Source organism: Paraburkholderia podalyriae (assembly GCF_014397785.1).
GTDB lineage: Bacteria > Pseudomonadota > Gammaproteobacteria > Burkholderiales > Burkholderiaceae > Paraburkholderia > Paraburkholderia podalyriae.
Window position 1 is genome coordinate 115,343 of record NZ_VZQQ01000002.1, and the last position, 230,686, is coordinate 346,028.

Below are 230,686 nucleotides of genomic sequence, written 5' to 3' on the forward strand. Positions count from 1 at the left end.
CTGGGGTAACGGTTGCGGTGATCCAGCGTGCGCTTCTGGAACGGATTCCGGACGGACTGCCCGCCATTCTCGATTTCCGCACGCATATAACGCATGGCTCGAATTACAATACCCCGCCGGTGTTCGCAATCTATGTGCTGACGTTGATTACGCGCTGGCTGCGCTTCGATGTCGGTGGCTTGCAGGCGATGCAAAGCGTCAATGACAGAAAGGCGCGACGGTTGTACGAGACACTGGACGCTATGGAAGACACCATATCCATTCACGCGGACCACCGCTGGCGCTCACAAATGAACGTAGCCTTTACCTTCGGAGACCCCCGACTCGACGATGCGTTTATCCTTGGGGCCTGGGAACGAGGCATCATCGGGCTGGAGGGACATCGGTCAATTGGGGGGCTGCGCGCGTCGCTATATAACGCCGTTACCGAGCAGGCCGTCGACATGCTAAGCAATGCGCTCAAGGACTTCGGCGTGCAACGCGTCTGACCCATGCAGCGCTCGTAGGGCGAACGATCCATCACCGCTCGAAAACGGCTGCGCTCGCCGGCCAGTTGCGCGGTATTGACCTGAACAGATCGGACCGCTCATACAGCCGCCGATGCAAAGCGTGAGCACGACCGCAACGCATCGCGGCGCTAAACCCCGGCATAGTAGAGGCGACCGATTGCGACTGACGCCACCGCCAGACCGCGTATTCACGTTCGCGCGTGCTTCCTGTAAAGACTAGCCCTTCGCAAACCGCTCGATCCATTGCGAGAATGCGGCCATGAATTCCTCCAGAAACCGACTGGTTCCGGAATTGGTCAAGACGCCTTGCTCGTCAAACAGACTAGCCATGCCGCCTACGTATGCTTCAGGCGTGGACATCACGTTCACGCCAATACAAACCAACGACTGCCGAAGGTGATGGTTCGCACCGCACCCGCCCATTGCTCCCTGCGACGAGGTGACAACGGCCGCGGGTTTCCCTAACAATGCGCTTGCTCCGTGAGGCCGGGAGAGAACATCGACAGCATTCTTGAGCACGGCTGGAATGGAGCGGTTGTATTCCGGGGTAACGAACAGAACCGCATCCATCGCTGACACGTCGTTTCTGACAGCTTTCCAGGCTGCCGGCGTGTCGTCCTCGAGGTCCTGGTTGTATAAAGACAGCGCGCCTATCTCCACGATGTGCAGCGACAACCTTGGCGGTGCAATCTGCGCGAGTGAGTTGGCCAGCATGCGATTGAGGGACTTCTGGCGAAGACTGCCAATCAGTACAGCAACTTTATAAGGTTCCGACATGAGCGCTCCGTTGATGACAGAAGGGTGCGTTTGCGTTTGACGACATGCATCGCGCAAATGCCCCGGCTGAACATCAGGTTAGATCGGCGAGACAAACAACTCCATCCTACGAACGACATAGACCGCGCCTATAGGGGAATGGTTGTCTTATACCTGCGTATGGCGGCGTGACGGAAACAGCTCTCGGAACATGCCGCAAAGCACGAACAGCCGGTTGCTGGACTCTTCGGGATATACACACGTATGAGAACGCGGCGGTCTCGGAGGACTGCGGCAACCGTTCGTAGAATGGTCTTCTTTGCGGCGTCCGCCTTTCGTGTCATTCGAACGAATCTCGTGGCGCTAGCCTGCACCTCATCAACTGGCACGAATGGATCGTACTCGGCGAGCACGGCGCGACTACGACCGCCGCTATTCGCTCTCTATAGGGGACATTCATCCATCGCGAACCCTAAGACGAAAGTGTCATTGGCCACGATCCCTTGCGACGTCGCAGTACTCCGTAAGTGCAATGGCTGAACGCGGGACGCGCCGGTTAGCATGAGTCGTGTTCCATCCGCGTGCCTATGGAATCCTAACTTACGCGGATCAATCGTCCAACACCGCACCAGTTATCACCTTCTTCATCGGAGTGTCTCGAACATCACTCTTCCTTCGCGCCCGCAGCACCGCCGTGTTCCGCTGTTTGCTCTCGTGCTTGGTCTCCTGGCATCCGGAACAGCGCAAGCTGCGCCTGTAGACAACCCGCCCCCTCCGCCAGGCCAACCCAGTGCATTAATTGCAGATACCGAGTACACAACACGCCTGTTCGGCCGCACGCCGGTCGAGGAGGCCATTGCAGTAACGCGCCATGTGTACACGGCTTCCCTGGCACCGGCAGCGCCGGGCGAGGCCAACAAGGCGTCAGACCGCCCCTGGGCCGTCACCCTGCTGACCGCCGACGACGAGCTTGCCGGGATCAGCGCGACCGAACTGATCCATTTCCCCGACAATGCACCGGTTCTGTTTGTCGGTCCCAACGGGATTCCGCCGGAAACGATGGAGGAACTGCGCCGCCTGCATCCCGTCGGGATTGCGCGGCACGATGGTGTGCAGGTCTTCGCGGTCGGCGCCGCGGCCAATCCCGCGGTGATGCAGCAGCTCACCACGCTCGGACTGAAAGCGGAAGCGATCACGGCAGCGGACGACTTCGCGCTCGCCGACCGGATCGACGAGATCTACGGCCACATCGAGAACCCGGACACCGGGGTGCCGACGATGATGACCTCTGCAGCCGGGGGTGGCGCCGGGGTCATGGACGTGTTCGTCGGCTCGACGGAATCACCGGGCCTGATGCTGCCCATCACGCACTGGATCTCACACATGCCCGGTGCGGCGGTGTGGATCGATCCCAACGCGGATCATTTGCCGGGGCCAACGGTTGATGCACTGAAGCGGCGCATGGGCAAGGCCATTATTTACGTGATGGGCGGCCGGCAACAGGTGCCGGAGGCGCTCGTGCGGCAGTTGAACCGGTACGGCACGGTGGCGCGGATCACGAACGACGATGCGGTCGCGTTCAATGCACCGCCCGCCGACAACCCGATCGCTGAGAGCGTCGCGTTCGCGCGCATGTGGGACCCGATGGGGATGGTCGGGTGGAACGTGAACGGCGCCGGCCATGGCTTCACGCTGGTGAATGAGAGTGACTGGCAGGGCGCCGTCGGATCTGCGATTCTGTCGCATCTCGGCTTTCACGCCCCCCTGCTCCTGCTAAACGACCCGAACCGGCTTCCGGCGCCGGTCTCCGACTACTTTGCCGTGGTGCGCCCAACCTTCCTCGTTTCTCCCGGCGACGGCCCTTACAACATGGTGTATGTGGTCGGTGACTACGCGCGTATCTCGTGGCCCGTACAGGTTGGAGTGAACGCGTCGCAGGAGATGGCAAACCGCCACGACTCGGCCAATGGCAGCGTCTATATCGCACCGCGCTGAAGCGCGATGCGCTCCGGGCGCGAGCCACGCTACTGTTGTGGAGCAAGCTCACCGCCTTCGGCCGATCATACGCGGGTATAGGACACCTATTCCCAAGCAGGAGAAGTCCAGCCCGTTCGTAGAATGGCCGTGCTTATCTTGCAGGCATAACCTTCAGGCTGGTTTCTCGTTAAGAACCGACAAGCCGTATCAGCTATTAATGGTGGAAGCATATGCCTGATCAGTATCGTGACGACGCCCCCCTGGAATTCAGTCTCGGTCGGCGCAGGATAGTCGTGGGAGGTGCACTTCTTTTGGGTGGGTTTGCAGCCTTCCCGACGCTGTCGGCTACTTTGCCGGATGCCGCTTTGCCGGATGACCCCTTGACGCGATTCATGGATATCTCGTCGCTCCTGATTCCGCACCAACTGGATCGAGCCATCGGCAAAAGACTCGTTAGCGCCATGAGTGCGGCGACTCCGTCGCTTCCCGATCAGATCATCGAATTGCTAGCCATTGCAAGAAAGAAAAATGCGCGCGTCGTCGAAGACTTTTTCCCCGATATCCCGCAAGGCCCTTTGAAGGAGACCGCTCTTTCGATCATCAGCGCGTGGTACATGGGTGTACTCACCGACGCTCCAGGCGCGGAAGTCTTTGCGTACGAATTCGCGCTGATGTACCAGCCGACGGTCGACGTCATGACTATTCCGACCTACGCGAAATCGGGGCCGAACGGTTGGAACGCAATTGCGCCCCCATTGAGCGACATGCCGAAATTCTAAATGCGCGTTATTCGAAAACCAGAGGAGTTCCAGATGGCAAATGAATACAGCGCGGACGTCGTTGTGGTGGGAACGGGTGTGGTGGGTTGCCTGGTCGCGGAACACATGTTGGACGCAGGTCTGTCCGTGCTAATGCTCGAAGCAGGCCCGCGGGTTGACCGTTGGCGAATCGTGGAAAACTACCGCAATCTGCCTCCCAGTCTTCGGCTTCACTTCGACGCCCCCTACCCACCGAAACCGTGGGCCCCCCATCTGGAATCGAGCACCGACGCAGAGGCAGCCGAATATCTCCAACTGGAAGGTCCGGATGCCCGGGCCTTCCGCCAGGGCTACGTCCGCTATGCAGGAGGGGCCACCTGGCACTGGGCGGGTATTTGCTGGCGCATGGTACCGGACGATTTCCGCCTGAAAACTCTCTATGGGGTTGGACGTGACTGGGCTTTCGACTACCACGTACTCGAACCCTACTACACGCGCGCGGAATACGCGATGGGCGTCTGCGGTCCGGCTGAGCCCGCGCTGCAATGGCCACCGATACGCTCCAAGCCTTATCCAATGGGTCCGCTACCCTTTGGACCTGGAGAGCAGCGTTTTACCGAAGCCGCTGCCAGACTCGGACTGAAGAACCTCCCCGCGCCTCAAGCGCGCAACAGCGGCGTTTCATACGACGGACGGCCACCGTGTTGCGGCAACAATAATTGCTTTCCTGTTTGCCCCATTGCGGCCAAGTACGATGCGGCATCGGCCTTGCCGAAAATAGAGGCGAAAGGCGGCAGGATTCTGGTCAATGCAGTGGTCTACCGAATTGAGACCGACGCGAAGCATTCGGTTCAGGCGGTCCACTATTTTGATCCGAACAAGACTTCGCACAGAGTCACTGCCAGAGTCTTTGTGATCGCATGCAACAGCATAGAGACGCCGAAACTTCTACTGCTTTCGAAGGACGAGCATAACCCCAACGGAGTTGCCAACAGCTCCGATCAGGTGGGTCGCAACATGATGGATCAGCCCAAGCTGATCGCGGAAGTGACGCTTGCGGAACCACTGTGGACAGGGGTTGGACCGGTCCAGAACAGCAGCATCATGAACACATCGCAAGGCGACTTCCGCAGCCGCTACAGCGGCGCGATGATACGCATGGAGAATTTCGCCCGCAGCGGCATTGGCGGCGCCGCTGCATTGAAGAAAGGGCTGGTCGGCAAGGCCCTCGATGCCGAAATTCGACGGCTCTCTGCCTGCACCGCAAGGTTGACCATCGAACATGAGCCGCTCCCACAGGCACAAAATCGCGTGACCTTGTCGAGCAAGAGAGACTGGCTTGGCATCAATAAGCCAAACATCTACAACGACGTCGGGGACTATGTGCGTCGCAGCGCGAACGAATATACCGTGCCGCTGCTCAGACGCCTGGCCGCCGAACTTGGCGCCACTGACTTCCAGCTCTCCACTGAGTTTCTCAACAGCGATCACATCATGGGCGGCTGCATCATGGGCGCCGATCCCGCTACGTCGGTGGTGGATATCGACTGTCGTTCTCATGACCACCATAACCTGTTCTTGCCGGGCGGCGCGGCGATGACCACTGGAGGCAGCGGAAATAGCACCATCACCATGGCGGCCTTGGCACTGAAGGCGGCCGACAGTATTGTTGATCAACTCAAGCACGGCTAATCATGCGCAATTTCAGTCATCGTTTATGCCGCGTGCTGGTCCTGTTTGCCGGCTGCATGGCGGCTGCTTCTTCCTACGCCGCTGATGGCCCCACCGAGACCGCTGCGGTGATCAAACGCGGTGAGTATGTCGCCAAAGCTTCAGACTGCGCGGCGTGCCATACCACCGCGCAGGGCAAGCCTTTTGCAGGCGGGCTTCCTCTTGTTTCGCCGCTCGGCACGATCTACTCGACCAACATCACGCCGTCAAACGAATTCGGCATTGGCCGCTATACCGAAGAGCAGTTCTCCGAAGCTATCCGGCACGGGATCCGTGCAGACGGCGCAAACCTCTACCCCGCGATGCCCTATACGTCGTATTCGATCCTCACCGATGACGACGTACACGCGCTCTACACGTATTTCAGGTTCGGCGTGACGGCCGTGGACGTACGGGCGCCGGACACAAAGCTGCCGTTCCCAATGAACATACGCGCGTCGTTGAAAGTGTGGAACCTGCTGTTCCTGAACAAGAATACCTATCAGACAGATCCCCACCAATCCGCAGAATGGAACCGAGGCAGATATCTGGTACAGGGCGCCGCGCACTGCAGCGTGTGCCACACTCCGCGCGGTTTCATGATGCAGGAAGAAGCCGGACTGGAGCTCTCCGGTGGACAAGTCGGAACCTGGTACGCGCCTAACATCACGTCGGACACGGCAAGCGGTATTGGCAGTTGGACCAGGGAAGAACTGGTGGAGTACCTGCGCACCGGGCGGCTGCGCGGTAAGGCGCAGGCTGCGGGAGACATGGGTGAAGCGGTCGAGCACAGCTCCCAGTACCTGTCGGCGGCGGATGTGGACGCCATTGCGACTTATGTGAAGGGTATCCCTCCGATTCATGATTCACGAGACAGCGCGCCCCGCTTTACTGCGGGAAAGATGTCGTCTGAGCTCGCCACCTTGCGCGGTACGGACGGGATCCGGTCCGACAACGATGCCCATCCTACGGGCGCGGAATTATTTCAAGGCAATTGCGCTTCGTGTCATTCGGCCCAAGGTCAAGGCAGCAAAGATGGCTACTATCCCAGTCTGTTTCACAACTCCGCAACAGGATCGGTGAATGCCAACAACCTGATCGCCACGATACTTTACGGCGTAGATCGCACCACGTCCAAAGGGCAGGCATACATGCCTGGATTCGGAGGCAAGCCAACTGATTCCACCGCTCTAAGCGATGAGGAGATCGCCCTTGCGGGTAACTATGTCCTTGTTCACTATGGGCGCGCCGACATCCCTATCACCGCACAAGACGTTGCCGAGGTGCGCCGCGGCGGGCCCACGTCTCCGCTTCTTGCGCTCTCCCGCATCGGCATCGCGGCAGGGGTGGTCATCGTGCTCCTGATCCTGGCTTTTGTCATCGTCAGGAAAAGAAAGGCTGCCCACTGAGGTTCCAGCAGCGTATGCCTCTCGCACAATGCTGATGGGCGCCTTGGCGAAGACCACATGGCGGCAAATCATCGGACTGCCTGCTGAGACCTAGTCCATTCTCCAGTCACCAGCCCCGTCACAGCGACGACGGCGCGTTCCTTGCGAGGCGATGTGTATGAACCCGAGTGCGTTGGACCTTTCCAGACTGCAATTCGCTTTCACTGTCTCCTTTCACATCATCTTTCCAGCGCTCAGCATCGGCCTTGCAGGCTTCCTCGCTGTGCTCGAGTTCGCCTGGCTGAGAACCGGTAAGCAGCATTACAAAGATCTATGCCAGTACTGGTCGAGGATTTTCGCAGTTGGATTTGGCATGGGCGTTGTCTCCGGCGTCGTGATGGCGTACGAATTTGGAACCAACTGGGCGGGCTTTTCCAAGTTCGCAGGCCCTGTTACCGGACCCTTGTTGACCTATGAAGTCATGACTGCCTTTTTCCTTGAGGCAGGATTCCTGGGCATCGCATTGTTCGGATGGGAGAAAGTCGGAAAGGGTCCCCATTTCTTCGCGACACTGATGCTGGCAGTCGGCACACTGACCTCTACCTTCTGGATTCTGGCTTCAAACAGCTGGATGCAGACCCCGCAAGGGATTACCGTTGAGAATGGCCACGTTGTCCCTCAAGACTGGTTTCAGATCATCTTCAATCCATCCTTTCCCTATCGACTGGCGCACATGGGTATAGCGGCATTCATTGCCGCTGCATTTCTCGTTGCAGCAACCGGCGCATTTCATCTGCTACGAGGAAGGCGCGACCCCGCCATCAAATCTTCGTTCTCCATGGCGCTATGGTTGCTTATGATCTTCACCCCTATACAAGCCCTTGTGGGCGACCAACACGGTTTGAACACTCGCAAGTACCAGCCTGTCAAGATCGCTGCGATTGAAGGTTTGTGGGAAACGGAGCAAGGCGGTACCGCGTTGAACCTCGTTGGCTTTCCCGACATGAACGCCGAAGAAACCCGGTACGCCGTCAAGATTCCGCATCTGGGGAGTCTTATTCTCACGCATAGCTGGAACGGCGTGATCCGTGGAATGAAGGATTTCCCAAAGGAAGACCGGCCGAACTCCTCGATCATCTTCTGGAGCTTCCGCATCATGGCCGGGCTCGGCATGCTGATGATACTGACAGCGCTTCTAGGCGTGCTCTTGCGACGCGGTGGGCGCCTTTATGAAAATCGATGGTTCCAAAGGCTGATGGTCATTATGGGACCGTCTGGCTTCATCGCCCTGATAGCCGGCTGGATTACGACAGAGGTCGGTCGTCAACCGTGGGTGGTCTATGGATATTTCCGCACGTCGCAGGCAGTCTCTCCCATTACCCCCCAGGAAGCAGGAGTCTCACTACTGATCTTCGTCACGGTGTACAGCCTCGTGTTCGGGACCGGAATCTATTACATCCTGAAGCTCATCCGACTCGGGCCGCCGTTCCCCGACTCCAGGTCGCATACGCCACACCGTGGCCTCGATGAAGAACTGAGCGGTCGTCGCCCCCTCGCAGCAGCGGCAGACTAACTGTCCGCCGTTCCGAACATATAGGAGCATCAAATGGACGTCACGGTGATTTGGGCGGCGATCATTGCCCTTGGTCTGTTCATCTATGTGGCCCTTGATGGCTTCGATCTAGGGATAGGCCTCATCTTTCCATTTTTCCCCCTCGACGCCGAGCGCGATCTGATGATGCACTCGATCGCGCCTGTGTGGGATGGCAATGAAACCTGGCTCGTCCTCGGCGGTGCGGCCTTGTTTGCAGCATTCCCAACCGTCTACTCGGTTGCTCTCTCGGCTCTGTATCTGCCGATCGTTTTTATGCTCGTTTGCCTGATCTTTCGTGGCGTGTCATTCGAAATCCGGGAAAAGGCAAATCGGACGAGGAATTTGTGGAACCTCGCGTTCATAGGCGGCTCGGCCGGTGCGACGTTCTTCCAAGGCACGATCTTAGGGTCCTATCTGCACGGAATTCCCGTATCGAATGGCGTATTCTCCGGCGACCCGTTCTTCTGGGTGACACCATTCAGCTTCTTTACCGGTATGGGCCTGATGGCGACCTATGCACTGCTTGGCGCCACCTTTCTCGTACTCAAAACCGAAGGTGATCTTCAACGCCGTATGCACAGACTTGTATGGCCACTGACTCTCGTACTCCTCGTCTTCATCGTCGCTGTAACTGTATGGACGCCGCTTGCGGATTCGCAGGTTGCATCGCGATGGTTTGATTCGAGCTTCCGGATCCGTCTTCATCCGGTACCGGTTCTGGTCGCGATCGTCGCCGTGTTGATGTTCAAGGCAGTCGTGCAGCGCCGAGACAGCGCTCCATTCATACTCGCACTGCTTCTGGTTCTTCTCGGTTACATCGGCTTGCTTGTGAGCATCTGGCCGTTCGCCATCCCGAACTCGATGACGCTCTGGGAAGGCGCGGCACCTCATTCAAGCCTGACCTTTACGCTGATCGGTGCGGTGATCATCATTCCCATCATTCTGGCTTACACGACCGCTGGCTACTGGGTATTCCGCGGCAAAGTTCACCGCGGCACGCATGACTAATGATCTTATAAACGGAGAATGTGATGCCAGAAAAAACTGAACATTGGAGCCGTCTATACGGAACCCGAATGATGTGGTTTGTCATTCTGTGGTGCGTAGGGTTTGCCGCTGCCATGCTGACCGCGCTCCCATTCCGTCTTCTTGTCGCAGCCGCGATGCACTAATAGACGGACGTCGCGTTGCAGAGAGTTCCGCCGCGACCACGATGCGCGCCGAGGCGTTCGCCGAAACTTGAACTGTTGCCCCTCAGTATCGAATCAGGCTGAAACCGGTTTGCCATGGAGTTCCCACACGTTGGCGGGCGGGGCGTTTCGCCAGACAGTGCAAACCCTGCGCCAGACAAAATCCGCAGGCGCCGCAAATGGAGCGCGCAGCCGGTATGAGAACTGGACGAGGCGGCGCGCCTGGTCCGCACGCAAAACATCAGCCAGCGCGTCCACCGTTGGGCGCACAATCCTGGCCGGCAATGACCTGAAGGGCAAGCCCGACACGACTACCGTCTTCGGAGGAAGGTCGTGCAGCACGGAGACATTTTCGTGGAATGCGCCGGCGACCACCTGAGCATGAGGAAACCGCGCATGCAGGCCGTCAGCGAGTTGCTCCGACAGTTCGAATACAACCAGACGCGCCTCTGGATTACGATTCGCGAGTGCCTGGGTAATGGCGCCTGTTCCCCCGCCCACTTCGACAATTGCGTCAAAAGCCTCCGCCCCTTCAGCCATGGCAGCGGCGAGATATCGGGAAGACGGTGCAATAGCGCCGACAGACATAGGATCCTGCAACCAATGCCTGAGAAATTTAGCTTTCACGTTAGTCGAAAAGGGTAAAGGAGCGTATAGCCATCGCGCCAATCCATCATTGTGCGCCGCCAGCCACATTGGACGGCAACGGACGAGGTAGACCTCGGGCGGTCGCTATCACGCTCGGCACCGAGACGTCCGCAACCACGACGCGAAAACACTGCGAGCGCGCCCTTGTCGATGCGCCGTCGGCAGATCCTTGCCGCCACTCACCGACTTCGCGGGGAAAAAGAGAGCCGGCCGGAGCCGGCTCGAAAGGTGGTTCCATTTGCCCACTTGAGGCGCATGGAACCGGCGGGGATCATTGTGATAACACCAGGTCGACGAAATCAGAATAGGCCGTTAGAACCACGAAGACCATTGTACGAACGGTTGCGACAGTCCTTCGTGAGCATAGTGCTCTTATCCGTGTGTATATCATCGATGTGGTGACGGGAAGGCTCTGCCTTAGCAGGCCTCCCGCAAGTAGTTACCATCAACCCGTCATACGCAGGTACAAGGCAGTCGTTCATAAGCAGGGGCAATCTCTGCCGTTCGTGGAATTGTCTTGTTCGTCTTGCACGTCTAATCTGATTTCGCGGTGATGCATTTGCACGACGTCTGCAACAGACGCCGTTCTCCTTGCTCACCCGTTTTCCCTTCCTTATCACTCGACTCTGAAGAAAGACACTATGAAAATAATCCTGATTGGAGCGTTCATGATGGGCTTAGGCCTGTCACCCATCGCGCTTGCGGAATCACCCACGAAAGTGCAACCAGGCCGAATGAAATGCGAAGACTTCGTCGCGCTGGACGACAATTTCAAGCCCGCATTGGTTTTTTGGGCCGCCGGCGTCGACCGGCTCGGTGTGAAAGAAACGGATGAGCTCGTGGTGGACACCGCACGTCCTGTCGCCTTAGTCGTTGAAGAATGCAAGAAAACGCCGAAAGCATCATTCATGGGCAAGATAAAGCAGCTGGCCAGGTCGGGGAAGTTCAATCTTTACGACCACCACTAACCGGATGCGCACTATCGATCCCATACAGATCGTCCTCTATACAAATGTATGAGATCCCTACCGCTCGCGGAGGACCGTGCCAACCGTTCGTAGAATGTTTTTTTTGAGGTCGTCCGCCTATCTTGATTCCATGGACCGCGCGGTGTTTCAGTAACAGTCAATCGGGTCAGTCCACATCCACCCGGCGCTGAAGCCCTTCCGAGACAGCGTGCATCTTCCCGGCGACAGCGAAGCGGGTACTGGTGTCGCCGATTTTTTGCCGCTTTTTCCAGTCCGACGGAGAATGCAATGAGCAAACACACGTATGTATCGTCGCCCCCCGATGCTGCTCCGTCAGTACTCGCACGCGGCCGTAATCCGTCTTTGTCTGGCTCGCGGTACGTCGCCACGCCGGCGAACGAATACGCGTCGCGCTGGCTGCACATTACCTGTTCGCTCGGTGCTTGCAGTGGCGATCGTGACGAGACCGCGCAGCCCGCGCGGTGCAGTCCGCGTCCCTCCCGCGCCCCTGCTCTGGAGATCGGTTACGGGCTCAATGCCACGATCGAGATTCTCGATCGGCCGAGCGCCGTATCGGTGGTCCTGTCATGGCGCGACCCGACCAGCTGCAATTATGGATATCAGACGTGGCAAAAAATGGTTGCGAGGCGGGTGGGAGTCTGCGCGCTGAGTGGCTTGCCGATACAAAGCAGCGATGCGATCTATCGACCGGGTCGAGGCCGCCGCAGGCCGTTGAATGCATCCGCGATGATCCTCGCCGTCTACATCGATTCCCCTCAACTCGCGCCCCGGCGGCCGTCGCGCGAGTGACCGCCAGAGCTCAAGGACATGTCATGGCATCAATACACGAATTGAAACGATATCGCGCGAACCTATCCGACGAACTTCATAGCGCTGAGTTGTACGAAGCCTTGGCGAAGGTTGAGGACAACCATGCGCGAAAAGAGATCTACGGCGAGCTGGCAAAATCGGAGCGTGAGCACGCACAGGTTTGGGCCGACAAGTTGAAGGTCAATGGCGACAGGTATCACGGGACCGGTCTTGCTGTAAAAACGCGCCTGATGAAAGCGCTCGTACGGCTGATTGGCGCAGGTTTCGTGCTGCCCACATTAGCTGCTGCCGAGTATGCGGATCGCGACAAGTACCAGGGCCAGCCAGACGCTGGCAGCATGTCGGCCGACGAACATCGCCACGCGGCCGTCGTTCAGCAGCTCGCCAGCGGTGGCGACCCGAAAATGTCACAAGGGGCACGCATCGCAGCGGCAGAACCCTGGCACAAGGGCGTATCGTCAGGCAACGATCTGCGCGCCGCCGTACTGGGTGCGAACGACGGACTGGTTTCCAATTTCTGCCTCATTATGGGCATGGCTGGTGCGGGAACCGGCAATAGGACGATCCTCTTTACGGGGCTGGCCGGGTTGATCGCCGGAGCGTGCTCGATGGCGCTTGGTGAATGGCTGTCCGTGACCAACGCGCGTGAACTGGCTAGCAACCAGATTGCCAGGGAGGCCGAGGAACTCGAGACCACCCCTGAGGCGGAAGAGCACGAGCTCGTGCTCATTTACCGCGCTAAAGGTCTCGATGCGGATGAGGCAAAGCGTGTCGCATCACAAATGATGCGTGACAAAGATAATGCGCTTGATACATTGACACGTGAGGAGCTAGGTCTGGACCCGGCGGATCTAGGCGGAAATCCGTGGTCGGCAGCGGGGGTGTCCTTCGGTCTTTTCTCGGTGGGGGCGATCTTTCCAACGATGCCGTTCTTGTGGACTCACGGCTTCAGCGCAATCGTTCAGTGCATCGTGCTAAGCACTTTGGCTTTGGCTTCCATCGGCGTATTCACGTCACTTTTTAACGGACGTAGCGCCCTTTTTTCGTGTCTCCGTCAGGTGGTCATCGGTCTTCTGGCCGCAGGATTTACGTTCGGTGCCGGCCACTTGCTTGGTGTCTCGATTTCCTGAACCTGAACGGCGGTCGAGCCGGCGTCGATGCACCTGCCCAACCGGTATCCGGCATCGATGCCCGGCAGATCGGACCCTCGAGTGCCTTCATTCGTCGAGGTTCCATCCCATTAGCCCTGCGAGTCGCGAGGTTGTTTCCATGCGCCTGCCAATACCGCGCATCGAGGACGACATGACACGGATAGCTTGCGTTCGCGCATCGGCCCAAGTGCAGAACACGATAACGAAAGCAGTCTTGCCGGTGCATTCGATCAGAGACAACAGCGAAATCGCGACGGAGTGCTTGAACTCGAACGGGAGTCCGGGTGCGATGGCCAATACGCTCGTGCCGCAAATAAAGGCGAAAATTCCGCGGGCGAAACGAACGTCCGCAATGGCCGCAACGCCCACGGCGATGATGATCAGTTTCGCCACGACAAGCTCCAACAGCCAGGTATCGCCGCTCGATGCGCCGCACTCGAACGGCGCTTCAATCAACGACCATCCACAGATCGCGAAAGTCAGCGCTGTTACGGTCCGGCCGGGCGGCAAATGTGACGCGTCCGCTTCCGTCTGAATCGGCAAATATTCTGCAAAGAACCTGTTGCGATCCACGACGTCGCTAGCGCGTGCTATCTCTTTCATATCCACGAGGCCTTCTCCTGTTGGCGATGCCGGTGAAAAATGGACGCATGCCTGGCTCAACTGATTCGCCCGCCAGTCAATGAGAGCGACGTACCCGCGCCGTACGAACGCCTGCGTCGTGCAATGAAGATACGCGCGCCTGACTGGCAAACCCATCCTATGAACGGTTGGCGCCGCTGCCGCATAGACGTTGCGAACTCATACCTGCGTATAGCTCGCCAAATACGACGGAGTGCGGTACCGTGCGTTCCAGGACGCGCCGATTTACCGAAAGTGGTTCATGTCTTCGCTCGGCGCGCTTCCAGGCACGCGATGTCCAACGTCACCGCGCACTTTGTCGATTCGGAAGGGGAAGGGATGATTTTGGAGCCGCATTCGACGTCGACCCGCAGCGCCGGCGGCAGCAAGCCATCTGTGGTTTATGTGGTCGACGATGACGAGGCCGTTCGGCTCGCGCTGGGCGCCCTGCTTCGGTCAGTCGGGCTACGCGTCGAGACTTTCGGATCGTCGCACGAGTTTCTCGCCTTCGAGAAGTACGACGCGCCCAGTTGCCTGATTCTCGACGTCAGGTTGCGCGGCGAAAGCGGCCTCACCTTTCAGGAAGAAGTGGCGAAGAGCGGCCTGCAAATGCCGATTCTGTTCATGACAGGCCATGGCGACGTGGCAATGTCCGTCAAGGCCATGAAAGCGGGAGCGCTCGACTTTTTTTCGAAGCCCTTTCGCGATCAGGACATGCTGGACGCAGTCTCGAATGCGTTGACGCGCGATGCGGCGCGCCGCGCTGCCGAACAATCCATCGCGGCGCTTCGGGCCTGCTACGGCTCGTTGACATCGCGGGAGCGAGAGGTAATGGGATTCGTGGTGGCCGGCCTGATGAACAAGCAGATCGCCTCGGAGATGAATCTTAGCGAAATCACCGTGAAGATCCATCGCGGACAGGCAATGAAAAAAATGGCGGCGCGTTCCGTAGCAGATCTCGTGCGAAAGGCGCAAGCCCTCGGGATCGAGCCGCATCACCTGAAGTGATCTTGATCCTTCCGTGACGGTGTGCGCGCGGTCCGCCCCGCTTCTGCTCGGTACGTTCTCATTTGAAGGATCCAACTCGCTGCTTCGTGCACTCCCGAGCGCTTGACACGCTATGAGCCGCCGGACGCGAGAGTCAGGCAGTGTGCCAGGGCGGCGGTGTCGACGGGCTTCTCAAGGAACGCCAGCACACTGTTCGCCTCGATTTTTGCCTGGATTTTCGCCTGCAGAACAGCGGTCGGAAAGGCTGTCATCAGGATGGTGGGCGGAGCGCACCCGAGTTCCAGCAGGCGATCGTGCAGATCGACGCCGGACATGCCCGACATGATCACGTCGGAAATCAGACATGCCGTTTCTGCGATGCTCGCGGACGCCAAAAACTCCTCAGCCGACGCGAAGACGCGCGTGTTCCAGCCTAACGAACGAATCAGGCTCGCGGTGGCAAGGCGGACGGCCTCGTCGTCGTCGACAATGGAAGCAATCCGGGGGACACGTAACTGGCTCACCTCTACCCTCGGGGAATGGGGCGCAACGGACGGAGCGCGGACATGCAGGCTCCGCCCCTATGCGCTAGTGGACCAAGCGTAGAGCACAAACCGGTGGACGAAAATCATACGAATGTATGAGTACGAGCGCCCCGGCTCGGGTGCCATCCCCACCATCTAAAAGCCGCTGGCGGCAGAAACTCAATACGCAGGTTGCCTTTATGAAAGGCGACGTAACTTTGAAGGATCGAGAGCGGGCAACTTCATGGCCGCAATTTTCGCCGCCTCGCTTGCGGGCACACCCAGCGCTCTTAGAATGGAAGCCGCGAGCGCAGACGCATGCTTAGGACCCGTCTTCCCCAGCAATACTGACCGGATGCCCATCAAGCCCGAGCCCAGTATGACGTCGGCGCCTACCCGTTCGGCATCGATCAAGAACCGCTTCGACTTTACGCCCTCCCGAACGTCGCGGGTCAATTCCCGCGCCATGCTGTCCCCGAGAGGACCGGCTCCGAGGCCGATGCGCAGGATCACCCATCCCCAGATTGCATCGTCTGCTGCCCGCTGAACGAAGTAGCGAACGGCGCATGCCATTCGTTGCGCGGGATCGGGCATTGCGGCCGTCAATTCGACAATATGCAGATTGAGCTCCTCAGCCAGGTCTGTCGCGACCGCCGTCAACATGTCCTCGCGCGTTTGAAAGTGGTTATAAAAGGTGCCCTTCGCGAGCCCCGCCTTCGCCATGAAGTCGTCGATGCTCGCGTTATCCGGGCCCTTTTCAGCGAGAACCCTGATGCCGGCCTCGATTAGCAAAGCCCGCGTACGGGCACGACGCTCGCGCCCAATTTCCGCTCGCCTGGCCAATTGCGCCGGCGCCATTCCTGTCTTTTCGCCTGAACTCTTCATCGTCTCCGCGAACCACTTAACAGATCGTTCCCCGATTCTAAGGGACACCGAGCATTTGGACAATAAAGTCATTTTGACTATAATGTACATATTGAAGTATGGGTGAGGCCGCCGAAACAGGGGTATTCGTCCTTTTCCCTTCCGTGGCTTGGCCGTCGTGGCGGCAACGGAGTGCTTACCCTATGCAGCAATTTAACGAAGTTAGCGGGACAGGCGGCCTCGCGGCAGAGTGCGGCAGATAAGTAACCCTCCTATACATGGTTCCGGCGCCGATGAGTAACCGACTCCAGATCTTGTGGGACGATGGCGAGCGTGTCTTCTGTCGGGGGCGGCGCCCGGGCGATGTCGGCGGCGACTATGTGCTGATGGTGCGGCCCGCCGCCGAACCTGCGCCGCCGGCGAGCCTCGATCGTCTCGCTCATGAATTCGCACTGAAAGACGAACTCGATGGCGCGTGGGCGGTGCGGCCATTGGAACTGGTTCGCGAAGAGGGCCGCACGCTACTGGTGCTCGAGGATCCTGGCGGTGAGCCGCTCGGGCGGCTGCTCGGCGCGCCCATGGATGCGGGCAGCGCGTTGCGCCTCACCGTCGGCATCGCCGCGGCGCTGGGCAAACTGCACCAGCGCGGCCTTGTCCACAAGGATCTCAAGCCCGCCCATATCCTGGTGAACGGCGCGGACGGACAGGTGCGGCTCACGGGATTCGGCATCGCCTCGCGGCTGCCGCGCGAACGGCGGGCGCCCGAGCCGCCCGAGACCATCGCCGGCACCCTCGCCTACATGGCGCCCGAGCAGACCGGCCGGATGAACCGCTCGATCGATTCGCGCAGCGACCTCTATTCGCTCGGCGTCACGCTCTATCAGATGCTCACCGGCGCGCTGCCGTTTACGGCCGCCGACCCCATGGAATGGGTGCACTGCCATATCGCCAGAAAGCCGGTGCCGCCTGGCGAGCGGTTGGAGACGGTCCCCGCTGCGCTCTGCCGGATCGTCATGAAGCTGCTCGCCAAGACCGCCGAGGAGCGCTATCAGACCGCGGTCGGCGTCGAGCGGGATCTGCGACGCTGCCTCACCAGTTGGGAGCGCGATGGCCAGCTCGACGACTTCCCGCTGGGCGAACACGACACCCCCGACCGGCTGCTGATTCCCGAGAAGCTGTACGGACGGGAGCGCGAGATCGACACCATGGTTGCCGCGTTCGATCGGGTCGTCAAACGCGGCGCGCCCGAACTGGTGCTGGTCTCCGGCTATTCCGGCATCGGCAAATCCTCGGTCGTCAATGAACTGCACAAAGTGCTGGTGCCGCCGCGGGGGCTCTTCGCCTCCGGCAAGTTCGACCAGTACAAACGCGACATTCCTTATTCGACGCTGGTGCAGGCTTTTCAAAGTCTGGTGAGGCCGCTTCTCGGCAAAAGCGACACCGAACTGGCGAGCTGGCGCGGCGCGTTTCTGGAGGCGCTGGGCCCGAATGCACGGCTCATGACCGATCTCATCCCCGAACTGAAGCTCATCATCGGTGAGCAGATCGCGGTCCCGGAGCTCGACCCGCAGCAGGCGCAAAGCCGATTCCAGCTCGTGTTCCAGCGCTTCATCGGCGTGTTTGCCCGGCCGGAACATCCGCTCGCGCTGTTTCTCGATGATCTGCAGTGGCTCGATGCGGCGACGCTTGATCTGCTCGAGGATCTGCTGACCCGCTCGGAACTGCGATACCTGATGCTGATCGGCGCTTACCGGGACAACGAAATCGATGCCACGCATCCGCTAATGGTCAAACTTCGGGCTATCAGGAACACAGGCGCCACGATCGCGGAAATCAGGCTCGCACCGCTCACCCATCAGCACATAGAGAAGTTGATTGCGGATGCCCTTCACTGCAAGTCGAAGCATGCGGCGGCGCTCGCGCAGCTGGTGCATGAGAAGACCGCCGGCAATCCGTTCTTCGTGATTCAGTTTCTTTACTTGCTTGCCGAAGAGGCGCTACTCACCTTCGACTATGACGCGGCGTGCTGGTGCTGGGATTTCGATCGCATCTACGCCAAGGGTTATACCGAGAATGTGGTGGACCTCATGGCCGGCAGGTTGACCCGCCTGCCGGTCGGAGCGCAGCAGGCGTTGCAACAGCTCGCCTGCCTTGGCAACGTGGCCGCGAGCGCGATGCTTTCAATCGTTCTCGGCGCCTCGAAGATGCAGGTCAACGCGGCGCTATGGCCGGCGGTGCAGCAGGAACTGGTCGAACATCTGGAAGGCTCTTACAGATTTATCCACGACCGGGTGCAGGAGGCCGCCTATTCACTGATCCCGCAAACGTTGCGGGCTGAAGTCCATCTCCGGATCGGACGGCTGCTGGTGACGCAGACGCCCCCCGAGAAACGGGAGGAGGCGATCTTCGAGATCGTCAATCAGCTCAACCGCGGCGCCGCGCTGATCACCGAACAAGAGGAGCGGGACCAGCTCGCCGAGCTCAATCTGACCGCGGGCAGGCGCGCCAAGGGGGCCACCGCCTACGCCTCGGCGCTCACCTATCTCAATGCCGGTGCGGCGCTGTTGGCGACGGATAGCTGGGAGCGCCGGCACGAGCTGATGTTTGCGCTGGAGCTGAACCGGGCCGAATGCGAGTTCCTCAGCGGTGCCCGGACAGTCGCAGAAGACCGGTTGAACGCGCTTTCGCCTCGGGCTGCAACGACCATCGAGCGTGCGTCGGTCGCCTGCCTGCTTCTGGACCTCTACACGGCGCTTGGTCAGAGCGGCCGCGCCGTTGCCGTTGGCCTCGACTATCTCCGGCATTTGGGGGTCGACTGGTCGCCGCAGCCGACAGAGGAGGACGTGCGACGCGAATACCAGCGATTCTGGTCCCAGCTCGGGCGCCGCAGCATCGAGGATCTGATCGAACTGCCGTTGATGGCCGATCCAGCATCTCTGGCGACGATGGAGGTCCTGACCAAGCTCGTGTCGCCTGCATTCCATACGGAAAAGAACCTCTATCCCCTCGCCATGTGCTGGGCGGTCAATCTCAGCCTGGAGCGGGGCAACAGCGACGCATCGTGCGCGACCTACGCATGGTTTGGCTGCGTCGCCAGCGCGCACTTCGGCGACCACGAGTCGGCCTATCGCTTGGGGCAACTCGGCTGCGAACTGGCAGAGCGACGCGGATTCACGCGCTTTCAGGCCCGGACCTATATGGCAGCGGGAAGTCACCTGATTCCATTCGCAAGGCAGGTCGGGACTGCACGCGATCTGCTGCGCCGTGGGTTCGAGATCGCGAACCGGAGCGGCGATCTGCTGTTTATGGGGTGGTACAGGGGTCTCTACCTGATCGACAATCTTCTCGCAGCGGGCACGCCTCTCATCGAGGTCCAACGCGAAGCCGAGGGCGGTCTCGCATTTGCACAAAAGATGCAATTGGGGCACCACGTCGAGCTCATCGCATCGTACCTGGGGCTGGTCCGGATGCTGCGCGGCTTGACGTCGACATTCGGCTCTTTCAATGACGAACAGTTCGACGAAGTCCAGATCGAAACGCGTCTGGCTAGTGACCCGCAGTTCGCGTGGATCGATTGCCTTTACCATACCCGAAAGCTGCAGGCCCACTTCCATGCTGGCAACTTTGCCGCTGCCATCCAGGCGGCATCCAGAGCGGAACAGGTGCATCCGGGCATCTTGCGATTGCTGTTCACAGCCGCGGATCATCGCTTTTACTGTGCGCTGGCCCATGCCGCCTGTTGCGAGCGCGAACCGGCCGGCGCGCGACAGCAGCAGCTGGACGTTGTCGTTGCGCACCATCACCAGCTCCGGGCTTGGGCGGACAACTGTCCGGAGAATTTCGAGGACCGCGCGGCGCTGGTAGGTGCCGAGATCGCTCGCCTTGAAGGCCGCGATGTCGACGCGATGCGCCTCTACGAACAGGCGATCCGTGCGGCGCGCGACAATGGCTTCGTCCAGAACGAGGCGATCGCGTACGAAGTGGCCGCGCGCTTTTACGCCGCGCGCGGCTTCGAACAGTTTCGGCGCCTGTATTTGCGGCAGGCTCACTCCTGCTACCTGCGTTGGGGAGCCAACGGGAAGGCGCGGCAACTTGAGGAACAGTATCCGCACCTTGGCGTGGAAGAGCCCGCGCCCCGTCTGACGAGCACAATCGGCGCGCCGGTCGAACATCTCGATCTGACGACTGTGATCAAGGTATCGCAGGCCGTCTCGGGCGACATCGTCCTCGACAAGCTGATCGATACGCTCATGCGCACGGCGATTGAACAGGCCGGTGCCGAGCGGGGTCTGTTGATTCTTCCAGACGGCGGCGAACAACGGATAGCAGCAGAAGCGACGACCGGCGGCGACACGACCCAGGTGCAGCTGCGCGAGAAGCCGGTGACTGCGGCGGTGCTGCCGGAGTCGGTCCTCTACCATGTGCTACGCACCCGGGAGAGCGTCATTCTCAACGATGCCGCGGCCCAGCCCCCGTTTGCGACGGACCCCTACGTCCATCAGCATCGTGCCCGTTCGATTCTCTGCCTGCCCCTGATGAATCAGGCCAGGCTAACCGGCGCGCTTTACCTCGAAAACAATCTGATGACCCACGTCTTCGCACCGGCCCGCATCGCCGTGTTGAAGCTGCTCGCCTCGCAGGCGGCGATCGCGCTGGAAAATGCCCGCTTATACCGCGACCTCGCGGAACGCGAGGCTCAGATCCGGCGTTTGGTCGACGCCAACATCATCGGGATCGTCATGCGGAACAATGAAGGTGCAATTCTCGAGGCCAATGACGCGTTTCTACGAATCGTGGGATACGACCGTGAAGATCTCGTCGCGGGTCGCGTGCGGTGGACGGAGCTGACAACTCCGGAATCACGCGAGCGCACCGCACATGCCCTGTCCGAACTCAAGAATACCGGGACCCACAAACCGTTCGAGAAGGAGTATTTCCGTAAGGATGGCAGGCGTGTGACTGTGCTGACCGGGGCAGCGGTCTTCGAGGAAGGCGGGAGCGCGGGTGTCGCTTTCGTGCTCGATCTGACCGAGCTTAAGCAGGCGGAAGGAAAAGTCCGCGAGAGCGAGCGGCGCTATCGTGAAGTGCAGATGGAACTGGCGCATGCGAACCGCGTAGCCACCATGGGCCAGCTCGCGTCCTCAATTGCGCATGAGGTCAACCAGCCGATCGCCGCGACGGTCACCAACGCCGCAGCTGCGCTGCGCTGGCTGGACGCCCAGCCGCCTGACGTCGAGGAGGTGCGGCAGGCGCTCCGCCGTATCGTCAATGACGGTAATCGGGCGGGGGACGTGATCGGCCGGATCCGTCAACTCATCAGGAAGGCGCCACCACGCAAGGAAACGGTGGATATCAACAAGGCGATCCGCGAGGTGATCGAGCTCACCCGTGGCGAAACCGTGAAGCACGGCGCCTCGGTGCAGGTGCAACTTGCAGACGGCCTGCCCTTCATTGAGGGAGACCGTGTCGAATTGCAACAGGTCCTCCTGAACCTGGTCATCAACGCAATCGAGGCCATGAGCGACGTCAGCGATGGGGCGCGGGAAGTGCTGATCAGCACGGGAAACGCCGACGCTGACTGCGTACTTGTGACCGTGCGCGATTCGGGGCCGGGCTTTGCCCCGGACAGCACTCCCGAGCATGTTTTCGCCTCGTTCTATACAACGAAGCCCACCGGTTTGGGTATGGGGCTGTCGATCTGCCGTTCGATCGTCGAGGCACACGGCGGACGATTGTGGGCGAACGCAAACGAGCCTCGCGGCGCGATCTTTCAATTCACGGTGCGCGCTCACCAAAAAGTTCAAGCGGTTGCTGAAAGGCATTGCGTTCAGGGACGGCGAGCCGGTTAAGGACGATCACCCCCCTCATCAAAATTCGCCGCGTGAAGATCGCTACTTATCAAGCCGTACAGACACCACTCCTGGTGTTAGCTCCGTGACGTGAAAATTACATGCTTGACATATTTGTATAAAACACACGTTGTCCATATTTCAAAAAATTCACTATGTATACAAGGCTAGACTTTCGTCTCCCGTAAACGCTGCCTGTTTGCGAGGAGTACTCAGTTATGGAGAGTCTTGATGAAGTACAAAGTATTGTCTGCCGCGCTGCTTGCAGCTCTCGGCACGACCGCAGCGCATGCGCAAAGCAGCGTGACCCTGTACGGCCTGCTGGATGAAGGCATTAGTTATAGCAACAACACCGGCGGTCACAGCAATGTGAAGTTGACCGACGCCATGATGCAAAGCAATCGTTGGGGCCTGAGAGGCGCCGAAGATCTGGGTGGTGGCCTGAAGGCACTGTTCGTGCTGGAAAACGGCTTCACGCTGAGCAACGGCAAGCTTGGCCAGGGTGGCCGCGAATTCGGCCGAAGCGCCTATGTCGGCCTGTCGAGCAACCAGTTCGGCACCCTGACCATGGGTCGTCAGAACGAATTCATGTACGACTGGGTCAGCCATGTATCGATGGAAAACTTCAACGGCGCAGGTGGCAATACCTTCGCGCACGTGATGGACAACGACAACATGCTCGGAACGTTCCGCGTCAACAACGCGGTGAAATACCAGAGCCCGAATTACTATGGCCTGACCGTCGGCGCCTTGTATGGCCTCTCGAACCAGGCCGGCGGCTTCGCGAACAACCGTGCGTACAGTTTTGGTGCCATGTACAACAACGGGCCGATTCTTGCGACGTTGGGTTACACGCAGATTAACAACAACATCAGCAGCCTCAACAACAGTGGCGCAGTTGATAACAGCGCCAACGGCAGCGGCACCGGTGACCAGAACTTCACCGCAGGGCGTCAGCGTACCTTCGGCGGCGGCTTGAACTACACGTTCGGCCCGGCCAAAGTTGGTTTTGTGATCACGGACACCAAGCTGAACAACGCAACCGCTTTCCCCGGCGGCGGTACGTTGACGGTTGCAAACGCCGCTTATGTTCATTTCACGAACTATGAAGTGAACGCGCATTACAGCCTGACCCCGGCATTGACCTTGGGCGCAGCTTACACTTTCACCGATGGCAAGTTCGACAACACTGGGAACGCGGCATCGCCGAAGTGGAACCAACTCAGCCTGTTGTCGGATTACGCCCTGTCGAACCGCACGGACGTGTACGCAGTCGCCAACTGGTCACACCTGAGCGGCGGTCTGAACTCGGCGGCACCGGGTAATTCGAGCTTGACTGCATTTGAAGGCGCAAGCTCCTATGTCGGCGGCATTGCGGCAACGAAGAACCAGGTGGTCGTGGGCGCTGGTCTGCGCACCCGCTTCTAAGTCCTGATCGAACGGTTGAGGAACGCCGGGCTTGCGGCAATTCGCGTGCGGCAGGCAGGCATGTTTCTCAACCGGCGATGACTGATATTTGTATCGTTGGGGCTCGATTCGTGGGAGCGGAACATTCGCTTCCCGGGAGAGAGCCGAGTATTGAAGGGGAGACAAGCTACATCAACTGCGTTATTCGAGCGCGAGAGGCTTGATAACGTTGCCGGTAGTCCCTGTCACCGACAAGCGTTCTCCGAGAAACAGTTGGCCCGCCCATTCTGGCGGGCTTTTTTTGGGGGTGACCGTGCCGATCGCGCCGAGCCGAACACAACGCTGACGAAAGCGGCTTGATGGTGTGATATTTCCACGCGGCATCGAGCACAAAAAGATCACACCATGAGCGTCGGTGACGATCAGGAGTTCGGACGGATTCGCGCCCTGAAACCATTCGAGATCGTTTATGAACTCGCGCTTTAAGCAAGCAAACGGAAGTCATCCATGAAATTCACCAAGTTGTTTGTACTCGCGTGCGCTGCATTCGTAGGTGTTTCGGGCGTTGCCCTCGCCGGAGACGACGCGCTTGCCCAGCGGCGGGTGCCCGCAAAGATCCTGCCAATGCCGGCAGATGTTAGCCCCGAATTGCAAAAGCTCATCGCGGCGCCCTATAACCCAGCATGGAATGTGTTGTGGACCACGGGCGAGCAATGGAGAGTGGCAGCCAACGCGCAGGCTGCCAAGGTCATGCAAACCCAACCGGCCATGCGCGAACGCCTCGGTGTGACGGTGCAGCCCAATACAATCAACGGTGTGAGGGTGTACGTCGTGACGCCCGATGTTATTCCGCCCGATCACCACGACAAGGTGCTAATTCACATTCATGGCGGCTGCTATGAGCTTTACCCGGGCGAGGCGGGCACGAACGAAGCCGTCATCATGGCGGGCCTGGGGCATTACAAGGTGATTTCTGTTGACTATCGGATGCCGCCTGAGGGTTACTTCCCCGCTGCGCTTGACGATGTCGAGACGGTCTACAAGGCGGTACTGCGGGCGAACGATGCGAAGAACGTGGGCGTTTTTGGGACCTCGGCGGGTGGTGCTTTGGTGCTGGAGCTGATGCTGCGCGCGAAACAGGAAGGCCTGCAAATGCCCGGCGCGATCGCGCCAGGTACGCCAATGTCGGACCTCACGAAGACTGGCGATTCGTTCTACACCAATGAAAAGGTCGACAACGTCCTGGTGTCACGCGATGGATTCTGCGATGCCGCGGCCGTAGTCTATGCGCACGGCCATGATCTCAAAGACCCACTGCTCTCACCTGTCTATGGAGACATGCACGGTTTTCCGCCGGCTATCCTGACCACGGGAACCCGGGACCTGCTGCTCAGCAACACCATTCGTGTGCATCGGAAGCTTCGGGAGGCGGGTATCGATGCACAACTCGAGGTCTTTGACGGCATGTCGCACGCGCAGTACCAAATGGATGACCGCATACCCGAGACAAAAGAAGCGTTTGGTGAAATTACCGAGTTCTTCAACAGGCACCTCGGTCATTGACCAGGCTTCTTCTACAGGGCTGTCGTCATTTCTCTCGTTACTACTGCCGCCGTGATGATTACCGCGAGGCACTTCTGGATTATGTCGTGCAGCAGGAGCACTGACTGATCGCGATGGAATCATGCGCCGGGACGCAGTTTCTGGTGACCAAAGCGCAAATGCTCGGTCACGAAGTACGGCTCGCCCCGGCGCAGTTTGCCGCACCATTTCGCAAATCGAACAAGAACGACTTTAGTGACGCAGAGGCAATTGCCGAAGCAGCCGTAAGAGGTCACATGAGGTTTTCGCGCATCAAGAAGGCTCGCACCCGGCGACCTCAGTCTCAACTTTATTCCGACACCGGGTGCGCCGCCGGCATGCCCGCCGTGTGAATTGCAGCAGTACCGTGTGTGCCATGCTGGATCGCATAGATCTCCCGATTGCGCGCGATCTCTGCGGCCGTCGGCGGATAGTCGCTTTTGGACGTCGGCACCAGCCCTTCGGCCTGTGCCTGCTGCAACTGCGCAATGACCTCAGCGCGTGTCAATCCCGACGACGTGGTTTGAGCAAAAGCGTTTGCGCCGAACGGCAAGCTAAGTGCAGCAACGGCAATCGCGGTAAGCAGTTTCATGATGTCTCTCCGGGTAGTGGCAAGAAGTGAGTGGCCTGAACCACGCTTCCCATTCTCGTCATTTCACCTGTCGGAGCACTGACCCGCAGATTACCTTTTTGTTATCCAGGCATTGCCTCGTGAAACGTCACATCACCGCACGTTCGCATCAACGCCCAGGTAACGGAACGGCAATCTAGCCGACCGCAGCCCGTAAGGGCTCTACCATCACACTCCTGAGTCGAGAAGCCCGCGTCACGCGCTCTGACAGCGCAGGAACGCCGTGCCCTCATGGCCTCATTTCAGGAACCCGTCATGTGGATTGACCGGCTCGCGCTGCGCCGCCCTTATACCACTCCCGCTGGCTCCGAACACCCGGTACCCGGATCATCAGCACGTGAAAATTTTGTCAGCGCAGCCTGATTCTTTAGGCATCTGCACAATCGCATCTATGTTTTACGGCGCTTCTGTCGTGTCGAGAAGACGAGCTGCTTCACGCCGGGTCTCTTCGGCCTCGCGGGGTCGCCGGGTCTGGCTGAGGAGCGCACTGAGGTTGCCGAGTGTCCGTGCTTCATCCCGTCGGTAGGTCACGGGGTCATCTCGCGACAGAGTCCGGTAAAGGTCCAGCGCACTCCGGTAGGCGTCTTCCGCCTCGCGCGGACGCCCACTATGAGTGAACAGGACACCTAGATTGTTCAGCGTCCGCGCTTCGTCTTGCTCGTAGACAGCGGGGGTGTCCCGCACGAGCGAACGATAGATTTGCAAGGCTTCCTGATAAGCCTGCTGAGCCTCCTTCGGCCGTTGCGTGGCACGATAGAGCGCGCCAAGATTGCTGAGCGTGCGTGCCACGTCAGGCAGATAGAGTGCTGGACTCTTGCGGGCAAGCTGCTGCCGGATCGCGAGCGCTGCCTTGTAGGCATGCTTTGCTTCGTGGAATCGCTGCATGGAACTATAGAGGTTCCCGAGGTTGTTGAGCGTACGCGCGAGCGCCGGTCGATAGGCCGCGGGATTGCTGCGCGCGAGAGCCCGCTGGATCTCCAGTGCCTCGCGATAAGCCTGTTCCGCATCGCTCAGGCGTTGTGTAGCGTCGTACAGGATGCCGAGGTCGTTAAGCATTGTCGCGATTTCAGGCCGGTAGGTCGCGGGGTCGCGAGAGGCCAATGCACGATCGATGCTCAGCGCTTCGCGATATGCCTCCGCTGCCTCCGTCAGGCGCTGTGTATCGCGATACAGGGCACCGAGGTTATCGAAAGATTCTGCCACCGCGGAGCCGTAGGCCTGCGGGTTCTCCTTCGCGAGTAGCCAATAGATCTCCAGCGCCCGCAGGTAGGTAGCCTCCGCTTCCTTTGGCCGTTGCAGCCCAACGTAGACGTTACCAAGCTTCTCGAGCGTGCGCGCAATGTGGGGTTGGTAGGCTGCGGGATTCTCCTGTGCAAGCGCCTGATAGCGCGACAGCAGCGCGCGGTAAATCGGTTCTGCACGTTCAAACTCGCCTTGCTCAGCCAACGTGTCCGAAAACGCAGTCGCAGTGTCGGTGTTTTCCGGTTGCAACGAGTAGGCCCTTTCCAGATACGGCAGTGCGTTGCCCGGCGTGAAGCGCACCAGCTCGATTTCGCCAGCCTCATAACTACGCGCCGCGAGCACCTGCGCGGTTCCCTGTCTTTCTCCAAGCAGCTTCGTTAATCGCTGCGATGCACCGTCCAGATCGAAGCGCTCGAGCGCTTCATCGATTTGCAGTTCAAGAGGATCGGAACTCCGTGCGATCGACGATCTGCGCAGCAGATCGTCGTAACGCACACCCCATTGCCGGGCTTCGGCTACCGGGTCCGCGTCGGGCCGCGCGCTGATTTGCCCGGCAAGACGTTCAATAAGCGGTCCGACGTGGACGAACGCGGTATCGGCCCCGTGCTCAATACGGCCCGAACGCGCCTGTACGGCAGCCAGTATCAGGTTGGCGGCTCTCGCGAGCGAGACTATCTGCACATCGGCGAGTCCGGCGCCCTTCACCGAACGGTTCAATTCGGTAACCATGCGATTGAGGGCCCGGACGGGGATTCCACAATCGGCCTGTATTTTGAGGCCGTCTTTGACATCGACCTCGGAGAACGCCGGAGGACACGAACTCGCCGCAACCGCATCCAGGTATCCTCCGGACAATACGGCCATCGCCACGGCCGACAGAAACTTGCGCGCACTCATTTCCCGTCACGTTCGCCGCGAGTCGGCCTGCCCGGCTGCAGAGCAGAGGTTTTTCCAATGGAAAAAGGTACTGCACGCGGATCGGCGGTCGGGTCAGGCCCGCACGTGGATGCGATTGACGACGCCATCGATCGCATCCAGGCACCAGGCGTCCTGTTCCACCAGCCGTCTTTCGGCTTCGGTCGCCACCCACCCTGCCAGCGTGATCCGGTGATTTTCCACATTGATCGTGATCTGTTCAGCGCGCACACGCCGGTCGGCTTCGAGCACCAGGTGCAAGGCATCGGAAATCTCATCGTCGCCGTCCGCTTCGGCGGGCACCAGCTCCAGCAGGTTCACCACGTCGCGGCAGCCGCCGACCCACCAGGCAGTCACACTCGCGAGGCGCCGGTGAGACAGGCTGCTCACTTGCCCGGTCAAGGTCACCACGCCGTCCGCGACCGTCACTTCGACGACACCGCTGCCATCGTTGCCCGCCGGGTCCATCGTGCCGCGCAGTACTTCAAGCTGGCCCTTGACGCGCGCGCAGATCACGCAGTGGCGGAACTCCACCGCCTGCGCGAGCCGTTCGCAGATCCGCGTGCGCAGCTCGCCATCACCGACCGCCGGTTTGGCAGTGACACGCAGCTGATCGACCACACGTCTCCCCTCACTGTGTATCCGGGTCAAGCGAAGAAGGCGTTTCCTGGATGCGATATCCGGCACCTCGCCTGCCACGGTCAAGGCGTCGCCGTCCAAACTCATATGAATGGGATGATGGCGGAGCTTCAGGTGTGATTCGCGCTCGAAGGCTGCCATCACCGGCTTGAAGACCGCATCGCTGCGTTGCATGATCTGCCTCGCGCAAAGGTTGAGCGACGCAGTGCCCTTTATGCCGCACTGCGCAAGCGTTGCCGCGTCAGGCGGGCGCCGGTCAAGAAGATGACACACCCTGCATGCGCCGGGCGAAGTGTGCCCGCTCGGCTCGGTCCATCAGATCGAGGAATTGATCCGTACCCATGTGGATCAACGCTTCATGATCGCCGGCCTCGAAATAGACGTCCGGCTGGCGGGTGAGGCTCTCGTCAAGATAGGTTTGCATGCCATAGGCCGTACCGATCGGCGGCAACGCGCCTACGTTGCAGTCCTTGAACAGTTCTCGCAGATCGACCTCTTTGGCCAGCCAAAGTTGACGTCCGGTCTGTGCCCAGAGCGACGACAGGCGCACTGCGTAGGTGGAAGGCAGCACCGCCGCCACATAGCCGTGCTCGTCTTCAAGAAGCACGGTCTTGGCGAGGCGATCGCCGGGAATATGGGCTGCTGCCGCAGTTTCGACGCTGGAATGGCTGAGCGGATGACGCACGACTTCGTACTGGGAGCCTTTGCTGCGCAGGCAGTCCTGGAGAGTGGCAGACATCGACATGACGCACCTCCTCTGGAAGGAAACGAGAAATTGTTAAGCGGAACTCTTTTAGGATAGGTCGCTTTCGCCAGCGTGTGAAAGACCTGCGGTCGGCTGCGCGGCGACTGCGCGGGTGTGGCGGCGTGCAACGGCGATTCGCTTTCACGTCCCTTGGCCCACTCCTATCAGCTCTCGCAAAGCTTCTCGTTAGCCGTTGACCGAACCGCCTATCCCCATGGTTAACCACTAGCGGCTTGCGAGAGACGCGTCCGGGTTGGGCATTCGCCTGCGGCTCGACACAGCCTCCTTCGCGACTATGGTGTCGCACGGTGTAGCACACGCGACACGTCAACGCATCCCACATGATTGATTTTTAGAGACTTTTTCGATTGACAAGGACCGTGCTCCATATCGTGTGCCTTCCACTGTCGCACTCACGAGGTATCACGAAACTCGGTCTATTCGGCATGCCGCTCCACCTCCCCGCTCGTTCGCTCGGCGATACCATTGAAGAGGATGCGCAGTGGTTATTTACGTGGATGAGATCGGCTTCGACGAAGCATTTATTGGCGAACATTAAGCAGCGGTCCGTTATAGCTATTCCGGACCGACTGGTATCAGTTGTTTATCTTGGATCGGCTTGTGTTGTGCACTTGTTGCGGTTGCCCCTTCCGGGCCGCGCCTAATCGCGAGAGTCAGAATTGTTCCGATCGTCAAGTAGCATATCGTTCAGCCCGCGAGCAGATCGAACCATTGGCGATACGTTCTCTTTAGGATCTACCGCGAAATCCAGCAATACCTTTCGATCCTTCAATCTGATTGCTTCTGTCAGATTGCGAATATCGCTGAACATACTCGACGTGCCTAAGCTGCCTTACCACTGGCGCCACTTCGTCACTGCGAATTATTGAACGCCGGTTAGCCCGCGGCGCGAGCGAATTGAAAGCAGCAACAGAGGCAGCCTGAATCGACCGGTTGAATCGGCCTCCGCATCCTGCTGCTGCCAATCGTGATTCATAAAGCATATTTCGTGACTCTAATATTGAATGAAAACCTATTGAAGAACGTGCATTGAATGGCGTTCATTGGTGGTTAGAAAATGACTGATAGTCAGCGAATTCCTGAAGTTTATTCTTGACAATTCGATCTCCCTGATTACTCTTAGCAAAGCGTGGCAATATCTGAATCGCCTGCGCACAACCATTAAGGTCACGACTGTTCGGGGAGGTGCATTACGCAATCCACCGTCGATGGGTCGGTCTTGCGAAGTCAAGCTCGCAACATGTGATCTGGCAAGCTTCCACCGGCGTATAACGGAGGGGCTGCCATGGCTGCAAGTTCGATTCGCTGCGTATCATTGAACGCACTTGCCGGCGGCGCGCACCGGCAACCGGCGAATCCGCTGAGGACGCGGCATAAGCGGCTCAACCGCTTCAGCATCCTCCATGCGATCTGGCTCCTGGGCCTGTCACCCGTGCCGACATTGGCGCAGCAGACGGTCACCGAACGGCCCAATCTCTCTGGCAGTGAAACGATCAACACCATCGCTAACGGCGTCCTGGTTGTTGGCACTGACGGCACGAGCACCAACTTCTCCGGCACGATCAACAACGCTGGCACTGCGAGCGATCCAACTTCGCAACAAGGCCAGTTCGTCAAAACGGGAGCCGGGACACTGACGATCGACGGCGCAACGATCCGGGGCGGCTCCGCATTCGTGATTGGCGGTGGACTTGCGGTGACGAGCAGCAATGCCGCGATCGACTATCTTTCGCTGGGCCTGGGCAATGCCCCAACTGTTCCCGGTTCGACATCGTCTGGCACGTTGAACGTAAGCGGCGGCACGCTCACATTCAACTCCGCGCTTCAGGTCGGCGACTTTGGCGGCACCGGTACGGTTACGCAAACCGCTGGCAATGTCGTGTTTGGCACGCCGGGTACGCCGGTGTCGCTGAACCTCGGCAACCAGGGCGGGACCGGCACCTACAACCTGTCAGGCGGTACCGCCACGTTCGGCAACAGTGCCACCGACTTCATGACGCTCGGCCGAAACTCGGGAAGCAGCGCGCCGAGCAGCGGCACGCTCAACCTGAGCGGCGGCACCTTCAAGCTGGCGAACGGCGCGCTGTTCCTCGGCTCGAACCTCGTGTCGACCGCCGGCGAAGGCACTGGCACGATCAACCAGACCGGCGGGACCCTTGCGATCGGCGGCGCGTCGAGACTGTATCTCGCGGCGGCCGGCAACGGCACGTATAACCTGTCGGGCGGCACGCTGCAGATCGGCGGCAGCTCGCTGTTTGGCGACTACAACAATCTGGGCGGCATCTATGCATTCAATCTCGGCGGCGGAACGATACAGGTGGTGGGTTCGGCGCTGAGCGCAGGCGTCAACGCAACGCTGGTCGGCGGCACGACGTCGGCCATCGATACCAACGGCATCGGCGCGAGCTGGTCCGGCGTGCTATCGGGAAGCGGAGCACTGGCCAAGGTCGGCAGCGGCGTGCTGACGTTATCCGGCCATAACACCTTTACCGGTCCAACCATCGTCCGCAATGGCGTCCTTAATCTGACCGGCTCGTTGCAGTCGCCGGTCGACGTGGAGGCAAACGGAACTCTGGGCAGTACTGGAACGGTCTTCAACACCGTCACCAATGCAGGAACAGTTGAGCCTGGTTTCGGGCTGCCGCAGGGGCAATTCGGTGCGCTGACCGTCAACGACTATGTGGGCGACGGCGGCACGCTCGCGCTACGCACGTTTCTCGGAGCGGACGGCTCGCCGTCGGACAGGCTCATCATCAATGGCGGCAGCGCGGACCCTTCATCGGTGCACATCACGAATGCAGGCGGCTCCGGTGGGTTGACGACGGGAAATGGCATTCTCGTCGTGCAGGCGACCAACGGTGGCACCACGGCGCCGGACGCCTTTACGCTCGCCGGCGAGGCGCGCGGTGGCGCCGACGACTATCGGTTGTATCGCGGCGGCCTCAACGGCAGCAATCCGGAGGACTGGTTCCTGCGCTCGACCTTCATCGTGCCGCCCCCTCCGGGGGAACCGGAAGAGGAGCCAGAGATAGGACCTGGCACCGAGCCCCCGCCGGAACCGTTGCCGCCGGGCGTCTATCCGATCATCGGGCCGGAACTGGCCACCTATGGCGTAGTTCAACCGGTCGCCCGGCAGATGGGTGTCGAGATGCTCGGTACGCTGCATGAGCGCATCGGCGACTCGCTCACGACGGAGAATGGTGGCGCCGGTGGCTCGGGCTGGGCACGCTCCGCCTGGGGACGCGTGTTCGGCGGGCAGATCGACAACCGCTACGGGGCCTTCGCTGACCCGCGCGCGAGCGGCGGAGTCGGAGGTTTGCAGACCGGTCTCGACGTATGGCGCGGAAGCTTGTTGCCCGGTCATCGCGACGCTGCAGGCGTCTACTTTGCATACGCCTACGGCAGTGCAGATGTCGATGGCCTGGTCACCAACGCGGCGGCAACCGGATACGCGCTGGAGCACACCGGCTCGATGCATCTGAATGCGTATACCGGCGGTGGCTACTGGACGCACTACGGCCCCAGTGGCTGGTATCTCGATGCGGTCGTGCAGGGTACGTACTACGACGGCGGCGCGACCACGCAATTTGCGAGTCTGCCGGTCCGGGGTACGGGCTTCGCGACATCCCTGGAGGGGGGCTATCCGATCCCGCTGCCGCTCGGCCCGGGTTTCGAACTGGAGCCGCAGGCGCAGATCATCTGGCAGCATGTGTCGTTCAACGATGCGAACGATGGTCTGGGTGAAGTCGCCCTCGGCTCGACTTCGGGTGCGAGTGGCCGGCTCGGCGTGCGCGGCAAGTGGACCATCGAAGGCAGCCATGAGACGGTGTGGCAGCCGTATGTGCGCGCCAACCTGTGGCGGGATTTCAATGCCCAGGCCACCACGACCTTCGCCAATGATCCGGTGCCGCTGAATGTGCAGGCCACGCGACTGGAGTTCGCCGGCGGTGTCACCGCGAAGATCAAGGATCGGCTGAACCTATACGGACAGTTCGGCTACCAGTTCGCCGTGAGTGGAAACAGCAATGTCCGCCGTAGTGGGGTCAAGGGCGATCTCGGCGTGCGCTATGTCTGGTAGGCGTCTGCTTTGCCCCATCAATGTCGTGACCGGCGCAATCAAAGGTGCCGCGTTTGCGTAGGCGGATTGCCCCAGTCGTCGTGTAGCCCATCGCGATAGGTGACTGGCGCATTCAGTGCCGCGTCGAGATCGAGTTCATCGATGCACATGATGTTCACGTTGATATACGAATACCCGGTGCCGTTCGGCATATCGATGCGATCGAATACGTGGACCCCGCAGCGTTTGCAGAACGGGTGATGCCCGACCCGATTGTTACCCTGATATTCGCTCAGCGCGGCTTCGTCGCAGAGCAGACGAAAGTCTTCCCGGCGAACCTGCACGTGCCAGAATCGCAGCCTGCTGCAGTAGCTGCAATTGCATTTCGACGTGCCGTTGTCGAAGTCGATGCGAGCTTCGAACTTGACGAGTTGGCAATGGCAACTGCCGAGGTACGTGCGCAGCATGGGGTTCTCCGAGGTTGAGGGCCGCTGCAATTATGGACGGCACGACTTCGTGCTGCCAATGCACGAACCAGCACAACCCTCGCGGTAATGGCGGTCGCGCAGCGCCCGCCCTCCAAAAAAGTGCCTGTTCGCTATCGCATAAAAACATGTAGGATACTGTATATCCATACAGGTATTTTCGTAAATGACAGCCGCCCTGCCAGCACCGGAAGCCATTCACCCATCGTTGTGGCGGGCGTCCCAGCTTGGCGCTGGCCGCGGCCGCAGCGTCGATACCGGCTATCCGGCCTTGTCGGCGGAATTGCCCGGCGGCGGCTGGCCGCTGGGCGCGCTGGTCGATCTGCTCGTGCAGCAGGCCGGCGTCGGCGAACTGCGGTTGTTGCAGCCGGCGCTCAGCGCCGTCGGCGAGCGTCCGCTCGCCTTCGTGCAACCGCCGCATACACCGGACGGCCTCGGGCTCAACTACATCGGCCTGTCGCTGCAGCAGGTGCTGTGGATCAATGCGCCGAAAACCGCCGACGCGCTGTGGTCGGCCGAGCAGATCCTGCGCGCCGGCAGTTGCGGCGCGCTGATCTTCTGGGCGCAGTACGCGCAGGCGTCGTCGCTGCGCCGTCTGCATCTGGCCGCGCAATCGTCGGAGACGCTTTTCATCATGGTGCGGCCGCTCGCCACCGCGCAAGATGCATCGCCCGCGCTGCTGCGGCTCGCGCTCAGGCCATCGGCCGAAGGTCTCACCATCGACATCGTGAAACGACGAGGGCCCGCTCGCGCAGAGCCCCTGTCGATTCCCCTTCAACCCACCCCCGTTCTGCTTTCCCGACATGCGCGTCTTTCTCGCCGTTCATCTGCCAAAGTTGCCGCTCGAGGTCTTCAGACCGAAGTGGTCGCCTGAGCCCGCGCATGGCTGCGCGGTGCTGGAGAAAGACAAAGTGGTGATGGCCGACCCTGCCGCGCGCTCGGCAGGCGTGCGTCCCGGCATGAAGCGCGGCGGCGTGCTGACGCTGTCGCCGCAAACCGGCATGTATGAGCGCGATGGCGGCCGCGAGGCGGCGGCCCATCGCGAGGTGGGCATCGCGCTGATGCGCTTCTCGCCCGAAGTCGCGCTGCTCGATGAGGCGACGGTCGTCGTCGAGATCGGCGCGAGTCTGCGGCTCTTTGGCGGCCTGCTCGCGCTGTGTCGCGATGCGAAGGCCATCCTCGACGCGCTCGGCTTCACCGCGCGCATCAGTGCCGCGCCGACCGGCCAGGGCGCGTGGCTGCTCGCGAAGTATGGCAACCGCCGTGTGCTGAAGCTCGCGTCGCTCGAACGGCGTCTGTCCGCCCTGCCGATGCTCGCCGTGCCCGAAGTGCGCCCGTTCGCCGACTGGTTCACCGGCCTCGGTTGCGAGCGCATCGCCGATCTGCGCCGCCTGCCCCGCGCCGGCTTGCAGCGCCGCTGCGGAGAACATCTGCTCGACTCGCTCGACCGCGCGTTCGGGACCGCGCCCGAACTGTTCGACTGGCTCGAACTGCCGCCCACGTTCTCGGCGCGCATCGAGATGCCCGATCGGCTCGAGCACGCGGATGGCGCGGTGTTCGGCGCACAGCGGCTCGTCGTGCAACTGTGCGGATGGCTGTGCGCAAAGCAGCTCGCGCTCACCGGCATTCGCCTGTCGCTCGAACACGAGCGCGGACGCGCTGCGATCGAGCCGACCACGATCGACATCGCACTCGGCGAGCCGAGCTGGCGCGAAGAACATCTGATGCGCCTGCTGAAGGAGCGGCTGCATCGTATCGAGCTCGCCGCGCCCGTGATTGCATTGCGGCTCGATGCATCGAACGTCGAGTCGGCCGCGCCCACGTCCGACACGCTGTTTCCCGAACCGGGCGGCTCGAAGGAGGATCACGAGCGCCTGCTCGAACTACTGGTCGCGCGGCTCGGCGACGAGAACGTGCTGAAACCCGCGCCGAGCGCCGATCACCGGCCGGAGATTGCGAACCGCTGGCTGCCGGTCTCGCAGCCGCTCAAGCCCGCGCCGCTGCCGCAGAATCTGCCCCGCCCGACGTGGATGCTCGACACGCCGGTGCGTCTGCTGATGCGCCAGCACCGTCCGTTCTATGGCTCGCCGTTGCGCATGGTGTCGCCGGGCGAGCGCATCGAGAGCGGCTGGTTCGACAGCGAACTCGTCACGCGCGATTACTTCGTCGCGCAGGCGGACGACCAGAGCTGCTACTGGATCTACCGCGAACGGGTGAGCAGCCGCGACGCGGAAGAAGAGCAACGCTGGTATCTGCATGGCCTGTTCGGCTGACAGGCGCGGATGAGCGGCCATGGATACCACCTTCGCGATGCTGCCGGCGTATGCCGAGCTGTTCTGCTTTTCCAACTTCACGTTTCTGCGGGGCGCGTCGCACGCCGAGGAACTCGCCGAGCGTGCCGCGCAACTCGGCTACTCCGCGCTCGCGATCACCGATGAATGCTCGCTCGCGGGAGTCGTGCGCGCGCATGTCGCGGCGAAAGAAGCGAAGCTGCCGTTTATCGTCGGCTCGTATTTCCGGCTCGTCAATGCCGATGGTTCGCCGGCGTTCGGCCTGATCCTGCTCGCCCGCAACCGCAACGGCTACGGCAATCTGTCCGAGCTGATCACGCTGGCGCGCATGCGCGCGCCCAAGGGCGAATACCGGCTCACGCCGCAGGATCTGTCGCGGCCGGAGAAGGCGTATCGCCACCTGCTCGGCATGCCCGACTGCCTCGCGATTCTCGTGCCGGATTTCCCGGCCAGCGAAGACGCGCTCGACGCGCAGGTCGAATGGCTCGACGAAACGTTCACCGGCCGCGCATGGGTCGGCCTCGTGCTCCATCAACGCGCGATGGACGACCTGCATCGCGGCGCGGTCGAGTTCGTCGCGCGCAGCCGGGATGTGCCCGTCGTCGCGCTCGGCGAAGTCGTGATGCACGTGCGCTCGCGCAAGCCGCTGCAGGACACGATGACCGCGATCCGTGTCGGCAAACCGGTCCATCAGTGCGGCTATGATCTCGCGCCGAACGCCGAGCAGCATCTGCGCTCGAGGTTGCGGCTCGCCAACCTGTACCCGGAAGACGCGCTGGCCGCGACGCTCGACATCATGAGCCGCTGCACGTTTTCGCTCGACGAGTTGCGCTACGAGTATCCCGACGAACTGGTGCCGCCCGGCCATACGCCGGCCTCGTATCTTCGCCAGGAGACCTACATCGGCGCGCAGCGGCGTTTTCCGGCGGGCATTCCGCATCACGTTCAGCAGCAGATCGAGCACGAACTCGAACTGATCGCGGACTTGCAGTACGAGCCGTATTTCCTGACGGTCTACGACATCGTCCGCTTCGCGCGCAGTCAGCACATTCTGTGTCAGGGACGCGGGTCGGCCGCGAACTCGGCGGTCTGCTACTGCCTCGGCGTGACCGAAGTGGACCCCGCGCGCGGCAACATGCTGTTCGAGCGCTTCATCAGCAAGGAGCGCGGCGAGCCGCCCGATATCGACGTCGACTTCGAGCATCAGCGGCGCGAAGAAGTGATCCAGTACATCTATCGCAAGTACGGCCGCGACCGGGCCGCGATCGCGGCGGCGGTGTCGACCTATCGTCCGCGTGGCGCGCTGCGGGAAACCGGCAAGGCGCTCGGCGTCGATCCGCAGATCGTCGACGCGGTCGCGAAGTCGCATCACTGGTTCGATACCAGTCGCGATCTGCTCGCACGCTTCGCGGAATCCGGCCTCGATCCGGACCAGCCCTTGATTCAGGCATGGGCGAAGCTCGCCTCGCAACTGCTGAATTTTCCGCGCCACCTGTCGCAGCATTCGGGTGGCTTCGTAATCAGCCGCGGCAAGCTCACGCGGCTCGTGCCGGTGGAAAACGCGGCGATGGCGGACCGCTCGGTGATCGAGTGGGACAAGGACGATCTCGAATCATTGGGCTTGCTCAAGGTCGACGTGCTCGCGCTCGGCATGCTGTCCGCGATCCGGCGCACGCTCGACCTCGTTTCGGAACAGCGTGGAGAACGCTTCGAAATGCAGGACATCCCCGCCGAAGATGAGGCGACCTACGCGATGATTTCGGCCGCCGATACGGTCGGCGTGTTCCAGATCGAATCACGCGCGCAGATGAGCATGCTGCCGCGCATGCAGCCGCGCAAGTTCTACGACCTCGTGATCGAAGTTGCGATCGTGCGGCCCGGTCCGATTCAGGGCGGCGCCGTGCATCCCTATCTGCAGCGCCGTCAGGGCTTCGAGCCCGTGACCTATCCGAGCGACGCGTTGAAGACCGCGCTGGGCCGCACACTCGGCGTGCCGATCTTCCAGGAGCAGGTGATGCAGGTGGCGATTCTCGCGGCCGGCTTCACCGCCGGCGAAGCCGACCAGCTGCGACGCGCGATGGCCGCGTGGAAACGCAAAGGCGGACTCGAAAAATACTACGACCGTATCGTGCTCGGCATGCAGGAGCGCGGTTACGACCAGGCCTTCGCGGAAGCGATCTTCGAGCAGATCAAGGGCTTCGGCGAATACGGTTTCCCCGAAAGTCACGCGGCCAGTTTCGCGTTGCTCGTCTATGCGAGCAGCTGGCTCAAGTGTCACGAACCGGAGGCCTTTCTCGCCGCGATGCTGAACAGCCAGCCGATGGGCTTCTATTCGCCGTCGCAACTGGTTCAGGATGCGCAGCGGCATGGCGTCACGGTGTTGCCGGCCGATGTGACGATCAGCGGTTGGGATTCATCGCTCGAACACCGTGCGGGCGCGACACGCCCCGCCGTGCGTCTCGGTCTTTCGCTGCTGCGCGGCATGAAGGACGGCGCCGCGGAACGAATCGAGAACGCGCGCGCGGTTCGTCCGTTCGCGAGCGTCAACGATCTCGCGCGCCGCGCGCAACTCGATCGCAAAGACCTGCATGCGCTCGCGGACGCGAATGCGTTGGCATCGCTCGCGGGAAACCGCCGCGAAGCGCTGTGGCAGTCGGTCGTCGCGGTGCCGGACAAGGATATGCTCGCGGCCGCGGCGACGCAGGACGAAACGCCCCAACTGGGCGCACCGAGCGAAGCGAACGACATCGTCGCCGACTATCGCTCGCTCGGCCTGACGCTCAACCGCCATCCGCTGGAACTGCTCAGGCCGCAGTTGCTCGCGAACCGGCTGATGCCGGCCTCGACGCTGCGGACCTATCGCGACGGCCGCCTCGCGCGCGGCTGCGGACTGGTGACGGTGCGTCAGCGTCCCGGCACGGCCAAGGGCGTCGTGTTCGTCACGCTCGAAGACGAGACGGGCAACGTCAATGTGATCATCTGGCCGAGTCTGCTCGAAAAACAGCGCAAAGAAGCGTTGGGCGCCGCACTGCTCGCCGTGTACGGCACATGGCAGTGTCAGGGAGAAGTACGGCACCTCGTGGCGCAGCGGCTGGTCGACATGTCTCATCTGCTGGGCGAGTTGCAAACGACGAGCAGAAACTTCTGCTGACGCGAGCGCGCAAATGCGTATCATCGGAACAGCAAACGGAGGCATCCATGTGCTATTCGGCTCAGATTCTGGCGGACTACCGGCGCTATGTCCGCATGTTCGGCGCGCAGATGAGCATCGAGGAATTCGCGCGTCTTTTCTTCGAACGCGCGCAGGACGGTCAGGCCAAAATTCCCAAAGCGATGGAAGACGCCTTCTCCGAACCGCAGTCCGACGCGGAACGGGAAATCTGGGCGCTGATCGAACGCTTCAGATCGCGGCAGACGGTGAAGCTCGAACAGGAACTGTTCAAACAGCGCACCCGCTTCGCCGATGCCGAGCGCTCGCTGCAAATCAAACCCACCAAGGCGGCGACCGGGAGCAAACGGATCGCAAAAGACAAGATCGAGCGCACGCTCGAGCGACTCGACGAACTCCGGCGAATCGATCCCAAAGCAGACGACTCGCGCATCTTTCCAGGCTACTACGCGCCTGTGATGGTGATGGAAAACGGCCAGCGCGTCGTCAAGCCGATGCGCTATCAGTGCCGCGTTGCTGGCAAGCCCGCATCGTACGACGCTCGCTATCCCGGCACGTACAACGCTCGTCGGGACAGTCTCGAAGGTTTCTGGAAAGCGCTATTCGGCTATTCGCATGGACTTGTGCTGGCCAGCGCCTTCTATGAGAACGTGTCGCGCGCGCGGATGGAAGGCCGTGAGCTCGCACCCGGCGAGAAAGATGAAAATGTCCGGCTCGAGTTCAGCCCCAATCCGCCACACGACATGCTGGTCGCATGCTTATGGTCCCGCTGGAGCGGCCAAGGTGAGCCGGATTTATTGTCGTTCGCCGCAATCACCGACGATCCGCCACCCGAGGTTGCCGCCGCCGGGCATGATCGCTGCATCATTCCGATCAAGCCTGAGCATATCGACGCGTGGTTGAATCCCGATCCGCGCGATCTGCAAACGCTGTACGCGATTCTCGATGATCGGGATCGGCCGTTCTACGAGCATCGGATCGCGGCGTGAACGCGCCACGCGGGAACTTGAACCTCATTCACGAATCACCTGAATACGCCCCGCCTTGATTGCCGCCTTCAAAACCGTCCAGTCCGCTTCATTCTGTTCCGCGTAAGCGAGCGCGAATTGCACGACGGCTTCGTCGAATGTATCCGACTTTCCGACATATCCACAGAGCAACGCCGGATCGCCGGCTTTCGCCATCGAATGGGCCAGCGCGTGAGCGCACGACACCGCGTATTCGCCGAGATCTTCGACGTCGAACGTGGTGAAGTCGAACGCGCCCTTCATGTCGCGCAATTGCCGCACATAGAAGTCATTGCCCGTGTGACGCATCTTCGACCAGCCGAGAAAAATGTCGCTGGCCGACTGCAGCAGACGCTGCCCGTTCACCACGCGCTGGCCGTGATTCGGATAACGGCTCGGCGGCAGGTAGCCCTCCAGCACGGAAGCCCGGGCCTCCTTCAGTTGCAGGAACAGTGGACACTCTGCGTCGGCCATGAACAGCGCCTCGTAACAACGCGTTCCCACCGACCCGATACCCACGACGCGAATGGCGACATCCACCAGTTCATAGCGATCGAACAGCGCGCGCCTGTCATCGGCAAGCGTCAAACGGTAGTCGGCGAAGAAGCGCCGTACCATCGCCTGATACTGTTTCTGTTCGTGCGGGTTCTCGAGCGGGACGTGGTACACGAGCGGGGGTACGTCCTTGATGCGAAGCTTGCCGTTCACAATCTCGGTCGTGTGAGTCATCACGGAGCGCGACGACTGCTGCCGCGCTTTTTCGATGACAGCCAGCTCTTTCTTTCTCTCCTCCACCGAATCGGCAATCGCCAGCATGCTCGCCGCCTTGAACTGACAGTACCAGACGTCGAGCGTGTCCATGCTGCTCAATTCGGCGAGCCGTTGCCGGAAGGTCTCGCATAGCCGGCGCACTACGCCGCGCTGGTCGCGAGTCGCAAAGCCGCGTTCGCGCGCGGCAATCACGAACGAGGCGGCGAGCCTGCGCACGTCCCAGTCAAATGGGCCCGGCAGGGTTTCGTCGAAGTCGTTGGGTCCGAAAAGAATGCGCCGCTCCGGACTCGCGAATAGTCCGAAATTGGCCAGATGCGCGTCGCCGCCCAGTTGCACGGTCACGTTGGAATGCGGCAGCTTCGACAGGTCGTGTGCCATCAGCGGCGCGGCGCCCCGATAGAATGCGAACGGACTCGCGACCATGCGCCCGTAGCGGATCGGGATCAGCTCCGGCACCCGGCCCACGTTGGACGCGTCGAGCAAAGCGATGGGATCGCGAGCCTCGATCTTGCAGGTCGCCAGCTCCCCGCGCGGCGCCTTTCTGCGCGCCGCTTTGCCCTGCTCGACGCGCGCGGCCAGCGAGCCACGCCCCGCGAACAGCGTGGACGGATCTTCTTGCGCCGCCAGGGTCCCCGGATCGGTGCGATCCGTGGCGGGCTGGGTGGGTTTTGCAGCAGAGGAATCAGACACGCGTCACTCCTTTTTCGATTCAGGATCAGGCGGCCTGACGCCAGAGAATCGCGCCGGCTTCATTGTCGACAAAACGCGGCGTTTCACTACTATTGAACCCGATCCTGAAATATTCAATTGGACTATGGTCTCATAGCCGCGAGCCGCCCGAAGTTCAACCGATCGACGACAACCATGGAGACCACCGTGAGATTGATGGCCATCGTCGCAGCCCTTCTCGCCTTGATGCTTGCCGCGCCAGTTCTCGCCGCCGAGGTCGGCTTCGAGGAGGTCGGAATACCTGATGGCGCCGAGCCGCCGCTCACTGCGGGAATCTGGTATCCGACCGATGCGCCGGCAACGCCGCACGCGTTGGGCAATGTCACCCAGACCGTCGCGCCCGACGCTCCTATCGCGGGCCGTCAACTGCCGCTGGTGGTGCTGTCGCACGGGGGCGCAGGCTGGTACGGCAGCCATTACGACACGGCTCTCGCGCTGGCCCGCGCGGGCTTCGTCGCGGCGGCGGTCAGTCACGCCGGCGACACTTTCGATGACCAGAGCCGCGTGCTGCAACTGTGGCGCCGTCCCGCCCAGCTTCATCGGCTGGTGGATTACATGCTCGACGATTGGCGTGGGCACGAGCGGCTGGATGCGAACCGCGTCGGCGCGTTTGGCTTTTCCAACGGCGGCTTCACCGTGCTGGTGGCCGCCGGCGGCGCGCCGAATCTTTCAAAAATTGCGCCGTTTTGCGAAGTCCACGCGGAGCATGACCTGTGCGAAGCTTTGCGGCATGCGGGCGTCGACGTCCATTTCGGCGCGAATGTTCGCGCCGGCGTCTGGGTCCACGATGCGCGCATCAAGGCCGTCGTCATCGCGGCGCCCGCGTTCGGATTTGCTTTCGGCCGCGCGGGCTTGAGCGGCGTGCGCGCCCCGGTTCAGCTGTGGAGCGCCGTCGACGATCGGCATCAACCGCATCCCTGGTACGACGAGCCGATACGGGACCGACTGCCCCGCGCTCCCGACTATCGCGTGGTGGTCAACGCAGGCCACTACGACTTCCTGCCACCCTGCGATGCGCGTCTTGCGCGGATGCGGCCAGAGATCTGCGGCAGCGCACCCGGCTTCGACCGGGCGGCGTTCCATCGACGATTCAACGCCGATGTGGTGCGCTCGTTCGAGTCGATGCTGCGATAGGAAAGACTGCCGCGCGACGGCGTCATCGACTTCGCCGATGCCAGCCAGGGCCGCGCCGATTTAACCGAATTCGTCGTGTTGCGGCAGTTGGTCAGTGATGCAATACCACGGTGCCTTTGAACCTACAAAAATGTGGGCGGTAGCGGATACGGTGGGTGAGTCCGTGAGTGTTCCCAGTGTGACGTGAACGTACTGCCCCTGACGGACCACCGAGAACATAAGGCTTCCGCATATTTTGCAGCGCACATCGTGCGACGCTCGCTCGTCGCCGAAAATCAACAGGCTGTCTTCGCCGCGAGTGATGCGCAGCTTGTCGCGCTCGATTCCCGCGAATGGTTTGAACGCCGAGCCGGTTGCGCGCCGACAGTTTGAACAGTGGCAGTTCAACGCATAGACGAATTCGTCCTCTACCGAGTAATGGACAGCACCGCAAAGGCATCGGCCGGCAAGCAATCGTTTCATGGCTGCTCGTGAACACAAGGCACGTCGCAAATGGATTGGATAGTAAAGCAGCGCGATCCGTGCCGCTAGCGCCTGAAAATAACCTGCGCCGTGCCGACCTCGATCGGAGCAGAGGTGTGCTGGTGAACAATCTTCCATCCATCGGCTTGCAGCCTCAGTGTCATGGTCAGGCGATTGTCCATCGAACGCAGTTCCAGGCCGTCGGCGTCGACGGCTTTATACGTCGCGAAGGCGTGAACAACGGCGAGGTCCGCGGCGACGATCGTTTGCGCCGCGCTGAAGTTCACGTTCACACGTTCTGCACCCAGCGAACCGAACCAGCCCTCCACCATGGCCCGCCACGACGCGATACCGTGGTACGACCATGAGCCCCACATGTCGAAGACCACGGCCTCCCGGTCGTATAGCGCGACGAACGAGTCCACGTCTTTTGCCCATACCGCGGCCTGGTAGTCTTCCAGGACTTGCAGAACCGGATTGTCGAGTTTGTTCACGGCGTGTTCTCCTGAGCGGGATCGAGATGGCGGCCAGAACTGGCGCAAACAGCGGATCCGAAGTTCCTGACCGATTGTCTTACCGGGTAACGACGATCGACGAACCACCCGCTCGACATCCTGCGGAATAGATCTTCGATGCGATATTGCGTTGCATTGATCAGATCGCGTGCACGTCGCGGGCGGTCGGACCGGGGAGGTCCGACCGCTGCGCGGATTACTGGGCGGTCTGCTGACGTTGGTACTCGTCGTGCTTCATTTGCATGTAGTCGGCGCGGCTGACCTCGTGCAACTGCCGCGGATACTGCTCGGTCGCATCGAACCAGTCGGTGAGGCGTTTGTCGAGGCGTGCGTTGGGCGGGCTGGAAAGCGCGCCGAGATAGGCATCGATGGCGAGGTAATAGCGCATCGTGTTGCGTTCGACCAGACCGCGCACGCCGCCGATGTATCGAGTCTCGTTCGTCGACGGATCGGGCGTCGAGGAAAAGCCGACCTTGTTGCTGCCGATCGTCGCCAGATAGGTTTTCATCGCAAACCGTCCGGCCGCGCCGTATCCGTAGGCGTAAGTCAGATGAATAAAGGTGCGGCTATCACCCACGGGTATCGCTTCCAGCACGATACGGTAGTCTTTCGTGCTCAGCGGACCGGTGGCGGCGGTGAGCTCGACGCGAAAATAATCCGGGGTGCTCGCGACCGCGCGATAGTTGAATTGCAGGCGGTAGGACGACGAAAGTGACTCCTCGGTTTTCTTGCCGATGTTGACGGTGAGAATCGTACCGCTGTCGCTGGTCGACGCATGGCAGTATTGCGTGTTCAGATGCAGGATCATCACGTCGCACCAGTTGGCCGGGCCATGAACCGGGTCGTTGAGCGCGCCGCTAACCACGGCGAAAGGATAGTTGAGCACACCGTAAATGTCCCCCTTGAGCGCCGACGGCAACTCCTGCGATTCGAGGTACAGCGGTCGCTGAAACTGGTTGTGCGCGAGTTGCTGCGTCAGATTTTGATATTTGTCGCGCAGGCGAGCGGCGCCGTCGTCCGCTTGCGCGAACGCACTCACGCACAACCAGCAGAACATCGTCGTCAAGACCACCCACCACGATTGCGCGCGTCGGTTGGCCGTTGGGGATTTAGCAAGTCTGCTCATGGACCTCCTCCTACTTTTGCTTGGGTTAGGTCTCACCCATCTTAGCTGCGAGCAGTCGTCACCAAGACCTCAAACGCACGCAGCCGGTCCATATTGCACTCCGATCATTCACAGAACGTGAATGATACCGCCATATTTTTGGTCTTTCTGCCACTAGAACGGAACCGTATAGTACGTTTCAACGGGCCGACGCATTGGGCACCGGCCGACGATGAAACCGGAGAAAGAACATGCAACGTCTGACAGGAAAAGTCGCTATCGTCACTGGGGCCAGCGCAGGTATCGGTCGTGCTGCCGCAAAATTGTTCGCAGCAGAAGGCGCAAAGCTCGTGTTGGCGGCACGTCGCGAAGCCGAACTCGAGACGCTCGTGGCTGAGATCGCACGCGAAGGCGGTACGGCTGTGTCGCTGGCAGGGGACGTGCAATCCGAAGAGTTCGCGAAATCGCTGGTCGCACTCGCCGTCAGCCGCTTCGGCCGTCTGGACATCGCCTACAACAATGCGGGGACGCTCGGGGAAATGGGACCGTCCACTGGCGTCTCGGAAGCAGGCTGGACAGCCACGCTAGCCACCAACCTGACGAGCGCGTTTCTCGGCGCCAAGTATCAGATTCCTGAAATGATCAAGCAAGGCGGTGGCTCGATCATCTTCACGTCGACGTTCGTCGGCTACTCGTTCGCCTTCCCTGGGAGTGCCGCCTATGCCGCGAGCAAAGCAGGACTGATCGGACTGACGCAAGCGCTCGCGGCTGAATACGGCCCGCAAGGCGTGCGCGTCAACGCGATCCTCCCGGGCGCAGTGGATACCGAGATGTATCGCGGCATGAACGATACGGCCGAATCGCAGACGTTCGTGACAGGACTGCACGCGCTGAAGCGGGTTGCCAAGCCGGAAGAAATCGCACGCTCGGCGCTCTACCTCGCTTCCGACGATTCGTCCTTCGTGACGGGTACGGCTTCGTTGGTCGACGGTGGGGTTTCGATTACGCGCACATGAGCTTGATGAAGACGGCGTCCGTGCGGGTGCCGGAGATTCGATGACAACGCACGAACGCGTGTTGGGCTTACGCGTCGATGATGTCGGCTCGCGTCCGGGAGTCTGGTCTCGGATGCGCGGCCGACATCGGAGCGTTCGGGCGAGCGGAGACTGACGTCGACTGATGGGCGAACACGGTCCGATGCTGAACCGACGACGCAGGTCATCATCGGCCCGGCAGCATTCGTCAGAAGACGCCCCACGACTGTCTCGACCCAATGCGAGGGCTATGGCAGGTTGCAAACTGGAAGGGCCATTCGCGCGGCGTCTCCGCCGGCGAGTTGCCGGCCTTTGCGGTCATTGATGTGTGGGTGTGCGGGAGTGGGCTGAAGACCGCTAACCGGGCATTCGCCAACCATCCGCCCTGAATCTCGTGCTCCGTTCGGCGAACGCGTACTTGCGACCCTGAACCGCCTTTCAGACTCGCGACACCACGACGGCCGCTTCGGAGGCGCAACCTGTCGTCTGGTGTCTGGCGATGCCCCGAAGCACACGGCGGATCGTCTAAACTGCAGAATTGACGAACATGGCCATTCGCTCGGCTACCCCGCCATGGCGCACATCTTCTTCGCTGCTTCGATTCAACGGCATATCGCAACGCCCGAACGCGAGATCGACGCGTGCACGCTCGGCGAAGCACTCGAGGCCGTCTTCGCCGCGCAACCTCGACTGCGCGGTTACATCTTTGACGATCAGGGCTCACTGCGAAGGCATCTCGCCGTGTTTGTCGACGGCCGGCCGGTGCGCGACCGACAACATCTGTCCGATGCGCTCGGCGAGGAAAGCCGGGTTTACGTCATACAGGCGTTGTCGGGCGGATAAGAAGGTTCCACTCGTACTCGAGCTTTGCATGGGACCAGAGTAAGCGCTAAAGCGCCAACTTGGGTCGACAGGAGACACTCGACATGAGCGATCGATTGCTTGTTGCAACCCGCAAGGGATTGTTCGTTCTGCAAGCCGACGGCGAGCGGGGCTGGACCCTCGGTGAGCCGTATTTCGTCGGTGAGCCGGTGAGCATGGTGCTGCCTGATCCGCGCGACGGATCGCTGTACGCCGCGCTCAATCTCGGCCACTTCGGCGTGAAGCTGCATCGCCGGCGCGCGGGCATGGCGGATTGGGAAGAGTGCGCGGTCCCCGTCTACCCGCCGCAGCCTGCCGACGAGACGCGTACCGGTGGCGGCGCGGACAATGCGAACGCGGCCGCGCCCAGTCCGCCGCCGCCGTCCTGGACGCTTCAGCAAATCTGGTCGCTCGAAACCGGCGGCCCGGACGAGCCGGGCGTCCTGTGGGCCGGCACGATTCCCGGTGGGCTCTTCCGTTCCGACGATGGCGGCGACACATGGGTGCTCAACCGTGCGCTGTGGGATCGCGCGGAGCGCCGCGAATGGTTCGGAGGCGGCTACGACGCGCCGGGCATCCATTCCGTGATGGTCGATCCGCGCAACAGCCGGCACGTGACGATCGGCGTGTCGTGCGGCGGCGTCTGGCAAACGGCCGACGGCGGTGCGACCTGGCGCCCGAGTGCCGAGGGCATGGAGGCCGACTACATGCCGCCAGAGCGGCGCGGCGACGCCAACGTGCAAGACCCGCACCGCGTCGTGCAATGCGCGGCAAATCCGGATGTGCTGTGGACACAGCATCACTGCGCGATCTTCCGCTCGACCGACGGCGCTGTCCACTGGCAGCGGATCGAAGCGCAGCCATCGAGCTTCGGCTTCGCGGTTGCCGTGCACCCGCGCGAGCCGGACACCGCGTGGTTTGTGCCCGCCGTGAAAGACCAGTACCGGATCCCGGTAGACGGCCAGTTCGTCGTCACGCGCACACGCGACGGAGGCCGCACGTTCGAGCGTTTCTCGAACGGGTTGCCGCCTGCACCGGCGTATGACCTCGTGTATCGGCACGGGCTCGCTGTAGATGACTCCGGCACGCGCCTCGCGATGGGGTCGACCACCGGCGCGTTATGGACGTCCGACGATGGCGGCGAAAGCTGGCATTTGATTTCAGCGCATTTGCCGCCGGTATATTGTGTTCGGTTTGGATGAGGGCGCCCGGCGGGCTGGTGAGACATGAAACACGCCTCCATTGCCATTCATGCGCCGGACATAGCCTGAATCCGTGCATCGGCGTGATGGATCGATACTTCGGGCCATACGCGCCGGCGAACCGCTTTGTGTAGCTCGGCTTGTCACAAGAGACCTTTTGACACTTCGCCGAACGTCTGATCAGCACCAGTCGTCACGCGGACGCCCCTGCGCGGGAGACAGCTTGTGGCGGAGGACGCAGTTCATTTTCGCCAAACGGTATCGTCGGCAACGCACGAACTTCCAGCAAACAGTCGCGGAGCTTGCGCAAAGTCTGTGCCGCGTCGAGCGTGCATCGTCCCGAGGCGATACGTGTCACAAATGGCCAAATGCGGTGGAATAATGGCGCGCCGTGGGCGTTTGTAGATTAGGCGTCGCGTGCAAGGCCGCGAAGCCGTGGAACCGCGAAACGGAATCGTCAGCCGCGCACAGCGGTTGCGTCCCCGTTTTGCAGGAGGTTGTCTGTCCTTTTTGTAAACGTTCACCGGCGTCGCGGCACTTGCCGCTAGCGATCCACGACTCGCCGGCTCAACGCGTGGCCGCGCGACAAGTCAGTCGCGTTTGCCGTGCAGGAGAGTTCTAAATGAAAGTATCAAGACTGCTATCGGCCGTATGCGTGATCATCGCGCTAGGAGTCGCATCGTTGTCGTTGGCCGCGTGCCAGTCCATGGGCGACACGAGCTCGTCGGGCAGCAGCAGCGGCACCAGCAGCGGCGGCGGCTATTGATGCGCGCTCGGGCGACCGTCGGCGCCGCGTGAACCCCGAAGGGGAAGTGATATCGCGGCTCCCGCAGCCGCGGCGCTATGCGAGTGCGCTGACGGGCGACTCAGTCTGGGCTGACCATCTGGTTCACGATACGGCCGAGCGGGCGCTCGCGCGCTGGAAAGGCTTCGGCCCGACCGCAATCTGCGTGCATGGCTGCTGACGGTCCTGCGACACATTGTCTGACAGGCTCGTGAGGAAAATGCCGGCATCTTCTTCTGGGACGAATCTGGCTTTCGGGCCGCTTCTTGAGTAGAGCAGCCGGTTGAATGACCATCTAAGCGCACGGGCGAACGACCTTAGGTGGCCGAGCCCGGAAGCTCAATCAAGCGGTGACTCCCGCCTTCTTTCGTCCAGCAGGCGTAGTTTGTCGCGACGACGGCGCGCCAGAAAATGGCTTAGTTTTGGACGTTTTTCCCGTAATCTTCCCAGTACCGAAGCGGATCGCGATATTGTGGATAGTGTACGTTGAGCCACGCCGACAGTCTGGCCCAGTCTGGATGGTTGGTACCGGTTTGGGCAGACCATATTGACGATCTTTCAAGAACCTGACCGTTCAAGCGATCACGGACAACCAGGCTGGCCAGTCCGCTTGAACTGTTCGTCTGTGATTCAATCAGATACCGCGGCAGAATCCTGAGCTCCGCGTCCTCCGCCCACCCGTATACCGCGCGAACTACGCCGGTGGAATCTCGCAACTCCGTGGGTCCACTTCCAGGCCGAACGGCTGTCCAACCCTCAGGAAACTCAGCGACAACCTCGTTTTTTCCTTCCCTTACCCACTTCGCGTGCCATGCTTTCGCCATCGCCTCGCGTACGTGAGACACCGACTCGTAGCCAGTAGGCAACTCGATCGCCATCGGAAGAGTAATGAGGTTGTCCTTCCAGAGTTTGGTTTCGTTGTCGACGCGCTCGACTACGTCGAACGCCCCGGCTTCGAATGGGTTCTCGGGCCGGTGGCTTACTTTCACGTTCCCGTTGGGCAGGCCTTCGAAAAGGCGCTCAGCATCGTGGCGGGTGAGTTTTGTCTTTCCTTTCTTCATGGTCTCACTACAGCAAGATTGTCTCACTAAGATTGAGGCTCTGACGTCCAAACTCGGGCGCCACGTCCTCTCGGTGCGCGAAGATGCGCGCGATTCTATTCTGCGCCATTTGCCTGTTACCGGCTCGCGGGGTCGCAATGGCGCGGCTTATGCCGGTTCATACCGCCGGACCTCAGATGGATCGAGCAACGCAAGTCAGAGGATGAGCGGACAGGCGATTATCGACTTCTCGCTAACGCTCATTCTACGAGACCGGTTAACGAAGGAGGTGGCAGAATCCGGGCAACTGAATGCCCGAATACGACCCGATCCGGCCGTTGGATCCCGCACTAGCTTAACGGCAGCTTTCGAGGGTTGAACGGCCCTTCCTGCCGCCGCGGCGACCGACACACACATCCCGCTTGAAGAGGTACCAGCAGGCCCCGGGTGCATGCGCAAATACCGGTTTGTCTTGGAAACGCGCTGCTACACTTTTAGTCCGTGTTGTGCGGTATGGGGCTTTCGCGCCTTGCCTGGTCGCAACAACCTGCGTTCCGCGGCAACGACTTTCCACGAACCACGTTTCGGGAGGGATCATGTCGCGTCATTCATCCAGACTGGCGATCCAGTCGCCCCCAACCCCACGCAATCGGCTGTGCTTTACGCTGGCGTATGCCGGCGCGGCACTCCGCGCGCCTCGGTCGCGGCCTTCCGCGTGGAAGCGTGTTCTGCGCCCGCTGCCGCTTGCGCTATCGGTGCCGCTCGCGCTCACCGCGTGGTGCGTGCCGATGGCCCACGCGGCCGGACCGCTGCCGCAGGGCGGCGCCTTCGTCCGGGGCCAGGGCGCGATGACGAGCGGCACCACTTCGCTAACGATCGACCAGTCCTCGTCCCGCGGCGTGATCGACTGGCACAGCTTCTCGATCGGCAACGGCAACACCGTCGCCTTCAACAACGGGTCGGGCGCGACGCTGAACCGTATAACGGGCGGCGATCCGTCATCGATTCTTGGCAAGCTCACCGCCACCGGCAGCCTCTACCTGATCAATCCGCAAGGCATCCTCGTGGGGCACTCGGGCGTCGTCAGCACGGGCGGACGTTTCGTCGCGTCCACCCTGGAGATCTGCAACGACGCCTTCATCAACGGCGGTGATGCACTGACGCTGTCGGGCAAGTCGGACGCGAGCGTGATCAACCTCGGCAGGATCAGCTCCAGCGGCGGCGATGTGTTCCTGATCGCGCGTCAGGCAGTCGTTAACGCGGGCACGGTAAAAGCACCCAGCGGCACGGTGGAACTGGCGGCTGGCGAGACGGTGCTGTTACAGGACTCGGCCAGCAGCAGGCAGGTGTTCGTGCAGGCAGGCAGTCACGGCACCGTCGTCAATGAGGGGCGCATCAAGGCCGCGCAGGTCAGTCTTCAGGCTGCCGACGGGAACGTCTACGCGCTCGCGGGCGGCGGCACGCGCATCCGCGCAACGGGCACGACAACGCGCGATGGCCACGTCTGGCTCATCGCGGACAGCGGCCTGGTCAGGCAGCAAGGCAGGATCGCGGCAACGAATGCGGACGGCAGCGGCGGCACGGTCGACACGCAGGCGGCGCAGCTGGCGTTCGGCAGGCACGCAGCGGTTCACGCGGGCCAGTGGAATGTATCCACTCCTGAGTGGACCATTGATGACGCCGCCGCACGGGCGTTGCAGCGCAGCCTGAGCGCGGGCACCTCGGTCGATGTCACGACCACAGGGGGCAACGGCGTAACGGGCGACCTGGGCATCGCTTCGAGCCTGCGCTGGCAGGGCCCGGCTTCGCTCACGCTTGCGGGATATCGCCATGTCTCGGTCACGACCGGCACGACGATCGCGAACGAGGGCGCGGGCAATCTGACCCTGCGCGCCGACGCGGCGGGCATCGACAACGGCGGCAGCGTGGCCAACCACGGCACGATCGACTGGTCGGGCAGCACCGGCATCGTGAGTGCACTCCACGACATGAACGGTTCCTATGTACCGGGCACCATTCTCGTCAACCCTGCATGGGTTGCGCCGCAGGACACCGGCCTGGTCACCCAGGTGACAAACTACGCGCTCGTCAACTCACCGGGCGACCTGAATGCCATCCAGTCCAATCTGGCGGGCAACTATGCGCTGGGCAAGGACGTCGATCTTACCTCCGGGCCCGGCGCCTTCAACTCGGGCTTAGGCGATTATCCGTTTGCCCCCTATTCCGGACAGTTCGACGGAATGAGACACACAATTTCCAACCTGAGGTTATCAACGTCGTCGGGGCTGTTTGCGTACCTCGGGCCGACAGGTGTCGTGCGCAACCTGACGGTGGAGGGCAGTGTCAGCACCACGCAGCTCGGCAGTCTCTCCGGCATTCTCGTTGGGGACAATGAAGGTACGATCGCCTCGTCGCACACAGCCGGCGTCATCACTGCAACCGAGGCTGATGCGACGGGCGGGCTGGTCGGAGCCAATTCCGGCATCATCACACGATCATCCAGCAGTGCCCAGGTTATTTCCGACGGAACTGTGGGAGGCCTCGTCGGAACAAACGCCTTCCTCCGCCAGACCTTCTCCCCAGCAGAGATTCGGCAGTCGTATGCTTCAGGCGACGTCGTTGCAACCCGCTTCGGAGTTGGCGGACTGGTTGGCTACAATTTTGGCGATATCACGCAGTCGTACTCGACCGCTACGGCACACGTCGTGCCGAACTGCAACAGCCTCGGTAACTGCGGGGGCGGTCTGGTTGGCACGAACTCGGGCACGATCAGTCAGTCGTTTGCCACCGGCAGGATCGATCAGCCGGCCGGACCGGCAAATGGGCCGGCCGGCGTCGTCGGACTGAATGCCGTCTATGGTGTTCCACCCCAACCCATCATTAGCAATGACGTGTACTGGAATACGCAGACGACCGGCGCCCCTGTCGGCGTGCTCGCCACGGCATTCGGTGCGTCTGTGGGCGGCGCCCAGGGCCTGACCACCGCTCAGATGAGCACGCCATCGAGCTTCGGCCCGACGTACGATTTCAGCCCGCATGGGATCTGGGCTATGCCGCCGGGAGGAACGCATCCTGTTTTGCGCTGGCAGCTAGCGCACTGAACCTGACCGAGGCGCACTGATTCCGACACGTTGCTGTACAGTGAAATGGAAACGACGTCGGGGGAAATGTCCATTGCCTGGGCAAAGCCGACATTCGAACGTCCGCGTGAAAGCATGGGCGAACGTCCGTAGTTGGCCGGCCTCTGCCTGACGCGATCAGCTCAGGTCGGCCTTGTGAACTGACTATCGAGTTTCGCGCAAAGCGGCCGTTATCATGCACATCCAGTATCAGGCGGCCGAGACCAGCACTGGTGTGCCGAGACAGAAGTCGTGCAGCTGTCAAGTCGATCGACGTCCATACTTCCAGGTAGCTGCGTCAACGGCAACACTCAAGTTTTTCTCTTCTGCTGTCGTATACCCGGAATGTGTCGGGTAACGCATTACGCCCCTCATCCTGTCGACGCCGACGACTCCCTCATCCGGAAAATCAGATTTGGCGTAAGCCCTGACAACGACTCCTATCGGATTGGTAATGAGAAAGTACTTAGGGCTAAGCTGAACAAGCCACCAAATCGGCGACGTGTCAGCGACCCTGACCAATGCGTCCGTCGAACGTGACGTGCTTCCCGCCTGGGATAAGCAGAAAGCGACCGAGTGGTGGACTAATCACTGAGTTCGCTGTCGCCGTGTCCGTTGCGCACACGACGGCCGTGTCACTGCGTGATCGCCCGCCGCACATTACGGGCGATCCACGCCGTAAGACCGGAGCGGCCCGCGATCGAAAGGGTACGACGCGGCCCAAGCACGATGCCACCGATCACCAGCGCGAGGAGCAGCGCGACATGCGGCGCCTCGACGAGCGACGCGAGTACGGTGCTGGCCGATGACCGCAAGGCCCCCCGCGCCGCCGGCAATGCGGCAGTCTGGTTCGCCAGGACCAATGCGGTTCGCGATGCCTCCATGCGTTCCAGAATAGTCACCCGGGCAAGCTCGTGCGCATGATTTGACTGATTCATTTGAGCGACTCCCTGAGAGCGTCGAGATCGCTGTCAATCTCGGCCTTGAGGACGTGAAGCGATTGCGCCGGTTTCTGCGCCCGCACGACGAGGAAAGAAACGATGCAGACGAGCAGCCACGCGCCGGCCACACCCCACACCACCGCAAGAAAGTAAGGCGTCTGCCACGCTGTAGCGATGATCGCGATACAAATGAAGGACAGCGTGAACAGGCCCGCGACTGCCAACGCCACGAGTGCGCTCAGCTCGCGCACCAGACGCTTTCGCGTCTCCTCGACTTCCAACGCGATCAGCTCGCTATAGTCGGTGACACGCTCGACGCAGAATCGCCCGACGTTGCGCCACCTCGTGACCTTCGCATGGATCGACATCCTGTTCTCCTCACGATTCGTTTGCGCCGGCCGGAATCTGCAGAGACTTCGTTCATCGACCGATAGAGCGAAGCGACGCCAGCGCTGAACGCACCGCAAGAGCCGGACCCGCGCTAGCCGATCGCACGCCGCGTGCCCGTTCCCGGACGGACGCCCGCACGCGTCCGCCATGGCGGCACAGGGCTTGCTCGAATCGGAGCAGACCATTTGCTCCGCGAGGACAGCATGACTCCGCTCCCCCCAACCGATCGCAGTGACCGCACCGACGGCGATAGCATCGGCGACACCGGCTCCGATATGGCTACCCCGGACGGACGCGCGATGCCGGCCACGCGTGAGAACCCCGGCCCGCAACACGCGATGCACGACGCGCACCGCGGCGCACTGATCACGGTGACCGCGCATCAGAACGCCCGAGACGCCTGGATCGCCGACGTGTCGATTTCCTGCGAGGGTCGGCCGATGGCGCTACCCGCGGGTCTGGCCAATGCGGAGCCCGTGACGCCGGAATGGCTCACCGAGGCCGAAGCGTTGCGCGCCGGCATTGAACGGGGCCGCTATCTGATCGACCGGACGCTGGGCGACGCCTCCACACCGCTGTCGGCGCCGCAGCGGCGCTTTGACGAATAACGGTGATTGGCGCTTCGCCCTTGGCTTGCGATCCTCGTTGCCGGTGATCGGTGCGACCGCCTTGCCGCGCTGCCCGATACCGAAGCAGGCCTAGCTCGCCGCGCTCAACCGTCTTGCGTCCGCGATGCCGACCACGGCCCGCAAGTCGTCCGGATGTACCATCAATTCGCGGACCTCGCGCAGCGTCGCGTACTGGTCGAACACCGGCTGCCATCTGGGCGATTCGAGCAACTGACGCCACACCGGCTCCAGCACCGTGCAATCGGCGTCGCGCCCGTCCGCCAATGCGTTCGCGAAATCGAGGCTGGCGTGCGCCGACAGCAGCTGCATCCGGCTCGCCGGACTCAGCACGCGCGGCGCCGCTTCGACGGGCGCGTCGCAGCAATAGAGCACGGTCCTGCGAAGACCGGCCCTGTCGCTCGTCAGCGCGGCGAGCGACGCGCCGCCCAGCCGCACCGTCCCCTGCTGCGTCCGGAACGAGTAGACGGTATGCGGGTCCGCGTGCGCCAGCAGCGTCAATCCACGCACGAGCCGCGGCAGATCGGTGGTGGCCGCGTCGACCGATGCCTTGGCTTCGACGAGCAGGCACAGGTCCCACGCCGCCGCGTCGGCCGGGGGCTGCGCCTGGCGCAGCAGCACCACATCCCATTCGGTTTTCGCGCGCTCGTGGCTCGCGGGTATCGTGGCCGGCACGCGCATCGAGTTCACGACACGATACGTAGCGACCACTCCAGGCGCGTCGTTGAGGCGCCGCGCGAGTGCGTCGAGCGCATCGGTGGCCGACGCTTCGACCGCGGCGCCGCGCTGCTTCGAACTCAAGCCTCGCGCAACGGCAGTCGAGCTTCCCGGTCGTGGCCCCTGGCGATCCCATAGCGACTGGTAGTGACGCACGCGCTCGTCGGACGTGAGCCCGTCAAGGCGCCGCAAGCGCTGCAACGCGGCACTCTCGAACAATTGCGCGAGGCCGCGTTGCAGCGCCGCATCGTGCGCGATTTGCGGCGTATCGATGCAAGCTTGCACGGCCTCGCTCAGCTCGGGCCACGCTTCGGCGAACGCGAGCGCGTGCAGCCGCGCCAACGCGTCGCGTTGCGGGCCGGGCAGCCGGCGCTGCTGTTTGGCCGGATGAGCGATCGCATTGACGGCCGCGTAGATCAGCCGGCGATCGACGCTCGCGTGCGCGGCCAGCGACGCATACTCGCGCACCACCGCGCTGCGATGCCGTAGCAGCATCGCCTGAAACACCGGGTCGCCGCCTTCCTCACGCATCGCCTCGCGAATCATGCGCGCGAGCGCCTCGATGAAGAACTGCTGATTCGCCGCATCCGGCGCTTCACCGCGAGCGCTCGTCTCGCGAGCCTGCTCGATGGCGAGCGCGAGCACCGTGGCGGGACTCGCTTGCTGCGCCGGCGCGCAGACCGCCGCCAGCGCCGGCAGGCGATAACGACGCGCGACAGTGTCGAGCATCTCGGCGAGCAATGAAGGCGATGGCGTCACGGACATGGCGATATGTCGATAAGTTGGCGAAGTAACTGTACATGAACGTTCGGTGCGGCGCGCGAACCGGGCAGTTCCGATAAAACATTACAAAAAACGCACATTAATCGAGCCGACAATTACATTTTCCCGACATTAAACATGGATTGCGAATTCAGCACGAATATTGCCGTCGGGATTAACACGGAGAAAACCGGCTTCAACCATGCAGATGCTTAACGCTCGGCGTACACTCGCCGGGAAGCGCTTGCCATAAGGCGCGAGGGCAATGGTGCCGCCCGCGCTCAAACGCGGGTTTGTCGAGACTCAGGAGAACAATCAATGAGCTGGACTCGGGAACAGAGAAACGTCACGATCGCCGCCTATCTTGGCTGGACCCTCGACGCATTCGATTTCTTTCTGATGGTGTTCGTATTGAAAGATATCGCGCAGGAGTTCAATACGGACATTCCGTCGGTCGCGGTCGCGATCATGCTGACCTTGATGATGCGTCCACTCGGCGCATTGATTTTCGGCTGGCTCGCCGATAAATACGGCCGCCGACCGACGCTGATGGTCAACATCGCGTGCTTCTCGCTGCTCGAACTGCTGTCCGGTCTGTCGCCGAACCTGATGACGCTGCTCGTGCTGCGCGCGCTGTTCGGTATCGCGATGGGCGGCGAATGGGGGGTCGGCGGCGCGCTGACCATGGAAACCGTGCCGCCGAAGTCGCGCGGCATCGTCTCGGGTCTGCTGCAGGCTGGTTATCCGAGCGGCTACCTGCTTGCGTCGGTCGTGTTCGGCGTGTTCTATCAATACATCGGCTGGCGCGGCATGTTCTTCGTCGGCGTGCTGCCCGCGCTACTGGTGCTGTACATTCGCGCGCACGTGCCGGAGTCGCCCGCGTTCCAGACGCTCGAAAAGAAGGTGCGTCCCGGCCTCGTCGCGACGCTCAGGAAGAACGTCGGCCTGTCGATCTACGCGATCATCCTGATGACCGCGTTCAACTTCTTCTCGCACGGCTCGCAGGATCTGTATCCGACCTTCCTGCGCGTACAGCATAAGTTCGACGCGCACACGGTGTCGTGGATCACGATCACACTGAACATCGGCGCGATCTGCGGGGGTCTGTTCTTCGGCTGGGCGTCGGAGAAAATCGGCCGCAAGCGCGCGATTTTCATCTCCGCGCTGATCGCGCTGCCGGTGCTGCCGCTGTGGGCATTCTCCACCACGCCGATCCTGCTCGCGCTCGGCGCGTTCCTGATGCAGATCTCGGTGCAAGGCGCCTGGGGCGTGATTCCGGTGCACCTGAACGAAATCTCGCCCGATGAAATCCGCGCGACGTTCCCTGGTCTCGTCTATCAGTTGGGCAATCTGATCGCGTCGGTCAACGGTCCGCTGCAAGCGAAAATCGCCGAAGTGCACAACAACGACTACGCGCTCGTGATGGCGGTCGTGATCGGCATCGTCGTGATCGTGATCTGCGGGCTGATTCCGTTCAGCCGCGAGCGTCGCGGCATCGACATGACGCAGTCCGCGCGTGAAATCGTCGGCGCGGGTTCGACGGGCGGCGCGGCCGGAGGACAACGCGTTTAGGAGCTTCAAGGGTTCGAACCGCCGCGACGCGAATAGGCGTCAACGCGGCAAAGCCGGGTGAACCCGGTCGAGCGCGCGGCCGGATTACATCGCAACGCAATACGAGGCCGTTCCGGTTTATTCGGAACGGCCTTTTTTATTTTCCGCGCGGCACGACCCCGTCAGGTCTTCTAGAGGAGTTAGTCGAGCCCGGTTCTTGATCGCACCGGCTATTCTTTCTTATCCTGAAAAAAACGGTTGTTTCAAAAATTAATTTGAATCGCTTGTTGGCGAGCCGGCAGCGCCGGCAACTGGGAGACGCAACATGGCAGTTCGCGCAGCAGGCCGGCATGCCGCCGATACGAAGTCGCGCATTCTCGACACCGCGGAGACGCTGTTCATCGAATGCGGTTATCAGGCGATGTCGCTGCGCCAGATCACTTCGCGCGCCGAGGTCAATCTCGCGGCGGTCAACTATCACTTCGGCAGCAAGGAAGCGCTGATTCATTCGATGCTGTCGCGCCGGCTCGATCGACTCAACCTGGAGCGCCTGAAGCTGCTCGACCGCTTCGACGCGATGCTCAGCGCGCGCCTCACCTGCGAGCACGTGCTCGGCGCGATGTTCATTCCTGCGCTGCGTCTGTCGCGCGATCCGCGCGTCGGCGGCAACGCGTTTCTGCGCCTCCTCGGGCGCGCCTACACCGATCCGTCGTCGTTCATTCGCGAGTATCTGAACGCGCATTACGAGTCGTTGGCCGTGCGCTTCTTTGACGCGTTCCAGCGCGCGCTGCCGCATCTGCCGCGCAAGGAGCTCGGCTGGCGGCTCCATTTCGCGATCGGCGCGCTGTCGGGCGTGCTCGCCGGCACCGATAGCGACAGCCTGATTTCCGAGTTCTCGCAAGGCAAGTCGACGAACGATCTGCAACTGATCGTGCGCCTCGCGTCGCCGATGATCGCCGCGCTGAAGGCGCCGCTGCCCGACGACACGCAACTGGCCGCGTTCGCCGCGGTGCTTGGCGATGCGACCGACGGCGACGTGCAAGAGGCGATCGCTTGTGCGCAAAAAGACACGAGCGGCGAGACGGCCCCGTTCACTGCGTCGCGCGACGCGTTGGACGCGACGCATCGCAGCCCCTCCGACGGCCAAAGCAATCGCGGCAATCTCGAAGCGGCGTCGGCAAGCGGTCAGCAAGCGTTGCACGGCGCCGCCTGACGGCGTCTGTCGAACCGGCAAGACATTGCCAACGCCGCACGCGGGAACGCGGCTCGCAGGTGGCCTGGCGATTGCATCACCGCAGAGGAGACCAACGGAAGATCGACAGCCCGCGATCGGTCCGCATCCGTGGACGCATTCGCACAGCAACGACCGAGGAGGAAACGTCATGCCGTGGTTCATCCTGGCGCTCGTCATCGCCGCCTTCGCGCTCGTCTACGGTCGGGCCCGCGCGTCGTGGTGGCTCGCGGCGCTGATCGTGTGGGTCGCGGCCGCGCACGTCAGCGGCGCGGCTGGCCCGCTGCTGACGACACTGCTCGCGATCGTGTTGGTGCTCCCCGCCCTCATGCTGACGATCAAGCCGCTGCGCCGCGCATGGCTCGCGAAACCGGTGCTCGACACGTTCGGCAAGGTCTTGCCGGAAATGTCGCCGACCGAGCGCGACGCGATCGAGGCCGGCACGGTCTGGTGGGACGCCGAGCTGTTCTCGGGCCGCCCGCATTGGGACACGCTGCTCGGCTATGGCCCGGCCATGCTCAGCGCCGAAGAGCAGGCGTTCCTCGACGTCGAATGCGAGCAGCTGTGCGAGCTCGCGAACGACTGGGAAACCACGATGCTCTGGCAGGACCTGTCGCCACCAACGTGGCAGTTCATCAAGCAGCACGGCTTTCTCGGCATGATCATTCCGAAGCAGTACGGCGGCAAACAGTTCTCCGCGTACGCGCATTCGCAGGTCATCATGAAGCTCGCGACGCGCTGCTCGGCCGCGGCCGTGTCGGTGATGGTGCCGAACTCGCTCGGCCCGGCCGAGTTGCTGATGCACTACGGCACCGACGCGCAGAAGAACTACTATCTGCCGCGTCTCGCGCGCGGCGAGGAAATCCCCTGCTTCGCGCTGACGAGCCCGTATGCCGGGTCCGACGCCGCCGCGATTCCCGATGTCGGCGTCGTCTGCAAGGACCTGCACGAGGGCCGCGAGACGCTCGGCTTTCGCGTCACGTGGGACAAGCGCTACATCACGCTCGGACCGATCGCCACGGTGCTCGGCCTGGCGTTCCGCGCGCTCGATCCCGACCATCTGCTCGGCGCGAACGACGAACCGGGCATCACGTGCGCACTGATTCCGACCGACCACCCCGGCGTCAACATCGGCCGCCGTCACTGGCCGTTGAACGCGGTGTTCCAGAACGGCCCGAACTCGGGCGAGGACGTGTTCATTCCGCTCGACTGGGTGATCGGCGGACGCGCCCAGGTCGGCAACGGCTGGCGCATGCTGATGGAGTGTCTGGCGGCGGGCCGCGCGATTTCGTTGCCGTCGTCGAACGTCGGCATGGCGAAGCTCGCGGTGCGCGGCACCGGCGCGTATGCCGCGCTTCGCCGCCAGTTCCGCACCGCCGTCGGCAACTTCGAGGGCGTGCAGGAAGCGCTCGGCCGCATGGGCGGCAATCTGTACGTGATGGACGCCGCGCGCCGCCTGTCCGCGCAGGCAGTCGATCTCGGCGAAAAGCCGTCCGTCATTTCGGCGATCGCCAAATATCACATCACCGAGCGCGCGCGGACGGTCATCAACGACGGCATGGACGTCGCGGCCGGCAAGGGCATCTGCATGGGGCCGTCGAATTTTCTGGCGCGCGCGTATCAGCAGATGCCGATCTCGATCACCGTCGAAGGCGCGAACATTCTGACGCGCTGCCTGATCATCTTCGGCCAGGGCGCGATTCGCTGCCATCCGTACCTGCTGAAGGAAATGACGGCGACGCGCGAGCCCGATCGCGTGAAAGGCTTGCGCGAATTCGACGCGGCGTTCTTCGGTCATGTGAACTTCACGATGTCGAACGTGGTGCGCTGCGTCGTGTACGGGCTGAGCGGCGGCGCGCTGATCGCGAAGCCGCGCAGCGCGTATGCGCCGCTTCATACGTACTATCGCGCGGCGACGCGTCTGTCGACCGTGTTCGCGCTGCTCGCCGACGTGTCGATGTTCGTGCTCGGCGGCGAGCTAAAGCGCCGGGAGCGGATCTCGGGGCGCCTCGGCGATGTGCTGTCGCAGCTCTACCTGATCTCGGCGACGCTGAAGCGTTTCGAGGACGAAGGCCGTCAGCAGGCCGACCTGCCGCTCGTGCGCTGGGGCGTCGAGGACGCGCTGTACAAGGCGCAACACGCGCTCGACGGCGCGCTCGCGAACTACCCGGACCGTGTTGCCGCGACGCTCGTGCGCGTGCTCGCGTTCCCGTTCGGCCTACCGCATCGCGAGCCGTCGGATCGGCTCGGCAGCGAGATCGCCGAGTTGATGCAAACGCCCGGCGCCGCGCGCGAGCGGCTCGTGGCCGACTCGTACGTGCCGCATCCCGATGTCGATGCGCTCGGCTTTGGCGAGCTCGTGTTCGCGCTGAATCCGCCATTCACGCGGATCGAGCAGAAGCTGCGCGACGCGGTCAGGCAGGGGTTGCTCGAACCGATGCCGCAAAGCCTGCCGCAGCTCGCCACATGGACCGATGCGGCGCAACGCCAGGGGCTCATCGACGCGGACGAGCGGCGCGTGCTCGACGACTACGCGCGCTATGGCGCGCAGGTCGTCAAGGTCGACGATTTCGCCGCCGACTTCGACCTGCTCGCGCATCTGCAACAGCGCAAGCAGGCGCTCGACAAGGCGCTGGAGTTCGCGGCGTGACGAGCGCGCTCGCGCCGAAAAAACTGTCGACGCGGCGCCGCAAACCGTACCCGAGTCACACGACTCAAGGCACACTGACACACGTCCGGCGCCCCTGAAGAAACCCGCAGGCCAGCGGCGGCGCGTCCAGCGGAGCAACCGATAACATGAACGACTCCTACCTGAAGTTCGTCAACTCGCCGTTTGGCGGCCGTCTCGCGCGCTCGCTCGGGCTGCCGACGCCCGAGGTGCTGCGGCGCTATCGCGCGGACCGGCCCGAGTTCGACGGCCTGATCGCGATCGGCGCGGGCCGCGAGCCGCGCCTGTTGGACGCGTTCGCGAGTCTGATCGCGAGCGTCGGCATGACGAGCGTCGCACATGAAAGCGCCGGGCTCTGGATACCGCTCGCCACTCGCCACGGTCTGATGACCGGCCGCTTCGAGCCGGCCGAAGCCGGTTCGCCGGGCAAGCTCGCCGCGCTGCTGTTCGACGCGAGCGGTATCGACGACAGCAGCCTGCTCGAACCGCTGCACGGCTTTTTCCACGACACGCTGCGCTCGCTCGGCAGGTGTGGGCGCATCGTCGTGCTGGGCCGGCCGCCCGAGGCCTGCGCGAGCCCGCGTCAGTGGACCGCTCAGCGCGCGCTCGAAGGGCTCGTGCGCTCGCTCGGCAAGGAAGCGCGGCGCGGCATCACTGCGAATCTCGTGTATGTCGAGGAAGGCGCTGAAAGCGGCATCGAGGCGACGCTGCGCTTCTTTCTGTCGCCGCGCTCGGCGTACGTGTCGGGCCAGGTGGTGCGGATCGCGGCGCATCGCGCGCTCCCGCACGACGCGCCCGCGTTCGACTGGCGCCAGCCGCTCGCCGGCCGGCGCGCGCTCGTCACGGGCGCCGCGCGCGGCATCGGCGCCGCGATCGCGAGCGTGCTCGCGGCCGAGGGCGCGCATGTGATCGGTCTCGACGTTCCGTCGGCGCGCGACGCGCTCGATGCGACGATCCGTCAGCTGAACGGCAGCGTGCTCGCGTTCGACATCGCCGCGCCCGAAGCGTCCGCGCAGATCGCCGCCGCGCTCGACGAGCTCGGCGTCGACATCGTCGTGCACAACGCCGGCATTACCCGGGACAAGACCATCGCGAAGATGACCGATGCCGCGTGGCAAAGCGTGATCGACATCAACCTGAGCGCGCAGGAGCGCATCGACGACGCGCTGCTCGCGGGCGGCATCCTGCGCGACGGCGGGCGTGTCGTCGCGGTGTCGTCGATCAGCGGCATTGCGGGCAATCCCGGCCAGACCAACTACGCGACGTCGAAGGCGGGGGTGATCGGCCGCGTACAGAGCATGGCGCCGCAACTGCGCGCGCGCGGCATTACGATCAACGCGGTCGCGCCCGGCTTCATCGAAACGCAGATGACCGCGAAAATGCCGCTCGCGATCCGCGAGGCCGGCCGCCGCATGAACTCGATGAGCCAGGGCGGCCAGCCCGTCGACGTCGCGCAGACCATCGGATGGCTCGCGCATCCGGGCTCGGCGGGTGTGACGGGCCAGGTCGTGCGCGTGTGCGGTCAAAGCCTGGTTGGCGCCTGAACGGGAGCATGGGCATGGAAGAACCGCGTGACCCGTTCGGCAGCCGTCAGCTTGTGCCCGCGCCGGGCGGCGACGGCGCGCGGCCGAAAACCGTCGTCATCGACACCCTGCCCGCGCCGGCGAAGCTGTATGGACGCGCGCTGGCGGGCATCGTCAAGCGCGGACGCGACACGCGGCTGCCGCCATTGCGGCTCGTGCGCCCCGCCGTCGCGCTCGAGCCCGGCCCCGTGTGGCGCTATGCGCGCGTGTGCGGCTTCATTCCCGAGCACGGCGTACCGCTCACCTACCCGCACCTGCTCGCGTTTCCGCTGCATCTGCTGATGCTGACCGACCCCGCGTTTCCGTGGCCCGCGCTCGGACTCGTGCATCTGGCCAATCACGTGCGGCTGCGCCGGCCGCTCGCATTCAAGGACCTGCTGCGCATCGAGGTCGAATTCGGCGCGCTGCTGCGTCACGACAAGGGCCAGGCGTTCGTCGTGCATACGCGCATCTATCGACGCGGCGAGCCGGTGTGGGACGGCGACAGCGTCTATCTGAAGCGCGCGGTGCCGGCGCTCGGCCATCCGCTCGAAGCGTTGACGCTCGGCTCCGATGCGCTGCAACGGATCGCGCGCTGGCAGCTCGCGCCGCAACTGGGCCGCGACTACGCGAGCGCGTCCGGCGACTACAACCCGATCCACATCAGCGCGCTGTCAGCGAAAGCGTTCGGCTTTCCGCGCGCGATCGCGCATGGCATGTGGACGCTCGCGCGTGCCGCGTCGTCGCTGCAGCCGCCGAAGCCGCTCGCCGAAGCGACACTCAGCGCCGAGTTCAAGGTGCCGATGCTGCTGCCGGGCGAAGCGTCGCTGTGGAGCGCATCGCCGTCGCTGATCGAGCGGGATATCGAGGTGCGCGATATCGCCGGAGAAAAGCCGCATTTACGCGGACGCATGCAGTGGCGGCTGCTGTGAGCCGCGAGCGCGCCGTTCACATCGTTCGCATCGTCCGCATCGCCCGATAATCCGGGAACGAGCCAAAGGAGCCGAGCATGCCCCACCCGCAACCCGCCGTGCGCCGCGTCGCCATCGTGGGGGGCAACCGGATTCCGTTTGCCCGCTCGAATACCGCGTACGCGAGCGCATCGAATCAGGACATGCTGAGCTTCACGCTGCAAGGGTTGATCGATCGCTACGGCCTGCACGGCGTGCGTCTAGGCGAAGTCGCGGCGGGCGCGGTCGTCAAGCATTCGCGCGACTTCAACCTGACGCGCGAGTCCGTGCTGTCCACCACGCTCGCGAAGGAAACCCCCGCCTATGACGTGCAGCAGGCCTGCGGCACCGGCCTCGAAGCCGCGATCCTCGTCGCCAACAAGATCGCGCTCGGGCAGATCGACGCGGGCATCGCGGGTGGCGTCGATACCACGTCCGACGTGCCGATCGGCGTCAACGAGCGGATGCGCAAGATCCTGCTCGAAGCGAATCGCGGCAAGAGTACGGGGCAGCGTATCTCCGCGCTCAGCAGGCTGCGGCCCGGCATGTTCTTCAAGCCCCTCCTGCCGCGCAACGGCGAGCCGCGCACGGGGCTGTCGATGGGCGAGCATTGCGAGTTGATGGCCAAGCGCTGGAACATCTCCCGGGAGGCGCAGGACGTACTCGCATACGACAGCCATCGCAAGCTCGCCGATGCGTACGCGCGCGGCTTCGTCAACGATCTGATGACGCCGTACAAGGGCCTCGCGCGCGACAACAACCTGCGCGCCGACCTGTCGCTCGAACAGCTCGGCATTCTCAAGCCGGTGTTCGACCGCGACGCCGGCACGCTGACCGCCGGCAATTCGACGCCGCTGACCGACGGCGCGTCCGCGGTGCTGCTCGCGAGTGAGGCGTGGGCGGCCGAGCGCGGCTTGCCGGTGCTCGCGTATCTGAGCTGGTCGGAAACGGCGGCGGTCGACTTTTTCGACCAGCAGGAAGGCCTGTTGATGGCGCCCGTCTACGCGGTGCCGCGCATGCTCGCGCGCGCGGGCCTCGCGCTGCAGGACTTCGATTTCTATGAAATCCACGAAGCGTTCGCGGCGCAGGTGTTGTGCACGCTCGCGGCATGGCAGGATGACGAATATTGCCGCACGCAGCTTGGCCTCGCCGGCGCGCTCGGCGCGATCGATCGCGCGAAGCTCAACGTGAACGGCGGTTCGCTCGCAACCGGCCATCCGTTTGCGGCGACGGGCGGACGCATCGTCGCCGCGCTCGCGAAGATGCTCGCACAGCTCGACAAACCGGCCGGCAGCGCACGCGGGCTGATCTCGATCTGCGCGGCGGGCGGCCAAGGGGTCGTCGCGATTCTGGAACGCTAGCGCGGCAGCGCATACCAACATTTTCAGGAGGCAACCGATGACCGAGCCCACCCAAGCCCCGCTGCACGTGCCGGACGCAGGCGGTACGCCTGTTCAAAACCCGGTGCCCAACCCGGCGCCGAACACCGACGGCATCTGGTACGCGTCCTATCCTGACCACGTGCCGCGCGACATCGACGTCACGCAATACGAGTCGCTCAGCCAGTTCTTCGACGAATGCATCGAGCAGTTCCGCGAGCGCGTCGCCTACGTCAGCGTCGGCGCGAACATGACGTACGGCGAGTTGGGCCGCAAGGCGAGCGCGTTCGCGGCGTATCTGCAAAGCATCGGCGTGCAGCCGGGCGAGCGCGTCGCGATCATGCTGCCGAACACGTTCCAGTATCCGGTCGCGCTGTTCGGCGCGATCAAGGCGGGCGCGGTGGTCGTCAACGTGAATCCGCTGTACACGGTGCGCGAACTCGCGCATCAGTTGAAAGACAGCGGCGCGCAGACGATCGTCGTGTTCGAGAGCTTCGCGAAGACGCTCGAAGATGCATTGCCCGGCACCAAGGTGCGCAACGTGATCGTGACCGGCCTCGGCGATCTGCTTGCCGACGGCCTCAATGTGAAGGGACACCTGCTCAATTTCGTGCTGCGTCACGTCAAGAAAATGGTGCCCGCCTACAAGCTGCCGCAGGCGGTGCCGCTGTTGAAAGCGCTTTCGGCCGGTTATTCGCGGCCGCACACGCCGGTGCACGCGATCCACGACGACATCGCATTCCTGCAGTACACCGGTGGCACGACCGGCGTCGCAAAAGGCGCGATGCTCACGCACCGCAACATCATCGCCAATCTGTTGCAGGCGAAGGCGTGGGCCGCGGGGCAGCTGTCCGGCGACGGGGAAACGGTGCTCACACCGCTGCCGCTTTATCACATCTACTCGCTGACCGTGAACGCGCTGATCTTCATGGGGCTCGGTGGGCGCAACATCCTGATCGCGAATCCGCGCGACATCAAGCGCGTGATGATGATCATCCGCCACGAAAAGTTCACTGGCATGACCGCGGTCAACACGCTCTATAACGCGTTCCTCGACAACGAGGAATTCCGCCGGCGCGACTTCTCGGGCCTGAAGCTCGCGATGGCAGGCGGCATGGCGACCCAGAAAGCCGTCGCCGAGCGCTTCAAGGCGGTGACGGGCAAGCCGATCGTCGAGGGCTACGGGCTGACCGAGTGCTCGCCGATCGTATCGATGAATCCGGTCGAGCTGGGCAAGCAGCGCGACTTCGAAGGCTCGATCGGCCTGCCCGCGCCGTCCACGCAGGTGCGCTTCAGGAAGGACGATGGCAGCTGGGCCAACGTCGGCGAGGCGGGCGAGCTATGCGTGAAGGGTCCGCAGGTCATGAAGGGCTACTGGAACCGCCCCGACGAAACCGCGAAGGTGATCGACGACGACGGCTGGCTCGCGACCGGCGACATCGGCGTGATGGATTCGCGCGGCTTTATCCGGCTGATCGATCGCAAGAAGGACCTGATCATCGTGTCGGGCTTCAACGTGTATCCGAACGAAATCGAGGACGTGATCGCCGCGCATCCGGACGTGCGCGAAGTGGCCGCGATCGGCGTGCCCGACCCCGCGCAGGGCGAGCGCGTAAAGGTGTTTATCGTGCGGCGCACGCCGACGCTCACCGCCGAGCAGGTGATCGCGTACTGCCGCAAGAATCTGACCGGCTACAAGGTGCCGAAGCTCGTCGAGTTCCGCGACGAGCTGCCGCAAACCAACGTCGGCAAAATTCTGCGCCGCGCGTTGCGCGACGAGGAACTGGCGAAGCAGAAGTCTGCCTGACGGGAATAAGGATTGCGTTGGTACGTTATTGCCTTATCGGCCGTGGCATTTTTCTGGAGGTATTCATGAAGCACCGCGGGTTGGGAAGTTCGTTGCTGAGTGCGCTCGTTGCCGGCGCCGCCCTGCTTTCGGTGCAGACAGCCTTCGCGCAGAACGACGACCGCCCGCCCCCGCTCAACACCGCGAGCGCCGTCAAGCCGCCGGCCACGCCGGCCGCTCAGGTCGGCAAGCTGACGCTCGACAACCAGGTCAAATGGCTGCGCGCCGCGCAGCAAAGCGGCACGCTCGAAAAACTCAGCGACGCGCAACTGGTCGCGCTGTTCCAGTCGCTCGATCCGCTGGCGCTGCCGCGCTATTTCAAGGAAGGGCCGAACGGCTACCCGTCGTACGAGTTCACGATGTCGCGCTCCGAACGCATTCGCGGCGTGTGGCCCGAGCAGCCCGATCACATGCTGGTGCGCGTCGCGCACAACCCGCTGCGGATCTACGCGAAGTGGCTGCCCGACGGCGCGCACGCGGGCCAGGAAATCATCTACGACGAATCGAAACGCAGCGACCAAACGTACGGCCACCTCGGCGGCATCATGAACGTGATGCCGTTGTGGACGTCGCTGACCGGCGCGCTCGCACGCTCGCAATCGAATCACAGCGTGCGCGATCTCGGCACCGAGTACGTCGTCCAACAATATCTGAGCGAAGGCAGGAAATACACCGAGGCCGGCTTGCCGCGTTCGACGCAGATCGAAGTGAAGACGATCGACGGCGTGCGCGTCGTCGCGTTCACATTCGAAACACCGGTCGGCCAGCCGGAGTTCTACGCAAAGAAGGAAACGCTCGGGCTCGATTTGCGGCATCCGTTCTTTCGCAGCATCGAGTCTTACGACAACGACGGCAGGCTCTTCGAGCAGATCGTGTTCGAGAACATCACGCCGAAGACGTTCGACGATTCGACCTTCGATCCGAAGAACAAGGACTATCAGTTCTAGCCGCGCGCGCTGCGTGGCGTCAGCGCGAAGGCCACGTACGCGGGTTGCGCGTGCAGCCCGTCGCGCGCTTCGTGACTATGCTCGACGAAGCGTCCCATGCGAAGCGCGAGGCGTTGCAGGATGAAGTAATCGGACGCGCGCGTGAAGCCGATCAGCGCGGGAATCGCGTGCGGGGTCCGGCCGTCGTCGAGCAGCGGCGCGAGCGTAGTGAACCAGAGCGCGCCGGCGTCATCGCCGGTTTCGAAGGTTGGCAACCGAAGATGCGCGGCATAGCGCGCGAACGACGCGCCGCATTCGAGGGTCGAGTCGACGATCGCGAACGCGCGCGCGTCATTAGCGCATGAAGCGGCTTGCGCGAGCCACGGCCATGCGCCGCCCGCGGCCGTCGCGAGCCATGCGCCGGTGAGCATGAAAGTGCGTCGATCCATTGGCGTGCCAGTCCCGTTCTGTTTGCGGTTCAGTTTGCCGGGCGAGTGGGCACTCGCCGCTCATGTGTATCCGCGCCGGTCGCGCCACGCCGCCGGCCAGATGCCCTGCTTGCCCGGCGCGAGAATCCCGTTCGGGTCGAGCGCATCCTTCAGCGTTTCCGCGAAACGCAGCAACGCGCCGTCGTTGAAGCTGTATTGCGCGGCCGCAAAGTCCATATACGCGAGATGCGCGCGATATTCGCCGTAGCCGGCCGCGCGCGCATCGCTCATCAGCGAGCGCAGCAGCGCGCCGGCCTGCTCCACCTGGTTCGCGTCGTCGCGATCGAAAATCGCCGAGAAAATGTGGTGCAGATGCCGCGCGCCCGCCGTGAAGCCGCCGTAGTAATCGAAGCCGTATTCCGCGGCGCGCGCCTTGACCATCGTGTACTGGCGCATTGCGTCGCGCCCGGTCGCCGGACAGATCGGCGCGAAATCGACGTGCGCGCCCGCGCCGCCGCGCCAGTCGAGCATGCGAAACGCGGTCATTGCGGGAATGCCGGCCATGTTGCGGTCGCCACCACCGGTCGGCTGCGCGTCGCCCGCATAACGCGCCGCCGTGAGCCGCGCCTGTGGCACCCGCGCGAACGCGCGCTCGATCAGCGCATGGCGCGCGTCGATCAACTCGGGCGTGCCGTACAGCGCGAAATGCAGATTCCAGCGTCCAACGCCGAGCTTGTCGAGCATCGCCTGCACCGCGCTCTCCGGCATCGCGCCCGCGCCGTCGTACCATTGTCGGCGTGGCGACAGGCTCGCCGCGCGCCGCAAACCGCCCTCGATCACCGCGTGATTGCGGATCGTGCCGTCGAGCCGCAGCGGCCGCAGAAGCTCGACGATCGCCTCCAGGTCCGCCTCGCGACGAAACTGGATTTCGCCGAGCAGGTACGCGGGCGGCGCGGGCATCAGCCACACGCCGAGCTTCGTGACGATGCCGTAGTTCGACTGCATGAACATCGCATCGAACGACGGCCCGTAGCCGGGCTGATACAGCTGCCAGGCGGTGCCGATCTCGATGCCGCCCATGCCGGTGCGCAGCACGTCGCCGTTGGCGAGCACCACCTCCATCCCGCATTGTGCGGCCGCGTGATCGCCGTAGTCGGTATAGCCGAAGCCGCGCTCGAGCGTGTTGCCGACCACGCTGCCCCAGCCGGCGGCCGGCGGATCGACCCACAGCTTGTAGCCCTTGTCGCGCAGATGCGCGTACAGCTCGAAATAGCTGACGCCGGGCTCGACGAGCGCATAGGCGAGCGTTTCGTCGACGTCGAGGATGCGGTTCATGCGCTGCAGGTCGAGCACGACCGAGCCGGTCAGACGCGGCGCGGCGCCGCCGTACGCGAAGTTGCGCCCGGTCGACACGGTCCACAGCGGAATCCGGTATTGATTGGCGATGCGCAGCGCCGCGCGAATTTCATCGACCGACGCGGGCAGCAGCGCGGCGCTGGCGGCAAACGCGCGTCGCTCGCCGGGCGCAAACGGATCGACATAGACGGCGAGGTCGGCGTCGGAACTCAGCACGTGCGCGTCACCGACGACCGCGCGCCAGCCGGCGAGCGCGCGGTCGAACTGCGCGGCGGACAGGTTGGGGGGCAGCGTCTGGGGCAAGGCGTCTCCTTGTCGGGCACCCGGCGGCCGCGGTCGCGCGGGCAGCAATTCGCCGCTGACGGCCTTTACGACATGCTACCGCCCGCTACTGCTGCCAGCTCTCAGGCTTGCCACCGAGCGCATTGCACACGTCGATCGCGATCTCGCGCAGCTTGCCTTCCGCGATCGCGCCGGACAGCGCGTAGCCCATACCGTCGTTGATCCAGTAGAAAGTGCGGCGGTTGCCGTCGCGAAACAGGCGGAACACGGTTTCGTCGCGCCCGGTGCCGGTCACATACAGCGTCAGGCGCGCGCCGGCCTGGTTCTCGTACATGAACTGCGCGGCCGGACCCGCCTCGCCGGGCAATAGCCGGCCGCCCACCAGCGAATAACCATACTCCTGCAGCGACGGCACCGACAGCGGACGGTTCAGTCGCTTCGACAGCCACGTGATCAGATGCGCCTCTTCGCTCGCGGCGACTTCGACCGGATGACGCCGCTCGGGCGTGTACACCGCGTACGCGACGTCCGCGCGCTGCGCAAAACCGGCCGGCTGGCCGCCGAAGCCGCCCCACGCGCCGCCGATCAGCCGCGGCGCGAACGGACCGAGCGCCAGCGCGAGCCCGGCGCCGGCCGCGAGCCAGCAGGCGGCGAGACCCGCGCGCTGCCACCACGGCCGCATACGACGCACGACGATAAAAGCCGGCTCCTGCTCCTGCGCGGGCTGGCGGCCGGCATCAGGACGCTCGCCGGGTTCGGCAGCCGGTTGCTGGCCGTCGGCCTGCTGCCCTGCTTGCGCTTGCCGCGCATCGCTGCCCGCCGCGCCGCACAGCGCGCGCAGTGCCGCCTTCTGTGCGCGCCACGCGGCGACGCGCGCGGCGGCCTGAGGATGCTCGCGAAGCTGCGTTTCGATCGCGGCGCGCCGATCATCCGGCAATTCGCCATCGACATAGGCCGACAGCGCGCGCAGATCGAGCTCGGCGGGCAAGCCTGAATCGAAGTCGTCGTTGTCCATTATCGGTTTCTCACCACTTTCAGCGGGGCGACTTTGTGTGCCGCTCGCGGCGCACCGGGCTGCGCTCCGTGCATCGGCCCCGGCGGCTGCTCGCACAGCAACGCGCGCATATGCTCGCGCGCCCGCGACAGCCGCGACATCACCGTACCGATCGGCACCCCCAGCGCGCTCGACGCCTCCTGGTACGACAGCTCTTCGACGCACACCAGCAGCAGCACCTCACGCTGCTCGAGCGGCAGGCAGTACAGCGCGCGCTGCACGTCGCGCAGCACCAGACCGTCGACCTCGCCATGCGGCGCTTCCAGATTGCGCCACGGCGCGCTTTCGTCGTCGACGGCGATCTCGCGACGCCCGCGCAACTGGTCGATGTACAGATGCCGCAGGATCGTCAGCAACCACGCGCGCAGATTGCTGTTCGGCCGGAACGCCGACCAGCGCGCAAGCGCACGCTCCGCCGTATCCTGCACGAGATCGTCGGCCCAGGCGTGGTCGCCGGTCAGTGCGCGCGCATAGCGGCGCAGCTGCGGCAACCACGCGATCACTTCCGCTTCGAATGTCACCCGGCGTGCCAGGCCCGGTCGCGGCGTTAGTAGCCGCCGCCGCTGCTGTTGCTGTTGCCGCTCGAGCTCGACGCGGCGTTGTCGGTATCGGCCGCGTGTGCGAGGGAGCCGCACGCGAGCGCGAGCAGTACGAAGAGCGCTGACAGAATACGGGATGCTTTCATGGTGGAGCCTCCTGGCAGATGCCCGGCGCGCGATCGACCGACCGGCGCGGCGGGCGGCAGGCCGCGGAATGCGGTGCTGCCATACTGGACTTAACGCCGCGATCGCATGGTTTATTCCACCGCCGTCGTGGCGCTGTTTTGCCGCGCTGTTTCTCCGGGCTTCTGCGCGGCGCTTCGACGCCGCCGCCGTGGTCGCGCAACATGCCCCTATGTTCTTCCTTTTCCGCCAACCATGCCGGCAATGCCTGGAGAGGCCGGAATAAGCCGCCATTGACCAGCAGATTCGTAACTCAACGTTACAGTGCCGCGTTATCGGATGCTTATGTCCTCACAAGCCGTTATAGTGGACAAAGTTCGCCCCGTCGACGCGTTCTGCCCCGCATAGACCAGAAGGGGTAAAATCGCTGCGAACCACCGTCTATCTAACCTGAATTCTCCATGGCTTCCGCAGAATCGCATCCGCAAAACGACTTCATGAACGCTGCGCGCAAGGAACGAAAGCGCGTCGAGATCTATCTGGTCAACGGCATCCGCCTGACCGGATGCATCGAGTCGTTCGATCAGTACCTGGTGATGCTGCGCACGCCGGTTGGCCTGCAAGGCATCTACAAGCGCGCGATTTCCACGATCCAGCTCGACACCGGCACGCGGCCGGCGCCGCGCACGGGCCGAACGTCGCATGGCGAACATGGCGCGCGCGGTCCGCATGGTTCGCGCGAACATCGCGAGCCGCGTGAATCGTATGGCGGGTCGTCGTCGGAACGTGCGCCGAGCGATCGCGGCAGCGGCAACACCGAAGGCCCGGTGGTCGTCACGCGGCGCCGTCGTCTGTTCGGCACCGGCGGCGAAGGCGGCAATCATGGCGGCAACCACGGCGGCGGCAGCCCCGGCGGCAATCACGAATAAATACGAAACCGCGGTAACGGCCGCGCCTCGCTACTCCGTGGACGGACCGAGGCGCAGCAGAATTTTCTCCAGTTGCATCAGCTGCCGCCCGGTCAACTCGAATCTCCCCTTGACCGCCAGCACGCGGCGCCGCCAGTAGCCGGTGTCGAACACGTGCAGTGCCGGTTGGCGTGTCGCCCAATCCAGGTGTTCCAGTTCGGTTTCCACGACATGCGCTGCGAGCACACGTCGCGTACCCGCCGGCTTTGTCCCGTTCATGTGGTTGGCTGTGTGATGGATCGATGGAGCGGTCATTCGCGGCGCAGGCGTGGCCGCGACACTCGGAGAACGAATCGATGCCGGCCGGTTTCAAACGACGCGCCTGCGCGATTCGGCCGGCGCTCACCAATAGCCGCGATGCGCTATGCTGAATGATTGATTCTACCGATGGAGCGCGCCATGACCAGCAAAAGCCAGCATGCTTCCCAGCCTGCGCGCACGCGCCGGACGCCGCCGACGTCCGCCGACATCAGACTCGACGAAGCGCTGATGGAAAGCTTCCCCGCCAGCGATCCGATCGCCGTCGACGTGACGGAGCCGTCTCGCGAGCGGATGCGCAAAACGAAGGCGGACAAGCACAGACGGCATTGAGGTCGAGCCGTCTCGCGTCGTGACCAGCGAAGAAACGCTGATGACTGGAGATGCCGAAGAGCCCCGCGGCTGAAATGCGATGGGCCGGCTAACGGCGCGCGCAACGCACCGGCCAACCCTACTCGCGCACGAGCCGGACGGTGCATCGATTTGCGCGCCGACCCGCCCTACCACGAAGGCTCACACCGCCGTGCTCAATGCACCGGCAAGCCGCTGTCGAGCTGACGCTGCAAGTCGCGCACCTGACGCTGCGCAACGCGCAACTGATCCTGCGCGGCCGCCTTCTGCTGCGCCAATTCGGTCGCCTCGGCGCGCTTCTGCTCCTGCTGGCTCGCGACGATGCTCTGCTGCTGACGCGCGACGTCGAGGTCGGCCTGCAGCCGGCTCGCGCGTTCCTGCGACAGCGCGACCATGCGCTGCGTGAACGCCTTCTGCGCTTCGAGTCGAGTACGACGGATCTCGACATCCGACAGCTGCATCGTCTGCCGCGCGAAATCCTTGTAGATGAGCTCGGCGCGCGCGGCGTCCTGCGTCTTGATCACGCGCCAGAAGTTCTTCTGTTGGAACAGCGCGACGTAGTAGGTCATCTCCTTGCCGTAGAACAGCAGGCTCGCGCCGTAGGTGCCGTTATACGTGGTGCGCAATTCGCTGAGATCCGCGCCGTGGATCATCTGCTGCAATTCCGCCACGTTGCCGGTGGCGGATTGCCGGTTTTCATCCGGCGTCAGTGCAGTGGTCTCCGCCTGGCCGGCCTGCTGCGTGTCGGGCAACGCGGTCGCCGTGCCCGGCTGGGACACGACTGCGCTGCTTGCGCCACTGTTCTGCTGAGCCTGTGCATTCGCGCCCTGAAGGGCCCCCAATACGATGCATGCGGCCAGAGCAATCTCTCGTAGCTTTGACTTTCGGTCCATGTAGTACCTGCTGTTAACAGATTTTGTTTTAGTTGAAACGGGGCATTATTACTCAGTTTCGCGGGTTTCGGGCTCTTCATCGAAAATTTGGTACTTGCGCATTTTCTCCGATAGAACCTTGCGGCTAATCCCAGACAAAGCGCTGTATCCTGCCGGCGCCGAACCGTTCGCGTCGCGCAGTCCGCGCATCAACGCGACGTTCTCCTATCAGCTGAATTGACACGCTTCAGAAATGCTGCGCGCTGATTAGAAGCTCCACTATCAAACGGAGCGTGCACTTTCGCGTATTCTGCGCTGACGATGCAAATGGCACGCCACTGACATCGTCCTGCATCGCGAAGTCCGGTCGCACATCCGACCGCGATGCCCATAACGCCGCGCGACCACGATCGCGCGGTCTCACGTCAAGGAGGAAGACAATGACGCAATTCACTCAACGTGCCCGCACGCTCGCGCTGCGCACCGTTCGTCACGCCGCACTAGCAGGCGCCCTGCTCGCCGGTGCCGTGACCGCGATGGCGCAGACCGGTACACCGATCGGCACGTGGCAAACCATCGACGATCACACGGGCCAGCCTAAGGCGCTCGTGCAGATCACACAGGACGGCAATGGCGAACTGAACGGCAAGGTTATCAGGGGTATCGGCGCGAATGAGCAGCCAGATCGCCGCTGCACCGAATGCACCGACGCGCGCAAGGATCAACCGATTCTCGGCATGACGATCATCAACAGCATGAAGAAGGATGGCGACGCCTGGGATCACGGCCAGATCCTCGATCCTGAAAACGGCAAGCTCTACAAGTGCAAGATGCGTCTCGAAGACGGCGGCAACAAACTCGTGGTGCGTGGCTATATTGGTGTCGCGCTGCTCGGCCGCTCGCAGACGTGGATTCGACAGCAGTGAGGTTCGACGTTCAGCGCGTGCGTGGCGCCTCGCACCTCGTCTGAATGAGCGCGTCGCGCTGCGAAGATGGCGCGCCTAGCACCAGGAGTGGAACGTAAAAAAACGGCCGGCGATCACGAATCGCGCGGCCGTTTTCATTGTGGCAAGCTGTTTGCGATGGTCATGCGGCCTGCTTGAACGATGCAGCGCAAGCGGACGGCGGCGCCGGCACCGGCGTGGCCGGTGCCGGGTTGTATACGGCCGGAGGAACACGGAACGCCGCGCGCGCGCGCCGCCGGGCCGCGGCGCGTTTCTTCGGTGCGCTGATGTGCGTGCGCATGCGTGCTTCCATCAATCTGCAGAGATCTTCGCTCGCGGCGCCGAGCAGTTGCTCCGTGACGGGCTTGAGCGCTCCCGATTCGTACCACGACTTGAAGCGGCGATGACAGGTCTGATACGACGGGTAGCGGCGCGGGATTGCGGACCAGGTGGCCCCGCTATACATGACCCACAGCACGCCGTTGAGCACCGAGCGGGTATCGGCAAGCGGACGGCCACGCATTTCGATACGCGGCCGGAGTTCGGGCAGCAGTGGCGCAACGCGCTGCCATTCTTCATCGGTGATTTCGCGATACGGGTTCATGCTTCCTCCTTTGTCAGAACAACGACAAAAGATAGCTAGTCATCCGTGTGCAAACTATCAGACCACTCCGAATCCTGAAAATGTGTGGTGCGCCGAGGCTCAGGTCAGAGACGTATCGACGATCCGGCGCGGCGTGTCGAGATACTCCTTCGACTGCATCTCGACGATGCGCGACACCGTACGCGTGAATTCGTTGGCCATCGGACCGTCGACGTACAACTGCTCCGGCGGCACCGCAGCCGACATCAGCAGCTTGACCTTGTGGTCGTAGAACACGTCGATCAGCCAGGTGAAGCGACGCGCTTCCGACGCCATGCGCACCGACATTTGCGGCACGTCCGACAGGATCACCGCGTGGAAGCGGCTCGCGAGTTCGAGGTAGTCGTTCTGCGAGCGCGGGCCGCCGCACAGCGTCGCGAAGTCGAACCAGACGACGCCGTCCGCGCGGCGCAGCGCCTTCAGCTCGCGCTTCTCGATATGCAGCAGCGGGCTTTCGTCGGGCACCGCGGCGAGGCGAGCGAAGGCGTCGCGCAGCGCCTTGCCGGCGGCGGCGTCCAGCGGCGTGTGATAGACCTCCACCTGCGCGAGCGTGCGCTGCCGGTAGTCGATCCCCGCGTCGACGTTGATCACATCGAGCTTCTGCTTGATCAGCTCGATCGCGGGCAGCATGCGGTCGCGATGCAGTCCGTCCGGGTACAGCGTGTCGGGATCGTAGTTGGACGTCATCACGAACTGCACGCCGTTCTCGAACAGCTTGTCGAGCAGTCGATACAGAATCATCGCGTCGGCAATATCCGACACGTGGAATTCGTCGAAGCAGATCAGCCGATAGCGCTTCGCAATGCGGCGCGCGAGTTCGTCGAGCGGATCGGCCCGGCCTTTGAGTTCTTCGAGTTCTCGATGCACTTCGCGCATGAACTCGTGAAAATGCAGACGCGTTTTGCGATGCAACGGCACGATCATGTAGAAGCTGTCCATCAGGAAGCTCTTGCCGCGGCCCACGCCGCCCCACATGTACACGCCGCGCGGCAGATCCGGGTGAATGATCAGCTTCCTGAACGCGTTCGAGCGGCGCGACTTGTATGCGGCCCACTCTTCATAGCACCGCTGCAGGCGGTCGACCGCCGCGCGCTGCGCCGGATCGGATTGGTAACCGCGCGTCTGCAGTTCTTTTTCGTAGTATTCGGTGACGTTCATCGTGTTGCTGCAAAAAGAAAGGCGGGAGGGAGTGAACCCCGCCCGCCTTCGGTGATGCCAAGGTTGCGTTTCGGCCAGGCGTGCGCGCTTACATGTTCAGCGCACGCTTGTCGACGGCGAGAGCCGCTTCGCGCATGACTTCCGACAGCGACGGGTGCGGATGGCAAATTCGGCCGATGTCCTCCGACGCGGCCTTGAACTCCATCGCCACCACGGCTTCCGCGATCAGGTCCGATGCGTTCGCCGAAATGATGTGCACGCCGAGCAGTTCGTCGGTCTTCGCGTCGGCGATCATCTTGACGAAACCGTCCGCCTTGTTGATACCGAGCGCGCGGCCGTTCGCCATGAACGGGAATTGGCCCGTCTTGATCTCGCGGCCTTCGGCCTTCAGCTGCTGCTCGGTTTTGCCGACCCAGGCGATTTCCGGTTCGGTGTAGATCACCCACGGAACGCAGTTGTAGTCGATGTGCGGCTTCTGGCCGTCGATCACTTCCGCGACCAGCACGCCTTCGTCCTCAGCCTTGTGCGCGAGCATCGGGCCGCGCACCACGTCGCCGATCGCGTACACGTTCGGCACAGCCGTCGCGCAGTGGTCGTCCACGTCGATGAAGCCGCGCTCGTTGGCCTTCAGGCCGATCGCTTCGAGGCCGAGGTTGTCGGTGTTCGGCACGCGGCCGACCGACACGATCAGGCGGTCCGTTTCGAGCGTCTGCGCGTTGCCGTCCTTGTCCGTGTAGGCGATCGTCACGCCGTTCGCGCTCGTCTTCACTTCGCCGACCTTCACGCCGACCTGGATGTCGAGACCCTGCTTCTTGAACTGCTTGGCCGCTTCCTTCGACAGCGCCTGATCCGCCGCGCCGAGGAATTCCGGCAGCGCTTCGAGCACGGTCACGTCCGCGCCGAGGCGGCGCCATACCGAGCCGAGTTCCAGACCGATCACGCCTGCGCCGATCACGGTGAGCTTCTTCGGTGCGGAGTCGAACGACAGTGCGCCTTCGTTGTCGGCGATCAGCTTGTTGTCGACCGGAATGCCCGGCAGATGGCGCGCCTTCGAACCCGTCGCGATGATCACGTTCTTCGCCGTGACGACTCCCGTTTCGCCTTCGCCGCTCACTTCGATCTGCACGCCGGCGTCCGTCTTGCCGGTAAACTTGCCATGACCCTTGAGCCACGTGATCTTGTTCTTGCGGAACAGGAATTCGATGCCCTTGGTCATCTTCTCGACGATGCCGTCCTTGCGGTCCATCATCTTTGAGATATCGACTGAGACGTTTTCCACCGAGATGCCGTGGTCGGCGAGGTGATGCGACGCGTTTTCAAACTCTTCCGACGACGCGAGCAGCGCCTTCGACGGAATGCAGCCGACGTTCAGGCAGGTGCCGCCGAGCTTCAGCGTGCCGGCCGGGTTCTTCCACTTTTCGATACATGCGACGGTCTTGCCGAGCTGCGCTGCGCGGATGGCGGCGATATACCCGCCCGGGCCTGCGCCGATCACGACGACGTCAAATTCTTTGGACATGACAATCCCTTTGATGGCTGAACGGCGCCGGGCCACTCGAGGTGGCGCGCGCCGTTCCTGTACTGCGGAATGCTAAAGACATGCTACGGATGACACCGGCCCGCGCGAGGCGCAGGCGGGCGTCGGTGGAACGTGCGCTTACAGGTCGAGCAGCAGGCGAGCGGGATCTTCCAGCGCGTCCTTCATTGCGACCAGCGACAGCACTGCTTCGCGGCCGTCGATGATACGGTGGTCGTACGACAGCGCGAGGTAGTTCATCGGGCGGATCACGATCTGGCCGTTTTCGACCACAGCGCGTTCCTTCGTGGCGTGCACGCCGAGAATCGCGGACTGCGGCGGGTTGATGATCGGGGTCGACAGCATCGAGCCGAACACACCGCCGTTCGAGATCGAGAACGTACCGCCGGTCATTTCTTCGATCGACAGCTTGCCGTCCTTCGCCTTCTGACCGAATTCGGCGATCTTCTTCTCGATGTCGGCGAGGCTCAGCTGATCTGCATTGCGCAGGATCGGCACCACCAGACCGCGCGGCGAGCCGACAGCGATACCGATGTCGAAGTAGCCGTGATAGACGATGTCGTTACCGTCGATCGACGCGTTCACGAGCGGGAACTTCTTCAGCGCGTGAACAGCCGCCTTCACGAAGAACGACATGAAGCCGAGCTTCACGCCGTGTTCCTTCTCGAACTTGTCCTTGTACTTGTTGCGCAGATCCATGACCGGCGCCATGTTCACTTCGTTGAACGTCGTGAGGATGGCGTTGGTTTGCTGCGACTCGAGCAGACGCTCGGCGATACGCGCGCGCAGACGCGACATCGGCACGCGCTGTTCCGGACGGTCTTTCAGCCACTGGTCGGCCGATGCCGGAGCCTTGACGTCCGGCAGCGACGGCTTCGCAGCCTTCGGAGCGGCAGCCGGAGCCGGTGCAGCCTTGGCAGCCGGAGCGCCGGCGACGAGCACGTCGCCCTTCGTGATACGGCCGTCGCGGCCCGTGCCGGCGACGTCGCCAGCAGCCAGACCCTTTTCGGCCATCAGCTTGCCGGCAGCCGGCGAAGCAGCGGTGCTCGAGCCCGTTGCGGCAGCAGCCTGAGCAGCCGGCGCGGGAGCCGTAGCCGGTGCGGCGACCGGAGCCGGCTTGACTTCGGCTTCGACAGCGGCGGCGCTTGCGGTGCCTTCGGTGTCGATCTTCGCGATCACCTGCTCAGCCGCGACCGTGTCGCCGTCGTTCGAGATGACTTGCGCCAGCACGCCTGCAGCCGGTGCCGGCACTTCGAGCACGACCTTGTCGGTCTCGATTTCGATGAGGATTTCGTCCTGAGCGACAGCCTCGCCGGGCTTCTTCTTCCACTGCAGCATGGTCGCTTCCGAGACCGACTCGGAGAGCTGGGGAACCTTGACTTCAACAATAGCCATTATGAGTATCCTGAATACGTATCGGGTGACGGCGCTTCTTCACGACCGCCTGCGAACCGTGAGCGCCGCGCCTGAACCACATGGGAAACGTTCGGCGCGGCGTGGGAGAGCGCGCTGCGCTCTCCCGGCTCGTGTGTTTCTTTATTTAGCGATCGACGCGCTCTTGAGGCGGCCGAAAGCGCCTTCGATCAGCGCCTTCTGCTGCTCGTAGTGCTTCGCGTAGTAGCCGACTGCAGGCGAAGCCGAAGCCGGACGGCCGCTGTACGCCAGCTTCTGCCCTTCCTTCATGCCTTCCTTCAGATGGTGCTCGATGTAGAACCAGGGGCCCTGATTCTGCGGCTCGTCCTGCACCCACACCACTTCGGTTGCGTTGTCGTACTTCTTCATTTCCGCTTCGAACTGCTTGTGCGCGAACGGATAGAGCTGTTCGATACGGATGATCGCGACGTCGTTCGCCTTCGCTTCACGGCGATGCGCGACCAGGTCGTAGTACACGCGGCCCGAGCAGGCCACCACGCGCTTGACCTTCTTCACGTCGATGGTTTCGTCCACTTCGCCGATGACCGGCTGGAACGAACCCTTCGCGAGTTCCGACAGATCCGACACGGCTTCCTTGTGACGCAGCAACGACTTCGGCGTCGCGACGATCAGCGGCTTGCGGAACAGGCGGATCATCTGGCGACGCAGCAGGTGGAAGACCTGCGCCGGCGTGGTCGGCTGAACGACCTGCATGTTGTGGTCTGCGCACAGTTGCAGGAAACGCTCGATACGCGCCGACGAGTGCTCCGGACCCTGGCCTTCGTAGCCGTGCGGCAGCAGCATGGTCAGGCCCGACACGCGGCCCCACTTCACTTCGCCCGACGAGATGAACTGGTCGATCACGACCTGCGCGCCATTCACAAAGTCGCCGAACTGCGCTTCCCACGCGACGAACGTGTTCGGTTCAGCGGTCGAGTAACCGTATTCGAAGCCGAGCACCGCTTCTTCCGACAGCACCGAGTCGATCACCGTGAACTTCGCCTGACCTTCGGCGATGTTCTGCAGCGGCACGTAGGTGCCGTCGTTCCAACGCTCGCGGTTCTGGTCGTGCAGCACTGCGTGACGGTGCGTGAACGTGCCGCGGCCCGAATCCTGACCGGTCAGGCGCACGGCATAACCGGATGCGACCAGCGATGCGAACGCGAGGTGCTCGCCCATGCCCCAGTCGAGCTTCGCTTCGCCGCGGCCCATTGCGCGACGGTCGTTGATCACGCGCTCGACGAGCGGGTGAACCTTGAAGTTTTCCGGAATCGTGGTGACGCGCTCGGCGAGGCGCTTCAGTTCCGCGAGCGGCACGGCCGTGTCGGCCGCATCGGTCCACTTACGGTTCAGGAACGGCACCCAGTCCACCGCGTACTTGCTCTTGTAGTTCGACAGCACCGGGTCGACCGTATGATGGCCTTCGTCCATCGCCTTGCGATAGGCCTTGACGAATTCATCGCCCTGTTCGGCCGTGATGACGCCCTGTTGCACGAGCTTTTCGGCGTACAGCGCGCGCGTGCCCGGGTGCTTCGAGATCGTCTTGTACATCAGCGGCTGCGTGACCGCCGGGGTGTCCTGCTCGTTGTGGCCCAGCTTGCGGAAGCAGACGATGTCGACGACGACGTCCTTGTGGAACTGCGTGCGGAAGTCGATCGCCATCTGGATGGCCATCACGACCGCTTCGGGATCGTCACCGTTCACGTGCAGCACCGGCGCTTCGATCATCTTGACGACGTCCGAGCAGTACAACGTGGAGCGCGAGTCGCGCGGATCCGACGTCGTGAAGCCGATCTGGTTGTTGATGACGATGTGCAGCGTGCCGTGCGTGCCGTAACCGCGCGTTTGCGCAAGGTTCAGCGTTTCCATCACGACGCCCTGGCCCGCGAAAGCCGCGTCGCCGTGGATCTGCACCGGCAGCACCTGAAGGCCGTCTTCGTCGCCGCGGCGGTCCATACGCGCCTTCGCCGAGCCCTCGACCACCGGGTTGACGATTTCGAGGTGCGACGGGTTGAACGCGAGCGACAGGTGAACCGGGCCGCCTTCCGTCGCGATGTCCGACGAGAAGCCCTTGTGGTACTTCACGTCGCCAGCCGGCAGATCGTCGACGTGCTTGCCTTCGAATTCGGCGAACAGGTCAGCCGGCATCTTGCCGAGCGTGTTGACCAGCACGTTCAGACGGCCGCGGTGCGCCATCGCGATGACGATTTCCTGTACGCCGCGCAGACCGCCGTGACGCACGACTTCGTCCATCGCCGCGATGAAGCTCTCGCCGCCCTCGAGCGAGAAGCGCTTCTGGCCGACGTACTTGGTATGCAGGAAACGCTCGAGGCCTTCGGCGGCCGTCAGGCGATTCAGGATGTGCTTCTTCTTGTCGTTGCTGAAGTTCGGCGTCGACCGGATCGATTCGAGGCGTTCCTTCCACCAGCGCTTCTGCTCGGGATCGCTGATGTACATGTACTCGGCGCCGATCGTGCCGCAGTACGTGTCGCGCAGGGCTTTGACGATCTCGCGCAGCGTCGCGCGCTCGAACCCGAAGTACAGATTCGTTGCGCTGTACTCCTGGTCCATGTCGGCTTCGGTGAAGTCGTAGAACGCGGGTTCAAGTTCGGGGATCGCAGGACGTTCGCGGCGCTTCAGAGGATCGAGATTGGCCCATTGCGAGCCGAGGAAGCGATATGCGCCGATGAGGGACTGGACGTAAACCTGTTTGCGGGCAGTTGCGAGATCTTCGCCTCCGGCCGTTGCGCGCGGCAGGAAGGCATTGGCCTTGGCGCGCTGGGCAAACGATTCGACGATCGGGCCGTGGGCCACGTCGTTGGCGTTGCTGCCGTCCGATGCGGGCACGTTCTGCAACGCATCGAAATAGCTGCGCCAGGTCTCGGGCACTGACGCCGGATTATCGAGATACGCTTCGTACATTTCTTCAACGTACGGAGCATTGCCGCCGAACAGATAAGAGTTCGACTGGAATTGCTTCATCATTTTTACGCTCACCTTTCTTCGAGTTTCTCGAGAAATAGCGGGTTACCGAACCTTCCGCGACACGGCCTGACCGTTTAGCGGATTGCGCGAATCAAGTCTTGCTTGGAAGGACCTAAAACTTTGCACCCGGGAGCATAGCACAGAACGAATAGCCCAGATAGCGAACGGCACAGGCGCAAAGCCCGTGACGGTGGGCGTTTCGGGGGTGGCCGGGTCCCTTTCCACAGCGCGCAACAGTGTTCTGTGCGAAATGGAGTTAAAGAGTGCGATACGTCCCTTACGCGGGCCGCCTTCGGAAAGTGCTGGGCGTGATGCAGCTTCACAAGTTTTGATACGCCGAAAACAAGGAAGCCACCCGAAGGTGGCTTCCGTTTCCTGCTATCCAGCGGGGTTTGAGTTCCGCTTATTCGCCGGCAACCTTGTTGCGGCTCGCGCTGCGGCGCTCGTGTTCCTTCAGGTAGCGCTTGCGCAGCCGGATCGACTTCGGCGTGACTTCGACCAGCTCGTCGTCGTCGATGAACTCGACCGCGTATTCGAGCGACAGCTGAACCGGCGGCACCAGACGCACAGCTTCATCTGTGCCCGACGCGCGCACGTTCGTGAGCTGCTTGCCCTTGATCGGGTTCACGACGAGGTCGTTGTCGCGGCTGTGGATGCCGATGATCATGCCTTCATACAGCGCCTCGCCCGGCGATACGAACATGCGGCCGCGATCCTGCAGCTTCCACAGTGCGTACGCGACTGCCGCGCCGTCGTCCTGCGAGATCAGCACGCCGTTGCGACGCTCGCCGACCGCACCTTCTTTGACCGGCTGATATGAATCGAACGTGTGGCTCATCAGACCCGTGCCGCGCGTGAGCGTGAGGAATTCCGACTGGAAGCCGATCAGGCCACGCGCCGAAATTCGGTACTCGAGACGCGTGCGGCCACGGCCATCCGACGCCATGTCGAGCATTTCGCCCTTGCGGCGGCCGAGCTCTTCCATCACGCCGCCCTGGTGCGTGTCTTCCATGTCGACGGTCAGGTTTTCGTACGGCTCGTGCTTCTCGCCGTCGATTTCCTGGATCACAACGCGCGGACGCGATACCGCCAGCTCGTAGCCTTCGCGACGCATGTTTTCGACCAGAATGGTCAAGTGCAGCTCACCGCGGCCTGCCACTTCAAACGTGGTTTCGTCGCCGGTATCGCGCACGCGCAGCGCGACGTTGTGATTCAGTTCCTTCATCAGGCGGTCGCGAATCTGACGGCTCGTGACGAACTTGCCTTCGCGGCCCGCGAGCGGCGACGAGTTGACGAGGAAGTTCATCGTCAACGTGGGTTCGTCGACTGTAATCATCGGCAGCGCTTCCGGCTGGTCCGGCGAGCAGATCGTCACGCCGATGCCGACTTCCTCGATACCGTTGATCAGCACGATGTCCCCCGCTTCAGCCGAGTCCACCTGCACGCGATCGAGGCCCTTGAACGACAGCACCTGGTTGATCTTGCGATTGAGGATATCGCCTTCCGGGCCCAAGCGCACCGCGACTGCCATGCCCGGCTTGATGCGGCCGCGCGTGATACGGCCAATGCCGATACGGCCGACGTACGACGAGTAGTCGAGCGAGGTGATCTGAAGTTGCAGCGGACCTTCCGGATCGGCCGGGCGAACCGGCACGTGCTGGAGGATCGCCTCGAACAGCGGACGCATGTCGCCGTCGCGCACCTCCGGCGTGAGACCCGCGTAGCCGTTCAGGCCCGATGCGTAGACGATCGGGAAGTCGAGCTGCTCTTCGCTTGCGCCGAGCTTGTCGAACAGGTCGAAAGTCTGGTTAATCACCCAGTCGATCCGCGCGCCCGGACGATCGACCTTGTTGACCACAACGATCGGCTTCAGGCCCAGCGCGAGCGCTTTTTTCGTGACGAAGCGGGTCTGCGGCATCGGGCCTTCCACCGCATCGACGAGCAGCAGCACCGAGTCGACCATCGACAGCACGCGCTCCACTTCACCACCGAAGTCGGCGTGTCCCGGCGTGTCGACGATGTTGATGTGCGTGCCCTCGTACTCCACCGCGCAGTTCTTCGACAGGATCGTGATGCCGCGCTCTTTTTCGATGTCGTTCGAGTCCATCACGCGCTCGGCGATCTGCTGGTTCTCGCGGAACGTGGCGGTCTGACGGAGGAGTTGGTCGACGAGCGTGGTCTTGCCGTGGTCGACGTGAGCAATGATGGCGATGTTGCGTAGGGCGCGAGTCATAGGAAACCTGAAGACGGTTGAGTGCGCCGCTTGCTTATGCTGCTGGTTGAGGATCCAAACCACGACAACAAGCCCAAAGCGCACTTTGGGAACCGAAAATTATAGCATGCGCGGATGATCCTTTCTGGTATTCCCCGATAGACCGCCCGCTTCACGCGTCTCCGAGGGTTGCACGCGAGCGCCTGCCTCGCGGCGCTCCGCGCGAATCCGTCCTGTTTGCTGCTCGAGCGGGAAATAATCCTTGACTAAGCTGTAATTACGCTTGTCGCGTCAATCAACAGCCGACTATACTAATGCCTAGTCAACCATTGCATTCGCACCAGAATCATGACGGAGCCGTCCAACGAACCCACGCCGGACCCCAGCGAGTACCAGCTCGGCGAAAGCGTCGGCTATCTCATATCGCGGGTGAAATCGACGCTGTCGAACCTGATCACGCAACGCAGCATGGCCGAACTCGGCATCACCAGCCAGCAAGGCAGCATCCTGTTCATGGTGGCGAGCGGCAAATGTCTGCTCGCGGCCGAATTGGCGCGTGAATACGGCATCGACGCAAGCGCCGTGACGCGCCTGATCGACCGACTCGAAAAGCGCGGCCTGCTCACGCGGGTGCGCAGCAACGAAGACCGGCGCGTCGTACGGCTCGCGTTGACGCCGGAAGGCCATGCGATTGCCGCCCGCATGCCGGGCATTTTCAATGGCGTGCTCGATAGTCTGCTGAACGGGTTCACCCCCGAGGAAGTGGGCTTCCTGAAGAGCATGCTGCGCCGCGTGCTCGTCAATTCCGGCGAACAGACGGGAGTTTCCCGCGATGCCGCAAGCCATCCGGATAGCAAGCCGTAATAACTTGCTTGCTGCGTCCACCAATACATTCCACTCAAAGAGTCGAGCGATGAAATCCCTTTCCCTGTCCGCGCCCGCGCTGTCGAGCCGGGCCGCTGTCACCGCCGCGGTGACAGCGCTCGCCCTCACGGGGTGCGCGAACTACTTCGGCGTCAAAAGCGACAAACAGATCGCGTCGCCGACGCAGTACGAGTCGACGCAGAGCCTGCCCAACGAGGGCGGCCAGTGGCCATCGCTCGACTGGGCCAACCAGTTCGGCGACCCGCAACTGCCGAAGCTGATCGCTGAAGCGCTCGAGGGCAGCCCGTCGATCGCTCAGGCGCAGGCGCGGCTCGCGAAGGCTTCGTCATATATTGAAAGCTCCCGCTCGGCGCTGTTCCCGAAGGTCAACGCGAGCTATTCCTGGACCCGCGAGCTATTCTCGGCGAACGGCCTCTACCCGCCTCCGTTCGGCGGCAGCTGGTTTAGCGAAAACAACGTGCTAGCGAGCGCGTCGTGGGATCTCGACCTGTGGGGCAAGAACCGTCAGCGCCTCGGCCAGGCCGTATCGCAGCAGAAAGCCGCCGAAGCCGACATGCAGCAGGCGCGCGTGACGCTCGCCGCGTCGGTCGCGAGCACGTATAACCAGCTCGCGCAGCTGTATGCGTTCCGCGACATCGCCGCGCGCGAAATCGCCAACCGCCAGGACGTCGGCCGCATCACCAATGACCGCGTGACGGCCGGCCTCGACACCAACGTCGAGAAGCAGACCGCCGCCGGCAACGTCGCGACCAGCCAATCGAACCTGACCGACCTCGACGGCCAGATCACCGTCGTGCGCTACCAGTTGGGCGCGCTGCTCGGCAAAGGCCCGGACCGCGGCCTGCAGATCGACAAGCCGGTGCTCACCGGCGGCGACGTGGTCGCGCTGCCCGACAATATCCCGGCCGACCTCGTCGCGCGCCGCGCGGATATCGTCGCTGCGCGCTGGCAGGTCGAAGCCGCGATGCACGACGTGAAGGAAGCGAAGGCCGAGTTCTACCCCGACGTAAACCTCGCGGCCGGCTTCGGTTTCGACGCGTTCGGCTGGGGTCATTTCCTGACCGCGTCGAGCCGTCAGATCCAGTTCGGCCCGGCGATCCATCTGCCGATCTTCGACGCCGGCGCGTTGCGCGCGCAACTGAAAGGCCGCTACGCCGACTTCGAAGGCGACGTCGCCAACTACAACCAGACGCTGATCAACGCGCTGCAGGACGTGTCGACGCAGGTCTCGTCGATCCGTTCGATCGACCGCCAGGAAGGCGACGCCCAGCGCGCGCTCGACGCGTCGAGCAAGGCCTACCAGCTCGCCGTGGTGCGCTACAAGGCCGGCCTGTCGCCGCAACTGCAGGTGCTCACCGCCGACGAAAACCGGCTCGCCGCCGAGCAGACGGTTACGGGTCTGCAGATGCGACGCCGCAGTCTGCAGATCGGCCTGATCAAGGCGCTGGGCGGTGGCTTCGACGCGACCCAGACCGGTCTCGTGGTGCCCACCGATGCCCCCGCATCGGCCAACGCCGCGACCCACGCTACCAGCACCGCAGCGAACTGAGCAAAACCTGCCCGCGCCGACGCACACGCATCCCCACGAACACCCGAAAAAACGACGACGTTTAAGAGAACCCGGAGCACATCAATGAGCACCCCTCAGCAGCCCGCCACTCCACCGCAAGCGGCGAACAACGGCAAACGCAAGCGCATGATGACGCTGCTCGTCATCGTGATCCTGATAGCCGCGGTCGCGTACGGCCTGTACTACTTCCTCGTCGCACGCTTCCATGAAGACACCGACGACGCCTACGTGAGCGGCAACGTCGTGCAGATCACGCCGCAGGTCACGGGCACGGTGATCGCGGTCAACGCGGACGACACCCAGGTCGTCAAGGCCGGCGACCCGCTCGTCGTGCTCGACCCGGCCGATGCGCGCGTCGCGCTCGAACAGTCCGAGGCCAATCTCGCGCAGGTGGTGCGCCAGGTGCGCGGCCTGTTCGCCGACGACAGCCAGTACGAAGCGCAGGTCGCGGCACGCCAGGCCGATCTCTCGCGCGCCAATGACGACCTGAAGCGTCGTCTGACGGTCGCGCAGACCGGCGCAGTATCACAGGAAGAAATTTCGCACGCACGCGATTCCGTAAAGTCCGCGCAAGCCGCGCTCGACGCCGCCAAACAGCAGCTCGCGGCAAACCGCGCGCTGACAGCGAACACCACGATCGCCGATCACCCGAACGTGCAGGCCGCCGCCGCAAAGCTGCGCGACGCGTACCTGAACCATGCTCGCAACACGCTGCCCGCGCCGGTCACCGGCTATGTCGCGAAGCGCTCGGTGCAGGTTGGCCAGCGCGTGTCGCCGGGCACGCCGCTGATGGCAATCGTGCCGCTGCATGACGTGTGGGTTGACGCGAACTTCAAGGAAGTGCAACTGAAGCACATGCGCATCGGCCAGCCGGTTGAACTGTCGGCTGACGTGTACGGCTCGTCGGTACCGTATCACGGCAAAGTGATCGGCTTCTCGGCCGGTACGGGTTCGGCGTTCTCACTGCTGCCCGCGCAGAACGCGACCGGCAACTGGATCAAAGTCGTGCAGCGTCTGCCGGTGCGCATTTCGCTCGATCCGCAGGAGCTCGAGAAGCACCCGCTGCGTATCGGTCTGTCGATGCAGGCTGACGTCAACATCAAGGACGACACCGGCGGCCAGCTCGGCCAGGCGCCGACCACGGCTTACCAGACCAACGTCTTCGACAAATACGGCGCGGATGCCGACGCGGAAATTGCGCGCATCATCTCGGAAAACGCCGGTCCGAACGCGAACGGCGGCTCGCAGAAATCGACCGCGGCGAGCGGCGCGGCCGCGAAACCGGCGACCCATAAGAGCTAAGGCTCCGGCCGACGATTCATAGAAGGCTCTTTTAATGGCTCAGGCTCAAGCGCAAGTCGCGCACCCGCCGCTCGAAGGCGCGCAACTGGTGATCGGCACCATCGCGGTGTCGCTCGCGGTGTTCATGAACGTGCTCGACACGTCGATCGCGAACGTGTCGATCCCGTCGATTTCCGGCGACCTCGGTGTGTCGTCCGACCAGGGCACATGGGTGATTACGTCGTTCGCGGTGGCCAATGCGATCTCAGTGCCGCTGACCGGCTGGCTCACCGACCGCGTCGGCCAGGTGCGGCTGTTCATGGCGTCGATCGTGCTGTTCGTGCTGTCGTCGTGGCTGTGCGGGCTGTCGCCCAACCTGCCGTTCCTGCTCGCGTCGCGTGTGCTGCAAGGCGCGGTGGCCGGCCCGATGATCCCGCTGTCGCAGACGCTGCTGCTCGCGAGCTATCCGCGCGCGAAGGCGCCGATGGCGCTATCGATGTGGGCGATGACCACGCTGATCGCGCCGGTTGCCGGTCCGATTCTCGGCGGCTGGATTTCCGACAATATTTCGTGGCCCTGGATTTTCTACGTCAATATTCCGGTCGGCGCGGTCGCGGCCATCGCGACGTGGACGATCTTTCGTAACCGCGATTCGGTCATCAGGAAGGCGCCGATCGACGGCGTCGGCCTCGGACTTCTGATCGTCTGGGTCGGCTCCCTTCAGGTCATGCTCGACAAGGGCAAAGACCTCGACTGGTTCTCGTCGACGACGATCGTCGTGCTTGTGCTCGTTGCAGTCATCGCGCTCGCGTTCTTCATCGTGTGGGAGCTGACGGCCGAGCATCCGGTGGTCGACCTGTCGCTGTTCAGCCGACGAAATTTCAGCGGCGGCACGATCGCGCTGTCGATCGGCTATGGGCTTTACTTCGGCAATCTCGTGCTGCTGCCGCTGTGGCTGCAGACCGATATCGGCTACACGGCGACCGAAGCCGGACTCGTGATGGCACCCGTCGGTGTGTTCGCGATCCTGCTGTCGCCGCTCACCGGTAAGGTGCTGCCGCGCACCGATCCACGTTATATCGCGACGCTGTCGTTCCTGATTTTCGCGCTGTGTTTCTGGATGCGCTCGCGTTATACGACGGGCGTCGATACATACTCGCTGATGCTGCCCACGCTGATTCAGGGCATCGGCATGGCCGGCTTCTTCATTCCGCTCGTGTCGATCACGCTGTCGGGCTTGCCGGGCCATCGGATTCCCGCGGCCTCGGGGCTGTCGAACTTCGTGCGGATCATGTGCGGCGGTATCGGTACGTCGATCTTCCAGACCGCGTGGGATCACCGCACGATCATGCATCACGCGCAACTGACCGAGCAGGCGAACGCTTACAACCCGGCGTTTGGTCAGTCGATTCATCAGATGGGCGCAGCGGGCCTGGATCAGCAGCAGACCTATGGCCTTTTCAATACCATGGTTACGCAGCAGTCCGCGCAGCTCGGCGTGAACGACCTGTTCTTCATTTCGGCCGGCATTTTTGTCGCGCTGATCGCGCTGATCTGGATCACGCGGCCGGAACGGGCAGGCGGCGACGCGGGAGCGGCAGCGGCTGCGGCGCATTGAGGACGTCGGTTGTGGTGTCGCTTTAGTTCGGCACCGCTGCACGACGCGGCATGAAAAAAGCGGGATCGCTCGATGGCAGATCCCGCTTTTTTATGGTCCGCGCCGGACTGGCAAAACGGCCGAGCCTAGCTCTCAGTCGTTACGACCAGACGTTCTGGTGCGAGCACACCTTCGCCCGGCTTCGCGACACCGAGAAGCCGTCCCTGCGCCGAGTACACCCTCACGCGCGCCGCAGTCACCGCTTCGGCGGCGATCGCCAACGACGATAGCTTCAGCCGCTGGCCGTGCAGGAAGCGGCGCGTGTCGTCGTCGTTGAGACAAACCTGCGGGAACGTCGACAGCAACGCGTCGACCGGTTGCAGCCATGCGTCGCGTTCGAGCTGGGTCGCGTCGGACAACGCGTCGAGCGTGACCGAATGCTCGAGCGTCAGCGCGCCGACGCCCGTGCGCCGCAGTACGATCAGATGCGCGCCGCAGCCGAGCGCCTCGCCGATATCCTCGGCAAGTGTACGCACATAGGTGCCCTTGCTGCACGTCACTTGAAACGTCACATCCGGCAACGCGCACGCAATCAGCTCGAGCGCGTGAATCGTCACCTGCCGCCCTTCCCGTTCGACCGTCTGGCCGGCGCGCGCGTACTCGTACAGTGGCTTGCCGTCGCGCTTGAGCGCCGAGTACATCGGCGGAATCTGAACGATCTCGCCGATGAACCGCTGCAAGGCCGCCTGCACCGCCGCTTCGTCGCAATCGACCGCGCGGATGTCGAGTGGCTCGCCCTCGGCATCGCCGGTGGTCGTGCGGATGCCGAGGCGCATCGTCGCCTCGTAGGTCTTGTCGGCTTCGAGCAGGTCCTGCGAAAATTTGGTGGCCTCGCCGAAACACAGCGGTAACAGGCCGGTTGCGAGCGGGTCGAGCGTGCCGGTGTGACCCGCCTTTTTCGCCAGATAGAGACGTTTCGCGCGAACCAGCGCGTCGTTGCTCGACAGGCCGAGTGGCTTGTCGAGCAGCAGCACGCCGTCGAGCGCGCGACGTGGCACGCGGGGGCGTTGAGGTACGGTCATGTCGAGTGAGGCAGAACGTTCGGGAAATGCGAAAAACCGCGCCGCGCGCTACATGGAACGACGCGGCATGGTGGACACTCAGTCGTCTTTCGCGCGCGTGGAATTTGCCTCGTCGATCAGACGCGACATCTCGACGGCGCGCTCGATCGTCTTGTCGTAGTGGAAATGCAGCGTCGGCACCGTATGAATATGCAGGCGCTTGAACAGCAGATTGTGCAGATGGCCGGCCGCGTGCGTCAGCGCCTCGAGCGTCTGCTGCGGGTCGCCCGTCAGCGTCGTGAAGTAGACCTTCGCGTGAGCGTAGTCGGGCGTCAGCTCGACGCTCTGAAATGTGACGATGCCGATGCGCGGATCCTTGACCTCACGCAGCAGCTCGGCCAGGTCGCGCTGGATCTGATCGGCGATCTGCACGTTACGATTGGGACTAGTACGTTTCTTAGGCATGGTGTTGTGTGCTCCGCTATGACGGATGCAAAAATTTGTTCGCGCGAGCCGTGTTTGTTATCCGTTGGATACGACGGCATCGCGATCGCCGCGGTCTGTGAGCGATACGTTGGCGCGATGGTCTCGCGTCATGAACCGATTCACGACGAACGCGGCATCGAAGCCAGCGACAAACTCGACGCAGCGGGCTCAAAAACAACGGGCGGAGCGGGCGTCAAGCCCGTTCCGCCCGTTGTGCCGTGCCGCGTGAATTACAGCGTACGCGCGACTTCGGTGACTTCGAAGACTTCGAACTGATCGCCTTCGACGATATCGTTGAAGTTCTTGATCGACATACCGCACTCGAAGCCCTGACGGACTTCCTTCACGTCGTCCTTGAAGCGCTTGAGCGAATCGAGCTCGCCCGTGAAGACGACGACGTGGTTGCGCAGCACGCGCACCGACGACGAGCGCTTGACGAAACCGTCCGTGACCATACAGCCGGCCACCGTGCCGACCTTCGGTACCTTGAAGACCTGGCGAACTTCGACCGTGCCCGTCACGACTTCGCGCTTCTCCGGCGCCAGCATGCCCGACATCGCTGCCTTCACTTCATCCACGGCGTCGTAGATGATGTTGTAGTAGCGGATATCGACGCCATTGGCTTCCGCGAGCTTGCGAGCCTGCGCATCCGCGCGGGTGTTGAAGCCGATGATGACCGCCTTCGACGCCGTCGCGAGATTGACGTCCGACTCGCTGATGCCGCCGACCGCGCCGTGCACGATCTGCACGCGGACTTCGTCGGTGGAGAGCTTCTGCAGCGACTGCACCAGCGCTTCCTGCGAACCCTGCATGTCGGCCTTGACGATGAGCGGCATGTACTGCACTTCGCCTTCGCCCATCTGCTCGAGCATGTTCTCGAGCTTCGCGGCCTGCTGCTTCGCGAGCTTGACGTCGCGGAACTTGCCCTGACGGAACAGTGCCACTTCACGCGCCTTGCGCTCGTCAGGCATCACAATCACTTCTTCGCCAGCCTGCGGCACTTCCGACAGACCCTGGATTTCGACCGGGATCGACGGGCCAGCGGACTTGGTCGGCTTGCCGGTTTCGTCGAGCATGGCACGCACGCGACCGTAGGCGCTGCCTGCCAGCACGACGTCGCCGCGATTCAGCGTACCCGACTGAACGAGGATCGTTGCGACCGGCCCCTTACCCTTGTCGAGCTTGGCTTCGATCACGAGACCCTTGGCCGGCGATTCGACCGGCGCCTTCAGCTCCAGCACTTCGGCCTGCAGCAGCACGTTTTCGAGCAGATCGTCGATGCCCGCACCGGTCTTCGCCGACACCGATACGAATGGCGAGTCGCCGCCGTACTCTTCCGGCACGACGCCTTCCGTGACGAGTTCCTGCTTCACGCGCTCCGGATTCGCTTCCGGCTTGTCGATCTTATTGATCGCGACGACGAGCGGCACGCCGCCGGCCTTCGCGTGGGAGATCGCTTCCTTCGTCTGCGGCATCACCCCGTCGTCGGCGGCCACCACCAGAATCACGATGTCGGTTGCCTTCGCACCGCGGGCACGCATTGCCGTGAAGGCTTCGTGACCCGGCGTGTCGAGGAACGTGATTACGCCGCGCGGCGTTTCGACGTGGTAAGCGCCGATGTGCTGCGTAATACCGCCCGCTTCGCCTGCCGCAACTTTCGCGCGACGAATGTAGTCGAGCAGCGAGGTCTTGCCATGGTCGACGTGGCCCATCACCGTGACGACCGGCGGACGCGGCAGCGCTTCCGCGTCGGTCGCTTCGCCTTCGACCAGCATCGCTTCCGGATCGTCCAGCTTCGCCGCGAGCGCGCGGTGGCCCAGTTCCTCGACGATGATCATCGCCGTTTCCTGGTCCAGCATCTGGTTGATCGTAACCATCTGGCCAAGCTTCATCATCACCTTGATGACTTCCGAAGCCTTCACCGCCATCTTGTGCGCGAGATCCGCGACCGTGATGGTTTCCGGCACATGCACTTCACGAACGATCGGCTCGGTCGGCGCCTGGAACGTGGTGCTCTGCTCCTGATGCTTGCCACGCCCCTTCGGACCGCCGCGCCAGCCACGATCGACGCCGCCGCTAGAGTCACCGCGCGTCTTGATGCCGCGGCGCTTTGCTGCGTCGTCCTGCCAGTTGCCGCCACCCTTGCCAGCGCCCGGCTTCTTCTTGTCGCCGGCGGACGGTGCGCTCGCGGGCGCCGGAGCCGCGGCTGCCGGCTTCCTGGCTGCCGGGCGCGCCGGCGCTTCGCCAGCCGGACGCGCCGGCTTGTGCAGCGTGCCCTTCGCTTCGGCCGCCTTGGCCGGCTCGGCAGGCTTTGGTGCCGGTTCCGGAGCCTTCACCTGCGCCTTGCGCGGCGTGTTCATCATTTCGCGAATCGCGCGCGCTTCGGCTTCGGCCGCGGCGCGGCGCTTCGCGATTTGTTCCTGTTCGGCACGCGCCTTTTCGGCGGCCAGACGCGCCGCGTCTTCCGCCTTCTTCGCGGCTTCGCGTTGCGCGGCGCGTTCCGCTGCCGCGCGCTCATCGTCCTGCTCGCTTGCCTTCGCGGCAACCGGTGCAGCAGCTTGCGCCGCCTGCCGGGCCTTCTCGCGAGCCGCCGCCTCGGCCGCTACGCGCTTCTTCGCTTCTTCTTCCGCGCGCTGACGCCCGGCTTCCGCAGCCTGCTCGCGCGCCTGACGCTCGGCCTCTTCGCGCTCGAGCTGTTCCTGACGTGCCTTCAGCTCCTGCGCCTGCTTTTCGAGCAGTTCGGCTTCGTGACGTGCTTCTTCCTCACGACGCTGCAGTTCGAGATCTTCTGCATCCGCGTTTTCGGCCACATGATTCGATGCATCCCCGCCTTCCGCGACGGTCTCGTCGCGGCGGACGAACGTGCGCTTCTTGCGCACCTCGACCTGAATGGTGCGAGCTTTGCCCGTCGCATCGGACTGCTTGATCTCCGACGTATGCCGGCGCGTCAGCGTGATCTTGCGCTTGTCGGCATCGTCCGAGCCATGCGACTTGCGCAAGTGATCGAGCAGACGCGCCTTGTCCGCCTCGGACAGGTTGTCGTCTTCGCTCGCTTTCTGGACGCCCGCTGCCTGCAGCTGCTCGAGCAGCACGCCAGCAGGCATTTTCAGTTCCGCGGCAAATTGGGCTACGTTGTTACTCGCCATTCATTCCTCTTAATGCAAGGACCGATTCCTTGCGGTTAGCATCGGGTCATGCGGCCTCGCGGCCGCGTTCAATTCAGTGCGCCATGGTCATTTCTCACTGGAACCAGTGTTCACGTGCTTTCATGATCAACGCCTTAGCGGCATCCTCTCCCATCCCAGTCATCTCGACCAGTTCATCCACGGCCAGCTCGGCGAGTTCGTCGCGCGTCTGGATCTGATGTTCGGCCAGTTTCGCGAGCAGGTCAGCGTCCATGCCGTCCAGGCTCTTCAGGTCGAGCGCCACGTTTTCGACCTTTTCTTCGTTCGCGATCGCCATCGTCAACAGCGCGTCGCGCGAGCGGTTGCGCAGTTCGTGAACGGTATCTTCGTCGAATGCCTCGATTTCGAGCATTTCGTTGAGCGGCACGTAGGCGATCTCTTCGAGGCTCGTGAAGCCTTCGTCGATCAGGATGTCGGCGACTTCCTCGTCGACATCGAGACGCGCCATGAACAGGTCGCGCAGGACGCCGCGCTCCTGATTCTGCTTCTGCGCAGATTCGTCCGGCGTCATGATGTTGATCTGCCAGCCGGTGAGCTCGCTGGCAAGCCGCACGTTCTGGCCGCTGCGACCGATCGCGACCGCGAGTTCGCTTTCGTCGACGACGACGTCCATCGAATGCTTTTCTTCATCGACGACGATCGACTGCACGGCTGCCGGCGCGAGCGCGCCGATCACGAACTGGGCGGGGTCTTCCGACCATAGCACGATGTCGACGTTTTCGCCACCAAGCTCGTTGCGCACGGCCTGCACGCGCGACCCGCGGATACCGACGCAGGTGCCGATCGGATCGATGCGCTTGTCATAAGCGACCACTCCGATCTTCGCGCGCACGCCCGGATCGCGAGCCGCCGCCTTGATCTCGAGCAGGCCCTGCTCGATTTCCGGCACTTCCATCTCGAACAGCTTCATCAGGAATTCCGGCGCCGTACGTGAAAGCTCGATCTGCGGACCACGCGCGGTGCGGTCGACCTTGGCGATATAGGCGCGCACGCGGTCGCCCACGCGCAGGTTTTCCTTCGGGATCAACTGGTCGCGGCGCAGAAGCGCTTCGACACGGCCCGATTCGACGATGAAGTTGCCCTTGTCGAGGCGCTTCACCGAGCCGGTCATGATGTGTTCGCCGCGCTCGAGGAAGTCGTTCAGGATCTGCTCGCGCTCGGCGTCGCGCACCTTCTGCAAGATCACCTGCTTGGCGGCCTGCGCACCGATACGGCCGAATTCGATCGACGGCACCGGCTCCTCGATGTACTCGTCGAGCTCGATACTGGATTGCTGCTCGCGTGCCTCGAACAACAGAATTTCCTGATCCGGCTCCTGCAGACCGGCTTCGTCCGGCACGACCTTCCAGCGGCGAAACGTTTCGTGTTCGCCGCTTTCACGGTCGATGTGGACGCGGATATCCGCATCTTCTTCGAAGAGTTTCTTGGAGGCCGAAGCGAGAGCCGCTTCGAGCGCGGCAAATACGACGTCCTTGTCGACGTTCTTCTCGCGTGCCAGCGCATCCACCAGCATCAACACTTCGCGACTCATTGTTTGCGGCTCCTAAAGTCAACTTTCGGAACAAGGCGCGCCTTGTCCATGTCCGCGAGCGTGAAATCGAGCATCGCGGCCCCTTCTTTTCCTTCAAATTCCAGACCGATCGTCTCGCCCTGCGGAGCATGCAAAATGCCCCGGTACGATTTCCGACCGTCCAATGGCTTTTTCAGTGTGATAACCGCTTCGCTGCCCGCGAAACGTTCAAAATCCGCCAGTTTTTTCAGCGGGCGATCGAGACCGGGCGACGATACTTCGAGCCGCTCGTAATCGATATTTTCGACCGTCAGAACGTGCTGGAGCTGACGCGTGACTTTCTCGCAGTCTTCGATTGCGATGCCGGCCGGCTGGTCGATATAGATACACAGCATGCCGCGCCCGGTGCGCTCGAGATCGACGAGCTCGTAGCCGAGTCCCACGACCGTGGTTTCAATCAGTTCCGTCAGTTGCACAGTGCCCTCTTAGATGTTCGCGCAGCGAGCCTCGCCTCTTCTGCAAACAACCAATGCGGGCCGCGCGCCAAGCCGGCGCACGTTGTTGCGAACCCGAGATGCCGAACCACGATGAACTGAGCGGCAAAAAAAAAATGGGCTGAACGCCCATCATCTTATTGCCGGTGGTCGCACCTGAGCCGCACATGAAATCGTACGCCCAGCGACTTCGCGATTGTAGCCATTTTTCGGCCCAAACGCAATTCACAGAACGCCGGGCGACGCGCATTTCCACTTGATTTGACAGGAATCTTTCGACCAGATGGCGGCAAATCCGGGATTATGCAAGGTCGCCCGAGCTGTCCGGAAAGGGAGCCGGCCGGGCTACGCCACCCCTTTCTGGCACGATAAACGGCTCGCCCAGCAGGCGTTCGGCATTGATGCCTCGCGATTGCTGAACGAGCCGTCTGAAGCGGCCGCTAGCCTGACAGGTCATGCGCACTACACGAAAGGGTATGGCCGTTCAACGCCCCCTTAAACGCCGTGCACCCCGCTTAACGGCCGCGCGAGCGACCGCGCGCTGTGCCGCCGCCACGATTCGCGCCGCCCTGACCCGCGTTGCCGCCGGCGCGATTGGCGTTGCCGCCACGATTGCCACCTGGCCCGCGATTGCCGCCGCTGTTGCCGGCCGCGCCGGCGCGCTTGCCGCCAGTGCGAGCACGGTTGCCGGTGGGCGAGGGCGCGCGATTGCCGTCGACGTCGCGGTCGCGCTGCCCCCCGGTGCCGCGATTGCCCGCGCCGCCGCCGAAACCGCTGCCGCTCCCCATGCCCGCGCCAAAGCCGCCGCCCGCCGCGCCACGACGGCCCTGTCCGCGCGGCTGCTGCTCGAAGCGGCTGTGCGACATCAGCACCGGCTCGCGGTTGATGAAGCCCATCGACGTCTGCATCGGATCCGGCTGACGACGCTCCGGCGCCGCATTGCGGCTGCCGCGCTCTTCGGCCGGCGCCTTCAGCCCGACCGAGGCCATCAGCGCGCGCACCTCATTGTCCTCGAGCTCTTCCCAGCGGCCGCGCTTCAGACCACGCGGCAGCGAGATCGAGCCGTGGCGTGTGCGGATCAACCGGCTGACCATCAGGCCCGCCGCTTCGAACATACGGCGCACTTCGCGATTCCGCCCTTCGGCGAGAGCGACGTGGTACCAGTGATTAGTGCCTTCGCCGCCGCCGTCGCGGATGCGCAGGAAATTTGCCGGACCGTCTTCGAGTTCGACGCCGTGCAGCAGCTTCTGGCGCATGCCCTCGGCGAGTTCGCCGACGACGCGCACCGCGTATTCGCGCTCTACGCTATAACGCGGGTGCATGAAGCGGTTCGCGAGATCACCCGAGGTGGTCAACATCAGCAGACCTTCGGTGTTGAAGTCGAGACGGCCAACCGCGACCCACTTGGCGGTTTTCATCGGCGGCAGCTTGTCGAACACCGACGGACGGCCTTCGGGGTCCGCGTGGCTGACGATTTCGCCGGTCGGTTTGTGGTACAGCAGCACGCGCGGCGGCTTGCCGGCGAGCTTGCGTTTGACCGGCTTGCCGTTGATGCGGACCTGGTCGGTCGGCATGATGCGCTGGCCGATGTGCGCCGGTTCGCCGTTCACCGACACGCGGCCGGCGATGATCAGCTCTTCCATGTCGCGGCGCGAGCCCATGCCCGCCTCGGCGAGCACCTTGTGCAGCTTCGGCGCGTCGTCGTCGGGCGACAGCACGCGCTTCGGGCCCGCTGCCTTGCCACGGCGCAGCATCGGCGCGCGCACGCCGCCAGTCGCGCTGTTGTCGGCATCGAACGCGGGCGACGTCACGTACGAGAACAGATCGTCCTGAGTTGGCTCAGCGGCCGCGGCCGCAACGGCGCCGCGACGGTTCTGGCGCTGGCCCTCGCGTTGGCCTTCACGCTGGCCTTCGCGCGACTGACCTTCACGCTGGCCTTCACGTGACGCACCTTCACGCTTTGCACCGCTGGCATTACGACGCCCGCCCTGCTTCGCGCCCGCGTCCTTGCGCGGCGTGCGCACCTGCGCAACGATCTCGCCGTCCGGCGGTGTTTCGGCGGCGACCGGCGCGCCTTGCGCGGGTGCACCCTCGGCTGCCTTCGTCTTCGCGCCGGCGCGGCGTCGTGCGATCAGGCTGCGCGGCCCGCGACGCAGACCGCGGCGCGGACGCTCTTCGCCGTCTGCTTCCGCGCCGTGAGCCGGGCGCTCGCCCTCGCCTGCCGACGCTTGCGTAGTGCGTTCGTCGGTCCGCGCCGACGGCTCGGGGCGCCCGGATTCGGACGAATCGGTGTCGTGGGTATGTGTCAAAACAACCTCAAAATGTCAGATCGCACGCGCCCGTTGCGGGCGCGGCAAGAAAAGTTCGGTTACGTCAGGCGCTGCGCGACTCGGTTTCGTCGTCGGTCAGAAAACCTGCGTCCTGCGCGGCATCGCGTCGATCCTCGGGATCGTCGTGCGCCGCCTCGACCGGGTTCGGCTCGGCGGCGTGCTCCGTATTGCGAGATACGCCCGAGTCGTGCGCGGGTGTTGCCGGATCGGTCTGTGCGGCCGGATCGTGATGCTGTGCTGAGCCGGTGACGCTGGACTGCGCTGCCGTGGATGCCGCTTCGGCCTGTTGTTGCGTGTCGTGCGGCGCGCCCGACCCGTCTGACACATTCGACGCATTCGCCGTGCCGGCCTGCCCGGCCGCTTCCGCGTGGCGCTCCGGCTCGAACGTCGACTCGGCTACCGTCTCGTTCGGCTCTGCTTCGAATTCCGACGCGGCGTGCTGCACCGCTTCCGGTGAAGCTGGCTCGGCAGCCTCACCCGCCGCGTCCTGCCCAACTTCCTGCCCCGCCTGCTGCACGTTTTGCGCGTCGCCCTCGGCAAACTCGATCGCGTGCTGACCCAGCAGGTCCGCGTTCAGCTGCGCGGACGGATCGGCAAGCGGCGGCAGCTCGTCGAGCGCAGTCAGGCCGAGGTCGTCGAGAAACTGGCGCGTAGTCGCATACAGCGCCGGACGCCCAGGCACGTCGCGATGACCGATCACCTCGATCCAGCCGCGATCCTCGAGCTGCTTGACGATCTGCGTATTCACCGTCACACCGCGAATTTCTTCGATATCGCCTCGTGTCACCGGTTGCCGGTAGGCAATGATCGCGAGCGTTTCGAGCACCGCGCGAGAGTATTTCGGCGGTTTTTCCGGATGCAGCCGATCCAGATACGAACGCATCGCGGGCTTGCTTTGAAACCGCCAGCCCGACGCCAGCCCGACCAGCTCCACACCGCGCCCAGACCAGTCCCGCCTCAGGTCTTCGAGCAAGGTCCGAACAGTGTCTGCCGACACGCCGTCGGCAAAGAGCTTGCGCAGTTCGCCGAGCTTTAACGGCTCCTGCGCGCAGATCAAGGCAGTCTCGAGGACGATCTTCGCCTCTTGGGTATTCATGCAGCTAGGTCAGACCCTGTGGTCAAAGAACCGGATCAAACAGACGATGTGGAACTGAAGACGCGCTCGCCCGATTCTGATCGGTCATATTGATGGGAGCACGCACCGGGGGGCGGCGAACAGACTTATTTATCGAGCCAGACCCAGCCGGACGGAGCGGCGATATTCCTGAAAAGGAATCGCGTGACTGAGCGCCATATTACGCAAAAACGATCGGGGCGTAAAGCCGCGATCCCCCGCGCATCGTCTGCCGCGGCGTCGACGGGTGTGCCCGCGCCCGCCCGGGCCGAATCGCCAGAAAGAAGATTTCCAACGATTCGCGGCTTTTTGCCCCTCGAGGCGCGTAACGCACACTGCGGCCGGTACGTCAGACCGTGTATTCAGGCGCCGGCTTGGCGCGCCAGAAAGCGCGTCAAGCGCTCGACGCCGGCATCGAGTCGCGCCGAATCGCACGCATAGCACCAGCGCACGAACCCCTCGCCTTGCGGCCCGAACGCGCTGCCCGGCGCCACGCCGAGCCCGACCTCGCGCACCATCGCTTTGCACAAATCGAGACTGCGCGTCGAGTCCGGCATCGAGAAGAACAGATACATCGCCCCCAGCGGAGCCTTCACATCGATACCGGGCACCGCCGACAGCGCGCGCACCAGATGATCGCGTGAAGTCCTCAGGTCGCGCACCAGCTCCTGCGTAAAACGCTCGCCCTGCTCCAGCGCCGCCATGCCCGCCTGCTGCACGAACGACGGCGCGCACGACGTGTTGTACTCGACCAGCTTCGCGAGGTCATCCATCAACGCGGTCGGCGCGACGATCCAGCCGAGCCGCCACCCGGTCATCAGCCAGGCTTTCGAAAACGAATTCACGCAGATCACGCGTTCGTCGCGCGTCGCGAGGTCGAGAAACGACGGCGCAGTCTGCGCGCTGGCCGCGACGGCGGCGCCATCGTCGGGATAGTAGAGCCGCTCGTAGACCTCATCCGCGACGATCCAGATGCCGTGACGCCGGCAGTGTTCCAGCACGGTACGCTGGTCGTCGCGATCCATCACCCAGCCGGTCGGATTGTTCGGCGAGTTGATCATCAGCATCCTGGTGTCGGGTGTCAGCGCAGCCAGCAATTTCCCGACGTCGAGCTGCCAGCCGCGTTCGCCGTAGCCAAGCGCGACCGTTTCGACGTGCGCGCCAAGAATCTTCGGAATCTCGACCAGATTCGGCCATAGCGGCGTCACCGCGACGACCCGGTCGCCGGCGCCGACCACCAGCTGCGCGGCGAGCATCAGCGCGTTGACGCCCGCGCTAGTCACCGCGATGTGCTCCGGCGACGTCGCGCCGTGCAACTCGCTGACGTAGCCGGCGAGTGCCGCGCGCAACGGCGCGATGCCAAGATTGTGCGTGTAAAACGTCGCGCCGGCGGCGAGCGCGGCGCTCGCGGCGTCGCGGATGAATGCGGGTGTCACGCGGTCGGACTCGCCGAACCAGAACGGCAGCACGTCGTCGACACCGAAACCGGCGTTCGCGACTTCACGGATTTGCGATGGACGCAGCGCGCGCACGGCATCGCGCGCATTCGGGATGGAGGGCACGGGCAGGTCCAATTCGCTCATCGACCTTTGGGTGGGTGAAGGGTAAGAAGCTCGGGGCGCAACCGCGAAGGCATGCGCGATGAAGCCGGTAGTGTAGCGCGCCGGGCGACAGGACAGCGGTGAAGCGAGCGACGAACGGCGAGCGCGAGGCGGGTCGCGCCTGCCGTCAATCCAACGGACGCACCGGCCGCGCGCGAACCCACCGATCGCGCCCCGTTAACTCAGCTCCTCGGCCCGCCCCGGCAACTGCCGGATCAGATTCCACACCGCCTCGGCCGCGGGCGAAAGCGACCGGTCGCGCCGCCGCACCAGCTCGACGCGCCGTTCCGCGCGCGGCACCAGCGGACGGGCGACCAGCGACGCCCCCGCCGGCAGCGGCAGCGCGAGCCATGGCAGCACGCTGATTCCGACGCCCGCCTCGACGAGCCCGAACACGGTCGCCGAATGGCCGAGTTCCTGAACCACGGTGGCGTTCACGCCCTGCGCCTGCATCACAGCGTCGATGAGCGGGCGGCTGCCGGACGCATAATCGAGCATCACGAGCTGCTCACCGTCGAGGTCCTTCCACGTGACCTGCTTGCGCGCGGCGAGCCGGTGATCGTCACGCGACACGATGCAGAACGAGTCGGTCATCAGCGTTTCGCTGAGCAGATCGTCGTCGGAGAACGGGCCGATGATCACGCCGAAGTCCACCTCACCCGACTTCACCTTGCGCACCACGTCGCTTTGCACGTCGTCGCGCAGGCCAAGCGTCACATAAGGAAACTGCTGCACGCACGACGCGACGACACGCGGCATCAGCCGGCACGCGACGGTCGGGCTCGCCGCGACCACCACGCGTCCGCGGCGTTGCTCACCGATTTCGCGGATCTCGCGCAACGCATCGTCCAGATCCGACAGCAGCCGCGACACGCTCGAGACGAGGTTGCCGCCGACGTCAGTCAATTGCACTTCGCGCGTCGTGCGATCGATGAGCTTCAGCCCGATTTCGCTTTCGAGCTCGCGCACGCAGCGACTGATTGCCGACTGCGTCAGGCCGATTTGATCGCCGGCGCGGCTGAAGCTTTGCAGGCGCGCCACCTCGATGAAAACCCTGAGCTGCCGCAGCGTCACATTCATTTACGAACCTCATCAATAGTGCATTTTGATGCGCATTGTACGGCCGATCCCATGCGGCATCGCGCTTCGCAGCCGGTCGCTGCAATGCAGCAAAAAGGCGCGAGCGCACGCCCGATGGGCCTCTCTGCACAGGATTGGTGATTGTCCCGATTTGCGAGATGGGTTTTTTGGATTCTCATACGGCCCTGGTTGGCGCCCGCGTTGGCCCGCCGCCACGGGGCTTTCAGGCAATCGGTATCACATTGGCACAGTTCGTGCGTTATGAGACGCACAGGGCGGGCGCCATGATTTCCGACTGAAAGGCTACCCGTGGCCAGCCCGTCCCCTTTGGCACTCGCCTATCGAGTGTATGAAGAGTGCGCGGCGCGGGGCAGCGCACCGGAGTTAGCTTCGCTGAGGTGAAACATGATGCTGTTCGACGATTTGAAAGACAACGAGTGGGCGCTGGTCGAGGCTTTGTTCTGTGCCGAGCCGGCGCGCAGCGAACGGCGCGGTCGGCCACGCGTGGAAGCTCGGGCGGTAGTCAACGCAGTGCTTTGGGTGTTGTCGACGGGCGAGGGCTGGTCCAAGCTGCCGGGCCGCTATCCGTCCCCGCCGACGTGCCGTCGGCGCTTCGACGAGTGGCAGACCGATGGCACGCTCGCTGAAATTGTGAAGCGGCTTGGCACCAGCGGCCGCGAGATTTCGCTGCGCGGCAGGATCGGCGCTACGGCTGCGAAACCGCCGGCACCGCCGAGCCGCGACCGTCTGCGCGGCGCGTTCTGGACCAATCCGGAATCGTGGCGCGCGCCGGCCAAGATGGCCTGACGCGAAATTACGTTGTCACCGGGCGCCTACGGCGCCCGGTTTTTTATCGATGCGATTCATTCGCAATTTTGTGCATGCTCGCGCCCGGCCAGCGTTTGACGGTCGCCGCGAGACGCTGCCCCTTCTCTGTCCAGCGCGCCCGTTTCGGCGCTCTTCCTTGCGCATGACCGCCACAGCGGTCGGTCCCGCTGCCTCAGACTCCCAAACCGCCCGATAGCTCCGGGTGAAACAACCATTTACTATTAATTACAGCGCGCTTTCGTCCCCCGACATACCTTAATAGTTATGCAAACAGGCCTTGAGTCGACGGGCTTGAGGTTGAGGGGGATTTCGGAATGAAACCAATGTCACTGCTGTTGTGCGGCATTGTGATTTCATCGATGGCCGCGCCGGCATTTGCGCAACAACGCCCGCAAGGGTGGAACTGGCGCCCGGACCGTCAAGCCACGCTGGAGGCGTGGCAGCAAAGCGAAGCGCACAATCGCGACTTCACGCCGCCGACGCCGCGTGGCGACCTGCGCGGCGACATCGCCAGCAATGTGCGCGCACGGCCCGATGCGACGCGCGAGGTTCAGCGGCGGCGTTGAGGTCGTGGGTTGTCGCTCGAATGGCATGTCGTGCGAGGCGGTGTTCGGTCTGTCGCATTGAGCATGCACGATTGGGGAACCACCGGACCCGACACCGGTCTGACTCAACGCCATTAGCACAGCGTGGCAGTAGTAATTCCGGTATGCCCGTATCTTCGTGATACGGGCCTTTTTTTTCGTCCAAGGCGTTGATGCGTGGAAGGCGCGCAACGACATCGGCCGGCGTGCGAATCGCGTCGACGTTTCGTCAATGAGGAAGCCGAGATTCGCCCCGGACGCGCACAGCGACCGTCAGCGGAACAGACGGCCCGCCGAGGGCGGTGACAGGCCCGAGCGGACAGTGATTCAGATAAGCGATGAACCTTGAGCTAAGACCTGACTTCAGCTGTCGCGGCGGACCGCGGTTCGGCCGCGCCGAGAACATAATCGTTCATGCGTTGCGCTGTCCATGTGAGCAGACGCTCGTCGTGCTCGAGCCGCGCGAACTCTGCTTTGCCGCGCTCGGTGAGTACGGCGATGTCGACGGGGGCATGAAAGCCAGGCGCCGGTGCGACGGTTCGCTGCCGAACGGTGTCCATCAGCCCCAGCGCGCGAAGATATTGGAAGACACTTGGCCTTCTGGCCCAGGGAACCTGACGATATTGCGCTCGCCGCAGCGCTTCAAGTACCGCTTCGTTGGAATACGTGATCATCTCACTTCTTTCTTAAAGTGCAGCTATGACACATTCGTGCCCACGCGTCACTGCGCCACCGGCGACGCGTGTAGCACCCGCCCCTGGTCAGAAACTCGCCGCCCGTCGGACAGCGGATTTCTGCCAGGAGCTGCCTGGTCTGGATTTCGGAACCCCCGTCAGAACGGCATGTTAGCGTTCTCTCCATGAACCGGCGATGCGACCGCCGCGGCGCGATGGCAAGCCCGTGGATTTGTCCCGAAAGACATACGTTACCCCATTTAAATTGATTCTATTCACTTTATTAGCGCTTTTTTTTGCAGCAATCGTGCTATGGAAACGTGCCCGCCGTCCGCTCATCGTCTGCATGATCGCGCTGTTCTGGCTGCTCGCGGCCGGCTGGCTGAGCGCGCCACTGCTCGACCTCGCGCAGCCGCAACGACAGAGCGCCGCGTCCGCTACTTTCGCGCCACGCACCGCGATCATCCTGCTCGGCGGCGGCACGATCTACGACGACGACCACGTGCTGGTGCCACCGCGCGACGTGCTTTCGCGCATCGAGCTCAGCGCGCGGAACTATGCGGCCTGCAAGCGCACGGCGAGCACGTGCCGGGTTATCGTCAGCGGCGGCAATCCACAGCGACATAGCGCGACGGAAGCCGACACCTACCTGCCCTATCTGCTGCGCCTGCAGGTGGCGCGCTCGGACATCGTGCTCGAGAAAAACAGCCGCACGACCTACGAGAACGCGCGCAACGTGTCGGCCATTGTGGGCCAATCACATTACGACACGTTGATACTCGTCACGTCCGCGTATCACATGCCGCGTGCGCTGCTCGACTTTCAGTGCTTCGGCATCGAGCCGCAGCCGCAGATTTCCAGCGCGCGGCGCGTGCGGCTCGGCGTGCTGCCGCGCTTCGATAACCTCGTGGCCGCTGAGATCGCGCTGCATGAACTGGCCGGCCTCGCGCAATTTCACCTGTATCGCGCGATCGGATGGTTCTGACAAACGACGTAGGCCGATCCATGCTCCGCGCGTTGAGGACGTCGCGATTTATCTAACCGCGCGGATTGATACAAAACGTAACAAATGTTGCGCGGTTACAAAGCCATCGGCTGGAGCAGAATTTGCTCGATAGAATGCATTGTCTCTCCCACTGGACAGGCAATACTCGGGCCCACCACCACTCTACGGAGGTAACGATGAAGAAAGTGTCCCTGGCGATCCTGGTTTCCCTGTGTGCCGCAGCCGGCGCGGCCTACGCCCAGGACAACGGCATCACGACGAGCACCGATCCGGCTAAGGCCGCGGACATCGAACAGCGTGCGCAAGATTTGCAAAGCCGCGAGCAATCGATGGGAAGCGCCCCCGCCGCGCCGGCCAAGCATCACAAGATGGCTCCCCATCATCACAAGAAGGGTGCCGACACTTCGGGCACCTGAGCGACTTCGCGGATCTCGCCTCGCGGCCCCGTCGTGAAGGTGAAAAAGCCGAAGCTGGCAGCGCCGGTTTCGGCTTTTTTATTGCGTGATCCGCTCGATGTCGACTGACCAGTTCGAACCCGCACCGACTTGCTAAAGCCGCCTGCGCTCTGCTTTCTGTATGCTACAGTCGCGCACCGACCGGCAAGCTGCCGGCATCCCCTAACCCGTGCGCACCTGGTGCGGAGGACAGCATGAGCAACATCCAGCTTGATATCGAATGGACCGAAGCAGCATCACGCAAGATCGAAAAACTGATGCCGCGTGGTGGTCAGGAAGCGTACCTCGCGTTGCCGCCCGTCGAATGCCTGCCGATGGAAGGCGACGTGCTGTTTCTCGGCCCGGCTGACAAGCAGCAGCCGTTCATCGTCGCGGAGCGCCAGTATCACCATGACGGCGACGCCGACTGGACCATCATCCTGATTCTCGATGTCCCGCAAGCGACCCACTGATCGCTGACGGCGCGCCGGCAACCCGCGGGCCGCCGCACCTCGTCAGCGTGTCCGCGCGCTCCTGGCGCCCGCGCCCGAACTCAGGCGATCTTCGACACCACGCGAATCTCCGCGTGCTCGATCCAGTCCGCGGCGGCCTTCTTATAAGCCTGGATATGCTCGGATTTCGCATGCGCCGCGAGCGCATCCTGGCTTTCCCAACGCTCGACGAACACGAACCGGCGCGGCTCCTGCACGTCGCGGTGCAGGTCGTACTGCAGCACACCTTGTTCGTTGCGCGTCGGTCCGACGATGCCTTCGAGCGCCTCGCGCAACAACTCCTCATGTCCCGGCTTCGCCACCGAAATTGCGACCACCGCGATTTCCGCCATGCCTGATCTCCTGTTTTTGCGAAAATCAGCAGCATACCCGCGGATCGCTGGACCTGCCGGCGAGCCCGCCGGCCAGCATCGCGACGCACGAATCCCGCCTGCGCCCGCCATGCCGCATCGGCGCCTGGAGTTTGGCGGGCGACCGCTGGGCGCCCTGCTACGCTCGGCTTGGTACGGCGACTCATTGCGATTGAGAATCGGTTTCGCGCGTGGCAAGCGCGCGAAACGCTCCGGCGCATTTCCGCAACGCGTTGCCGCACGGTTGCAGCGAGCCGGTTTGCGGACCATTGTGTTTGTGATAACCCGCACATTGTGGCGCGCTGCAAACTGCTAGACTGATTTTGACCGATTCGCCGGAGTCCAGCGTGGCGGGTACCGCCCTCCGTGTTCGCGGGACGCATTCGTTGCGTCCCCTCGACACTTCGGGTGTGCGAGCGCTGCGCGCCGAATGGGTGTGCGTGCCCCTTCACCCCCTTGCCGCAAGAATCCCATGTCAGCTCTCATGCCCGCTTCCATGCCATCCGTCAGCGAATTGACCGTGAGCGGCCTGCTCCCGCACCTGGTCCGCGGCGAATCAGGCTGGACCGCGACCTGGCGCGCGTTGACGTTGCACAGCGCGTTCCAGCCGGTGCTGTCGGTCACGCATCAGTGCGTGGTCGGCTACGAGGGGCTGTTGCGCGCGTTCGATCCGGTCGGCCTGCCCGTGTCGCCCGAAGTGCTGTTCTCCGGCACGCGCTCGGCCGCCGAAGCGCGCGAGCTCGACCGCATCGCCCGTTGCCTGCATGTCGCGAATTTCATGGAGCAAGGCATCAGCACCGGGTGGCTGTTTCTCAACACGCGCCCGCAAGTGTTCGAAACCGGCTGGCCGCAGCGTGCGTTCATCGACGAACTGTCCGCGCATTTCGGGCTGCCGCAGGAGCGCATCGTGATCGAAGTGCTCGAGCAGCCCGCCGACGATGAATCCGCCGTCGCGAGCATGCTCGCCGCGTCACAGCCGCGCGACTTCCTGATCGCGATCGACGACTTCGGCACCGGCTTCTCGAACTTCGACCGCGTGTGGCGCTTCCGCCCCGACATCGTCAAGCTCGACCGCTCGCTCGTCGCGCGCGCGAGCAAGCGCGAGGGCGACGAATCGATGATCGGCCATCTGATCGCGATGCTGCATCAGTCGGGCACGCTCGTGCTCGCCGAAGGCGTCGAAACCGACGAAGAGCTGATGATGCTGATGGAGGCCGACGTCGATTTCGTGCAGGGCTTCTGGTTCGGTCAGCCGAAGAGCAGCGTGCAAGCCGCCTGCACGAATGTGCCGGGCCTCGTCGGGTCGATCTGGGACAAGTTCGCCGACTACGAGCGCGCGCACGCCGGCCACCAGCGGCTCGGTTTGGAGGGCTTCGCTGAAGCGGTGCTCGCCGCCGCCGACATCTGCAAGGCGACCGGCGACCTCGAACAGGCTGCGCAAAAGGTCTGGCACCTGCCCGAAGCGCGCCGCGTGTTTCTGACGGACGATCAGGGCGAGCAGACCCAGCCCTCGGTGACGGCGGCAACCGTGCCCCCTCCACCGAAGCGGCTCGCGCCGCTCTATACGGAGACGCGCAGCAACTGGTCGCGTCGTGCGTATTTCCGGCACGCGCTCGCGGCGCCGGGCCGCGTCGCGATGATGGGACCGCACTACTCGCTCGCCGATGGCCAGGACTGCTACACCGCCGCGATCGCGTTCGAGCGCGACGGCACGCACGTGCTGTGCGTCGACTTCGTGCCGGAGGCCTCGCCGCCGGATGCGCGCACCGGCAGACGCGGCGCCAAGCGATAGCGGCCCGCGCCGCTAGTCGTGCACGCGGCCGCGCCCCGACTTGAGCTCGCCGCGCTTCGCCTTGCTGTCGAGCCGCCGAAGGTTCGACGCGCGTGTCGGCCGCGTCGCGACCCGCGGCTTGCGGGTCACGCTGACGCTTTCGATCAGCTCATCCAGCCGCGCGAGCGCCGCCGCTCGGTTCATCTCCTGGGTCCGATGCTCCTGCGCCTTGATGATCACGACGCCGTCGCGCGTGAGCCGGTGGTCGGACAGCGCGAGCAGACGCATCTTCAGCACTTCCGGCAGCGACGAAGCGCGCACGTCGAAACGCAGATGAATCGCGCTCGACACCTTGTTGACGTTCTGACCACCCGCCCCCTGCGCACGCACTGCGGTCAATTCGATTTCGTTGAGCGGGATCGGGTAGCGGGATGTCATGGGTGGAAGGCGAGGAAGATGCGTCAGTGTACAAGCGCTCAGCGCGAGATGCCCGCTGGGTCGGCACGCTGCGCCGCGCCCGGCAACGCTCGGCGCCGCCGCTTCGCGAACGCTACGGAAAAAACCATTTGCGTCGGCGCCACCGGTTCATCGATACTGGCACTTTCGCTTACGGCGTAAATTCATATGAAAATCCGTCCCGGTTTCGTGCTCGAACTGGCCGTCAACTTTCTGCTGCCGTGGCTTGCCTACCGGCTCGCGTTACCGCGTGTCGGCGAAACCGGCGCGCTGATCGCGTCCGCCGTGCCGCCGGTGGTGTGGAGCGCAATCGAGCTCGCCCGCTTCCGGCGCGTCGATGCGCTCAGCGTCATGGTGGTAGTGGGCATCGTGCTGTCGGTCGCGGCCATGGCGCTCGGCGGCAGTCCGCGCATGCTGCTGTTGCGCGAGTCGCTCGTGTCCGGCGCGGTCGGCGTGGTGTTCCTGCTGTCGCTGCCGATGCGTCGTCCGCTGATCTTCTACCTCGCGCACGCAACGGTCGCGCGCGAAATGGAAGGCGGCGCCGCGCATTTCGAGGCGCTGTGGCGCGAACGCCCGGGTCTGCCCACCGCGATGCGAACGATGACGCTCGTGTGGGGCGTCGGCCTGAGCGCCGAAACCGCGCTGCGCGCATGGATGGCGCTGACGTGGCCGATCGAACGCTTCCTCGTCGTGTCGCCCTTTATCGGCTACGGCATTTACGCGGGACTCGCGCTGTGGACGCTGTGGTATCGCAAGACGATGCGCAGCCGCGTCGACGCCGTCGAGCGGGCGAGCGGCATCGCCGGTTGAGCGCCGCTCGCGCAACCAGCCCCCACTCCGGCTATGCTGCCCGCTGTCGCGCGATCAACGCGACGCATCCGCAATCCGCGCGGCCAGTCCCGAATCACGCTGCGACGGCGTCGCGATTGCCTGCGCGAGCACGGCCCGCGCGCCGATCACCTCGACGCGTTCGCGCGCGCGAGTAATCGCCGTGTATACGAGTTCACGCGACAAGACCCGGCTAAACGCCGACGGCAGCACCAGCACTGCGTGCTCGAACTCCGAACCTTGCGACTTGTGGACCGTCAGCGCGAACGCCGTGTCGTGCGGCGGCAGCGCGGCCGGCGACACCGCGCGCACACCGCCGTCGCCGGTGCAGAAGTAGACGCGCAGCGCGCCGCCCGCGCCCGGCAACGCAATGCCGATGTCACCGTTAAACAAACCCAGCGCGTAATCGTTGCGCGTGACCATCACCGGACGTCCGGCAAACCACTGCGCGCCGACCGCGAGCGTGACGCCCGCGGCGCGGCGCACCTGAGCCGCCATCGCGGCGTTCACCTGATCGACGCCGCGAGGTCCGAGCCGCGTCGCACACAGGATGCGAAAGCGATTTAGCGCGTCGAAAAGCGGCAATGGATCGGGCGTATCGACGGCGAGCGTCGCGGCAAGCGCGTCGGCGTACGACGCGAAGCCAGCGGCAAGTCTTGCGATGGTTCGCTCGGCCAGCGTCGTGTGCGCGTCCTCGTGCAGCGCCGCGGGACAGACTTCGGTCGGGTCGATCCGCAATACGTCGAGCGCCGCGCTCGGTGAGCCGTTGCGAATCGCGACCGACAAACGGCCGATCGGCGACTCGAGGCCGAACCGGTAGTTGCGCTCGAGCCAGACGACGCAGTCCGCTAGCGGATTACGTTCGTTTGCCGATCGCACATCGCGATGCGCCCGCTCGCCGGTGGCCGCTGTCGCGCCGCTGTCGAACAGATCGCCCGATGGAGATGGAGGTGGCTCGAATGTCTGCAGCGCGTCGGACGGCACAAAAAAATCGTCCGACGGCGCTTGTTCGACGTCACCCGACGCGCGCGGCAAAGCGCACGCGAGCCGCGCCTCGTCGATGTCGAGCGCCTGCGCGACCCGCCGCAATCCGCTCGCGCTCAGCGCCGGCCGCGCGCTGAGCTCGGCAAACACCGCGCCGGCCTCGACCGCGGCGAGCTGATCCTTGTCGCCGAGCATCACGAGCCGCGTTTGCGGCGCGATCGCGTCGAGCAGATGGGTCGCCATCGCGACGTCGATCATCGACGCCTCGTCGATCACGACCACGTCATACGGCAACGGATTGTCGCGATGACGCCGGAAGCGCCCGCCCGGCCCCGATCCCAGCAAGCGATGCAGCGTGTACGACGTCTGCGGCAAACGCGCGGCGAGTTCGGGCGGCAGATCGCCCGCGCGCGCGAGCAACGCTTCCTGCATCCGTTGCGCCGCCTTGCCGGTCGGCGCCGCGAGCGCAATGCGCAGATCGGCGCGCGCATCGAGCAGGCACGCGAGCACGCCGACCACGGTCGTGGTCTTGCCGGTGCCCGGCCCGCCGCTCACGATCGTGAGCCGCCCCGACAGTGCCATCACGGCCGCGACGCGCTGCCAGTCGACATCGTCGTCTCGCGGCGGCCCGAAGTAGCGCAGCAGACGTTCGCGCAAAGCGGCGGGGGCGGTGTCGACGTCGGCCTTCGCGGTGTTCGCCTCACCCGTCGCATGCGCGACCAGTGCATGCGCCAGACGCCGCTCGTAGTCGTAGTAGCGCGCGAGGTAGAGACGCCCCTGCGCGTCGATCACGAGCGGCCTCAATGCCGCCGCGGCCACCGCGGCCACCGCGCCCGCCGCGTTTGCCGCGTTTGCCGCGCCGTCGCTTGCCATGCCGCTCGCGATGAGCGCCGCGCGCACTTCGGCGCTCGACGCATCGAAGCGGCGCGCGAGCGTCGCGAGCGGCACGCACACGTGCCCTTCGGCGGTCGCGCGACTCGCCGCGAACGCGGCCCGCGCGGCCCACTTCACCACCTCGGTCGATGCGCCACCGCGCCGCGCGAGCATGCCGATGCGGCGCGCGAACCCTTCAGCGAGCGCGATGCTGAAATCGGCCGGCGCGGGCAGATTGACGCCGAGGTCTTCAAGCGCGAGCGACGTGGCCGCGCGCTGATCCAGCGTGCCGGGCGTGCTCATGCGCCACCTCCGATCATCGCCGCGTCGAGCAGCGCCACGAGTTCGAACGGCGCGCGCCGCCTATGCACGCCCGCGGCAGCGTCGGCATCGCGCCAGTCGGGCCGCACGCCTCGCACGAACAGATACAGATAGCCGCCGATATGCGTGTCGTACGCATAGTCGCGCACGCGCGTCTTCAGGTAGCGATGCAGCGCGACGGTATAAAGCAGCGCCTGCAGGTGATACGCGTGACTTGCCATCGCCGCTTCGAGCGGCGCGGCCGCGTAGTCGGCGGCAGTGTCGCCGAGATGGTTCGATTTCCAGTCGACGATCCAGAAGCGGCCGTCGTGCTCGACGATCATGTCGATAAATCCTTTGACGAACCCGCGCAGCATGCCAGGCTCCAGCGCGACGTCGGGGTAGCCGGATTCGCTCAGCAGCTCGCGCAACGCCGGAAAATCGAGCGACGGCGCCGCGAACAGAAACTCGAACTCGTTCAGGCGCCGACGCGGATCGAGCCGCGCGAGGGTCATGCCCGGCACGAGTTCCGTCGAGACGACGTCGGCGATCAGCCGATGCATCATCGCGGGCAAACGCGCGGCGAGTTCTGGCGCGGCCGGGGCCGGACGCTCGCGCAGCGCGCCGCGGATCGCCTCGGGCCACGTGCGCGCGTCGGTGAAATCGGCGAGTTCGAACATCCGATGCAGGCAATCGCCGGCCGCCGCGCCGCGCGGAAACTCGAGGATGTCGTCGTCGGCATGCGCGTGGAGGTTCGCCACGCCGGGCGGCGCGAGCGGCGGCGCGGACTCGAGCGCATCGGCGATTTCATCGTGATCGGGGCGCACATCGTCCTGCGGCGCGTGCGCGTGCGCCTCCCCGCTCCTGCCGCCGGCCGCGATCAGGCCGCTGAAACTCGCGATGCGCCACTGATCGCGCAACAGCCGCCGATTCGTGCGCGCGTACAGATGCGCGCCCTGATCCCGCAGACTTTCCAGCGGCACGCGGCGCGTCACTTGGGGCAGCGCCCGCAACGTAACCGGTCCACCCGCGAGCGCCTGCCAGCTCGCCGCGAGCGCGGCTTCGTCGGGCGGCTCGGCGAGCCATGTGTCGAACCGGTGGCCGCTGCCGCCGACGAGCCAGTTCAGCACGCTGCGACGCGACTCCTTCGTCGAGCGCGACGACAGATACGTGCCCGCGACCAGGTAGCAGCGATACACCGCGCGCGTGAGCGCCACATAGACGAGTCGCGCGCGTTCCGCGGCCTGCTCGCGCACCGCGTAACGCGACGCGCGCTCGGCTTGCTCTTCATCGCAACCGTAGTGCAGCACCGCGTCGCCGCTGTCATCGTGATACTCGCGCGCGTCGGGCAAGCCCGACGATGGCGGCTCGCGCAAGCCGCCATCGTTCAGAAACGGACAGAACACGACTGCGTATTCGAGTCCCTTCGATTTATGGACGGTGACGATCTGCACGAGATTGCGATCCGACTCGAGCCGCAGTTGCGCCTCTTCACCGCCGCCCTGCTCGCGCTGCGCGGCGAGCCAGCGCAAGGTCGGCGCGATGCCGGGCTGGGTGGCCGCGCGCGCCTGCACGAGCTCGGCGAGATGATTGACGTTGGTCAGCCGACGCTCGCCGTCGACACCCGCGACGAGCCGCTGCGCGAGGCGCAGCTCGCGCATCAGCGTGCGCCACATCACCGCGAAGCCGCGTTCGTGCCACAGCATCCGGTAGCGCGAAAAACGCTCGACCCAGCCCATCGCGTCGGCGGGATCGAGCGCTGGCGTCGATTCATCGACGGCCACAGGCGCATCGGCGACCTGCGTGAGACGCCACAGCGCGGCGGCGTCGAGCCCAAGCCAGTCGGTCGCGAGCGCGGCGCGCAGGCGGCGCAGATCGCCGGGCGTGTCGATGGCGGCCAGCACGCGCTCGATCTGCTCGGCGTCGAGCGTCGCGAACACCGACGCCTGCGCAAGCTCCACGCTGCCTACGCCCCACGCCGCGAGCACGCGTTTGACGAGGCTACCCTGCTTGTGCGTCTGCACGAGCACGGCGATATCGCCCGGTGCGAGCGGCTTGTCGCCGATCGTCACCACGCCTTCACGCGCGCCACGCAACAACCGCACGATCTCGGCCGCGCACGCTTCGCTCGCCGCGCGCTGCGCGTCGCGTTTGCTCAGCGTGGCCTCGCCTTGCGGCAACGTCCAGATGCGGAAATCGCCGCCGCTCGCGTCGGGATCGGCAAACGGCGCGCGGCGCCGCTCGCCGGCACGCACCGGCTGATAGTCGAGCCCGTCGAGCACGAACGCCTGGCGGTTCGCCTCGAAGATCCGGTTGCATGCGTCGACGATCGGCGCGGTCGAGCGCTGGTTGACCGCGAGCGTATAGCGCGCGGAGGCCGACTCGCGCGCCGCGAGATACGTGTGCAGATCCGCCGCGCGGAAACTGTAGATCGCCTGCTTCGGATCGCCGACGAGAAACAGCGGGCCGGCCGGCGCGAAGATGCGGCTGAAGATCGCGAATTGCAGCGGATCGGTGTCCTGGAACTCGTCGATCAGCGCGGCCGGATAGCGGCTGCGCAACGCATCGGCGAGCCAGGCATGCGCGGCCAGCGCGCGATACAGATTCGCGAGCAGATCGTCGAACGACACGACGCGGCGCGTGCGCTTGCGCGCCACCAACTCGGCCGGTGCGTAGCCGAGCCATGTCTGCACGAGCGCGAGCCAGCGCGCGCGCTGCGCGGCCTCGGCGGCGACCACGGCCGCAGCCAGCGCTTCGGCATGTTCGAAGAACGGATGCACGGGCGGCTCGAACTTGACCCTGGTCGCCTTCTTCAATGCCGAGGCCGTCAGCTTCAGCGCGGCGCGCGGCGGCGGCGCATGGCAGTCGCCGTGCGCGAAGTAGTCGGTCCACGCGGCGATCGCCGCGCTCACGTGATCGGGCTTGTGCGTGGTCTTGCTCAGCCGCTCCTGTGCCTCGGCCAGTAGCGCGACGATCGCGTCGCGTTCGGCCCGCCAGATCGCGCACACGACATCGAAGCCGGCCTGCGGATCGGCGCTTGCGCCGTCCGCGTCGACGCCGCCCCAGCGCAATTGCGCGAGCGGTTTTTTCAGGCGTCGCGCCAATTGCTCGTCGAGCGATGCGGGACCGGCCCGCCTCGCCACCAGCCACGCGGCGAACGCCGGATGCGCATGCGCGACCGGCTCGACCTGCTCGCGCCAGAAATCGGCGGCGAGTTCGAAACGCAGTGCCGCGTCGTCGGCTTCCATCTCGAACGCAAACGGCATCGCGGCGGCGAACGGCGCTTCCTGCAACGCGCGCTGACAGAATGCGTGGATTGTGTGAATCGCGGCCTGATCGAACGTGCGCAGCGCGCGGCGCACGACTTTCAACGCGGCTTCGCGCTCGATGCCGTTCTCGGGCGCGAGCGTCGTTTCGAATAGCCGGCGGATGAACGGATCGTTGCCGTCGTCGTCCATCTCGATCGCGCGATGCAGTTCCGCGAGACGGCCGCGAATGCGCTCATGCAGCTCCGCGGTCGCGGCCTTCGTGAACGTAACGACGAGAATCTGATCCGCGTTCAGGTTCTTTTCGAGCAGCAGCCGCACGTACAGCGCGCAGATGTTCCACGTCTTGCCGGTGCCCGCCGACGCTTCGATCTGGTTCACACCGCCGAGCGGGCATGCGAACACGTCGAGTTCGTCGGCGACCAGACTTTGATGGCGCAGCGCGTCGCTCATGAGGCGCTCCGCAAATGCTGGATCAGTGGCTTGAAGACGATCGCGGCGAGGCTGCCGAACGGTTCGTCGAGCGTAAGCGGTGTGCCGCGCAGCGCGATGCGCAACGCGGGGTCGTCCGATTCGCCGCGCACGCGGTCGTTGATCCACACGCCCTGCGCCGCCGATTCGCTTTCGCTGACCCTCGCCCATGCGCTTTTCGGGAAGAAACGCAGCGGCAGCCGTCGGCCGGCACTGAAGAGCGCAGCCAACGGCGCGAGTTCGTCGAGCGGAGCCGCGACGGGCGCGAGCTCGAAGCTCTCGCCGCTGCCATGCCATACGGTGCGGCGCGGACCGTCCGGCTGCGCCGCGCAATAGACCAGATGGGCGAGCCACGCAGACAGATAGTCGCGCGCGCTGGCTTTGGCATAACGAAAGATCACTTGTCCCGTTCCGGTCAGCAGGTTCAACGTGCCGCGCAATTCCAGCGGCGTTTCGGCGGACTCGCGCAGCAGCGCGTCGTAGTCGCCGAACAGGGTGACGGTGCTATCGATGCCGTCGCCGCCCCGCGGCCAGCGCGGCGCGACGTCGAGCACGAACGGCAAACGCTCGACGCCGGCGGCCACTTCGCGTCGAACGCGTTGCGCCAACTGCCGCAGCGCGGACAGTTCGCGCGCGCGCCACACCGCGCCAGTCGCGCCGCCGGGCAACTCGGGGCTCGCCTCGGCGACGCGTTGCACGCGGCTGAACATCGCGTCGTCCGCGGAGTCGGCGTCGAGCAGCACCGGCAGCAGCCGTTCGGCGAGCGCGTCGCGGCCCGCGTAGTCGAGATCGAACGGCTCGGTATCGAGCAACTCGCCCTGCGCATCCGACAACGCGATACCGAGCCGGTCGCGCAGCAGCGCGCGCGCCGGATGACGCCAGAAGCGCACGAAGTCGTCGAGCTCGATCTCGTGCGCGTCTTCCGGCGCCAGCGGCTGGTCGAAGAACGGCGCGGCGGCGGCATGGTGGGGTTCGGCGAGCAGCGTGGCCAGCTCGGCGCGATCGGCGTCGTAGGTGAACAGGTCGGGCTGCGCCGAGAAGTAGTCCGACGCGAACGCCTGCAACGGATGCTCGACGATGAACTCGCGCCGCGCGCTGTCGACCTCGGCCGGACTCGCGTCCTTGCCCGCCGACACCTGCGCGAGATGATCGAGCAGTTCGTCGACGAGAGCGGCCGGCGGCAGCGGCGCGTTATCGCGAATGCTGCGTCCGGCGTAGGCGATGAAGAGCCGCTCGCGCGCGGCGAGCAGCAGATCGAGGAACAGATTGCGCTCGTCGTCGCGGCGCTGACGATCGCCGGCCTTGCCGAACACGGCCATCAGATCGAACTCGTCGGCACGCGCGAGCGACGGCAGCACGCCGTCGTCCATGCCGAGCAGGCAGACGACGCGGAACGGCAAACCACGCAAGCTCGTCAGCGAAGAAAACGTCACGCTGCCCCAGGGCACACCGCCGCGCGCGGGGTCGTCGAGCGCTTCGGTAAGCGCGGTGCGCACCACCGACGCCGGCAGCAATACATGCTGCGCGCCGGCCTGCATCGCGGCGCTCATTGCGTCCAGCGCGTCGCGCACGGCCGCGAGCGAATCGGCGAACTCGACGCCGCCGTCGAAGCACTGTCCGAGCGTTTCGAGCAGCTGCTGCGACCAGTCGGCCGGCGTGCGCTCGATCGCGCAGCTCGCCGCGAAGCTCTCGATGTCGTCGACGAAACGCGACAGACGGCCGAGCAATTCGGCGCCCGAACCGTCCGCGCCCTCGACCGGCAGCCACGCATCGACCGGCTCGCCACCGGCCGGCATCGCATAGCCGAGGTAGAGGCGCGTCAGCGCATCGGCGAACGTATGACGCGCGACCGGCACGTGCTCGCCAACCGGTTCGAGCGGCGCCAGCCCACGCCGCGCGCCGGCCGCCGCGAGCCATTCCTGCGCGGCTTCGAGCGAATTCGCATCGATGCCGTAACGCACCGCGACCGCATCGACGCGCAGCCATTCGACCAGATCCGGCGCGCCGACGCTGCGCTCCGGCAGCGCGAGCCAGTCGAGCAGCAGACGCGCGACCGGATTGGCCTGCGACGGCGGCAAGCCGGTGATCCGATACGGAATGCGGCGCGTGTCGCCGGCGGGAGTCGTGCCGAACACCGCGTCGATCAGCGGACCGGCCGCCGCGAGATCGGACACGGCGACCAGCACGTCGGACGGCTGCAGATCGTCGAACTCGTCGAACCAGCCGAGCAGGCGGTCGTGCAGCACTTCCAGCTGCCGCGACAGGCTATGGCAGACATGCACCTCAATACCGCGCTCGATGGGCAACGCGTCGGCATCGGCTTCATCGCGCAGATCGAGGATGCCGTTCTGCACGGCGGCGAGCCAGCTCGGCTCGGGGTTTTCGGTGAAATCGCCAGTCTCGGCGGATGCGGCGCTTTCGGTCAGCTCGTGCAGCATATGCAACTGCGCCTGAGTCTGCCGTCCCCATTCGGCGAGCAGCGGATGACCGACTTCCTGATAGTCGAGCTGCCCCGCCGCGTCGAGTGCCTGCACGCGCCCTTCGCTCACGACGTCGAACCAGAACTCGCGGCATGGGTTCATCACGTACAGACGCACGTCGATCCAGCGCGACAGTGCGCGCAACAACGCAATATGCAGCGGCGGCATGGTCGGCAGCGCGAACACGCTGACCGCCTCGGGCCATTGCGCGTTCGAGATTGCCTCGAGATCGAGCGCGTCGATTTCATCGAGGAACCGGTACGCGGGCGGCAGCGCGGCCGCGGACGTTTGCGCGTGAGCGCCGGCTTGCGCGAGCTCCGCGAGCACCGCACGCCACAGCGCCGCCTGCCAGCGCTCGTCCTCGCGCGCCGCGTCGCTCGCGCCGGTGAGACGCGGACCGGTGTCGTCCGCCGCGCCACTCGCGAAGATCGAGCCGCCCTTCTGCCATTGCAGCAGCCATTCAGGGCGATAGGTCAGATAGTGATCGAGCACGGTCGCGACCCGCCGCGCGAGTTCGTAGCGCATCGACGCGTCGGCGGCATCGAGATAGGTGCGCAGACGCGGCGACGCGTTCCACGGTGGCGCCTGGTCCGCCTGATCCCCATTCTCCAGCAGCCGATAGCAGCGCCACACGAGCCGGTCAGGCGCGAACGGCGAATGCTTCGGCACCTCGATCACGCCGCCGATCTGCGCCCACAGCCATTGCGCGAGATAACAAAAGTTAACATTCGCGCAGATACCTTGGCGCGCGGCGATATCGAGCTCGAGCCGCCGGCGCACGGCCGCGCTCGGCACGATCACGGGCCGCGCGGTCCACGGGTCGGACGGTGCTTGCGCGAGGTCGCCGAGCAGCGCGCCGACCAGCGTTTCGTAGCGGTTCGAGTAGAAGAGCTGAAGCATGGATTCCAGATGACATTTGGCACGCGGATGGTCCGCGAGCGATGCGCGCAAGCCACCGCGAACATTGAAGCGACAGCATAACAAACCCGTCCCCCGGGCATAACCTGGCCGAATGGATGAGGTCAGAACGCGCGCAAAATCAGTTAGACTCGACGGCAGTTTCGCGCTGTCTTTCCAACTGCGGTTTTCTCGGTGAATGGATTCAGGTAGTCGATGCGCTATTCGGTCGAAATAAGAAAATTCCTTTATAGCCAGTATTTTTATGGCGGCCTGCGCATCGCGGTCGGCGTGTCGTTACCGGCCATCCTGTGCCTGCTCGTGTTCCACGATCGCGAGCTTGGCTTCACGATTGCGACCGGCGCGCTCGGCGCCTGCGTCGTCGACATGCCGGGCCCGCTCAAGTACAAGCACAACGAGATGCTGGCCTGCTCGGTGATCGGCTTTCTGTCCGCGCTCGCCACCGGCCTCGCCACCGTCAATCCGATCGCGCTCTGGTGCACGGTCGTGCCGCTCACGTTCGTGCTGTCGCTGATCGTCGTGTACGGCAACCGCTGGCCGCAGATCAGCTTCGCGACGCTGTTCATGATGATCATGACGCTGGAGGAGCACTTCACGCCGCTGCAGGCGCTCGTCAACGCGTCGTGGATTCTGCTCGGCGGTCTCTGGTACACGTACTGGTCGACCTTCGTGAGCCGCTGGATGATGCATCGGATCGAGCAACAGGCGCTCGCCGAAAGCGTGTTCGCGTGCGCGGACTATCTGCTCGCGCGCGCCGCGTTCTACGATCTCGACAACGATCTCGACGAGTGTTATCGCAACCTCGTCGACAAGCAGATCTCCGCGGTCGAGCGTCAGGACGCCGCGCGCGACATCGTGCTGCGCAATCTCCCCAGGTTCAAGCGCGGCAAGCTCGAACCACGCCGCGCGATGCTGTACAACCTGTTCATCAATACCGTCGATCTGCACGAGTCGTTCGTCGGCGCGCAAACCGATTACACGCTCGTGCGCAGCACGTTCGGCGGCTCGGATCTGCTGGTGTTCTATCGCGATCTGATCCGCAAGGCGGCGGAAGATCTCGAGGAGATCGGCCTCGCGGTGCTGCAGAACCAGGCGCCGCGCAAGCGCGTGAACGTGAAAGCCGAATTGCGCGCGATCGAGTATGAAATCGAGCTGATGCGCAAGCAGGAACTGCCGACGCAGAACCCCGAGGCGTATTCGGCGGTGTCGTCGAATTTCCGCCGCATCTGGAGCGCCACGCGGCTGATCGACAAGATGCGCCGAAGCCTCGCCGCCGAACCGAGCCCGACCGAAACCGAACTGCGCATCGACCAGGCGCTGAGCCGCTTCGTGTCGAGCCGGCGCGTGCCGTTCGGACAAATCTTCTCGAATCTGACGATGGCCTCGCCGAGCTTTCGCCACGCGTTGCGCGTGACGATCGCGGTCGCCGTGGGCTTCTGGCTCGGCCGTCTGTTGCCGCTCACGAACGCGTACTGGATCGTGATGACCACCGTGATCATCCTGAAACCCGGCTACTCGCTGACCAAGCAGCGCAACGGGCAGCGGATCATCGGCACGCTGATCGGCTGCGCGGCGAGTATCGCGCTGATCATCTTCGTGAAGGAGCCGCACATCCTGATGGTCGTGATGTTCGCGTCGATGGTGATGAGCTACAGCCTTCTGCTGTTCAACTACGCGGCGAGCGTCGTGTTTACGTCGTCGTATGTGCTGCTGCTGTTCCATCTGCTCGCGCCGGGCAGCATGCGCATCATCGGCGAGCGCGCGATCGACACCGTGGTCGGTTGCGCGATCGCGATCGCGGCGAGTCATCTGTTCCCGTACTGGGAGTACCGCTTGATGGGCAAGCTCGTCAACAACATGATCAGCGCGACGCGGCAGTATCTCGAAGCGAGCTGGTGGTGGAGCGGCAAGCCCGCCGCGGCGGTGGTCGCGACCGTGACCGAGGCGGGCGCGCGTGCGCCGGCGGCGGCGATGGCAGACCCGGCGCTCGGCTTTGGCGGGCCGGCGTTTGCTGTCGCTGGAGTCGAAGCTGAAGTGGATGGCGGCGTCGGTGCGCGCGGCGCTGGGCGCGCCAGCCTGGCACAGCAGCTCGCCGACGCTAGCGACAAGGCGAACCCAGGCAACGCCACCCATGACACCGCCACGATCCGCAATGCGACCGCGCGCCCGGCAAGCGGTGCATCGGCCGCTGCCGCCGTGGCGGCCACCGCGCTCGACCGCGACTACCGCTATCGCCTCGCGCGCAAGAACGTCCACGTGGCGTTCGCGAATCTCGGCCAGGCGTTCCAGCGGATGATGCTCGAACCGAAGTCCGCGCAAAAGTTCGTGCCGGAGCTGAACGGTCTGCTGGTGCGCAGCCACGTGCTCGCGTCGCAGATCACGGCCGCCGCGCCGCTGTTGCGCACCTCCGCGCAACAGCAGCAACAGGTCGAGGACATCTCGCTACAGCCGCTGCAACGCGCGTTGAGCCTCGTGCGCGACAACCTGCGCGCCGCCGAAGCCGGCACCGCGTTGCCGGCCGAGCAAGGCGAGCAGATCAAGCTGATGAGTCGCGAGCTCGATGCGATGGTCGTCAAAACGGAGAAATCGCCGGACTATACGGCCGATGCCGTGCACGACACGAAGCTGCTCGCGCATCAATGCAAGCAGATGCTCGCGGCGTCCGCGCAGATTCGCAAAGACGCGAGCATGATCCGGCTGCCGGAGCAATGAAGCGGCAAGTGCGCTGCGGTTATTGCGCGACGCCGCTCGCCGGTTTGATCGCGTTGGCCGCCGCGGCCGCCTGCGAAGCCAACGACGGCACCTGCGGACTCTCGCTGTCGAACTCGTGCTTTTCGCGGATCGCGTTGTAGATCAACGTGGCGATCACGAGCAGTATCGCCACCACGATAAAGACGGCGATGCCAAAGGTCGGGTTCTTCCTGCGCGGCGGTTTGTTCATGAAGCGGGCTCGGTTCGCGAAGCAGTCGCGGATGGGTCGGGAAGGCGGCATTCTACGCCGACGGGGCTTGCACGCGGCTTGCAGACGAGCGGAGCGAGTGACACGGTTGACGGTGGCGTGCCCGCTTTAGAGGCAGCAAGCAGCGCACCGGGTGTCCATCGATCGTCCGCGACTATCAGGTCACCGCCGAAGAGCGCACTGGCAACGCCGTCGAATACTTGATCTGCTCCATAGCAAAGCTCGAACTGACGTCGTACAGCGGCACGGCCGTGATCAGCTGCTTGTAGATCCGGTCGTAGTCGTCGATATCGGAGACCACCACGCGCAGCAGATAGTCGGTCTCGCCGCTCATCCGGTAGACCTCGACCACTTCCGGAATGTCGCGCACCGCTTGCGTGAACGCGGCGGCCCACGCCTCCGTGTGCTGATTGGTACGCACCGCCACGAACACCGTGGTACCGACGCCGAGCTTGCGGGCGTCGCACAGCGCCACCTGCGCGCGAATCACGCCCGCCTCCTTCAGGCGCTGCAGCCGCTTCCAGCAAGGCGTCTGTGACAGGTTCACGCGCTGCGCGAGTTCGGCGATCGGCATCGTCGCGTCTACCTGCAGCAGTTCGAGCAGCTTCCGATCGATGATATCCATAGCCATACCACCACCCCTTTATAGGAAATTATTCTACTTTTCTGACAGTCGGGGGAATTATATGGAAACTCTTTCTCCGGCCATACCGGTATAAATATCGATACCGAAAATTGCCGACCAGCAGCGCACACGCTGCATCAAAACCATGAGCGACGACCTTCGCGCCACCGCTTTCGAGCATCTTCCCGACTACCTGAAGTCGCGGCCGGCCCCGGCCCGACCAGAAGCCGCCGCGTTGCCGCCGCACACGCTGGGCGAGATCGGGCGCACGCCGCTCGAGCGGCTGTGCGACACACTGGACGCAATGTTCGAAAGCTGCGCGAAATTCCCGGAACCGTCGCATTCGACGTTCTTCGCACGCATCATGCGGCTCGCGCTCGCCGAGGCGGCCGCCGACCCGTCGCTGCTCGCACCGATGCAACGCGAAGGTGCCGCCGGCAGCTATCGGCGCCACCTGCTCGTCGCCGATCCGCAAGGCCGCTACGCGATTGCCGCGCTGGTCTGGCAGCCCGGCCAGGCGAGCCCGGTGCACGCGCATCACACGTGGTGCGGTTACGCGGTGGTCGAAGGCAAGCTGAGCGAAACGATCTTCGAATGGGACGACGTGCGGCAATGCGCGAGCACGCTGCGCGCCCTGGCGCGCAAACGCGGCGCGGTGTCGTTCGTGCGCAGCGGCCGTGCTGCGATTCATCGGCTCGGCAACTGCAGCGATGCGCCGGCCGTGTCGCTACATATCTATGGCGTCGAAGGCGCGCGGATCGGCACTCACGTGAACGACATCGTGCGCGTGACCGACGCGGCGGAGCTGGTTTGACGCTTGCACGTCACGACGTGACGTGATCGCGCGATTACGCCGTTACCCGATTACGCAGTCACGCGAACAACCAGGCACGTGGCCGTCGTCGCACGGCCCTCAACAAACGCCCGCGTCAACTCTTCCCACTCACGTCACCCGCCGTAGGAATCTGCGGCGGAATCGACGCGGTCTGTCCGGTCGAGGGTGGCGCCGGACGCGGTTCGTGCGATACGTCGCGCGCAGGCGCAAGCGGCACATGTGCCGATGCGCGCGCCGACGGCCCAGCAACGCCCACTTCATACTCAGCCTCGCGCCGATACTCGTGCGCCGCGTCGTGGGCTCTTTCGTGCGTGGGTTCATGCGCCCTTTGATGGGCTTTGGCGTGGCCGCCGTCCCGCGCCCGCTGATGCGCATCGCCATGCGCGTGCCTGCTGTCATCGGCAACGGCCTCCACAGGCGCGACGAAGCCGGTCATCTCATCGTCGCGCAACGGCTCGCCTTCGCTATCCTTCGACGACGTGTACACCCGCATCTGCGCGACCGGAATCTCGATGCCCGCCTCGTCCATCTTGCGCTTGAGCCGCAGGTTGAACGCGCGCGCGACGCTCCATTGCTGCAGCGGCCGCGTCTTGATCTGCCCTTTGACGACCATCCAGTTCGGATCGAAGCGGTCGAGCCCCCACACCTCGATCGGCCCGAGCATCTCGCGCCGGTAGCGGAAATCGGCCATCAGCTCCGCGCCGACTTCGCGGATCAGCTGCGTGATCTCGTCGACATCGGTCGAGAACGACATGCGCACCTCGAACACCGCATACGCGAAATCGCGCGACAGGTTCTTCACGATCTTGATCTGCGAGAACGGAATCGCGTGGATCGCGCCCTGCCCGTCGCGCAGCCGCACGGTGCGAATCGACAGATGCTCGACCGTACCCGCATGCCCGCCATCGACGTCGATCCAGTCTCCGACCGAGATCGTGTCCTCGATGATGATGAAGAGCCCGGTGATCAGGTCGGTCACCAGCGACTGCGCGCCGAAGCCGATCGCCAGACCGATCACGCCCGCGCCCGCCAGCAGCGGCGTCACGTTGATGCCGAGGTTCGCCGCGGTGACGATGCTCGCGATCGTCATGATCGTCACCAGCAACACGTTGCGCACGAGCGGCAGCATCGTACGCGCGCGCATGCTCGGGCTGCGCCCCTTGTTGCGCGGACCGCCCGGATTGAGCGCCTCGGTGATCGCGGTGTCGACCAGAATCCACAGCAGCCATGCGATAAACAGGGTCGCGACGATGGCCGTCATCGCATGCGCGATGCCGCGCGCGGCGACGTTCTCCTCGATCACCGCGACCAGCGACACGCCCCACAGACGCGCCGCGAATTCGAAGAAAAACAGCCAGATGAACAGCGTCAGCAGCGTGCCGCAAAAGCGCAGCAGCCGCGTCAGGTACGGCGAGCGGCGCCGCGCGCGGGCGCTGCGCGGCCGCGTCATGCGCAGCACGATCGCCGACAGGAAGAACGCCAGCACCAGCAACAACGCGGTGACGATCGAGATCTGCAGCACGTTTTCGCTGGAGCCGGAGCCGCCGAACGTCGCGACCACCGACGCGGTCGCGAGCACCAGCACCGGCACGTGCCACAGCGCGGCGAGCACGTCGAACGCATCGGTCGCGGCCTTGTGGTCGTTGCGCTGCTCGTATGGCCGGTTGCGGATCAGGTGCGCGACCGGGCGGCGGAACGCGAGCGCGAAATAACCGGTCAGCACGGCGGCCGTCATGTTGGCCGCGGTCGAAAGAAGCGCGGCGAGGTTCGTGCCGAGCTGATGCTCGACGTCGTAATTGACGGCCGCGTCGCCGAGCGCGCCGCACACGCCGATCACGAACAGCACGCGGCGCGCGTGATCGATCAGCAGACGCACCGCGATGCGCCGGTGGCCCGAGCCGAACAGCGAAAACATGATCAGACAGATCGCGGAAAACACCGCGCCCGCGACGATCGCATACGCGACCACCATGCCGAGCGTGCGGCCGAGCGCATCGGGCATCGCGCGCATGAACAGCAGCGCCGCGATGAACGCGATGATCCACGGACCGACGCGGCGCAGCGCGAAGATCACCAGCTCGAGCGTGGTGGGATTGGGCCGCAGCACCAGCTCGATGCCGAAGCGCCGGTACAGCCGCTGCTGCAGGTAGATCAGCGCGCCGGCACAGGCGCCCCAGCCCGCTAGCATCGCCAGCATTGCCAACAGAATCGTGCCGAAGCCCTCGCGTCCCTGGCCCGAGACGATCGTGTACAGCTCGTTGCCGGCCGCGGTCACGCGCCCGCTCCAGTAGCGCACCGGCGTGCGCCCCTGATGCACGTCGGATTCGAACGACGCGATGCCCGACGCGATTGCGCCGAGCAGGCCCGGGCTAGGCTGCGCGGGCGCGGCCGGGCCAACGGTTTGCGCGGCGTTTCGCGACACGTCGCGCAGCCTTTTCAACTGGGTGACTAGCGCGCTGCGCTGGCGGTCGTTGTCGAGCGTGGCGATCACGCTGTCGAGCGAGTGCGCGAGTTCCGCCTGGCTTGCGGGCGACGGCGCCGACGCCGCCTCGGCCGCCGAGGCACCCGATGCCGCGGACGCGGGCGTCGTGTTCACCGTCGCACTGTTGATCAGGCTCTGCAACGCCGGGATCACCGGCGTGCCGCCGCCGACCGAGGGACCCGCTGCTTGCGCGATGCGCGGCAGCGCGCCGAGGCAAAGAATCAGCGCGGCGCACAGCAGCGCGGCGAACCAGCCACCGGCGCATGCGCTCGCGCGTGGGCGGACGTCGCCGCTGGAAGTGTCGCGAGCGGTGGGTTCGGTGGAGAGACGGGTGGCGGTGAGAATCGCCGGCTGCTGCGCGCCGCCAGACGGCGCAGCCTCGGACTCACACCATGACGGGCATAACTGCATGGCAATCCGTAAGAAAACGGCAGACGCCAGTGTAGCCGCAGTTTTGCCCAGCGCCGCCGAACATGCGTAACCGAATGTTAGTACGCTTGCGCGGCCGGCGAATTCGTACGCCAGCGGTCAGTACGCGACCGTCGCGATCTGGCGGATGAAGCGGCCCTGCTCCAGTTCGTCGACGAATGCGATCGCGTAGTCTTCGGCCGAAATGCGGCTATTGCCGTCCGCGTCCGCGATCAGCGTGTTCGCGCCCGTGCGGAACTTGCCGGTGCGCTCGCCCGGCGCGATCAGCGCGGCCGGCGCAAAGAACGTCCAGTCGAGATCGGTCACGCCGCGGTAATAGTCGAACGCGTCGCGGTGCGCGAGCGCGATGCCCTTGTACGCGTCCGGAAATCCGTCGGTTTCGACCAGTTGCTTGCCCGGCGCGACTTCGAGCGAGCCTGCGCCGCCCACGACGACGACGCGCTTCAGCCCGGCCGCGCGCACACCTTCGACCAGCGCGCGCGTGGCGTGCGTCAGCGGGGCGAGATCGCCTTGCGGCGGCGCATACGCGCTTGCGACGACGTCGTGACCGCGCACCGCCGCGCCGACACTCGCGGCGTCGAGCAGATCGGCCCGCGACGCATGCAGGTTCGCGACACCGGCCGGCACGCGCGCCGGATCGCGCACGAGTGCCGTCACCTGATGTCCGCGACGCGCCGCTTCCGCGGCAATCCGCGAACCGATCATGCCGGTCGCGCCAAACAAGGCGATCTTCAGTTGCTTGCTCATATCAGCGTACTCCTCAGGTTGTCCTATATGTAACTATAACAGTTACATATAACGAGAAAAAAAGCGGGGCGTGCACCCCGTTGGCTTATCAGGCACGCGGCCGGGATCATGCGATACGCGCACCGCGACACTGAGCTTCTATCGTTCACTACCGTCGCGTCTGGCGCGCGAACGCACGCTCTCAAGCACGACGCTTGCGCTTGCGCTCGCGCTGCTTCTCGGAGCGCACGACGTCGGCGGTCGCATCGGCGAGCGTGCGCGCGGCCAGCGCCGCCTCCATCGCCTGCTGCGCTTCGTCGATGATGTCGCGCAGCACGCTCTGGATATTGCGCCCCACCATGCAGGCGGAATTCGGCTCCTCGCGATGCAACGCGAGCAATTGCGCGTCTTCCACCGCGCGATAGACGTCGAGCAGCGTGATCTGTTCCGGCCGCCGCGCGAGCAGCGCGCCGCCACCGGCGCCCATCTGCGACGTGGTGAGGCCGGCGTCGGACAGCATGGCCAGAAGCCGGCGAATGAGCGCGGGATTCGTGTTCACGCTGCCCGCAATCATCTCTGACGACAGCGGCACGCCGCCCTGCAGCGACAACAGCGCGAGCACATGCACGGCAAAGGCAAACCGGCTACTCGTGTTCACAGCAGATCCGTCCCGCAACGACAATGTGTAACCATCGTAATTACATTTATTCCTGAAGTCAAACCGGGAAAACCGGATCTAACGGCGCGTGGCTCATTTGTCCATCTGCTTCTGCGCGTCGGCGGAATCGGACGACGAAGCCGACGAGCCCGCATTCTGCGCCGACCACGCCTGCAGCTTGCGCCCCGCCGTTTCGAGGCCCTGGCCCGTGATCGACGCGGCCTTGCCGAGCTGCGCGTTGGCCGCGCTCGCCGCGTTCTGCAGGTTGGCCTGCGCGCTCGACGCGAGCGCGGCCGGATCGATCCTGATCGACGGCGCGGAGGCCGATTCGAGGTTCTGCTGTGCGGCGTCCTTGGTCGCGTCGACCTGCTGGCCGACGTAGCTCGCGGCCTGATCGAGCTTCTGACCGGCAACCTGCGCGGCGTCATTGAGCTTGCCCGCGACCTGGCCGGCCGACGCGTCGTTCTTCTGACACGCGGCCAGCGCGCCGAACACGAGGACCACGACCGCCGCGCGGCGCAATAACGATGAGGAAAGGGATGAAATCATGGATCAGGAAGGAGCCGCGCCAGGCGGCTCGCGCATGCGAAGAGGTGCCCATGATACCGCCGTTGCGCCGCTCGGCCGCTTCAACTCGCCCCGGCGAGGCGGTCGCGGTTCTACAACGTCACCAGGCCAAAGCCATGCACGAGCGCCGCATGAACGATCACGCCGTGCGGATCGGCAGCCGCAAGAGCCGCGCTGTCCTGCGTGAGATGCTCGATATTGCCTGCGGCGGCCTTTTCCGCAAGCAAACGCGGCGGCATGATTCGTCACACTCTAGTCGTCGCGTTTCCGAAACGCGGCCTCTCCGGCATCTGACACCTCGACCCACTTTGGATCGGGAGCGGCGCCGGGGACGTAAGTGTCGTTCCAGTTCCACCACTTGTACGGTCGGCTCTGCGGGTAGCCCTCCGGCGAATCCTCCCAATTCTCCTGCCTCCCGAGCGCCGTCATGTCGAGGTAGCTCCAGAGGGTGCCCATCGCCTCGTCACCACGCCCGTTAATCAGGTACGTGCGGAACACACGCTCACCTTCACGGATGAACGCGTTGTGGCCGTGCCATTCGGCCACGTCGAAGTCGGCGTCGAAACTGTCGGTGATGGTGTACCAGGGGATCATCTCCCAGCCCATCCGGGTTTTCAGCCGCGCGATATCGGCTTGCGGCGCGCGCGAGGCGTACACGAGGGTGGTGTCGCGAGCATGCAAATGGGCGAGGTGGGAAACCTGGTCGGCGCCCAGGGAACAGCCAATGCACGCGTGCTCTGGCCACCCGTGCACGCCAGGCTCGAAAAAGGCGCGATAGATGATCAGCTGGCGGCGGCCCTCGAACAGGTCGAGCAGGCTTACTCTGCCCTCGGGCCCGTCGAACGCATACGCTTTTTCCACCGCAAGCCATGGCATCCTCCGTCGCTCGGCAGCCAGCGCGTCGCGGGCACGCGTCAAGGCTTTTTCCTTGACGAGAAGCTGCTCGCGCGCAGCCTCCCACTCTGGCCGCGACACAATCGGTGGTGTTTTCATGGCAGGCTGTCCGTCTTTGCCGTCCTTCTCAGGTGACTGATTCGTCGTCATTGCAACCTCCGGGTTAGAGCGATGTCCTGTGTGGTCGGGTGGAAACGCGATTCGCTCACCGGCCATCGCTCGCTGCTGGTGATGGGATAGTTTAGGTCGCCAGACAGCGAATGGTGGGAGTGACAAATGTGACGCGATTCCTTGTCTGGCGGCTTGATTCAGGAGAAGCAGAATCCTCTGACAGTTGCAGGCGGGACGCCTCCCTATAGTCGCGGCTCTTTGGGGAGTGCTGTTTCCATGAAACTGATCGACTGGACCGTCACGCTCGTCATCCTGCTGATGGCGATCGTGTTTTTCTGCGCGCGCCGGCCGCCAACCTGGCCGCACAACCACCGCGCCCGGCACATCGCAGGCACCCGTCTGCTGATGCAGGCCGCGTGCGCACTGTGGGCGGCGCTGCTGATCGTCACGAACGGCCTGCTAGCCGTCGAGTGTCTTGCCGGCGTCCGCCCGACGCCGATCGAATCGTTCGCCGGCATCGCCGTGCTGCTCGCATGCAGCTGCTACTGGTCGGTGCGCGGCAGCAGACTGCTCAGGCCGCGGCAAATTTTCGCCGGTTGCTGAGCGAGCTGAGGCAACCCGCGCCGCACGATCGAGCGATCGCCTACCGTGTACTGATTCCTCTCATCGCGTCGATCGAGCGCGCGGGCAACCCGCTGCCTGAGCCCAGGCCGGACCCCGCAGCGCGTTGCCCGCCGTCGCGCGCAGCGCACGCCGCCTGAGCCGGACCCGCCGCCGCGAGCGCAGGCGCGCCAGCCGCCGCCGCCGCCGGTTCGGCGCCTGCGGCACCCGGCTCTGGCAGCGACAGATAGAACGTCGTGCCCACCCCCTCCTTCGATTCCGCCCATACGCGCCCGCCGTGCCGCTCGACCATCCGTCGCACGAGGGCGAGGCCAATGCCCTCGCCGGCCGCCGCATTGCCATGCAGACGCTGAAACGCGGTGAACAGGCGCGGCAGCGCGATCGCCGGAATGCCGACGCCGTTGTCGCGCACGTAGAAGATCCGCAGCGAATGCACGCCCGGCGGCGCGGGCGTCGTGCCGATTTCGATGCGGCCCTCGCGCGCGGGGTCCAGATAGTTGACCGCATTGCCGACCAGATTCGCGAAGATCAGTTCGAGCGCGGTCTGATCGCCCCATACCGTTGGCAGGTTGCCGACGGTCACGCGCGCGCGCCGCGCGCGAATCGAGCCCTGCATCGCGTCGACGACGCGTTGCACGATGTCGCGCACGTCGACCTTCTGGCGCCGGTACTCGACACGCCCCACGCGCGACAGCCGCAACAGCGCGTCGATGATGTGCGACGCGCGCAGCACGGCGCTCTGCAGATAATGCAGCGCCTCGCCGATGTCTTCGTCGATGACCCACTCGATACGCTCACGCGTGTTCATCGCCAGCGACGAGCCGCGCACCGCATCGCGCAACTCGTCGCAGGCGCGGATCAGTTCCTTCGAAAAGCCCTGCAGGTTCACGAGCGGTGCGCGCAGATCGTGCGACACGCTGTAGACGAACATTTCGTTGTCCTGGGTCTGCTGGCGCAGCGTCTCGTTGATGCGCGCGAGTTCAGCGGCACGGCGCTCGAGGTCCGCGTGAAAGCGCGCCTCGATGCGCTCGGCTTCGAGCAGACGCCGGCTCGTCTCGTGCAAGGTCAGATCGATCCGCGCGATTTCATCGCTGCCCGCGCCGACCGGCGCGAGCGGCTCATTGCCGGCGAGCCGGCCCGCATTGTCGGACAGCAGCGCGAGCCGGCCGCGCACGCCGCGCGTGAACATCCAGACGGCGAGCGCGACGAACACCAGCGAACCCAACGCGGCCGCGACGATCAACGTCTGTTCCCGCTCGCGCACCGCGGCGACGGAACTCGAGCGCGAGGTATCGAGGCGTCGCTCCTCGGTCTGGAACGCGGTCACCTGCAAACGGAAACGATCGAGCACGTCGGCCCGCGCCAGATCGTGGAAGCGCTCGAGAATCTCGCCGCGCCGTCCGGCGTGCAGCACGTCCTGGATCCGGTCCGACCACTGGCGATAGGCCTGCGCCGCCTGACGCACCTCGGCCACGCGCTCGACCTGGGCGGGATCGTCGGCGACGAGTTCGGCGAGCTCGTCGATGCGCCGGTCGATGTCCACCCACACTGCGAGCGGGGTCGTGAAGTGCGCGTCGCTGGCAAGCACCGCGCCACGCAGCGCGACCGATTCGGACAGCACCGGATCGAGAATCGCCGTGGTCTGGCGCAGCACCTCCTCGCTATGCATTGCCCAGCGCTCGGCCAACGTCGCGTCAGCCTGCGCCTTCACCAGGCTGGAGAGCAGCGCGAGTTCGAAGACGGCCGGGATCGCGATCAGCAACAGGCCTTTAGTGGTCAGTCTCATGCGGTCCCATTGGACGGGTTGGCCGACGGCTCATACACGGAGTCGGCACATTATGTCGGCGTTTGCGCGCGACGACAAAGAGGAAACGAACCGGGCGACCATAGCAACCCGACGCGTCAGGATTTCGAATGAGGATGTAATTTAAATCGAATATTTCGCCCCAGTCTGGGTCATCCCGCCCATCGATGTCGCCTAGTGCACTTCATTTGTGCTTTGTATATCTATAGAGGTGCATGGCGCGCCCCGCAGCGGATTGCGCAAAACGGTCGGATTGCCATCCCGGTGCCCGTTTGCACCGCATCGAAGCAATCCGCACGATTTTGGCCCACTTCTTGCTCGCATAGCGCACTTTTTTGGCATAAGCGGGACATATCGATGGAAAGTCTGAAATACGGGCTCCAAATTCAACCCGCAGCTGTTCGCGACGTTCGTGCTGGTCGGCTTCGTTTATCCGTTCTTCGAAGGCATCGCGTGGAATGACCGCTTCGGCATCCAGGGCTGGCTCACCCGGGCTTTCGGCGCGCCGTTCCATGACTTCGCGGGCTCCGTGGTGGTTCACGCGTTCGGCGGCTGGGTCGCGCTGCCGGCCGTGCTGCTGCTCGGCGCGCGCCACGGTCGCTATCACCGCGACGGCGGCATCGCCGCTCATCCGCCGTCGAACATTCCGTTTCTCGCGCTCGGCGCATGGGTGCTGACGGTCGGCTGGTTCGGCTTCAACGTGATGAGCTCGCAGACGCTCGACAAGATCAGCGGCCTCGTTGCCGTCAACTCGCTGATGGCCATGGTCGGCGGCACGCTGACCGCGTGGTTCGCGGGCCGCAACGACCCGGGCTTCACGTACAACGGCCCGCTCGCGGGACTCGTGGCCGTGTGCGCGGGCTCGGATCTGATGCATCCGCTCGGCGCGCTGGTCACGGGCGGCATCGCCGGCATGCTGTTCGTCTACATGTTCACCTGCGTGCAGAACCGCTGGCGCATCGACGACGTGCTCGGTGTGTGGCCGCTGCACGGCTTGTGCGGCGCATGGGGCGGCATCGCGGCGGGGATCTTCGGCACCCACGCGCTCGGCGGGCTGGGCGGTGTGTCGTTCGCCTCGCAGGTCATCGGCACGCTCGGCGGCATCGTCGTGTCGGGGCTCGGCGGCACGGTCGTGTATGGCGTGATCCGCATGACGGTCGGTCTGCGGCTCGACCAGGAAGAGGAGTACAACGGCGCCGATCTGTCGATTCACAAGATTTCGGCGACGCCGGAGTGAACCTGGCGGCGCTCGCGGGAAGTGGGACAGGCGCGGGCCACGAGCCTGTCCCCAAATGCCCCGCGCCGATGTTAGACTTCGCGCCTGGAGATGGCATTCTCCATTAACCGCCCTTGTGGCTGATGATGCCTGCTACGCCCGGTTATGCGGACGCGGCATCAACTCGCCCGCATCAACCGGTTTGTCGACATTCCGGTTCGATCCTCTTCCATGTATTGGTCTTTTCTCGCTGTCGCGATTGGCGGCGCTCTCGGCTCGCTGTTTCGCTGGTTTCTCGGCTTTCGACTGAACGCGGTCTTTAGCGATCTGCCGCTTGGCACGCTCGCCGCCAACATGATCGCCGGCTACATCATCGGCGTGGCGGTCGCGGGCTTCGCGCGCGTGCCCCAACTCGCGCCGGAATGGCGACTGTTCGTCATCACCGGTCTGATGGGTGGCCTGTCGACGTTCTCGACGTTCTCCGCCGAGGTCGTACAGCGCCTGCAGGACGGCCGGCTCGGCTGGGCGGCCGGCGAAGTGGCGATTCACGTGAGCACGTCGCTGATCATGACGATTCTCGGCATCGCGACGGTTTCTTTGCTGGCGCGCTGAAGCAACGCCCGCGAAATCAGTTCAAAAACGCGGTTTTAAAGTCACCTTCCCGAGTCGTCAACCCGCTGTGCAGATGCCATTGGGGCATTCGTTTTGCTGCGGACTTCGTTAATGCCCCGACAATAAAAAAAAGGCGTCACGTTGCCGCGACGCCTTAAAAGTTCTAGCCATTCCGAGGGCCGTGCTAGAACCTGAGAGAAGGTATTCGAAAACCGCAAGCCCATATAATGGGTGATCGATCCTGGATTCCGGGAATTTGCGCTCGCATGCATCAGATGCAACCGACGGAGCGACTTTCGAAATGAGGTTCCATTTTTTATGGTTATGCTGACTAAGTCAAGCAAAAAGATGTAGTCGCCCCCGCCAATCGGAAATTTCTTCCGATACAATGAATTTCCTAAAAATAATCGAATGAACGCCCCGGTTTGGAGATGCCCGCGCCCGCTGCGAGCGGCCATCACCAGGTTGTCGAACGAACAATTTGAAATACTGTTCCAAAAAACGCATGAACCGCTCCACACGTAGCCAAACCGTCGCCGCCAAGGTCCCCGCCGGCAAAGACCGGGACGGCCCGGGCGATGAAGTCACCGCGCTCGCGCGCGGCCTGACCGTATTGCGCGCCGTCGCGGCCGCGCATGCTCCACTTAGCAATCGCGAACTCGCCGAGTTGACCGGCATTCCGAAGCCCACGGTGTCGCGCATCACCGCGACCCTCGTGGGCACCGGTTTTCTACTGCGACTGCCCGACAGCGAGCGCTTCGTGCTGACCTCGTCAGTGCTGGAACTAAGCAACGGCTTTCTGCGCAATTTCGACATCCGCTCTCGCGCGCGGCCATTCCTGATCGAACTCGCGGAATGCACCGCGTTATCGGTCCATCTCGCGGTGCGCGACCGCTACGACATGGTCGTGATCGACACCATCCGACCGCGCTCGGCGGTGCTCGTGTCGCGGCTCGAAGTCGGCGCGCGCATGAGCCTGACGCGCACCGCAGTCGGCCGGGCATACCTCGCGTCGCTCGCGCAGCCGGACCGCGACCGCCTGCTCGCCGGCCTGCAAACGGCCGAAGGTGACGACTGGGGCCACATCGGCAGCCGTCTCGAAAGCGCGCTCCGGGACACGCTGGAACGCGGCTTCGCGATCGCCACCGGCGAGTGGCACGACGGTTTGAACGCGATCGCCCTTGGCTTTGTCGGGCCGTCAGGCGAGCGATACGCGGTCAACTGCGGCGGCTCCGCCGACCAGTGTCCGCGCGACTGGCTGATTTCGCGCGCCGCGCCCGCGCTGCTCGAATGCATCGACAAGATCGTGCTCGAGATTGGCGGCGCCCCGGGGCGCCGGCTCGACGAATAGGCCCGTCGGCCGCAACGGGCGCCAAATGGCGCCACGCGCTGGCGGCCTGGGCGGCGCCAGCCGCCTTCGATCCGCGCAATGACGACGGTAGCCCGCCTTCGCCCGACGCTTCGCCAACATCCTGTAACCTTCGTAATCAAACGAAAAATACGCAGCTGGACTGTTACGGAGGCCGCAACGTACGATCACGCATCCCGTCGCGGGAACGCCCTCGGCGAGCCGCGAGCGCCGTCGAAACGGCCTCGCCCATCCGTGATGATTTCGCATTGCGTTAACATCTCTGTCCCGCGCCTCGAGTAGCATCGCGCTGAACATTGCGCGGCGCCCGCCGCTACAACCGCCTGATATGCCGCCCATGTGCCGGCCCGCCGCCCTTCGAATGGCGGCGACCGCCTGAGCGGCTCACATCATAAAGCCAGCCACCTGACCGAACCGATGGACGAACAACCAAAGCACCCGGAAACCCAACGCCCTGCCGCTTCCCAGCCATCCGCGAACGGAGCGCAAGCGAGCGCGCCCGGCGCGGTGAAACGCCGCCGTGGCCGCACCATCGCGCTGATCGTCGCGGTGCTGGTCGTGCTCGGCGCCGTGCTGTGGCGCTGGCATCCGTGGGGCGGCCCGGGCAGCGGCGCCAGCGCACCGGCTGCCGCGAGCGGCGCGCGCGGCGGCCGCTTCGGCCGCGGCGGTCCGAACGCGATGGCCAACATGCCGCAGCCGGTGCACGTCGCCGCCGCGACGCAGGGCGAGATGCCGGTCGTGCTGACCGCGCTCGGCACGGTCACGCCGCTCGCCACCGTCACCGTGCTGCCGCAGCTGAGCGGCGTGCTGCAGGACGTCTATTTCAAGGAAGGCCAGATGGTCAAGAAGGGCGACGTGCTGGCCCAGATCGATCCGCGCCCCTATGAGATTTCGCTGCGCAACGCCGAAGGCACGCTGGTGCGCGACCAGGCGCTGCTCGCCACCGCGCGTCTCGATCTGAAGCGCTATCAGACGCTGCTCGCGCAGGACTCGATCGCGAGCCAGCAGGTCGACACCCAGGCGTCGCTGGTGCGGCAATACGAGGGCACGGTGAAGTCCGACCAGGCGAACGTCGACAGCTTCAAGCTCGACCTCGTCTACGCGCGCATCACCGCGCCGGTGTCGGGGCGCGTCGGTCTGCGCCAGGTCGACCCGGGCAACTACGTGACCTCGGGCCTGACGAACGGCATCGTCGTGATCACGCAGCTCGATCCGATCAGCGTGGTCTTCACGACCTCCGAGGACAACCTGCAGCAGATCATCCAGCACACGCAGAACGGCGAGCAGCTGTCGGCCACCGCGTACGACCGTAGCAACACGCACTCGCTCGAAGTCGGCTCGCTGAAAACGATGGACAACCAGATCGACACGACCACCGGCACGATCAAGCTGCGCGCGATCTTCGAGAACAAGGACAACGGCTTGTTCCCGAATCAGTTCGTCAACACGCGCCTGCTCGTCGATACGATCCGGAACGCGGTGATCGTGCCGACCTCGGCGGTGCTCAACGGCTCGATGGGTCCCTTCGTGTACGTCGTGAAGCCCGACAACACGGTCACTGTGCGCCCGGTCAAGGTCGGCCCGGTCGACGGCGAGCGCTCCAGCATCCAGTCGGGTCTCGCGCTCGGCGAGCGCGTCGTGATCGACGGTTCGGACCGGCTGCGCGAAGGCTCGAAGATCACGATCCCGGCCGAGCGGCCGCGTGGCGCATCCGGCGCATCCGGCGCATCGGCCGCATCCGGCGCGCACGGCGCGAGCGCTCCGGCGAGCGCCTCGGGCGCGCACGCGCATCGCGGCCGGCACGCGTCGCAAGCCTCGCAATAAAGTAAAGGCACGACACTTACCGCATGAATCCATCCCGCGCTTTTATTCTGCGTCCCGTCGGCACCGCGCTGCTGATGGCGGCGATCATGCTGGTCGGCCTCGTCGCGCTGCGCTTTCTGCCGCTCTCCGCGTTGCCCGAGGTCGACTATCCGACGATCCAGGTGCAGACCTTCTATCCGGGCGCGAGCCCGGACGTGATGACGTCCTCGGTGACGGCGCCGCTCGAGCGGCAGTTCGGGCAGATGCCGTCGCTGAATCAGATGTCGTCGCAAAGCTCGGCCGGCTCGTCGATCATCACGCTGCAGTTCAGCCTCGACCTGCCGCTCGACATCGCCGAGCAGGAGGTCCAAGCGGCGATCAACGCGGCGGGCAACCTGCTGCCGTCCGACCTGCCCGCGCCGCCGATCTACGCGAAGGTCAACCCGGCCGACGCGCCGATCATCACGCTCGCGATCACGTCGAAGACGCTGCCGCTCACGCAGGTGCAGGATCTCGCCGACACGCGTCTCGCGCAGAAGATTTCGCAGGTCGCGGGGGTGGGTCTCGTGAGCCTTTCGGGCGGCCAGCGCCCGGCGATCCGCATTCAGGCGAACCCGCGCGCGCTCGCCGCGTATGGCCTGAATCTCGACGACCTGCGCACCACGATCTCGAACCTGAACGTCAACACCCCGAAGGGCAATTTCGACGGCCCGACGCGCAACTACACGATCAATTCGAACGACCAGCTGACCGACGCCGACCAGTACAAGAGCGCCGTGGTCGCATACAAGAGCGGGCGTCCGGTGATGCTGACCGACGTCGCGAGCATCGTCGCGGGACCGGAGAATACGAAGCTCGGCGCGTGGGTCGACACCACGCCCGCGATCATCCTGAACGTGCAGCGCCAGCCGGGCGCGAACGTGATCCAGGTGGTCGACAGCATCAAGGCGCTGCTGCCGCGGCTGCAGCAGTCGCTGCCCGCCTCGCTCGACGTGCAGGTCGTCACCGACCGCACCACGACGATCCGCGCGTCGGTGCGCGACGTGCAGTTCGAACTGGCGATGTCGGTCGTGCTGGTCGTGCTCGTGATGTACCTGTTCCTCGCCAACGTCTACGCGACGATCATTCCGAGCCTGTCGGTGCCGCTGTCGCTGATCGGCACGCTCGCCGTGATGTACCTGTGCGGTTTCTCGCTCGACAACCTGTCGCTGATGGCGCTGACCATCGCCACCGGCTTCGTCGTCGACGACGCGATCGTGATGATCGAGAACATCGCGCGCTATGTCGAGGAAGGCGACACGGCGCTCGAAGCCGCGCTGAAGGGCTCGAAGCAGATCGGCTTCACGATCATTTCGCTGACGGTCTCGCTGATCGCGGTGCTGATTCCGCTGCTCTTCATGGGCGACGTGGTCGGGCGCCTGTTCCATGAATTCGCGATCACGCTGGCGGTGACGATCGTCATTTCGGCGGTCGTGTCGCTGACGCTGGTGCCGATGATGTGCGCGAAGCTGTTGCGCCACACGCCGCCGCACGACAGTCACCGCTTCGAGGCGAAGGCGCACCGCGCGATCGACTGGGTGATCGCGCGCTACGCGGTCGCGCTCACGTGGGTGCTGAACCGTCAACGCTCCACGCTGGTCGTCGCGCTGCTCACGCTGGTGCTGACCGGCCTGCTGTACGTGTTCGTGCCGAAAGGCTTCTTCCCGGTGCAGGACACCGGCGTGATCCAGGCGATCACGCAGATGCCGCAGTCGGTGTCGTTCGCATCGATGGCCGAGCGTCAGCAGGCGCTCGCCGACCAGATCCTGAAGAACCCGGACGTCGAAAGCCTGACCTCGTTCATCGGCGTGGATGGCAGCAACATCACGCTGAACAGCGGCCGCATGCTGATCAACCTGAAGCCGCGTGACGACCGCAGCAACACCGCGAGCGACGTGATCCGCCAGTTGCAGAAGGACGTCGCGCATATTCCGGGCGCGTCGCTGTACATGCAGCCGGTGCAGGACCTGACGATCGACTCGACCGTGAGCCCGACGCAGTATCAGTTCATGCTGACCGATCCGAACATCGGCGAATTCACGACGTGGGTGCCGAAGCTGGTCGACCGGCTCAAGCAGTCGCCCGAACTCGCGGACGTCGCAACCAATCTGCAGGACAACGGCCGCTCGGTGTTCATCGAGATCGACCGCGAGACCGCCGCGCGCTTCGGCATCACGCCGGCCACCATCGACAGCGCGTTGTACGACGCGTTCGGCCAGCGCATCATTTCAACGATCTTCACGCAGTCGAACCAGTACCGCGTGATTCTCGAAGCGCAGCCGACGATGCAGCACTACACCACGTCGCTGAACTCGATCTATCTGCCGTCTTCCACGTCGACGGGCGGCCAGGTGCCGCTGTCGTCGATCGCGAAGTTCATCGAGCGGCCCGCGCCGCTGCTGGTCACGCACCTGAGCCAGTTCCCCGCCACCACCGTGTCCTTCAACCTCGCGCCGGGTTCGTCGCTCGGCGCGGCCGTGAAGGCGATCGAGCAGGCCGAAAAAGACGTCGGCCTGCCCGCGTCGTTCCAGACGCGCTTCCAGGGCGCGGCGCTCGCGTTCCAGGCGTCGCTCGCCAACGAGCTGTTCCTGATCCTCGCGGCGATCGTCACGATGTACATCGTGCTCGGCGTGCTGTACGAGAGCTTCATCCATCCGATCACGATTCTGTCGACGCTGCCGTCGGCCGGCGTCGGCGCGCTGCTCGCGCTACTGATCACCGGCCACGATCTCGACATCATTGGGATCATCGGCATCGTGCTGCTGATCGGTATCGTGAAGAAGAACGCGATCATGATGATCGACTTCGCGCTCTACGCCGAGCGCGAGGAAGGCAAGCCGCCGCGCGAGGCGATCTACCAGGCGTGCCTGCTGCGCTTCCGGCCGATCCTGATGACCACGCTCGCCGCGCTGCTCGGCGCGCTGCCGCTGATGCTCGGCACCGGCGCGGGCTCGGAGCTGCGCCGTCCGCTCGGTATCGCGATCGCCGGCGGCCTGATCGTGAGCCAGCTGCTGACACTGTTCACGACGCCGGTGATCTATCTCGCGTTCGATTCGCTCGGCCGCCGGCTGCGCGAGCGCTTCCACCGCGGCGATTCGTCCGGTAGCGCCGCGCCGCCCGCCACCGATGCAGGGAACTGAGCGATGAACCTGTCGCGTCCGTTTATCTCCCGACCGGTCGCCACCACGCTGCTGGCGATCGGCATCGCGCTGTCGGGCGTGTTCGCGTTCACGAAGCTGCCGGTCGCGCCGCTGCCGCAGGTCGACTTCCCGACCATCTCGGTGCAGGCAACGCTGCCGGGCGCGAGCCCGGAGACCGTCGCGACGAGTGTCGCGAGTCCGCTCGAGCGGCATCTCGGCTCGATCGCCGACGTCACCGAGATGACGTCGCAAAGCTCGGTCGGCTCGACGCGCATTACGCTGCAGTTCGGCCTGAACCGCAACATCGACGGCGCCGCGCGCGACGTGCAGGCGGCGATCAACGCGTCGCGCGCCGACCTGCCCGCGAGCCTGCGCAGCAACCCGACCTACCACAAGGTCAACCCGGCCGACGCGCCGATTCTGATTCTCGCACTGACGTCCACCACGCTGACGGCGGGCCAGCTCTACGATTCGGCCGCAACCGTGCTGCAGCAGTCGCTGTCGCAGGTGCAAGGGGTCGGCGAAGTGGATGTCAGCGGCTCGGCGAATCCGGCCGTGCGCGTCGAGCTGCTGCCGCATGCGCTGTCGCATTACGGCATCGGCCTCGAAGACGTGCGCGCGGCGCTCGCCGCGGCCAACGCGAATAGCCCGAAGGGCTCGATCGAGTTCGGCGAGAACCGCGTGCAGTTGTACACGAACGACCAGGCGAGCAAGGCGTCGCAGTACAAGGACCTCGTGATCGCGTATCGCAATGGCGCGCCGGTCAAACTCTCCGACATGGGCGAAGTCGTCGATTCGGTCGAGGATCTGCGCAATCTCGGCCTCTTCAACGGCAAGCGCTCGGTGCTGGTGATCCTTTACCGGCAGCCCGGTGCGAACATCATCGAGACCGTCGACCGCGTAAAGGCGATGCTGCCGCAACTGCATGCGTCGCTGCCCGCCGACGTCGACATTTCACCGACCTCGGACCGTTCCATTACTATCCGCGCGTCGCTGCGCGACACCGAGCGCACGCTCGTGATCGCGGTCACGCTCGTCGTGATGGTGGTGTTCCTGTTCCTGCGCAACTGGCGCGCGACGCTGATTCCGAGCGTGGCCGTGCCGATCTCGATCATCGGCACCTTCGGCGCGATGTACCTGATGGGCTTCTCGATCGACAATCTGTCGCTGATGGCGTTGACGATCGCGACCGGCTTCGTCGTCGACGACGCGATCGTCGTGCTCGAAAACATCTCGCGCCACATCGAAGACGGCGTGCCGCGCATGAAGGCCGCGTTCATCGGCGCACGCGAGGTCGGCTTCACGGTGATGTCGATCAGCATCTCGCTGGTCGCCGTGTTCCTGCCGATCCTGCTGATGGGCGGCATCGTCGGGCGGCTGTTCCGCGAGTTCGCGCTGACGCTGTCGCTCGCGATCGCGGTGTCCCTTGTCGTATCGCTGACGCTCACGCCGATGATGTGCTCGCGCCTGCTGCGCGAGCCGCACGAAAAGCGGCAGGAAACCCGCCTCGGCCGCTGGCTCGAACGCGGCTTCACGTCGATGCAGCGCGGCTACGAGCGCACGCTCGGCTGGGCGCTGCTGCATCCGCTCCTGATCGTCATGGTTCTGCTGCTGACCATCGCGCTGAACGTCGCGCTTTATATCATCGTGCCGAAGGGCTTCTTCCCGCAGCAGGACACGGGGCGCCTCGTCGGCGGCATCCAGGCCGACCAGAGCACGTCTTTCCAGGCGATGAAGGGCAAGTTCTCGGAGATGATGGCGATCGTCAGCAAGAACCCGGCGGTCGACAGCGTGGTCGGCTTCACCGGCGGCCGGCAGACCAACTCGGGCTTCATGTTCGTGTCGCTGAAGCCGAAAAGCGAACGCAAGCTCTCCGCCGACCAGGTGATCCAGCAACTGCGCGTGCCGCTCGGCGACGTGGCCGGCGCGCGCACGTTCCTGCAGGCGGTGCAGGACATCCGCGTCGGCGGACGGCAATCGAACGCGCAGTATCAGTTCACGCTGCTCGCAGACTCGACGCCCGATCTGTACAAGTGGGGGCCGAAGCTCACCGAGGCGCTGCAGGCGCGTAAGGAGCTCGCGGACGTGAACTCCGACCAGCAGCAAGGCGGCCTCGAAGCGATGGTGACGATCGACCGCGCAACGGCATCGCGCCTCGGCATCAAGCCCGCGCAGATCGACAACACGCTGTACGACGCGTTCGGCCAGCGCCAGGTGTCGACGATCTACAACCCGCTGAACCAGTATCACGTCGTGATGGAAGTCGCGCCGCGCTACTGGCAGAGCCCGGAGATGCTGACGCAGATTTTCGTCAGCACATCGGGCGGCAGCGCGAGCGGCGCGCAGACCACCAATGCGCCGGCCGGCACCGTGACGTCCAAAGCGACCAGCACGGCGACCACGACGAGCGCAGCAACCGGCGGCACCGCGGCCACCACCGCGACGAGCGCGGCCAGCATCGCGGCCGACTCCGCGCGCAATCAGGCGATCAATTCGATCGCGGCGAGCGGCAAGTCGAGCGCATCGTCTGGCGCGGCGGTATCGACCGCGAAGGAAACGATGGTACCGCTGTCGGCGATCGCGAGCTTCGGGCCGGGCACCACGCCGCTGTCGGTCAATCACCAGAGCCAGTTCGTCGCATCGACGATCTCGTTCAACCTGCCGCCGGGCGTGTCGTTGTCCACCGCCACCCAGGCGATCTACGACACGATGGCCGAGATCGGCATGCCCGCCACGATTCACGGCAGCTTCCAGGGCACCGCGCAGGCGTTCCAGCAGTCGATGTCCGATCAGCCGATCCTGATCCTCGCCGCGCTCGCGGCGGTGTATATCGTGCTCGGCATCCTCTACGAGAGCTACATCCACCCGCTGACGATCCTGTCGACGCTGCCGTCCGCGGGCGTCGGCGCGCTGCTCGCGCTGCTGCTGTTCAAGACCGAGTTCAGCATCATCGCGCTGATCGGCGTGATCCTTCTGATCGGCATCGTGAAGAAGAACGCGATCATGATGGTGGACTTCGCGATCGAGGCGTCGCGCCAGGGGCTGTCGTCGCGCGACGCGATCTATCAGGCCTGTCTGCTGCGCTTCCGGCCGATCATGATGACGACCTTCGCCGCGCTGCTCGGCGCATTGCCGCTCGCGTTCGGCAGCGGCGAAGGCGCGGAGATGCGCGCGCCGCTCGGCATATCGATCGTCGGCGGGCTGATCGTCAGCCAGATGCTGACGCTCTATACGACGCCGGTCGTCTATCTGTATATGGATCGCATCCGCGTGCGCTGGGAGGCGAGAAAGGCGCGCCGCGCGGGTGGCGCGGCGCCGACGTCGTCATGATGCAGTGGCGGTGGCGCGCACAGCGGTGGCGCTCACAGCTTCTGCGCGATGGCCAGCGAGAAAATCCGCTGCCATCGGCGCGCCATCCGTTCGTTCGGCATCGGCACGAGCCACTCGCCATGCCGTGAGTCCTTGACCTTCAGCGCGAGTCGCGCCTGCGCGTCGCGGCCCTGTGCTTCGGCGCCGAGCAGGTCGGCGAAGATATACGCGCCCTGCTGATCGCCGACGCGAATCTCGCAGAGCCGCTTGGCCGCCGCGAGCCGCACCGACCCCCAACTGCCCTTCAGCTCGTGCGTCCAGTCGCCGTCGCGCACGTTCGGCGCGACTTCGCGGCGCCGCTGCCGCCAGTACGCGAGCGCACCGGCGATCAGCAACGCAACCAGCACGGCGACGCCCTCGGCCACCACCAGCCCGAAAGCGGCCTGCAGCGCATAAAAGGCGCGCACCGCGCCGTATCCCAGCGCGATCAGCGCAATCAACGCAACGACAATCGGCATCGCAAGCTCTTCCGGTAAAAGGTTTTAGCCTGGCACAGGCGATACGCGATGCCACACGAGGCACACGCGGCCCTTCATTGACCCTTATGCGCGGCCGCCCACTCCTTGAGCGCGTTCAGCGTGTTCTCGACATGCTTCTCGGGCGACAGGCTCGTGTACTCGTAGATGATCTTGCCGTCGGGCGAGATCACGTACGACACGCGATTCGCCATGCCGGCCTTCATCGGCATGCCCGCGTCGTATGCGCTGATCACCTTCGCGTCGGCGTCGGCCGCGACCGGGAATTTGCTGCGGCATTCGCTGACCGAAAACTTCGTTAGCGTATCGATGTTGTCGTGCGACACGCCGATCACCGACGCGCCGTATTGCTTGTACTCGTCGACCGCATCGGCGAACTCGTGCGCCTCGATCGTGCAGCCCGTCGTGAACGCGGCCGGATAGAAGTACAGCACGACCGGCCCCTTCTTCAGTTCGTCGGCAAGCGAATACGTGTAGGTCTTGCCGCCGAGCGAGGCCTCGGCGGTAAACGTCGGCGCCGTGTCGCCGGGCTTCAGGGTTGCCGAAGCGAGCGGCGCATGCATGGCGAATCCGAACGCCATGACGGCTGCCAGTGCCGCCGGTAGGTGTTGTTTCTTCATCTGCTTCTCCATGCGTGAGCGCACGCGGTTGATCCGGTCAATCGAAGACAGCTTCGGCCGCCGTCACGGGCCGTCGCTGAACTGTCCATTGGACCACGGATGCGCACGCGGCGTCAGTCACCGCCAGGACTACAAGCGAATCGAAAGCATGCGGCGCGCGAGCTCAGCACATCAAAGACCCAACTCGGCCACGTGCGCGCCGAACCACGCCGCCGCCGACAGGTTCAGCTCCGACACCACGTCGGGCGTCAGCGCGGGGAGGCCCGCCGCCGTCGCGACCGGCGCGGCGTCGCCGCCCTCGCCCGCGACCTCGGCGATCAGCAGCAGAGCGCCCAGTTCACCCTTGCGCGCGACGATCGCGTCGCGGATCTGCGGCGCGAGGCCGAGCTTTTCGAGCACCGTATCCGGCGTGCTGTCGAGCACGATATGCACGAGCGAAAAAATCCCGGTCATGAACGCGGCGTCGGCGAATTCGCCGTCGGCAGGACGCAGCCAGTTCGCGGCCAGCTCCATGAAACGCGAGCGCGTCGCGGCCAATTGCACGAGCGGATCGGCGCGCCACGGCAGGTCGCCCGTATCCGCGTACAGCAGCAGTTGCGCCCAGCGCGCGATCTGCCGCGTGCCGGTCGCGATGATCGCCTCGCGCAGCGACGCGATGTTGCGCCCAAGACCGAACGCGCTCGAATTGACGAGCCGCAGCAGTTGCACGACCACGCCTGGATTCAACTTCAGCTCCGCCTCCAGCTCGACGATGCCGGCGTCGCGCGACAGCAGCGCGAGCAGCCGCAGCAGGCCCGGGCGCAACGAGCGGTTGCGCGGCGCGGCCAGCACCTGCGGCCGCGCGAAGAAGTAGCCCTGGAACAGATCGAAGCCGAGGTCGTGGGCGAGCGCAAAGTCCTCGCGTGTCTCGACCTTCTCGGCGAGCAGCGTCTTGCCGTGGCCGCGCAGCGTCGACGCGAGCTTCGCGACCGTGCGGCGCGGCGTCTGCAGGAAGTCGATCTTGACGATGTCGGCGAAAGGCAGCATCGCGCTCAGCTCGTCCGACAGATCGTGCACGTCGTCGAGCGCGACCTGGAAGCCGGCGCCGCGCAGCTCGCCCAGACGACGCGCGAGCGACGCGTCGTAGCGCACGGTTTCGAGGATTTCGAGCACGAAGCGCTCGGGCGGCATCAGATGGACGATGTCGCTAAAGAGCAGCGCACGATCGATATTGACGAAGCCGCGATGCTGGCCCAGCACGGCCGGCACGCCGATTCCGCCGATCGTGCGCGCGACCACCTGCGCGGTGGCCTGCGCGTCGTCGTTGATCTCGGCGTAGTTGTACGTGCCGGCACGGAACAGTAGCTCGTAAGCATGCAGCGCGCCGTCGCGATCGAGAATCGGCTGGCGGCCGACATAGACATACTGCGCGGCCGCGTCCGGGTACCCGTGCTCAGGATAGCCGGCCGACGAGCCGGCGAATGCATTACGCACCTCGGCGTCCCGCGGGACGGGCCGTGGGGGTCTGGCGGACCTGACGACAGGGCGTTCGGAGATGGATCATCGGTACAAGGTTCGGAAAGTCTATGCTGCGCGACGTCACGGGTCGCGGACCAAGGGAGATTCGCCATATTAACGGCCGCGAAGCGGCGTCACTTTAACCGAATCGTCCCGGCGACGGCAGCGGGCTTCGCCTTACCAGATGTTTTTCTCCGCCCGCCGCTAAAGATTTCCCCGCACGCGTCGTTATCTCGTTCTGATAGGGTGGCCTGCTATCTGCCGCCCCCCCAGGGACCGGCGGACCAGCAGCCGCGCCCGCGGACGAACCCAGGTTGCCAGCGACAAACATGGAAGCGAACACGATCACCGCGCCCCGCCGGGGCTCCTTGCGCACGGTCATCGACCGGCTGCGAGCGTTCGGCCGGCGCGAGGACGACGCCCAGCCGAGCAGCACGAACCGCCCGCTCCCACTGGAACAGGTGGTCGGCGCGGTCGACCTGCTCGCGCACGTCGACGATGCGTTGCGCTTCATCTACGTGTCCGACGCGAGCCTGCGCTTCATCGGCTATCACCGCGAGTACCTGAAAACCGCGACGCTGCACGATCTGGTCGCGCCCGCCGACGCGCCGCGCCTCGACGCGCTGCTCAAGCAAGCGGCGGCCTCGGGCAACGTCGAGAAAGCGACGCTCGGGCTCGTCAAGTCGCTGACCTATCCGATCACGGTCGAGCTGCGCGTCGTGCGCAGCAGCCACGAGGGCGTCGACGGCTACGCGATCGCCGGCTTCGACGTGTCGTCGTGGCGCGCCGCCGAAGAGCGCCTGACCCAGGCGTTGCATCTGGACCGGCTGACCAGCCTGCCGAACCAGTCGGGTCTGTTGCACGCGTTGCTCGACGCGCAACAGAAGGCCGACGCGCACGGCACGCCGGTCGCGTTGCTGTTGCTCGATCTCGACGACTATCAGCGCGTGAACCGCGCGCTCGGCTATGACGCCGGCGACGAGATGCTGCGCGACACGTCGCGGCGCCTGTTGAACATGACGAGCCCGAACGAAACGATCGCGCGCGTCGCGAGCGACGAGTTCGCGATCCTCGTGAAGCCGGCCGCGAGCCGCACCGACGCGGCGGCGGCCGCCGAAGCGCTGGCGCGGCGTCTGCTGACCGCGATCCAGCAGCCGTACGTGTTCAAGGGTCAGCAGGTGCACCTGTCGGCTAGCATCGGCATCGCGCTTTACCCCGACGTGCGCCATGCCAACGACACTGGCGGCCACGACACGCACCTGCTGCGCTGGGCCGACCACGCGCTGTTGCAGGCGAAGGCCGCGGGCGGCAACACGCTCGCGTTCTACGTGCCCGACGACAACCCGGCCGACGCCGAGCGCCTGAAGCTCGAGGCCGACCTCTACGACGGCGTACGCAACGGCGAGTTTTCGCTGCACTTCCAGCCGATCACGAGCAGCCGCACGCGAGGCGTGGTCGGTGTCGAGGCGTTGATCCGCTGGGCGCATCCGGTGCATGGCCTCGTGCCGCCGTCGATGTTCATTCCGCTTGCCGAGTCGATCGGGCTCATCAACTTCCTCGGCAACTGGGTGCTGAAGGTCGCGTGCATGCAGCTGATCCAGTGGGACGCGAAGGGCATCCCGCTGCAATACGTGGCCGTCAACGTATCGCCGCAGCAGTTTCGCGATCCGCGCTTCAAGGACTCGGTGCGCGAAGCGCTCGAGCTGACCGGCATCGATCCGCGCCGCGTCGTCTTCGAAATCACCGAAAGTCTGCTGATGCACGATCCGGCGCATGCGAAGGTCTTGCTCGAAGACCTGACCGCGATGGGCATCCGCTTCGCCGTCGACGACTTCGGCACCGGCTATTCGAGCCTCGCGTACCTGCAGCGTTTTCCGCTCGCGAAGCTGAAGATCGACCGGAGTTTCGTCGAGAATCTGCTAACCTCGCGAAACGATCAGGCAATCGTTAGCGCTGTCGTTGGCCTGGCGCAAACGCTCGACCTCGAACTGGTTGCCGAGGGCGTCGAAACAGAAGCGCAACGCGCGCTGCTCACCGAGATGGGCTGCGATCACATTCAGGGCTGGCTCGTCTGCAAGGCGCTGCCGTCCGAGGAACTCGCGCAGCGCTTCGAAGCGCGCGAGCTTCAGCTGCACAGCGCGTAACGGGCGATGTACACGCGACGCCCAGGCAGCGGAACAAACCGGCTCTCGACCGGCATCGCATTCACTGGAACACGTATGGCTTTTGCGGGACTCACATGGTAAAGGCGGCAGTGCTCGACCGGCTCTGGTCGCGAATGAGCGAGCGCGGCGATTTCCCTATGCTGTCGCAATCGCTGCGCACCACCATGGCGGCAGTGACCAACGACGACCTCGACTTCACCGGCCTCGTGCAGGTGGTGCTGTCGGACTTCGCGCTCACGCAGAAAGTGCTGCGGCTCGCGAACTCGGCGATGTACATGGCGTTCGGCGGCAACATCACGACCGTGTCACGCGCGCTGATGGTGCTCGGCATGGATGCGGTCGGTCACCTGGTCGTCGGTCTGAAGATCGTCGATCACTTTCATCACAGCGCGCCGCGCCGCATCGACGCGAAACTCGAACTGAACCGCACGCTGCTGTCGGGCTGCGTCGCGCGCAAGCTGACCGAGCGCGGCGACCTGCGCGCCGGCGAGGAAGCGGTGGTCTGCACGCTGATGCGGCAAATCGGCAAGCTGCTCGTCGTGTTCTATCTCGACGCGGAATGGGACCAGATTCGCCGCCATATCGACGGCGGCGCGCCCGAAGCCGATGCGTGCGCGCTCGTGCTCGGCGTCACGTTCGATGAAATCGGCGCCGAAGCCGCGGTGCGCTGGCGCCTGCCCGACACGATCCGCTCGGGCATGGGCGAGTTCGATCCGCAGGACGTGACGCAACCGCGCCAGGTGCAGTGGCTGCGCGCGATCACCAATTACTCGACCGCGGTCGCCGACGTGCTCACGCAGCAGAACATGCCCGAGTGGGAACGCGAGGCACGCATCGGCGAGCTTGCGCACGAGTACAGCGCCGCGCTGAACACGGACCCCGAGGTGCTGCTGCAGATGAGCGTCGCGCTCGCGCGCGAGGAAGGCGGCGACGGCGTGATGGCGGAAATCGTCGAACTGCGCGCGAATGCAGATGCGATCGCGCGCGAGGCGCTCACGCCCGAGGCGCGCATCGCGGTCGGCGTGGAGGACCTGCGCGGCCTGCCCGAGGGCAGCCCGCTCGCACCGGCGCTCGCGATGGCCGCGGAGACCGTGCTCGCGGGCCTCGGCTTCGCGCGCGTCGTGGTGTTCATCAAGCACAGCAACGGCACGTTCAGGGCGCGTCTCGGCCTCGGGCCAAAGATCGACGCGGCGCTGCCGCGGCTCTCGTTCAACACCGCGTTCGAGCCCGACGTGTTCCATCTCGCGATCGCGAACTCGGTGGGCATCTTCATCGAGAATGCGCGCGATCCGAAGATGGTCGCGCGGCTGCCGGAGTGGTTCCGCCGCTCGTTCGACGACGCTCGCGCGTTCGTGCTGCTGCCGGTCCTCGACGAAACCGATCAGACTGTCGCGCTGCTCTACGGCGACTGGTCGCACACCCAGGAGGCGCGCCGCATCTCGCAGAAGGAGATGGGCGTGCTCAACGAACTGGCTCAGGAGTTAGGACGTTTTTTCGGCCAGGGGCAGATGCGGGAAATGGAGACGATGTGAAGACCTGGCGTGATCGTTGATCACGCCGCTTTACTGTCAACCTTTTCCGTGTTTGCCCGAAAACGATTTGTTCCGGGCACGTGTGGGGCTTTTGCCCCACTCAATCCTCGATCCGCTCCAGCCCATCCGCGCTGCGATCCGCGACGCCGGCCCACGCGCCGGCCGCGAGACCCATCTGCGCGACCGCTTCCACCGTCAACGGCGCAAGACGCTCGCATAGCGTGGCGACGCGCTCCCATGCACCGCCTTCGAGCGCTTCGACCGCGCTCAGCAGCAGACCCAGCCTGCCCTCGCGATGCAGGATCGCAGCCTGGATCGGCCGCGACAGCGTGAGGATGTTCAGCGTTTTTTCGAGCGAGCCGCCGAACACCGCATCGACGAACGAAAACACACCGGTCAGGAATGCCGCGTCGGCTTCGTCGCGGCCCGCCTCGGGCATGCGCTCGATCGCGAGTTCCATGAAGCGCGCGCGCGCGGCCGCGAGTTGCAGCAGCGGATCGTCCTCGAGCGCGACCTTGCGGCCGTCGGCGTAGAGCAGCAGTTGCGTCCAGCGCGCGATGCGGTCGGTGCCAGTCGCGTTGATCGCGTCGCGCAGCGTCGTTACCTTGTGACCGACCGCGAGGCCGCTCGAATTCGCGAGCTTCATCAGATGCATGACGAGCACCGGGTTCAGCTTCAGTTCGGCTTCGAGCTGCGCGACCGTCGGGTCGCCCGCGAGCAGTTGCAGCAGATTGAGCAGCGCGTGGCGCGGCGCGCTGACGCGGCGCGTCGCCGAGCTTTGCGCATGCGCGAAGTAATAGCCCTGGAAGCGGTCGAAGCCGAGTTCATGCGCTGCCTCGAAGTCGGCCTGCGCATCGACACCCGACGCGAGCAGCAGCTTGCCCGCCGACTTCAGCACGCTCGCGAGCTTCGGCAGCAGCGCACGCGGCGCGCGGGTGACGTCGATCTTGACGACTTCGGCGTACGGCAGCAGCTTCGCGAAGGTCTCGTTGGGCTGCGCGACGTCGTCGAGCGCGAAGCGGTAGCGGCGGCCGTGCAGATACACGACACGCGCTATCAACGCGTCGTCGGCGTCGAGCGACAAAGGCAGTTCGAGCATGAAGCGCTCTGGGGGCAGTCTCAGGATCGCGTCGTCGAGCAGCAGCTCGCGGTTCACGTCGACGTAGGCCGGATGGCCGGTCAGCGCGCCGCGCACGTCACTCTGCACGAGCCCGCGCACGATCGCGCGCGCGACGCGTTGCATCGGCGTGGGCGCGCGGCCCGGCAATGCGTCGGCTTCGGGTTGGGTATGGATATCGGCTTGCGGGACGCCTTGGTCGGCGTCGGCGGGCGTCAGCTCGGGCGCACGCACCTTGATCTCGTAGCCGCACAGCATGCCGTCCCGATTCAGAATGGGCTGACGCGCGAAGCTGGCGATGAGCGACGCGTCGTCGGTCGTGCCGCTGGGGCTCAGAGTCTCGATTGCGATGGTGGTCATTCCAATCCCCCGCTCGGCGCCGCTGGCGCCTGGCCGCTATGTTCTGTTTTCCGCTGCACGGTGGCGCGTTTCTGTGACGTTGAAAGCTCCGTCGCGCGCGGCAGTGTGCGTCGCAATTTTATCGCAGCGTGATTGGGCACGAACAGGCTTACGAGGCAATATCTCGAAATAATTGTTGAACGTTTGCGGCACGCGTGCAGAAAGCAAAACGGCCGCAACGGGCGGGCGTTTTGCACACTTCGATGCATGGTTACTTCCTTCAACGCCTTGTCGTTCTAGACAAGCCTGGACAGCGTATCGGCGGTGGTGTCGACGACCAGCAGACCGGCGCGCAGGCCGGGCTTGACCGTCGGGTTCGGAAACACGATGCGCTCTTCGTCGCGCTGCACTGTGTATTGATAGTCGCCGTCGCGCGCGAGCAAGGTGCCCTTGGCGAGCGGCGTGAAGTTCGGCACATCGGGCGCGAGCAGCAGCTCGAACGCGTCGCTTTGCTTGGTCAGCTGATCGATGACGGTGAACACGCGCGGCAGCGCGGCTTGCGCGTCGGCAGGGGCGTCGGCTTGCGGGGTTGTTCGCGAACCCACCCGCGTGCCGGCCAGTAGTGCGCGCACCGCCAGATCCGCGCCCTCGAAGCGCGTCAGATCGTTTTCGCCGAACGGCCGAACCTTGCCAAGTTCGAGCGTGCACGCAGCGGCGCCGCACGCTTGCGCGGTGAAGTGCGAATAAGTGTTGCCCTTCGTCGTGTGCAGCAGCACCGCGCTGATGCGCGCGTCGCCGAGCCATTCGAACATCGCGCGCGACAAGGGCTTGCCGGTATGCGGCAGCAGCGCGAAGCGCTCGAACACCGACGCGCGGATCGCCGTATGCATGTCGATATGCCAGCGCGCGCCGGGCGCGGCGCACGCGTCGGCGAAAAAGCGCGTCGCGGCCTGTTCGAGCGCGGCCGCGCGCGGCGCTTCATGACTGTGCGGCAGTTGCAGATGACGACCGCTGAACAGCCGGTTCAGATCGTCGTCGCGATAGCGGCCGCCGTCGCGCATCGCCTCGATATTGCCGAGAATCACGAGCAGCCGGCACGCGAGCGCGGCGCGGCCGTGCGCGATATCGGCGACGATGCGCGACAGCAGTTCGATCGGCGCGGTTTCGTCGCCATGCACGCCGGCCGACACGAGCACGCTGCATAGGTCCGGGTGCGGGTCCGCGGGCTCGATGACGAGTACACCGTCGCCCTGCCACGTCCAGCGCACGCCGTTCGCGCACGTGCCTTGCGCTTGATGCGCAGCAGGCCGCGAACCCACGAGCGTCCACGCGAGAAAATCGTCGAGCATCGCGCTCGGGGCCGGCGTCGTGTGCTCAGCGCTGGAAGTCATATAGCGAGCCCAGATCGAGGATTTGCGTCAGCTCATCGAGCGCGGTGCGCGACTCGACCAGCAGCTTCGGATCGGTGAGATCGGCCGGGGCGAGACGATCGCGGTAGTGCTTTTCGATCCACGCATCGAGACGGCCGAACAGCGTGTCGTCGATCCACACACCCGGCGCGACGGCCGCGCGTTCGGTGTCGTCGAGAACGACGCGCAAACGCAGACACGCGGGACCGCCGCCGTTCTTCATGCTCTCGCGCAGATCGAACACGAGCACCTCGTCGATCGGACCGCTGCGCGAAGTCAGCTCATCCAGATACGCGGCCACGCGCGGATTTTCGCGGCACTCCTGTGGCACGACCAGCACCTGCCTGCCATCGGGGCGGCTCAGCAACTGGCTGTTGAACAGATACGACGTCACCGCATCGGCGACACTGACCTGCGCGTCGGGCACTTCGATCACGTTGAAGCCAGCGTGCAGGCTTGCGAGCTTCGCGCGCAGCTCGTCGTACACCGCCTGCTGCTCGACGAACGCGAGCTGATGGCAGAACAGCGTGTTGCGATTGCCGACCGCGATCACGTCGTTATGGAACACGCCCGCGTCGATCACTTCAGGGTTCTGCTGCGCGTACACGGTCGCCGCTTCCTGCAAGCCATGACGATGCGCGACCGCGCGGCTCGCCTCGAACGTCTGGCGCGCCGGATAGCGCGTCGGCTCCGGTCCGCGACGATACTCGCTGCGGCCATACACGAAGAATTCGACCCCGCGCGCGCTGTATTGCTCGCAAAAGCGCGTGTGATTCGCCGCGCCCTCGTCGCCGAGCGCGGGCGTCCCCGGCAGCGCCTCATGCACGACGAAGCGATCGGTGTCGCTGAACATCGCGCGCAGCGTGCGGCGCGTCGATTCATGCTCGATCGCGCGATGCAGCTTGCTGCACAGATTGGCCGGCGTGAAATGCACGCGGCCGTCGTGCGTATCCGCGGACGGGCTCACGGTCGCTGCGTTCGCGGTCCACATCGCCGAGGCCGAACTCGATGCCGCGAGCAACTCGGGGGCGTTGTTCGCGACGCGCGCGATCACCGAAGCGTCGTCGCCGGAAAAGCCGAGCTCACGCAACAGACGCATCGACGGACGCTCCTGCGGCGGCAGCACGCCCTGATGAAACCCGAGGTCCGCCAACTGCTTCATCTTGCGCAGACCCTGGCGTGCCGCGGCCTTCGGATTCGCGACCGACTTCTCGTTGCTTTGCGACGCGACGTTGCCGAACGACAAACCCGCGTAGTTGTGAGTCGGGCCGACCAGGCCGTCGAAATTGGCTTCAGTGGCTTGCAGCATCGTCGATCCTTAGAATTGGAGGCCCGGCGAGACGCTCGCGGGCATGTTCAATTGCGCGCTCTCGACGGACGCCATCGGGTACGCGCAGTAGTCGGCCGCATAGTACGCGCTCGGCCGATGATTGCCCGAGCGGCCCGGACCGCCGAACGGCGCGCCCGACGAAGCGCCGTTGGTCGGCCGGTTCCAGTTGACGATGCCCGCGCGAATCGTGCGCTGGAAATGCGTCCACAGCGCCTGACCGTCGGCGAGCAGGCCCGCCGAGAGACCGAACTCCGTATCGTTCGCCTGTTCGAGCGCGTCGTCGAAGCTGCGGTAGCGGATGATCTGCGCGAGCGGACCGAAGTGCTCCTCGTCGGGCAGGTCCCGCACGTCGGTCACGTCGAGAATCGCGGGCGAGACGTAGCCGAGTTGCGGATCGCGCTGCTCCATCTTCAGCAGCGCCTTCGCGCCGCTCGCGAGCAGAAGCTGCTGCGCGCCGATCAAGCGCGACGCCGCGCGCGCCGACACCACGGCGCCCATGAACGGCTGCGGATCGGCGTCGTATGCACCGACGGCGATGCGCGAGCTCACTTCCGTCAGGCGCGCGAGGAAACGCTCGCCGAACGCATCGTCGGGCACGAAGATGCGGCGCGCGCACGTGCAGCGCTGCCCCGCCGACAGAAACGCCGATTGAATGGTGTGGTGCACGGCGGCGTCGAGGTCTGCGACCGGGCCGATCACGAGCGGATTGTTGCCGCCCATTTCGAGCGCGAGCACGATCTCCGGCCGTCCGCCGAACTGTTTGTGCAGCAATGTTCCCGTATCCGAACTACCGGTGAAGAACAGTCCGTCGATCTGCCGGTGATTCGCGAGCGCGATGCCCGTGTCCTTCTCACCCTGTACGAGATTCAGCACGCCGGCAGGCAGCCCCGCATCGCGCCAGATCTGCACGGTCAGCGCCGCGACGCCGGGCGCGAGTTCGGACGGCTTGAACACGACCGCGTTACCGGCGATCAGCGCGGGCACGATATGCCCGTTCGGCAGATGACCCGGAAAGTTGTACGGTCCGAACACCGCGACCACGCCGTGCGGACGATGCCGCAGCACCGCGGTGCCGTCGGCCATCGCCGAGCGCTTTTCGCCGGTGCGCTCGTTATAGGACTGAATCGAGATGTCGACCTTCGCGGCCATCGAGGCCGCTTCGGTGCGCGCTTCCCACAGCGGCTTGCCGGTCTCGCGGCCGATCGCCTCGGCGAGCGCTTCCTTGCGCTCCGTCACGAGCGCGGCGAAACGGCGCACCACCGCGCAGCGCGCGTCGAGCGTCAGCGCCGACCATGCGGCGAACGCGCGGCGCGCGCTGCGTACGGCGCGATCGACGTCGTCGGCCGACGCGCTGTTGCCTTGCCACACCACCGCGCCCGTGCCGGGATTGTGCGATGCGAATACGGGTCCAGTGCCGACGGCCCATTCGCCGTCGATGAAAAGCTCGCTCATGATCATCCTTGTTTGTGTTTCAACGGCAGTACCCGCAGCGGATCGCCTGTCTTCACGCGAAGCGCGTCGGCCTCAGCCGCGCTCAGACGAAACACACCGTTGCACGGCACGCCCGCCGCGACGCCGACGCGAAAATCGCCGAGCGACGTATTCGACACCATCGACTTCGGTCCGTCCTGCCCGGCTCGCTCCGGTGCCTCGCCAATCTCAATCGCCACCAGCACGCTCTCGCGCACCGTGCGCAGGTCGGCGATATGGCATTCGAGTACCGGGCCCGCGTCGAAAATATCGACGTGGTTCTCGTAGCGCAGCCCTTCGGTTTCGAGCATGCGGCGCGCGGGGATCGTATCGTTATGCGTGAGGCCGACGCAGCGCTGTGCTTCTTCCGGCAACAGTTCGACGTACACCGGATAGCGCGGCATCAGCTCGGCGAGAAACGCCTTGCGCCCGTGCGAGCTCAGATAGTCGGCCGCGTTGAAATCGATCTGGTAAAAATGCGAGCCGACCGCGCGCCAGAACGGCGACGTGCCCTGCTCGTCGAAATGGCCGCGCAGCTCCGCGCATAGACGCTGCGGAAAACGCTCGCGAAACTGCGCGAGAAACATGAAGCGCGAGCGCGACAGCAAGCCGCCGACGCCGCTCGTGCGATAACGCGGGCTCAGAAACAGCGAGCACACCTCCGCATAACCGGTGAGGTCGTGCGAGATATTCAGCGCGTGCATGCGCGTCCAGATGCCAAGATCCTGGCTCGCGTGCACGACCGTGCTGACGCGATAGTTGTAGAACGGCTGCCGCAGACCCACTGCCGTTTCGATACCGCAGACGCCCGCCACGTCGCCGGTCGCGGTATCTTCCATCACGAACAGATAGCCGGCCTCGTGCGGCTCGGCCTCGTCTTCCATCGTGCGGCGCGCGCGTTCGACACGCGCCGCGAGCGCATCGCGATCCGGTTTGAAGGTGGTCAGGCCCGGCCCGGTTTCCTGCGCGAGTCGCATCAGCGCATCGACATCGCCTCGTTGTACTACGCGAACGACGATCATTGCGCTTCTCCCGATTGTTCATCCTGCGGCTGATGCAGCGGTACGCAGCGCACCGTATCGCCTTCCCGTACGCCGAGCGCGGCGCGCGCCGCCTGTGACAACCCGGCGCCCGCCTCGTTGCCGGGCGCTAGATCGCCGAGCACGCAACGGAATTCGCCGTCGGCGCCGTTGTGCGCGATCAGGTAGGTTTCGCCGTGCGTCGCAGATGCCTCGCGCACCACGCGCGTTTCGTTGTGCTGCACGCTGACACTGCGATCCACCTGCGCGGTCAGTACCGGACCCGCGTCGAAGATGTCGACGTAGCGATCGGTCTCGAAGCCTTCCTCGAGGTGAATCTCGTACGCGAGCAACGCGTTCGCGTCCGGCTCGCCGAGCACGCGCTGGGCCGCTTCGGGCAACAGCGGCACATACACGGGATAGGTCGGCATCACTTCGGCGATGAAGGTGCGGCTGCGGCCGCCCGATTCGACTTCGATGTCGGCGAAATCGCGGCCGAAAAACTTGCGCCCCACCGCTTCCCAGAACGGCGACACGCCGTTTTCGTCGGTGACGCCGAGCAGCAGCGTGAACACCTCGGGCGTGAAGCGCTTGCGATTCGCGGCGATGTACATCATCCGCGCGCGCGACATCAGCTGCGCGGCCGCGTCGCCGCGCAGCGACGGGTCGATGTAGTAGCCCGCGAGCCGGCTCTTGCCGGTCAGCTCGTGCGACATCGTCAGCGCGTGAATCTTGCGATTGACGTGCAACTCGCGCGACGCATGAATCAGCGCGTCGTTGCGAAACACGTAGAACGGGTCCGCGTAACCGGCCGCCGCGACGATGCTCGCGGTGCCCATCAGCTTGCCGGTCTGCGAGTCTTCGAGCACGAACAGATAGAACTCCTCGCCCGGAAAGTCGACCTCCGCGCGAAACGAGTCTTCCGACAACGCGACGCGCGCTTCGAGCGCGCGCCGGTCGTGCGGCAGGGAATGCAGCACCGGTTGCGCGGTGCGCGCCATATGCTCGAGCGCATCGAGATCGGTAAGGCGGCCGGGACGTACGAAGAGCATCATCGTTCCTGTTGAATGTGACGCATGATCCGCTGCATCAGCGTGGGCGTACTGGACTGCCTGAACCTCAATGCGACGCCGCCTGCGCGTTCGCGCCGACGAGTTCGCCGAACGCCTTCTCGAGACGCGCGAAGCCTTCGGCCATGTCGTCGAGCGGCATGATCAGCGACGGCACGAAGCGCAGCACGTCCGGGCCCGCCATCAGCATGATCACGCCGTGCTGGCCGGCCGCGGTGACGAAATCCTTCGCGCGGCCCCGGAACGGCTCGTTCAGTTCGGCGCCGATCAGCAGCCCCTTGCCGCGCACTTCGGTGAAAAGCCCGAAGCGCTCGTTCAGTTTCGCGAGGTGGCCCTTCAGCACTTCGCTGCGCGAGCGCACGCCTTCGAGCAGCTTCGGGTCGCTGACCAGCTCGACCACTTTTTCCGCGATCGCCGAGCCGAGCGGATTGCCGCCGTAAGTCGTGCCGTGCACGCCGACCTTGAAGTGCGCGGCGAGCTCTTTGGTGGTCAGCATCGCGCCGATCGGGAAGCCGTTGCCGAGCGCCTTCGCGGTGGTCAGGATGTCCGGCGTCACGCCGGTGTCCTCGTACGCGTAGAAGAAGCCGCTGCGGCCCACGCCGGTTTGCACTTCGTCGAAAATCAGCAGCGCGTTGTGCTGGTCGCATGCTGCGCGCAGCGCTTTGAGGAACGCTGGGTCGGCCGGAATCACGCCGCCCTCGCCCTGGATCGGCTCGACGATCACCGCGCAGGTCTGCGCGCCGATCGCCCTCTTCGCCGCTTCGATGTCGTTGTACGGCAGATGCGTGATGCCGGCGGGCACCGGGCCGAAGCCTTCCGAGTACTTCGGTTGGCCGCCGACGCTGACGGTAAACAGCGTGCGGCCGTGGAACGACTGCGCAAACGAAATGATTTCAGCTTTCTGCGCGCCGTGACGCTCGAACGCGACGCGGCGCGCGAGCTTCAGTGCGGCCTCGTTCGCTTCGGCGCCCGAGTTCGCGAAGAACGCGCGGTCGGCGAACGTGAGGCTTTCAAGGCGCTTCGCGAGGCGCAGCACTGGCTCGTTCGTGTAGCCATTGCCGATGTGCCACAGCTTGGCGCCCTGTTCATGCAGCACTTTCAGCAGTTCGGGATGCGCATGACCGAGCGCGGTGACGGCGATGCCGCCGGCGAAGTCGATATAGTCGCGGCCTTGCGTGTCCCACACGCGCGAGCCGAGACCGCGATCCGGCACGAAGGCGGCGGGGGAAAACACCGGCACCATGACTTCGTCGAAGGTCTGGCGTGTCACAGTCAGGTCGTTCATGGCTAATCCTTTTACGGGTGACAGGTAATACAGTTAGTGTAGGAAACCGCGCGCGGCAAGTCTTGCGCATACGCGACGCTTTCTATGAGGTTCCGCGCGTCGCGGCTGCCGGGTCGGCCCCGGACTCGTCGCGGCTTCGCTTTCAGACGGCTTGCAGGTCGTGCACGAGCCATGCCTGCCTCGCGCGCCGCCTGATCAATCGAGCTCGGGGCGCTCGATCAGCGCAGCGGGCCGCGGTTCACTAGCGCCGCCGTGCGCGCCGGTATGCCGGTCGATCCAGTTGCGGCGATCCTCGCGCGGCGTGACACCGAAGCGCTCGCGATACGCATTCGAAAAGTGCGCCGCCGACGAAAACCCGCACGCGAGGCTGATCTGCACGACCGATTTGCTGGTGCGCTGCAAGTGCGTGCGCGCCTTCGACAGCCGCAGCCCCAGATAGTATTTGGACGGCATCGAGCCGAGATACTGGCGAAACAGGCGCTCGAGCTGGCGCCGCGAGACGCCGACGAGGCCGGCGATCTCATCGGTCGTCAGCGGGTCCTCGATGTTGGCTTCCATCAGCAGCAGCGCGTCGTTCAGGCGCGGATGACGCTCGCCCGGTGCGGTCACGAACGGAATGCGCTGACGCTCCTCGCCCGCGCGCAGCACGCCTACACCGAGCGTATCGGCGATGCGCTCCGCGAGTTCGGGCCCGTGCTCGCGCCCGATCATCGCGAGCATGAAGTCGACGCTCGCCTGACCGCCCGCGCAGGTCGCGCGATCGCGATCGATTTCGAAGATCTGCTGCGTGACGATCGAGCGTTCGAATTGTTCGGAGAACTGCTGATAGGTTTCCCAGTTCACGCTGACGCGATAGCCGGATAGCTGCCCCGCCATCGCGAGCCACCACACGCCATGATGAATGCCGGTGACGAGCGGCGTGCGCTGGCCGACGCGCGCGAGGCTCGCGAGAAACAGACGGTAGTCGGCGAACTGCTGAAACCGCTCGCTGACGATGATCAGCCAGTCGCACACGATCGCGTCGCCGAACGCGGCATCGGCCGGCCACTGCGCGCCGCCCGACAACGGCACCGCGCGGCCGTCCCACGAACACACCTGCACGCGATACAGCGCGCGGCCGTCGATTTCATTGGCGAGATCGAGCGCGTCGACGATCGGGCCGACGCCCGACATCGACACGGGCGGCAGTGCCACGATCGCGACCTGCGTCGTGCGAGCCGGGTTGGACGGGCGGGCCATCGGTGGTCAGTGAAAGCGCGCGTTACTTCAGGCTGCCGGACAGGAACTGCTTCAGGCGCTCGCTGCGTGGCGCGCTCAGCACCGTGCCCGGATTGCCCTCTTCTTCGGTGCGGCCCTGGTGCAGGAACATCACATGGTTCGACACATTGCGCGCGAAACCCATTTCGTGCGTGACGACGATCATCGTGCGGCCTTCCTCGGCAAGCTTCTGCATCACTTTCAGCACTTCGCCGACGAGTTCGGGGTCGAGCGCGGAGGTCGGTTCGTCGAACAGCATCACATCGGGGTCCATCGCGAGTGCGCGCGCAATCGCGACGCGCTGCTGCTGGCCGCCCGACAGATGCGACGGATACTGCTTCTCGAGACGCGGCGCGAGACCGACCTTCTCCAGATATTCGCGCGCGCGATCCTCGGCTTCCTTGCGCTTCAGACCGAGCACATGAATCGGCGCTTCGATCACGTTCTCGAGCACGTTCATGTGCGCCCACAGGTTGAAGTGCTGGAACACCATCGCGAGCTTCGTGCGGATGCGCTGCAGCTGCTTGTGATCGGCGACTTCGAGATTGCCGGCGCGATCGGTTTTGGTCTTCACTGCCTCGCCATCGACGACGATTTGCCCCGCGTTCGGCCGCTCGAGAAAATTGATGCAACGCAGGAAAGTGCTCTTGCCCGAGCCGCTCGCGCCGATGATGCTGATCACGTCGCCCTTGTTTGCGTTCAGCGACACGCCCTTGAGCACTTCGTTGTCGCCGTAGCGCTTGTGGATGTCCTGCACGGCGAGCTTGCAAGCGTCGGTTTGAGTGGTATGGAGCAAGATGCTCTCCCAGTGAGAATACGGATCGGTCTGGTGCGGACGCCGCCGTGCGCAAGCGCGCGGCGCCCGATGCAAGGTCAACGCGCGCTCAATGCGTGCGCACCGCAAGATACGCGAGCCAGCGACGCTCGGCGCACCGGAACAGCGCAACCAGCGCGAACGACACCGCGAGATAAATCAGCGCCGCGAGCCCGAATGCGTTGAACGACTGGTAGGTCGCCGAGTTCGCATCGCGCGCGACCTTCAGGATGTCGGGCACCGTGGCCGTGAACGCGACCGTCGTCGCGTGCAGCATCAGGATCACTTCGTTACTGTACAACGGCAATGCGCGGCGCAGCGCGGACGGTATCACAATGCGCCGGTACATCGTGAACCAGCTCATGCCGTAGGCGCGCGCCGCTTCGACTTCGCCATGCGAAGTCGAGCGGATCGCGCCCGCGAAAATCTCCGTCGTGTACGCGCAGGTGTTCAATGCGAAGGCGAGAATCGCGCAGTGAAAGCCGCTGCGAAAGAACGCGTCGAGCAGACTGTGCGAGCGCACGAACGCGAGACTGTACACGCCGGTGTAGATCAACAGCAGCTGCACGTAGAGCGGCGTGCCGCGAAACACGTAGGTGTACAGACGTACCGGCGTCGACAACCAGCGCTTGTTCGACACGCGCGCGACCGCGAGCGGCACCGCGCACACGAAGCCGATCGCGATCGACGCGAGCAGCAGCCACAACGTGACCGCGAGGCCCGACAGGCGCTGCCCGTCCCAGAACAGATACGCCCGCCAAAATTGGTTGAGGATGTCGATCATGACGCTCAGAGCTCCGCGTGTCGCACGCCGATCGAATAGCGGCGGTTCAGCCAGATCAGCACGAGGTTCGATACGGTGGTAATCGCCAGATAGATCAGCGCGGCGACGAGAACGAAGAAGAACATGTTGAAGGTGCTTTTGCCCGCATCCTGCGCGGCCTTGACGACGTCGGCGAGACCGATGATCGACACCAGCGCGGTGGCCTTCACGAGCACCTGCCAGTTGTTGCCGATGCCGGGCAGCGCGAAGCGCATCATCTGCGGGAACAGGATGCGTGCGAACACGCGCACGCCGCTCATGCCGTACGCGCTGCCCGCTTCGAGCTGACCGCGCGGCACCGCGAGAAACGCGCCGCGAAAAGTCTCGGTGAAGTACGCGCCGTAGATAAAGCCGAGCGTCAGCACGCCGGCGAGAAACGGATCGATGTCGATCTGCTCCATGCTGAACATGTCGGTCAGATCATTGAGCCAGATCTGGATGCTGTAGAACAGCAGCAGCATCAGCACCAGGTCGGGCACCGAGCGGATCAGCGTCGTGTAGCCGGTCGCGATGGCCCGCAAGGGCCGGTTCAACGAGAGTTTCGCCGCCGCGCCCGCGAGGCCGAGCAACACAGCGGCCGCCAGCGATAGAACGGACAGTTCGATCGTCTGGATCGTGCCGGCGAGCAGCACGGGACCAAAGCCGTATAGGAACACGCTTGTCTCCATCCGGGTTTATTGAATTGGCGCGGAGGGCGGGGGCTTGATGGCCTGTCCGCTGCTCTGGCATGGCGAGGAGTCTCGCAAGCGGAAATCAATTTCTCAAATACCGGGCGGTCCCTTGCTGCGACGCAACATGGCGCCTCGACGCGCGGCGGACCGTTCGTAGCTCTTGGTTTCACACGGGTTATCGTTTTGACAGGCGCGCCGCGCGCGCTCGGCGGTGCCGTGATTTAGCAAGTTTGCGGTCGCTTTTTCGATAGACCGCGCCGACGGCGGCGGCATCCGGTGTTTATCGCTGACGCGCGTTGAATGATTCATATATGGATCGGCAATGCGCTCTGCGGCGTATATATGAGTCATTCTTCGTGTTTCGATCCGAAATTCCAACAATGAGTCACAGATGAGTCGCGAATGTGCTATATGATTCACTTATGAACCATTCAATACTGCCATGCCAACTCCCACCACGCGCGCTGCCTCGCGTTACAGTCTGGACGCTGCCCGCCTTCTCGGCCAGCTGATCCGTCGCGGGCGGCTTGAGCGCAAGATCACCGCGGCGCAGCTTGCCGAGCGCACCGGGCTGTCGCGCAGCCTCGTGCAGCGAATCGAAAAAGGCGATCCGCGCTGCTCTATCGGCGCGGTGTTCGAAGCCGCGGCGGTCGTCGGCGTACGGCTGTTCGATGCCGACACGTCGGCCCTCAGCGGCGCAATCCGCGCCAACGCCGACGTGCTGACGCTTTTGCCGCACGCGGTGCGCGCGCCTCGCCCCGAAACCAAAGATGATTTCTGACGCCGCCTATCCTGAAGCCTTCGTGTGGACCTGGCTGCCTGGCGTAACCGAGCCGGTGGTCGCCGGGCGCCTCGTCACGGCCGGCGGCCAGATGCTGTTCAACTACGGCCAAAGCTACCTCGCCCGCGACAACGCGATCCCGCTCTATACGCCCGAATTGCCCCTGCGACGCGGCATCTTACCGCTGCTGAACGGCCTCACGATGCCCGGCTGCGTCCGCGACGCGGCGCCCGACGCATGGGGCCGGCGCGTGATCATCAATCGCAAGCTCGGCATGCGCGGCGCGCGGTTCGACACCGGCGAGCTCGACGAGATGACCTATCTGCTCGAATCCGGCTCCGACCGCATCGGCGCGCTCGACTTCCAACTCTCTCCGAGCGAATACATACCGCGCGAAACGGCCAGCGCGTCGCTTGACGATCTGCAAAACGCCGTATCGAGTATCGAGCGCGGCGTGAAGCTCAGCCCCGACCTCGAACGCGCGCTGTTTCATGGCAGCTCGATTGGCGGCGCGCGCCCGAAGGCGATGATCAGCACGCACGAGCGCAAGTTCATCGCGAAGTTTTCGTCGCAAAGCGACGTCTACAGCGTCGTGAAGGCGGAATACATTGCGATGTCTATTGCGCCGCTGGTCGGCATCGATGCGGCGCCGGTGAAGCTGGAGCATGTCGGCGGCAAGGACGTGCTGCTGATCGAGCGCTTCGACCGTAGCCGCGGCACACAGGGCTGGCAGCGCCGCGCGATGGTGTCGGCGCTAACGCTGTTCGGACTCGACGAGATGATGGCGCGCTACGCGAGCTACGAGGAATTCGCGACGCTGATCCGCCATCGCTTCACGAACCCGGGCGCGACGCTCAGGCAGCTCTTCGCGCGACTGCTGTTCAATGTGCTGTGCGGCAATACCGACGACCACGCCCGCAATCACGCCGCCTACTGGGACGGCCGCGAGCTGGCGCTGACGCCCGCCTACGACATCTGCCCGCAGGCGCGCGCCGGCAACGAAGCGACGCAGGCGATGCTGATCGTCGGTAACGATCGCTTCAGCCGCATCGACACGTGTCTGCGGGCGGCGCCCCTCTTTCTGCTGTCGCGCGATGAAGCCGTGGCAATCGCGCGGCAGCAGATCGAGGTCATTCTGGAGCACTGGGACGCAGTCTGCACTGATGCGCAGTTGAGCGAGGTCGATCGCGAACTGATGTGGCGGCGCCAGTTCCTCAATCCGTTCGCGTTCGAAGGCGCCCCGCCCGAACTCGCGGCGCTGCTGCATTAGCACGGCCGCGCCGGCGCCGATGCCGAACCACTCGTGCTCAGTCGAGCCCTAGCCGCGCGCGAATCGCCGGCAGCATCTGCTCGACCGCCTCGCGCCCTTCCTCGATGGCTGGCGTCGCGCGATGAAAATCGAAGATGCCCATGCCGCCGAGACGCGGCTGGATCAGGATATCGGCCGGCTCGCCGGCCAGCCGGCTGCGCGAGATGCGCACCTGCATGATGTCGATGCTTTGCGCGATCGAGCTCAGCATCGACGGCACGTGCGCGCTTGGCTTGGGCGGCACGCGCACGTCGTCGGTCGCGCTCGCTTCGGCTGGCGCGAGCCAGCGCGGCCACGGCTTGCCGTTGCGGCGCAACGCCACGGGCGGCGGCGCGGTGGGATCGAGTGCGGGCGTTTCAATGACCCCGCCGCCGAAGTCGCGGCCGTTCAGGATGTCGTTGTTCAGATCGATCGCGATCACGCAGTCCGCCCGCATGCCACGCGCGACCGACACCGGCACCGGGTTGCTGAGCCCGCCGTCGACGAGCCACACGCCGTTGTGCCATACCGGCGTGAAGATGCCCGGAATCGCAATCGACGCCCGCACCGAGTCGATCGTGCTGCCGTCCTGCAGCCAGATTTCGCGGCCCGTGTCGAGTTCGGTGGCGACGGCCGCGAACGGCATGTGCAATTGCGCGATCGAGCGACCGCCGAATTTGTCGGCGAATAGCTGGATCACCTTACGCCCGCCAAGCAGGCCGCCCGAGATGCGCAGATCGAGCAGCCGCACCACGGTCTGCCACGTGAGACGTGACACCCACTCTTCGAGCCAGTCGAGATCGCCGTTCGCATAGACTGCGCCGACCAGCGCGCCGATCGACGTGCCGCACACGACGTCGGGCTTGATGCCCGCGTCTTCCAGCGCGCGAATCGCGCCGATATGCGCCCAGCCGCGCGCGGCGCCGCCCCCCAGCACCAGCCCGATCCGGCTGTATCGATGTCGACGTATCATGCCTACCCCGCTCTCTCTGCCCGCTTGTTCTGCCCGCCTTCTGGCCGACATGCCCTCCGCCTATCGCCCCCGGATCACGTCCGAGCGTGACGTGGTGTACACCCTCTGGTTCCGGTCGAAATGAACGTTGAAGATGCCCTCTTCAGTCACGCCGCCCTCGCGCCATTTCCAGCTCCACACGGTTTCCGGCTTCAGCGGAAACACCGCGATCTCTCCAGGTTTGCCGAGCAAGCGCCGCACCTCGTCCTCGGTCATGCCGGAGCGGATCTTCGCGAAGTTGGCCGCGGTCAGCACCTGCGTGATCGCCTGCAGCTTGCCGTCGCGATCGATGTCGACCATGTAGGTGTTCAGGCCTTGCGGGCCGCGCGGATATTCGAAGCGCTTCGAGCCGTCGGTGAAGGTGCGCGCGGTTTCGGGCTTGCCCATCTGCGCGAGGATTTGCGCTTCGGTCGTGATCCCTGGCGTCATGTCCTTGAGCAGCAACGCGTCCGGTTTGACCGCGTTGAAAAAGTCCTTGAGTTTTTGCACGGCTTGATCGCTCTGCTGTTGGTCGCAGCCGGTCAGCGCAACGCACGCCATCAGCAGCGTGACGCCCAGCGGTTTGAGACTCACGTCGGTTCCTGTCCGGATGCGCGGGATCTGCCGTCGCAGCGCATGGCCGGTCTGTAGTGTGTACTACAAGGATAACCGTGCCCGCAGAAAACCGCGAGCGACGCGCGCGCGACGAGCGCTGCTACGCACCTAACCTGTTGCGCGCGGCGCTAAAAGATTGACTGAGGATCAATTGAGGTGGGTACGCCGGAAGCAAAAAGGCGACGCTGTGTACAGCGTCGCCATGTCGGTCGATACGATCAACCGGAAGTGACGGCGGCTCGTTGGCCGCCTTGCGCGAAGCACCACGGACGACGCGCAGCGGCCTGCTTCAGACGAAGCGATGAGTAGCCTTGACTGCTCACCTTGCGCCATCGCCGAATGACAAACCGCTGCCTTTTTTTGGCCGCCCTGGTCCCTCGATAAGCCTTCCAGATGCAGTTAATCTAAACGCATTGGGGGCTTTCGACGAGAGCGCGTTTACACCGAATCGGCAGAAGATTCGCGCGACGCGAGGGGCTCGCGGGATGGCCGGCCGCCGGATGGCCGGCCTCCGGATGGCCGGCCCCCGGATCGCCGGCCGCCGGATGGCCGGCCCCCGGATCGCCGGCCGCCGGATGGCCGGCCCGTCATATCACCCGAAAGCCATGCGTGCCGTCGCGCGCAAGTTGCGCGACGAGCCCCTGCTCCCACTCCAGATACGCGCTCATCGCTTCGCGCGCATTCTCCGTGCCCTCATACGGCCGCTGATAACGATCGATGCGCGGCGACGCCATCCGCGTGCCACCCGACTCCACGGGCAAGCCCGCGTCGATCCACGCGATCGTGCCGCCGCGCAGCACCTGCACCGGCCGACCGGTCGCCGCGGCGAGTTCCGGCGCGACGAAGCGCGCCAGCACGTCGCTGTCGCACGTGAGCACGTAGCGCTTTGCGTCGGGCAGCGTGCGCAACGCGTCGGCGAGTTGGCTGCGGATCACGAACCACGCGCCCGGAATGTGCCGGGTCAGATAGTTCGCGCTGCTCGTGAAATCGAGCACGACGGTACCCGGCGACTGCAGCAGCGCGACGAGTTCAGCCGGCGCGATGTCGTCGACGTCGGGCGGCGTGACCGCATTGCGCGCGGGCGGCGCCGGGCCCTTCTCGGCGAAGTCGGCCGCCGTCAGGCCATCGACCACGTAGACCTCGACGTTCATCTGCGCGAGCCACGATGCGCTCATGTTCGCGCGCACGCCGTCGCTGTCCGCGAGGATCACGCGCGCGCCGCGCACCGTCACGAACAGGTCGATTTCCTGCACGAGCTGGCCGCCCGGCGCGCTGCGAAAACCGGGCACGTGGCCCGCCTCGTATTCCTCGGGCGTGCGTACGTCGAAGCGATACACGGTGCGCACCGCTTCGTCGGCCCAGCGGCGCGCTTCGTCGCGCGACGTGCGGCGCACGCGCGCCCGGTCGGCGACCGTGCGCGCGCCGTCGGCGGCGGCGAGACGGGAAGCGTCGTCGACCGCGCCTTCGATGCGCCGCGCGCTGCCATGCGCGAGCGCCTGACCGGCGAGCGTCCAGCCCATCGTGCCGTTGCGCAGCGCGGCGACCGGATTCGGCACGCCCGCGTTGATCAGCGACTGCGCGCCGATGATGCTGCGCGTGCGCCCCGCGCAATTGACGATGATGCGCGTGGCCGGATCCGGCGCGAACTGCCGCGCCCGCAGCACCAGCTCCGCGCCCGGCACGCTGATGCTGCCGGGGATGTTCATGGTTTGAAACTCCTCGAAGCGGCGTGCGTCGAGCACCACGACATTGGCCTCCTGATCGAGCAGCGCCTGCACCTGCTGCGCGGATAGCGACGGCGTATGACGCACGCTTTCGACCAGTTCGCCGAACGCCTTGCTCGGCACGTTGACGTCCCTGAACAACTCGCCGCCCGCTTCGCGCCAGCCTTGCAGGCCGCCTTCGAGCAATGCGACGTTGGTATAGCCGAGCTCGGCGAGACGCGCGGCCGCACGCCATGCGAGACCTTCGCCCGCATCGAACACGACGATCGGCACGGCCCGGCGCGGCAGCCGCAGCGGCGCGTCGAGTTCGAGCCGCGACAGCGGCAGATTGGCGGCGAACAACGGATGACTGCGCGCGTGGGGATCTTCCTCGCGCACATCGACGAGCGCGATCTCCTCGCGATCGAGCAATGCATGGCACACGTCCTGGAATGACCGGGTACGAAACTCTTTGACGACATTCATGGGATCGGGAACTCCTTCGCTACATTCCTGGTTTCCGGCAACGGGTCGCGTCACCGCACCGATACTTAAACCGTACTCTCGAATTCCAATCGGCGCACGGTCACTCGCTGGATTGCTTGTTCGGTCGCGCGGCAAAGGCGAAGCATCGCCGCGCGAACACGCCATGCAAACGCAATTTCCGCGCCTTGTCGGTACCGGCCGAGCCTTGCCAACCCTTCGGCCGTCATGGGCATCGCCGCGCCGCCAGCAGAAAAACCGCCGCTTTGCCACAATGCGCCATCGCGCGAAAGCGCCGCCCATCGCAATCAGACAATGATCCCCTTTTCGGTTCTCGATCTTTCACCCGTCACCGCGGGCGCCACGCCGGCTGACGCGTTCAGGAACACGCTGTCGCTCGCGCAGCACGCGGAAAAGCTGAACTACAAGCGTTACTGGCTCGCCGAGCATCACAACATGACCGGCATCGCGAGCGCGGCGACCTCGGTCGTGATCGGCTACGTGGCCGGCGGCACGAAGACGATTCGGGTCGGCTCCGGCGGCATCATGCTGCCGAACCATGCGCCGCTCGTGATCGCCGAACAGTTCGGCACGCTCGCGTCGCTGTATCCGGGGCGGATCGATCTCGGCCTCGGCCGCGCGCCCGGCACCGACCAGACCACTGCCCGCGCGCTGCGCCGCGATCTGCAGGCGAGTGCCGAAACCTTCCCCGACGACGTCGTCGAATTGCAGCGTTACTTCGCCGAGCCGGTCGCGGGCCAGCGCATTCGCGCGGTGCCGGGCGCGGGCCTGAACGTGCCGCTGTGGCTGCTCGGCTCGTCGCTGTACAGCGCGCAACTGGCCGCGGCGCTGGGGCTGCCGTTCGCGTTCGCGTCGCACTTCGCACCCGATTACATGTTGAGCGCGCTGCAGGTGTATCGCTCGCAGTTTCGGCCGTCGGCGACGCTAGCGAAACCCTACGCGATGGTCGGCGTCAATCTGTTCGCCGCCGACACGAACGACGATGCCGCGCGGCTGTTCACGTCGCTACAGCAGCAGTTCATCAATCTGCGGCGCGGCACGCCGGGGCAATTGCAGCCTCCGGTCGAGCGGCTCGAGGCCTCGGAGATGGAGCTGAACAACGTCGCGCGCGCGCTCGCGTGCACGGCGCTCGGCGATCGCGACGCAATCCGCGAAGGTCTGCAATCGATCATCGAGCAGACCGGCGCGAACGAGTTGATGCTGACCGCGCAGATTTACAATCACGAAGCGCGGCTGCGCTCGTTCGAGATCGGCGCCGAGGTGCGCGATGAATTGACGGCGGGCAAATAAGCGGTTCGCGAACCGATCGGCGGACACCGCAATGCACGAAAAAAGGGCGGCTCATCGCGAGTCGCCCTTTTCTTTTGCACTGAGTTGGACCAAGCCGGACACAGCGGCCCGGCGTCTCACCTCGAGGGCACCATCAGCGATTCGTCGGCACCGCCGCCAGTCCGTCGAGCAGCGCCTTGTGAAACGCGTCCGGGTCCTGCATCTGCGGCGCGTGCCCCAGGTCCGCGAACTCGACCAGCGTCGCATGCGGGATCGCCTTCGCGGCCGCGCGGCCTAGTTCCGGGTAATGGCCGAGCGTCGCGCGCACCTCGGGGGGCGCCGCATCCTTGCCGACCGCGGTCGTGTCCTTCTGACCGATCAGCAGCAGCGTCGGCATGCTGAGCTGCCCCAGTTCATAGACAACAGGCTGCGTGTAAATCATGTCGTAGAGCAGCGCGGAATTCCACGCGACGACCTGCTTGCCCGGTCCGCGATACATGCCCGCTAGCATCTGCACCGACGGGTCGTAGTCCGCGCGCCATTGCCCCGCGTAGTAGGTCGCCTGTTCGTAGCGGCGGATGCCGTCGGCGGTGGTCTTGAGCTCCCGCTGATACCACTGCTCGACCGACAGCGACGGCACGCCCTTCGCCTTCCAGTCCTCGAGTCCGATCGGGTTCACGAGCACCAGTTGCTGCGTCTCGCGCGGATACATCAGCGCATAGCGGATGGCGAGCATGCCGCCCGTCGAATGGCCGACCACCGTCACGTCGCTGACGCCGAGCGACTGGAGCAGCGCGTGCGTATTGCGCGCGAGCTGCTGGAAGCTGTACTGGTAATGCTCAGGCTTGCTGGATTTACAGAAGCCGATCTGATCCGGTGCGATCACGCGATAGCCGGCATTGCTCAACCGGCGAATCGTTGCGTCCCACGTCGCCGAACAGAAATTCTTGCCCTGCAGCAACACCACGGTGCGGCCGTTGCCATGCGCCGGCTTCACGTCGATATACGCCATCTGCAAAGGCACGGCCTGCGAAGTGAATTCGAAGCGTTCGACCGGCGCTGGATAGCTGAAGCCCTGCAGTTCCGGACCGTAGGCCGGGCCGGGATCGTCGACAGAGGACGCGGCCGCGGCGCTCGTGGCGGCCACCGCGACAGACGCCGCGCACAGCATCGCACAAGCGCAGACACTCGACACGGCAAGCAGGAATGGACGGCGAAGATTCATCGGGATGTTCTGGAAAAATGCAATCGGGAACGCACGACGCACGAGGCTCGGAGCACACGATTCTACGACGCGCCGCCGAGCTCTGGCGCCGCGCCCGCAACAGCGGGCCCGCCTCGCGGCTGAGGCGGTGTGGCATGCGTATTGCGGCCCTTGGATCATGCATCGTCCGCGCGCGACCTCGCGCTCTATGTGTTGCGCCGCACCGATTGGCGCGCCGCAACAGGCCATCGTTAGAGGATGGTCCGCCACGCGGCCCCCGCGATAAACACTATTCGCTCGCGTCCAATCGGTGCTAGAACAGACTGATGGACCGGCGAGAAACAGGCAGCCAACAACGATAGCGCGGCACGACTGCCAGGCAGCACGAATCATCTGCGGAGAGGAAGCGACCAGATCATCCGGGGTATATCAATCAAGCAACCATCTTGCATCGGATTGAAGCAAGCACCGAAGTGCTCGCTTCGCTCCACAGGAGACACCTATGAATACTCCGGCACGGCTAAACGACTTACAGCGCACTACCCTCGCGATCGTCCTCGCAGGCGGCCGCGGCACCCGGCTCGGGCCGCTCACGAACAAGCGCGTGAAGCCGGCGGTGCACTTCGGCGGCAAATACCGGATCATCGACTTCGCGCTGTCCAACTGCCTGAACTCCGGCATCCGCCGCATCGCGGTGGTCACGCAGTACAAGGCGCATTCGCTGCTGCGGCATCTGCAGCGCGGCTGGAGCTTTCTGCGCGGCGAGATGGGCGAGTTCATCGACCTATGGCCCGCCCAGCAGCGCGTCGAAGGCGCGCACTGGTATCGCGGCACCGCCGACGCGGTGTTCCAGAACCTCGACATCATCCACTCGATCCGCCCGAAGTACGTGGTCGTGCTCGCGGGCGACCACATCTACAAGATGGACTACACGCGCATGATCGCCGATCACGCGGACAGCGGCGCCGACTGCACGGTCGGCTGCATCGAAGTGCCGCGCATGGACGCGGTCGCGTTCGGCGTGATGGCGGTCGACGAAAACCGCCGCGTGACCGGCTTCGTCGAAAAGCCGGCCGACCCGCCCGCGATGCCAGGCCGTCCCGACTCGGCGCTCGCGAGCATGGGCATCTACGTGTTCAACGCCGACTACCTGTACACGTTGCTCGAGGAGAACATCGCCGCGATCGACACCGATCACGACTTCGGCAAGGACATCCTGCCGCGCGTCGTCACGCAGGGCGTCGCGATCGCGCACCCGTTCAGCATGTCGTGCGTGTCATCGGACCCGAGCGTCGAGCCGTACTGGCGCGACGTCGGCACGATCGACGCGTACTGGTCCGCGAACCTCGACCTCGCGTCGACGATCCCGACGCTCGACCTGTACGACGAGTCATGGCCGATCTGGACCTACCAGGAGCAGTTGCCGCCCGCGAAGTTCGTACGCGACATGAAGGGGCTGCAGGGCTCGGGCAACAATCTGATCGTTTGCGGCGGCTGCGTGATCTCGGGCTCGCAGATTTCGCGCTCGGTGCTGTCGTCGAACGTGAAAGTGAGTTCGTTCTGTAATATCAATGAGGCAGTCTTGTTGCCGCAGGTCACGGTCGGCCCGAGCTGTCGCCTGCAGAAGGTGGTGATCGACCGTGGCTGCACGATTCCGGAAGGCACGGTGATCGGCGAAGACCCGGCGCGCGACGCCGAGCGCTTTTATCGCACCGACGAAGGCGTCGTGCTGGTCACGCAGGAGGCGTTGCGCAAGCATCCGAACTAGCGCGCGCGCCGCATGCCCGCGCCGGCGGCCACGCCGCCGGCCATCCGGCTTCGCCCGAACCACCGTGTGAACTATTCGCCCACCCCGAGCAACGCTGCCACCCCGACAGAGACCCGGCCTATGACGATTCGCGCCCTGCACGTCGCAAGCGAGCTGTATCCCCTCCTCAAAACGGGCGGTCTCGCCGACGTCGCGGGCGCGCTGCCGTCCGCGCTGATCGAGCGCGGCGCCGACGTGCGGGTGCTGCTGCCGGGCTTTCCGGCCGTGCTCGCCGGCCTGCGGGATCTGCAGCCGGTCGCGCAGCTGGGGAGCCGCTTCGGCGCGCCGAACGTGACGCTCGAACGCGGCACGCTGCCCACCAACGGGCTCACCGTCTATGTGATCCGCGCCGCGACGCTGTACGACCGGCCCGGCAACCCGTATCTGAACGACGAACACGTGCCGTACGGCGACAACGCGCAGCGTTTCGCGCTGCTCGGCTGGATTGCCGCGCAACTCGCGCAGCAGCTCGACCCGACATGGTCGCCGCGGATCGTCCACGCGCACGACTGGCACGCGGGGCTCGCGCCCGCCTACCTGAAGGCCGCCGAACGCGAGCACGGCCGCGCGCCCGCGCGCAGCCTGTTTACGATTCACAACCTCGCCTACCAGGGGATCTTTCCCGCGCATCAGTTCGGCCTGCTCGGCCTGCCGCACGATTTCTTCAACATGCACGGTGTCGAATTCTATGGGCAGCTATCGTTCCTGAAGGCGGGGCTCTACTACGCCGACCGCATCACGACCGTCAGCCCGACCTACGCGCGCGAAATCCAGATGCTCGCGCACGGCGGTGGGCTCGATGCGCTGCTGCGCCATCGCGCGCACGATCTGAGCGGCATCCTGAACGGTGTCGACTACGCGGTGTGGAATCCCGCCACCGATACGTTGCTCGCGACGCACTACAGCGCATCGCGGCTGGCCGGCAAGCTCGCCTGCAAGGAAGCGCTGCAAAAACGCTTCGGCCTCGCGCAGAGAAGCGATGCGCTGCTGTTCGGCGTCGTCAGCCGGCTGACCGAGCAGAAGGGCCTCGATCTGCTGCTCGGCGCGGTGCCCGAGATCGTCAAGCGCGGCGGGCAACTGGTCGTGTTCGGCAGCGGCGATCCGGCGCTCGAGAACGGCCTCAAGATGGTCGCGCAGGCGCATCCGGAAGCGGTCGCGGTCGAGCTCGGCTTCGACGAAACGCTCGCGCATACGATCATCGCCGGCAGCGACGTGGTCGCGGTGCCGTCGCGTTTCGAGCCGTGCGGGCTCACCCAGCTCTATGCACTCGCCTACGGATCGCTGCCACTCGTGCACTGCATTGGCGGTCTCGCGGATACGGTCGCCGACGCATCGCTCGAAAACCTCGCCGACGATCTGGCCACCGGCTTCGTGTTCGAACGCTTCGATCCGCAGGGACTCTCCGGGGCGATCCGCCGCGCGTTCGCGCTCTACGGGCGTCGCACCGAGTGGAAGGCCACGCAGCGGCGCGCGATGCGCCGGGACTTCGGCTGGGGCGCGTCGGCCGATCGCTATCTGGCCTTGTATCGCGAGCTCGTCTGAAGCATCGGCCGCGCGCGAATCTGTCAGATTTTGTTAATCCTCACGCGCGTTTGATGGTTCGGCGCAACAGCACGGGGACGGATCAACTCGCGGCTGTCAAACTCCTGTATCGTTTGCTAACTTGCCGGCGATGCAGATCGTGCGTTTTTCCTGCACCATCCATATCAGGCATGTCTGTCGCGCGGCGCCGGGGTCAACGGTCCGCCCGCGCGAGCCTCCCTTCCTGTTTTGTTGATCGCGCATGACCGGTTGCGCGAGCCTTACCATGACAAAAAATGTTCTGAGCATTCAGTCCCATGTCGTGTTCGGTCACGCCGGCAACAGCGCGGCCGTGTTTCCGATGCGCCGGCTCGGCGTCAACGTGTGGCCGCTCAACACCATGCAGTTCTCGAATCACACGCAATACGGGCACTGGAGCGGCAGCGCGATCGACGCATCGCAGATGGAAGAACTCGTCGAAAGCATCGGCGCGATCGGCATGCTGCCGCGTTGCGACGCGGTGCTCTCGGGCTATCTCGGCACGACGGAACAGGCGCGGGCGGTGATCGAAATCGTCAAGGCGGTCAAGGCGGTCAATCCTCGCGCCTGGTACTTCTGCGATCCGGTGATGGGCGCGGCGGGCGGCTACAAGGTCGATCCGGGCATCCAGGAATTCCTCGTGCGCGAGATGCCGCGAGTCGCCGACGCGATCGCGCCGAATCACATCGAATTGCAGCGCCTCGTCGGCCGCGAGATCGAGACGCTCGAGGAAGCCGTGACCGCGTGCCGCGAGGTGCTCGCGCGCGGGCCGAAGCTCGTGCTCGTCAAGCATCTGCTCGATCGCAACAGTCCGGCGGACTGCTTCAACATGCTCGTCGTCACCGAGCGCGAAGCGTGGATGGGACAGCGCCCGCTCTATCCGTTCGCGCGCCAACCGGTCGGCGTCGGCGATCTGACCAGCGCGGTATTCGTCGCGCGCACGCTGCTTGGCGATTCGATCCGCTCGGCCTTCGAGCACACGCTCGCCGCGGTGAACGCGGTGGTCAAGGCGACCTGGCAGGCCGGGCGCTATGAGCTCGAACTCGTGGCGATGCAAAATGAAATCGCCCAGCCGCGCGAGTGGTTCGATGCGTGGGTCGCGGAGACGGCGTAGTTTCGGTAAGCACGTCGCTCGTCGCCGGGCACCCTCGCCAGCGCCCTGCTGGCGGTCGTCCTATAATGCGTGCCGCGTGGACCAGGGCTTGCGCCCGCGCTCCATGGCATTTTCAGCATCCGGCATACAGCAGACGAGGCATCGATGGACGGTCATATCCGCAGCGAGCGGGAAGAATTTTTCGAGCAGTTGTGCATCAGCGTCGACGCGGACGAAGCGCACGAACAGGAAGCGATCGAGTTCTTCGAGAACCAGTTCGAGCAGCCCGACTTCGATCCGGCGCAATGGCTCGATATCGCGCTCTACTACTCGCTCGCCGTCGCGCGCGGCATCGTCGACATGGTGACGGCCGACGACAAGGCGCGCAGCAACATCGCCGAAGTCATCGCCGACAATCTCGACATCTCATATGGCGAGGACGAGTGCCAGCAGTTCGCCGAGACGATCGGTTTCGCGCTGAACAACGGCGTGCCGGTCGATCTCGACGTGGTGCTCGACGGCTGCCAGCGCGCGATCGACGACCTCGACACGTGGGCCGACGAAGACACGAAGGCGCCACTGCTGCGTCTGCGCGAAGAGCTGCTGCGTCTGCAAGGCGAGCGCTAGGCAGTAGCTCGAATCTGCTCGCAGCAACGCAAAACCGCCACACCGGCCGGCGCAGGGCGCGCTACTGCTTTGCGCTCGCCGCCCGCACGACCACCTCGGCATCGAGATCGCGCTCGATGCGCACGAGGTCGTCGCGAATCGCGATGAATTCGTTTGCCGTGCACATCTGATGCCCGAAGGCGGCGCGCAGATGCCGGTTGACCTGCAACGTGCGCGTCGCCGGATCGAAAACGTAGTGCGACGCGAACGTGAGCAGCGGGTCTTCGACCGTGCTGTCGGTCGGCAGGTCCGTCTCGCGCACGAAGCGCGGCAAGCTGAGCTCCAGCGTTTCATCGAATTCCCCGCCGATGCATGCCCACGGCTGTGTTCTGACGGGCTCCGCGAGCCACGCCTCGACCTGCGAGCCCATGCCGCCGGCGAGGCTCGTCAGCGCCGGCACGGCGGTCGTGCCATCCGGCCAGATCAGATGCGGCACGCTGCCTTGCATCGACGTCGCGAACGGGCCGCCGGTCACGGCGACATCGTCGGTCTGCAACTGCGCGGTGCCGTGCAGTCCGGTTTGCAGCAGACGGCCCGCGGCAAGCTGCTGCGCATGCTGGCGCGTCGCGCGGCGGAACGTGTTGCGCTCGAGTTCCGCGGTATAGCCGATATCCTCGACGCGGTACGCGTAGTGTGCGGTGCCGCTTTCGTCGATGTCGATCTGCACGCGCGCGTTGCGTTCGCGCCGTTGCGTGGCGGGCGTGCGCGCCAGCACGCCGGCGTCGACGAGCAGCACCGGGCGGTCCATCACGCCGCTCGGCAGATAGCCGAATTCGGTGCCGCCCGCCGACGTGTCGGCGAATTGCGCCAGTTCGGGAATCCAGACGATCACGTGATTGATCGCGCTCGCGCCGTAGCCGGGCACGTCGGGCAGCGTGTAGTACGGGCCGAGATTGAGCAGCGCCGGCTCGCTGCGAATGCCGGCCGCCGCGAGCAGCGCGCCGTAGAGCGCGACATGGTCCTTGCAGTCGCCATAGCGGTTGCGCAGGATGTCGGCCGCCTTGTGCGGAATCGCCGCCGTCTCGCCGAGAAAGAGCGCGACGTAACGGATGTTCAGACGCATCCAGTCGTATAGCGCGCGGGCTTTGTCGCGAGGATCGGTCAGGCCCGCCGTCAGTTGTTGCGCGAGACGGACGATTCCCGGGTCCTCGCGGGTCGCGTCGTTGTCGGCGGGACCGCGATAGCGCGCGGCGAAGCTCGCGAAGTCCGGCACCGTCGATACCATCAGCCGGTCGCCCCAGTTCGCGTAGCCGACCGCGCCCGCTTCGAGCCGCGCATACGGGCCGTGCCGATAGTCGAACTCGTAGCGGGTGCGGCCATTCGCGCTGACGGGCGGCAGCGCGACGTAGCCGCGCGCGTCCACATAGAGCGGCACGTCGGCGGGCAGATCGAAGATCAGACGCTGCTCGTCGACGGGCTCGAGCGACGGTTCGACCAGATATCCGAAGGTGCCCGCCTGCAGCGCCTTCGCGCGCGTCTTGCGAAACGCGAGATGCACGCGCGAGCCGGTCTGGACGCCCGGGAAGATCACGGTGCGCAACACGCCGTCCTCGAAGCTCGGCGCGCCGGCCGAGCGCGGCTCCTGAACGTCGCGGATCGCCTCGGGGCGGACCGCATGCGCGGTGCCGTCGGGATCGATCGTTTCGGCGGCCAACAGCTGCACCTGCTCGATGTCCTTGTTGAACCACACGTAGCGTTGCGCGATAGCGTCGACGCCGCTGGCCGTGTCCGCGCGCATCAGCGTGTCGTCGTGTTCCTCGATGGAGCCGTCCTTCTGGATCACGAACAGATGGACGTCGCGCTCGATCGTCGAAGGCGCGGGTTCGTCGGTGGAGGTGACGATGTCGGCCGCGGCCGCGCAAAGGGACAAGGCGATGCACGCGAGCCCGATCAGCGCGATCGACGTGTGCGTCAACGTGACGACGATGTTCCCCAGCATGAAGCGGCCGCCGTCACTCGTCATCACTCGCCGTCGTCGAGCTGGCTCAACAGCGCCTGCAGTTTTTCCACGTGCCTGATCAGCATGTGCCGGTGTTTGTCGATCTGTTCGAGCCGGCCCTCGAGGTCGGCCTGAATGCGTTCGTCGAGTTCGGCCGCGGCCAATACGTCCTCGACCTTCGCGCGCATCGACGCGAGCTCCACCGGCGCATGCAGCAGATGCCGCTCGAAGCGCCGCACTTCCTGCGCCGCGAGATCGCGCACCTTGCGAAAATGCGCGTGACGGCGGTGCGCTTCGACATCGAGCGTTCCTTCCTCGATGCGTCGCGCGGGTACCGGCTGCCCAAAAATCGGCTCGGGCCGCAGTACCGTCTTCTTGCGCACCGGATGCGCGGTGCCGCGAAAGCGCGCGAGCGGCTGCTCGTTGTCGATCGCCTCGCGCGCATTCGACGGGATCTCGTGATCGGCGTGCGGCACGTTCATCCAGCCGCCCGGCAAACCCGTGACCGCCTCGACGCCGCGCACGAACTCCTCGCTGAATTCGCGCTGGCCGGACAGCATCAGCTTCAGATAGCTCGCGGAAAACGTCATCATGCGCGCGAGCCGGCTCGCGGCGCCGACCTCGCTGGTCAGCAACACCAGGTTCGCGCGCCAGACTGGCAGCAGCAGTTCGTCGGAATCTTCCATCGCTGGGTCTTCCATCTTGTCGCCTGATGAATCGATGACCGCATCGCGCATGTCATCGTTTTGAAAGACTAGTCGCGTCGCGGTGTCGCGCGCAATGCCGGTATGCCGCCTGGCGTGCGGTGTGGCCCCCGCATCGGCCAAATTCAGCGCAAAACGCGTCAAAACAGGGCTGATGACACATCGCGTGTTGCATTGACACACGTATTCGCGCGCCGTTCCGACCTGCGTCCGCGTGATGTGGCATGCTGACCCGCCGATGCGGCGCGCGTGGTGCCGCGTCGGTTGCTCCACAACACTGACTTAAGGGTTTTGTAATGAAGAAAATCGTTGTCGCCATCGCCGCAGCCGTCGCCACCCTGAGCACGATCGCGCCCGCTCAGGCCAATGAGCATCATCACGAGTGCCACAAGGTGCACATTCATCATCATTGGGAAAAGCGCTGCCACTAATGGCGGTGAAACCGTGTCCGATGGATGCGGTGCGCATCAAAAAGCCCCGCTTTCGCGGGGCTTTTTTTCATGGCGCGCCGCGTCGTGAAACAGCTGGCGCACGATACGCCCTGCGCGCTCGACGTCCAAACCATTCCATATGAACGCGCCGGCACGCAATCACGGACACATGCTGTTACACCTGCGGGATCCCCGAACGCCTTGAGGTCAGGCTGCCTTCATGCGCGCGAGAGCCGTCGTCACCAGCGCTTCGAGCAGCGGCGCGACCTTCACGGCGAGGTTTTCATCGTACGCGTAGGGCAGGCGCTCTTCCATGTACGTGATCTGCGACAGTTCGAGTTGCACCGCATGCACGCCCTGCTCGGGCCGTCCGTATTGCCGCGTGATATAGCCGCCCTTGAAGCGGCCATTGGCGACCGCCGAATAGCCGCCGTGACGCTCGACTAGCGCGGTCAGCGCGTCGGCCATGCCCGGCGCCGCGCTGGCACCGTTCGAGGTGCCGAAGTTGAAGTCCGGCAGACGTCCGTCGAAAAAACGCGGCACGTGTGAGCGGATCGAATGTGCTTCCCACAACAGCACCTTGCCGTGCTTCGCTTTCAGTGCCGCTAGCTCGCCGGTGAGCGCGTCGTGATACGGCTTCCAGTACGCGTCGCGACGGCGGGCGACTTCGGCGTCGTCGGGAAGATGGCCGTCGAGATAGAGCGGCTCCCTGTCGAACGTATCGACTGGCAGCAGACCCGTGGTGTCCTGCCCCGGGTACAGGTTCGCGCCGTCGGGCGGACGGTTCAGGTCGATCACGTAGCGTGCGTAGGCCGGCGTCAGCATCGACGCGCCGAGGCGCTTCGCGAATGCGTAGAGGCGGTCGAGATGCCAGTCGCAATCGTCGGTGCGTTGCGCGACCGGCGTCATCGTCGCGGCGATGTCGGGGGGAATCCGGGTGCCCAGATGCGGGATCGAGATCAGAAGCGGCAGGCTTCCCTGATGCAGCGAGAAAACCGGCGTGAAGTTCGAAGCAGTCATGTCAGTCCGGAATCAGTGGGATCGAAGAATCGGTTCGGCGGGTCATGGCCGTTAGGCGAGCAGTTCCGCGAGTGCCGCGCGGTAGCGCGCATACGCACCCTCTTCATCGCGATGCCTGCGATCGTCGACGACCTTGACGCCGCCCGCATAGACATCGCGGATCGGCGTGTCGCCGTGCTCGCAGAATACGACGCCCGACAGCCACGCCTCACGCGCATGCTCGGCGATGCTCGAATGAGCGGCGTCGAGCACCAGCCAGTCCGCGCGATGGCCGGGCTGCAACGCGCCGACCGCACGGCCGCTCGCGTGCGCGCCGCCGTCGAGCGCGGCTGCGTACAGTCGATCCGCGACATGCGTAGCTTGCGCCGACGCGAGCACGTTGCGCTGCCGGCGCGTCAAACGCTGTCCGTATTCGAGCAGACGCAGCTCGGCGCGCCAGTCGACACCGATATGGCTATCCGAACCGACACCGATGCGGCCGTGCGCATCGAGGTAGTCGTGCGCGGGGAAAATGCCGTCGCCGAGATTGGCCTCGGTCGTCAGACACAGACCTGCGACCGCGCCGCTCTTCGCGAGCGCGAGCGTTTCGTTCGCATCGACGTGGGTCGCGTGCACGAGACACCAGCGCCTGTCCACGTCGAAACGATCGAGCAGCCATTGCACGGGCCGCGCGCCTTCGGTTTCGATGCACGTGTCGACCTCGGCGGTCTGTTCGGCGATATGGATATGCACGGGCGCGCTCGCGTCGATGCCGCCAAGCAACGCCCGCAACGACGCCTCCGACACTGCGCGCAGCGAATGGGGCGCCACGCCGTAACGCAACGCCGCATGTTCGGGGCGCGCCGCGCGCAGCGTGCCGAGCAGATCGAGCAGGCTCTCCGGCGTATTGATGAAGCGCCGCTGATCGTCGCGCGGCGCGCGCGCGCCGAAGCCGCTGTACTGATACAGCACCGGCAGCATCGTGATGCCGATGCCGCTCGCCGATGCCGCGTCCACTACGCGTTGCGCAAGCTCGGCCTGATTCGCATAGCGCTGACCGTCCTGCGCGTGATGCACGTAGTGGAACTCGCACACCGACGTATAACCCGCCTTCAGCATTTCGATGTAGAGCCACTGCGCGACGCTCGCGAGGCCTTCCGGCGTCATGCGCGCGGCGAATCGATACATCAGCTCGCGCCAGGACCAGAAGTTATCCGTAGCGTTGGCGCGATATTCGGTGAGCCCCGCCATCGCGCGCTGAAACGCGTGCGAGTGAAGGTTCGGCATGCCGGGCATCAGCGGACCCGCCGCCTGTGGCACGCCCGGCAGCGCTTCGACCTGATCTGGCGTGACCGCGCTCAGCGTGCCGTCAGCGTCCCATTCGAGCAGCACGTTGCGGCGCCAGCCCTCGGGCAGATATGCATCAGCGGCGAACAGCGATTGACTGGATTGCGTCATGTGTCAGGTTCTCGTTGAAGTCACACCCGACTCGCGCCGCGTATAAACGGTTTCACCCGCGCGCACGACGCGCGCGCACAGCGGCCGGCCGATCCAGTAAGCGAGCTCGGCCAGCGAATCGACCGACCATACCGCGAAGTCGGCCGCGCGCCCGGCCTGCAGTGCACCGTGCCGATCGTTCTTGCCGAGCGCGCGCGCCGCATGCGCGGTCACGCCTTGCAGCACCTCGGGCACGGTCATGCGAAACAGCGTGCTCGCCATGTTCATCATCAACAGCAAAGAAGTCGACGGCGACGTGCCCGGGTTGCTGTCGGTCGAGATCGCGATCGGCACCTCGTAGCGCCGCAGCAGTTCGAGCGGCGGCAATTGCGTCTCGCGAATGAAGTAGTACGCGCCCGGCAGCAGCACCGCGACGGTGCCGGCTTGTTTCATCGCGGCGACGCCGGCTTCGTCGAGAAACTCGAGATGATCCGCCGACAGCGCGCGATGCCGCGCCGCGAGCGCGGCGCCGCCGCCGTTCGACAACTGCTCGGCGTGCATCTTGACCGGCAGCTGATAGCGCGCGGCCGCGTTGAACACGCGCTCGCTTTGTGCCAGCGAAAAACCGATGCGCTCGCAGAATACGTCGACCGAATCGACGAGGCCTTCGTCCGCGAGCGCGGGCAGCATCGTGTTGCAGACTTCGTCGATATACGCGTCAGCGCGGCCCGCGAATTCGGGCGGCAGCGCGTGCGCGCCGAGAAACGTCGTATAGACCGACACCGGATAGCGCTCGCCGAGTTGCCGCGCGACGCGCAGCATCTTGCGCTCGCTCGCGAGGTCGAGGCCGTAGCCCGACTTGATTTCGATCGCCGTCACCCCTTCGGCGAGCAGCGGTTCGAGCCGCGCGGCCGCTTGCGTGCACAGCGACGTTTCGTCCGCCGCGCGCGTCGCGCGCACCGTCGATACGATGCCGCCGCCCTGCCTCGCGATTTCTTCGTAGCTGACGCCCGCGAGGCGCTGCGCGAATTCGTCCGCGCGCTGGCCGCCATACACGAGGTGCGTATGACAATCGATCAGACCCGGCGTCACCCATGCGCCGCGCAGGTCTTCACGCGGCCATCCGGCATATTGCGCGGGCATTTCAGCCGCCGCGCCGAGCCACGCGATGCGGCCGTCTTCGACCGCGATCGCGGCATCGGCGAGCGTGCGGTGAGGATCGCCCTGCGGGCACAGATTCAGGTGTTGCCAGACGGTTTGCTTCATCGCGTGCTCTTTGCAGCTCGTTGCATGTCGGTGGATGGTTGTCCGTGAGGGAGCGCATGCGGTGCCCCGTCACGGTCGACTCGTCATCGCGTGTAGCGGATCGTGATCGCGAGCACCGCGCCATCGCCCGCCAGCGTGCAAGCAAGCGCGTTCGGCCCGTCGACGCGCAGCGTGTCGCCGGTGTCGAGCCGCACAGTTTGCGCGTGCTCCGTCGCCAACGCGACCGTCACCGCGCCGCCCGCGCAAAACAGCAGGACCACGTCGCTGTCGAGCATGCGCGCCGCATCCGGCTGCGCGCCGGTGCGCCACACTTCCATCTGGCCCTGCGCCACATCGCGCCGAACCATCAGGTTGAAGTCGCGCGTCGCGCCGTCGACGAGCCGAGCGTCGATACGCGCCTCGCCGTCGAAGCGCGCAATGTCGAGCGGCTGGCGCAACGCATGCGTGTTGACGACGCCCGCATCGCCCAGCTCATCGAGCAGCATGCCCGCGCCACACAGCAACACGAGCGTCCGGTCCACGCCGTCGAAGCGCGAGAACGGTCCCGCCTGCGCGACATCGGCGACGCTCACGCGCCACATGAAGTCGTTGCTCGCCGCGCGCTGGCCGCCGCCGGGCGACGGAAACGCCGCGACCTCGCGCGTGACCCCGCCGCCGTTTTTCCACGGCGCCGCCACGAGCTCGGCGCCGCGAATCAGCGTGACGCCTGCCATGTTGCCCGCGTCGTTGGCAACGGTCACGATCAGCGTCCCAGCATCGGCAGGTTGAGGCCAGCGTCGCGCGCGGTTTGCTGCGCGAGTTCATAACCCGCATCCGCGTGACGCATCACGCCGGTTGCCGGATCGTTCAGCAGCACACGGCCGAGGCGCTCGTGCGCGGCTTGCGTGCCGTCCGCGACGATCACGACGCCCGCGTGCTGCGAGAAGCCCATGCCGACGCCGCCGCCATGATGCAGCGAGACCCACGACGCACCGCCCGCCGTGTTCAGCAGCGCGTTGAGCAGCGGCCAGTCGCTGACCGCGTCCGAGCCGTCTTTCATCGATTCGGTTTCGCGGTTCGGGCTCGCGACCGAACCGGTATCGAGGTGATCGCGGCCGATCACGATCGGCGCCTTCAGCTCGCCGTTCCTGACCATTTCGTTGAACGCCTGGCCGAGGCGATAACGATCTTTCACGCCGACCCAGCAGATCCGCGCCGGCAGGCCCTGGAACGCGATGCGCTCGCGCGCCATGTCGAGCCAGTTGTGCAGGTGCGGATCGTCGGGGATCAGTTCCTTGACCTTCGCGTCGGTCTTGTAGATGTCCTCCGGGTCACCGGACAGCGCGACCCAGCGGAACGGGCCCTTGCCTTCGCAGAACAGCGGACGGATATACGCCGGCACGAAGCCCGGGAAATCGAACGCGTTTTCCACGCCCATTTCGAGCGCCATCTGGCGGATGTTGTTGCCGTAGTCGAGTGTTGCCGCGCCGCGTTGCTGCAGCGTCAGCATCGCCTGCACCTGGTTCGCCATCGACTGCCTGGCCGGCGTGACGATACTTTCCGGCGCGGTCTTCATCCGTTCGCGCCAGTCTTCCACGGTCCAGCCTTGCGGCAGGTAGCCGTGGATCGGGTCGTGCGCGCTGGTCTGATCGGTCACGCAGTCCGGCGTGATGCCGCGCGCGACGCACTCGGCGAACACGTCGGCGGCATTGCCGAGCAGGCCGACCGATACCGGCTTGCCGGCGCGCTTCGCCTCGTCGAGCATCGCGAGCGCCTCGTCGAGCGTCTTCGCTTTCCTGTCGACGTAGCGCGTCTTCAGACGGAAGTCGATGCGCGTCTCGTCGCATTCGACCGCGATCATCGAGAAGCCCGCCATCGTCGCCGCGAGCGGCTGCGCGCCGCCCATGCCGCCGAGACCACCGGTCAGAATCCAGCGGCCTTGCGGATCGCCGTTGAAGTGCTGGTTGGCGACCGCGAAGAACGTCTCGTAGGTGCCCTGCACGATGCCCTGGCTGCCGATATAGATCCAGCTGCCCGCTGTCATCTGGCCGTACATCATCAGGCCCTTGCGGTCCAGTTCGTGAAAGTGTTCCCACGTCGCCCAGTGCGGTACGAGGTTCGAGTTCGCGAGCAGCACGCGCGGTGCGTCCGCATGCGTGCGGAACACGCCGACCGGCTTGCCCGATTGAATCAGCAGCGTTTCGTCTTCGTTCAGGTCCTTCAGCGATGCGAGGATCTGGTCGAAGCAATCCCAGTTGCGCGCGGCGCGGCCAATGCCGCCGTACACGACGAGCGCGTGCGGGTGCTCGGCCACTTCGGGGTCCAGATTGTTCTGGATCATCCGGTACGCGGCTTCCGCGATCCAGGTCTTGCAGGTCTTTTCGGCGCCACGCGGTGCGCGGATCGTGCGAGTCGGATCAAGACGCGGATCGATGTGTTTCGGATTGTTCATGGTGTCCCTCGGAAGGCGTGAAGATGTTCGACAAAGATTCGACGAAGACGGGAAAGCGAATTCAGAAATGCCCCGTGAAGCGGTAACGGGTGCCCGGATGCCACAGATTCGCAATCGAGGCGACCTCGCCTTGCGACCACGTGCGCCGGTGCAGCACGAGACACGGCTCACGTTCACTCATGCTCAGCAGCTCGCGCGTCGTGTCGTCGGCCGCGAGCGCCTCGATGCGGTATTCGACGCGCTGCAGCGGCGCGACACGCACCAGGTACTGGTTCGGCGTCGTGTTCGTGAAGTCCTGCAACGCGTATTCGGGCGCGACGGCCGGGTTGACCCAGCGTTCCTCGAGTTGCACCGGCTCGTCGTTTTCGAAATGCAGCAGGCGCGAATGGAATACGGGGCTGCCAGCGCTCACCTGCATCTCTTCGGCGAGCGCCGCATCGGCGATGCTTGCGCCGAGGTTCAGCACCTTCGCGTGATAGCGATGACCGCGCGCGACGATTTCATCGGAGATGCTGCGGATCGCCACCAGGGTCGACTCGTACTTGGGCCGGGCGACGAAAGTGCCCGAGCCTTGTACGCGTGTGAGCACCTGCTCCGAGGTCAATTCGCGCAACGCACGGTTGACCGTCATGCGCGCGACGCTGAACTCGCGCGCCAGCTCGTTTTCGGACGGCACCTGGTCGCCTTCGCCCCACTCGCCCGCATCAATGCGCGCGAGGATGAAGTCCTTGATGCCCTGATAAGCGGGTGCGTTCATCGGTGTGATCCGCGCTGTCGACGACTTATCGTTCCGACGCGAACGAGAACGGGCTCAGCTTCGCGACCGCGCCGGCCTGTACGAGCTTCGTGACCGCCGCGATGTCCGGTGCGAAGTAGTGATCGAGCTCGTAGTGCGCAACGTCCTTGCGCACGAGGTCCATCACCTTCTGCAGGCTCGGGCTGGTCTTGTGCGGCGCGCGCAGATCGACGCCCTGGGCGGCGGCGAGTAGTTCGATCGACAGGATGTTCGCGGTGTTCTCGGCAATATCGCCGAGCTTGCGCGCGGCGAACGTCGCCATCGACACGTGGTCTTCCTGGTTCGCCGACGTGGGCAGCGAATCGACCGAGGCCGGATGCGCGAGCGTCTTGTTTTCCGACGCGAGCGCGGCGGCCGTCACGTGCGCGATCATGAAGCCGGAGTTCACGCCGCCATCCTTGACAAGGAACGGCGGCAGGCCCGACAGCGTCGCGTCGATCAGCAGTGCGATGCGGCGTTCCGCGAGCGCGCCGATTTCCGCCACGGCGAGCGCGAGGTTGTCCGCGGCGAACGCGACCGGCTCGGCGTGGAAGTTGCCGCCCGACAGCACTTCGCCGGTATCCGGGAAAATCAGTGGATTGTCGGAGACCGCGTTCGCTTCCGTCAGCAGCGTTTCGGCGGACTGACGCATCTGGTCGAGACACGCGCCCATCACCTGCGGTTGGCAGCGCAGGCTGTACGGGTCCTGCACCTTGTCGCAGTCGATGTGCGACACGTTGATCGCCGAACCTTGCAGCAGCGAGCGATAAGCCGCCGCCGCGTCGATCTGGCCTTGATGGCCGCGCAATTCGTGGATGCGCGCATCGAACGGCTTGACCGAGCCCATCGCCGCATCCACCGACAGCGCGCCGGTCACCAGCGCCGTGCGGAACAGGTCTTCGATCGCGAACATGTTGTAGAGCGCGAGCGCGGTCGAAGCCTGCGTGCCGTTCAGCAGCGCGAGACCTTCCTTCGCCTGCAGCGTGAGCGGCTTCAGACCGACGAGCGCGAGGCCTTCGGTGGCGGGCACGCGCTCGCCCTTCGCGAACACTTCGCCGACGCCGAGCAGGATCGCCGACATATGCGCGAGCGGCGCGAGGTCGCCCGATGCGCCGACCGAGCCTTTGACCGGGATCACCGGCAACACGTCGGCGTTGAACAGCGCGATCAGCGCTTCCATCACTTCGCGGCGGATGCCCGAGTGGCCGCGGCCGAGGCTCGACAGCTTCAGCGCGATCAACAGACGCACGACCGGGCGCGACATCGGCTCGCCGACGCCGACCGCGTGCGACAGCACCAGATTGCGCTGCAGCAGTTCGAGCTGATCGCGCGGGATGTGCGTGCTGGCGAGGCGGCCGAAGCCAGTATTGATGCCGTAGGCCGGCTCGCCCTTCGCCGCGATGTCGGCGACGGCCTGCGCGCACGCGTCGATGGCGGCATGGCTCGCGGGATCGAGTTGCAGGGTGACGTGTTCACGCGCGATCCGGCGCAGTTGCGGGAGGGTCAGGTAGCCGGGCTTCAGAATCATGATTGTCATCCTGTCTATACAAGTTCAAATAAGTCTAGCCGGCGAGCCTTGTATATACAACTTGTTTTTCGAGATTTCGCGCCTGGGGATTTCCATTATTTGACGTGTGGCGTCGGCGGGAAACCGGGACGCTCGCCCGGGCGTCGCCTACGGCTCGTTCGGGACGCCCAGGGTCGGCATGGGCCGCCGTGGTTTTCTCCACAGTTGTATATACACCCTCCCGATGCGCGATTACAGCTTGACTCGCGCCGCGATGAAATCCAGAAAGCACTGCACGCGCCCCGCGAGCGATGCGCTCTGGTAGTACACCGCATGCACCGGTTGCCGTTGATCGACGAGCAGGTTGCCGAGAATCGGCACGAGGCGGTTTTCGCGCACGTCGGCGGCGGTCATGAAGTCGGCCAGACAGGCGATGCCCCAGCCGGATAACGCCAGTTGCCGCAAGGTTTCGCCGCTCGACGCGGTGATCGACGGTTCGATCTTCAGCAGCGCGGCTTCGTCATGTCGAGCCCGGCTTTTGCGACGCCCGTTGCCGCCCGCGCGCAGCGGCCAGCGATTCAGATGTTCCGGCGCCGTAAAACCGATCAGCCGATGCGCGCGCAACGCGTCGAGCGTCGCCGGCTCGCCGTGCTCAGCCAGATATGCCGGACTCGCGAGCACGCGCAGCCTGCTGAAGCCGAGCGCGCGCGCATGCAGCGTCGAATCCTGCAGCGCGCCGATGCGAATCGCGATGTCGACCTTCTGCTCGAGCAGATCGACGATCCGCTCGTTGCTGGTCAGCTCGAGCCGGATCTCCGGATACAGCGCCGAAAACGCGGTCATATGCGGCGCCACGCAATGCAGCATGAACGGCGACGCCGCGTCGACGCGCAAGCGCCCCGACGGCCGTCGGCGGCCGCGCGCGACCGATTCCTCGGCCTCTTCGAGCGCGTCGAGAATCGCGCGGGCGCGCCGCAGGAACGCGTCGCCCTCCTCGGTCAGATGCAGGCGCCGCGTCGTACGCGTCACCAGCGCGGTGTCGAGCTTCCGCTCGAGCCGCGTGAGCGCGCGGCTCACGCCGGAGACGGTCTGCCCCAGCTTCTCGGCCGCGGCGGTAATCGAGCCGCTGTCGATCACGGTGACGAACACGAGCAACTCGTCGGTGGACGTTTTCATTGTTGATTTCAAATCAAGATTGATTTGAGACTAACACGCTTTCTGCGAGAATCCGCGCGAGCGATACTGCGTGCCTGTAGCAGTCTTTCCATCAGGAGAACGTCTTGAAGATTTTCGTTACTGGCGCAAGCGGTTTTATTGGCGGCTCGGTCGCGGCGCATCTGGCGCGCGCCGGCCATCAGGTGCGCGGGCTGATTCGCAAGCCCGAACACAGCGCCGAGTTGCAACGGCTCGGCATCGAACCGGTGCTCGGCACGCTCGAGAACCGCGCGTTGCTGAGCGCCGAAGCGCAAGCGGCAGACGCCGTCGTCAACGCCGCGAGCAGCGATCACGAAGGCGCGGTGCGCGCGCTGATCGACGGACTCGCGGGTTCGGGCAAGGTGTTCCTGCACACGAGCGGGTCGAGCATCGTCGGCGATGCGTCGGGCGGCGAAGCGGGTGAAGCACGCATCTATCACGAAGACGCGCTGCCCACGCCGAGCGCCGACAAGGCCGCGCGCGTCGCAATCGATCAACTGGTGCTCGACGCCGCGCAACGCAACGTTCGCTCGGCCGTGCTGTGCAATACGCTGATCTACGGTCACGGCGCGGTGGCCGGCAGCGCGAGCGTGCAGTTGCCGCGGCTCGTGCGCCAGGCGCAGAAGAGCGGCGTCGTGCGTCATGTGGGCAGCGGCGGCAACATCTGGTCGAACGTGCATATCGACGACGTCGCCGAGCTGTATCGGCTCGCGCTCGATAAAACCCCTGCCGGCACGTTCTATTTCGTCGAAAGCGGCGAAGCGTCGTTCCGCGACATGAGCGCAGCGATCGCACGCGCGATGAAGCTCGACGCGCCGCAGGACTGGCCGCTCGAAGACGCGAAACAGGAGTGGGGCTATGAAATGGCCTCGTACGGTCTTGGCTCGAACAGCCGCGTGCGCGGCGAACGCGCGCGCAAGCTGCTCGGCTGGCAACCGCGGCGCACGTCGGTAATCGAATGGATCGAGCGCGCCATGATGGTGCCGCAAAGCACCGTTTGACGCGGCTTTGCGCGCCGCGCGACGTAAGCTGTGTAAGCGCGGCCGTTGCGAATCCGTAAGCTCCTTTCGATAGAATCGCGGGCACCTGACGGTGCGATTGCACCGTCGCACCCACGCCCCGATTCGACCGATGAGCCTCGCGCTGAACTTCGACTGGCTGACCAACCTGATGGCGATTCTGTTCGTCGTCGCGTGTCTGCATGACACGCGCTACGACGAATACGGCGTGCTGACGCTCGCCGCCGCGGTGATGAGCCTCATCGTCATGGCAATGGAGCTGTTCCTCAGACCCGCCTTCGAGATGGCGCTGTAGCGCATTCATGCAGCGCAGAGGCGGCGCGCCGGCTAGCGCGGCGCGCGCCCGTCGCCCTCTTCGTCCACACGTTGCACCGCTTCACACCGTATACGATCCGCACGCCGGGCAAACCGCCTGCGCGTGGTCGTCATAGCGGTCGTGATGCCTGACCCAGTCGGTCAAATTGCTGTTCTCGTTACGGCCTTTTGGCGCGATGTCCAGAAGCGCATACGTGTTCACGAAGCGCTCGTCGCCGCGCCCGTAACATGAGTACGTGTGGTACACGTCGCCGCTTTCGTCCTTGTAGAACACGCTGTGGCCGTGCTGTTCGTCGATGCCGACGTCCTGCTCGGTGAAGTTGTAGAACGCCTTTTTGCTCGCCAGTTGCTCCGGCGTGAACGACACGTGGTAGTCGAAATTGAAATCGCTTCCGCTCGACGACACCCACGGGAAGGTCCATCCCATGCGCCGTTTGAACGCGTCGATCTTCGCGAGCGGCGCGTGCGATACCGTCACGTAGCTGACGTCGTGATGAACGAGATGCGTGAGTATGCCGGTCATATGGTCCGACAGGAACGAGCAGCCGACGCAACCTTCCTGCCAGTCGGGGCCCAGCATGAAGTGATAAACGATCAGCTGGCTGCGGTCATCGAACAGCTCCGCGAGCGTCTTGCGGCCTTCCGGCGTTTCGAACGTATAAAGCTTTTCGACCTTGACCCACGGCAACTCCCGACGCTTGCGCGCGAGTTCGTCACCGGCGCGCATATGCGCTTTTTCTTCGGCGAGCAGCGCGCGGCTCGCGGCAAGCCACTCTTCGCGACTGGCGATGCGATGTTGCGGTTCCATCTGCGTCTCCTTTTCCTCGTGACCATACGGTTATGGTTTAGAAGCGCTGGCGCGAAAGTCAAGGTGCAGACCTGCCAATACCCGCCACTCAACTCAAATCGCCCAGCCGCCGAGATAAAACCCGACCAGCACCACCGCGATCGCCACGGTGCCCACATTGAGCTTGCGATACTCGCCGCTAACCACGCGTCCGATCACGAGCGTCGCGAAGCCGAGCATGATGCCGGTCACGATGTTCGCGGTCAGCACGATGAACACCGCGCACACGAGCCCCGCCATCGCGTCGACCATGTCGTCCATATGCAGCTTGCTCACGTTGGACAGCATCAGCAGCCCCACGTACATCAGCGCGGGCGCGGTCGCATACGAAGGCACCAGCGCGGCGAGCGGCGAGAAAAACATCACGACGAGAAACAGCAGACCGACCACCGCCGCCGCCATCCCCGTCTTCGCGCCCGCCGCGACGCCGACCGTCGACTCGATATAGGCGGCCGCCGGCGCGCCGCCGAGCAGGCCCGAGAAGATCGAGCTCAGCGAATCGGCGGTCAGCGCGCGGCCGCCGTTGATGATGCGGCCGTTCTCGTCGAGCTGGCCCGCCTGGCCCGCGACCGCGCGGATCGTGCCGGTCGCGTCGAACACGGCGGTCATCACGAGCGCGAGCACGCTCGGCAGCACCGCCATCGACAGCGCGCCCTTCACGTCCATCGCGCCGATCAGCGACGCATGACCCGGCGCGCTCAACGACGGCACCGCGAACACACCATGAAACGCCACGGCCGGATCGATCGCGAGCCCGATCGCCGAGATCGCGACGATCACGATCAGGATCGAACCCGGCACGCGCCGCCGCACGAGCCCGACGATCGCGGCGAGTCCGGCGACCGACATCAACGCCGGCAATGCCGTAATCTGCCCGAGCGACACCGGCAGCCCGGCCCCCGGATTCTTGACCACGAGGCCGACGTCGTTCGCGGCGATCAGCAGCAGGAACAGGCCGATGCCGATCCCGGTGCCATGCGCGATGCCGGCCGGCAGATTGCGCAGGATCCACGAGCGCACGCCGGTCACCGAAATCGCGGTGAACACGACCCCCATCAGAAACACCGCGCCGAGCGCGACGTTCGGATGCAGGCCCTTGCCGAGCACGAGCCCGAACGCGGTAAACGCGGTCAGCGAGATCGCGCAGCCGATCGCAATTGGCAGACGCGCCCACGCGCCCATCAGCAGCGAGCCGAACGCCGTCGTCAAACAGACGGCGACGAACACCGCGCTGGTGTCGAAACCGGCCTTGCCGAACATGCCCGGCACGACGAACACGGAATAGACCATCGCGAGAAAGGTCGTGATGCCCGCGACGATCTCCTGGCGCTGCGTGCTGCCGCGCGCGGAAATGTCGAAGTAGCGGTCGAGAAAGCCCTTGGGGTGGAATGGCTCGGTGTCGAAGGATTCGCTCGCGACGTCGGAATTCGCGAGGGCCTGGGGTTCCATCATGATGAGTGCCTCCTTTATCAGCGTGCTGAAACGGCCGCTTGAGCGGCCGTCATCAGGTTCGTCTCGTGGATTTGTCGGTGTGGGTAGCGCTTTTCTGAGTCGAAATGTAGGTGAACACAACTATGTGTCCAATCGCATGAATGGCATGCCGGACATGTCGCGCGACGTATAACTTTTGCGCGACGGTCGCTCGCGCGAGCGCGCCGCGCGTTTACACCTACCGGATTCAGCCATCCGCGAAACAGCCTTCCACGCCGTTCGCGAAAGCCTGCCCACGCGGCAGCGCAGGTTAAACTCTGGGCCGTACCCATCCAACCGCGGCGGCTCATCGCGCCTGTCCGCACAGCCCGTGGAGTTTTTCCTGATGACTGGCGGTTTTCCGCGCCCCGCCCGGCGCCTGCCGATTGTCCCGATTGTCCCGATCGCCCCGCCTGGACCGCTCGATTCGCCCGATTCGCTCGATCTGCTTCGTCTGTTCCGCTGGCTGTGGATGATGGCGGCGCTGTTCGCGCTCGCCGCGCTGTCCGGCTGCAGCAGCCTGCTGTGGGGTACGCAGCAGGCGCCGATCGTCGAGGCGACGGTGATGCCCGTCGAGCCGGCTAGCGCGCCGGTCGCGGCTTCCGCGCCGCAGCCGGTCGAGACCGAGGCGAACGAGGGGCCCGAGGAGCCGAAGAAACCGAAGAAGCCGGTCGTGAAGCCGCACAAGGTCGAACCGCCGCCGCCCGTCGCCGTGCCGGCTCCGCCGCCGCCCCCGCCGCCGCCGCTGATCGTGCTGCGCACGATCGAGCGCAGCGACGCGCGCGCGCTGCTCGACAGCCCGGTGCAGAAGCCCGACGGCAAGGTGGTCGGCCGCGCGGTCGACATGACCGCCGACGCGGCCGGCAAGCCGCGCGAGATGATCGTCAATCTGCAGGGCTTCCTCGGCGTCGGCGACCGCAAGGTCAACTTCCCATGGGGCGCGTTCCGCTTCACACCGACCGCGAAGGGGGCGCCGATCACGCTGAACCCGACGGCCGTGCCGAGCACCGCGAACAAGTCGAACCCGCTGGAACTGCCGCTGCTCGATGCGACCGTCGAGCGCGCGAATGGCGCCAAGGTGGGGCGCGTTATCGATGTGCTGATCGACGGCAACGCGCAACCGCAGGCGATCGTGCTCGACGTGGGCGACTTGGTCAGCACCGACCGGCGCACGATCGCCGCGAACTGGTCGGCGTTGCGCTTCGTCACGCGCGACAAGGAACTGCATCCGCAGATCGATCTGAGCGACGCGCAGATCAACGCGACGCCGCTCTATGCGAGCGACAAACCGATCCGCGCGGTGTCGCCGGCGCCGCCTGCCGCGCCCGCGGCGAGCGCCGCGCCGGCGGCCTCGGCGCCGTCGGCCGCGTCGACGGCGGTCGCGGTTTCAAACGCACGGGCGGTCCGATGACGGTCCGTACTTTGGTCACGGCGCGAAGTCTGCGCGCGCTCGATTGGCTCAACTTCTTCGTCGCCAACGTGCAGACGGGCTTCGGGCCGTTCATCGCGTCGTACCTCGCGTCGCACAAGTGGACCCAGGGCGAGATCGGCATGGTGCTGTCGGTCGGCACGATCAGCGCGATGGTCAGCCAGGTGCCCGGCGGCGCCGCGGTCGACGCGTTGCGCAACAAGAAGGCCGCGGCCGCGTGGGCGATCGGCGCGATCATCCTGAGCGCGATGCTGCTCGCGGTGAGCCCGACCGTGCTGCCGGTGATCGCCGCAGAAGTGTTCCACGGCTTCGCGAGCTGCATGCTGACGCCGGCGCTCGCGGCGATCTCGTTCGCGCTGGTGGGTCGCGCGAATCTCGGCGACCGGCTCGGCCGCAACGCGCGCTGGGCGTCGATCGGCAGCGCGGTCGCGGCCAGTCTGATGGGCCTGTTCGGCGAGTACTACTCGCCGCGCGCGGTGTTCGTTCTGACCGCGGGCCTCGCGGTTCCCGCGCTGTTCGCCCTTGCGATGATCCAGCGCACCGACACGATCGAGCTGCCGCAGGCGGCGCCCACTCCCGAGCAGCTCGAGCGGCGCGAAAGCCTGCGCGAGCTGCTGCGCGACCGGCGCATGCTGCTATTCGCCGCGTGCATCGTGCTGTTCCATCTGTCGAACGCGGCGATGCTGAACCTGGCCGCCGGCGAAGTGACGGCCGGCATGGGAGACAACGTGCAGCTCGTGATCGCGGCGTGCATCATCGTGCCGCAGGCGATCGTCGCGATGATGTCGCCGTGGGTCGGGCGCTCGGCCGAACGCTGGGGCCGCCGGCCGATCCTGTTGCTCGGCTTCTCCGCGCTGCCGATCCGCGCGCTGCTGTTCGCGGGCATCAGCAGCCCTTATCTGCTCGTGCCGGTGCAGATGCTCGACGGTTTGAGCGCCGCGGTGTTCGGCGTGATGCTGCCGCTGATCGCCGCCGACGTCGCCGGCGACAAGGGCCGCTATAACCTCTGTATCGGCCTGTTCGGGCTAGCGGCAGGCATCGGCGCGACGCTGAGCACGACGGCGGCGGGCTTCGTCGCCGATCATTTCGGCAATGCGGTGAGCTTCTTCTGTCTCGCGGCGGCCGGTGCGCTCGCGGTGTTGCTGGTGTGGGCGGCGATGCCCGAGACGCGCGACGCGGCGGCGGCCAGCAACGGCGATGGCAATGGCGCCGCCGTGACCGGTCGTGGGAAGTCGGCGGCGAGGTGAGTCGCGTGAGTGACGCGCGGCGTTTGTTTTAGCGCCGCGGTGCGAATGGCGAAAGAGGCGGCTTAGGCATCCACCGCGGGCGCAGAACATGCAGAGATCTACTCATCGCAATACAAGCAGCTTACAAACGAGAGTTTCCGCACATTCTGTTACGTGAGACAGACCGATGATTGTGCAGATTATTGCCGTGCTGCGGCAACTATCGCCGGTTGTGTGAATCTTCCTTCACGTTGGTCAAGGAGCGGACATGGAACCGATCGAAGCTATCGGGTTGCAACGGACTGGCATTGGCGAGTTGATCGCAGCACGGCTGCGAGACAATGCGGATGCCGCTCGGCGCCAGTGGCAGGAAAGCGCACCTGTTAATCACTTCTTCATCGACGACATTCTTCCTGAAGAACTTGCCATGAAGATGCGTAACGGCTTTCCCGATGCATCGACAATGATGCTTCGCAAGAGCCTGCGCGAACTCAAATACGTTTCAGCGCAAATGAATCAGCACGCGCCGATCCTGGAGGAAGCGCTATACGCTTTCCAGCAACCGGAAGTGGTGAAGCTCGTTTCAGAAATCACCGGCCTCACGTCGCTCGACCCGGACGAACACCTTTACGCGGGCGGCATCTCGATGATGGGCCAAGGTCACTTCCTGAACCCGCATCTTGATAATTCGCACGACAAGGATCGCCAGCGTTACCGCGTGCTGAACTTGCTGTATTACGTGTCGCCAGGCTGGCGGGCCGAAAACGGCTGCAATCTCGAAGTGTGGCCAGAGGGCCCGAAGGGAGAGCCGGTCACGATCGTTAGCAAGTTCAACCGGCTTGCCGTGATGGTCACCAACCAGCATTCGTGGCATTCAGTATCACCGAACCTGACCAGCGAAGCGCGTTGCTGCGTGTCGAACTACTACTTCTCAAGTCAGCCGGTTGGCGACGCGGAATACTTTCACCCGACGTCGTTTCGCGGACGCCCTGAGCAACGGGTGCGCGATGTCGTGCTGCGGGCCGACGCGACCGCGCGTGGTCTTGTGCGCAAGGTTTTCCCGAAGGGCATCGTTGAGAACAAGCACGTCTATCACAAAGAGACTAACGACTAACGCGCACACACGGCAGGCCTCCCGGGGGGCGCTCGTTTTTCAGCCAACCGCAGTCACCCTCACATCAATCGATCGCCCTGCCCGCGGTCTCGCGCATAAACGGCAGCGGCAGCAACGACACGACGCTGCAGCCGATCAGATACCACGCCGGCGCGAGATTGCTGCCCGAAATCTGGATCAGCCAGGTCGCGAAAAACTGCGCGAAGCCGCCGAAAATAGACACGCCGAGGCAGTACACGATCGACATGCCGGTCGCGCGGATCGCGCGCGGAAACAGCTCGGGCAGCATCACGATATTGGGCACCGCGGTGAACGTGACGAGCAGCGCGAGGCCGGCGACCACCGCGAGCAGCACCGGCACCGTCGGCGACGCGTTGATCATCATGAACGCTGGGTAGACGGCGAGAATCAGCAGCACGCGCGACACCCACAGCACGCGCTTGCGGCCGATCCGATCGGACAGCGCGCCCGCGCATGGCGAGCAGATTACCGTGACCACCGCGCCGGTCCATGCGGCCCATAGCGCGGTCGCCATCGGCAGATGCAAGATGCGGATCGCGTACGTCGACAGATAGAACAGCACGATGTAGTTCGCCGCGGTGCCGCCGATCGTCGTCAGCACGCCGGTCGTGATCGAGCGCGCGTGGTCGCGAAACAGGTCGCGCACGGGCAGCGACGGCGATTGCGAAGCAGCCTGCGCCACCACTCCGCCCGCCGCTGCCGCGCCATCTTCGATACCCGGCAGCGTCTCGTCGAGATGCCCTCGGATATAGATGCCGATCGGCCCCATCGCCATGCCGATCACGAACGGCACGCGCCAACCCCAGCTTTCGAGCGCGGCCGGCGACAGCGACGCGGCCAGCGCGACGCCGAGCAGCGAGCCCACCACCGTGTTCATCCCCTGGCTCACGAACTGCCAGCTGCCGTAAAAACCACGCGTGCGATCGCTGCCGTATTCGAGCAGCAGCGCCGTCGATGCGCCCACCTCCCCGCCCAGCGCGAAACCCTGGATCAGCCGCGCGAGAATCACGAGCAGCGGCGCCGCGACGCCAATCGCCGCATAAGTCGGCGCAAACGCGATGATCGCGGAACCGAGCGTCATCAGCCACAGCGTCAGGCTCATCGCGGCCTTGCGTCCCGCGCGGTCCGCGTAGCCGCCCAGCACGACGCCGCCCACCGGCCGCATGATGAAGCCGACGCCGAACGTGCCGACCGCGAGCATCAGTTGCACCAGTTGTCCTTCGACCGGGAAATACAGCTTGCCGATGATCGTCGCGAAGAAGCTGTAGATCGTGAAGTCGAAAAACTCGAGGCCGTTGCCGAGCGTGATCGCGGCGATTGCCTTCGCATGGCCGAGGCGCTTTCGAGGCTCCTCGGCGAGGCGCTGCGCATCGAGCGCTTCGAGCCCATTGGCGCTCGCGGGCCGCGGTGTGGCGGAATAGTCCATCTATATCTCCATCGTGATCTTGTTGCTGCTACGGCACGGCGCGCGAGCCGTCACCGCGTCAAACGAGGAACGTCTGCGCGAGCTTGGCCCAGTAAGCCGCGCCGGTCGCGAGGCAAGCGTCGTTGAAGTCGTAGCCGGGGTTGTGGACCATGCAGCCGCCCTCGCCGTCGCCATTGCCGATGATCAGATAGCTGCCCGCGCAGCGTTCGAGCAGGAACGCGAAGTCCTCGCTGCCGGTCAACGGCTGCATGTCGCGAATCAGCCCGTCCTCGCCCAGCCAGTCGAGCGCGACCTGGCGCGCGAGCGCGGTCATGGCCGCATCGTTGACGAGCACCGGGTAGCGGCGCTGATAGTCGACCTCGGCACGCGCGCCGAACACCGCCGCCTGACCGGTCGCGACCTCGGTAATGCGCTGCTGCAGATGGTCACGCACCTCGGGCCGCAGCGCGCGCACCGACAGGCGCATCTCGGCCGTTTCGGGGATCACGTTCGGCGCTTCGCCCGCGTGAATCGCGCCGACCGTGATGATCGACATATCGAGCGGCGCGATATTGCGCGACACGATCGACTGCACCGCGAGCACGATCTGCGCGCATACGACGACCGGATCGACCGCCTTGTGCGGCATCGCGCCATGACCGCCGCGGCCGATCACCTTGACGATCACCGTATCCGACGACGCCATGAACGACCCCGGCATGAAGCCGAGCTTGCCGGTGGGAAAGCCCGGCATGTTGTGCATCGCGAACACGGCGTCGCAGGGAAACTGCTCGAACAGGCCGTCGTCGAGCATCTTCTTCGCGCCGGCAAGTCCTTCCTCGGCCGGCTGGAAGATCAGATTCAGCGTGCCGTCGAAGCTTTTTTCGCGCGCCAGATGCTTCGCGGCGGCGAGCAGCATCGCCGTATGGCCGTCGTGTCCGCATGCGTGCATCTTGCCGGCCAGCTTGCTCGCATACGGCAGGCCAGTGGTTTCGTGGATCGGCAGCGCGTCCATGTCGGCGCGCAGGCCGAGCCGGCGCGCGCCGTTGCCGACCTTCAGTTGCCCGACCACGCCCGTGCGCCCGATGCCGCGATGCACGCTGTAGCCCCACTCCCGCAGGCGTTCGGCGACCAGATCGCCGGTCGCGAACTCCTCGTAGGCCAGCTCCGGGTGCGCGTGGATGCTGTGTCGCAGCGCGATCATTTCTGCTTCGACTTCGGCGATGCCCGCCGGAATGACCATCGTGTTCATGCCGTCTCTCTTCCTGTCAGCGTGAACCCAGCATAGCGGCGCCGATATTCGGGCGGCAGGCGTAGAATCGTTGCGGTGCCAACCCTTGGTTGCCCCCTTCACGCTTCGCATTCGGATGAAACTGCATCAGCTCAATACGTTGGCGGCGATCGCGGATACCGGGAGTATCCGGGCCGCAGCCCGCTCGCTGGGACTTTCGCCGGCCGCCGTGACCAAAGCGATGCGCGAGCTCGAAGCCGATCTGCACGCGCCGCTCGTCGTGCGCAGCGCGAGCGGTGTCGCGTTCACCGAGTTCGGCCGCGCGCTCGTCGTGCATGCACGGCTCGTGCTCGGCCAGTTGCAGCGCGCGCAAGCCGAGATCGAGGCGTTGCGCGGAGCCGCAGCTGGCAAGCTGTCGATCGGCGTCACGCCCTGGGTCGCGCTGACTTTTCTGCCGCCCGCCGTGCAGCGCTTTCGCGAGCGGATGCCGGACGTGCAGCTCGAATTCTTCGAGGGCCTGCTCGCGGTCGTGCAGCCGCGTCTGCGCGACGGCAGCCTCGATTTTTCGATCGGCCGGCCGCCGCCCGCGTCGCCACAGTCGGAGTTTCAGAACGCGCCGCTTTTTTCGACGCATGCTGCGGTGGTCGCGCGGCGCGATCATCCGAAGGCCGGATGCCGCACGCTGCTCGATCTCGAAGACGCGGAATGGATACTGAACTGGGACCCGGCGAGCCGCGAGTCGATGTCGAACAATCTGTTCGTCAAGCGCGGCATGCGGGTGCCGCACACGATCGTGCTCGCGCATTCGCTCGCGATCGTGCTCGGCCTGCTCGCTCACACGGACATGGTCAGCATCTTTCCGTGGCCGCTCGTCGAGGTGATACGCGCGAAGGAAAACCTGTGGGCGCTGCCGCTGCGCGAAACGCTGGACGAAACCATCATCAGCATTACGTCGCGGCGTGGCGCGCCCACGAGCCCCACGGCCGCCTGCTTTCTCGACTGCCTGCGCGAGACGATCGACGAAGGCGCGCGCTCGCAGGACCCCGAGCAGCGCCGGCTGTTTCATTCGATCGAGCTGTTGCTGTAGCGGCTGGCGCGGTTTTTCATGCGGCACGCCGCGTAGTCAATCGAGAAACTCCCCCGCCCGCTTTCTGAGCATCGCGCTGAAATCGTCGAGCCAGCCGATCGACAGCCGCCAGCTCTGCCAGTACAGCTCGACGTCGATATGCTTGCCCGGCGCGATCTCGACCAGTTCGCCGCGCTGCAGATGCCCGGCGATCATCCGCTCGGGGCACATGCCCCAGCCGAGGCTCATCACGCACGCGCGCAAAAAGCCGGCGACGTGGGGAATCCAGTGCAGCGGCGGATCGAGCTCCGCGCGCGTGATGCGCCGCATGAAGCGCTTTTGCAGCCGATCCTTCGGATTGAAGTCGACGCATGGTGTGCGCCGCAGGCTTTCGCGCGTGACGCCGTCGGCGAAATAGCGCGCGAAAAACGCGGGCGAGCAGACCGCGAGGTATCGCATGCGGCCCAGACGCGTCGAGCGGCAGCCCTGCACCGGTTCGGCCTGCGTCGTGATCGCGCCCTGCACGCTGCCGTCGCGAATGCGCTGCGCGGTGTAGTCCTGGTCGTCGATCACGAGATCGAGCAGCATCTCGCGTTCGACGCAGAACGGTGCGACCGCGTCGATGAACCAGGTGCCGGCGCTGTCGTCGTTGACCGCGACGCGTAGTGCCGGCCACGGCTCGACGAGCGCGCCGGGCCGTGCCGGCAGGCGGCCGTTCAACTCCGCTTCGAGCAGTTGCACGCGCTCGGTATGGCGGCATAGCAGCGCGCCGGAGGTGGTCGCGACGCACGGCTGGCCGCGCTTCACGAGCACGCTGCCGACCCGCTCCTCGAGCAGCTTGACCCGCTGCGACACCGCGGACGGCGTGATATTGAGTTCGCTCGCGGCACGGTCGAACGAGCCGTGACGGACCACCGCGGCCAGCGCGTCGAGCAACGCGTAGTCGAGCATTAGCGCTCCTTAATCGGCATTAAGTAAATTAGCTTCTCTTATGAGACGCGAACTCGCAGACTAGCGCTGTTGGATGTTCCCGTCTATCCCACTGCTTCCTTTTCCCCGGACCGTTTATGAACTGGTTGTCTTTTTCCCATGGCGCGGCGCTGTGTGCATCGCTGATCGTCACGATCGGCGCGCAGAACGCGTTCGTGCTGCGGCAGGGCATCATGCGCTCGCACGTCGGCAAGATCGTGCTGTTGTGCACGCTATCGGATTTCATTCTGATCGGCGCGGGCGTCGGCGGCGCCGCGGTGCTGATGGAGCGTTACCCGCGCTTCGTGCACGCGATGCTCTATGTCGGCCTCGCGTATCTCGCCTGGTTCGGCATCAGCGCGCTGCGCCGCGCGGTGCGGCCCGGACACGCGGTGCTGGATGGCTCGGCCGGCGCATCCGCCGACCAAGCGCCACACTTGCAACGCGCGCTGCCGATCGTGCTGATGACACTCGCGTTCACGTGGCTCAATCCGCACGTCTATCTGGACACGTTTCTGCTGATCGGCACGGCCGGCGCGCGTGAGCCGGAAGGCGCGCGGGTCGCCTTCGCGCTCGGCGCGATGACGGTCAGCGCGGTCTGGTTCCTCGGACTCGGCTATGGGGCGCGCATGCTCGCGCCGCTGTTTCGCCGCGCAACCGCGTGGCGCGTGCTGGATGGCGCGATCGGCAGCATGGTGTTGCTGCTCGCGTTCACGCAGTTGCGTTGAACGTTCGACGCGGGCCTTATTTCTGCGCCGAGTCGTGCGGTTCGCCTCGGGCGGCTGGCGCATCGGCTTCGTCGCGCGGCGCCAGATTCATCAGCCGCGCGAGCACGGCCGGCATCCGTGCCAAGGTTAAGCACCCCTTTCGCGTCATCAAGCGGGTGCTCAAGCGCTTCATAAGCGGCGGATGATGCCCAAAGTCATACAGCACCGGGCCGGAATTGGCCCGCACCAGCATGCGAGTAACGGAGTCATTGCCGGCCCGCGCCGTGCAAAACCAGCAAGGTTACGGTTTTCGGCGGCAGAGTAAGGTGCAATTGGCCGCTCGCATAGTCGGTGTCGTGCAGACGGGATATGGCATTGTCCATGAGTTGCCAGGTCTGGGCTTTGCCTTGAGTCACATCAAAGTTGTTGATCGCAATTGTGGCGTCAGCCGGTTGATCAAGCTGCTTGTTGATAACCACGATGGTCATGACGCGGTCGTGATCACGCACGGCGGCAAAAGACGAGACCCGATCCGGGTCGGGCTGCGTGTCGGCGATGCTGGTGGTGCCAAAGCCCGAGCCCTGGCCATCGTAGTTGCGATAGAGCTTGATCGCCTTGTAGACCGGCATGTCCCGATTCAATGTGCCCCAGCGCGTGGCAATGTCCAACCCTTCCCGGCCAAAGATGCCCAGCACGTCGGCTTGGGCCGTGGCGCCGTTCATGGTCGTATTGCCGCCCCAGCTGTATTCCGTCAGCGCGATCGGTGTACCCGCGTAGTAATAGCTGTCGACCCACCGCCGCATCATCGGGATCAGGGCCACCACGCTGTTGATCCAGGTCGGGTCCTTGTAGTTCGTATCCCACAGGTCGCGCGTGGAGCGGTTGCGGGTGAGTTCAATGGCAGGCGCCTCAGCCGTGGCCGCATTCTGGTTTTCCTTGAATTCTCCGCCCTGCGGGTAAAAGTGCAGGCTGAAAACGTCGACAGGGCGGCCGGCCTGCTTCCATTGCGTGAGCAGCCATGGGACGTAATCCATGCCTCGCGTTTCGTTTTCCCTGTCCGGCGGATTGCCCTGACCGTGCGCGGCGAAGTACTGCTGATCGAAGCCGCTAAAGCGATACCCGGTCCAACCCCACTCTTCCGGTGCCACGACCCGCGCGCCCGGGTCTGCCGCCTTCACGGCGTGCGAATAGGCGATCACCTTGTTCGCTACCTCGCTGGCATGGGCGCCGATGGGATGCATGTCGCGATGGTTGAGTTGCCACAGACTCGGCTCATTGTCCATCAGGTAGTAATGCACACCGTCCGAGCCGGCACTACCGGATCCACGCGTGAGTTGCCTGACGCGCTCCTGCTGGCTCTGCGGATCGTCCAGCAACGAAGCATCGTCCGGGTCGTTCCTGATAGGGGTGCCGTCGGCTGCGATGCCGTTGCCCGCGTCAGACAAACCGTGAGCGTCGACACTCTGCTGCTTGCCGTACCTGTTGACCGAAAAACTGACGAGCGGCTTACCGTCCTTATCGAGTCGCGCTACCCTGCCGATCATCGGGATGGTCAGCATCGGGGAAGCGTGTGCGTCACGGGTAAGCGCCGCGAAACGGTCGTTATATTGGTAGATGTCTTTTGGATCGGTCGGCAGGCTTTCGAAAAACCAGTCCTGGCCCGTGTTGTGAGCGTCGACCCGCCAGTTGTAAGCCGAAGCGGTGTTGCCGCCCGAGCGGTTGATCGGCACGCGCAGATCCCGCAGGATTTCCGCCGTCCCGAAGTTCAAGCCATAGATGAGCGGGCTGATTGGATGCCGGTTGGCCGCGGCATCCACCGTAATGATCACCGGCAGCGGCGCAGCCATGGGCAGATCGGCGTATAGCAGCGCGCCCGCCCCTAGCATCATCGCCATCAAGCTATGGCAGTTAAAGTGTGCTGGCTTCGACATGCGGAGTCCGTGAGTCTATGGCGCTGGATTTCGGCACGACGACCGTATCTTCCGCTTCGAGCGGCGACTGCAGATCCCGTTCGTCCAATTCCCAAACGACGAGCTTGGGCGGTGTCTGAGCATAAGCCGGACTCGCGAAATAGGCGCGCGCCGAGCCGCCGAACTTGCCGCCCTCGCGTGCGAAATTACCCACGCCTGTTCCGAGTGCCAAAGCGAGCTGAGGCACGAAATCGGACGTCGTCGAATAAGAAGTGCCGATCACGGCGATGCCAGGCAGATCGGCATCGCCGAACAGATCGTCGGCTGACGCGGCCGCCTGAGCCTGAGGAATGTAGTCACGGCTGGCCGCAATCTCAGGCCTCGGCTGCCAGGACGGCGGCAAATCATCCAGGCCGGCCAGACGCACAAGATCGCCGGGCCGCCGGCCGGGAGGCTTGTCTGTGACGCGATAGTCAGGCTTACTCGAACCCAGCGGGACCCCCATCGCACGGATGCGCTGCGCCACGGCCTGCGCCGCGGCACCGGCGCCGTCCTCGGTCCAGTGCGTGTCAGTCCGAAAAAAAGCGCCGCCCGGCGCGCCACGCAGCGCCGGACTGAGATCCAGCACCTGCACGCCGTCAGCGGTCAGACGCGAGGTCCAGTGAGCGAGACGCGCACCCAACGAAACCGGACGATACAGACTGCACAGATGTTGCGGCTCGATACGCGACTTGTCGGGCACCACGACGACCAGCAACGCGATACCGTGCCTCGCCAGGCCGCGCTGCACGGCGGCCACCGTGTCCGCGCGCGTGGCGAGATGACTGTCGCTATCGGCATCCACGCTGAGTTCGTCGCGCAGGAACAACCAGCCCGGGCATCCCTGCCGCACGCGCTGCCCCAGATCGTGCAGCGTCAGCCAGCCCAGCGCACGCTGCGCGCGCGCCGCGTCGGCGGCGATCGGCGTATCGGCCAAGCGATTGGCGAGTTCTTTCGATACCGCACCGTCCAGAATGCCGGCCCGGGTCACGGCATGAGGCAACACCGATTCGGTCGTCGACGCGAACCTGAGATTGGAAAGCAGGCCCGCGAACAGGAAGACCATCAGGATGACGGCAGCGATCTTGCTGGCGCGCGAGGCGGGTAATTGAGGTAGCGGCTTGGGATCTTCCATGGCGTCAGAACTGGAAGTAGAGGAAAGGCACCGCGCCGCGCGCGACGATCAGACCGAACGACAACAGAAAACCCGCTAGCGGCCACCCCGCCTGCCATAGCTGCCGCAGCGCCGTGTCGGGAAGGCTATCCCAACGCTGTTGCCAGAGCGGCAGCAGCACGCACACGATGCCCAACCCGGCAGCCAGAGCGTGCACGGGCCGCAACTGCACGAGCGTCGCGTCGCTCAAGCCGATGCCATTCAAACCGAACTGGCCGCGATACATGGCGAGCGCGGCATCGAAACCCGACGCGCGAAACAGTGTCCACGCGAGCATGACGAAAACCAGCGTCAACATGTGCGATAACCAGGACGGCATGCTCAGCATATCGAACCGGCGCCAGAGGCGCGCGACCATCAGGGCGATGCCATGAACGAGGCCCCACAGCAGGAAGTTCCAGCTATCGCCGCCGTGCCACAGGCCGGCGATCGCCATGGTCAGCAACAGATTGCGGCAGGCTTGCCACTCACCGTGGCGGTTGCCGCCTAGCGGGATGTACAGGTAATCGCGTATCCAGCTCGACAACGACAGGTGCCAACGGCGCCAGAAATCCTGAATGCTGCTGGCAAGGTACGGATGGTTGAAATTCTCGGGAAAGCGAAAGCCCAGCATCTGCCCCAAGCCGATGGCCATGGCGCTGTAGCCCGCGAAATCGAAGAACAACTGCAGCGTGTAAAAACCGCAGCCCAGCCAGGCGTCGGCCAGCGTGGGCGCGTGCAACGAGAAGATCGCGTCGACCATTGGCGAGAGTGTGTCGGCCACCAGCACCTTCATGCTCATGCCCACCATGAGCCGCCTTGCGCCGGCCGCAAAACCGTCCCAGTCGACCTCGCGCGACACCAGCTCGCGCCTCACCCACGCATAGCGAATGATCGGCCCCGCGATCAGATGCACGAACATCCCCTGATAGGCGCCGTAACGGATCATGCTGCGATCGGCCGCCACCGTGCCGCGCTGCACGTCGATCAGATAGGAGATGGATTGCAGCACGATGAACGAAAGCCCGATGGGCAGCACGACGTGTCGCCAGGGGATGGACCCTGCATGGCCTGCGCCCAGCACACTGTCGAGACTATCGACCACGATGTTGGCGTACTTGTACCAGCCCAATATCAGGACGTTGACGACGATGAACACGGCCAGCCAGCCACCGCGTGCACGCTGGCTCGGCGCCCTGTCTATGACCATGCCGCCGAACCAGCCCCAGAAGGTCAGCGCGATGAACAGCAGCAGAAAGACCGGGCTCCACCAGCCGTAGAAAAGCCAGCTGCAAAACAGCAGCACGCCATTGCGCCAACGCGCGGGCAACGCGACGTAGATCGCCAGAAAGGCCGGCAGAAACAGCGTCAGGAATTCGAGGGACGCGAAAACCATGCATCGTTCTCAATCGAAAAAGATATCTGGACCGACGCGCCATCGCGAAACACACCGAACCCCGCTCTGCCCGTCGTAACCAGATGAAAAACGGGGAACGGCCGGAACTCGGCGATGAGCGGCGTCGCTTTCAAGGAGGAGGCGCAAATGCGATCAGCGGCTCACCGCGTCGTTCGCAATGAAGATGCGCGAATGCGCCCCGCCCGGCACGAGCAACACCGTATAGCGCTGCCCCGCCGCGAGCGTACCCAGGCTGAGCGGCTGCCCCACAGGCTGGCCGCCGCAGACCAGCTGCACCGAGAGGGCGACCGGGTTGACCTGGCGCCGCCTGGCTTGTCCCACAGCCACGCCGTCGAGCAGCACGATGTCGCGACCCGGCACTTTCAGCGTGGGTGTCGCGCAGCCAGCGTCGAGGTTGTAGAAAGCCACCGAAGCTTTGAGCGCATTGAAGTCGTCGGGTTTTTCGCGGACCGTCACCGTATGCAGGCCACCCGCTTTATCCGCGCCATCGAGCGCAACGATGCTGACGAACTCGCCAGGCTGCACCGTCGCCGATACGTCCTGGTGCGCGCTACCGGCTCTCAGTGTGCCGGCCACCGGCTTGCCTGCGGCGATCGGAAGGAAGTGAGTGGCCGGGTTCGCGGCGTCGAGCGTCAGACGCGCTTTCGACCCCGCCGCGCTCACGTCGACCGGACCCGAACCGCCATCGACAAAACGCACGAACGACGAGTCCTCGGCAGGACCGGTCGGGTATAGCGGAATTTCTGCGGCCATGGCCGGCTGCACGGACAAACCGAGACCGGACAGAGCGAAGCCGGACAACAACAGGGAGGAGAGGAAATTTTTCATTCTTTTCTCAAACGGGAGACCTGGGCAGGCGCGGCTCGAAGCCCGGCGCGTCATTTCTGCGGAACGACAGGCAGCTTGACCAGTGCCTTCATGATGTCCGTGCCCCAGTACCTGTAGCCGGTCGTCGTCAAATGCTGACCATCGACCGTCGCCCATTCGCCCGGCCTGGAAAACGTGAGCGAGTCGATGTACTGACACGGCGCGACATTGGCGGCGAGGAAAGACGACAGCTGCTTCACACGGGCGAAGCTCTTCTGATACTTGCCGCCCTCCGTGCCCCAGACCGGCCCTACCCAGACGCAAGCCGTCTTGTTGGCGGCCAGGTCTTGCGTCAGCGCCGTGACCTGCTGCCAGGCCCAGGCCTTCGGGAAATCGTCCTTGCCGTATCCGCCGATCGTGTCGCCCTGGACGATGATGACGAGCTTGGCCTTGTTCGCGGCGATCAATTGATCGACGGGTTGGGTCTTCGCGTTGTGGTCGATGACCAGGGGCGCTTTGCCGTTGCGCTCGGCGCCACCGCATGTGCCGGGCGCGGACTTCACCCAATCGCCAGGAATACTGCCGCAGACGCTGTAGGTATGCACCTGCGCGCCAGCGGCGATCAACTGATCCTGCAACGTATCGATGAGATAACCGGGTTCGCTCAGATGGCTATCGCCGACTATGAGAATGCTGAGGCCAGCAAGTACGGAAGCAAGCATGACTCTTCGACTCCTGAAAAATAATCAATGTCCGATGGATCAGTATGGCGGGCTACTGATCGCTGTAATGCGACTGGTAAGGGATGACCGGCATATCCAGCGCCTTCGTCTGTGGCGCAAGGGCATAGCGCAGATACAGGCCCGCCGCCCACTGCCGGTAGCTGGACGAGTTGTTGGCGCCCACCGAGGCTCCGCCAGTCAGATGATTGGTGAAGCGGTATTCGGCCGTGGCCAGCAGGTTGTAGCCGAAGCCGGTCGAGGACTGGTCGGGATGGATCGCGCCGTCGGCGAGGCCAATGGTCGATGCCGCTGAGACTGCTGCGGCCTGCAACCCGCTGTCGCTCGGGAAATACGGCGAGCCGGCCTGGTGGTAGTACTGCACACCGACGGCCCCTTGCAGCTTGTAGGTCCAGCGCTCTGAACGCTGCGCCCACGTGAGCGGCAGGTTGAACGCATAGAACCGCTGCGGGCTGAAGTAGCCGCCGTTGCCGTAGGTGAAGTTGTTTTCGTTATGGTCGTAGATCATGCCGCTCAGGTTCACGCCCGCGCTCAGCATGCTGTTTTCCGTGCGTAGGAGGTACCAGTATGTCCCGGCGCCGACCTCGGCACCGACGTTGGACCGGACGTTATGACCGTCCAGGTATTTCACGGAACCGTAGCCGTAGACGCCGTAGTCCTGATTGTCGAGGCCGATCGCACCATGCACGCCGGTGGCGGTCACGCCACCCCAGCTCAAGCCGGATCGCGAATCGGTCGAGCCAGCAAAAGACGTGATGCTGTCCGTCACGGCGCGGCGCGACACGCCCACGTTGAACCAACTGCCCTGCCCGGCATCGATGGAGTTCCTGAACATCACGCCGCCAACGACATTGGTGTACTTGAAACCCAAAGGCGTGGTGCCGATGTCGGCCATCCAGTTCCCAGTCTCATAGCCGACACCCAGACCGACGCCGTAGGCGGTCTGTTTCCCCGGTGCGGCGACCTTGCCGGCCTGCTGCGCCCGGGTGGCGGCCGGGCCGCCGCCGAACTGACTGGCGCTGAAGACGTCGATACCCAACGTGCCGCCCGCGAGTTCAACCGGCGTCACGCGAATGGAAAGCTTGCCGTTGTCGACCGGCAGCACCCCTTCCAGAGCTTGCTGCACGCTCGTCAACTGACCCGTACCGGGTGCTGCGTTGTTCGACGAGACGAACAGCCCACCCCTGACTTCCGGTGAACGCTGCGCTCGGAGGTCGCTGAGTTCGTTACGCATTTCCTCGAGCGACGGCGAACCGTCCCGAGGCTCGCTCACCGCGACCGTGTCTTGCGGCGCCAGGCCGCCGACCGGCGTGCCCGCCACGGTTGGCAGAGCGGATGGACCAGAGGACGAGCGCTCGCGCGCAGCCGTGGATGTCACGGTCGAGGCAGTCGCGCTCGCCGCGGTAGCAGCCGGAGCAGCAGCGGGCCCGAAACCAGGCTTCTGGTTCGCAAGCACGCTATCCGGCGCCGCGGGTTGCGGGGCGAACGTTTCGGCAGCGGGCAGGCGACCGTGGCGGACCTGACGACGGTGACCGTCGTCGTGGTGGACAAAGGGATTGCCCGCCACGTGGACGTCTTGCGCTTGCACGCCGAGCCGCTTTTCCTTGGCGTCAATGGCGGATTTCAGCAGCGACTGCGCTTCGCGGGTCTTGCCCTGCATGACGTAAATGCGCGCGGCGCCGGCCAGCACGTCGGGATCGTTGGGCGCCTTCGCAACGGCCTCTTTCAATGCCGCATCGGCAACGCTGTTCTTGCCGGCCTGCACTGCCGCCATCGCGACGCCCAGTTGCAAACCCGGATTGTTGGGGTCGTTGACGAGCGCCTTCTGGTAAAGCGACAGTGCCTGGTCATACTTGTCATCGGCGGCGTACATGCGCGCGAGCGCGGCCGTGGCGAGGCTGTCGTTGGGCCGCTTCGCGAGGATCGGCGCCAGCGTGTCGTAGGCCTGCGCGAGGTCACCTTGCTGACGTTGCTGGTCAGCCAGTCGCACGGTGTAGAGGTAGTTCAGTTCGTCCAGTTGCCGGCGCTGGTCCGCGCTCAGCGTCTGGCCGTGCAACTCGCGCATCGCGAGCCCGGCCTGGACATTCTGGCCGGTCTTGAGCAACAGGCCCAGATAAGCCAGTTGCACATCCGGGCCGCTGCCCTTCAGACCGTTAGGCATCAGCCCGTGCATCAGGCTCGTGGCGCGCGGCGTGTTGCCCGCGTCGACATACGCCTGCGCCAACGCGCCCACCTTGGCCGGGTCTTGACCCGCCGCGGGTTCGAGTCGCGCCAACATACTGCGCGCATCCTCCAGATTGCCTTCGAGCGCCGTTTGCGAGGCTTGCGCCACGACCATCTGAAAATCGATCTGCTGCGCCGTCGCAACCATGTTCGGCGTGCGCGAGGCGGTGGAGATGCGCGTCATCGTGTCCTGCGCGCGCGTCCAGTCGCCCATCTGCATGGCCAGCAGCGCGCTCGCATAGAGCGCTTCGGGGTTGTCCGGGTTCGTGACGAGCAGGCCGTCGACGAGTTGCTTCGCTTCGTCGGCATGACCCTGTTTGAGATCGTAGCGCGCCAGTTCCAGACGAATCCACGGGTTGTCGGGCGCGCTGCGCTGGGCGTCTTCCAGAATGTGCCGAGCCGCGCTCAGATCGCCACGCTGCGCGGCGGCATCGGCCCGACCGGCGGCGACGGCGGCGCGCAGTCGATCGAGCCCGCCGATGCCGGCCTTCAGTTCGGGTGACATGCCGTCGATCAGCTTCTGGGCCTCATCGGCGCGTCCCGTCTGCGCCAGGATATCGATGAGGCCGCTCGCCGCCTCGCGGTTATCGGGGCTTGTCGCCAGCACGTCGCGGTAGCTCTTTTCAGCGCGCGTTAGATCGCCCTGCGCCGCATACAACCGGGCCGACGCATTGCGCCCGCCCGGCTCGGCTGGATCCAGACGCAGCGCCTGATCGAGTTCGCGTCGCGCGGCGGCGAAGTCGCCCACGTTTTGCGCGCCCTCGGCCTGGTTCACCAGCAGCCAGTAGCGCGCGGAATTGAGGGCCTTGGCCCAGTTCGCGCCCGCGCCCGGACGCGACACCGCCCGCGACAGCAGCGTCTGCGCCTGCGCCAGGTCGCCTTGCTGCATGCGCACGAGGCCCAGTCCCCCCAGCGCATCCGTGCTGTCGGGTTTGTCACGCAGCACAGCGGAAAAGGACTGCTCGGCCGTGGTGATGTCGCCTGACTTGAACGCGGCGAAACCGCGTGTCAGTCGTGCATCCACGACCGGACCGGCAGGTGCGAGCGGATGCGGCGCCAGCATCTGATGGCGTATTTCGTCGTCGTCCGGATGCAGCTTCAGATAGTCTTCAAACCACGATCTGTTTTTCGGCGTGGGCGTGACCCAAGTCAGCACGGAGCGCCAGACTTCCGTCGCTTCGCCGCCGATGTCCGGACGAGCGGCAAGCTTTTCCAGAAGGGCGACACCCGCCGCGCGATCCTGTTCGTCGCGCACCATATGCTGGGCCAGCGGCAACATGGTGTTCGGATCGTTCGGCGTCTCGGCATTCAAGCGCTCGAGGCCCTGAATGGCCTGATCCACACCGCCATCGGCATAGCCCAGATAGCTGTAATACTCTCGCGCCACACTGCCCTGCGGCGCTTTACCGCCCAAGGCCTTGTTATATTCGGCGATGGCCGCCAACAACGCGGCCTGATCCTTCTGGTTGACGGCGTCTTGCGCCATCTGGCGCGCCTTGGCGAACGTGGACTTACCCGGTTCGACCGCGAGGCGCAAGGTCTGCTCGAGCAGCGGCACGAAGCGGCTGCCCGGCGCGGCCGCACGAAGTCTGGCCAGATACCCGTTCGCCGCCGCGAACTGCTGCTTGCCGACGGCGATCGTGCCCATCCCGTACAGCGCCTCGGGCTGCTTCGGGTCGCTCAGCAGCAGTTTCGACCAGGATTGCGCGGCCAGATCGGGCTTGTCATGCGTTTGCCAGTAGCGGCCCTGTTCCAGCAGCATGTTGGACGTAGCATCCTGCGCCCAGCCCGGGTGGCCGACCGAGGCGACCATCAGTCCGAGAATCCAGGCCCGGTTGCGGCTGCGTCTGACTGACATGACTTTCCTTGATTATGATTGTTGCTGCCGCGATGCCCGCAGCCGCTCACGGGCTTCAGCGTCGCGCCGGGCCTGGCGGCGCCGCAAGAACGAAAACAGACCAACCGCGATCAGCACGAGGGCGATGATGCCCAGCGCCTTCAGCATCCACGCGAGCGACAAGCCGAATGAAGCCAGCCACCAGTCGAGGCCGCGCCAGATGCCGAGATGCCCGACGTAGTAGGTATGCTCGCTCACGAGCGAATCGACTTGCGTGCCGCGGATGGACACGAGGCTTCCCTGGATGGGCTGCTTGCCGGAGTTCGGCGCATCCAGCAACGCGGAGACCGCATCCGTCAGGCCGTCGGGCTGATTGCTGGCCAGCATGACCACGCTGCGGCCCGGCTGCTTCGGCGATTCGAAGCCTGCGAGCACGGCGCTCACGCCCGGCCCCGACCAGGCCAGCGACAGGCGGCGGGGTTCGGCGTCGAGGCGCGGGTTGGCATGGAACCAGCCCAGCACGCGACCCGGCAGATCCGATACGGCGAACTGCGCGCTGTGGTCATACGCCGCGGGCACGGTCCGCGCCCAGTCCATGAGCCAGGCTTGATCCGCACCCGAGGCGATCACGAGCAGATCCTTGTCGGACGGCATCGCGTCGATGCGCTGACCGCGCAGCACGGTGACGCCGCGCGCCGGATAGCCGGTCGAATCGCCCATGCGGCCCATCACCGCCAGATACGTGCTGTATTCCTGTGTGCCCGCGTTGGAGCCCAATACGACGTCCGTTCCGGACAGGTCGGCCATCCGCGTGAACGGGAAGCCCGCCTGGGCGAACGAGGCCAGGTTCGGCATGGCGATGTAGTGCGGGTACTGCGACAGGTCGATCGTCGATTCGGGATCGACCGCGCCGCGCACGTTGTCGATGATGATGTCCCGGCACTCGCCCTGCTTGATGTAGTCGTACATGTAGCGGAACTGCAACTGGGTATTCGGCTGCAACAGCGCCTCCAGCGGCACTTCCAGTTTCGCCTGGCGCGGCAGGCTGCTGTCGGGCAAAACTTCACCCCGCAGCTTGCTGCCGCCCTCGAGCCGTTCGAGCGAGAGCAGCGGAATCGACTTCATGAACTGGTCACTGACGCTGAACAGCAGCGACGAATTGACCATATAAGGCTGCGGCGTATAGCGGTAATGCAGGTCGATCGGCACGTTGGGCGCGTGCCAGCCGAACAGGTCGGGCGGCACGCGCGTATTGATGCGGATCAGATCGGGGCTGTAGCCCGACACCTGCAGTTGTTTGGCGTCGATCAGTTCGCCTAACGACACGGGACGGTCGGTGCGCAGCCAGCGCGGCGCATCGTACGGCTTGCGCGGCGCGAGGTCGGCGAACCGCGTGATCAGCGCGCTCGAACCCGACAGCGTGTGGCTGCCCGTGACCAGCGCGTCGGCGGCCTGCTTGAGTTCCTTGCCGTCACGGCCCATCACCAGCAACAGCTTGCCGTTGGGATCGTTGGGGTTGGTCACGACGGCGAGAGTCGGACCTTGCAGCGGCGACGCCGCGAGGCTCGCCTGCGCCGCGCTGTCGACGATGACGACCGCGTTGCCCCTGGCAGGCACGGTAGAGATCGATACCGGGAATTGCGCGCCGCGATAGTTCGCCAAGGCGCCGAACCACGACGACACGGCGCCGGCCGCTTCCAGCGCGGCCGTATCAGGATTGCCGGCGAACACGAACGGCAGGTTCAACCGGCGAATATCGTGCTCGTCGAAGAAGGGTCGCGGCAGGCGAGCCAGATCGCTGGCCTGCACCAGCGGCTCGGTGTCGATGCTCAGCGTACTGTCGTTGCTGATGTTGGCCCACAGGCTCGAATGCAGCGGGTCTTCGCACTGGTTGGTGTAGTGGCCGATCAGTTGCAGACGAAGCTTGCTGTTCGCGGTGAACAGATACGGCGGCAGCGTGATAGTGCGCTGCAGGTTGGTGCCGGACGAGTTTTTGGGCACGTCGATCGATGCCGCCACCTGATCGTTGACCAGCACATTGATGTGCGACAGATCGGGCAGCAGCGCCGGCGAATAGGCATAGCGCAGGTTCAGTCGCGCACCTGTGACGACCCGATCGTCGCGCACGCCGACCGGCAGCGTATTGCTGCCGTCGACGCCGCGCAGGTTGAGCGCGTATTGCGCGCCGAGTTGCTGCAGCGAATAGGTCACCGTCGAAGAAGCCGCGGTAGCGGCTCCGGCGTCCGGCGCGGACTGCAGCGGCGCCGCGTTGCTATCTCCCGTTGCCGGCCGCGCGGACGGGTTGACCGCACCGCCGGCCGAAGCCGACGCATCCTGCCGCGCAGCGGCGGCAGCCGCCGCTGGTTGCGCGGCCTGGGTTACCGTCGATGTGACAAACACACAACCGAGCAACAGTGCCGGCCATACGGGTTGCGCAGTCATGCAACGCGCAAGGCGTGCCCGCGAGATGTCAGGCCGTCTTCTAAACATGAGAACCTCTTCGTCCTTCTTCACGTTGCGATGTCTGGGGAATATCCAGGTCTAATCGATTCAGGGCACGCCGGTGCAAAAACACGCCGCCGAGCAAACCTATGAGCACGACGCTGGCGAGTGTCGCCACGAGCAGCAGCAGGATGTGGCTCGCGAAGAACCATTCGAGCGCGAGCCTGGGCGGCAAGGATCCGATGAAATAGCTTCGATCGTTGCTCAGCGTGGTGAGCGTGCCGTCATGCACGACCACGAGGCTGCCACTGATCTTGTCGTCCGGACGCTTGCTGATGAGGTAGCGGTTGGCTTGCAGCACGTCCACGACAGCGTCGAGACCGTCCGGCGTATTGCCCGATACGACCACCGCGCTGCGGCCGCGAGCTAGCGGCGACTCGAGTCCCGCCAACATGCCGTCATGGTCGTCGCTGCTATACAGTGCGGCGATGGCGGCCTCGCGTTCAGCCTGCGCATGCCCACCCGTCAGCTTTTCCCACCACGCGGCGATCCAGCGGTCCGATGAAGCAACCGGAGCGAAGAAGCCGCGCGGCAGATCATCACGCCATGCTTTGAGCAAGGGCTGGTTATCGCCCGACGCCAGCACGAGCAGGTCCTTGCGACGCAGCGCGTCAACCTGCGCCGGATCGCCCACTGTCACGCCCAGCACCGGATAACCCGTGGTTTGACCCATGCTGCCCATCAGCGTCAGGTAAGCGGAATAGTCGCCGGCGACCGGCTGTGCGGGCAGGATCACCGCCGTCCCGGACAGATCGGCCATCCGCGTGAACGGAAAGCCTGCGTCTGCGAAGGCGCGCAGATCCGGCATGGCTGCGTAACGCGGCAGTTGGGAAATGTCGATCGTCGAAGTCGGATCGATGGCGCTCAGGAGCGGGCCGCCGGGCACATCCTCGACGTGGTCTTTCGGCGCCACGGACTCGTAGCGATAGTCGAATTGCAGCGTCGTCAACGACGGCAGCAGATAGGTCGGAACGCGTATCACCGCATAACCGTCCGACGCGTCGCCTGTCAGCGGCAAGGTCTGCAGGGGCGTGTTGCCGGCCAGCACACCGAGCTCCGAGCGCGTTGACTCCGGACGGGCCGTATAACGGTAATGCAGGTTCAGCACCGCGCCGCCGTTGTCAAAACCGAACAGACCCGGCGGCAGACGCAGGTCCACATTGATCGCCCCAGGGCGAAAGCCCTGCACCGTCAAGCGGTCCGCCGATAGCATCTCGCCCAACTGCACCGGGCGGTCACCGGGCAGCCAGTTGGGTGCGTCATAAGGCTTGCGCGGCACCACGGAAACCGGGGCGTCGATCTTGACCCGAGAGCCCGACAGCGTCTTCGCGCCAAGCACCAGCGCGGTCGCGGCCTCGCGGATCTGCGCGTCGTTGCGGCCCATGACCAGCAGCAGCTTGCCGTTAGCGTCATTGGGGTTGGGCACGATGGCCAGCATCGGCCCTTCCACCGCAGGCAGGGTCAAGCCCGGCACCTCGCCCGGCAGCGCGAGCACCACCGCATGTCCATGCGCGGGTATCGCACCCAGGCTCGCGGAGAAGTGCGCACCGCGATAGCCCGCCTGCGCACCCAGCCACGAGGTCACGATACCGGCCGATTCGAGGAGCTGCGCGCGAGGCGCTTGCGGCAGCACGACGGGCAGGTCCACCCTGCGCACATCGCGCACGTCGAGGAACGGCGCGGGCAGTTGCGACAGGTCACTGGACAGGGTCGCCGGAACCACGGTCAGTTCCAGCGCACTGTCCGGCCCGGGCTTCAGCCACAGGTCGGAACTCAGCGGATTGTTGCCCTGATCGCTCGCCTTGCTATGCGCGATCAACTCGAGGGTGAGCTGGTTGAACCCGGACAGCAGCGACACCGGCAGATCCACACTGATATGCGCCGGCGTCCGCGGTGCCGGTTCGGGCAACGCTACGGTCGCCCCCACAACGCTGTTGAGCAACACATTGAGATGCGAGAGCGTAGGCAGCAATGTGGACGAGTAACTGTAGTCCAGCACGAGCCGCGCGCTGACCACGCGCTCGTCGCGGCGCAAACCGAAGTTCATGCCCGCATAGGCATCCTCGCCGAGCAAGGTCAATCCCTGCTCCGCGTTTTGCCGCAACAGCGGGATCCGGTAGGTATACGCGTCGGCCGGCGCCGCCGCGCTGAGTTCCGGGTGCGGGCTTTGCCGCACGGCATCGACCGGGACAGCCGACGCGGCCAGCACGTCGCCCGCTCCGAGCAACAGGACCGAACACAACACCGCGCCCAACCGGCGCGCGCTCGTCAAGGAGCGCAAAAGCGACAGGTAGCCGACCCTCACGATTGCTTTGTTCCCAAGTCGCTTGCCGGGTCTGCGGGCGAACGGCCAAGGCGCTCACGCCCACCCAGGAACAGATGCCGGAACAACTCCCCGAAGCCGCGCATGCCGATGCCGAGCACCTCAAACAGGCTTCGCAGCGGCCTGTCGGGACGATATCTGCCCCATGAGGCGATCCAGCTGTCGGCGCGCGAAAACGTCGCCCCTATCCAGGCGCGCTCCTGAGCGATCGTCAGGGTCGGAAAACTCACGCCGATGGTGCGTCCGCGGCACACCTGCACTTCGGCCGGGAAAACGTCCTCGTAGTCGTCGCGCAACACCGCCACCGTGATGCGATCGCCGTGCTCCGGCAACGGTGCACCCTCAGGCAGCACCAGCCCCAGACCACCGTGCGAATAGTCGCTGGTCTGACAGTCGATGCGAGTTCCGTCGGCGTGAATCACGGCGGCCGGCAGTTCGATCTGGACCCGCGGAGCGAGACGCAACTGTCTCGATTCGCTCGCTACGCCCGCGGCCGCGCTGAGGTTCATGATGTTGTAGGTTACCCATACCAGGTTGAACAGAATGCTCGTCGCTTCGGGCCAGCCCGGACTGCGGATCAGACCTGCGACACCCACCATGAATCCGGTCAGATTGATGAGCAGCAGAACGATGTAGGGCCGGGCCATCGCCCAGTCCAGGAAGGACTGACGGATCACACCGCCCTTGGACGTCACGTTGAAGCCTTTGCTGCCTGGAAAGAGTACGGCTTGCAACGCGGGCAGAATCACGTACCAGGCCAGTACCGTTTCATAGACTTCGCTCCAGAATGAATGTCGGAAACGCCCTTGAATGCGCGAGGCGCCGACGCTCGAAATGACGAGGTGCGGCACGACATAGGCCAGCACCATCAGTGCGGAAGCATGAAAGACTTGCGCGCCAAAGAACAGATACGCCATCGGTGTGATCAGAAACACGATGCGCGGCAAGCCGAAGAAAAAGTGCATCATCGCGCTCAGGTAACACAGACGCTGTGGCAGTGTTAGCCCTGCGATCAACAGCGGGTTGAAGCGACGGAATATTTCCGCCATGCCTCGTGCCCAGCGTATGCGCTGGCCGACGTGACGCCCCAGACTCTCGGTGGCGAGACCCGCTGCCTGAGGGATGGCGAGATAGGCCGTGTTGTAACCCCTCATGCTCATCTTGAGCGCGGTGAGCGCATCTTCCGTGACACTTTCCGTCGCCACGCCGCCTACATCCTCGAGCGCCGAACGCCGCAGCACCGCGCAGGAACCGCAGAAAAAGGCGGCATTCCACAAGTCGTTGCCGTTTTGCAGCACGCCGTAAAACAGGTCGCCCTCGTTGGGCACCTTGCGGAAGGTTTCGAGGTTGCGCTCGAACGGATCGGGCGAGTAGAAGACGTGCGGCGTCTGCACCATGGCCATCTTCGGATCTTTCAGGAACCAACCCATGCAGACCTGCAGGAACGAGCGCGTGGTGACGTGATCGCAGTCGAACACTGCGATGTACTCGCCGCTCGTCCTGGAGAGTGCCGCGTTGAGATTGCCTGCTTTGGCATGCGCGTTGTCCGGCCGGGTCAGATAATCCACGCCAGCCTGCTCGCAGAATTGCCGGAATTCGTCACGACGGCCGTCGTCCAGCACATACACGCGCAGCTTGTCGGCCGGCCAGTCGAGCAGCGTGGCGGCCAGCACCGACTGCCGCACGACCTGAAGCGGCTCATTGAACGTGGGAATGTACACATCCACCGTCGGCCATGCCGAGCTATCGGCCGGCAATCGCGCAGGCCGGCGATGCAGAGGCCAGAGCGTCTGAAAGTAGCTGCACAACAGCATGAGCACCGCATACCCTTCGGCCAGCAGCAGAAGGCAGCCAAAGGTCATGTCGAGCGAGGTGGTAAAGGACAGCGTCTGCGTCAGGCGCCAGTACAGGTAGCGCAAGGACATAAACACCGACAACGCCACCATGGACACCGTGATGATCCTGCCGCGAATGCGGTTCAGCAGAATCGCGACGACCATGCAAAGGATGCCAAACGTCCATTGCTTCGACACGGCCAGATTGACCGTCATGGCAGAAGTGAACAACAGCGCGGCCAATAGCGTCACTGCCAGCCGCAGCCAGTTCGACGCCCATAGCGGTGTCCCCGCTTCCAGAAGTTTGTGGTCCCAACCTCCGGCATCGTCACTCTGGTCCGTGTTGCGCGTTTGCCGCCGCTGCTCCGTCTTGCTCAGCCTACGTTTGATCTGTGCCATGGAAAGGTCTTCTAGCGCGTGCGCCGGTTCGGCACGACGCGCAGGTTCGCGGCTACCGTGGTTTTAACCAGGCCGTCATTGACGGAAAAGACTGTGACGAAGTTCATGACGTCTGGCGTTGCGGAACACCTTCTTGAGGCTCACTCCGTTCCCGCAGGCGCGCAAACACGGCGCGCAGAGAGTCCGGCTGTTGAGGAGCGGTGACAGGTTCGGGATTGAACTGAAGGACCGGCTGTTCGGGGGCGGCTTGCAATACCGGAAGAGATCCGGACACCGCAGCGGGGACGGCTGGCGCAATCAGCTGCGGCGGCGCAGCGGGTGCCACTTCAGTCACATCGGCGGGAAGAACGGCTTCAGCCTCGCGAGCCGAGTGGTCCCGGGTCGTGTCCCCTGGCGACGACGTGGTCTGCATGGACCAACGCCCACGCGAACCTTGCACCTGCTCTTTTCTTTCTATTTCTTGATAATGCGACGGGCTCACGCCCAACATCTGGAAGAGATTCGAAATGTCTGATGCACTGCTCATGCGCCATCCCCGTCGAACTGGCCATATTATTTGTTGCAGATTGCGCCGCGTACCGCCCGGGCAATCTGCTGTAATTTTTACTTACCGAATAAGGAAACCATTATTTCCGTTACATCATTGCGTCCGCCATAAATAATTCCCAAATCGTGAGGCGGCACCGTTGATACACCCGCCCTTTAGAGACCTCTTCAGGAGGGCCGCGCCCAGGTCTTATTTTTCAGCCAAGGCGACCGAGGGCCGCGCCGCTGCGGTACGAGCGTGTAACTCATGAGATACCCTTGGGCTCAGGATGAGCGGCGCGTATTGTACAGCGGAACTTAATACGTGGCCCCAAATAACTCCAATCTATATATCGGCTATTCCAGAGCAAAGTTAAGCGTTTAAAATGTTAAATATTGTCAGTCAAACGTTTGCTTTTTATTGGGCGTCCGATTATTCCCGAATTTGCGCTGGGAATCGGTTTTGAAAAGCGCGCCGTGGTGTTGCTGTCGGTAAATCCGCATCGATGGATACCACGGACTGTCGTCGCGCCCGAGCATCCACACCCAACGCGGGTTGACGTCGAGCAGCAGCCGTGTCGGCACACCGGGCGCGCCCGACAGATGAGCAACCGACGTGCATACGGTAATGACCAGATCGAGATTGCCGACGAGCGTCGCAGACTCGTCGAACGACTTCAGCTCTTTCGTGCAGTCGACAAACATCCAGTCCGTCGGACGCCATCGTCGCAAGCTCTTTCTCGCCGTCGACCTGCAGGCTATAGAGTCACCCCTGAACAATTCGTTTCTCGTATCGCCAACGTCAGGTCATCAGGTCGGCGGCGATCTTGTGGTTGAATAGCGCAGCAAGGATGAAGACACAAAGAAGCCACAGCTCGGCATACGGATTGCCCGGCATCGAGCGCATGCCGACCACCAGGCCCTCCTTGTGCGTTGTCGTGATCGACACTTTCACGCCGAACTCGTAGGGAGTGCGAGCCTTGCCCTTCGCCAGACACTCGACTTCCGGGCGTGCAGCGCACAGAGCTTTTTTTGTCCTTCTGCTTTTGCGCCAGGATGCGTTTCGTGCCGCCAATCAGCTCCATCAAGGCAGCACGGTCTGAGTCGGCCACCTGGGCCACCTGTCGCTCCACATCACGCATGACCCGGCCAACGTGCGAGCGTAACGTGCGCAACGCTTTTCTCATGTTTGTACTGCTTCGCATGTGCGCTGACGTGGGGCCTGTTGTGCGGGCCGCTTACGTATCGCTGGCTGGGTGGGTGACGCGCAACGGGTTCTACGTTGTCCGCACCATGGTTGGCATGGTTGCGCGCCCAGGGGTGCAAACGTTAGCGCGGGTTCAACGGCTATTTCGCTTGCCGCGAGGCAGCCCTTCCGCAAACGTTGGCGGCAATCAAGCGATGGCACATCTATTGCTGAATTCCGCTCGCCGGCATCTCACCCGTGAAGCCGCGTGACGTACGCAACGGGGCGCCGTTCAAACGTCGTTTCAACAATCCACCGGTGGAGGCACCATGCTTCGTTACGCTGTGATTTTCTTCATCATCGCCATCATCGCCGCCGTGTTCGGCTTTGGAGGTATTGCCGCGGGCGCAACCGAAATCGCCAAGGTGTTGTTCTTCATCTTCGTGGTGATTTTCCTCGTCACCCTGCTGATGGGCGTGATCCGACGCTGACGGTGGAATACAGCGTTCGGTGAATTCACGCCTCGCCCGATGCGAACCGGCGATGCTGAGTGGGTGCCGCGTTGATGTTTGCGCCGCTCATCTTCGCCGTTGCAATACTTGCCGCGGCAAATTGCAATAGTTGCCGACGCATCGGGCGCTTCAATTTTTCTTCCGATTATCTTCGTCATCCGAAGCATAAAGCGTCATCGTGCCGACGAGTCGTTCACGCGATGTTTTCCGCTTCGTACAGACGCCGGCCCGCCGCATCCTTGCTGCCGAGGATCGGCTGAAAGTCGATCGGCCACGCGATGCCAATGTCGGGATCGGACCACAGCAGGCAGCGCTCGAGTTCGGGAAACCAGTACTCGGTGGTCTTCCACACGCACTCGGCGACATCGGACAGCACGACGAAGCCGTGCGCGAAACCGGGCGGCACCCACATCTGCCGCTGGTTGGCTTCGCTCAGATACTCGCCGCTCCATTTGCCGAAGTTCGGTGAGGTGAGGCGCACGTCGACCGCGACGTCGAAGATCTCGCCGCGCACGACGCGCAGCAGCCGTCCCTGGGGTCGCTGCACCTGGTAGTGCAAGCCGCGCAGCACGCCGTGCACGGCGCGCAGATGGCGGTCCTGCACGAAGTTGAAACCTTGCGCGACGTCGTCCGCAAACTCGTCCGCGCTGAAACTCTCGAAGCAGAAGCCGAACTCGTCGACAAACACTTCCGGCTCGATGAGTTTCACCTCCGGCAATGCCATCGCCATGACCTTGTTGCCCATCGCCACTGTGCTCGTAAAAAGGCTGGCCAGCGAAGATGCGACCGCTGTTGCGGCCGCGTCCGACAGACGACGAGGCGCACCCGCCGCGCGGGCGCCCTATCGCATGCTAAATAGACATGCTACGCCTCAGTGGCCGCCCTGCTGCGGGCACGATACTCGGTTGGCGACAATGCCATGCGCTTGCGGAAGATTTTCGCGAGACGATCGCCGTTGCCGGTGCCGCTGCGGCGCGCGATCTTGTCGACCGGCAATTCGGTCTCGGTCAGGAAGTTGCACGCGATGCGCAGCCGCACCTGGAGCAGGTAGTCCGACGGCGTGACCTGCATCTCATGCTTGAAACGGCGCAGGAAATTGCGCTCGCTCATCGCAGCGACCTGCGCGGCATCGGCGACCGATACCGGACGGTCGCAGTTCGCCTCCATCCAGCGCGCGGCCGCGCGAATCTTTTCGGCGACGCTCAGCGTGCCGCCCTCGGCCGGCAGCGGCACCCACGTCGCGGCCATGCCGGGCATCACGCGATCGGCGACGCTGCGCGCGAGCTCGGCGCCCAGGTCGCGCTTGATGAACATCAGCGCGCTGCGGGCGCAGTCGTGACGGTCGTTGGCCGCGCTGAACGCGCCTTCGCTCGCGCTCGCGCCCGGATAGCGGCTCATCAGGCCATCATGCTCGGTCGGGCCGGCCGCTTCGAGCACGAGGCGTCCCTCGCCGATCGTTTCGATCGCGCGTGTGCGCGATTGCACGGTGCGCAGCCAGTTCAGCACTCGTTCGTCGCGCGCGGCCACGTGGGCGCCATAGCCGCCCGCGATGAACAACACGTCGAAACCGCCGCCAAAGCGCGTGTCGATGCGGTCGGTCCAGACGCGCGCCGATGACGAACTTGCGACATTGCCGCCGTCCATCGACAGAAACTGCACTTCGTACGGCGGATCTTCGCCGGCTCGCGCGCCCGCGAACTCATTGGCGGTCTGGAACATTTCCACGACGGTACCGGGGCCGAGCAGCCAGAAACCGTCGAACAGCAGAATGCCGATTCGCCGCGCTGCGGTACGGACGTTCAAGGCGGGCGTGTGCAGCCACGTAATTCTCGTTGTATCAAGGTGCATGTGCGGCATGATCTTTCCCCAAACGGTCATACGTTGTTGACCCCGATTTGCCCCGTAACCAGACGGAACGAGAGAATGCGTTATTACGGCGGAAAAGCAGACCCACGCCGCATAAAGGATTAAACGTGATGTTAGCGGAATGCATCGCTATAGTAAATTTGAAAAAAGGATTTCATCACGACGGCCTATGTCTGACGAAAACTTGTTATTGGGCAATTGATATGATCGCCTCGGCGGCGCGAGCAAATGTACAAGGCCGCGCGCGGAGCTTGTTGTTAGCTTACCGCACAGCCTTGATGGACGGCGCTTTCACGCATTCGGATCAAGCTTGCCGATAATGCGAAGCGCGGTGATTCCCGCGTCACCGAGTACGTTTCTTGCGCACTTCAAAAAATGTTTCAATTGTGAACTGCTTAACTCGCGATAACGCCCGCGCAATTCGGTATTTTATTCGCAAACCGTAAATTTATCGGCTTCGGCATTAGGCGTTTCCGTGGCCATTCGTTCCGGTGGGAAATTAATATCCAAATGCAGATATATCGTGCGTTCGAAAATGTTTCTTTATTGAAACATCGTCGGGCGCTTTCGTATGATTTGAAAGCGCTCATGCGCGGTGTTGGTCGAGCCTCGGATGATCGGACGCAATGCAGCAATCGCGAGGCGCTGCCGTTGCAACCTCTGCGGTTGCAACGGCACACGTCATCTCAGCCGTTCGTCCCTTCGCCGGCCAGCGTCGCCTTAGCCGCGGTGCGCGCGAGCACCGGACGCAAAGCCGCGCCCGTGTGACTCGCGCTCACGCGCGCCAGGCTTTCCGGATCCGTTGCCGCAACGATCGTACCGCCGCCTACGCCGCCCTCCGGACCGAGGTCGATGATCCAGTCGGCCTCGGCGATCACGTCGAGGTCGTGCTCGATGACGACGACGCTATGCCCGCCATCCACCAGCCGATGCAGCACGCGAATCAGCTTCGCGACGTCCGCCATATGCAGTCCGACCGTCGGCTCGTCGAGCACGTACAGCGTGTGCGGTGGCTTCTGGCCCCGCCGCGTGATGTCGTCGCGCACCTTGCTTAGCTCCGTGACGAGCTTGATGCGCTGCGCCTCGCCGCCCGACAGCGTCGGCGACGGCTGGCCGAGCGTCAGATAGCCGAGCCCGACGTCCTTCATCAGTTGCAGCGGATGTCCGATGTTCGTGATCGACGCGAAGAATTCGACCGCTTCGTCGATTTCCATGGTCAGCACGTCGCCGATATTCTTGCCGCGCCACGTCACCGCGAGCGTCTCCGGATTGAAGCGCTGGCCGTGGCACACGTCGCACGGCACCTTCACGTCGGGCAGGAAGCTCATGCCGATCGTGCGCACGCCCTGGCCCTCGCACGCGGGGCAGCGACCCTCGCCGGTGTTGAACGAGAAACGCGACGCGGTATAGCCGCGCGCGCGCGCCTCCAGCGTGCCCGCGAACAGCTTGCGGATCGCATCCCACACGCCGATGTAGGTGGCGGGACAGGAACGCGGCGTCTTGCCGATCGGCGTCTGATCGACTTCGAGCACGCGGTCGATGCTCTCCCAGCCGGTCACCGAATCGCAGCCCTGCCACGTATGCGTGACGTTCAGCGGCGCGCGCGGCGCCGAGCGCGCGAGCACGCTCGAGCGCCGGTTCGCGGCTGGCTTCTCCTCAGCGGCCGCGCGCGCGCGGCGGGTGGCCGGCGACGACAGCACCGAGCGCCCGACCGCATCGAGCAGATTGGTCATCAACACGTCGCGGGCGAGCGTCGATTTGCCGGAACCGCTGACGCCCGTCACCGCGACGAGCCGCGCGAGCGGAATGCCGACCGTCACGTCGCGCAGATTGTGCAGCTTGCCGCCATGCACGGTCAGCCAGTTCTCCGGCACCGCGACGGCGCGCTTGCCCGGCGCGACCACCTCGCGACGCGGCTGCAGCGGGTGCACGATAGGCTGCGCGAGGAAGCGCCCGGTCAGCGACTCGGGCTGCGCGGACAGGTCCGCGACGCTGCCCTGCGCGATCAGCGTGCCGCCGCGCTTGCCCGCGCCCGGCCCGATATCGATGATGTGATCGGCGCGCCGGATCGTATCTTCGTCATGCTCGACGACGACGAGCGTATTGCCCTTGTCGCCGAGCTTGCGCAGCGCGTTCAGCAGGATCTGGTTGTCGCGCGGATGCAGACCGATGGTCGGCTCGTCGAGCACGTAGCACACGCCCTGCAGGTTGCTGCCCAGCTGCGCGGCCAGCCGGATGCGCTGTGCTTCGCCTCCCGACAAACTCGGCGCGGCGCGATCGAGGCTCAGATAGCCGAGCCCGACTTCTTCGAGGAACTGCAGCCGGCTGCCGATTTCACTGACCACGTCGCGCGCGATTTCGGCGTCGCGGCCCGTCATGTGCAGCTTATCGATCCACGCGCGCGTGTCGGACACGGTCCATTGCGCGACATCGACGATCGCCTGCGAGTCGAACGTGACCGCGCGCGCGACCGGATTCAGACGCGTGCCGGTGCAATCCGGGCACGGCTCGTCGACGAGCCCTTCCGGTTCCTGCTCCTCCGACGGCAAGCTCTGCTCACGACCGCGATTGTCGTCGACGACGATCGTGTCGTCGTACGCGGCGCGCTGCTCGCGCGTCAGCGACAACCCGGTGCCGACGCAGCTCGTGCACCAGCCATGCTTGCTGTTGTACGAGAACATGCGCGGATCGAGTTCGGGGTAGCTGGTGCCGCACACCGGACACGCGCGCTTCGTCGACAACACCTTCACGTCGCCGAGCTTCGCGGTGGACTGACCACCGTTGATCGCGTCGTGCAGGCCGTCGAGCGGCGCGAGCAGATGCATGATGCCTTTACCGATGTCGAGCGTCTGATCGAGCGCTTCACGCAGTTCCGCTTCATGATCGGCCGAGATGACGAGGTCCGCGACCGGCAGCTCGATCGTGTGCTCGCGGAAGCGGTCGAGCTTCGGCCAAGGATCGACCGGCACGAACTCGCCGTCCACACGCAGATGCGTATTGCCGCGCGCTTTTGCCCATTTCGCGAGGTCCGTGTAGACGCCCTTGCGGTTCACGACGAGCGGCGCGAGAAAGCCGACATGCTGGCCCTTGTGATCGCGCAGCAACTGCGCCGCAATCGATTCGGCGCTCTGCGACGTGACCGGCGTGCCGTCGTGAATGCAATGCTGCAAGCCGAGCTTCACGTACAACAGACGCAGGAAGTGCCACACCTCCGAGGTCGTCGCGACGGTACTCTTGCGGCCGCCGCGCGACAACCGCTGCTCGATCGCGACGGTCGGCGGAATGCCGTACACCGCGTCGACTTCGGGCCGGCCGGCTGGCTGCACGATCGAGCGCGCATACGCGTTCAACGATTCGAGGTAGCGCCGCTGACCTTCATGAAACAGGATGTCGAACGCGAGCGTCGATTTGCCCGAGCCCGACACGCCGGTGATCACGTTGAACTTGCCGTGCGGAATGTCGACGTCGAGCGCCTTCAGATTGTGCTCGCGCGCGTTGACGATGCGCACCACGTCCTCGCCTTCGATCGCGCGGCGTGCGCGGGCCGCGCTCAATGCCCTCTGCAGCGGGATGCCCTGCTGCGCTTCGGTCGCGGTGTCCATCGCGCGGTCGTAGTGCAACAGTGCCTGGCCGGTATGCGATTCGGCACACGCTTTGACTTCGTCCGGCGTGCCCGCGCACAACACGCGGCCACCGCCGTCGCCGCCTTCGGGACCGAGGTCGATGATCCAGTCGGCCGCGCGGATCACGTCGAGATTGTGCTCGATCACGATCAGCGAATGACCGCTCGCGAGCAGCTTGCCGAACGCCTGCATCAGCTTCGCGATGTCGTCGAAATGCAGACCGGTGGTCGGTTCGTCGAACATGAACAGACGCTTCGCGACCACCTGCTTCGCGCCGCGTGTGCCGCGCGCCTGCGCCGACTCCGCGAGAAAGCCGGCGAGCTTGAGCCGCTGCGCCTCGCCGCCCGACAGCGTCGGTACCGGCTGGCCGAGCTTCACGTATTCGAGCCCGACGTCGACGATCGGCTGCAGCACGCGCAATACTTCGGCGTCCTTCGCGAAGTACCCGGTGGCCTCGCTGACGGTCAACTCCAGCACGTCGGCGATGCTCAACGCGCGCGCGGACTCGCCTCGTTCGATCTTCACCTCGAGGATTTCCGCGCGATAACGACGCCCGTCGCAATCGGGGCAGCGCAGGTACACGTCGGAGAGGAACTGCATTTCGATGTGCTCGAAGCCCGAGCCGCCGCAGGTCGGGCAGCGGCCGTCGCCCGAGTTGAAGCTGAACATGCCGGGGCCGTAGCCGCGCTGCTGCGCGAGCGGCGCCTTCGCGAACAGCTTGCGGATTTCGTCGAACGCGCCGACGTAGCTGGCCGGATTCGAGCGCGCGGTCTTGCCGATCGGTGACTGGTCGACGAACACGACGTCGGTGACCTGATCGGCGCCATTCAGCGCGTTGAACGCGCCGGGTGCTTCGGTGGCGAGCCCGAAGTGGCGCGCCATTGCCGGATACAGCACGTCCTGCAGCAGCGTCGATTTGCCGGAACCCGACACGCCGGTCACGCAGACGAGCCGCTGCAACGGGATTTCCACCGTGACGTCGCGCAGATTGTGCTCGCTCGCGCCTTCGAGCACGATGCGCGGCGTGCTCGCGTCGACCGCGCGACGCGACCAATGCGCGGCATCCGCGACATGGCGCCGGCCGCCGAGGTACTCGCCGGTCAGCGTGCCGGTCGAACGGATCGCCTCGGGCGCGCCGTCGAAAATGATCGAGCCGCCGCGCTCGCCGGGCCCCGGCCCCATGTCGATCAGCCGGTCCGCCGCGAGCATCACCGACGGATCGTGCTCGACCACGACGAGCGTATTGCCCGCGTCGCGCAGCCGGTGCATCGCCTCGACGATGCGGTTCAGGTCGCGCGGATGCAGACCGATGCTCGGCTCGTCGAGCACGAACAGCGTCTTGGTCAGCGACGTGCCGAGCGCCGTGGTCAGGTTGATGCGCTGCACCTCGCCGCCCGACAGCGTGCGGCTTTGCCGGTCGAGCGTCAGATAGCCGAGGCCGACGTCGCACAGATACTTGAGGCGCGTGCGCACCTCGGCGAGCAGCAGCTTCAGCGCGTCGTCGAGCAACGCGCTCGGCAGCGTGATGTCGTCGAAGAAACGGCGGATGCGCTCGATCGGCATCAGCATCAGGTCATGCACGGTCAGGCCCGGCAACGCTTCGAGCTGCGCGCGCGACCACTGAACGCCGCGCGGCATGAAGCGTTGCGCGGGCGCCAGCACCTGGTTCGCGTTGGCCTTGCTGCCGAGGCGCCACAGCAGCGATTCGGTTTTCAGGCGCGCGCCGCCGCAGGTTTCGCACGGCGTATAGCTGCGGTACTTCGACAGAAGCACGCGGATATGCATCTTGTACGCCTTCGATTCGAGATAGTCGAAGAAGCGTTTGACGCCGTACCAATGCGCCTGCCACTTGCCGTTCCAGTCCGGCGAGCCGTTGATGACCCAGCCGCGCTCGCGTTCGCTCAGCTCGCCCCACGGTGTGTCGCGGCGGATGTCGGCTTTCGCCGCATAGCGCATCAGGTCGTCCTGGCACTCCTTCCACGCGGGCGTCTGCATCGGCTTGACCGCGCCTTCGCGCAGCGTCTTGCGGGCGTCCGGAATCACGAGACCGAGGTCGACGCCGATCACGCGGCCGAAGCCGCGGCAGGCGTCGCACGCGCCATAGGCCGAGTTGAACGAGAACAGCGCGGGCTGCGGGTCGGCATAGCGCAGATCGCTTTCGGGGCTGTGCAGACCGGTGGAGAAGCGCCAGATGCGCGGCTCGGTGCCTTCGGTCTGCGCTTCGTCCGACGCGGCCGGCAGCACGTAAATGTTGACGCGCCCGCCGCCGCGCTTCAGCGATGCCTCGATTGCCTCGATCGCGCGCGCTTTGTCGACCGAGCGCAGCCGGAAGCGATCGGCGACGACGTCGAGCAGCTTGCGCCTGCCGGTCGCCGAATCGACTTCGCGCTGCGCCTGCACGCGCGTATAGCCGCTCGCCGACAACCACTGCTCGACCTCCTGCTCGGACGCCGAGTCCGGCAGCTCGACCGGGAACGTGACGACGAGGCGGGGCTCCTGCAGCGCGGTGCGCTCGAGCAGTTCCGCGTAGATCGTCTCCGGCGTGTCGTGGCGCACCCGCTGAGCGGTCTGGCGGTCGAATAGCTCGGCCGCGCGTGCATATAGCAGCTTCAGATGGTCGTTGAGCTCAGTCATCGTGCCGACCGTGGAGCGCGAGCTTCGCACCGGGTTGGTCTGGTCGATTGCGATGGCGGGCGGTACGCCGTCGACGCGGTCGACCTGCGGCCGGTCCATCCGGTCGAGGAACTGGCGCGCGTACGCACTAAAAGTTTCGACGTAGCG

Annotated in this window: 175 protein-coding genes, 6 pseudogenes and 1 riboswitch (2 of these 182 cut by a window edge); of the genes and pseudogenes, 76 read left to right on the forward strand and 105 right to left on the reverse strand. The window is 64.5% G+C overall.

The window, feature by feature from the left end; translation table 11 throughout:
• Positions 1-488: pseudogene (gene serC / locus F6X42_RS02795) on the forward strand (3-phosphoserine/phosphohydroxythreonine transaminase); it begins 607 nt to the left of the window's first position.
• Between the two features lie 237 nt (positions 489-725).
• Here the strand turns inward: serC and F6X42_RS02800 are convergent.
• A complete protein-coding gene (locus F6X42_RS02800) occupies positions 726-1,286 on the reverse strand; it encodes an NADPH-dependent FMN reductase (RefSeq protein ID WP_187632744.1) in 561 nt (186 codons plus the stop codon).
• 852 nt (positions 1,287-2,138) lie between these two features.
• Here F6X42_RS02800 and F6X42_RS02805 point away from each other — a divergent pair.
• The 6 genes from F6X42_RS02805 (at position 2,139) to cydB (ending at position 9,700) form a co-directional block, all read left to right on the forward strand.
• Complete coding sequence (locus tag F6X42_RS02805; RefSeq protein WP_187632745.1) at positions 2,139-3,260, forward strand: hypothetical protein; 1,122 nt, start codon at positions 2,139-2,141, stop codon at positions 3,258-3,260.
• 212 nt (positions 3,261-3,472) lie between these two features.
• Positions 3,473-4,021 carry a sorbitol dehydrogenase family protein gene (locus F6X42_RS02810; RefSeq protein ID WP_187632746.1) on the forward strand — a complete coding sequence of 183 codons (549 nt, stop codon included), beginning with the start codon at positions 3,473-3,475 and terminating at the stop codon, positions 4,019-4,021.
• A 33-nt stretch (positions 4,022-4,054) separates the two neighbouring features.
• A complete protein-coding gene (locus tag F6X42_RS02815) occupies positions 4,055-5,692 on the forward strand; it encodes a GMC family oxidoreductase (protein ID WP_187632747.1) in 1,638 nt (545 codons plus the stop codon).
• A 2-nt stretch (positions 5,693-5,694) separates the two neighbouring features.
• The gene (locus tag F6X42_RS02820; RefSeq protein WP_187632748.1) at positions 5,695-7,119 is read left to right on the forward strand and encodes a c-type cytochrome; all 1,425 of its coding nucleotides are present in this window, start codon (positions 5,695-5,697) and stop codon (positions 7,117-7,119) included.
• 151 nt (positions 7,120-7,270) lie between these two features.
• The gene (locus F6X42_RS02825) at positions 7,271-8,671 is read left to right on the forward strand and encodes a cytochrome ubiquinol oxidase subunit I (RefSeq protein ID WP_376776306.1); all 1,401 of its coding nucleotides are present in this window, start codon (positions 7,271-7,273) and stop codon (positions 8,669-8,671) included.
• A 33-nt stretch (positions 8,672-8,704) separates the two neighbouring features.
• A complete protein-coding gene (gene cydB / locus F6X42_RS02830; RefSeq protein WP_187632750.1) occupies positions 8,705-9,700 on the forward strand; it encodes a cytochrome d ubiquinol oxidase subunit II in 996 nt (331 codons plus the stop codon).
• A 257-nt stretch (positions 9,701-9,957) separates the two neighbouring features.
• Here the strand turns inward: cydB and F6X42_RS02835 are convergent, their stop codons facing one another.
• Positions 9,958-10,470 (reverse strand): class I SAM-dependent methyltransferase, encoded by a 513-nt coding sequence (locus F6X42_RS02835; RefSeq protein ID WP_246529927.1) that lies wholly within the window; start codon positions 10,468-10,470, stop codon positions 9,958-9,960.
• 701 nt (positions 10,471-11,171) lie between these two features.
• Between F6X42_RS02835 and F6X42_RS02840 the strand changes: the two genes are divergently transcribed.
• The 3 genes from F6X42_RS02840 (at position 11,172) to F6X42_RS02850 (ending at position 13,459) form a co-directional block, all read left to right on the forward strand.
• A complete protein-coding gene (locus tag F6X42_RS02840) occupies positions 11,172-11,498 on the forward strand; it encodes an HdeA/HdeB family chaperone (protein WP_187632751.1) in 327 nt (108 codons plus the stop codon).
• A 288-nt stretch (positions 11,499-11,786) separates the two neighbouring features.
• Positions 11,787-12,308, forward strand: coding sequence for a DUF3331 domain-containing protein (locus tag F6X42_RS02845; RefSeq protein ID WP_187632752.1), 522 nt, complete (start codon positions 11,787-11,789; stop codon positions 12,306-12,308).
• Between the two features lie 23 nt (positions 12,309-12,331).
• The gene (locus tag F6X42_RS02850) at positions 12,332-13,459 is read left to right on the forward strand and encodes a VIT1/CCC1 transporter family protein (RefSeq protein ID WP_187632753.1); all 1,128 of its coding nucleotides are present in this window, start codon (positions 12,332-12,334) and stop codon (positions 13,457-13,459) included.
• An 87-nt stretch (positions 13,460-13,546) separates the two neighbouring features.
• Here F6X42_RS02850 and F6X42_RS02855 read toward each other — a convergent pair whose 3' ends face one another.
• The gene (locus F6X42_RS02855; protein ID WP_187632754.1) at positions 13,547-14,089 is read right to left on the reverse strand and encodes a hypothetical protein; all 543 of its coding nucleotides are present in this window, start codon (positions 14,087-14,089) and stop codon (positions 13,547-13,549) included.
• Between the two features lie 351 nt (positions 14,090-14,440).
• On the opposite strand from F6X42_RS02855, the gene F6X42_RS02860 reads away from it, so the two are divergent.
• A complete protein-coding gene (locus F6X42_RS02860; protein ID WP_187632941.1) occupies positions 14,441-15,109 on the forward strand; it encodes a response regulator transcription factor in 669 nt (222 codons plus the stop codon).
• 110 nt (positions 15,110-15,219) lie between these two features.
• On the opposite strand, the gene F6X42_RS02865 is transcribed toward F6X42_RS02860, so the two are convergent.
• On the reverse strand, positions 15,220-15,612 hold the full coding sequence (locus F6X42_RS02865; protein WP_187632755.1) for a response regulator transcription factor: 393 nt from the start codon (positions 15,610-15,612) through the stop codon (positions 15,220-15,222).
• A gap of 198 nt (positions 15,613-15,810) precedes the next feature.
• Positions 15,811-16,497, reverse strand: a complete 687-nt coding sequence (locus F6X42_RS02870; protein ID WP_187632756.1) for a TetR/AcrR family transcriptional regulator — start codon at positions 16,495-16,497, stop codon at positions 15,811-15,813.
• 272 nt (positions 16,498-16,769) lie between these two features.
• Between F6X42_RS02870 and F6X42_RS02875 the strand changes: the two genes are divergently transcribed.
• The 3 genes from F6X42_RS02875 (at position 16,770) to F6X42_RS02885 (ending at position 25,295) form a co-directional block, all read left to right on the forward strand.
• Complete coding sequence (locus tag F6X42_RS02875; protein WP_187632757.1) at positions 16,770-22,325, forward strand: trifunctional serine/threonine-protein kinase/ATP-binding protein/sensor histidine kinase; 5,556 nt, start codon at positions 16,770-16,772, stop codon at positions 22,323-22,325.
• A gap of 231 nt (positions 22,326-22,556) precedes the next feature.
• On the forward strand, positions 22,557-23,753 hold the full coding sequence (locus tag F6X42_RS02880; RefSeq protein ID WP_187632758.1) for a porin: 1,197 nt from the start codon (positions 22,557-22,559) through the stop codon (positions 23,751-23,753).
• 486 nt (positions 23,754-24,239) lie between these two features.
• Complete coding sequence (locus F6X42_RS02885; RefSeq protein ID WP_187632759.1) at positions 24,240-25,295, forward strand: alpha/beta hydrolase; 1,056 nt, start codon at positions 24,240-24,242, stop codon at positions 25,293-25,295.
• A 328-nt stretch (positions 25,296-25,623) separates the two neighbouring features.
• Here F6X42_RS02885 and F6X42_RS02890 read toward each other — a convergent pair whose 3' ends face one another.
• From F6X42_RS02890 to F6X42_RS02905, 4 genes are all read right to left on the reverse strand, one after another.
• Positions 25,624-25,905 carry a DUF4148 domain-containing protein gene (locus F6X42_RS02890; protein ID WP_187632760.1) on the reverse strand — a complete coding sequence of 94 codons (282 nt, stop codon included), beginning with the start codon at positions 25,903-25,905 and terminating at the stop codon, positions 25,624-25,626.
• 435 nt (positions 25,906-26,340) lie between these two features.
• On the reverse strand, positions 26,341-28,083 hold the full coding sequence (locus F6X42_RS02895; protein ID WP_187632761.1) for a tetratricopeptide repeat protein: 1,743 nt from the start codon (positions 28,081-28,083) through the stop codon (positions 26,341-26,343).
• 93 nt (positions 28,084-28,176) lie between these two features.
• Positions 28,177-28,914, reverse strand: a complete 738-nt coding sequence (locus F6X42_RS02900; RefSeq protein ID WP_187632762.1) for a BON domain-containing protein — start codon at positions 28,912-28,914, stop codon at positions 28,177-28,179.
• Positions 28,915-28,996: 82 nt separating this feature from the next.
• Complete coding sequence (locus tag F6X42_RS02905) at positions 28,997-29,485, reverse strand: aminoacyl-tRNA deacylase (RefSeq protein ID WP_187632763.1); 489 nt, start codon at positions 29,483-29,485, stop codon at positions 28,997-28,999.
• Positions 29,486-30,791: 1,306 nt separating this feature from the next.
• Between F6X42_RS02905 and F6X42_RS02910 the strand changes: the two genes are divergently transcribed.
• Entirely contained in the window at positions 30,792-33,584 is a 2,793-nt protein-coding gene (locus tag F6X42_RS02910) for an autotransporter family protein (protein WP_222945463.1), read from the forward strand.
• Positions 33,585-33,622: 38 nt separating this feature from the next.
• Here F6X42_RS02910 and F6X42_RS02915 read toward each other — a convergent pair whose 3' ends face one another.
• Positions 33,623-34,030, reverse strand: coding sequence for a GFA family protein (locus F6X42_RS02915; protein ID WP_187632764.1), 408 nt, complete (start codon positions 34,028-34,030; stop codon positions 33,623-33,625).
• Positions 34,031-34,214: 184 nt separating this feature from the next.
• On the opposite strand from F6X42_RS02915, the gene imuA reads away from it, so the two are divergent.
• The 4 genes from imuA to F6X42_RS02935 are packed head-to-tail and all read left to right on the forward strand — an operon-like array spanning position 34,215 to position 40,497.
• Positions 34,215-34,922 (forward strand): translesion DNA synthesis-associated protein ImuA, encoded by a 708-nt coding sequence (imuA, locus tag F6X42_RS02920; protein WP_187632765.1) that lies wholly within the window; start codon positions 34,215-34,217, stop codon positions 34,920-34,922.
• On the forward strand, positions 34,852-36,321 hold the full coding sequence (locus F6X42_RS02925) for a Y-family DNA polymerase (RefSeq protein ID WP_187632766.1): 1,470 nt from the start codon (positions 34,852-34,854) through the stop codon (positions 36,319-36,321). The genes imuA and F6X42_RS02925 overlap by 71 nt, the downstream gene beginning before the upstream one ends.
• A gap of 19 nt (positions 36,322-36,340) precedes the next feature.
• A complete protein-coding gene (locus F6X42_RS02930; protein WP_187632767.1) occupies positions 36,341-39,490 on the forward strand; it encodes an error-prone DNA polymerase in 3,150 nt (1,049 codons plus the stop codon).
• 47 nt (positions 39,491-39,537) lie between these two features.
• Complete coding sequence (locus tag F6X42_RS02935) at positions 39,538-40,497, forward strand: SOS response-associated peptidase family protein (RefSeq protein ID WP_187632768.1); 960 nt, start codon at positions 39,538-39,540, stop codon at positions 40,495-40,497.
• 24 nt (positions 40,498-40,521) lie between these two features.
• On the opposite strand, the gene F6X42_RS02940 is transcribed toward F6X42_RS02935, so the two are convergent.
• Complete coding sequence (locus tag F6X42_RS02940; protein WP_187632769.1) at positions 40,522-41,976, reverse strand: DUF2252 domain-containing protein; 1,455 nt, start codon at positions 41,974-41,976, stop codon at positions 40,522-40,524.
• Between the two features lie 195 nt (positions 41,977-42,171).
• On the opposite strand from F6X42_RS02940, the gene F6X42_RS02945 reads away from it, so the two are divergent.
• Entirely contained in the window at positions 42,172-43,149 is a 978-nt protein-coding gene (locus F6X42_RS02945; protein WP_246529944.1) for an alpha/beta hydrolase family protein, read from the forward strand.
• 60 nt (positions 43,150-43,209) lie between these two features.
• On the opposite strand, the gene F6X42_RS02950 is transcribed toward F6X42_RS02945, so the two are convergent.
• From F6X42_RS02950 to F6X42_RS02960, 3 genes are all read right to left on the reverse strand, one after another.
• On the reverse strand, positions 43,210-43,611 hold the full coding sequence (locus F6X42_RS02950) for a GFA family protein (RefSeq protein ID WP_187632771.1): 402 nt from the start codon (positions 43,609-43,611) through the stop codon (positions 43,210-43,212).
• 65 nt (positions 43,612-43,676) lie between these two features.
• The gene (locus F6X42_RS02955; protein ID WP_187632772.1) at positions 43,677-44,105 is read right to left on the reverse strand and encodes a YybH family protein; all 429 of its coding nucleotides are present in this window, start codon (positions 44,103-44,105) and stop codon (positions 43,677-43,679) included.
• 217 nt (positions 44,106-44,322) lie between these two features.
• Positions 44,323-45,252, reverse strand: a complete 930-nt coding sequence (locus F6X42_RS02960) for a hypothetical protein (protein WP_187632773.1) — start codon at positions 45,250-45,252, stop codon at positions 44,323-44,325.
• Positions 45,253-45,482: 230 nt separating this feature from the next.
• On the opposite strand from F6X42_RS02960, the gene F6X42_RS02965 reads away from it, so the two are divergent.
• From F6X42_RS02965 to F6X42_RS43770, 5 genes and pseudogenes are all read left to right on the forward strand, one after another.
• Positions 45,483-46,247, forward strand: coding sequence for an SDR family oxidoreductase (locus tag F6X42_RS02965; RefSeq protein ID WP_187632774.1), 765 nt, complete (start codon positions 45,483-45,485; stop codon positions 46,245-46,247).
• Between the two features lie 591 nt (positions 46,248-46,838).
• Positions 46,839-47,108, forward strand: a complete 270-nt coding sequence (locus F6X42_RS02970; RefSeq protein ID WP_187632775.1) for a MoaD/ThiS family protein — start codon at positions 46,839-46,841, stop codon at positions 47,106-47,108.
• Between the two features lie 83 nt (positions 47,109-47,191).
• Positions 47,192-48,328, forward strand: a complete 1,137-nt coding sequence (locus F6X42_RS02975) for a WD40/YVTN/BNR-like repeat-containing protein (RefSeq protein WP_187632776.1) — start codon at positions 47,192-47,194, stop codon at positions 48,326-48,328.
• A 622-nt stretch (positions 48,329-48,950) separates the two neighbouring features.
• Positions 48,951-49,094, forward strand: a complete 144-nt coding sequence (locus F6X42_RS02980) for a hypothetical protein (protein WP_187632777.1) — start codon at positions 48,951-48,953, stop codon at positions 49,092-49,094.
• 28 nt (positions 49,095-49,122) lie between these two features.
• Positions 49,123-49,310: pseudogene (locus tag F6X42_RS43770) on the forward strand (sigma factor); the annotation flags it as partial.
• Positions 49,311-49,528: 218 nt separating this feature from the next.
• On the opposite strand, the gene F6X42_RS02985 reads toward F6X42_RS43770, so the two are convergent.
• Entirely contained in the window at positions 49,529-50,173 is a 645-nt protein-coding gene (locus F6X42_RS02985) for a hypothetical protein (protein ID WP_187632778.1), read from the reverse strand.
• Positions 50,174-50,748: 575 nt separating this feature from the next.
• Between F6X42_RS02985 and F6X42_RS02990 the strand changes: the two genes are divergently transcribed.
• On the forward strand, positions 50,749-53,253 hold the full coding sequence (locus tag F6X42_RS02990) for a two-partner secretion domain-containing protein (protein WP_446686571.1): 2,505 nt from the start codon (positions 50,749-50,751) through the stop codon (positions 53,251-53,253).
• A gap of 653 nt (positions 53,254-53,906) precedes the next feature.
• Here F6X42_RS02990 and F6X42_RS02995 read toward each other — a convergent pair.
• Together F6X42_RS02995 and F6X42_RS03000 are read right to left on the reverse strand one after the other, a co-directional pair.
• The gene (locus F6X42_RS02995; RefSeq protein WP_246529928.1) at positions 53,907-54,209 is read right to left on the reverse strand and encodes a hypothetical protein; all 303 of its coding nucleotides are present in this window, start codon (positions 54,207-54,209) and stop codon (positions 53,907-53,909) included.
• Complete coding sequence (locus F6X42_RS03000; RefSeq protein WP_187632779.1) at positions 54,206-54,580, reverse strand: phage holin family protein; 375 nt, start codon at positions 54,578-54,580, stop codon at positions 54,206-54,208. The genes F6X42_RS02995 and F6X42_RS03000 overlap by 4 nt, the downstream gene beginning before the upstream one ends.
• Before the next feature lie 225 nt (positions 54,581-54,805).
• Between F6X42_RS03000 and F6X42_RS03005 the strand changes: the two genes are divergently transcribed.
• Positions 54,806-55,210: a DUF6566 family protein gene (locus F6X42_RS03005; RefSeq protein ID WP_187632780.1), complete on the forward strand. Its 405-nt coding sequence runs from the start codon at positions 54,806-54,808 to the stop codon at positions 55,208-55,210.
• Between the two features lie 90 nt (positions 55,211-55,300).
• Here the strand turns inward: F6X42_RS03005 and F6X42_RS03010 are convergent, their stop codons facing one another.
• Entirely contained in the window at positions 55,301-56,710 is a 1,410-nt protein-coding gene (locus F6X42_RS03010; RefSeq protein ID WP_187632781.1) for a 3-deoxy-D-arabino-heptulosonate 7-phosphate synthase, read from the reverse strand.
• Positions 56,711-57,025: 315 nt separating this feature from the next.
• Between F6X42_RS03010 and F6X42_RS03015 the strand changes: the two genes are divergently transcribed.
• The 8 genes from F6X42_RS03015 (at position 57,026) to F6X42_RS03050 (ending at position 68,841) form a co-directional block, all read left to right on the forward strand.
• Positions 57,026-58,279, forward strand: coding sequence for an MFS transporter (locus tag F6X42_RS03015; RefSeq protein ID WP_187632782.1), 1,254 nt, complete (start codon positions 57,026-57,028; stop codon positions 58,277-58,279).
• Positions 58,280-58,583: 304 nt separating this feature from the next.
• On the forward strand, positions 58,584-59,471 hold the full coding sequence (locus F6X42_RS03020) for a TetR/AcrR family transcriptional regulator (protein ID WP_187632783.1): 888 nt from the start codon (positions 58,584-58,586) through the stop codon (positions 59,469-59,471).
• Between the two features lie 169 nt (positions 59,472-59,640).
• Positions 59,641-62,139 (forward strand): acyl-CoA dehydrogenase, encoded by a 2,499-nt coding sequence (locus F6X42_RS03025; protein WP_187632784.1) that lies wholly within the window; start codon positions 59,641-59,643, stop codon positions 62,137-62,139.
• Between the two features lie 146 nt (positions 62,140-62,285).
• Positions 62,286-63,701, forward strand: coding sequence for a 3-oxoacyl-ACP reductase (locus tag F6X42_RS03030; protein WP_187632785.1), 1,416 nt, complete (start codon positions 62,286-62,288; stop codon positions 63,699-63,701).
• Positions 63,702-63,715: 14 nt separating this feature from the next.
• A complete protein-coding gene (locus F6X42_RS03035; protein ID WP_187632786.1) occupies positions 63,716-64,651 on the forward strand; it encodes a MaoC/PaaZ C-terminal domain-containing protein in 936 nt (311 codons plus the stop codon).
• 77 nt (positions 64,652-64,728) lie between these two features.
• Positions 64,729-66,030 (forward strand): acetyl-CoA C-acetyltransferase, encoded by a 1,302-nt coding sequence (locus tag F6X42_RS03040; RefSeq protein ID WP_187632787.1) that lies wholly within the window; start codon positions 64,729-64,731, stop codon positions 66,028-66,030.
• Positions 66,031-66,067: 37 nt separating this feature from the next.
• On the forward strand, positions 66,068-67,855 hold the full coding sequence (locus F6X42_RS03045) for an AMP-binding protein (RefSeq protein ID WP_187632788.1): 1,788 nt from the start codon (positions 66,068-66,070) through the stop codon (positions 67,853-67,855).
• A gap of 65 nt (positions 67,856-67,920) precedes the next feature.
• Positions 67,921-68,841, forward strand: a complete 921-nt coding sequence (locus tag F6X42_RS03050; protein ID WP_246529929.1) for a DUF1571 domain-containing protein — start codon at positions 67,921-67,923, stop codon at positions 68,839-68,841.
• Here F6X42_RS03050 and F6X42_RS03055 read toward each other — a convergent pair.
• The 5 genes from F6X42_RS03055 to F6X42_RS03075 all read right to left on the reverse strand — a co-directional run bounded on the left by F6X42_RS03055 (position 68,838) and on the right by F6X42_RS03075 (position 72,625).
• Positions 68,838-69,269: a hypothetical protein gene (locus F6X42_RS03055; protein WP_187632789.1), complete on the reverse strand. Its 432-nt coding sequence runs from the start codon at positions 69,267-69,269 to the stop codon at positions 68,838-68,840. The two genes, F6X42_RS03050 and F6X42_RS03055, sit on opposite strands and share 4 nt — an antisense overlap.
• 60 nt (positions 69,270-69,329) lie before the next feature.
• Complete coding sequence (locus tag F6X42_RS03060) at positions 69,330-70,907, reverse strand: FAD-binding oxidoreductase (protein WP_187632790.1); 1,578 nt, start codon at positions 70,905-70,907, stop codon at positions 69,330-69,332.
• An 85-nt stretch (positions 70,908-70,992) separates the two neighbouring features.
• Positions 70,993-71,901, reverse strand: a complete 909-nt coding sequence (locus F6X42_RS03065) for an anti-sigma factor family protein (RefSeq protein ID WP_187632791.1) — start codon at positions 71,899-71,901, stop codon at positions 70,993-70,995.
• Entirely contained in the window at positions 71,901-72,461 is a 561-nt protein-coding gene (locus F6X42_RS03070; protein ID WP_187632792.1) for an RNA polymerase sigma factor, read from the reverse strand. The genes F6X42_RS03065 and F6X42_RS03070 overlap by 1 nt, the downstream gene beginning before the upstream one ends.
• Before the next feature lie 26 nt (positions 72,462-72,487).
• Positions 72,488-72,625, reverse strand: a complete 138-nt coding sequence (locus F6X42_RS03075) for a hypothetical protein (RefSeq protein WP_187632793.1) — start codon at positions 72,623-72,625, stop codon at positions 72,488-72,490.
• A 438-nt stretch (positions 72,626-73,063) separates the two neighbouring features.
• On the opposite strand from F6X42_RS03075, the gene hfq reads away from it, so the two are divergent.
• Positions 73,064-73,531 carry an RNA chaperone Hfq gene (gene hfq, locus F6X42_RS03080; protein ID WP_187632794.1) on the forward strand — a complete coding sequence of 156 codons (468 nt, stop codon included), beginning with the start codon at positions 73,064-73,066 and terminating at the stop codon, positions 73,529-73,531.
• 30 nt (positions 73,532-73,561) lie between these two features.
• Here the strand turns inward: hfq and F6X42_RS03085 are convergent, their stop codons facing one another.
• The gene (locus tag F6X42_RS03085; protein ID WP_187632795.1) at positions 73,562-73,789 is read right to left on the reverse strand and encodes a hypothetical protein; all 228 of its coding nucleotides are present in this window, start codon (positions 73,787-73,789) and stop codon (positions 73,562-73,564) included.
• A gap of 180 nt (positions 73,790-73,969) precedes the next feature.
• Between F6X42_RS03085 and F6X42_RS03090 the strand changes: the two genes are divergently transcribed.
• On the forward strand, positions 73,970-74,161 hold the full coding sequence (locus tag F6X42_RS03090) for a hypothetical protein (protein ID WP_187632796.1): 192 nt from the start codon (positions 73,970-73,972) through the stop codon (positions 74,159-74,161).
• 194 nt (positions 74,162-74,355) lie between these two features.
• Here the strand turns inward: F6X42_RS03090 and F6X42_RS03095 are convergent, their stop codons facing one another.
• Together F6X42_RS03095 and F6X42_RS43775 are read right to left on the reverse strand one after the other, a co-directional pair.
• Positions 74,356-75,072 carry a DUF2968 domain-containing protein gene (locus F6X42_RS03095; protein WP_187632797.1) on the reverse strand — a complete coding sequence of 239 codons (717 nt, stop codon included), beginning with the start codon at positions 75,070-75,072 and terminating at the stop codon, positions 74,356-74,358.
• A 48-nt stretch (positions 75,073-75,120) separates the two neighbouring features.
• Positions 75,121-75,207, reverse strand: a pseudogene (locus F6X42_RS43775) (helix-turn-helix domain-containing protein); the annotation flags it as partial.
• 284 nt (positions 75,208-75,491) lie between these two features.
• Here F6X42_RS43775 and F6X42_RS03100 point away from each other — a divergent pair.
• A complete protein-coding gene (locus tag F6X42_RS03100) occupies positions 75,492-75,977 on the forward strand; it encodes a DUF2147 domain-containing protein (RefSeq protein WP_187632798.1) in 486 nt (161 codons plus the stop codon).
• Between the two features lie 160 nt (positions 75,978-76,137).
• Here F6X42_RS03100 and F6X42_RS03105 read toward each other — a convergent pair whose 3' ends face one another.
• The 6 genes from F6X42_RS03105 to typA form a co-directional block, all read right to left on the reverse strand.
• The gene (locus F6X42_RS03105; RefSeq protein ID WP_187632799.1) at positions 76,138-76,599 is read right to left on the reverse strand and encodes a transposase; all 462 of its coding nucleotides are present in this window, start codon (positions 76,597-76,599) and stop codon (positions 76,138-76,140) included.
• Positions 76,600-76,698: 99 nt separating this feature from the next.
• Positions 76,699-77,796 (reverse strand): cell division protein ZapE, encoded by a 1,098-nt coding sequence (gene zapE, locus F6X42_RS03110; RefSeq protein ID WP_187632800.1) that lies wholly within the window; start codon positions 77,794-77,796, stop codon positions 76,699-76,701.
• An 88-nt stretch (positions 77,797-77,884) separates the two neighbouring features.
• Positions 77,885-79,315, reverse strand: a complete 1,431-nt coding sequence (gene lpdA, locus F6X42_RS03115; protein ID WP_187632801.1) for a dihydrolipoyl dehydrogenase — start codon at positions 79,313-79,315, stop codon at positions 77,885-77,887.
• 138 nt (positions 79,316-79,453) lie between these two features.
• Positions 79,454-80,728: a 2-oxoglutarate dehydrogenase complex dihydrolipoyllysine-residue succinyltransferase gene (odhB, locus tag F6X42_RS03120; RefSeq protein ID WP_187632802.1), complete on the reverse strand. Its 1,275-nt coding sequence runs from the start codon at positions 80,726-80,728 to the stop codon at positions 79,454-79,456.
• Positions 80,729-80,869: 141 nt separating this feature from the next.
• Positions 80,870-83,731, reverse strand: a complete 2,862-nt coding sequence (locus tag F6X42_RS03125) for a 2-oxoglutarate dehydrogenase E1 component (protein WP_187632803.1) — start codon at positions 83,729-83,731, stop codon at positions 80,870-80,872.
• Between the two features lie 403 nt (positions 83,732-84,134).
• Entirely contained in the window at positions 84,135-85,964 is a 1,830-nt protein-coding gene (typA, locus tag F6X42_RS03130; RefSeq protein ID WP_187632804.1) for a translational GTPase TypA, read from the reverse strand.
• Between the two features lie 327 nt (positions 85,965-86,291).
• Here typA and F6X42_RS03135 point away from each other — a divergent pair, with 327 nt between their 5' ends.
• The 4 genes from F6X42_RS03135 (at position 86,292) to F6X42_RS03150 (ending at position 91,297) form a co-directional block, all read left to right on the forward strand.
• The gene (locus F6X42_RS03135) at positions 86,292-86,807 is read left to right on the forward strand and encodes a MarR family winged helix-turn-helix transcriptional regulator (RefSeq protein WP_187632805.1); all 516 of its coding nucleotides are present in this window, start codon (positions 86,292-86,294) and stop codon (positions 86,805-86,807) included.
• A 49-nt stretch (positions 86,808-86,856) separates the two neighbouring features.
• Complete coding sequence (locus F6X42_RS03140; RefSeq protein WP_187632806.1) at positions 86,857-88,377, forward strand: efflux transporter outer membrane subunit; 1,521 nt, start codon at positions 86,857-86,859, stop codon at positions 88,375-88,377.
• 84 nt (positions 88,378-88,461) lie between these two features.
• Entirely contained in the window at positions 88,462-89,700 is a 1,239-nt protein-coding gene (locus F6X42_RS03145) for an EmrA/EmrK family multidrug efflux transporter periplasmic adaptor subunit (RefSeq protein WP_187632807.1), read from the forward strand.
• Between the two features lie 34 nt (positions 89,701-89,734).
• Positions 89,735-91,297 (forward strand): DHA2 family efflux MFS transporter permease subunit, encoded by a 1,563-nt coding sequence (locus tag F6X42_RS03150; protein ID WP_187632808.1) that lies wholly within the window; start codon positions 89,735-89,737, stop codon positions 91,295-91,297.
• Positions 91,298-91,422: 125 nt separating this feature from the next.
• On the opposite strand, the gene truB is transcribed toward F6X42_RS03150, so the two are convergent.
• The 9 genes from truB to F6X42_RS03195 all read right to left on the reverse strand — a co-directional run bounded on the left by truB (position 91,423) and on the right by F6X42_RS03195 (position 104,137).
• The gene (truB, locus tag F6X42_RS03155) at positions 91,423-92,358 is read right to left on the reverse strand and encodes a tRNA pseudouridine(55) synthase TruB (protein WP_187632809.1); all 936 of its coding nucleotides are present in this window, start codon (positions 92,356-92,358) and stop codon (positions 91,423-91,425) included.
• 78 nt (positions 92,359-92,436) lie between these two features.
• Complete coding sequence (rbfA, locus tag F6X42_RS03160; protein WP_187632810.1) at positions 92,437-92,802, reverse strand: 30S ribosome-binding factor RbfA; 366 nt, start codon at positions 92,800-92,802, stop codon at positions 92,437-92,439.
• 251 nt (positions 92,803-93,053) lie between these two features.
• Positions 93,054-95,969 (reverse strand): translation initiation factor IF-2, encoded by a 2,916-nt coding sequence (gene infB / locus F6X42_RS03165; protein ID WP_187632811.1) that lies wholly within the window; start codon positions 95,967-95,969, stop codon positions 93,054-93,056.
• A gap of 94 nt (positions 95,970-96,063) precedes the next feature.
• Entirely contained in the window at positions 96,064-97,539 is a 1,476-nt protein-coding gene (gene nusA, locus F6X42_RS03170) for a transcription termination factor NusA (protein ID WP_187632812.1), read from the reverse strand.
• On the reverse strand, positions 97,536-97,994 hold the full coding sequence (gene rimP, locus F6X42_RS03175) for a ribosome maturation factor RimP (protein WP_006052964.1): 459 nt from the start codon (positions 97,992-97,994) through the stop codon (positions 97,536-97,538). The genes nusA and rimP overlap by 4 nt, the downstream gene beginning before the upstream one ends.
• Positions 97,995-98,527: 533 nt before the next feature.
• Positions 98,528-100,321: a 23S rRNA pseudouridine(2605) synthase RluB gene (gene rluB / locus F6X42_RS03180; protein WP_187632813.1), complete on the reverse strand. Its 1,794-nt coding sequence runs from the start codon at positions 100,319-100,321 to the stop codon at positions 98,528-98,530.
• Positions 100,322-100,385: 64 nt separating this feature from the next.
• Complete coding sequence (scpB, locus tag F6X42_RS03185) at positions 100,386-101,438, reverse strand: SMC-Scp complex subunit ScpB (RefSeq protein ID WP_187632814.1); 1,053 nt, start codon at positions 101,436-101,438, stop codon at positions 100,386-100,388.
• A 380-nt stretch (positions 101,439-101,818) separates the two neighbouring features.
• Positions 101,819-103,039, reverse strand: a complete 1,221-nt coding sequence (locus F6X42_RS03190) for a pyridoxal phosphate-dependent aminotransferase (protein WP_187632815.1) — start codon at positions 103,037-103,039, stop codon at positions 101,819-101,821.
• Positions 103,040-103,234: 195 nt separating this feature from the next.
• Positions 103,235-104,137 (reverse strand): LysR family transcriptional regulator, encoded by a 903-nt coding sequence (locus F6X42_RS03195; RefSeq protein ID WP_187632816.1) that lies wholly within the window; start codon positions 104,135-104,137, stop codon positions 103,235-103,237.
• A gap of 405 nt (positions 104,138-104,542) precedes the next feature.
• Between F6X42_RS03195 and F6X42_RS03200 the strand changes: the two genes are divergently transcribed.
• A complete protein-coding gene (locus F6X42_RS03200) occupies positions 104,543-104,944 on the forward strand; it encodes a transposase (RefSeq protein ID WP_187632817.1) in 402 nt (133 codons plus the stop codon).
• A gap of 335 nt (positions 104,945-105,279) precedes the next feature.
• Entirely contained in the window at positions 105,280-105,531 is a 252-nt protein-coding gene (locus tag F6X42_RS03205; protein ID WP_187632818.1) for a hypothetical protein, read from the forward strand.
• Between the two features lie 368 nt (positions 105,532-105,899).
• Here the strand turns inward: F6X42_RS03205 and F6X42_RS03210 are convergent, their stop codons facing one another.
• The gene (locus tag F6X42_RS03210) at positions 105,900-106,223 is read right to left on the reverse strand and encodes a hypothetical protein (protein ID WP_187632819.1); all 324 of its coding nucleotides are present in this window, start codon (positions 106,221-106,223) and stop codon (positions 105,900-105,902) included.
• Positions 106,224-106,488: 265 nt separating this feature from the next.
• On the opposite strand from F6X42_RS03210, the gene F6X42_RS03215 reads away from it, so the two are divergent.
• The 3 genes from F6X42_RS03215 to F6X42_RS03225 all read left to right on the forward strand — a co-directional run bounded on the left by F6X42_RS03215 (position 106,489) and on the right by F6X42_RS03225 (position 108,136).
• Positions 106,489-107,208: a YdcF family protein gene (locus F6X42_RS03215; RefSeq protein WP_376776308.1), complete on the forward strand. Its 720-nt coding sequence runs from the start codon at positions 106,489-106,491 to the stop codon at positions 107,206-107,208.
• 197 nt (positions 107,209-107,405) lie between these two features.
• The gene (locus F6X42_RS03220) at positions 107,406-107,645 is read left to right on the forward strand and encodes a hypothetical protein (RefSeq protein WP_187632820.1); all 240 of its coding nucleotides are present in this window, start codon (positions 107,406-107,408) and stop codon (positions 107,643-107,645) included.
• A gap of 233 nt (positions 107,646-107,878) precedes the next feature.
• Positions 107,879-108,136, forward strand: a complete 258-nt coding sequence (locus F6X42_RS03225; protein ID WP_187610404.1) for a DNA-binding protein — start codon at positions 107,879-107,881, stop codon at positions 108,134-108,136.
• 80 nt (positions 108,137-108,216) lie between these two features.
• On the opposite strand, the gene F6X42_RS03230 is transcribed toward F6X42_RS03225, so the two are convergent.
• Complete coding sequence (locus F6X42_RS03230; RefSeq protein ID WP_187632821.1) at positions 108,217-108,507, reverse strand: putative quinol monooxygenase; 291 nt, start codon at positions 108,505-108,507, stop codon at positions 108,217-108,219.
• Between the two features lie 490 nt (positions 108,508-108,997).
• On the opposite strand from F6X42_RS03230, the gene F6X42_RS03235 reads away from it, so the two are divergent.
• Complete coding sequence (locus F6X42_RS03235) at positions 108,998-110,317, forward strand: sensor domain-containing phosphodiesterase (protein ID WP_246529930.1); 1,320 nt, start codon at positions 108,998-109,000, stop codon at positions 110,315-110,317.
• Between the two features lie 12 nt (positions 110,318-110,329).
• Here the strand turns inward: F6X42_RS03235 and arfB are convergent, their stop codons facing one another.
• Positions 110,330-110,734 (reverse strand): alternative ribosome rescue aminoacyl-tRNA hydrolase ArfB, encoded by a 405-nt coding sequence (arfB, locus tag F6X42_RS03240; protein WP_187632822.1) that lies wholly within the window; start codon positions 110,732-110,734, stop codon positions 110,330-110,332.
• Positions 110,735-110,920: 186 nt separating this feature from the next.
• Here arfB and F6X42_RS03245 point away from each other — a divergent pair, with 186 nt between their 5' ends.
• Entirely contained in the window at positions 110,921-111,562 is a 642-nt protein-coding gene (locus F6X42_RS03245; RefSeq protein ID WP_187632823.1) for a VC0807 family protein, read from the forward strand.
• 54 nt (positions 111,563-111,616) lie between these two features.
• Here the strand turns inward: F6X42_RS03245 and F6X42_RS03250 are convergent, their stop codons facing one another.
• The 3 genes from F6X42_RS03250 to recC are packed head-to-tail and all read right to left on the reverse strand — an operon-like array spanning position 111,617 to position 120,854.
• Positions 111,617-113,740 (reverse strand): AAA family ATPase, encoded by a 2,124-nt coding sequence (locus F6X42_RS03250; protein WP_187632824.1) that lies wholly within the window; start codon positions 113,738-113,740, stop codon positions 111,617-111,619.
• The gene (recB, locus tag F6X42_RS03255; protein WP_187632825.1) at positions 113,737-117,456 is read right to left on the reverse strand and encodes an exodeoxyribonuclease V subunit beta; all 3,720 of its coding nucleotides are present in this window, start codon (positions 117,454-117,456) and stop codon (positions 113,737-113,739) included. The genes F6X42_RS03250 and recB overlap by 4 nt, the downstream gene beginning before the upstream one ends.
• Positions 117,453-120,854: an exodeoxyribonuclease V subunit gamma gene (gene recC / locus F6X42_RS03260; RefSeq protein WP_187632826.1), complete on the reverse strand. Its 3,402-nt coding sequence runs from the start codon at positions 120,852-120,854 to the stop codon at positions 117,453-117,455. The genes recB and recC overlap by 4 nt, the downstream gene beginning before the upstream one ends.
• A gap of 213 nt (positions 120,855-121,067) precedes the next feature.
• Here recC and F6X42_RS03265 point away from each other — a divergent pair, with 213 nt between their 5' ends.
• Positions 121,068-123,584 carry an FUSC family protein gene (locus tag F6X42_RS03265; RefSeq protein WP_187632827.1) on the forward strand — a complete coding sequence of 839 codons (2,517 nt, stop codon included), beginning with the start codon at positions 121,068-121,070 and terminating at the stop codon, positions 123,582-123,584.
• 19 nt (positions 123,585-123,603) lie between these two features.
• Here the strand turns inward: F6X42_RS03265 and F6X42_RS03270 are convergent, their stop codons facing one another.
• A complete protein-coding gene (locus F6X42_RS03270; protein ID WP_187632828.1) occupies positions 123,604-123,813 on the reverse strand; it encodes a hypothetical protein in 210 nt (69 codons plus the stop codon).
• 175 nt (positions 123,814-123,988) lie between these two features.
• The gene (locus F6X42_RS03275) at positions 123,989-124,462 is read right to left on the reverse strand and encodes an Lrp/AsnC family transcriptional regulator (RefSeq protein ID WP_187632829.1); all 474 of its coding nucleotides are present in this window, start codon (positions 124,460-124,462) and stop codon (positions 123,989-123,991) included.
• Positions 124,463-124,601: 139 nt separating this feature from the next.
• Here F6X42_RS03275 and F6X42_RS03280 point away from each other — a divergent pair, with 139 nt between their 5' ends.
• Positions 124,602-125,270: a cysteine dioxygenase family protein gene (locus F6X42_RS03280; protein ID WP_187632830.1), complete on the forward strand. Its 669-nt coding sequence runs from the start codon at positions 124,602-124,604 to the stop codon at positions 125,268-125,270.
• Positions 125,271-125,385: 115 nt separating this feature from the next.
• Here the strand turns inward: F6X42_RS03280 and F6X42_RS03285 are convergent, their stop codons facing one another.
• The 6 genes from F6X42_RS03285 to F6X42_RS03310 all read right to left on the reverse strand — a co-directional run bounded on the left by F6X42_RS03285 (position 125,386) and on the right by F6X42_RS03310 (position 131,197).
• On the reverse strand, positions 125,386-128,184 hold the full coding sequence (locus F6X42_RS03285) for a mechanosensitive ion channel family protein (protein ID WP_187632831.1): 2,799 nt from the start codon (positions 128,182-128,184) through the stop codon (positions 125,386-125,388).
• A 117-nt stretch (positions 128,185-128,301) separates the two neighbouring features.
• Positions 128,302-128,949: an NAD(P)-dependent oxidoreductase gene (locus tag F6X42_RS03290; RefSeq protein WP_187632832.1), complete on the reverse strand. Its 648-nt coding sequence runs from the start codon at positions 128,947-128,949 to the stop codon at positions 128,302-128,304.
• Positions 128,950-129,130: 181 nt separating this feature from the next.
• Positions 129,131-129,586 (reverse strand): Rrf2 family transcriptional regulator, encoded by a 456-nt coding sequence (locus F6X42_RS03295; protein ID WP_187632833.1) that lies wholly within the window; start codon positions 129,584-129,586, stop codon positions 129,131-129,133.
• Between the two features lie 93 nt (positions 129,587-129,679).
• Positions 129,680-130,135, reverse strand: coding sequence for a BCAL1086 family glycoprotein (locus tag F6X42_RS03300; RefSeq protein ID WP_187632834.1), 456 nt, complete (start codon positions 130,133-130,135; stop codon positions 129,680-129,682).
• A gap of 110 nt (positions 130,136-130,245) precedes the next feature.
• Entirely contained in the window at positions 130,246-130,392 is a 147-nt protein-coding gene (locus tag F6X42_RS03305) for a hypothetical protein (protein WP_187632955.1), read from the reverse strand.
• 13 nt (positions 130,393-130,405) lie between these two features.
• Positions 130,406-131,197, reverse strand: coding sequence for a DUF899 domain-containing protein (locus F6X42_RS03310; protein ID WP_187632835.1), 792 nt, complete (start codon positions 131,195-131,197; stop codon positions 130,406-130,408).
• 237 nt (positions 131,198-131,434) lie between these two features.
• On the opposite strand from F6X42_RS03310, the gene F6X42_RS03315 reads away from it, so the two are divergent.
• Positions 131,435-131,761, forward strand: a complete 327-nt coding sequence (locus tag F6X42_RS03315) for a hypothetical protein (RefSeq protein ID WP_187632836.1) — start codon at positions 131,435-131,437, stop codon at positions 131,759-131,761.
• Between the two features lie 40 nt (positions 131,762-131,801).
• On the opposite strand, the gene F6X42_RS03320 is transcribed toward F6X42_RS03315, so the two are convergent.
• Positions 131,802-133,565, reverse strand: a complete 1,764-nt coding sequence (locus tag F6X42_RS03320; RefSeq protein WP_187632837.1) for a sensor histidine kinase — start codon at positions 133,563-133,565, stop codon at positions 131,802-131,804.
• A gap of 397 nt (positions 133,566-133,962) precedes the next feature.
• Between F6X42_RS03320 and F6X42_RS03325 the strand changes: the two are divergent.
• The 6 genes and pseudogenes from F6X42_RS03325 to F6X42_RS03350 form a co-directional block, all read left to right on the forward strand.
• A pseudogene (locus tag F6X42_RS03325) lies at positions 133,963-134,820 on the forward strand (ammonium transporter); the annotation flags it as partial.
• A gap of 77 nt (positions 134,821-134,897) precedes the next feature.
• Positions 134,898-134,959: riboswitch (Fluoride riboswitch) on the forward strand.
• Positions 134,960-135,030: 71 nt separating this feature from the next.
• Positions 135,031-135,411: a fluoride efflux transporter CrcB gene (gene crcB, locus F6X42_RS03330; RefSeq protein WP_187632838.1), complete on the forward strand. Its 381-nt coding sequence runs from the start codon at positions 135,031-135,033 to the stop codon at positions 135,409-135,411.
• A 505-nt stretch (positions 135,412-135,916) separates the two neighbouring features.
• Positions 135,917-136,762, forward strand: a complete 846-nt coding sequence (locus tag F6X42_RS03335) for an IclR family transcriptional regulator (protein ID WP_187632839.1) — start codon at positions 135,917-135,919, stop codon at positions 136,760-136,762.
• Between the two features lie 435 nt (positions 136,763-137,197).
• Positions 137,198-138,604, forward strand: coding sequence for an MdtA/MuxA family multidrug efflux RND transporter periplasmic adaptor subunit (locus F6X42_RS03340; protein WP_187632840.1), 1,407 nt, complete (start codon positions 137,198-137,200; stop codon positions 138,602-138,604).
• Positions 138,605-138,627: 23 nt separating this feature from the next.
• Positions 138,628-141,762 carry an MdtB/MuxB family multidrug efflux RND transporter permease subunit gene (locus F6X42_RS03345; RefSeq protein ID WP_187632841.1) on the forward strand — a complete coding sequence of 1,045 codons (3,135 nt, stop codon included), beginning with the start codon at positions 138,628-138,630 and terminating at the stop codon, positions 141,760-141,762.
• Between the two features lie 3 nt (positions 141,763-141,765).
• Positions 141,766-145,092, forward strand: coding sequence for an efflux RND transporter permease subunit (locus F6X42_RS03350; RefSeq protein WP_187632842.1), 3,327 nt, complete (start codon positions 141,766-141,768; stop codon positions 145,090-145,092).
• A gap of 32 nt (positions 145,093-145,124) precedes the next feature.
• On the opposite strand, the gene F6X42_RS03355 is transcribed toward F6X42_RS03350, so the two are convergent.
• From F6X42_RS03355 to F6X42_RS03365, 3 genes are all read right to left on the reverse strand, one after another.
• On the reverse strand, positions 145,125-145,589 hold the full coding sequence (locus F6X42_RS03355) for a hypothetical protein (RefSeq protein WP_187632843.1): 465 nt from the start codon (positions 145,587-145,589) through the stop codon (positions 145,125-145,127).
• A 74-nt stretch (positions 145,590-145,663) separates the two neighbouring features.
• Positions 145,664-146,227 carry a peroxiredoxin gene (locus tag F6X42_RS03360; protein ID WP_187632844.1) on the reverse strand — a complete coding sequence of 188 codons (564 nt, stop codon included), beginning with the start codon at positions 146,225-146,227 and terminating at the stop codon, positions 145,664-145,666.
• 171 nt (positions 146,228-146,398) lie between these two features.
• Positions 146,399-147,700: an EAL and HDOD domain-containing protein gene (locus tag F6X42_RS03365; RefSeq protein ID WP_187632845.1), complete on the reverse strand. Its 1,302-nt coding sequence runs from the start codon at positions 147,698-147,700 to the stop codon at positions 146,399-146,401.
• Between the two features lie 353 nt (positions 147,701-148,053).
• Here F6X42_RS03365 and F6X42_RS03370 point away from each other — a divergent pair, with 353 nt between their 5' ends.
• The gene (locus F6X42_RS03370; RefSeq protein WP_187632846.1) at positions 148,054-149,868 is read left to right on the forward strand and encodes a putative bifunctional diguanylate cyclase/phosphodiesterase; all 1,815 of its coding nucleotides are present in this window, start codon (positions 148,054-148,056) and stop codon (positions 149,866-149,868) included.
• Between the two features lie 95 nt (positions 149,869-149,963).
• Complete coding sequence (locus F6X42_RS03375; protein WP_187632847.1) at positions 149,964-151,421, forward strand: HDOD domain-containing protein; 1,458 nt, start codon at positions 149,964-149,966, stop codon at positions 151,419-151,421.
• 100 nt (positions 151,422-151,521) lie between these two features.
• Here the strand turns inward: F6X42_RS03375 and F6X42_RS03380 are convergent, their stop codons facing one another.
• The 11 genes from F6X42_RS03380 to F6X42_RS03430 form a co-directional block, all read right to left on the reverse strand.
• Positions 151,522-152,898: an EAL and HDOD domain-containing protein gene (locus F6X42_RS03380; RefSeq protein WP_187632848.1), complete on the reverse strand. Its 1,377-nt coding sequence runs from the start codon at positions 152,896-152,898 to the stop codon at positions 151,522-151,524.
• Between the two features lie 275 nt (positions 152,899-153,173).
• The gene (gene astE / locus F6X42_RS03385; protein WP_187632849.1) at positions 153,174-154,268 is read right to left on the reverse strand and encodes a succinylglutamate desuccinylase; all 1,095 of its coding nucleotides are present in this window, start codon (positions 154,266-154,268) and stop codon (positions 153,174-153,176) included.
• The gene (gene astB / locus F6X42_RS03390; protein ID WP_187632948.1) at positions 154,252-155,592 is read right to left on the reverse strand and encodes an N-succinylarginine dihydrolase; all 1,341 of its coding nucleotides are present in this window, start codon (positions 155,590-155,592) and stop codon (positions 154,252-154,254) included. Before astB ends, astE begins: the two co-directional genes overlap by 17 nt.
• Positions 155,593-155,604: 12 nt before the next feature.
• On the reverse strand, positions 155,605-157,068 hold the full coding sequence (astD, locus tag F6X42_RS03395) for a succinylglutamate-semialdehyde dehydrogenase (RefSeq protein ID WP_187632850.1): 1,464 nt from the start codon (positions 157,066-157,068) through the stop codon (positions 155,605-155,607).
• Positions 157,069-157,070: 2 nt separating this feature from the next.
• Positions 157,071-158,108, reverse strand: a complete 1,038-nt coding sequence (gene astA / locus F6X42_RS03400) for an arginine N-succinyltransferase (RefSeq protein ID WP_187632851.1) — start codon at positions 158,106-158,108, stop codon at positions 157,071-157,073.
• The gene (gene aruF, locus F6X42_RS03405) at positions 158,105-159,157 is read right to left on the reverse strand and encodes an arginine/ornithine succinyltransferase subunit alpha (protein ID WP_187632852.1); all 1,053 of its coding nucleotides are present in this window, start codon (positions 159,155-159,157) and stop codon (positions 158,105-158,107) included. The genes astA and aruF overlap by 4 nt, the downstream gene beginning before the upstream one ends.
• A 67-nt stretch (positions 159,158-159,224) precedes the next feature.
• Positions 159,225-160,460 (reverse strand): aspartate aminotransferase family protein, encoded by a 1,236-nt coding sequence (locus F6X42_RS03410; RefSeq protein ID WP_187632853.1) that lies wholly within the window; start codon positions 160,458-160,460, stop codon positions 159,225-159,227.
• 195 nt (positions 160,461-160,655) lie between these two features.
• Positions 160,656-161,699 carry a GlxA family transcriptional regulator gene (locus F6X42_RS03415; RefSeq protein WP_187632854.1) on the reverse strand — a complete coding sequence of 348 codons (1,044 nt, stop codon included), beginning with the start codon at positions 161,697-161,699 and terminating at the stop codon, positions 160,656-160,658.
• A gap of 22 nt (positions 161,700-161,721) precedes the next feature.
• Complete coding sequence (locus F6X42_RS03420) at positions 161,722-162,513, reverse strand: ABC transporter ATP-binding protein (RefSeq protein ID WP_187632855.1); 792 nt, start codon at positions 162,511-162,513, stop codon at positions 161,722-161,724.
• Between the two features lie 88 nt (positions 162,514-162,601).
• Positions 162,602-163,315 carry an ABC transporter permease gene (locus F6X42_RS03425; protein ID WP_187632856.1) on the reverse strand — a complete coding sequence of 238 codons (714 nt, stop codon included), beginning with the start codon at positions 163,313-163,315 and terminating at the stop codon, positions 162,602-162,604.
• Between the two features lie 5 nt (positions 163,316-163,320).
• Positions 163,321-164,010, reverse strand: coding sequence for an ABC transporter permease (locus tag F6X42_RS03430; RefSeq protein ID WP_187632857.1), 690 nt, complete (start codon positions 164,008-164,010; stop codon positions 163,321-163,323).
• 457 nt (positions 164,011-164,467) lie between these two features.
• Between F6X42_RS03430 and F6X42_RS03435 the strand changes: the two genes are divergently transcribed.
• Entirely contained in the window at positions 164,468-164,806 is a 339-nt protein-coding gene (locus F6X42_RS03435) for a helix-turn-helix transcriptional regulator (RefSeq protein ID WP_187632858.1), read from the forward strand.
• Positions 164,796-166,076 (forward strand): type II toxin-antitoxin system HipA family toxin, encoded by a 1,281-nt coding sequence (locus tag F6X42_RS03440; RefSeq protein ID WP_187632859.1) that lies wholly within the window; start codon positions 164,796-164,798, stop codon positions 166,074-166,076. The genes F6X42_RS03435 and F6X42_RS03440 overlap by 11 nt, the downstream gene beginning before the upstream one ends.
• A gap of 37 nt (positions 166,077-166,113) precedes the next feature.
• On the opposite strand, the gene F6X42_RS03445 is transcribed toward F6X42_RS03440, so the two are convergent.
• The 3 genes from F6X42_RS03445 to F6X42_RS03455 form a co-directional block, all read right to left on the reverse strand.
• Positions 166,114-167,067, reverse strand: a complete 954-nt coding sequence (locus F6X42_RS03445) for a patatin-like phospholipase family protein (RefSeq protein ID WP_187632860.1) — start codon at positions 167,065-167,067, stop codon at positions 166,114-166,116.
• 60 nt (positions 167,068-167,127) lie between these two features.
• Entirely contained in the window at positions 167,128-167,679 is a 552-nt protein-coding gene (gene bamE / locus F6X42_RS03450; RefSeq protein ID WP_187632861.1) for an outer membrane protein assembly factor BamE domain-containing protein, read from the reverse strand.
• Positions 167,680-168,287: 608 nt separating this feature from the next.
• Positions 168,288-169,889, reverse strand: coding sequence for a rhodanese homology domain-containing protein (locus F6X42_RS03455; protein WP_187632862.1), 1,602 nt, complete (start codon positions 169,887-169,889; stop codon positions 168,288-168,290).
• Between the two features lie 312 nt (positions 169,890-170,201).
• Between F6X42_RS03455 and F6X42_RS03460 the strand changes: the two genes are divergently transcribed.
• The gene (locus F6X42_RS03460; RefSeq protein ID WP_187632863.1) at positions 170,202-171,197 is read left to right on the forward strand and encodes an LLM class flavin-dependent oxidoreductase; all 996 of its coding nucleotides are present in this window, start codon (positions 170,202-170,204) and stop codon (positions 171,195-171,197) included.
• A 133-nt stretch (positions 171,198-171,330) separates the two neighbouring features.
• On the opposite strand, the gene F6X42_RS03465 is transcribed toward F6X42_RS03460, so the two are convergent.
• Positions 171,331-172,401, reverse strand: coding sequence for an alpha/beta fold hydrolase (locus F6X42_RS03465; protein WP_187632864.1), 1,071 nt, complete (start codon positions 172,399-172,401; stop codon positions 171,331-171,333).
• Between the two features lie 481 nt (positions 172,402-172,882).
• Here F6X42_RS03465 and glgC point away from each other — a divergent pair, with 481 nt between their 5' ends.
• From glgC to F6X42_RS03485, 4 genes are all read left to right on the forward strand, one after another.
• Positions 172,883-174,148 (forward strand): glucose-1-phosphate adenylyltransferase, encoded by a 1,266-nt coding sequence (glgC, locus tag F6X42_RS03470; RefSeq protein ID WP_187632865.1) that lies wholly within the window; start codon positions 172,883-172,885, stop codon positions 174,146-174,148.
• Positions 174,149-174,268: 120 nt separating this feature from the next.
• On the forward strand, positions 174,269-175,729 hold the full coding sequence (gene glgA / locus F6X42_RS03475) for a glycogen synthase GlgA (protein ID WP_187632866.1): 1,461 nt from the start codon (positions 174,269-174,271) through the stop codon (positions 175,727-175,729).
• A 265-nt stretch (positions 175,730-175,994) separates the two neighbouring features.
• On the forward strand, positions 175,995-176,861 hold the full coding sequence (pdxY, locus tag F6X42_RS03480; RefSeq protein WP_187632867.1) for a pyridoxal kinase PdxY: 867 nt from the start codon (positions 175,995-175,997) through the stop codon (positions 176,859-176,861).
• 144 nt (positions 176,862-177,005) lie between these two features.
• Positions 177,006-177,467 carry a hypothetical protein gene (locus F6X42_RS03485; protein ID WP_187632868.1) on the forward strand — a complete coding sequence of 154 codons (462 nt, stop codon included), beginning with the start codon at positions 177,006-177,008 and terminating at the stop codon, positions 177,465-177,467.
• 61 nt (positions 177,468-177,528) lie between these two features.
• Here the strand turns inward: F6X42_RS03485 and F6X42_RS03490 are convergent, their stop codons facing one another.
• Entirely contained in the window at positions 177,529-179,445 is a 1,917-nt protein-coding gene (locus F6X42_RS03490; RefSeq protein WP_246529948.1) for a DUF3857 domain-containing transglutaminase family protein, read from the reverse strand.
• Positions 179,446-179,468: 23 nt separating this feature from the next.
• The gene (locus F6X42_RS03495) at positions 179,469-180,131 is read right to left on the reverse strand and encodes a hypothetical protein (RefSeq protein ID WP_187632869.1); all 663 of its coding nucleotides are present in this window, start codon (positions 180,129-180,131) and stop codon (positions 179,469-179,471) included.
• 314 nt (positions 180,132-180,445) lie between these two features.
• Between F6X42_RS03495 and F6X42_RS45240 the strand changes: the two genes are divergently transcribed.
• Positions 180,446-180,580 carry a hypothetical protein gene (locus F6X42_RS45240; RefSeq protein WP_281393937.1) on the forward strand — a complete coding sequence of 45 codons (135 nt, stop codon included), beginning with the start codon at positions 180,446-180,448 and terminating at the stop codon, positions 180,578-180,580.
• Between the two features lie 207 nt (positions 180,581-180,787).
• On the opposite strand, the gene hutG is transcribed toward F6X42_RS45240, so the two are convergent.
• From hutG to F6X42_RS03535, 8 genes are all read right to left on the reverse strand, one after another.
• On the reverse strand, positions 180,788-181,600 hold the full coding sequence (gene hutG / locus F6X42_RS03500) for an N-formylglutamate deformylase (RefSeq protein ID WP_187632870.1): 813 nt from the start codon (positions 181,598-181,600) through the stop codon (positions 180,788-180,790).
• A 51-nt stretch (positions 181,601-181,651) separates the two neighbouring features.
• Positions 181,652-183,037, reverse strand: coding sequence for a formimidoylglutamate deiminase (locus F6X42_RS03505; RefSeq protein WP_187632871.1), 1,386 nt, complete (start codon positions 183,035-183,037; stop codon positions 181,652-181,654).
• Positions 183,038-183,040: 3 nt separating this feature from the next.
• Positions 183,041-184,282: an imidazolonepropionase gene (gene hutI, locus F6X42_RS03510; RefSeq protein WP_187632872.1), complete on the reverse strand. Its 1,242-nt coding sequence runs from the start codon at positions 184,280-184,282 to the stop codon at positions 183,041-183,043.
• 83 nt (positions 184,283-184,365) lie between these two features.
• The gene (locus F6X42_RS03515; protein WP_187632950.1) at positions 184,366-184,995 is read right to left on the reverse strand and encodes a HutD/Ves family protein; all 630 of its coding nucleotides are present in this window, start codon (positions 184,993-184,995) and stop codon (positions 184,366-184,368) included.
• A gap of 29 nt (positions 184,996-185,024) precedes the next feature.
• Positions 185,025-186,713: a urocanate hydratase gene (gene hutU / locus F6X42_RS03520; RefSeq protein WP_187632873.1), complete on the reverse strand. Its 1,689-nt coding sequence runs from the start codon at positions 186,711-186,713 to the stop codon at positions 185,025-185,027.
• A 61-nt stretch (positions 186,714-186,774) separates the two neighbouring features.
• On the reverse strand, positions 186,775-187,470 hold the full coding sequence (gene hutC / locus F6X42_RS03525) for a histidine utilization transcriptional repressor HutC (protein WP_187632874.1): 696 nt from the start codon (positions 187,468-187,470) through the stop codon (positions 186,775-186,777).
• A gap of 25 nt (positions 187,471-187,495) precedes the next feature.
• Entirely contained in the window at positions 187,496-189,016 is a 1,521-nt protein-coding gene (gene hutH / locus F6X42_RS03530) for a histidine ammonia-lyase (protein WP_187632875.1), read from the reverse strand.
• A 231-nt stretch (positions 189,017-189,247) separates the two neighbouring features.
• On the reverse strand, positions 189,248-190,171 hold the full coding sequence (locus F6X42_RS03535) for a LysR family transcriptional regulator (RefSeq protein WP_187632876.1): 924 nt from the start codon (positions 190,169-190,171) through the stop codon (positions 189,248-189,250).
• Between the two features lie 104 nt (positions 190,172-190,275).
• Between F6X42_RS03535 and F6X42_RS03540 the strand changes: the two genes are divergently transcribed.
• Both F6X42_RS03540 and F6X42_RS03545 read left to right on the forward strand, forming a co-directional pair.
• Positions 190,276-191,190: an NAD-dependent epimerase/dehydratase family protein gene (locus tag F6X42_RS03540; RefSeq protein WP_187632877.1), complete on the forward strand. Its 915-nt coding sequence runs from the start codon at positions 190,276-190,278 to the stop codon at positions 191,188-191,190.
• 130 nt (positions 191,191-191,320) lie between these two features.
• On the forward strand, positions 191,321-191,503 hold the full coding sequence (locus tag F6X42_RS03545; RefSeq protein WP_187632878.1) for a hypothetical protein: 183 nt from the start codon (positions 191,321-191,323) through the stop codon (positions 191,501-191,503).
• A gap of 81 nt (positions 191,504-191,584) precedes the next feature.
• Here F6X42_RS03545 and F6X42_RS03550 read toward each other — a convergent pair whose 3' ends face one another.
• Complete coding sequence (locus tag F6X42_RS03550) at positions 191,585-192,331, reverse strand: DUF899 domain-containing protein (protein WP_187632879.1); 747 nt, start codon at positions 192,329-192,331, stop codon at positions 191,585-191,587.
• 93 nt (positions 192,332-192,424) lie between these two features.
• Positions 192,425-193,819, reverse strand: a complete 1,395-nt coding sequence (locus tag F6X42_RS03555) for an NCS2 family permease (protein WP_376776313.1) — start codon at positions 193,817-193,819, stop codon at positions 192,425-192,427.
• Between the two features lie 367 nt (positions 193,820-194,186).
• On the opposite strand from F6X42_RS03555, the gene F6X42_RS03560 reads away from it, so the two are divergent.
• The 3 genes from F6X42_RS03560 (at position 194,187) to F6X42_RS03570 (ending at position 197,609) form a co-directional block, all read left to right on the forward strand.
• The gene (locus F6X42_RS03560; RefSeq protein WP_376776309.1) at positions 194,187-195,251 is read left to right on the forward strand and encodes a PRC-barrel domain containing protein; all 1,065 of its coding nucleotides are present in this window, start codon (positions 194,187-194,189) and stop codon (positions 195,249-195,251) included.
• Positions 195,248-196,516, forward strand: coding sequence for an MFS transporter (locus tag F6X42_RS03565; RefSeq protein WP_187632881.1), 1,269 nt, complete (start codon positions 195,248-195,250; stop codon positions 196,514-196,516). The genes F6X42_RS03560 and F6X42_RS03565 overlap by 4 nt, the downstream gene beginning before the upstream one ends.
• 247 nt (positions 196,517-196,763) lie before the next feature.
• Positions 196,764-197,609 carry a 2OG-Fe(II) oxygenase gene (locus F6X42_RS03570; protein WP_246529931.1) on the forward strand — a complete coding sequence of 282 codons (846 nt, stop codon included), beginning with the start codon at positions 196,764-196,766 and terminating at the stop codon, positions 197,607-197,609.
• A gap of 64 nt (positions 197,610-197,673) precedes the next feature.
• On the opposite strand, the gene F6X42_RS03575 is transcribed toward F6X42_RS03570, so the two are convergent.
• Positions 197,674-199,056, reverse strand: coding sequence for an MFS transporter (locus F6X42_RS03575; protein WP_187632882.1), 1,383 nt, complete (start codon positions 199,054-199,056; stop codon positions 197,674-197,676).
• A 58-nt stretch (positions 199,057-199,114) separates the two neighbouring features.
• The gene (locus F6X42_RS03580; protein WP_187632883.1) at positions 199,115-200,287 is read right to left on the reverse strand and encodes a M20 aminoacylase family protein; all 1,173 of its coding nucleotides are present in this window, start codon (positions 200,285-200,287) and stop codon (positions 199,115-199,117) included.
• Positions 200,288-200,402: 115 nt separating this feature from the next.
• On the opposite strand from F6X42_RS03580, the gene F6X42_RS03585 reads away from it, so the two are divergent.
• Positions 200,403-201,353 (forward strand): LysR substrate-binding domain-containing protein, encoded by a 951-nt coding sequence (locus F6X42_RS03585; RefSeq protein ID WP_187632884.1) that lies wholly within the window; start codon positions 200,403-200,405, stop codon positions 201,351-201,353.
• A 36-nt stretch (positions 201,354-201,389) separates the two neighbouring features.
• Here F6X42_RS03585 and F6X42_RS03590 read toward each other — a convergent pair whose 3' ends face one another.
• On the reverse strand, positions 201,390-202,283 hold the full coding sequence (locus F6X42_RS03590) for a LysR family transcriptional regulator ArgP (RefSeq protein WP_187632885.1): 894 nt from the start codon (positions 202,281-202,283) through the stop codon (positions 201,390-201,392).
• A 116-nt stretch (positions 202,284-202,399) separates the two neighbouring features.
• Between F6X42_RS03590 and F6X42_RS03595 the strand changes: the two genes are divergently transcribed.
• Positions 202,400-203,029, forward strand: a complete 630-nt coding sequence (locus tag F6X42_RS03595; RefSeq protein ID WP_187632886.1) for a LysE/ArgO family amino acid transporter — start codon at positions 202,400-202,402, stop codon at positions 203,027-203,029.
• A gap of 16 nt (positions 203,030-203,045) precedes the next feature.
• Here F6X42_RS03595 and F6X42_RS03600 read toward each other — a convergent pair whose 3' ends face one another.
• The 13 genes and pseudogenes from F6X42_RS03600 to F6X42_RS03660 form a co-directional block, all read right to left on the reverse strand.
• Complete coding sequence (locus F6X42_RS03600) at positions 203,046-203,261, reverse strand: hypothetical protein (protein ID WP_187632887.1); 216 nt, start codon at positions 203,259-203,261, stop codon at positions 203,046-203,048.
• Positions 203,262-203,274: 13 nt separating this feature from the next.
• Positions 203,275-204,939: a glycoside hydrolase family 44 protein gene (locus F6X42_RS03605; RefSeq protein ID WP_187632888.1), complete on the reverse strand. Its 1,665-nt coding sequence runs from the start codon at positions 204,937-204,939 to the stop codon at positions 203,275-203,277.
• Complete coding sequence (locus tag F6X42_RS03610; RefSeq protein WP_187632889.1) at positions 204,917-206,092, reverse strand: alginate O-acetyltransferase AlgX-related protein; 1,176 nt, start codon at positions 206,090-206,092, stop codon at positions 204,917-204,919. Before F6X42_RS03610 ends, F6X42_RS03605 begins: the two co-directional genes overlap by 23 nt.
• A gap of 4 nt (positions 206,093-206,096) precedes the next feature.
• The gene (locus F6X42_RS03615; RefSeq protein ID WP_187632890.1) at positions 206,097-207,506 is read right to left on the reverse strand and encodes an MBOAT family O-acyltransferase; all 1,410 of its coding nucleotides are present in this window, start codon (positions 207,504-207,506) and stop codon (positions 206,097-206,099) included.
• Positions 207,507-207,659: 153 nt separating this feature from the next.
• Positions 207,660-208,355, reverse strand: coding sequence for a cell division protein FtsQ (locus F6X42_RS03620; protein ID WP_187632891.1), 696 nt, complete (start codon positions 208,353-208,355; stop codon positions 207,660-207,662).
• 50 nt (positions 208,356-208,405) lie between these two features.
• Complete coding sequence (locus tag F6X42_RS03625; protein ID WP_187632892.1) at positions 208,406-209,056, reverse strand: SGNH/GDSL hydrolase family protein; 651 nt, start codon at positions 209,054-209,056, stop codon at positions 208,406-208,408.
• Between the two features lie 52 nt (positions 209,057-209,108).
• The gene (locus F6X42_RS03630) at positions 209,109-213,155 is read right to left on the reverse strand and encodes a cellulose biosynthesis protein BcsC (RefSeq protein WP_187632893.1); all 4,047 of its coding nucleotides are present in this window, start codon (positions 213,153-213,155) and stop codon (positions 209,109-209,111) included.
• A 12-nt stretch (positions 213,156-213,167) separates the two neighbouring features.
• On the reverse strand, positions 213,168-215,576 hold the full coding sequence (gene bcsB, locus F6X42_RS03635; RefSeq protein WP_187632894.1) for a cellulose biosynthesis cyclic di-GMP-binding regulatory protein BcsB: 2,409 nt from the start codon (positions 215,574-215,576) through the stop codon (positions 213,168-213,170).
• A 40-nt stretch (positions 215,577-215,616) separates the two neighbouring features.
• Positions 215,617-217,941, reverse strand: a complete 2,325-nt coding sequence (gene bcsB / locus F6X42_RS03640) for a cellulose biosynthesis cyclic di-GMP-binding regulatory protein BcsB (RefSeq protein ID WP_187632895.1) — start codon at positions 217,939-217,941, stop codon at positions 215,617-215,619.
• On the reverse strand, positions 217,938-220,193 hold the full coding sequence (gene bcsA / locus F6X42_RS03645) for a UDP-forming cellulose synthase catalytic subunit (protein WP_187632896.1): 2,256 nt from the start codon (positions 220,191-220,193) through the stop codon (positions 217,938-217,940). Before bcsA ends, bcsB (F6X42_RS03640) begins: the two co-directional genes overlap by 4 nt.
• Before the next feature lie 103 nt (positions 220,194-220,296).
• Complete coding sequence (gene bcsR / locus F6X42_RS03650; RefSeq protein WP_187632897.1) at positions 220,297-220,719, reverse strand: BcsR/BcsP family cellulose biosynthesis protein; 423 nt, start codon at positions 220,717-220,719, stop codon at positions 220,297-220,299.
• Positions 220,720-221,117: 398 nt separating this feature from the next.
• Positions 221,118-221,481, reverse strand: a pseudogene (locus tag F6X42_RS43780) (hypothetical protein); the annotation flags it as partial.
• A 117-nt stretch (positions 221,482-221,598) separates the two neighbouring features.
• Positions 221,599-221,927, reverse strand: a pseudogene (locus tag F6X42_RS03660) (IS5/IS1182 family transposase); the annotation flags it as partial.
• A gap of 306 nt (positions 221,928-222,233) precedes the next feature.
• Between F6X42_RS03660 and F6X42_RS03665 the strand changes: the two are divergent.
• A complete protein-coding gene (locus F6X42_RS03665) occupies positions 222,234-222,395 on the forward strand; it encodes a DUF1328 domain-containing protein (protein ID WP_085481861.1) in 162 nt (53 codons plus the stop codon).
• Positions 222,396-222,609: 214 nt separating this feature from the next.
• Here F6X42_RS03665 and rfbC read toward each other — a convergent pair whose 3' ends face one another.
• The 3 genes from rfbC to uvrA all read right to left on the reverse strand — a co-directional run.
• The gene (rfbC, locus tag F6X42_RS03670; protein ID WP_187632899.1) at positions 222,610-223,161 is read right to left on the reverse strand and encodes a dTDP-4-dehydrorhamnose 3,5-epimerase; all 552 of its coding nucleotides are present in this window, start codon (positions 223,159-223,161) and stop codon (positions 222,610-222,612) included.
• 119 nt (positions 223,162-223,280) lie between these two features.
• Positions 223,281-224,273 (reverse strand): GlxA family transcriptional regulator, encoded by a 993-nt coding sequence (locus F6X42_RS03675; protein WP_187632900.1) that lies wholly within the window; start codon positions 224,271-224,273, stop codon positions 223,281-223,283.
• Between the two features lie 695 nt (positions 224,274-224,968).
• Positions 224,969-230,686, reverse strand: the 3' portion of a protein-coding gene (uvrA, locus tag F6X42_RS03680; protein ID WP_187632901.1) for an excinuclease ABC subunit UvrA. Its footprint extends 228 nt past the window's final position; only the last 5,718 of its 5,946 coding nucleotides appear in the window; its start codon lies off the right edge, out of view; the stop codon is at positions 224,969-224,971.

What these genes read in the sequence shown, in the direction of transcription:
- F6X42_RS03040 (WP_187632787.1), top strand. Translation starts at nt 64,729, where the DNA reads ATGCCCCACCCGCAACCCGCCGTGCGCCGCGTCGCCATCGTGGGGGGC.
- F6X42_RS03455 (WP_187632862.1), bottom strand. Translation starts at nt 169,889, where the DNA reads ATGAATGTCGTCAAAGAGTTTCGTACCCGGTCATTCCAGGACGTGTGC.
- F6X42_RS03290 (WP_187632832.1), bottom strand. Translation starts at nt 128,949, where the DNA reads ATGAGCAAGCAACTGAAGATCGCCTTGTTTGGCGCGACCGGCATGATC.
- F6X42_RS03310 (WP_187632835.1), bottom strand. Translation starts at nt 131,197, where the DNA reads ATGACGACGAATCAGTCACCTGAGAAGGACGGCAAAGACGGACAGCCT.
- imuA (WP_187632765.1), top strand. Translation starts at nt 34,215, where the DNA reads ATGACAGCCGCCCTGCCAGCACCGGAAGCCATTCACCCATCGTTGTGG.
- F6X42_RS03285 (WP_187632831.1), bottom strand. Translation starts at nt 128,184, where the DNA reads ATGCAGTTATGCCCGTCATGGTGTGAGTCCGAGGCTGCGCCGTCTGGC.
- F6X42_RS03495 (WP_187632869.1), bottom strand. Translation starts at nt 180,131, where the DNA reads ATGGAAGATTCCGACGAACTGCTGCTGCCAGTCTGGCGCGCGAACCTG.
- F6X42_RS03145 (WP_187632807.1), top strand. Translation starts at nt 88,462, where the DNA reads ATGAGCACCCCTCAGCAGCCCGCCACTCCACCGCAAGCGGCGAACAAC.
- F6X42_RS03340 (WP_187632840.1), top strand. Translation starts at nt 137,198, where the DNA reads ATGGACGAACAACCAAAGCACCCGGAAACCCAACGCCCTGCCGCTTCC.
- F6X42_RS02870 (WP_187632756.1), bottom strand. Translation starts at nt 16,497, where the DNA reads ATGAAGAGTTCAGGCGAAAAGACAGGAATGGCGCCGGCGCAATTGGCC.
- F6X42_RS03535 (WP_187632876.1), bottom strand. Translation starts at nt 190,171, where the DNA reads ATGAAAACGTCCACCGACGAGTTGCTCGTGTTCGTCACCGTGATCGAC.
- F6X42_RS02800 (WP_187632744.1), bottom strand. Translation starts at nt 1,286, where the DNA reads ATGTCGGAACCTTATAAAGTTGCTGTACTGATTGGCAGTCTTCGCCAG.
- F6X42_RS03440 (WP_187632859.1), top strand. Translation starts at nt 164,796, where the DNA reads ATGATTTCTGACGCCGCCTATCCTGAAGCCTTCGTGTGGACCTGGCTG.
- F6X42_RS03035 (WP_187632786.1), top strand. Translation starts at nt 63,716, where the DNA reads ATGGAAGAACCGCGTGACCCGTTCGGCAGCCGTCAGCTTGTGCCCGCG.
- F6X42_RS03355 (WP_187632843.1), bottom strand. Translation starts at nt 145,589, where the DNA reads ATGCCGATTGTCGTTGCGTTGATTGCGCTGATCGCGCTGGGATACGGC.
- F6X42_RS02975 (WP_187632776.1), top strand. Translation starts at nt 47,192, where the DNA reads ATGAGCGATCGATTGCTTGTTGCAACCCGCAAGGGATTGTTCGTTCTG.
- astE (WP_187632849.1), bottom strand. Translation starts at nt 154,268, where the DNA reads ATGACTTCCAGCGCTGAGCACACGACGCCGGCCCCGAGCGCGATGCTC.
- F6X42_RS03580 (WP_187632883.1), bottom strand. Translation starts at nt 200,287, where the DNA reads ATGAACACGATGGTCATTCCGGCGGGCATCGCCGAAGTCGAAGCAGAA.
- F6X42_RS02945 (WP_246529944.1), top strand. Translation starts at nt 42,172, where the DNA reads ATGGCCATCGTCGCAGCCCTTCTCGCCTTGATGCTTGCCGCGCCAGTT.
- F6X42_RS03065 (WP_187632791.1), bottom strand. Translation starts at nt 71,901, where the DNA reads ATGGACAACGACGACTTCGATTCAGGCTTGCCCGCCGAGCTCGATCTG.
- F6X42_RS03665 (WP_085481861.1), top strand. Translation starts at nt 222,234, where the DNA reads ATGCTTCGTTACGCTGTGATTTTCTTCATCATCGCCATCATCGCCGCC.
- F6X42_RS03300 (WP_187632834.1), bottom strand. Translation starts at nt 130,135, where the DNA reads ATGATTTCATCCCTTTCCTCATCGTTATTGCGCCGCGCGGCGGTCGTG.
- F6X42_RS03360 (WP_187632844.1), bottom strand. Translation starts at nt 146,227, where the DNA reads ATGAAGAAACAACACCTACCGGCGGCACTGGCAGCCGTCATGGCGTTC.
- astA (WP_187632851.1), bottom strand. Translation starts at nt 158,108, where the DNA reads ATGATCGTCGTTCGCGTAGTACAACGAGGCGATGTCGATGCGCTGATG.
- F6X42_RS03075 (WP_187632793.1), bottom strand. Translation starts at nt 72,625, where the DNA reads ATGAAAGCATCCCGTATTCTGTCAGCGCTCTTCGTACTGCTCGCGCTC.
- F6X42_RS02835 (WP_246529927.1), bottom strand. Translation starts at nt 10,470, where the DNA reads ATGTCTGTCGGCGCTATTGCACCGTCTTCCCGATATCTCGCCGCTGCC.
- F6X42_RS03095 (WP_187632797.1), bottom strand. Translation starts at nt 75,072, where the DNA reads ATGGACCGAAAGTCAAAGCTACGAGAGATTGCTCTGGCCGCATGCATC.
- F6X42_RS03625 (WP_187632892.1), bottom strand. Translation starts at nt 209,056, where the DNA reads ATGCTTGCTTCCGTACTTGCTGGCCTCAGCATTCTCATAGTCGGCGAT.
- F6X42_RS03335 (WP_187632839.1), top strand. Translation starts at nt 135,917, where the DNA reads ATGAACCGCTCCACACGTAGCCAAACCGTCGCCGCCAAGGTCCCCGCC.
- zapE (WP_187632800.1), bottom strand. Translation starts at nt 77,796, where the DNA reads ATGAACGTCACCGAATACTACGAAAAAGAACTGCAGACGCGCGGTTAC.
- lpdA (WP_187632801.1), bottom strand. Translation starts at nt 79,315, where the DNA reads ATGTCCAAAGAATTTGACGTCGTCGTGATCGGCGCAGGCCCGGGCGGG.
- F6X42_RS02980 (WP_187632777.1), top strand. Translation starts at nt 48,951, where the DNA reads ATGAAAGTATCAAGACTGCTATCGGCCGTATGCGTGATCATCGCGCTA.
- odhB (WP_187632802.1), bottom strand. Translation starts at nt 80,728, where the DNA reads ATGGCTATTGTTGAAGTCAAGGTTCCCCAGCTCTCCGAGTCGGTCTCG.
- F6X42_RS03465 (WP_187632864.1), bottom strand. Translation starts at nt 172,401, where the DNA reads ATGAATCTTCGCCGTCCATTCCTGCTTGCCGTGTCGAGTGTCTGCGCT.
- bcsA (WP_187632896.1), bottom strand. Translation starts at nt 220,193, where the DNA reads ATGGCACAGATCAAACGTAGGCTGAGCAAGACGGAGCAGCGGCGGCAA.
- F6X42_RS02885 (WP_187632759.1), top strand. Translation starts at nt 24,240, where the DNA reads ATGAAATTCACCAAGTTGTTTGTACTCGCGTGCGCTGCATTCGTAGGT.
- F6X42_RS03505 (WP_187632871.1), bottom strand. Translation starts at nt 183,037, where the DNA reads ATGACGCAATCCAGTCAATCGCTGTTCGCCGCTGATGCATATCTGCCC.
- typA (WP_187632804.1), bottom strand. Translation starts at nt 85,964, where the DNA reads ATGACTCGCGCCCTACGCAACATCGCCATCATTGCTCACGTCGACCAC.
- F6X42_RS03020 (WP_187632783.1), top strand. Translation starts at nt 58,584, where the DNA reads ATGGCAGTTCGCGCAGCAGGCCGGCATGCCGCCGATACGAAGTCGCGC.
- F6X42_RS03015 (WP_187632782.1), top strand. Translation starts at nt 57,026, where the DNA reads ATGAGCTGGACTCGGGAACAGAGAAACGTCACGATCGCCGCCTATCTT.
- cydB (WP_187632750.1), top strand. Translation starts at nt 8,705, where the DNA reads ATGGACGTCACGGTGATTTGGGCGGCGATCATTGCCCTTGGTCTGTTC.
- F6X42_RS03085 (WP_187632795.1), bottom strand. Translation starts at nt 73,789, where the DNA reads ATGAACGGGACAAAGCCGGCGGGTACGCGACGTGTGCTCGCAGCGCAT.
- F6X42_RS03205 (WP_187632818.1), top strand. Translation starts at nt 105,280, where the DNA reads ATGAAACCAATGTCACTGCTGTTGTGCGGCATTGTGATTTCATCGATG.
- F6X42_RS03045 (WP_187632788.1), top strand. Translation starts at nt 66,068, where the DNA reads ATGACCGAGCCCACCCAAGCCCCGCTGCACGTGCCGGACGCAGGCGGT.
- F6X42_RS02845 (WP_187632752.1), top strand. Translation starts at nt 11,787, where the DNA reads ATGAGCAAACACACGTATGTATCGTCGCCCCCCGATGCTGCTCCGTCA.
- F6X42_RS03135 (WP_187632805.1), top strand. Translation starts at nt 86,292, where the DNA reads ATGACGGAGCCGTCCAACGAACCCACGCCGGACCCCAGCGAGTACCAG.
- pdxY (WP_187632867.1), top strand. Translation starts at nt 175,995, where the DNA reads ATGACAAAAAATGTTCTGAGCATTCAGTCCCATGTCGTGTTCGGTCAC.
- F6X42_RS02815 (WP_187632747.1), top strand. Translation starts at nt 4,055, where the DNA reads ATGGCAAATGAATACAGCGCGGACGTCGTTGTGGTGGGAACGGGTGTG.
- F6X42_RS03410 (WP_187632853.1), bottom strand. Translation starts at nt 160,460, where the DNA reads ATGAACGACCTGACTGTGACACGCCAGACCTTCGACGAAGTCATGGTG.
- F6X42_RS03250 (WP_187632824.1), bottom strand. Translation starts at nt 113,740, where the DNA reads ATGAGCACGCCCGGCACGCTGGATCAGCGCGCGGCCACGTCGCTCGCG.
- nusA (WP_187632812.1), bottom strand. Translation starts at nt 97,539, where the DNA reads ATGAGTCGCGAAGTGTTGATGCTGGTGGATGCGCTGGCACGCGAGAAG.
- F6X42_RS03025 (WP_187632784.1), top strand. Translation starts at nt 59,641, where the DNA reads ATGCCGTGGTTCATCCTGGCGCTCGTCATCGCCGCCTTCGCGCTCGTC.
- scpB (WP_187632814.1), bottom strand. Translation starts at nt 101,438, where the DNA reads ATGAATACCCAAGAGGCGAAGATCGTCCTCGAGACTGCCTTGATCTGC.
- F6X42_RS03270 (WP_187632828.1), bottom strand. Translation starts at nt 123,813, where the DNA reads ATGAACAAACCGCCGCGCAGGAAGAACCCGACCTTTGGCATCGCCGTC.
- F6X42_RS02820 (WP_187632748.1), top strand. Translation starts at nt 5,695, where the DNA reads ATGCGCAATTTCAGTCATCGTTTATGCCGCGTGCTGGTCCTGTTTGCC.
- hutI (WP_187632872.1), bottom strand. Translation starts at nt 184,282, where the DNA reads ATGAAGCAAACCGTCTGGCAACACCTGAATCTGTGCCCGCAGGGCGAT.
- F6X42_RS03550 (WP_187632879.1), bottom strand. Translation starts at nt 192,331, where the DNA reads ATGGAACCGCAACATCGCATCGCCAGTCGCGAAGAGTGGCTTGCCGCG.
- F6X42_RS03345 (WP_187632841.1), top strand. Translation starts at nt 138,628, where the DNA reads ATGAATCCATCCCGCGCTTTTATTCTGCGTCCCGTCGGCACCGCGCTG.
- F6X42_RS03675 (WP_187632900.1), bottom strand. Translation starts at nt 224,273, where the DNA reads ATGCCGCACATGCACCTTGATACAACGAGAATTACGTGGCTGCACACG.
- F6X42_RS02810 (WP_187632746.1), top strand. Translation starts at nt 3,473, where the DNA reads ATGCCTGATCAGTATCGTGACGACGCCCCCCTGGAATTCAGTCTCGGT.
- F6X42_RS03305 (WP_187632955.1), bottom strand. Translation starts at nt 130,392, where the DNA reads ATGCCGCCGCGTTTGCTTGCGGAAAAGGCCGCCGCAGGCAATATCGAG.
- recB (WP_187632825.1), bottom strand. Translation starts at nt 117,456, where the DNA reads ATGAGCGACGCGCTGCGCCATCAAAGTCTGGTCGCCGACGAACTCGAC.
- F6X42_RS03125 (WP_187632803.1), bottom strand. Translation starts at nt 83,731, where the DNA reads ATGATGAAGCAATTCCAGTCGAACTCTTATCTGTTCGGCGGCAATGCT.
- F6X42_RS03590 (WP_187632885.1), bottom strand. Translation starts at nt 202,283, where the DNA reads ATGCTCGACTACGCGTTGCTCGACGCGCTGGCCGCGGTGGTCCGTCAC.
- hutU (WP_187632873.1), bottom strand. Translation starts at nt 186,713, where the DNA reads ATGAACAATCCGAAACACATCGATCCGCGTCTTGATCCGACTCGCACG.
- F6X42_RS02925 (WP_187632766.1), top strand. Translation starts at nt 34,852, where the DNA reads ATGCGCGTCTTTCTCGCCGTTCATCTGCCAAAGTTGCCGCTCGAGGTC.
- arfB (WP_187632822.1), bottom strand. Translation starts at nt 110,734, where the DNA reads ATGACATCCCGCTACCCGATCCCGCTCAACGAAATCGAATTGACCGCA.
- F6X42_RS02840 (WP_187632751.1), top strand. Translation starts at nt 11,172, where the DNA reads ATGAAAATAATCCTGATTGGAGCGTTCATGATGGGCTTAGGCCTGTCA.
- rfbC (WP_187632899.1), bottom strand. Translation starts at nt 223,161, where the DNA reads ATGGGCAACAAGGTCATGGCGATGGCATTGCCGGAGGTGAAACTCATC.
- F6X42_RS03230 (WP_187632821.1), bottom strand. Translation starts at nt 108,507, where the DNA reads ATGGCGGAAATCGCGGTGGTCGCAATTTCGGTGGCGAAGCCGGGACAT.
- F6X42_RS03005 (WP_187632780.1), top strand. Translation starts at nt 54,806, where the DNA reads ATGACTCCGCTCCCCCCAACCGATCGCAGTGACCGCACCGACGGCGAT.
- F6X42_RS03490 (WP_246529948.1), bottom strand. Translation starts at nt 179,445, where the DNA reads ATGCTGGGGAACATCGTCGTCACGTTGACGCACACGTCGATCGCGCTG.
- F6X42_RS03380 (WP_187632848.1), bottom strand. Translation starts at nt 152,898, where the DNA reads ATGACCACCATCGCAATCGAGACTCTGAGCCCCAGCGGCACGACCGAC.
- infB (WP_187632811.1), bottom strand. Translation starts at nt 95,969, where the DNA reads ATGGCGAGTAACAACGTAGCCCAATTTGCCGCGGAACTGAAAATGCCT.
- F6X42_RS03275 (WP_187632829.1), bottom strand. Translation starts at nt 124,462, where the DNA reads ATGGCTATGGATATCATCGATCGGAAGCTGCTCGAACTGCTGCAGGTA.
- hutH (WP_187632875.1), bottom strand. Translation starts at nt 189,016, where the DNA reads ATGATTCTGAAGCCCGGCTACCTGACCCTCCCGCAACTGCGCCGGATC.
- hfq (WP_187632794.1), top strand. Translation starts at nt 73,064, where the DNA reads ATGGCTTCCGCAGAATCGCATCCGCAAAACGACTTCATGAACGCTGCG.
- F6X42_RS03560 (WP_376776309.1), top strand. Translation starts at nt 194,187, where the DNA reads ATGACTGGCGGTTTTCCGCGCCCCGCCCGGCGCCTGCCGATTGTCCCG.
- F6X42_RS03565 (WP_187632881.1), top strand. Translation starts at nt 195,248, where the DNA reads ATGACGGTCCGTACTTTGGTCACGGCGCGAAGTCTGCGCGCGCTCGAT.
- F6X42_RS03630 (WP_187632893.1), bottom strand. Translation starts at nt 213,155, where the DNA reads ATGTCAGTCAGACGCAGCCGCAACCGGGCCTGGATTCTCGGACTGATG.
- aruF (WP_187632852.1), bottom strand. Translation starts at nt 159,157, where the DNA reads ATGCTCTTCGTACGTCCCGGCCGCCTTACCGATCTCGATGCGCTCGAG.
- F6X42_RS03190 (WP_187632815.1), bottom strand. Translation starts at nt 103,039, where the DNA reads ATGAGCGAATTGGACCTGCCCGTGCCCTCCATCCCGAATGCGCGCGAT.
- F6X42_RS02930 (WP_187632767.1), top strand. Translation starts at nt 36,341, where the DNA reads ATGGATACCACCTTCGCGATGCTGCCGGCGTATGCCGAGCTGTTCTGC.
- F6X42_RS02965 (WP_187632774.1), top strand. Translation starts at nt 45,483, where the DNA reads ATGCAACGTCTGACAGGAAAAGTCGCTATCGTCACTGGGGCCAGCGCA.
- F6X42_RS02895 (WP_187632761.1), bottom strand. Translation starts at nt 28,083, where the DNA reads ATGAGTGCGCGCAAGTTTCTGTCGGCCGTGGCGATGGCCGTATTGTCC.
- F6X42_RS03585 (WP_187632884.1), top strand. Translation starts at nt 200,403, where the DNA reads ATGAAACTGCATCAGCTCAATACGTTGGCGGCGATCGCGGATACCGGG.
- F6X42_RS03600 (WP_187632887.1), bottom strand. Translation starts at nt 203,261, where the DNA reads ATGCTGGTGCGGGCCAATTCCGGCCCGGTGCTGTATGACTTTGGGCAT.
- F6X42_RS02935 (WP_187632768.1), top strand. Translation starts at nt 39,538, where the DNA reads ATGTGCTATTCGGCTCAGATTCTGGCGGACTACCGGCGCTATGTCCGC.
- F6X42_RS03570 (WP_246529931.1), top strand. Translation starts at nt 196,764, where the DNA reads ATGGAACCGATCGAAGCTATCGGGTTGCAACGGACTGGCATTGGCGAG.
- F6X42_RS02880 (WP_187632758.1), top strand. Translation starts at nt 22,557, where the DNA reads ATGAAGTACAAAGTATTGTCTGCCGCGCTGCTTGCAGCTCTCGGCACG.
- F6X42_RS03225 (WP_187610404.1), top strand. Translation starts at nt 107,879, where the DNA reads ATGAGCAACATCCAGCTTGATATCGAATGGACCGAAGCAGCATCACGC.
- rbfA (WP_187632810.1), bottom strand. Translation starts at nt 92,802, where the DNA reads ATGCCTAAGAAACGTACTAGTCCCAATCGTAACGTGCAGATCGCCGAT.
- F6X42_RS03200 (WP_187632817.1), top strand. Translation starts at nt 104,543, where the DNA reads ATGATGCTGTTCGACGATTTGAAAGACAACGAGTGGGCGCTGGTCGAG.
- F6X42_RS02890 (WP_187632760.1), bottom strand. Translation starts at nt 25,905, where the DNA reads ATGAAACTGCTTACCGCGATTGCCGTTGCTGCACTTAGCTTGCCGTTC.
- F6X42_RS03575 (WP_187632882.1), bottom strand. Translation starts at nt 199,056, where the DNA reads ATGGACTATTCCGCCACACCGCGGCCCGCGAGCGCCAATGGGCTCGAA.
- F6X42_RS03280 (WP_187632830.1), top strand. Translation starts at nt 124,602, where the DNA reads ATGAGCGACGACCTTCGCGCCACCGCTTTCGAGCATCTTCCCGACTAC.
- F6X42_RS03515 (WP_187632950.1), bottom strand. Translation starts at nt 184,995, where the DNA reads ATGGCAGGCGTCACGCTGATTCGCGGCGCCGAGCTCGTGGCGGCGCCG.
- F6X42_RS02850 (WP_187632753.1), top strand. Translation starts at nt 12,332, where the DNA reads ATGGCATCAATACACGAATTGAAACGATATCGCGCGAACCTATCCGAC.
- F6X42_RS03555 (WP_376776313.1), bottom strand. Translation starts at nt 193,819, where the DNA reads ATGGAACCCCAGGCCCTCGCGAATTCCGACGTCGCGAGCGAATCCTTC.
- F6X42_RS03350 (WP_187632842.1), top strand. Translation starts at nt 141,766, where the DNA reads ATGAACCTGTCGCGTCCGTTTATCTCCCGACCGGTCGCCACCACGCTG.
- crcB (WP_187632838.1), top strand. Translation starts at nt 135,031, where the DNA reads ATGTATTGGTCTTTTCTCGCTGTCGCGATTGGCGGCGCTCTCGGCTCG.
- F6X42_RS03245 (WP_187632823.1), top strand. Translation starts at nt 110,921, where the DNA reads ATGAAAATCCGTCCCGGTTTCGTGCTCGAACTGGCCGTCAACTTTCTG.
- F6X42_RS03425 (WP_187632856.1), bottom strand. Translation starts at nt 163,315, where the DNA reads ATGATCGACATCCTCAACCAATTTTGGCGGGCGTATCTGTTCTGGGAC.
- F6X42_RS03090 (WP_187632796.1), top strand. Translation starts at nt 73,970, where the DNA reads ATGACCAGCAAAAGCCAGCATGCTTCCCAGCCTGCGCGCACGCGCCGG.
- F6X42_RS45240 (WP_281393937.1), top strand. Translation starts at nt 180,446, where the DNA reads ATGAAGAAAATCGTTGTCGCCATCGCCGCAGCCGTCGCCACCCTGAGC.
- F6X42_RS02825 (WP_376776306.1), top strand. Translation starts at nt 7,271, where the DNA reads ATGTGTATGAACCCGAGTGCGTTGGACCTTTCCAGACTGCAATTCGCT.
- F6X42_RS03195 (WP_187632816.1), bottom strand. Translation starts at nt 104,137, where the DNA reads ATGAATGTGACGCTGCGGCAGCTCAGGGTTTTCATCGAGGTGGCGCGC.
- F6X42_RS03415 (WP_187632854.1), bottom strand. Translation starts at nt 161,699, where the DNA reads ATGGCCCGCCCGTCCAACCCGGCTCGCACGACGCAGGTCGCGATCGTG.
- F6X42_RS03445 (WP_187632860.1), bottom strand. Translation starts at nt 167,067, where the DNA reads ATGATACGTCGACATCGATACAGCCGGATCGGGCTGGTGCTGGGGGGC.
- F6X42_RS02990 (WP_446686571.1), top strand. Translation starts at nt 50,749, where the DNA reads ATGTCGCGTCATTCATCCAGACTGGCGATCCAGTCGCCCCCAACCCCA.
- F6X42_RS03150 (WP_187632808.1), top strand. Translation starts at nt 89,735, where the DNA reads ATGGCTCAGGCTCAAGCGCAAGTCGCGCACCCGCCGCTCGAAGGCGCG.
- F6X42_RS03610 (WP_187632889.1), bottom strand. Translation starts at nt 206,092, where the DNA reads ATGGAAGATCCCAAGCCGCTACCTCAATTACCCGCCTCGCGCGCCAGC.
- bcsR (WP_187632897.1), bottom strand. Translation starts at nt 220,719, where the DNA reads ATGAGCAGTGCATCAGACATTTCGAATCTCTTCCAGATGTTGGGCGTG.
- F6X42_RS03615 (WP_187632890.1), bottom strand. Translation starts at nt 207,506, where the DNA reads ATGGTTTTCGCGTCCCTCGAATTCCTGACGCTGTTTCTGCCGGCCTTT.
- F6X42_RS02950 (WP_187632771.1), bottom strand. Translation starts at nt 43,611, where the DNA reads ATGAAACGATTGCTTGCCGGCCGATGCCTTTGCGGTGCTGTCCATTAC.
- F6X42_RS03620 (WP_187632891.1), bottom strand. Translation starts at nt 208,355, where the DNA reads ATGAAAAATTTCCTCTCCTCCCTGTTGTTGTCCGGCTTCGCTCTGTCC.
- F6X42_RS03605 (WP_187632888.1), bottom strand. Translation starts at nt 204,939, where the DNA reads ATGTCGAAGCCAGCACACTTTAACTGCCATAGCTTGATGGCGATGATG.
- F6X42_RS02910 (WP_222945463.1), top strand. Translation starts at nt 30,792, where the DNA reads ATGGCTGCAAGTTCGATTCGCTGCGTATCATTGAACGCACTTGCCGGC.
- F6X42_RS03010 (WP_187632781.1), bottom strand. Translation starts at nt 56,710, where the DNA reads ATGTCCGTGACGCCATCGCCTTCATTGCTCGCCGAGATGCTCGACACT.
- bcsB (WP_187632894.1), bottom strand. Translation starts at nt 215,576, where the DNA reads ATGACTGCGCAACCCGTATGGCCGGCACTGTTGCTCGGTTGTGTGTTT.
- F6X42_RS02900 (WP_187632762.1), bottom strand. Translation starts at nt 28,914, where the DNA reads ATGCAACGCAGCGATGCGGTCTTCAAGCCGGTGATGGCAGCCTTCGAG.
- hutC (WP_187632874.1), bottom strand. Translation starts at nt 187,470, where the DNA reads ATGAACGCACCCGCTTATCAGGGCATCAAGGACTTCATCCTCGCGCGC.
- F6X42_RS03100 (WP_187632798.1), top strand. Translation starts at nt 75,492, where the DNA reads ATGACGCAATTCACTCAACGTGCCCGCACGCTCGCGCTGCGCACCGTT.
- F6X42_RS03140 (WP_187632806.1), top strand. Translation starts at nt 86,857, where the DNA reads ATGAAATCCCTTTCCCTGTCCGCGCCCGCGCTGTCGAGCCGGGCCGCT.
- F6X42_RS02860 (WP_187632941.1), top strand. Translation starts at nt 14,441, where the DNA reads ATGATTTTGGAGCCGCATTCGACGTCGACCCGCAGCGCCGGCGGCAGC.
- F6X42_RS03105 (WP_187632799.1), bottom strand. Translation starts at nt 76,599, where the DNA reads ATGAACCCGTATCGCGAAATCACCGATGAAGAATGGCAGCGCGTTGCG.
- F6X42_RS03460 (WP_187632863.1), top strand. Translation starts at nt 170,202, where the DNA reads ATGATCCCCTTTTCGGTTCTCGATCTTTCACCCGTCACCGCGGGCGCC.
- F6X42_RS03595 (WP_187632886.1), top strand. Translation starts at nt 202,400, where the DNA reads ATGAACTGGTTGTCTTTTTCCCATGGCGCGGCGCTGTGTGCATCGCTG.
- truB (WP_187632809.1), bottom strand. Translation starts at nt 92,358, where the DNA reads ATGACCGTACCTCAACGCCCCCGCGTGCCACGTCGCGCGCTCGACGGC.
- F6X42_RS03235 (WP_246529930.1), top strand. Translation starts at nt 108,998, where the DNA reads ATGTCAGCTCTCATGCCCGCTTCCATGCCATCCGTCAGCGAATTGACC.
- F6X42_RS03265 (WP_187632827.1), top strand. Translation starts at nt 121,068, where the DNA reads ATGCGCTATTCGGTCGAAATAAGAAAATTCCTTTATAGCCAGTATTTT.
- F6X42_RS02995 (WP_246529928.1), bottom strand. Translation starts at nt 54,209, where the DNA reads ATGAATCAGTCAAATCATGCGCACGAGCTTGCCCGGGTGACTATTCTG.
- F6X42_RS02960 (WP_187632773.1), bottom strand. Translation starts at nt 45,252, where the DNA reads ATGAGCAGACTTGCTAAATCCCCAACGGCCAACCGACGCGCGCAATCG.
- F6X42_RS03320 (WP_187632837.1), bottom strand. Translation starts at nt 133,565, where the DNA reads ATGAGACTGACCACTAAAGGCCTGTTGCTGATCGCGATCCCGGCCGTC.
- F6X42_RS02905 (WP_187632763.1), bottom strand. Translation starts at nt 29,485, where the DNA reads ATGTCGATGTCTGCCACTCTCCAGGACTGCCTGCGCAGCAAAGGCTCC.
- F6X42_RS02915 (WP_187632764.1), bottom strand. Translation starts at nt 34,030, where the DNA reads ATGCTGCGCACGTACCTCGGCAGTTGCCATTGCCAACTCGTCAAGTTC.
- glgC (WP_187632865.1), top strand. Translation starts at nt 172,883, where the DNA reads ATGAATACTCCGGCACGGCTAAACGACTTACAGCGCACTACCCTCGCG.
- F6X42_RS03315 (WP_187632836.1), top strand. Translation starts at nt 131,435, where the DNA reads ATGAAACTGATCGACTGGACCGTCACGCTCGTCATCCTGCTGATGGCG.
- F6X42_RS03000 (WP_187632779.1), bottom strand. Translation starts at nt 54,580, where the DNA reads ATGTCGATCCATGCGAAGGTCACGAGGTGGCGCAACGTCGGGCGATTC.
- astD (WP_187632850.1), bottom strand. Translation starts at nt 157,068, where the DNA reads ATGAGCGAGCTTTTCATCGACGGCGAATGGGCCGTCGGCACTGGACCC.
- F6X42_RS03050 (WP_246529929.1), top strand. Translation starts at nt 67,921, where the DNA reads ATGAAGCACCGCGGGTTGGGAAGTTCGTTGCTGAGTGCGCTCGTTGCC.
- F6X42_RS02875 (WP_187632757.1), top strand. Translation starts at nt 16,770, where the DNA reads ATGAGTAACCGACTCCAGATCTTGTGGGACGATGGCGAGCGTGTCTTC.
- F6X42_RS03210 (WP_187632819.1), bottom strand. Translation starts at nt 106,223, where the DNA reads ATGATCACGTATTCCAACGAAGCGGTACTTGAAGCGCTGCGGCGAGCG.
- F6X42_RS03370 (WP_187632846.1), top strand. Translation starts at nt 148,054, where the DNA reads ATGGAAGCGAACACGATCACCGCGCCCCGCCGGGGCTCCTTGCGCACG.
- F6X42_RS03055 (WP_187632789.1), bottom strand. Translation starts at nt 69,269, where the DNA reads ATGGATCGACGCACTTTCATGCTCACCGGCGCATGGCTCGCGACGGCC.
- F6X42_RS03030 (WP_187632785.1), top strand. Translation starts at nt 62,286, where the DNA reads ATGAACGACTCCTACCTGAAGTTCGTCAACTCGCCGTTTGGCGGCCGT.
- F6X42_RS03375 (WP_187632847.1), top strand. Translation starts at nt 149,964, where the DNA reads ATGGTAAAGGCGGCAGTGCTCGACCGGCTCTGGTCGCGAATGAGCGAG.
- F6X42_RS02970 (WP_187632775.1), top strand. Translation starts at nt 46,839, where the DNA reads ATGGCGCACATCTTCTTCGCTGCTTCGATTCAACGGCATATCGCAACG.
- F6X42_RS03545 (WP_187632878.1), top strand. Translation starts at nt 191,321, where the DNA reads ATGAGCCTCGCGCTGAACTTCGACTGGCTGACCAACCTGATGGCGATT.
- F6X42_RS03220 (WP_187632820.1), top strand. Translation starts at nt 107,406, where the DNA reads ATGAAGAAAGTGTCCCTGGCGATCCTGGTTTCCCTGTGTGCCGCAGCC.
- F6X42_RS02985 (WP_187632778.1), bottom strand. Translation starts at nt 50,173, where the DNA reads ATGAAGAAAGGAAAGACAAAACTCACCCGCCACGATGCTGAGCGCCTT.
- glgA (WP_187632866.1), top strand. Translation starts at nt 174,269, where the DNA reads ATGACGATTCGCGCCCTGCACGTCGCAAGCGAGCTGTATCCCCTCCTC.
- recC (WP_187632826.1), bottom strand. Translation starts at nt 120,854, where the DNA reads ATGCTTCAGCTCTTCTACTCGAACCGCTACGAAACGCTGGTCGGCGCG.
- F6X42_RS03485 (WP_187632868.1), top strand. Translation starts at nt 177,006, where the DNA reads ATGGACGGTCATATCCGCAGCGAGCGGGAAGAATTTTTCGAGCAGTTG.
- hutG (WP_187632870.1), bottom strand. Translation starts at nt 181,600, where the DNA reads ATGACTGCTTCGAACTTCACGCCGGTTTTCTCGCTGCATCAGGGAAGC.
- F6X42_RS03435 (WP_187632858.1), top strand. Translation starts at nt 164,468, where the DNA reads ATGCCAACTCCCACCACGCGCGCTGCCTCGCGTTACAGTCTGGACGCT.